We start from the raw sequence: 195890 nt of genomic DNA on the forward strand, positions 1-195890 counted from the left end.
GGGAAACCTCGCGCAAAGGGCTTTTCGCCATCGGTTCCTCGGCCTATGGGCCGGACACCCGCACGGTGTTTATCGAAAACGGCCGGGAGCATGCAAGGGTGGCCATTGCCGCCATTGCCCGCCGCCTGGGCTCTTGACACCCTTCACAAGGGACGCTAGGATAAAACCCAAGATGCGCTTTGGCCTCATCCTATCCCTAGGCCTGGTCCTAATCGTAGGGCCAGCGGGGGGTGGGGTGTAGCGTTTTAGGGCGCATCCAAAACCCCCCGGAGAATCCGGGGGGTTTTGGTTTAGGAGGGGGAGATGAAGGGAGCGGAGGCACTTTTGAAGGCGCTGGAGCGGGAAGGGGTGGAGGTCATTTTCGGCCACCCAGGTGGGGCCATCATGCCCACCTACGATGCCCTGTACGACAGCCCCATCCGCCATATCCTGGTTCGGCACGAGCAAGGGGGAGTTCATGCCGCCACCGCCTACGCCCGGGTTTCGGGCAAGGTGGGGGTGGTGATGGCCACCAGCGGTCCCGGGGCTTTGAACCTGGTGACGGGTCTGGCGGATGCCTACATGGACTCCACTCCCGTGGTAGCCATCACCGGGAACGTGCCCCGCAACCTCATCGGTACCGATGCCTTCCAGGAGGCGGACGTCACTGGGGTGACCATGCCCATCACCAAGCACAACTACTTGGTGCAAGAGGTGAACGACATTCCCCGGGTGGTGAGGGAAGCCTTTCACATCGCCTCCACCGGGAGGCCGGGGCCGGTGCTGATCGATCTGCCCAAGGATGTGCAGCTGGCGGAGTTCAGCGGCACCTTTGACGTGGAGCTGGACCTCCCCGGGTACAAGCCCACCACCAAGGGCCACCCCAAGCAAATAGAGCGGGCCCTGGATGCCCTGGAGAAAGCGGAGAGGCCGGTCCTGATGGTGGGGGGTGGGGCCCAGCACGCCCACGGGGAGCTTCTGGTCTTTGCGGAGAAAACGGGAATTCCCGTGATCACCACCCTTATGGGCCTGGGGGCCTTCCCTGGGAACCACCCCCTTTGGTTGGGGATGCCTGGGATGCATGGCACCGTGGCCGCCAACCGGGCCATCCACCATGCGGATGTGATCCTGGCCATCGGCCTGCGCTTTGACGACCGGGTGACGGGGAAGGTGTCCCGGTTTGCCCCCCATGCCCACACCATCATTCACGTGGACATCGATCCGGCGGAGATCGGCAAGCTGGTGCGCACCCACATTCCCATCGTGGGGGACGCCCAGGCTGTTCTTCGGGAGATGCTGAAAGGGGCCAAGCCTTTGAAGCTGGCCTCTTGGTGGCGGCAACTGGAGGAGTGGCGCACCCGTTACCCCTTGCGCTGGAAGCCTAAGCCCTACCTGCAGAGCCAGGAGGTCATCAAGGCCTTTGCCGAAGCCACGGGGGGGCATGCCATCGTCACCACCGGGGTGGGGCAGCACCAGATGTTCGCCGCCCAGTTCTTCCCCGTGACCCGGCCGAGAAGCTTCATCACCTCCGGGGGCTTGGGCACCATGGGGGTGGGCCTTCCCTTCGCCATCGGGGCCAAGGTGGCCCGGCCGGAGGAGCTGGTCATCGATTTCGACGGGGACGGCTCCTTCCAGATGACCCTTCAGGAGCTGGCCACTGTGGTCAAGTACAAGTTGGACGTGAAGGTGGTGGTCCTCAACAATGGCTACTTGGGCATGGTGCGGCAATGGCAGGACCTCTTCCACGCCAAGCGCTACTCCGAGGTGTACCTGGCGGACTCCAACCCCGACTTCGCCCGCCTGGCGGAGGCCTACGGCATCAAGGGGGTCAAGGTGGAGCGCAAGGAGGATCTGATGAAGGGGGTGGAGGCCGTGCTTTCCACCGATGGGCCCGTGGTGGCCGAGTTTAAGGTCTACCACGAGGAAGGAGTCTTCCCCATGATTCCGGCCGGGGGTGCGGCGGAGGACATGATCCTCGAGCACCCAGAGGAGCGGGAGGAGGTGGAGGCGTGAGGCACATCATCTCCGTCCTGGTGCAGGACCACCCCCGGGTCTTGAACCGCATTACGGGCCTTTTCGCCCGCCGGGGCTTCAACCTGGAGAGCCTGGCGGTGGGGACCACCCATGTGCCGGGGCTTTCCCGCATCAGCCTGGTGGTTTCAGGGGACGACCACACCCTGGAGCAAGTGGAAAAGCAGCTGAACCGCCTGATCGAGGTTTTGAAGGTGACCGACCACTCCGAGCCCCATGTGGAGCGGGAGCTGGCCCTGGTTAAGGTGCACGTGGCCGGAGTGGAGGAGAGATTGGCGGTGAAGGACATCCAGGAGGCCTTCCGGGCCCGGGTGGTGGATGTGGCCCAGAAGAGCCTGATCTTGGAGCTCACCGGGGATTCCAAAAAGATAGACTCCTTCATCGAGGCCCTTAGGCCTTATGGGATCCTCGAGGTCATGCGCACCGGAGCGGTGGCCATGAGCCGAGGAGAGCGCACCCTTAAGGTCAGGGAAAAACGGGAGGCGGTATGAAGATCTATTACGAGCACGACGCGGACCTAGGCTTCATCCAGGGCAAGAAGGTGGCGGTGCTGGGCTTTGGCTCCCAGGGGCACGCCCACGCCCTTAACCTCAAGGATTCGGGGGTGGATGTGCGGGTGGGCCTTAGGCCTGGGTCTAAGAGCGCCGCCAAGGCGGAGGCTATGGGCCTTAGGGTCCTTTCCGTGGCCGAGGCGGTACGGGAGGCGGACATCGTCATGGTTCTCCTTCCCGACGAGACCCAGGGCCGGGTTTACCGGGAGGAGATCGAGCCCAACCTTAAGGAGGGAGCGGCCTTGGCCTTCGCTCATGGCTTCAACATCCATTTCGGCCAGATCAAGCCCAGAAGGGATCTGGACGTCTGGATGGTGGCGCCCAAGGGCCCTGGCCACCTGGTGCGGAGCGAGTACGTAAAGGGAAGTGGGGTGCCGGCTCTGGTGGCCGTGCACCAGGATGCTTCGGGTTCAGCCTTCCCCACCGCCTTGGCCTACGCCAAGGCTATAGGGGCGGCCCGGGCTGGGGTCATCCCCACCACCTTCAAGGACGAAACGGAGACCGACCTCTTTGGAGAGCAGGCGGTGCTGTGCGGGGGGCTTACCCGGCTGATCCAGGCGGGGTTTGAAACCCTGGTGGAGGCGGGCTACCCTCCGGAGATGGCCTACTTTGAGACCGTGCACGAGGTGAAGCTCATCGTAGACCTCATTTACGAGGCGGGCTTCGCCGGGATGCGGTATTCCATCTCCAACACCGCCGAGTACGGGGATTACACCCGAGGCGAGGTTTCGGTGCCGGTGGAGGAAACCAAGAAGCGCATGCGGGAGATCCTCCGCCAGATCCAATCCGGGGAGTTCGCCCGGGAGTGGATGCTGGAAAACCAGGTGGGCCAGCCGGTTTTGGAGGCGAACCGCAAGCGCTGGAAGGAGCACCCCATCGAGGAGGTGGGGGCGAGGCTTCGGGCCATGATGCCCTTCCTGCGGGCGAGGGTATTGGAGGAGGTAGGCTAGGTGGGTTCCGAAGGCCCCCCAGATGGGGGGCCTAGTGCGTTTTAGGGAGGGAGAAGATGGAGATGGAAAGGCACATCCGGATCTTCGACACCACGCTTAGGGATGGGGAACAGAGCCCAGGGGTAGCCCTTTCCCTGGACCAGAAGCTGGAGATCGCCCACGCCTTGGCTCGGCTCAACGTGGACATCATCGAGGCGGGCTTCCCCGTATCCGGGCCTTTGGAGTTTGAGGCGGTAAGGCGGATTGCTGAGGAGGTAAGGGGCCCCATCATCGCCGCCTTGGCCCGCACCCATACCCTGGACATCGACCAGGCGGCCAAGGCCTTGGAGAAGGCGGAAAAGCCCCGCATCCACGTCTTCACCTCGGCTTCCAAGATCCACCTCGAGTACATGCTGAGGAAAACCGAGGAGGAGGTCTTGGAGATGGCGGACAAGATGGTCCGCTACGCCAGGAAGTACGTGGACGACGTGGAGTTTTCCGCCCAGGACGTGATGCGGGCCGACTGGGAGTTTGTGAAGCGCCTTTACGAGGTGGCCATCGAAGCGGGGGCTACCACCATCAATATCCCCGACACCACCGGCTACGGCACGCCCGCTGAGTACGGGGCTTTGATCCGGCGCATCCGGGATGAGGTGGTGCGGGGCCGGGATGTGATCATCTCCACCCACACCCACGACGACCTGGGCTTGGCCACCGCCAACGCCCTGGCGGGCATAGAGAACGGGGCGGGGCAGGTGGAGTGCACCATCAACGGCATCGGGGAGCGGGCGGGCAACACCTCCTTGGAGGAGGTGGTCATGGCCCTTTACGTGCGCCGAGACTGGTACAAGGCCAAGACCCAGATCAACACCCGGGAGATCTACCGGGTTTCCCGCCTGGTGGAGCGCTACACCGGCATACCTGTGCCCCCCAATAAGGCCATCGTGGGGGACAATGCCTTCGCCCACGAGTCGGGAATCCACCAGGATGGCGTCTTGAAGCACCGCTCCACCTACGAGATCATGGACGCCGAGCTCATCGGCAGGCGCCCCGCGGTGATCGTGCTGGGCAAGCACTCTGGGCGGGCGGCCTTTAGGAAGGCCCTCGAGGACCTGGGTTACAAGGACCTCACGGAGGAGCAGCTTAAAGTGCTTTTCTCCCGCTTCAAGGAGATCGCTGAGAAAAAGGGTCCCCTTTCCGCCGAGGAGCTTCAGGCCCTGGTGGAAAGCGAAAGGGAACCCGCTTCCCACTTCTTCGTCCTGGAACACGTGCAGTTCTTCTCGGGCTCGGGCCTTCTGCCCACGGCCACGGTGAAGGTCAAGACCCCGGATGGGGAGAAGGTGGCTACGCATACCGGGGATGGTCCGGTGGATGCCGTCTACAAGGCCATTCAGGAGGCCATCGGCCTCAGGCCTGAGCTCGAGCTCTACCGGGTGGAGGCCATTACGGGTTCCACCGAGGCCCTGGGCCAGGTAACGGTTAGGCTTCGCCTGGGGGAGCTTCAGGCGGTGGGGGTAGGGGTATCCCCGGACATCGTGGAAGCTTCGGCCCTGGCCTTCCTGGACGCCGCCGGCAAGCTGGCCAGCGGCCGTGCCACCCGCCACCCGCCCTCCATTGAGGAGGTTCAGCGGGGGCTCTAACGCCACCCCACCCTGGCGTAGCCAGGGTGGGGGCTCCGGGGAAAGGCTTCATTAAGTGTGTTTTCCTTGGCCCTAAGGGAGCAGGGTTCAGTAAGGGAGGGTACACGGCTCTAGGGGAGAAGGAGATGGTGGAGATTTTGGATACCACCCTCAGGGACGGGACACAAGGGGAAGGGATCAGCCTTTCCGTGGACGACAAGGTGGCCATCGCCAAGCGCCTGGCGGCCTTTGGAATACACCTCATCGAGGGGGGTTGGCCGGGGTCCAACCCCAAGGACGCCGAGTTTTTCCGGCGCATGAAGGGGGTGGACCTGGGGGAGACGAGGTTGGCCGCCTTTGGGGCCACCAGGCGGAAGGGGCTTTTGCCGGAGGAGGATCCCTCGGTTCTGGCCCTGTTGGAGGCGGAAACCCCGGTGGTGGTCCTCTTCGGCAAGAGCTGGACCCTCCATGTCCTCGAAGCCTTGGAAACCACTTTGGAGGAGAACCTCCGCATGATCGAGGACACCGTGGCCTTCTTCACCAGGCGGGGAAGGCGAGTGGTGTACGATGCGGAGCACTTCTTTGACGGGTACAAGGAGGACCCCGGTTACGCCCTGGCCACCTTGGAGGCGGCGGTCAGAGGTGGGGCGGACACCCTGGTCCTCTGCGACACCAACGGGGGCACCCTGCCCGAGGAGGTCTACGCCATCACCAAGGCGGTGGTGGAGCGCTTCCCCCATTTGCGAATCGGCATCCACCCCCACAACGACGCCGAGCTGGCGGTGGCCAACGCTTTGGCGGCGGTGAGGGCGGGGGCCACCCACGCACAGGGCACCATCAACGGCTACGGGGAGCGCTGCGGCAACCTGAACTTGACCAGCTTCCTTCCCACCTTGGTCTTCAAGTACGGCATTCCCGCCATTCCGCCGGAAAGGCTAAAAGGGCTTAAGGAGCTCTCCCACTTCGTGGACGAGAGGGCCAACCAAACCCCCAACCGCCGGGCCCCCTACGTGGGGGAGGCAGCCTTTGCCCACAAGGCGGGGGTGCACGTCTCCGCGGTCTTGAAGAACCCCCGCACCTACGAGCACATTCCTCCTGAGTGGGTGGGGAATGGCCGCCGCTTCCTGGTGTCCGATGTGGCAGGACGTTCCAACCTCCTGGCCAAGCTTCAGGAGCTGGGGGTGGACCTCTCCAAGGAGGAGGCCAAGCGTCTATTGGATGAGGTCAAGGCCTTGGAATACGAAGGCTACGCCTTCGAGGGGGCGGAGGCCAGCTTCTACCTTCTGGCCCACCGCCTGAAAGGGGGAAGCTTGCCCTTCAGCGTGGAGGGGTTTTCCGTCTTCGTCCACGGCAGTGGCCTGGACACCGCCTGGGCCGAGGCCACGGTGCGGGTCAAGGTGGGCGAGAGCCTCCAGCACACGGCAGCGGAGAGCCCCTTTGGCCCGGTCTCCGCCCTGGACCGGGCTTTCCGCAAGGCGGTGTTGCAGTTTTACCCGGAGCTTTCCGACGTGGAACTCACCGACTACAAGGTGCGCATCCTTTCCGGCCAAGAGGCGGGGACCAACTCCGGGGTACGGGTGATGATCGAGATGAAGCGGGGGGAGGAGCGCTTCGCCACCGTGGGGGCCAGCGAGAACATCCTCGAGGCCTCCTTGAAGGCCCTCACCGACGGTTACGCCTACGCCCTCCTTTACCCGAGCCTCAAGGAGACGGTGCCCAGGGCAGGCTGATCTCGGGGAAGGCCGAGGGGCTTACGGGCTCGGAGGGGGAGAGGAGGCGGATGAACCGGTAGCGTCCCTCCCGGGGCTCCCGGTAGACCTCGAGGAGGTTCTCCTTTAGGTTCACAAGCCATACCTCGGGGATTCCTGCTTCGGCGTAAAGGGGAAGCTTAACCTCCCGGTCAAACTCCAAGGAGGTGTCGGCTACCTCCACGAGCAGAAGAACATCCTCAGGGCGGGGGAGCCGGCCCTCGTAGCGTTCCAAGGGAGGTTGAAGCACCAGGAGATCGGGTTCGGGCTCGGAATCCTCCGAAAGATGAAGGGGGGACTGCACCGCCACCAAGGCCTTGCCTTGGAGAGCCTCCTTCAACATGTGATCGAGGCGCATCACCGCAAGAAAGTGCTTGGGTCCAATCGGGCTCATCTGGTAGACCTCTCCCCTTAGGAGCTCCACCCGGGGGACATCCCGGAAGGCCCGCTCAAATTCCTCCACGCGGAAGCGGTAGCGGGTGGCCATGCCTCCATTATGCCCCTTGGCCCGAGTAGTGCCTTAGCCCCATGCGCCACAAGAGCCGCCAGAGGAGAAGAAAGGCCATGCCCCAGAAGAGCATCACCCAAACCCCCGGGAACAGATCCACCGTTTGCCCGGCCAGGAGGGCTGCGGGCAGGTAGACCAGGTAGGGGAAGGGGGTGAGGAGGGCCAGGGTCCTTAGGGGTTCGGGGAAGACCTCGAGGGGGGCGATGGTGCCGGAGAGGAAGAGGTAGAGGAGGAAGAAGACCTCTTCCACCGAAACCGCCCGCTCCGTGAAGAAGGTGAGCATGGCGGTGGTGTACTGCATCAGGTAGCGGAGCAAAAAGGCCAAAAGGGTGAAAAGGAGCCCTAGGAGAAAGGGGCCAGGTTCGGGCACAAAGCGGGCTTCAGGGAAGAGCCAGAAGAAGAGGAGGGTGAGGAGCACCACGAAGGGCAACCGGGCCAGGCGCTCGGCCACGTGGGCCGCCAGGTGGTCAAAAAAGGGGTCAAGGGGCCTCAGAAGCCGGAAGGAAAGCCGTCCTTCCACCACGTCCCGCTCAAACTCCCACACCACCCAGACCACCGTGGCCTGGCGCACCAGGAAGACCATGAGGAAGTAACGGGCAAACTCCCCTGGGGACAGGGCAAACTCCCCCTCCCTGGCCGCTTCGGTCCAGACCCCTAGGAGGATGAGGGGCAAGGCCCCGGCCAGGGCCCAGAGGAAGAGTTCCGCCCGGTACTCCAGCATGTAGGCCAGGTAGACGGTGAGGAGGGTTTGGGCTTTCCTCATGCTTCCTCCAAGGCCGGGCTCTGGGTCGGCCCCGAAGGGGCGATCTTGTACACCCGGGCGATGACCTCTTCCAAAGGGGGGTCCCGCACCTCGAGGTCCTCCACGGGAAGCCTTTTGAGGATCTCCGCTACCCTTTCCGTAAGCCTCTCCCGGGGCACCAGAAGCCGGGCCTTAAGGCCCTCGAGGTCCCTGACCTCTCCAAAGGCCAGGAAGGCTTCCCTGGGCAGGGGGTAGGCCAGGGTGAGCCCCACCTCCCGGTAGGGGGCGAAGCGTTCCAGAAGCCCTGCCAGGGGTCCATCGTAGAGCAGCCTTCCCTGGTGGATCACCAAGACCCGCTCCGCCAGGGCAGCGATGTCCGCCATGTAATGGCTGGTGAGGAGGACTGTGGCCCCGTAGCGCCGGTTGTACTCCCGGATGAACTCTCGCACCGCCACCTGGGCGTTCACGTCCAGGCCCAGGGTGGGTTCGTCCAGAAAGAGCACCTCCGGGCGGTGGAGAAGGGCCGCCAGGAGCTCGGCCTTCATCCTTTCCCCCAGGGAGAGCTTGCGCACGGGCTGGTGGAGCTTATTCGTTAGGGAGAGCATTTCCGAAAGCTCCGAAACCCGCTTCCGGAACTCCCCTTCGGGGATATCGTAGATGGCGGCGTTGAGGCGGAAGGTGTCCAGGGCGGGCAGGTCCCAGATGAGCTGCTGCTTGTTGCCCATCACCAGGGTGATCTTTTTCAAAAAGGCCTTTTCCCGTCGCCAGGGAATGTGCCCCGCCACCACCGCCTTACCCCGGGTGGGGTGGATCAGGCCGGTGAGCATCTTCAAGGTGGTGGTCTTGCCCGCCCCGTTGGGGCCCAGAAAGCCCACCACCTCGCCCCTTGCGATTTGGAAGTTCACCCCTTCCACCGCCTTCACCGTGCGGTACTGGCGGAAGAGGAAGTGGCGCAGGGTGGCAAGGAGGCTTTCCTCCTTCAAGGCCACCCGGTAGTGCTTGGTGAGGTCCTGGGCAAGGATGATGGGTTCCGCCGACACCCCTATAGTCTACCCTGTGGTCTAATGTTTCCTGTGCGGTACCTGAGGGTTTTCCTCCTTTTCCTTCGCCTCAGCCTGGCGGCGGAGATGGAGTACCGGCTCAACTTCCTCCTGGGCCTTCTCTCCTCGGCCCTGACCCTTCTTGGGGCCCTGTTTGGTCTGGTGCTCCTCTACCAAGGAGGGTACCGGCCCGGAGGGTGGGCCTGGGAGGAGGCGCTTTTGGTCCTGGCGGCCTTCACCCTCCTTCAGGGCCTGGGGGGCACCCTTTTGGCCCCAAACCTCAACAAGATCGTGGAACACGTGCAGCAGGGCACCCTGGACTTCGTCCTTCTGAAGCCCTTGGATCCCCAGTTCTGGCTTTCCTTAAGGGTATTTTCCCCATGGGGCCTGGGGGATTTTCTCCTGGGGCTCGGCCTTCTTTTCTATGCAGGGTTGCGCCTGGGGCTTGGGGCTTGGGACTACCTGGCCTTCGCCGGATACTGGGTGCTGGGGGCCTTGATGCTCTATAGCCTCTGGTTCCTCCTGGCCACCACCAGCATCTGGTTCGTGAAGATCTACAACGTCACCGAGGTCCTTAGGGGGCTACTGGAGGCGGGCCGGTTTCCCGTGGGGGCCTACCCGGCCTTGTACCGGGTTTTCTTCACCTTCGTGGTACCCGTGGCCTTCCTCACCACCGTGCCCGCCCAGGCCGCCCTAGGAAGGGGAGAGGTTCCCCTTCTCGCCTCGGGCCTGGCTCTTTTCCTGTTCCTCCTCGCCCGGGGGTTTTTCCGCTTCGCCCTAAGGAGCTACACCTCGGCGAGCAGTTAAAATCCCCCCTATGGGGTCGGCGCTTCTGGCTCTGGTGGTGGCCTACCTCTTCGGCTCCATTCCCGCCGGGGTTCTGGTGGCCAGAACCTACGGGGTGGACATCCGCAAGGTGGGTTCGGGCAACATCGGGGCCACCAATGTCCTCAGGGCCTTGGGGCCTGGGCCCGCCTTGATGGTGGCCTTCTTTGATGTCTTCAAGGGTGGGGTGGCCGTCTTGATCGCGCGGGCGGTGGGGATAGAGGGACCCCTTTTGGGCGGGGTGGCTTTGGCGGCGGTGCTGGGCCACAACTACTCCCTGTTTTTGGGGTTTAGGGGGGGAAAGGGGGTGGCCACCAGCTTCGGCACCCTCCTCTTTCTGGATCCCATCCTGGCCCTGTGGACCTTCCCCATCGGGGTGTCGGTGATGCTCCTCACCCGGTACGTGTCCGCGGGGAGCATGACCGGGGGGGTGGCGGCCATGGTTTTGGCCCTGGCCCTTTCCCGCCCCCTTTGGGAGGTGGTCACCGTGGGCCTCATGGCCCTTCTCATCTTCTGGACCCACCGGGAAAACTTGAAGCGTCTCCAGGCGGGAACGGAAAGGCGCCTGGGGGAGAAGGAGGGAGGTCATGCTTGACCTCCTGGTCCTTGCTCCTCATCCCGACGACGGGGAGCTGGGATGCGGGGGTACCCTGGCCCGGGCCAAGGCCGAGGGGCTCAGCACGGGGATTTTGGACCTCACCCGGGGGGAGATGGGTTCCAAGGGTACGCCGGAGGAGAGGGCCAAGGAGGTGGAGGAGGCAAGCCGCATCCTGGGCCTAGACTATAGGGGCAACCTGGGCTTGCCGGATGGGGGGCTTGGGGATGTGCCGGAGCAGCGCCTTAAGCTTGCCCAGGCCTTGAGGCAGCTCAGGCCCCGCATCGTCCTCGCCCCCCTCGAGGCCGACCGCCACCCCGATCACACCGCGGCAAGCCGCCTAGCGGTGGCGGCGGTGCATCTGGCAGGCCTCAGGAAAGCCCCCCTAGAGGGGGAGCCCCACCGGGTGGAGCGGCTTTTCTTCTACCCTGGAAACCATCCCTTTACCCCGAGCTTCCTGGTGAAGATCTCCGCTTTCATAGATCAGTGGGAGCAGGCGGTTCTGGCCTACAAGAGCCAGTTTTCCGGGGAGGGGGTGAGCGAGACCGTGGGGCCCAAGGGGGTGGAGGCCAGGAAGGCCATGCGCCGCTACTTCGGCAACTACCTGGGGGTGGACTACGCCGAGCCCTTTGTGAGCCCCTTGCCCGTCCTCTACACCCCCTGGAGCCGGGCCTAGAAGAGGGGCTCCTGGCTCACCGTCTTCACCTGGCGGCGTTCCTTGGGGGGAAGGGCATCCAGGGCCCGCTTCACCTCCTGGATGTCCAGCCAGGTGAGGTGCTTGGGGCTTCCCGGGGTACGGCTCGGGTTTCGCAGGAGGTAGGCGGGGTGGAACATGGGAAAGACCCGGATCCCGTGCCACTCAAACCACTGTCCCCGCACCTTGGTGATGGAAACCTTCTCCCCGAGGAAGAACTCCGCTGCCACCGCTCCCAAGGGGACGATGATCTGGGGGGCGATGAGCTCGATCTGCTTGAGGAGCCACTTGTCCGTGCAGACCTTGGCCTCGTCGGGAAGGGGGGCGCGGTTTCCCGGGGGGCGGCACTTGACGATGTTGGTGATGTAAACGGATTCCCGGGGGATGCCGGCGGCCTCGAGGATCCGGTTGAGAAGCTGCCCCGCTTTCCCCACGAAGGGGCGCCCCGTCTTGTCCTCCTCTTCGCCCGGCCCTTCCCCCACGATCATCAGCTGGGCGTCAGGGTTCCCTTCCCCGAAGACCACCTGGGTGCGGCCTTCCGCCAAGCGGCAGGCGGTGCAGGCCCTGGCCTGAGCTTGTAATAGTTCCAGGGTCATTGCAGGGGTTTGCGGGCCTTCCGGGCCTCCCGCCGGGTCTTGGGGTCCAGGCCGATCATGAGGAAGAAGTTCTCCAGGGCGTTTTCCTGGCCCTTGATCTCGGGGTACTGGTCCTCCGGGGTGCCGGTGACAAAGGGCAGGGATTTGTAGAGCTCCAGGGCGTACCGCACCACGGCCTCCGGCCCCTCGGCCTCCGCCACCTCGGCCAGCTTGGCGTAGACCTCGCGCCGGGCTTCCGCATGGCGGCGGAAGACCTCCGGGTTCGGCGTCTCCGGCGCCCGGAGGACGTCCTGCTTGGCGATGCGGCGGTAATGCTTCAAGCCCCGAACGATCTCCTCCGTGGTCAGCGTGATCTTGAACTCCATCCCCGCTCCTTTCCGGCCTAAGGGCCCTACCTTTGGGAGATTATATAGCCGGGAGGGAGGGCAAAGCCAGGTAAAGGGCGGCCCTTGTCAAGGCCCAGGGCCGGGTGGGTTATCCCGGGATTGCTGGTGCCTCGGGAGAGTGATGGCTTGGCTCAAGGGCTGGCGCAGGTTAAAGTGGCTATACTTGTAGGGATGGAGGTTTTGGGCAACTATTGGCTGCGGCGCATTCTTGTCCGTATTGCTTCCGTCGTCGTTTACGAAGGCCAGGATACCCACACCGGGATGCCGGTGATGGTGCTGAAGGGAGCCCAGGGAACGCCAGCTTTGGGGGAAGGAGTGCTTCCCCTTTTGGAGGAAACGCCGGAGGCCTGGGTGCTGGAGTGGCCCATCGGGGCGGTTCCCTTAAGCCAGTACCTGGGGGTGGCGGATCTGGAGCGCCTGGAGCATTGGGTAGGGGAGATGGCCCGTATTCTGGCTTCCTTGAAAGCCCAGGGAGTGTCCCATGCCCCCATCCCCGAGCTTTGCCTGGTGAAGGGCAAGCGGGTGTGGCTGGCCGGGGTGGGGCTTAAGGAGCTTTCCGGGGAGCCGGAGAAGGCCCTTGCCGCTTTGGCTCGGGCCTTGGCCGGGGAGCGCTATCCCGAGTTTCCCTTAAGGGAAACCTTGGAAAGGATTGAGGCCAAGGCGGAACCCCTGGAGGTTCTCTTTTCCGAGCCTGCCCATGTTGCGCAGAAGGCCGAGGCCCTGCCCTTGGAAACCCCTGGCCAGGAAGCTCGGCCCCTCGAGGAACCCCCCTCCAAGCCTGAGGAGGCGCCCTCCAGGCTCCCTTCCGCCTCGCGGAAGGTGTTGAGCGTGGACCCGGTTCCCGAGGCCTCGGATGGCCAGAAGGCCTCCCAGGCCAAGGAAACCTCACCCCCCGAGGGCAAGACCCCAAGCCGGCCCCGGGTCATCCGCATCGAGGAGCCCGAGGAGCCTTCCTTTACCGTGGTGGAACCTCCGCGGCCCAGGAGGCGGTCCTTTCTCTTGGGGCTTCTAGGTGCCGTGGCGCTTTTGGGTTTGGCCCTTTTGTTTCTTCGTCCTTCTTCCCCTTCCAGAGGGGGATACGTGATGGAGTTCCGCACCGATCCCCCCACGGAGCGGGCGGAGGTGTTTCTCCTCGAGGTGCCGGAGGGTTCCAGGATGGCGCCCGGCCAGCTGCTCCTCACCGCCCCAGGCCGGGCGGAGTTCGACCAGAAGGGGGTATACCGCTTGCGCATCCGGGTGGCGGGCCGCGATCCCGTGGACTACCTCCTGGAGGTGCCGGGGCCGCCCTTGGTCATCAAGGTACGCTAAGGCCATGACCGAGCACCCCGCCGTCTATGTGTACCGTTACTTCTTCGCCGGGGAGGAGGCGGGGGAGGGAAGGTTGGAGGTGCGCCCCCTGCCGGAAGGAGGCGTGAAGGCCACCCTCACCGCCGAGGTGAACCTGCCCCTGCCCAAGACCCGCCAACGCTGGCAGACGGAAACGGACGCCGAGGGCTTCTCCCTGTACTTCGCCGAGCGGGTGGAGGGGCGGGAGAGCCGGGTCTTCACCGTGGAGAGGCTGGAGGAGGAAGGGGTGGTGCTGGTCACCCAGGGCAAGGAGAGCGTGGCCCTGCCCTTTGTGGCCCCCTACCACGACCCCCTCTCCCTTCTCCTGGCCCTTCCCCGCCTGGCCCTGGAGCCGGGAGGGGTGGCCCGCTTTCCCATGCCCGGGGGCCGGGTGTACGTGGAAAGGCTTGCGGACCTCGAGGTGAATGGGCGCATGCGCCGGCATTACCGCCTTCGCCCGGGGCTTACCCTGATTGAGCTGGAGGAAGGGCTTCCCGTAAGGATGGCCCAGCAGGTGCAGGACCACGTGTTCGAGGCGGTGCTCGAGGGGGTGGAGGAGGTGAAGAGGCGCCGCCGCTGGGTATAGTGGAGGCATGATCTACCGCGCGGAGGAGGTGAGGGAGCGCTTCGCCCGCCGGGGCCTTTCCTTTGACCCCACGGTGGAGGAGATCGTGCGGGGTATCCTGGCCGCGGTGCGGGAGGAAGGGGATGCGGCCTTGGACCGCTTTAGCCTGGATCTGGACGGCCACCCTGTGGAGGAGATCCCCAAGAAGGCCTGGCGTCAGGCCTACGAGGATCTGGACGAGGAGCTCAGGGATGCCTTGGAGACCGCCAAGGAGCGCATAGAGGCCTTCTATCGGGAGGAGGCCAAGGGGGGATTTTTGAAGGCGGATGCCAGCGGCCTTCTGGGCCAGCTGGTCCGCCCCCTTTCCCGGGTGGGGGTGTACGTCCCCGGGGGGAGCGCCCCCTTGCTTTCCAGCCTCCTCATGAGCGTGGTGCCCGCCAAGGTGGCCGGGGTGGCGGAGGTGATCGTGGCCAGCCCCCCAAAGGTCCACCCCGGGGTGCTGGCCGCCGCCTGGGTGGCGGGGGCGGACCGGCTTTTCGCCATGGGTGGGGCCCAGGCCATCGCCGCCCTGGCCTACGGCACCAAGCGGGTTCCCCGGGTGGACAAGATCGTGGGGCCGGGGAACGCCTACGTGGTGGCCGCCAAGCGCCAGGTCTTCGGTGCCGTGGGCATAGACGGCCTGGCCGGCCCCACGGAGACCCTGATCGTGGCCGACGGCTCCGCCTCCCCCAGGCTCTTGGCCGCTGACCTCCTGGCCCAGGCGGAGCACGGCCCGGACTCCGAGCCCTGGCTCCTCTCCCCGGACCGGGCCCTTTTGGAGAAGGTGGAGGCGGAGCTCTTCCGCCAGCTCCAGGACCTCCCCCGGGGGGAGATTGCCCGGAAGGCCCTGGAGCGGGGTGGGCTGGTGCAGACCCAGGACCTGGAGGAGGCCTTCGCCCTGGCCAACCTCTACGCCCCCGAGCACCTCTGCCTGGCCCTGGCCGACCCCCTTCCCTGGCTGGGCCGGGTGCAGAACGCCGGTGGGGTCTTCCTGGGGGAGGGTAGCCCCGAGGCCCTGGGGGACTACATCGCCGGGCCCAGCCACGTGATGCCCACCTCGGGCACGGCCCGCTTCCAGGGGGGGCTTGCCCTCCGGGACTTCCTCAAGGTCATTCCCGTCATGGGCCTGGCGGAAGGGGCGGTGAGGGAGCTTTCCCGCAAGGGGGCCCTCCTGGCCCGGGCGGAGGGCCTCGAGGCCCACGCCCGCGCCTTGGACCTGCGGTCATGAGGCTCTTCCACGAGCTTCTGGGGCCCCTGGAGCTCCCCGACCGCTTTTTGCGCATCGTCAGCCTGGCTCCCAACCTCACCGACGCCCTCTTCGCCCTGGGGCTGGGGGAGCGGCTGGTGGGCCGGAGCGCCTTCTGCCACCGCCCGGCCCAGGTGCTCTCCCTGCCGGTGGTGGCCTCCTACACCAAGACCCGTACGGAACTCCTCAGGAGCCTGGAGCCGGATTTGGTCCTCCTCTCCACCGGGGTACAGCGGGAGCAGGCGTTAAGGCTTAAGGAGGCGGGCTTCCCCGTCTTCGCCGTGCCCCTGCCCACCAGTCCCTACGGCATCCTGGAGAACCTCTCCACCCTGGGCCACCTCCTGGACCTGGAGGAGCGGGCCTCAGAGCTGGCCCATCAGCTTGCCGGGCGCTACGCCGCCCTCAAGGGACGCTTTGCCCTTAGGGTCTACTTTGAGATGGACCTGGGGGGGCCCATCACCGTGGGGCGGGGAAGCTACATCGCCCAGGCCCTCTTGCACCTGGGCCTGAGGCCCATCTTCCTGGACGTGCCCCAGGCCTACTTCGTCCCCGACCTCTCCGAGGTGGCCCGCCGCAAGCCGGACCTCTTCCTCTACGAGCCCAAGCCCTGGGGCAAAAACCCCCTGGAGAAGGCCCAGGCCCTGGCCCGGGAGCGGGGCTGGGACCTCCCCGTGGTGGCCACGGATGGGGACGAGTTGGCCCACTACGGGCCCATGTTCTTCGGCTTCCTGGAAAAGCTGGCCGGGCGGGTGGCCCAAACCTTAGCCCAGGCTTAAGGTGGCCCCTCTGGGGGAGGGGTATAGTGGACCCCATGAAGCGCTTGGGGTTTTTGGGGTTCTTCTTGGTCTTGCTTCTGGCTGCGGTTTCTTGCTCCCAGCCCCCTCCTTCACCTCCTCCTGCAACCTGCTCGCCACGACCAACTGGCCTCACCGCGCAGGGCGGCTTTTCCGAAAAGGCTCTTCCCCAGGGATACGGGGACTTTTTTTATCCTCACGTTCCAGGGGAGCTACTGGTGCTTTCCCAGGGGCTGACCCCCCAGGGGTTGGTAGCCCGGCTGGGGAATGCGGAGGTCATGGGCATCCTTCCTGGAGGCTTCGTGCATCTTAGGGTATTGCCCGGCTCGGAGAAGCGCCAAGCGCAGGCTCTTTTGCAAGCAGGGGCCAGGTGGGTGCAGCCCAACTATCTGTATTATCCCCTGGCCTTCCCCAACGATCCCCTTTACATTCCTAAACAAAGCGGGCAGCTCAATGGTCTCGTGGGCTTGGAGACTGCATGGGCCCGTACCGTAGGCGACCAGATGCTTAGCATGGCTATCATAGATACTGGCTACCTTGCCCACGTGGACATGGCCGGGAGGTGGTACCTTCCCAGTGCTCAGCTTGACGTTGCTGATGGGGACGCCGACCCCACGGATGATACCCCCAAGGGTAGAGGGCATGGTCTAGCCGTGGCCTCGGTTCTAGGAGCGGTTACCGGCAACGCTCTGGGAATGGCCGGGGTGACCTGGCAGGGGAGAGTTCTCCCTCTGAAAGTAGCCCGATCCCGAGACGGGGAAATAACAACCGCTTATCTGGCCACTGCCGTGAACCGGGCAGTGGATTTAGGGGCTAGGGTGGTTAACCTTTCGGTCGGAGGACCTATCTCCGACCCTGCTCTTGAAAACTCCTTGGCCAGTGCGCGGCAGCAGGGTGTCGTTCTGGTAGCCGCAGTGGGGAATAGCGGAACGGACGGGATTTTTTATCCCGCCGGCTCCCCTTCGGTTATTGCCGTGGGGGCGGTGAACAATACTAAGCAAAAGGCGTACTTCTCCAACTGCGGGCAGGAGCTGGACCTGGTGGCGCCGGGGCAGGGGGTAGTGGCGGCCTTGCCCAACGATGACTATGGTTCTGGGTCCGGTACCTCCTTTGCTGCTCCCGTCGTGAGTGGGGTGGTGGCCCTTTATATGAGCCACTTTAAGGCGCAAAAAGGGTCGTGGCCCACTCCAGATCAGGTCTATGCTTGTCTTGCTGCCGCTGCTGAGGACCTCGGTCCTTCTGGCCACGACACCGGCTACGGTTTCGGCCTGGTGCGGGCCGACCGCATCTTTTCCTCCGCCTACGCCTCCGTCTGCTTCCCCTAATCCGCCTCACCCAGCTGGGGATAAACTGGTGGTTTGTGCGGAGGTTCATCCTCCTTCTCCTCCTGGCCTCTTTGGTGGCCCTGGGCCTTTGGGCCTACCCCCTCGTGGGTCCTGTGGCCCGGCACGGGGCCTTGCCCGCCCCGGAGGGCCTGAAGGCCCCCCTCACCCTCCTGGTCTACGGCTCCAGCCCCGAGTACGTGGGGTACCACAGGCGGGCCCCCGAGCGCTTCCGCGGCCTGGCGGACACCATCCTGCTGGTGCGGCTGGACCCCCTGGCCCAGCGGGTGGTGGTGCTCTCCATCCCCCGGGACGTGTGGGTGGAGCTGCCCGGCCACGGCTGGCACAAGGTGAACGCCGCAAGCCCCCTGGGAGGGCCAGAGCTCATGAAGGAAGCGGTGGCCCGCCTAACCGGCATCCGGGCCGAGCGCTACATGGTGGTGAGCACCGAGGCCCTGAGGAGGGGGGTGGACGCCCTGGGAGGGGTGCGGGTCTGCGTGGATAAGCCCATGCGCTACCGGGACATGGCCGCCGGCCTGGACATCAACCTGGAGCCGGGGTGCCAGGTCCTCAATGGGGAGCAAGCCGAGGGGTACCTGCGCTTCCGCAAGGATGCCCTGGGGGACATCGGGCGGATTCAGCGCCAGCAGGCCTTTTTCCACGCCCTCAAAGAGCAGCTTCTCTCCCCGGCGGGCCTTCTGCGCCTGCCCCGGGTGGTGGCGGCGGTGGAGCCCTATGTGCGGACCGACCTCACCCGGGGGGAGAAGGGGGCCATCCTGGGCTTCGCCATGAAGCGGCCCGGGCTGGTAAGCCTCCTCCTTCCGGGCCGTTTTGCGGGTGGGTGGGCGGTGGACCAGGAGGCCCTCAGGGAGCTCGTGGCCTTCTACTTCACGGGCGAGGGGGGGACGGGGGAGGCGGAGCTTGACGGCCGGCTGGTGGCCCTGGTCTATGGTCCCGGCCAGGAGGCCCTGGCGGAACGGGCCCGGGAGCGGTTGCGCGCCCTGGGGCTCAGGGTACTGGCTCACCCCGTGGACCTGGCGCCCAGCCGCACCGAGGTGCTGGAAAACGGTCCCGGGCGGCTGGCGGAGGCCCTGGCCCAGGAACTTGGGGTTCCCTTCCGTGTATCGGGAGAGGCGATCTTGGGGGCCGACCTCACCCTGCGCCTTGGCGGGGACCTGCCCTTTTAGGTAGCATGGGGGACGTGCGCCGGGGTGGCGGAACGGTAGACGCTGCGGACTTAAAATCCGCTGGGGGGTTACCCCCGTACGGGTTCGAGTCCCGTCCCCGGCACCAGAGGGGCCCCGGGTTTCCCGGGGCTTAATCTTTCAGCCTTGATATGCTTAGGTTCGTGGGCGTTCTCACCCGCTATTTGGAAAAGTCCATGGCCCAGGCCCGGTACGACCTCCTGGGCCCTGGCCGTTTTGTGGCCGAGCTTCCCGAGCTGGGCCTGCGTGTGGAGGCTTCCCACCTCGAGGCCGCCCGGGAGAGCCTGCAGGAAGCTTTGGAGGCCTGGCTTTTGGATACCCTGCGTGCGGGCCTTACCCCGCCGGGGCTGGAAGGAGCGGAGGATCCCGTGCGCACCCGTTTCCTGGCCCTAACCCGGGAGATCTGGCGGCTTTTCAAGGAATCCGGGGAAGTGGAGGGGGCGAAGGCGGGGGCAGTTCCTGCCCCGTCCGCCCGGGTGCAGGAGCCCTCGAGGGCGAAAAGGGCACCTTCGCTGGAGGAGTGGCTGAAGGGCCTGGGCATCCAGGTGGTCAAGAAGCCCCAGGAAGAGGAGGAGAAGGAGAAGGTTCTGACCCGCCTGGCCCTGTTCCTGGGGGACCGCTACCCCAGCCTGGAAAAGCTTTACGAGCGCCTCAAGCAGAGCCTTTCCACCAAGCGCCAGTTCGAGCTTTCCCTTTCCGAGGCCACCCAGGAGGAGATCGCCAACTCCACCCAGTTCTGCACCATGCTCAAGCAGTATGCCCTCCTCACCTCCTACCACTACAAAAGCGAGGAGCGGCGCATCCGGGCCAAGGCCAGCACGGAGGGGTGGGTGCAGAACTTCCTCACCGGGGGCTGGTTGGAGCGGTACGTGGCGGAGCGGCTCCGTAAGTTCCTGCGCTCCAAGAACCTGGCCCACGAGGTGGCGATGGGCTACCAGGTCACCCTGCCCAATGGGGACACCATGGAGCTGGACGTGCTCCTCAGGGTAGGGGAGCGCTTCTTCTGGTTTGAGACCAAGACGGGGGACTTCCAGGCCCATATCGCCAAGTATGCGGGGCTGAAAAAGGTCCTGGGGCTCTCCACCAGGGAAAGCTTTTTGGTGCTTTTGGGCATGGATAAGGCCCGCGCCAAAGAGCTTTCTGCCCTCCATGGGCTCACGGTGGTCAACCAGGCGAATTTCCTGGATATTTTCCAGGAAATCCTGGAGGGGAATGCTGCGTAAGGTCCTCCTGGTCATGGGGGGCACCCTGGCCTCGAGGGTCTTGGGCCTGGTGCGCCAGGCGGTCTTCAACGCCCTGTACCCCGACGCCCTGAAGGATGCCTTCAACGTGGCCTACCGGGTGCCGAACCTCCTCCGGGAGCTTTTGGCGGAGGGGGCGGTGCAAAACGCCCTTATCCCCCTCCTGAAGAACCTGCCCGAAGAGGAGGCCCGGTCCTTTGCCCGGCGCTTTGGGGCGTTTCTCTTCGGGGTAAACCTCTTGGTCCTGGGCCTGGGTTATCTCTTGGCTCCCTGGGTGGTGAACCTGCTGGTGGCCCAGGAAAGCCACCTCCGGCAGGGGGAGGCCTTGGGGCAGGTGGTCTACCTCACCCGGCTTCTCTTGCCCTTTCTCCTGGGCATCTCCATGGCTGCCCTCTTCTCCGCTCTTCTTCAGGCGGAGGAGCGCTTCCTGCCCTACGCCCTGGGACCCATCGCCTTCAACCTGGTGGCCATCGGCCTCATGGCCCTCTTCCCCGGGGACCCCACCTTCTTGGGGCTTTCCGTGGCCCTGGGGGGGTTGGTCCAGGCCCTGGTGCAGCTTCCCTTTCTCAGGAATTACGCCCTGGAGTGGCGCTGGCACCAGGCCATTGCCCCGGCCCTTCTGCGCATGGGGCCCTTTGCCTTCACCACCTCCTTGCGGCAGTTTCTCAATCTGGTTCTCACCCACATCCTTACCCGCTACCCCCCAGCGGCGGTCACGGGGTTCTACAACGCCGAGGTGATCTTTCAGATGGTCCTGGGGCTTTTCGCCACCTCGCCCGCCATCGCCCTCTTCCCTAGGATGAGCGCCCTGAAGGGCGAGGAGCTGGCCCGCTTCCTTACAGGCCCCCTGAAGCGGCTTACCCTCCTCCTCTCCCTTCTCGGGGGGATGCTGGTGGCCCTGGCTCCCTTCGTGGTGGTCTTGCTCTTCGGCCTCTTTGGCCCCCTGACCCCGGAGAACCGGGCGTACAGCACCCAGGTCCTCGCCGCCTTGGGGTTTGCCGTCCTGCCCTGGGGGGTGAACACCCTGCTCCTCAGGGGGCTTTATGCCCTGGGGCGGATACGGGAGGCGGTTTTCGCCAGCGCCCTGGTCTTCCTCGCCAACACCCTGGGGTACTGGCTTCTTAAGGATGCCGGGCTTTTCGCCCTGAACCTGGCCACCGCCCTGGCGGGGTATTTGGGGCTTTTCCTTTACCTTCGCCTCCTTAAGCGGGAGGGGGTGGGGATTCCAGAGCTACCGGGCTTCCTTCTAAAAGCCTTACTGGCAGGGCTTCCCGTGGCCTCGCTCGGGTGGGTTCTTGGGAGGGTCTTCCCCGCGGCCCAGGCGGGGGAAGCCCTTTTGCCCCTCCTTCTTGGGGGGGGTTTGGGGCTTGGGGTTTTCCTGCTTGCCGCTTGGCTTCTTGGCCTGCCCCTTAAGGCCCTCCTTGCCAGGACTCCCGCAGGCGGAAATAGAGGGGTTTAAGCCTAAGGGCGAAGGCCGGTTCCTCCCAGGTGGGCCAGGTGAGGGTGAGGGGTGGGGCACCCGGCAGCCACAGGCCGATTCCCCCTATGGAAAGGGGCTCGGGGGCGTACCAGGCCAGGCGCTGGCTGGGGTCGGCGATGAGGAGCATGCCCCAGGGGATGCGGATCTCCAAAAGCCCATCCTCCCCCAGGGCGAAATCCGCCCTGGGGTCCCGGGCCCCCTCCGGGTCCAGGCCCCGCCTTAGCTGGCCCAGCTCGTAAACGATGCGGGGGTAGTCGGTGCCGTCCCGGCCGGTGCGCTGGCGGTTGGGCTCGAGGAGGAAGGGCACAAAGGGTCCGGACCCGGGCCGCGTGGCCCCTCGGAAGTGGAGGTATTCCGTCCCCGGCAGACCGTGGTCCAGCTCTTGGAAGGGGTAGTACCCCTTCTCCACCAGGAGCCTTCCCCCCTCGGCGTTCACCTCCAGGAAGAACTCCGCCCCAAACCCCTCTGTCACCGCCACCCCGCCGGGCACGGTGTCCAGGTAAAGCCTCAAGGGTAGGGGCCCCCGGTAGAGGAGCCAAAGGTACTCGGGGTCCGCATGGGCTTGGAGGAAGCGTGCATCCCCCTGGAGGAGAAAGGGTATGCCCTCCCATTCCCCCGCTTTCCCATCCAGCCGGAAGGCTTCCCTGGCGGTGGCGGCCATGAGGCCGTAGTTTTCCTCGGGGTCCAGGATGTTGTGCCAGAAGGGGTCGCGACTCGGGACTTCCCATTCCATGAAGAGCCAGTTTCGCTTAAACCACTCGTCCATGAGGGCAAACACCATTCCCCCTGCCAGGTCCAAGGAGGCGATGTCCTGCCAAAGGGCCAGAACCTTTTCCGCCTGCTCGGATTCGGAGTGCCCGCCGTGGTGGAGGCCCTCGGGATGGAAGTGGGCGATGCCCCGGCTGCTGGGCAGGCCGAACTCGGCGATGAGGAGGGGCATCTCCCCGTGGTGGGCTTTCAAGCGGGCCAGGTAGTTGCGGTAGCGGTTGGGGGCCAGGTCCCGTTCGTTGACCAAAAAATCGGGGTAGTAGGGGTAGACGTGATAGGTGGCGAAGAGGGTTACTGGGCTTCCTGGGGTAGGCCGTAAGTGGGTGGGGTCTAGGGTAAGGGCGTCCTCTTCATGCAAGGGACCTGCTGGAGGTGGTTCCACCCTTTCCCCGCGAGCGCGGCGCAGCTCGTACTCTTCCCGAAAGCCCGCCTCGCTCTCCCAGCGGAGGGGGTCCAAAGTGGGCCAGGTGACGAAGCTTAGGGGGCGTGCGGTTCCATAGGCCTCCCACTCGTAGGTGGCCAGGCGGTCCAGGACCTCGGCCAGGTAGGCTTCGAAGGGGCTCGCCTCTGGGGAGGCCTCGAGGAACCTGCCCCGGTAGGTGCGGCCTGGGTGGCGCCGGTTATAGGCTTCCACCGAGTAGGGCTCGAACTCCCGCCCCACCACAAGGCCCATGACCCAGGGGGAAACATCCGCGGTGTAGTCCCCATGGGCGTGGCCCGGGCGGGGTGGGCGGCTGAGGTTTCCGTGGAGGGCGTCCAGGACCTCCCGGCCTTCCAGAAGAAATTTCTCCAGGAAAGGTCCTTCCCAATCCTCGTAACCTTCCTCTTCGGGAAGCTCGGTCCAGATTCCCTGGAACAGGTAGAGGGGCCGGTCTGAGTGGAGCCGGTTGTGGCCCAAAAGGGCCCGGTAGAAGGCTGGGGGCAAAAGGGTATAGGTGCGCACCGCGTTGGCCCCCATGGCGGAAAGGAGCTCCAGCCAGGCCCGGTAGAGGGCTTCTTCCCCGGGAAACCCTGCGGGAAAGCGGCCGGGCAGGGCTACTCCCAGGTTCACCCCCCGCACCTGGAAGGGCTTCTCCCCGATCCAAAACCTCCCCTTTTCCGCACGGAAAGGGGGTGGGTTCTTGCGGGCCTTTGGGGTGGGGGCGGGGGGTGGGGGCATGCCCTTTAAGATCTCCTCCGCATCCCGGTAACCTTGTCTTAAAGCCCAGTCCAGGGCGCTTCTGGCTCCTTCCCAATCCCCCAACGCCCTCAGGACCAGGCCAAAGCCATAGAGGGCCTCGCCACCTCCCTTCAAGGTGCCCACCAGGCGGCTAAAGGTGAAGAGGGCTTCCTCCAGGCGTCCTAAGCGGTACTGGGCAAAACCCGCAAGGAGCAAGGCCTCCTCCGGGGGGTCGTAGCCCTTGAGAAGCGGGCCAAGCCGGGCCAGGACCCCGGCCATATCCCCTTGGGCGTAGAGCCTGCGAGCGTCCTCCAAAGGTGTGGCCAGGGCGAGGCCGAGGAGGAGCAGAAAGCCTAGGGTGCGCAAGGGCTAACTTTCCCGGGAAGCCTGGCGGATGGCCTCCACCGCCTCGGGGTTCTCCAGGGCCGAGAGATCCCCGGGGTCCTGGCCCAAGTAGACCGCCCGCACCACCCGGCGCATCACCTTGGCGTTTCGGGTTTTGGGCAGGTCGGGGACGAAGAGAACCCTTTCCGGCTTTAAGGGTTTGCCCAGGGCCTCCGCCACCCGGTCGGCCACCGCCTGGGCCAGCTCGGGGGTAGGGGAGAAGCCGGGCTTCAGCACGGCGAAGATCACGATGGCCTCCCCCTTGACCGGATGGGGTACCCCGATGGCGGCGCATTCCTTCAGGGCCGGGTGGGCGATGGCGGCGGTTTCCACCTCGGCGGGCCCCACCCGCTTGCCCGCCACCTTTAGGGTGTCGTCGCTCCGGCCTAGGATGAAGAAGTGGCCTTCCTCATCCTGTAGGGCCAGATCCCCGTGAATCCAAATCCCGGGGATGCGGGAGAAATAGGTGTCCAGGTACCGGGCTTCGTCCTGCCAGAACCCCTTGGTCATGCCGGGCCAGGGCTTGAGCACCGCAAGCTCCCCCACCTGGCCCGCCACGGGTTTCCCCTCCGGGTCCAGCACCGCCGCGGCCATCCCGGGCACGGCGGTGTTGAAGCCCATGGGCTTGATGGGTTTGACCAGAACATTGCCCAGGATGCCTCCGGAGACCTCCGTTCCCCCGGAGTAGTTTACAATGGGCCTCTTTTCCTTCCCCACCGTTCGGAAGAACCAGAGGTAGGGCTCGAGGTTCCAGGGCTCCCCGGTGGAGCCGAGAACCCGAAGGGAGCTCAGGTCATGGGCCCGGATGGGCTCCTCCCCTAAGGGGATCAAGGCCCGCACCAGGGTGGGGGAGAGGCCTAAGTGGGTGAGGCGGTGCGCTTCCACTATCCGCCAAAGCCTTTCCGGTCCCGGGTAGTCGGGGGCGCCGTCGTAAAGGTACACCGTGGCCCCCAGGATCAGCCCTCCCAGGATGGCCCAGGGTCCCATCATCCAGCCCAGGTCCGTGAACCAGAAGAGGCGGTCCCCCTTCCTCAGGTCAAAGAGAAGGGCCAGGTCAAGGGCAGCCTTGAGGGGGAAGCCCGCATGGTAATGGACGGTTCCCTTGGGCCGGCCCGTGGTGCCGGAGGTGTAGATGAGCATGAAGGGGTCCATGCTTTCCATCTCCTCCGGGGGGAGGGGCTCACCCTTTAAGGATGCGTAGTCCACTTCCCCAGCTTCCAGGGGCAGGCCCAGCCGGCGTACCACCAAAAGATGAGGGGTTTCCGCCAGGGCCTGGGCCCTACGGGCCTCGAGGAGGAGCTCCACCCTTCTTCCCCGGCGGTGGAAGCCATCCTGCACCGCCAGGAGCTTGGCCTTGGCGTCCTTAAGCCGCACCGCCGCCGCCTCGGCGGCGTAGCCGGAGAAGATGGGGATGGCGATGGCCCCAAGCCAGGCGGTGGCCAGGAGGAGGATGGCCGCCTCGAGGCCCATGGGGAACCACAGGCCCACCCGGTCCCCTCGCTCCACGCCCAGGGCCCGAAGCCCTGCCGCCACCCGTTCCACTTCTTTTAAAACCTCCCCGTAGGTGAGGGTGCGCACCCCACCCTCCTCGGTTTCGTGGATGAGGGCTAAGGCGGTGGGCTCGTGGCTGAGGGCCGCCTCCACCAGGTTGAGACGCCCTCCCACGAAGAAGCGGGGGAAGGGGAAACCGCCTTCTATAACCCGCTCGTAGGGTTTGCGCCAGGGTAGGCCCAGGTGGGTGAAGAACTGGTGGTAAAAATCCTCAGCTTCCTCCACGCTATAGCGGTAGAAGGCCTCGTAGTCCTGGAAACCCAGGGCCTCCATGAATCGGAAGAGCCTGGTGGCCTGGATCTCCTCCGGATTGGGATACCAGATGGGCTCCATTTATTTCCTCCAAAAAAAGGGAAACCCCTTGCGTCTGCCTGGGGTTTCGTCCACCTTCTTGTCCTGAGGGTTCCCCAGTGCCTCGATAAAACCCTTGACGTCCAGGCGCTCCTCCGGATTTTTGGCTAAAAGGCGCCTCAAGGCCTTGTCCAGCCTGGAAGGAAGGGAAGTGGGAGGGGGAGAAAGGAGGAGGTGGGCGTTGCGGAGAGCGTCCAGGGTTTCCCCCTGGAAAGGTCGCCTGCCCGTGAGGAGCTCGTAGGCCATTATCCCAAAGCTGTAGGCGTCGCTTTTGGGGCTGGGCCTGGCCCCCAGGAAGAGTTCGGGGGCCAGGTAGTGGGGGCTTCCCGCATACTCCGAGGAAGCCTCCGCCAAGGGGCGCACGGTGCCCAGGTCCCCGAGCTTGTAGCCTTCTTTCCCCACGAACACGTTGGAGGGTTTCACATCCTGGTGAAGGAAGCCCTTTCCGTGCAGGAAGAGCAAGGCCTGCCCCACCTGCAAAAGCGCCCGCATGGCCTCCTCCTGGCTTAGGGGACCCTTGAGGAGGCGTTCCTCCAGGGTGCCTGCCTCCAGGTACTCCAGGGCCAGAAAGGCTTCCTCGCCGAAGGGTATCCCGTAAAGCCCTTGCACCAGGTGGGGGTGCTTCAGGGAAAGGCTAAGGGAAACCTCCCGGGCAAACCGCTCGGCAAGCTTGGGATCCTGCCTTACCTCCTTGCGGGGAAGCTTGAGGGCTACTTTTTGCCCATCGGGAGCCTCCGCCAGGTAAACCTGGGCAGTCTGCCCCAAACCCAGGAGCATCTGCAGGCGGAAGTCCTTGCGCTTCAGGCTAGTCAAGGACCAACACACCCCCTGGTTTCAGGGCGTGGCCCTCCACTCCCTTCTCCTTGGCCTTGGCGGCGAAGGCCTCCCCGTCCTGCTGGATGGGGGGGAAGGTGTTGTAGTGGATGGGCACCACCCGCTTGGGTTTTACGAGCTCCAGGGCCTTTAGGGCGTCTTCCGGTCCCATGGTGAAGTGGTCGCCGATGGGCAGGAAGGCCAGGTCCAGGCCCAGCTCCCCGATGAGGCGCATGTCGGAGAAGAGGGCGGTGTCCCCGGCATGGTAGATGCGCTTGCCGCCAAGTTCCACCACCACCCCCATGGGCATGCCCCCGTAGGTGCCGTCAGGGAAGCTAGAGGAGTGCCAGGCGGGGAACCACTTGAGCCAGCCCCCGGGGAAGCGGTAGGTGCCCCCGATGTTCATGGGCACTGCCTTGGCCCCGTGCTTCTCCGCGTAGGTGGCGATCTCAAAGGTGGAAACCACCGTGCCTCCTTTCTTGGACAGGGCCACGGCGTCGCCGAAGTGGTCCCCGTGGGCGTGGGTAACCAGGATGAGGTCCGCCTGTACCTCCCCCACCCCCACCGGGGCCACGGGGTTCCCGGTGAGGAAGGGATCGATGACCACCTTGGTCTTGCCGTCGGAAAGCCAGACCGCCGAGTGGCCCAGGTACCGGATCTCCAGCATAGGCACCTCCCTTAAGAGGCACTATACCGGAGAGGAGGGCATTTGGGAAAGGGACCGCTCTAAGCTTTTATAGAAGAGGAGTTCCAGGATGCGGGCGAAGGCCCGCTCCCCCCAGGTCCGGCCCTCGGGGAGGACCAGACTGAGCTCCAGTTCCAGCTCCAGCCCCTTCGTGCCCGAAAACACCCGGCCCTCCACCTTGAGGGAAGGTGGGGGGAGGAGCTTGGCCTCGAGGTGCTCTCCTTTAAGCCTCGAGGCGAAGGGAAGGGCCACCTCCCCCAGCACGGGGTTTTCCTGCCGGAAGACCCCCCGGACCTCGTCTCCTTCCAGCTGGAGTTCCAGGGGTACACCCTGGGGAGGATGGCCGTTCGGGATGAGGTGCAGCCTAACCTTCATCCTTCCACCCATTCCACCCGTACCCGGCCTTCCTTGGCCAGGCGGGCCACCTCGGCGTCTGGGATGTTCAAGAGCCTGGGCAGCTCCCGGAAGCGGGGCGTGGCCGAGGCCAGGCCCACCCGCACCACCAGGACCTCTTCCTCCTCGGCCCGGCCGATCCGCCAGACCAGGTACTGGCCCAGGGCTTCCAACAGATCCTTCTCCACCCCCTTAGTCTATCCCGGGGCGGCCTTGGGGGATAATGGATGGGGATGCTCCTCGAGGTGGCCTTTGCTGGCCTTGCCCCCTGGGTTTTCTGGGCAGGGGTGGGGCTTATCGTCTTGGGCATTGTCCTGGGGGAGACTCCCTGGGTTGCCCTGGTTCTCCTTTACCCCTGGTGGCGGCTCAGGCAGGGCTGGCGGTTAAGGCTTTTCCCCGATCACCTGAGCCTTCACCCCCCTTTGGGTCTCAGCCGCCGGATCCCCCTGGAGGGGGTGCGGGAGGTGGGGGTGGCCTACTGGCCGGCAGGGCCCTTTTCCCGGGGGAGGCGGGCTTTGGTTCTCCACCTGGAGAACGGGGAGGGATTACCCCTTCCCGTGCCTGATCCCGAGGCCCTGGCGGCCCGGATCAGAGAACTTCTAAGAGGGCGAACTTCAGGTAGTGGGTTTCGGGATGGTTGAGGAGGATGGGATGGTCCCATCCCTGCCCCCGTTTCTCCACCACCCTCAGGCTGCGATGGGCGTCTTTCGCTGCGTCAGCGAGCATCTGGTAAAAGAGGGGCTCGGTCAGGTGGTGGCTGCAGCTACTGGTGGCCAACAGGCCCCCTTCCTTGAGGAGCTTGATGGCCCGGAGGTTCACCTCCTTATAGGCCCTGTAGGCCCTTTCCAGATCCTTTTTCCCCTTGGCGAAGGCGGGTGGGTCCAGCACGATGAGGTCAAACCGCTCCCCTGCCTTCTCCAGGGCCCTTAGATGGTCGAAGGCGTTGGCTTCCACCGTCATGAGGGAAAGCCCATTCAGCCTGGCGTTTTCCTCCGCCTGCCTCAGGGCCTCGGCGGAGCTGTCCACGCTGATCACCTCCTTGAAGCCCAGGGCCAAGTGTAGCCCGAAGTTACCCGTATAGCTAAACACGTCCAGGGCCCTTTCCCCGTGGAACCTTTCCATGAGGATCCGGTTGTCCCGCTGGTCCAGGTAGGCCCCGGTTTTCTGGCCTCCCGTCAGGTCCACCAGGTAGCGGACCTGGCCTTCCTTCACCGCTACCCGTTCGGGGGCCTGGCCCAGGAGGGGCCGGACGTAAAGGGGGAGGCCCTCGAGTTCCCGGACCTTGGCGTCGTTTTTGGCCAGAAGGCTTTTGGCCAGGGGTTTGAGCCTCTCGGCCACCTGGGGCAAAAGGGCTTCCCAGGCATAGGCGGTGGACTGCAGGACCAGGTGGCCGGCGTAGTAGTCCACCACCAGACCCGGCAGGAAATCCCCCTCGGCGTGGGCCAGGCGGAAGCCTCCTTCGGGCTCCTTTTCCAGTGCGGGGAGGCGTCGGGACAAGGCCTTGTCCAGGTTCTCCAAGAGCGCTTCCACCGGGTCCCTTGCCGGTCGGAAGCGGTAGGCCCGCACGCTGAGGTCGCTGGTGGGGTTGAAGAGGGCCAGGGCCAGAAAGCGCTTACCCCAGTAAACGGGATAAAGGCCCGGCTCCTCGGGGCCCGAAAGCACATCGCGGCGAAAGACCCAAAGGTGCCGGGCCAGGAGGCGTTGGGCTCCTCTTTCGTTGACGAGAATCCGCACCGCTTAAGTATACTTAAGCGGGGTTGGTTGACGTTTGCCCCAAAGGCCGGTATCCTATCCGGCAGGCGCGGTTTGCGCATCTTTTCACGAAGGGAGGGGCAATGGGAGGCCTGGGACTTATCAAGAGCCTGGCGGAAAAGGAAAGGGAGCTATTGGCTCGCCTCGAGGCCGCCAAGAAGGAGGCCGAGGCCCTGGTGGGGCAGGCCGAGGCGGAGGCCAGGGCCCTTTTGGAGGAGGCCGAGGCCAAGGCTAAGGCCCTGGAGGCCGAGTACCGGGAGCGGGAGGCCAAGGAAACCGAGGCCATCCTGGCTCGCTACCGGGCCCAGGCGGAGGCCGAGGCCAAGGCGGTGAAGGAGAAAGCAGGGGCCCGGTTGGAGGAGGCCGTGGCCCTGGTTCTGAAGGAGGTTTTGCCGTGATCGCCCCCATGGAGAAGCTGGTCCTGGCCGGGCCCAAGGCCAAGGCCCAGGAGCTTCTCCACAGCCTCCAGCAGGCGGGGGTGGTCCACCTGGAAACCCTCCGGGTGGCGGAGCTTGCCGAGTACAGGCTTTCCCAGGAGGAGCGGGAGGAACTTAGGCGCTGGGAAGGGGTGGCGGCGGGAGCCGAGCATACCCTCGCCCTCCTGGGCCGGGAGATGGAGCCCACAAGGCCCTTCCCCGATGGGCTAGAGGCGGCGGAAAAGGCCCTTTCCCCCATCCAGGCCCACGCTGAGGGCCTCGCCCGGCAGAAGCAGGAGCTGGAGGAGGAGCTTGCTCTAGCCCAGGCCTACCTGGAACCCTTGGAGAAGCTTGCCGCCATGGCCCAGGGCCTGGACCGAAGCGCCTTCTTCCGGGTGGTGCCCTTTTTGATCACGGAAAAGGAGCTTCCCCTGGTGGAGGAGGCCTTGAAAAAGGCCCTGGAGGACCGGTTCATCCTGGCCAGCGAGCCCTATTCCAAGGGGGTCGCCGGGCTTCTCGTGGTGCACCGGGAGGACCTCGAGGCGGCCAAGGCGGCCCTTTCCCGGGCCGGGGTGGCGGAGCTCCGCCTCCCTGGCGACTACGGGGATCTTCCCCTAAGCGAGGCCACCCGCCGGTTGAAGGAGCGGGCCGAGGCTGCTCCCAAGGAGCTTTCCGAGGTGCGCCAGGCCCTTTACCGGCTGGCCCAGGAGGCAGCCTCCACCCTGCAAAGCCTCTGGACCCGGGCCAAGGACGAGGCGGCCCGGCTTAAGGCCTTGGAGGAGCTGGCCTCGGGCCGGTTCGGCTTTGCCCTTTTGGGCTACGTGCCGGTGAAGGCCAAGGGCCGGGTGGAGGAGGCCTTGGCCCGCCACAAGGACCAGGTGATCTACGCCTTTGAGCCGGTGGACGAGCACCACGAGGCGGATCGGGTGCCCGTGGCCCTGGACAACCCTCCTTGGGTCAAGCCCTTCGAGCTTCTGGTGAGCTTCCTCAACACCCCCAAGTACGGCTCCCTGGACCCCACCCCGGTGGTGCCCATCTTCTTCCCCTTCTGGTTCGGCATGATCGTGGGGGACATAGGGTATGCCCTCCTGTTCCTGCTCCTTGGGCGCTGGCTTTCCGGGTTCGTGAAGCGGAATGAGCCTCTGGTCATCGACCTCTTCGCCCTGAGGCTCAAGCCCGCTGTGATTGGGAAGCTGGTCTACATCCTTAACTGGATGGTCTTCTGGACGGTGGTCTGGGGCTTCGTCTACGGGGAGTTCTTCGGCACCTTCCTGGAGCACCTAGGGGTGTTTGGCACCCCCGAGCACCCGGGTCTCATCCCCATCCTCATTCCCCGTATCGACACGGCCAAGACCGCCAACCTGCTCATCCTCCTTTCCGTGGCCTTCGGGGTGGTCATGGTCTTCTGGGGCCTGGCCTTGAGGGCCTATCTGGGCCTAAAGCACCGCCACATGGGCCACTTCTGGGAGGGCGTGGGGTACCTGGGAGGCTTGGTGGGCATCCTGGCCCTGGCGGCGGGGTACCTGGGGAACCTCCAGGCCGGGTGGCTTTCCGGGCTCATGTACCTGGGCTTTGGCGTGTTCTTGCTTGCGGTTCTCATGAGCCGCATGTGGCTCATGATCCCGGAGATCTTCACCCAGGCGGGGCACATCCTCTCCCACATCCGTATCTATGCGGTGGGGGCTGCTGGGGGTATCCTGGCGGGTCTTCTCACCGATGTGGGCTTTGCCCTGGCGGAGCGGATTGGGCTTCTAGGCGTGCTTCTGGGCATTGGGGTGGCGGGGGTTTTGCATCTCCTGATCCTGCTTCTCACCACCCTGGGCCACATGCTCCAGCCCATCCGTCTTATCTGGGTGGAGTTCTTCACCAAGTTCGGCTTCTACGAGGAGAACGGCAGGCCTTACCGGCCGTTCAGGAGCGTCCGTGAGACGCTTTAGGGAGGGAAAGAGATGAAGAAGCTTCTGGTTACGGTTCTGATGGCGGTTTTCGGCGCTCTGGCTTTTGCGGCGGAGGAGGCGGCGGCCTCCGGGGGCTTGGACCGAGGCCTCATCGCTGTGGGGATGGGCCTGGCGGTGGGCCTGGCGGCTTTGGGCACCGGCGTGGCCCAGGCCCGCATCGGTGCGGCGGGCGTGGGGGCTATCGCCGAGGACCGGAGCAACTTCGGTACCGCCCTGATCTTCCTCCTCTTGCCCGAAACGCTGGTGATCTTCGGCCTTCTCATCGCCTTCATCCTGAACGGCAAGCTGTAAGGGGTCTTCAGGGCCCTGCCCCTTGGGGGGTGGGGCCCTTTTTCCGAGGAGGACAGATGTCCAAACTGGAAGCCATTTTGAGCCAGGAGGTGGAGGCGGAGATCCAGGCCGTCCTGCAAGAGGCCAAGGCCAAGGCGGAGGCCTTGAGGTCCGAGGCCAAGGCCAAGGCCGAGGGGTTGCTTTCCGCCAAGAAGCGGGCCCTCGAGGCCAGCCTGCAGGCCGCCATTCGCCGGGCAGAAAGCGCCGGGGAACTCCTCCTGGCCACAGCCCGTACCGAGGCCAAGGGGGAGGTGCTCTCCCAGGTGAAGGCCAAGGTGGAGGAGGCCCTCAGGGCCTTGCCGGATAGCCCCGAATGGCCTCAGGTGTTGGGGAAACTGGCCGAGGAGGCCCTTGCGGCCTTGGGCGAGCCCGAGGCCCTGGCCTCCCATCCGGACAATTTTTCCCACCTCGAGGGTCTGGCGCGGGAGCGGGGCCTGGAGCTTAGGGCCGACCCTGCCTTGCGCCTTGGGGTGAGGGCCATCGGCAAGGGGGGCAGGACCCAGGTGGAGAACGCCCTGTTAAGCCGTCTGGAACGGGCCTGGGATGCCCTTTCCTCCAGGGTGGCCCAGGTGGTGTGGGGCTAGGACATGGCGGACGACTTCGGCTACCTAAACGCCCGGGTGCGGGCCAGGAGGAGTACCCTCCTCAAGGAGAGCTTCTTCCAGGAGGCCTTGGACCTTTCCTATCCCGATTTCCTGCGCCTTCTTTCCGAGAGCGTCTACGGCCAGGATCTGGCCGGCCAGGGCCTTCCCGAGGTGGACCGGGCCATCGCCCTCACCCAGGCCCGGTTGGTGGGGGACCTGGCGGGGTTGGTCACGGGGGAGGCTCGGGAGGCGGTGCGGCTTCTCCTCCTCAGGAACGATCTCGCCAACCTCCAGGCCGTCCTCCGGGCCAAGGCCACGGGGAGGCCCTTTGAGGAGGTGGTGCTTCTCCCAGGTACCTTGAAGGAGGCCCTTTGGCGGCAGGCCTACGAGGCCCAGGATGCGGCAGGGATGGCCCAGGTGCTTTCCGTGCCCGGCCATCCCCTGGCCCGGGCCTTAAGGGCGGTCCTCCGGGAAACCCAGGACCTCGGGCGCATCGAGGCCCTTTTGGCCAAGCGCTTCTTTGAAGGGGTGGCCAAGGCCTCCAAGGCCCTGGAGGAGGCGGCCTTGAGGGATTACCTGGCCCTCGAGGTGGATGCCGAGAACCTGCGCACCGCCTTCAAGCTCCAGGGGCAGGATGTACCGGTGGAAACCGTCTTCATACGGGGTGGGCGGTTTGTGGACAGGGTGCGCTTCGCCCGGCTCCTCGAGGGGGATTACGCCGTTTTGGACGAGCTCTCCGGCACCCCCTTTGCCCCTTTGGCGGGCGCGCGGGACCTCAAGACCCTGGAAAGGCGGCTCAGGTGCCTCCTCCTGAAGGAGGCCAGGAAGGGAGCCGCCGATCCCCTGGGCGTGGGATTGGTGCTGGCCTATGTGAAGGAGCGGGAGTGGGAGGCCGTGCGGCTTAGGCTCCTGGCCAGGCGGGCCTACTTCGGGCTTCCCCGGGCCCAGGTGGAGGAGGAGGTGGTCTGCCCATGAGGATCGCCGTGATCGCCGACCCCGAGGCGGCGCAGGGGTTTAGGTTGGCGGGCCTCGAGGCCTACGCCGCCACCTCGGCAGAGGAGGCCCGGGCCCGGCTGGAAAACCTGGTCCAGGCCGGGGGGTACGCCCTGGTGGCCGTGGACCAGGGGCTTTTGCCGGAGCCGGAAAAGGCGGTGGAGCGGCTCATGCGGGGCAAGGACCTTCCCGTGCTCCTGCCCATAGCCGGGTTGAAGGAAGCCTTCCAGAACCCCGATGTGGAGGGGTACATGCGGGAGCTGGTCAAGAGGACCATAGGCTTTGACATCAAGCTGTAGAATGGAGGGACGATGATCCAGGGCGTGATCCAGAAGATTGCGGGCCCGGCGGTGATTGCCAAGGGCATGACCGGAGCCCGCATGTACGACATCTGCAAGGTGGGCCACGAGGGCCTGGTGGGGGAGATCATCCGCCTGGACGGGGATACCGCCTTCGTCCAGGTTTACGAGGATACCTCGGGGCTCAAGGTGGGAGAGCCCGTGGTGTCCACGGGTCTTCCCCTGGCGGTGGAGCTCGGCCCCGGGATGTTGAACGCCATCTACGACGGCATCCAGCGCCCCCTGGACCGAATTCGCGAGAAGACCGGCATCTACATCACCCGGGGCGTGGTGGTCCCGGCCCTAGACCGGGAGCGGAAGTGGGCCTGGACCCCTAGGGTCAAGCCGGGGGATGAGGTGAGGGGGGGCATGGTCCTGGGCACCGTGCCGGAGTTCAACTTCACCCACAAGATCCTGGTGCCCCCGGATGTGAAGGGCCGGGTCAAGGAGGTGAAGCCCGCCGGGGAGTACACGGTGGAGGAGCCGGTGGTGGTCCTCGAGGACGGCACCGAGCTCAAGATGTACCACACCTGGCCGGTGCGTCGGGCCCGCCCCGTCCAGCGCAAGCTGGACCCCAACACCCCCTTCCTCACGGGGATGCGCATCCTGGATGTCCTCTTCCCCGTGGCCATGGGGGGCACGGCGGCCATTCCCGGGCCCTTTGGTAGCGGCAAGACCGTGACCCAGCAGGCCCTGGCCAAGTGGTCCAATGCCGACGTGGTGGTCTATGTGGGTTGCGGAGAGCGGGGGAACGAGATGACCGACGTCTTGGTGGAGTTCCCCGAGCTCACCGACCCCAAGACCGGGGGGCCTTTGATGCACCGTACGGTGCTCATTGCCAACACCTCCAACATGCCCGTGGCCGCCCGCGAGGCCAGCATCTACGTGGGGGTCACCATCGCCGAGTACTTCCGCGACCAGGGCTTCTCCGTGGCCCTCATGGCGGACTCCACCAGCCGCTGGGCCGAGGCCCTGCGGGAGATTTCCAGCCGCCTCGAGGAGATGCCCGCAGAAGAGGGCTACCCTCCTTACCTGGCCGCTCGTTTGGCCGCCTTCTACGAGCGCTCCGGCAAGGTGATCACCCTGGGGGGCGAGGAGGGGGCCATCACCATCGTGGGGGCGGTTTCCCCTCCCGGCGGCGACATGTCCGAGCCCGTCACCCAGTCCACCCTGCGCATCGTGGGAGCTTTCTGGCGGCTGGATGCCTCCTTGGCCTTCCGGCGCCACTTCCCGGCCATCAACTGGAACGGGTCCTACTCCCTCTTCACCTCTGCCCTGGACCCCTGGTACCGCGAGAATGTGGCCCCCGACTACCCTGAGCTTCGCGACGCCATCTCCGAGCTCCTGCAGAGGGAAGCGGGTTTGCAGGAGATCGTGCAGCTGGTGGGTCCGGATGCCCTCCAGGATGCCGAGCGCCTGGTCATCGAGGTGGGGCGGATCATCCGCGAGGACTTCCTGCAGCAGAACGCCTTCCACGAGGTCGACGCCTACTGCTCCATGCGGAAGGCTTACGGCATCATGAAGATGATCCTGACCCTCTACAAGGAAGCCGAGGCGGCCATCCGGCGGGGGGTCACCGTGGATGAGATCCTGCAGCTCCCGGTGATCGAGCGCATCGGCCGGGCCCGCTACGTGAGCGAGCAGGACTTCCCCCGATACTTTGAGGAAACCATGCAGGAGATCGAGGGAGCCTTCAAGGCCTTGGCCTAGGGGAGGGAAGGATGGATCTTCTCAAGAAGGAATACACGGGCATCACCTACATCTCGGGGCCTCTCCTCTTCGTGGAGAACGCCAAGGACCTGGCCTACGGGGCCATCGTGGATATCAAGGACGGCACGGGCCGGGTGCGCGGCGGCCAGGTGATCGAGGTTTCCGAGGAGTACGCGGTTATCCAGGTGTTTGAGGAGACCACGGGGCTGGATCTGGCCACCACCACCGTGAGCCTGGTGGAGGATGTGGCCCGGCTCGGGGTTTCCAAGGAGATGCTGGGCCGGCGTTTCAACGGCGTCGGCAAGCCCATCGACGGCCTTCCCCCCATCACCCCGGAGAAGCGGCTTCCCATCGTGGGCCTGCCCCTAAACCCCGTGGCCCGCAGGAAACCCGAGCAGTTCATACAGACGGGGATTTCCACCATCGACGTGATGAACACCCTGGTTAGGGGGCAGAAGCTTCCCATCTTCTCGGGCTCGGGCCTTCCCGCCAACGAGATTGCGGCCCAGATCGCCCGCCAGGCCACGGTGCGCCCCGACCTCTCGGGGGAAGGGGAGGAGGAGGAGCCCTTTGCTGTGGTCTTCGCCGCCATGGGCATCACCCAGCGGGAGCTCTCCTACTTCATCCAGGAGTTCGAGCGCACCGGGGCCCTAAGCCGCTCCGTCCTCTTCCTGAACAAGGCGGACGACCCCACCATCGAGCGTCTCCTTACCCCCCGTATGGCCCTCACCGTGGCCGAGTACCTGGCCTTTGAGCACGACTACCACGTGCTGGTCATCCTCACGGACATGACCAACTACTGCGAGGCCCTGCGGGAGATCGGGGCAAGCCGTGAGGAGATCCCAGGCCGGCGCGGTTACCCGGGCTACATGTACACGGACCTGGCCACCATCTACGAGCGGGCCGGGGTCGTGGCGGGCAAGAAGGGTTCCGTGACCCAGATTCCCATCCTCTCCATGCCGGACGACGACCGCACCCACCCCATTCCCGACCTCACCGGCTACATCACCGAGGGGCAGATCCAGCTTTCCCGGGAGCTCCACCGCAAGGGCATCTACCCGCCCATCGACCCCCTGCCCTCCCTCTCCCGGCTCATGAACAACGGCGTGGGCAAGGGCAAGACCCGGGAGGACCACAAGCAGGTATCCGACCAGCTCTACTCCGCCTACGCCAACGGGGTGGACATTCGCAAGCTGGTGGCCATCATCGGCGAGGACGCCCTTACCGAGAACGACCGCCGCTACTTGCAGTTCGCCGACGCCTTTGAGAAGCACTTCATCAACCAGGGCCAGCAGAACCGCTCCATTGAGGAGAGCCTGCAGATCGCTTGGGCGCTTCTTTCCATGCTGCCTCAGGGGGAGCTCAAGCGGATTTCCAAGGACCACATCGGCAAGTACTACGGCCAGAAGCTGGAGGAGATCTGGGGCGCTCCCCAAGCCTTGGACTAAGGAGGCTAGATGAGCCAGGTAAGCCCCACCCGCATGAACCTTCTGCAACGGCGCAGCCAGCTGCGCCTGGCGCAGAAGGGGGTGGACCTCCTCAAGAAGAAGCGGGATGCCTTGGTGGCGGAGTTCTTCAGCCTGGTCAGGGAGGCCTTGGAGGCCCGCAAGGCCTTGAACCAGGCGGCGCGGGAGGCCTATGGGGCCTTGCTTCTCGCCCAGGCTTTCGACGGGCCCGAGGTGGTGTCCGGGGCGGCCTTGGGGGTGAGGCCCCTCGAGGAGGTGGAGGCGGAGGTGGAAAACGTCTGGGGGAGCAAGGTGCCAAGGCTCAAGGTCACCTTCCCCGATGGGGCCTTGCTCTCCCCTGTGGGCACTCCGGCCTACACCCTGGAAGCCGCCCGTGCCTTCCGCCGCTACGCCGAGGCCTTGGTCCAGGTGGCCAACACGGAAACCCGCCTGAAGAAGATCGGGGAGGAGATCAAGAAGACCACCCGACGGGTGAACGCCTTGGAGCAGGTGGTGATCCCCGGGATTCGTTCCCAGATCCGCTTCATCCAGCAGGTTCTGGAGCAGCGGGAGCGGGAGGATACCTTCCGGCTAAAGCGCATCAAGGGCAAGATCCAGGCCCGGGAGGCGGAGGCGGAAGGAAGCCGCCCCAACCCCCAGCTGGAGATCGGGGCAGGGCTTTAGTACCTTCCTAGACAGGCACAAAAGAGGCCCCGGGTTATAACCCGGGGCCTTGCGCGCTTCCCTACTGGGCCTTCGCTTTCTTCAGCATGTTGAGGAGCACGGTCTGGAGAATGCCACCATTCTTGTAGTAGTCCACCTCCACCCGGGTGTCCAGGCGGGCGATGGCCTGGAAGCGGACCTCTGTGCCGTCCTCCCTTCTCGCCACCACCTCCACTTTCTTGCGGGGGGTGAGGTCCTCAAGGCCCAGGATGTCGTAGACCTCGTAGCCGGTTAGGCCCAGGGTTTCCCGGTTCTCGCCCGGCAGGAACTCCAGGGGCAGGACCCCCATCCCCACCAGGTTGGAGCGGTGGATCCTTTCAAAGCTTTCCGCCAGCACCGCCTTGATGCCCAAGAGGAAGGTACCCTTGGCGGCCCAGTCGCGGCTAGAACCGGTGCCGTACTCCTTGCCGGCGATGACCAGAAGGGGGGTGCCCTCCTGTTGGTAACGCATGGCCACGTTGTAGACGAAGTCCACCTCTCCCTCGGGAAGCTTCTTGGCGTAGCCCCCCTCCACCCCATCCAGCATCAGGTTCTTGATGCGGATGTTGGCAAAGGTGCCCCGCATCATCACCTCGTGGTTGCCGCGCCGGGAACCGTAGGAGTTGAAGTCTTCGGGTTTGACCCCCTTGGAGATCAGGTACTGGCCCGCTGGGCTTTTCACCGGGATGGCCCCGGCAGGGGAGATGTGGTCGGTGGTCACGGAATCCCCCAGGACCAGGAGCACCCGGGCTCCCCGGATGTCCCTCACCTGGTGCTGGCCCAGGTTCTGGAAGAAGGGTGGCTTCTGGATGTAGGTGCTCTCGGGATCCCAGCCGAAGAGCTCCCCCGTGGGGGCGGGCAGGGCTTGCCAGCGCTCGTCCCCCTGGAAGACCCGGGCGTACTCCTTCTTGAAGAGCTCGGGGTCCAGGGTCTTGGCCATGGCCTCCCGGATCTCCTCCATGGAGGGCCAGATGTCCTTGAGGTAGACGGGCTTGCCGTTGGGGTCATAGCCCAGGGGCTCCGTGGTGAAGTCGATGTCCATGCGGCCCGCCAGGGCGTAGGCCACCACCAGCATGGGGCTCGCTAGGTAGTTGGCCTTCACGTGGGGGTTGATGCGCCCTTCAAAGTTGCGGTTGCCGGAGAGGACGGCGGCCACCACCAGGTTCCCCTCCTCCACCGCCTTGGCGATGTCCTCGGGCAGGGGGCCGGAGTTGCCGATGCAGGTGGTGCACCCGTAGCCCACCACGTGGAAGCGCAGGGCCTCGAGGAAGGGAAGGAGCCCGCTGGCCTCCAGGTAGTCGGTTACCACCTTGGAACCCGGGGCCAAGGAGCTCTTCACCCAGGGCTTGGTGTCCAGGCCCGCTTCCACCGCCTTCTTGGCCAAAAGCCCGGCTCCCAGCATCACCGTGGGGTTGGAGGTGTTGGTGCAGCTGGTGATGGCGGCGATGACCACGGAGCCGTGGGTGAGCTCAAACTCCTCGTCCTGGCGCTTCACCAACACCTTCTTGTTCAGCTGGTCCGGGGTGAGCCCGAAGCCCCTTTCCTTCACGGGCTTGGTGAGGTGGGCCAGGAAGCTCTGCTTCACCTCCTTGAGGGCCACCCGGTCCTGGGGCCGCTTGGGGCCGGCCAAGGAGGGTTCCACCGTGGAGAGGTCCAGCTCCAGGTACTCGGAGTAGCGCACCCGTTCCTCTGCCTCAGGCGTGCGGAAAAGCCCGTTGGCCTTGGTGTAGGCCTCCACCAGGGCGATGAGCTCCTCCGGGCGGCCCGTAAGCCTCAGATAGTTTAGGGTTTCCTCGTCCACGGGGAAGAAGCCCATGGTGGCTCCGTACTCGGGGGCCATGTTGGCGATGGTGGCCCGGTCCGCCAGGGAGAGCTTGGCCACCCCAGGCCCATAGAACTCCACGAACTTGCCCACCACCCCGTGCTTGCGGAGGATCTCGGTGATGGTCAGGACCAGGTCGGTGGCGGTGGCTCCTTCGGGAAGCTCCCCGTAGAGCTTGAAGCCCACCACCTTGGGGGCCAGCATGTAGTAGGGCTGGCCCAGCATGACCGCCTCGGCCTCGATGCCCCCCACGCCCCAGCCCAGAACCCCCAGGCCGTTCACCATGGTGGTGTGGCTGTCGGTGCCCACCAGGCTGTCGGGGAAGGCCAGGGTGAGGCCCCCTTCCTCCTTGGTCATCACCACCTTGGCCAGGTACTCCAGGTTCACCTGGTGGACGATGCCGGTACCAGGGGGTACCACCCGGAAGTTTTGCAGGGCTCCCTGGGCCCACTTGAGAAGCAGGTAGCGCTCCCGGTTCCGCTCGTATTCCTTCTCCACGTTGTAGAAGAAGGCGTAGGCGGTGCCGAAGGCGTCCACCTGCACCGAGTGGTCGATGACCAGGTCGGCGGGGACCACCGGGTTGATGCGCTTGGGATCCCCACCCCGCTCGGCCACGGCATCCCGCATGGCGGCCAGGTCCACCACCGCCGGGACCCCGGTGAAGTCCTGGAGGATGACCCGGGCCAGCTTCAGGGGCACGTTGATCTCCCCCGGCTCGGGGGTCCAACGGGCCAGGGCCTCGATGTCCTCACGGGTTACCTGGTAGCCGTCCTCGTTTCTGAGGAGGCTTTCCAGCATGATGCGGATGGAGAAGGGAAGGCGGCTTACCTCGGCAATCCCTTTCCTTTCCAGTTCCGTGAGGTCAAAGTAGGCGTAGGTGCCGCTTGGGGTGTTAAGGGTCTTAAGGGTTTGGAAACTGTCCTTCATGGCTGCTCCTTTCCCTTCCCCCTTTCCAAACCACACCCAACGGGTTGTAAACCCTGGTACCCGGGCACCAAAGCCAGGGTTTGAGCTGGGTGTGGGTTTTGGGGGAAAGTGTTCCGAGGGGGGGCGCCCGCCCCGGCTTTTCCCACTATACCACCTCGGCCCTCAGCGGTGGGCCTGGGGCGGGGGAGGGGCGTCCAGGCCCAGGCCTTCCAAGAAAAGCAGGACCTCCTCCTGGATCTCCCGCCATAGGGCTTCCCGGGGCCTTCGGGCGGGCCGGTCCCCCTTGTGGGGGCCGTAGGCGCCAAAGCCCGCGTGGTTCAGCCCTTCCACGAAGACCACCCGGGCGTTTTTGGGAAGGAGCCGGGCCTTCTCCCGGGCTTTTTCCGGGGGGAGGAGGCCGTCTTCCGTGCCGAAAAGGGCCAGGACGGGAAGGTTTTCCTGGGAAAGGTCCTTTTCCGGGTAGCTGGCGAAGAGGATGAGGGGAAGCCCTTCCGAGGCGGCCAGCTCTGCCGCCGCCACCCCGCCTAGGCTGTGCCCGCCCACCACCCAGGGGAGTCCGGAATGGGCCTGGTGGGCCTCCAGGGCCCTTTCCTTTCCCAGGAGGGCGATGCCCGAGGGAACCTTCAAAAGGACCACCAGGTACCCCGCCTCCGCCACCGGGGTCAGAACCGGGGCGTAGGCCAAGGGTTCCACCCGGGCCCCGGGGTAGAAGGCCAAAAGGGCCTTGGGGGCTTTGGGGATGAGCTCTAGGCCGTAAGAAGCCTCCCGCACCTCGAGGCCAGCTTGCTTCAAGGCTTCCTGGGCCACGCCCTCCGCCTTTAAGGGCCTAAGGAAGTAGTGGGCTACCCCGGTCACGGCCAGGGCCAGGAGGAAGGCCGCCACCAGGAAGAGAAGAAGGAGCTTTTTGGCGCTCATGGATCACCTCAGGATCGCTTCCCGGGCCCTTCGCCCTTCAAAGGCGTAGAAGGCCGCGGGCACCACGAAGAGGGTGAGGAGGGTGGAGGAAAGGAGCCCCCCCAGGATGATCACCCCTAGAGGCCTCCGGTACTCCGCCCCTTCCCCGGTGCCCAGGAGCAGGGGAAGGCTGATGATGAGCACGGTGAGGGTGGTCATGAGGATCGGCCTTAAGCGGAGCCGGGCCGCCTCCACCAGGGCTTCCCTTAAGGGCTTTTCCCGCATGCGCCTTACGGCGAAGTCCAGAAGGAGGATGGCGTTTTTGGTGACCAGACCGATGAGCATCACCACCCCCAGGACGCTGATCACATCCAGGCCGGTTCCCAAAAGGTAGGTGAGCCAGAAGGCCCCCACCAAGGCTAAGGGAACGGGGAGGAGAAGGTAAAGGGGGTAGCGCCAGGCGTTGAACTGGCTGGCGATGACCAGGTAGTTGAGCACCAGGGCCAGGGCGAAGGCCAGGGGGGCCAGCCGGGCCAGTTCCCCGGTGAAGCTACCCAGGCCCGTGGCCAGAAGCTCCACCCCATCGCCCAGGAGCCCCTTGGACTGGAGTTCCGCTTCCAGCTCCCTTTGGATCTGGAAGGTCCCGGGGGCGTCCGGCTTCAAGTTGATGTTGATGCCGGCGGCGTAGGCTTGGTTGCGCCTCGAGATCAGGGTGGGTCCAGGCCGCTCCACGAACCGCCCCAGGCTTCCCAGGGGCAGGAAGGCGCCCAGGGCAGGGGCGTAGATGGGCAGGGAGAGGAGGTCGGACTCGTCCCCGAGGCGTAGGGGATCCGCTTGGACCACGATGGCCAGTTCCTCGCCGCCCCTCCTGGCGGTGGCCGCCTGGGTGCCGGAGAGGTAAAGGCGCAGGGTCTGGGCCAGGTCCAAGGGGGTGAGGCCGGTGCCGGAAAGCCGGGCAGGATCCGGCACGAAGACCCGTTCCCGCTGGGTGGCCTCGAGGGTGTTCTTCACGTTGAGGACATAGGGTTTTTCCGCAATCAGCTGGGTGATCTCCCTCACCCGCTTCTCCAAAAGGGCCCGGTCGGGGCTGGTGACGAAAAACTGCAGGTCCGCATCCCCGGCCTCGGGGCCGGTCTGGGCCAGGACCCGTAGGTCGGCCCCAGGGAAGTCCTTAAGGGCCTCCCGTCCTTGGCGGTTGAAGACCTCGGTGAGGGTGAAGATGTCCTGGCGCTCGCTCTTGGGCTTCAGGACGATCTGGAGCTGCACCCGGCTGGGGTCCCCCACCTGGGCCCCGCCGGTGGCGCTGGCCCCCACGGTGGTGACCACCCGCTTCACCGCGGGGTGGGAGAGGAAGTAGGCCTCGAGGGCCCTTGCCGCCCGGTCGGAGACCGCCAGGGGGGTGTCCTTGGGCAGGAGCAGGGTGGCGGTGAGGACCCCGGTGTCGGAGCGGGGGGTGAAGTTGAAGGGGATCCTGGGCAGGATGGGGAAGAGGGAGAGGAAGGCCAGGGTGGCGAGACCCAGGACTACCCAAGGCCGTCTTAGGACCTGGCCAAGGCTTCGGGCGTAGGCCTCGGTGAGGCGGTGCATCAAGGCCTCGGAGCTCGCGTGGAGGAGGTGGGTGAGGGCTCCCGCCAGGTCCAGGAAAAAGCGGCCCAGGTAGCGCCCAAGGCCGAGGAGGGCGGGGTACAGGGGAAGGAGGAGGAGCCAAAGGGGTCCCTGCCGGTAGAGGAGGAAGGCGGCCAGGGCTCCGAGGAGAAGACCCACTGGGGTGCGGAGGCCCCTTTGGTAAGCGAAGCGGAGGTCTTGGGGCAGGAGGCGTAGGGCCAGAAGGGCTTCCTTGGGGCTTGGGGGTTCGGGGTCCGGGAAGTAGGCCAGGCGCACGGTGAGGAAGAGGAGGGCCTCCAGCCAGCTCACGGCGATGGCGGCGGCCATTCCCAGGCCGAACTGCTGGAAGATCTGGCCGATGATGCCCGGGAGGAAGCTGATGGGGAGGAATACCGCGAGAAGGCTCAGGGTGGCGGCGGCCACCGCCACGGAAACCTCGCTGGCTCCCTTCAGCACCGCTTCCTTGAGGCCGTACCCCATGCGCCGGTAGCGGTCGATGTTCTCCGCCACCACGATGGAGTCGTCCACCACGATGCCCACCGCCACGGTGAGGGCGAGAAGGCTGATCAGGTTGTAGGTGAAGCCCAGAAGGCCGAAGAGGAGGATGGCCCCGGAGAGGGTGATGGGGATGGCCAGGATCACGGAGAAGACGGAGTTCAGCTTCCCCAAGAAGACCAACACCACCAAGGACACCGCCAAGGCAGCTAGGAAGGCCTCCCGCACCGTGTCCAAAACGGCGGCCCGGATAAAGCGGGTGGAGTCCAGGGCGATCTCCGCCCGGTAGCCTGCGGGGAGTTTGGTTTCCGCCAGGGTCTTTTTGACCCCGTCCGCCACGGCCACGGCGTTGGAGTCAGGGGTCTTCACCACCGCCAGGAGGACGGCGGGGCGGCCGTTCAGGCGGTTTAGGGTGCTGGGCTCTTCCGCCCGCTCCTCCACCCGGGCCACGTCCCGGATCCTGAGGCCCCGAGAGGGGTCCAGGACCAGATCCGCCACCTCCTCGGCGGTGGCGGGGGTGTTGCGCAGGGTGTAGACCCGGCGCTTTTCCCCCTCGGTGAGGCTTCCCAAGGGCAGGTTCAGGGCCGAGGTGGAAAGCGCCTGCACCACCTGGCCGGGGGCTACCCCCAGGGCCTCGAGGCGGCCTGGGTCCAGGTAGACCCGGATGGCCCTCTTGGGCGCCCCGGTGAGGCGGATGTCCGCCACCCCCGGCACCAGCTGGAGGCGGGGCTTTAGGGTTCGCTCGGCGTAGCGCAACACCTGGGAGAGATCCTCCCCGGGCGCCTCGAGGGCCACGTAGAGGATGGGGCTTGCCGAGGGGTCAAACTTCTGCACCACGGGGGGCGAGGCATCCTTGGGAAGCAGGGCCCGGGCGGCGGCCACCTTCTGGCTCACCTCCACCGCTACCCGGTCCACGTCCACCCCTTGCTGGAACTGGACAAAGACCAGGCTGAAGCCCTCGGTGGAGCTGCTTCCGATGGTGTCCACCCCGCTTAGGGTGGAAAGGGCGTCCTCGAGGGGCTTGGATACTTGCTCCGCCACCTCCTCGGGACCGGCCCCGGGGTAGCTGGTGGAAACCGCCACCACGGGCACGCTGAAGCGGGGGAGGAGTTCCACCCCAAGCCCAAGGCCCAGGAGCAGGCCCACCAGGACCAGGCCCACGAAGATGGCGGTGGCGAAGACGAACCGCTCCACGAAGAAGGCCACCAGAGGGTTGGTCCTCACCGAACCACCTCCACGGGATCCCCATCCTTGAGGCCCACGGGCACGGGATGGATGACCTCGGCACCCTTGTCAAGGCCCTCCACCGCCGCTTGTCCGCCTTCTTGGGCGAGAAGGCGCACGGGGGTTTTTCTCGCCTTCCCCGCCTTCACCTGGTAGACCAGGGTTTCCCCCTCCTGGACCTGGAGGCTCGTTGCGGGGATGAGGAAGCCTTCGGCCAGCTTCACCCGGTAGCGTGCCTCGGCAGGACCCGGGAGCAGCCTGCCTTCCGGCTTCAGGACCACCTCCACCAGGCGGGTCTGTCCCGGGAGGTCCGTTTTGCGCAGGAGGCGTGCCCGCACCTCCCGCCCGTTTTGCCTGAGGAGGAAGGGCGTTTCTGGGGTGAGGGCGCTGGCTTGGTCGGGAGGGAGGTAGACCTTGGCCAAAAGGCGGTCCGTGGTGGCCAGCCGGAAGGCCCGGCTTCCCGTTCCCACGAACTCCCCTTCCCTTACAAAGACCTCCACCACCTCCCCGGCGAAGGGGGCCCGCACCGTGCTTTCCTTGAGGTTCCTTTCCGCCTGGCGCACCTGGAGCCGGGCGGCCTCCACCTGAAGCTCAAGAAGCCGGAGGTCCTCTCCCCGCTCCAGGCGGGATAGGGCCTCGAGGGCGTTCTGGTAGTGGCTTTCCGCCTGGCGGTACTGGGCCTCGAGGGCCTTGAGGTCCAAAGGGGCCAAGGCTCCCGCCGAAAGCAGGGCCTGGCCTTCCTCGTAGCGCTTCTTGGCCGCCTGGAGCTGGGCTTCTGCCGCCTGGAGCTGGGCCTTGAGGGTGGCCCGGTTTCCCACAAGCTGGTTTCGGGCGCGCTCCAGGTTGGCCTCGGCTTGTTTTAGGTTAAGCTTGGCGGCTTCCAGGGCCTCCTGGAAGGGAGCTGGGTCCAGGTAGACCACCCCTTCCCCCGCCTGCACCCGGGTGCCGGCGGGAAGGGTTCGCAGGACCCGGCCGGAGGCGCCTGCCGCCACCAGGCTCTCCTTTTCCGCCTGCAAGGTGGCGGAGGCCCGTACCTCCCGTTCCAGGATTCCAGGCTGGGCCCGCACGGTGCGCACCTCCGTGGCCAGGGTAGGGGTGGGAGGGGCCTCGGGGGCTTTGGCCTCCTTGGGGGCGCAGGCGCTGAGGAGGATGAGGCTTAGGGCAAGGCTTGTTACAGGGCGCATGGTTTCCTCCTTAGCGGCTCGCCAGGAGCCCGTAATAGGCCTTCAGGTAGGCGTGCTTGGCCTGCTCCAGGGAAAGCGCCGCCTGCTTGAGGGCGAGTTCCTGTTGTAGAAGGCCTAACCGGCTGGTGAGCCCCGCCTGGAACCGCTTCTCCTCGGCCCGGTAGCGCTCCTGGGCTGCCCGGTAAGCCTCCTCCGCCGTTTTCACCCCTTGCAGGAGGGGGGATAGCTGGCGGTACCTGGCCTCCAGGCCCAGCCTTAGGGAGCGCTCCAGGTTGGCCAGGTTGGCCTCGAGGGTTTGGATCTGATCCTCTAGGGCTTCGATCTCCTTCCTTGGGACGAAGCTTTCGTCCAAGAGACCCCGCTGGAAGCGGAGAAGGGCCAAGGACTGCTTCAGCTGCAGGAGGTCGGCGTGCTCCTGAAGAAGGGTCTCCACCGCCTTCTCCTCGGGGAGGGCTGGCAGTTCCTTGACGCCTTCCGGCTTCCAATCGCCCACCAGGTTCGCCAAGGCGGCCAGGGCGGTATCCCGTCCCCTTTGGGCCAGCTCCAGGTTCTTCCTGGCCTCCAGAAGCCGGGTTTGCGCCTCGAGGAGGTCCAGGCTGGTGGCCCCGCCTCCCTTGAGGCGGATCTCCGTGGCCTTGAGTCCCAGCTCGGCCACCTCCACGGCCTTTGCCGCCAGATCCACCTGCAGGAGGGCTTCATAGGCCTGGGTGTAGGCGGAGACGATCTCGCTTTCCGCCTGGGCCAGGGCCCGTTTGAACCTGGCCTCGGCCAGATCCCTGGCCTGGCGCGCTTGCAGCTCGGCCAAGGCGGTGCGCAAGGGGTCCTGGAGGGTGCGGGCCAGGTCTTTCTGCTTGGTTTCGTAGTCCAAGCGAGCCGCGACCACCGCCGCCACCTCCGGTGCCTTCTTCAGGGCCTCGGGGAGGGGCTGGGCCAGGCCGAGGGCCAGGAGCACGGGTAAGGCTAGGGCGCTTTTTCTCATGGGATCACCTCCGGTAGGAGTTCGCCGTAGAGCTGGTAAAGCTCCATCCACTTGGTTCTCAGGTCGCTTTCCGCCTGGGCCAGGGCCAGTTCCGCCTGGGCAAGGGAAAGCTCCGCCTGCAACAGGGCCAGGGGGCTTTCCAGGCCGAGTTCCAGGCGCTTTTTCGTTTCCGCCAGGGTCCTTTCCTGGGCCTCGAGGCGGAGGCGGGCTAGCTCCAGGGCCGCCCTTAGGGTTTTTAGGGAGTTATTCAGGGTTTCCTCCTGCAGCCGGGCTTGCCTTTCGGTTGCCTTCAAGGCTTCCTCCGCCCCCCGCACCTGGGCCTCTGCGGCCTCCAGGGCGGCGAAGAGACCCGGGGAGAGGGTGAGGGAAAAGGAGAGCCTCATTTCCTCCAGGGTTCGGTAGCTACCCCCTCCGGGCAGGCTGGTGGGCCTTTGCGCGGGATCCTGCCGGGTGTAGGCCAGGGTGGGTTGCAGGGTCCGGCTGGAAAGGCTCAGGGCCAGGGTGTCGTTCCCGCTTGGGTAGAGGAGGTAGCTGGCCTTGACCTCGGGGAAGAGGGTGCGGAGGGCGCTCATGTGGGCGATCCTGGCCTCCTCCAGGCTCAGGCGGGCTTCCTCCAGGGAAAGGGGCGTGGTGCCTTGGGGTGGGGGGATCTCGGGGAGGGGCTTGGTGAGGTCCACCAGCCCCTCCGCCCCCTTCCTGGCCAGCTCCACGTTCCTCTGGGCCTCCAAGAGGCGGTTTTCCGCTTCCTTCAGGGCGAGCTCCGCCTCCCGGAGCTCCTTGGGGTTGGCCTGGCGTTTCCGGGCCGCCTCCAGGGCTGCCCGGGCCAGTTCCACTCCCTTTTGCGCCACCTTTTTCCCCAAGAGGGCCAGCTGGTAGCGCCCGTATGCGGCCACCGCCTGGGTTTGCAGGGCGGTGAGGGCCTTGCGGTAGCCGAGCTCGGCTCTTCGGTAGGCGATCCAGGCCCGTTCCAGGCTGTCCTGCACTTCCCCAAAGGGGAAGGGAGTGAGGACCAGGGCCAGGGTGAGGCTTCCCCCCGTGGCGGGCAGGCCTTGGCAGAGGGAGGGAGGAGTGCACTCGTATCCCAGGCGGGCGTAGTTTCCCTGCACGTTCAGGGCCAAGGGGGAGGCCTGGGCCTCGAGGGCCTTGGCAGCGGCCTGCAAGAAGGCTTGGGCCTGCCGGGCCAGGGGATGGTCCTTGAGGGGACTCAGCGCCCCCTGGGCCAATGCGGGAAGGAGAAAGAGGAGGAGGGCAAGGGCTTTAGCCACCTTCCACCTCCGTGAGTTTGCGCAGGAGGTCGCGGAAAAGGAGGAGCTCCTTTGGGCTGAGCCGGGCCAGGTGCTGGCCGTAGGCGTGAAGCCAGGCTTCCTGTAGGCGCTTGTGCACGGCCTCCCCCTTGGGGGTAAGGCGGAGGAGGACCCTGCGGCGGTCCTGGGGGTCTGGGTGGCGCTCCAGGAGGCCAGCTTCCTCCAAGGAGGCGAGGAGATGGGATACCTGGGAGGGAAGGACCTCCAGTTGCTCCGCCAGGCGGGAGGGAAGCTGGACCCCTTCCCTCACCAGGCGGAGCACCTCCGCCTGCAGGAGGGAAACCCCCTCCTGAGCGAAGATCTCCTTGGCCCGGGAGAGCAAAAGGCGCATCAGGGTGTAGCCGAGCCGGGATAGCTCCTCCACCAGAGGGGTGGGTGGACCCTTCATATGCGTAAACTATACAGGGATATCAATGAAAAGCGTGAGGGCGCCTGGGTATCTTTGTGGTGTAGAATGGCGAAAGGTGATATGGACAGACCTCCCAGTCGGTGGCTCTTCTTCCTGCCCTTCGGTTCCCTAGCCCTGGCCCAGTCCCAAGCCCCAAGCCCTGGGGACCTTTTTCTTTTGGTCCTCCTCTTGGCCTTTTCCGCCTTTTTCTCCGCCAGCGAGACCGCCTTCACCACCCTCTACCCCTGGAAGGTGCGGGAGCTGGCGGAAACCCGGGGGGGACCCTTTCGGCTCCTCGCCCAGGACATCACCCGCTTCCTCACCACCATCCTGGTGGGGAACAACCTGGTGAACATCGCCGCCACCGCCTTGGTGACGGATCTGGCCACCCGGGCCTTCGGTTCGGCCGGGGTGGGCTTGGCCACGGGGCTCATGACCTTCTTGGTGCTTTTCTTTGGGGAGATCACCCCCAAGTCCATCGCTGTGCACCATGCGGTGGCCTTGGCCCGGGTGGGGGCCTGGCCCATCTACCTCCTCTCCGTCCTTCTCTACCCCGTGGGCCGCTTTTTCAGCCTGGTCTCCGTTTTCCTGCTCAGGGTGCTGGGCCTGGAGCCTCGGGATACCCCCTTGGTGTCCGAGCAGGAGCTTAAGCTCATCCTGGCGGGGGCGGAGGAGTCCGGCACCATAGAGGCCCAGGAGGAGGAGATGATCCACTCCATCCTGGAGCTGGAGGAAACCCCTGTGCGGGAGATCATGACCCCTCGGGTGGAGATGGTGGCCATTGAGGCGGAGGCCAGCTTGGAGGACTTCCTCCACCTCTTCCGGGAGCACCGCTATAGCCGGGTTCCCGTCTACAAGGAGAACGTGGACCACATCGTGGGAGTGGCCTACGCCAAGGACCTTCTGGACTACTACTGCGAGGAAGACCTTAGGGGGCGTACGGTGGCCTCCATCGCCCATCCTCCGTACTTCGTCCCCGAGAACATGGATGCCTGGTCGCTTCTAAGGGAGCTTCGCCGGCGGAAGGTGCACATGGCCATAGTGGTGGACGAGTTTGGGGGCACGGCGGGCCTGGTCACCTTGGAGGACGTGATGGAGGAGATCGTGGGGGAGATCTATGACGAGACCGACGAGCCAGAGGACATGGCCATTCGCAGGCTTCCCGATGGCTCCTTTTCCATCCAGGCCCAAACCCCCGTGGACGAGGTTTCCAAGGCCCTGGGGGTGGAGCTGCCCGAGGGGGAGTACGACACCCTTTCCGGTTTCCTCTACGAGCAGTTCGGCCGCATCCCCGGCGTGGGGGAGAGCGTGGAGTGGCAGGGGTTCCGGTTCGTGGTGGAAAGCGCCGACCAGCGCCGGATAGAAAGGGTGCGGGTGGAGAGGTTGGTGGAGCATGGAGAGGGTTAGGGCCATCCTTAAGGCCCATGTGGAGCGAGCCTACGCTCCTTACTCCGGCTTTCCCGTGGTGGCCCTGGTGGAGGCGGAAGGGGAAAGCTTCCTTGGGGTCAATGTGGAGAACGCCTCCTTTCCCCTTTCCCAGTGCGCCGAGCGCAATGCGGTGGCCGCCATGGTCCTGGCGGGGAAGAGGCGGATAGACCGGGTGCACATCTATAGCCCCAAAGGCCCCATTCCCCCTTGCGGGGGGTGCCGCCAGGTGCTTTTGGAGTTCGGCTCCCCCGGGACCGAGGTGGTCATGCACGGGCCTGAGGGGTATGTGGTGAGGACCCTGGGGGAGCTCTTGCCCCTGGGTTTTAGGCTCTAGAGTGGTAAAACCAGGCTTTGCCGGAAAAAGCCCGGGACCTCGAGGGTGAGTTCCAGCCTTCCAGAACCCCGTTCCAAGCCAGGCCTAAAGCCCACCACCTGAAGCCGGCCCTCGCCCCGGGCGGGGAGGTCCATCTCTACGCGGAAGCTTTGGCCCAGAAGAACCAGGTTGCCCTCCACCCGGAGGGGGAAGGGGTTGGGGTTTTCCAGGAAGAAGTTCACCCCTGCCCGGCGCACCCTTGGGGGCTCCAGGGGAAAGCTTAAGCGGGTGCGGAAAAAGGTGAGGTGCTGGCCCAGGGTGGCGCCTTCCAGGGCCACCTCCACCCCTTCCTGGGAAAGGAGGGCCCTTGCGGTGGCAAGGGCTTCCCTCGGGGTTAGGCGCACCAGGAGGACCTCCTCCCTCCTTCCGGGAGGCAGGGTGAGGTCCAGGGGCACCGCCACCTCCCCCACCTTGAGCCGGGTACCGAAGGTGGAAAGGGGTAAGGGGAAGGGGTTGGGGTTGTGGAACTCCACCCTCAGGCCCAGGAGGAGGGCGGGCCCTTGGCTTATTTCCAAGCCTCGGACCTCGGCCGAGAGCAAACGGGCCTCAGGGGTCAAGGCCCTGGGGGCGCAGGCGGCCAAAAGGCCCAGGGTCAAGAGGACCGAAAGGATTCTCACAGGAGCCATCCCTCCTCCTTAAGGGCTTCCAAGACGGGCCGAAACTCCTTCCAGATAGGGCTTTCCTGGGGATAGGGAGGCCTTGGGTAACCGGCGGGTAGGCCCAGGTGCCTCATGGCCTGCTTGAGGAGGGGTACCCCACCCCTGGAAAGAAGGTTCCCCAAGGGGAATAGCCGTTTTTGCAGGGCCTGGGCTTCGCTTAGGCGGCCGGTCCGGAAGGCCTCCAGGAGGGCCCGGTAGGCCCTGGGGGCCAGGTTGGCCGCCGCCAGGATGCCTCCTTCGGCTCCCAGGACCAAAGCCCCCAGGAAGGTGGGGGCGTGGCCGGTGAAGACCCGGAAATCATCCCTCAGATGGGCCTGGTAAAAGGCCAGGCGGGTTAGGTCCCCGCTGGAGTCCTTGATTCCCGTGATCCTGGGGTGTTGGGCCAGGGTTTCCACCGCGGGAAGGGGCAGGTCCACCTTGGTGTTTTGGGGCACGTGGTAGAGGAAGATGGGCATCCTTTCCGCCAGGGCTTGGTAGTAGGCCACGAGCCCCTCGCCGAGGCTTGCGTGGTAGTAGCGGGGAGGCGTGGCCAGAACGGCCATGGCACCTGCTTCCTGGGCCTCGAGGAGGGCCCGTTCCGCTTGGGGCAGGGTTTCCTCCATGAGGCCCACCAGGAAAGGCTTCCGGGGTTTTAGGGCCCGAAGCCCCCTGGCCCGTTCCTCAGGGGTCAGGTGGACGCCTTCCCCGTTGGAGCCGTAGATGAGAAGCCCGTCCACCAAAGGTTCTAGGGCTTCGGCCAGTTCCCGAAAGGCCTCCGTGTCCAGGCGGCCTTCCCGGTCGAAGGGAGTGGGGATGGGTGGAAGGATCATGCGGGCCTCCTCAGGCTAAAGACTAACACCAGGAAGTGGAGTCCGTAGGCCAGGATCAGGAGGGTGGGTTTCTGGCCCTCCAGGAGGGCAAGGAGCCCATAGGCGGCCAGGAGGAGGAGGACAATGCCCAGGCCCGAGGAGAAGCCCAGGCTTCCCGGTACCAAGAGGCGCACCCCCAGGGCCCAGGAGGGGGGGACCGGGGTCCTGCGCCGGGGCAGGAGGAAGGTGAGGAGGTGGTAGAGGAGAAGGAGCCAGAAGCCAGCGAAGGCCCAGGGCTTCACCCCTTCAGGAAGGGAGGTGCCTAGGCGCAGGAACCCCCGGAAGGGGTCCTCCTGGAGGCGCTTTAGCTCCACCCGGAGGAGGGCCAGGTAAAGGGTGCGCAGGGTGGGACCCGGCTCCCTGGCCCCCCAGGGATCCTGCCCCAGTTGGAGGGCCGTGCGGATGGGCCCCTCGAGGGGAGCCTTACGGTAGGCTTGGGCCAGGGAGGTTTCGTCTCCCCTAAGGGCTAGGGCGAAGGGCAAAGCGGCTTCCCGCAGGAGGCCTTGGGCCTCCTTGGGGGCCTCCGAAAGGAGGGCGTAGCCCAGAAGGGCCTTGACCTCAGGGGTGGGGGGTAGGGTGCGGAGCCAGTCCTGGGCTTTTTGCGTGCGGAGGGTGCCTTGGTCCAAGGGGGGGGCGAAGAGTTCTTTTCGCACCTGGGCGTCCAGTCCCTGGAGGAGGAGGCCCAGGCTGAGGGCCAGGAAGAGGACCAGGGCCAACACCCGTTCCCCCAGGCTGGCGTAGGCCAGGTGAAGGTGCCTAAGGCGCAGGAGGGGGTGCCGCCAGAACCCACCCAGATAGCCACCGATGGGCTTCAGGTCCTTTAGCTGGGCGGGCAAGTAGTAGAGGAAGAGGTAAAGCATGAGGCCGAGGTAGGCCAGGCCCAGGGTCCAGAGGGCCATGGGAAGCAGGGAAAGCCTGGGGGGAAGCCAGGCGCGCAGGATCTTTCCCGCCTCGGAGAAGGTCAGGGCCTGGGCGGGGTGGCCCTGGGTCTCCAGGTACTGAGCAGTCTCCTGGAAAAAAGCCAAGGAACCTGGGAAGAGAGGGGTGTAGCGGAGGAGAGCTTTGGCCAGGAGAAGGGCCTTTTCGGGGTCCTTCTTCTGCAGAAGGCGGGAGGCCTCCGCCATGCGGGCCACTCCCGGTTGGCCGAAGAAGAGTTCCGGCCTATGGCCCCGGGCCAGGAGGTCCTGGCCGTAGGCTTCCAGGTCCTCCGGGGTGAGGGTGGCGGGGTCCAGGGTCCAGTAGGCGAAGTAGGGCCAGGGCTTCGGGGGGTTGAGGGCTTCCAGGAGGGAGCCTAGGACCTTTAGGTCCTCCTCCTTGCCTTCAAAGGGCACCCGGGGGAAGGGGATGGGCAGGACCCAGTCCCCCTCGAGGAGGGCTTCGGGGCCCGGCCTAAGGGCCAGGATGCGGGCCGGGGCAAAGTGGAAGGAGAGGGTTTTCTCCTTCGCGCTGGTTTCCACCACCAAAAGCCCCTGGGCCACGTACACCTTATCCCCTTGGACCAAAGGCCCCAGCCAACCCCCCGGGGGTAGGGGCAGGAGGCCCCAGGGGAGCTTGAGCCCTTCCCGGGTCAGCTCGGGGGTGGCGGGGGCAAGGGCGGTGAAGCGGGCTTCCAAGGCACCGGCGGGCAGGGAAAGGCGGATGCGGTACTCCCCGGGGGCCTTGGGGTGTAGCTCCAGCTGGAACCTTCCCTCCTGGGCCTCCACCTCCAGGGTTTCCTGCCCCTCAGGACCCTCCAGCACCAAGGGAAAGCGCCCCTCGGGCAGGTCCCGCCCCTCCAGGACCACGGGCCTTCCCGCCTGGACTTCCTTCGGGACCACCAGGCTTTGGCCTAAAACCGGGAGTCCCAGGGCCAAGAGGAAGCCGATGGCCCGGGTCAGGAACGCGCGCATGGGGTTATTCTACAGGCATGGGTCTACTGGACATGATCGGCCCGGTGATGGTGGGGCCTTCCTCCAGCCACACCGCCGGGGCTTGCCGCCTGGCCCTTCTGGCCCGGCACCTTTTGGGGGAAAGGCCCAGGCGGGTGGAGTTTGGCCTGCACGGCTCCTTTGCCAAGACGGGAAAGGGCCACGGCACCCACCTGGCCCTGGTGGCGGGGATTTTGGGCTTCACCCCCGACGATGAAAGGCTTAAGGAAAGCCTTTCCCTGGCGGAAAAGGAAGGCCTCGAGGTGGCCTTTAAGGCAGTGGAGCTAGGGGATGTGCACCCCAACACCGTGCGTATGGTCCTGGAGGGGGAGAAGGAGCGCATCACCGTGACGGGAAGCTCCCTGGGAGGCGGACTGGTGCGCATTTTTGACCTGGATGGCTTCGAGGTGCGCATCACCGGAGCCGCCCCCACCCTGGTGATCCGCAACGTGGACACCCCGGGGGTGGTGGCCCGGGTAGCCCGCATCCTGGCCGATGATGAGGTGAACATCGCCTACCTCACGGTGAGCCGCAAGAAGCGGGGCGGGGAGGCCATGATGAGCCTCGAGGTGGACCGTCCCCTTCCCGAGGTTCCCTTGAGGTACCTGGAGCACCTCTCCTACATCCTCTGGGTGCGGCAGATTCCCCCGGTTACGGACTAAAGCTCCTTAGCCGAGGGGAGTTCCAGGCGCAAACACGCCCCGCCCAAGGGAGTTTTGCAGGTCAGAAGCCTTCCCCCGTGGGCCTCGGCCACCCGCTTGGCGGTGTAGAGGCCAAGCCCCGCGCTTCCCCGGTTCGAGCCTCCTTGGCGGAAGGGCTGGGCCAAGGCCTCCAGGGGCAAGGGAAGCCCTTCCCCGTCATCCTCCACCTGCAAGGCCCCTTCCTCCACCCGGATGCGCACCTGGGTTTTGGCGTGCCGCAGGGCGTTGTCCAGAAGGTTGGCCAGGGCCCTTTCCAAAAGGAGCCGCTCCCCCCGGGCGAGACCCGCCCCCTCCACCGTGAGGCCAAGCCCCCGCCTTCCCGCTTCCTCCCGGTAACGCAAAAGGAGATCCTCGGCCAAGGCCCTTAGGTTCAGGGTTTCCCGCTGGGGGGTACGGGTCTCCAGGCGGGAGAGGGCCAGGAGGTTTTCCACAAGAAGGTGGGCCTGGAAGAGCTCCCGCCTCAAGGCCAGAAGGAGTTCCACCCGCTTTTCCCTTCCCAGGTGGTCCGCCTTTTCCAGGTACTCCAGGGCCCGGATGGCGGAAAGCAGGGGGGTTTTCAGGTCGTGGGCCAGGGCCCCGTAGAAGGCTTCCCGGGCCTCCATAAGGCGCTGGAGGCGTTGAAGAAGCTCCCCGAAGCGGGCGCGGAGCAGGGTGATCTCCATAGGGGGAGGCTCCTTGGGGGCGGGTAGCCTGAGCTCGTTCACCGGGCCCTCCCTGACGGAGAGGTAGGCCAGGGCGCGGGTGAGCTCCTCGAGGGGCCTGAGGAGGCTTCGGGCCAGGAAGTACCCCACCGCCCCGGAAACCAGGCCGATGAGGAGAAGCCAAAGCACCAAGGGCAACCAGGGACCCTCCCCCATGAGGCCCAGGGTGAGGGCCAGGACCAGGTTGGGCAGAAAAGCCAGAAGGGCGATAACCAGGGCGAGCCTTGTCCTAAGACTCATCCCGTCCCGCCGAGAGCACCGCCAGGAAGGCCTCCTGGGGCACCTCCACCTTGCCGATGGCCTTGAGCCGTTTCTTCCCCTCCTTTTGCTTTTCCAGAAGCTTCTTCTTCCGGGTCACGTCCCCGCCGTAGCACTTGGCCAGCACATCCTTGCGCAGGGCCTTCACCGTGGCCCGGGCGATGATCTTGCCCCCGATGGCCGCCTGGATGGGCACCTCAAAAAGCTGACGGGGGATGACCTCCGCCAGCTTGTCCACGATGGCCCGGGCCATGGCGTAGGCCTTGTCCCTGTGGGCGATGAAGGTGAGGGCGTCCACGGGCTCCCCGTGCACCAGCACGTTGACCTTGACCAGGTCCCCGGGCTGGTAGCCTATCTGCTCATAGTCCATGGAGGCATAGCCCCGGGAGAGGCTTTTCAGGCGGTCGTGGAAGTCGTAGAGGATCTCGGCAAAGGGCACCTCGTAGACCAGCTCCACCCGTTTGGTTTCCCCGGGAAGGTAGCTCATGTTCACCAGGCGGCCCCGTTTTTCCTGTACAAGTTGCATAATGGACCCCACGTATTCCTCGGGGGTGAAGACGGTGAGCCTCGCGTAGGGCTCGAGGATCTCCTCGATCTTTGTGGGGTCGGGGAGGTCGGCGGGGTTTGGCACCTCCCTCTCCTCCCCGTTTTTCAGGCGCACCCTGTAGACCACGCTGGGGGCGGTGGCGATGAGCTCCAGGCCAAACTCCCGCTCCAAGCGCTCCTGCACGATTTCCGCATGGAGAAGTCCCAGGAAGCCGCAGCGAAAACCGAAGCCCAAGGCGGTGGAGGTTTCCGGCTCAAAGGAAAGGGCGGCGTCGTTGAGCTTGAGCTTTTCCAGGGCATCCCTAAGCCTTCCGTAGTCCCCGGAGTCCACGGGGTAGAGGCCGGCGAAGACCACGGGTTTGGCGGGGCGGAAGCCGGGGTAGGGGGCGTCGGTGGGCCTATGGGCGTGGGTGATGGTGTCCCCCACCTGCACGTCGTGGATGTCCCGGATGGCGGCCACCAGCCAGCCCACCTCCCCTGCGGTAAGCTCCTCTACGGGGATGAGTCCCTGGGGGGTGAAGACCCCCACCTTGTCCACGGTGAACTCCTTGCCGGTGGAGTAGATGCGGATCCGGTCCCCCGGGCGCACCCGGCCCTCAAAGAGGCGGAGGTAGGGGATGACCCCCTGGTAGGCGTCGTAAAGGGAGTCGAAGATGAGGGCCTTAAGGGGAGCTTCCGGGTCGCCCTTGGGGGGTGGGATGCGTTTTACGATGGCCTCGAGGATCTCCTCCACGCCTTCCCCCGTCTTCCCCGAGGCGAAGATGGCCTCGTCGGCGGGGAGGCCCAGCACCTCCTCCACCTCGAGGGCCACCTCCAGGGGCCTGGCGTTGGGAAGGTCGATCTTGTTGATGACGGGGATCATCACATGGCCGTGCTCCAGGGCCATGTAGAACTTGGCCAGGGTTTCCGCCTCCACTCCTTGGCTGGCATCCACCACCAGAAGGACCCCTTCCACTGCCGCCAAGGCCCGGGATACCTCGTAGGTGAAGTCCACGTGGCCCGGGGTGTCGATCAGGTTGAAGATATAGGTTTCCCCGTCCTTGGCCCGGTACTCCACCCGCACGGCGCTGGCCTTGATGGTGATGCCCCGCTCGCGCTCCAGCTCCAGGGAGTCCAGAAACTGCTCCCGCATCTCCCGCTCGCTCACCGCATGGGTCAGCTGCAGGATGCGGTCGGCCAGGGTGGACTTCCCGTGGTCCACATGGGCGATGATGGAGAAGTTGCGGATGCGCTTGTCATCCATCCTTCTCATCGTCCAGGGTGGAGGGGGCAAAGTCAAGCTGGCCTCCCGCTGGTTGGGGCGCCATGGATAGGATGGCGCGTGTCCCTGAGAAAGTGAAGGTCCTTGCTCCGGGGTTTTGGACCGGGTAAACTTTTGCCGGGGGTTCCCGTGGACCTGGAGAAATCCATTCGGGAGCTGGCCCGGCGCTTTGCCCGGGAACGCGTCCTGCCCCAGGCCAGGCAACTGGACCAGGAGGCCCGGTTCCCCTGGCCCCTGTTTCGGGAGGCGGCAGGGCTTGGTTTTCCGGTACTCCTGGTCCCGGAGGAACTGGGCGGGGCTGGCCTTGGGCCCAGGAGCCTGGTCCTGGTGGCGGAGGAACTGGCCTATGCCTGCACCGGGGTGGCGGCGGCCTTGCTCCTCAACAACTTGGTGGCGGACGCCCTTCTTCTCTCGGGAAGTGCCCACGCCCGAAGCTTTCTACCCCGGCTCAGGGAGGAGGTGGCCTCCTACGCCCTCACCGAGCCCCACGCGGGCTCGGATGTGGCCGCCATCCGCACCCGGGCGGAAAGGGTGCCGGGCGGATACCGCCTCTATGGGCGCAAAACCTGGATCAGCCACGCCCCGGAGGCCTCCTTTTTCGTGGTCTTTGCCAAGGTGGCGGAGGGCCGGGAGGGGATCGCCGCCTTCCTGGTGGAGCGGGGGATGGGGGTGGAGGTGGGGCCACCTTTGCCCAAGCTGGGGCAGAAGGCCTCCCCGGCGGCGGAGGTGTACCTGGACGGCGTCCTGGTGCCCGAGGAGGGCTTGATCGCCCGGGAGGGGTTTGCCCTGGCCATGCGGGTGTTCAACCGATCTCGGCCCATGGTGGCGGCCCTGGCGGTGGGGCTATTGTGGAGGGCCTTGGACGAGGCCCTGGCCTATGCTGCCATGCGGGAGGCTTTCGGCAGGCCTATTCTGGAGCACCAGGGGGTGGGGTTTAAGCTGGCGGAGATGCACATGGACCTGGAGGCCGCCCGCCTCCTCACCCTGAAGGCTGCCGAACTGGCGGAACGGGGGGAGGAGAACGCCTTGGAGGCAGCCACGGCCAAGGCCTTTGCCGCCGACGCCGCCGTGCAGGGGGTGTCGGAGGCCCTCCAGGTCTTTGGCGGAAACGGCTACAGCGAGGAGTATCCCTTGGCCAAACTGTACCGCGATGCCAAGGTGCTCCAGATCTATGAGGGAACCTCCGAGATCCAAAGGCTCATCATCCTGCGGGAGCTGGTAAGGAGGCGGATATGGGAGAGCCCGTGATCCTCGAGGCGGTACGCACCCCCATCGGCAAGAGGAATGGAGCCTTGCGGGAGTGGCGGCCCGATGCCCTTTACGCCCAGGTCTTGGACGCCCTCCTGGAGCGGACGGGTATCGACCCTGGGCTCATCGGGGATGTGGTCACGGGTTGCGTGACCCAAGCCGGGGAACAGGGGGCCAACATAGGACGGCTTGCCGTCCTCCTTTCCCGCCTACCCCAGGAGGTTCCTGCGGTAAGCCTAAACCGCATGTGCGGCTCCAGCCAGCAGGCTGTGCACTTCGCCGCCCAGGCCATCGCTGCCGGCGACCTAGACTTTGCCATTGCCGGCGGGGTGGAGAGCATGACCCGATCCCCCATGTTCTCCGATATCGGGGGAGGCTTCCACACCTTGAATCCAGCGCTTTTTCAGCGGTACGAGCTCGTCCACCAAGGGGAAAGCGCGGAGCGCATCGCAAAGAAGTATGGCCTTTGCCGGGAGGAGCTGGACGAGTGGGGCTATCTCTCCCACAGGCGGGCGGCCCGGGCCATCCAGGAGGGGCGCTTCCGGAGCCAGATCCTTCCCCTGGAGGGGGTGGATGGGGAGGGAAGGCCTTTCCTGCTGGACCGCGACGAAGGGGTGCGTTTCGACGTGGACTACGAGCGGATGCTGGCCTTGAAGCCCGTCTTCCGGGAGGACGGGGTGGTGACCGCTGGCAACTCCAGCCAGGTTTCCGACGGGGCGGCGGCCCTGCTCCTGGGGGATAGGGAAAAGGCCTTGGCCTTGGGCCTTCGCCCCCGGGCCCGTTTCCTTGCCCGGGTGGTGGTGGCGGGGGATCCCACCCTGCAACTATTGGAGGTGATCCCCGCCACCAAAAAGGCCCTGGAGAAGGCGGGGCTTTCCCTTAAGGACCTGGACGTCATCGAGATCAACGAGGCCTTCGCCAGCGTGGTTCTGGCCTTCCTGCGGGAGTTTGGCCCCGACCCGGAGAAGGTGAACCCCAACGGCGGGGCCATCGCCCACGGGCACCCCTTGGGGGCCACGGGGGCCATCCTCATGACTAAACTCCTTTACGAGCTGGAGCGCACCGGGGGGGAGTTTGGCCTGCAGGTGATGTGCATCGGCCACGGGCAGGCCACGGCCACCATCATCCAGAGGATCTAGGGGTGGACCATGGAAAGAAGCGCTTTGGTGACGGGTGGGGCCTCGGGGCTCGGAAGGGCTACGGCCTTGGCCTTAAGGGATAGGGGCTACAGGGTGGTGGTCTTGGACCTCAGGCGGGGGGAGGATCCGGGCCTGGTTTACCTGGAAGGGGATGTGACCCGGGAGGAGGATGCCAGGCGGGCGGTGGAGCTTGCGGCCTCCCAGGCTCCCCTTTTCGCGGTGGTCAATGCCGCGGGCATCGGTTTGGCCCGCAAGGTTCTGGGGCGCGAAGGTCCCCACGATTTGGAGGGCTTCCGCAAGGTGGTGGAGGTGAACCTCATCGGTACCTTTAACGTCTTGCGCCTTGCGGCTTGGGCCATGCGGGAGAACCCTCCCGATGCCGAGGGGCAGCGGGGGGTGGTGGTGAACACCGCCAGCGTGGCGGCTTTTGAGGGCCAGGTGGGCCAGGCGGCCTACGCGGCCAGCAAGGGGGGCGTGGTGGGCCTCACCCTCCCCGTGGCCCGGGAGCTTGCGGACTGGGGCATCCGGGTGGTGACCATCGCCCCGGGCCTCTTCGATACCCCCCTCCTTCAGGGGCTTCCTGAAAAGGCCAAGGCCTCGCTGGCCGAACAGGTGCCCTTTCCCAAGCGCCTGGGCCGGCCGGAGGAGTACGCCCTATTGGTCCTCCACATCCTGGAAAACCCCATGCTGAACGGGGAGGTGATCCGCCTGGATGGCGCCTTGCGCATGGCCCCCAGGTAGGGTTCTGGATCTCACCCGGCTTCTTCCCGGGCCCTTGGCGGGCAAGCTCCTTGCGGATCTGGGCTTTCCCGTCTTCAAGGTGGAGCCCCCTCGAGGGGACCCCCTCAGGGACTGGGCCCCGGAGGCCTACCGCTTCTTGAACGGGAAAAAGGAGATCCTGACCCTGGACCTGAAGAGGAGGGAGGATCGGGAACGTTTCCTGGCCTTGGTTCCCGAGGCCGCCATCCTCCTCGAGGCCAACCGCCCCGGGGTCATGGAGCGGCTGGGCCTCGGGCCTGAGGTGCTCCTTGGGATCAACCCCCACCTGGTCTATGCCCGGCTTCGGGGCTACCCGGATGCCCCAGACCCCGGCCACGACCTCACCTACCTGGCGGAGGCGGGGCTTCTCGGGCGCTTTCCCTGGAGGTCCTTCCAGTTCGCCGACCTGGCCGGGGCCTATGCCCTGGCTCTTACGGCCTTGAAGGGGCTGCTTCTTGGAGGTGGGGTATACGAGGTGGCCCTCTCCGAGGCGGTGAAGGCCATGGCCTATCCCCCCATTCCCTTCCTGGATGGCTCCGCCCTGTGCTATGGGATTTACCCCACCCGGGAGGGGGAGGTGGCCCTGGCGGCTTTGGAGCCCCATTTCTGGGCCCGGTTTTGCGAGGAGTCGGGCCTTAGGGAGCTTCTTCCCTCGGCTTTCGATCCGGCTAGGCCCGGCCTTCCACCCTACGAGCGGCTCCTGGCCTTCTTCCAAGGGAGGACCGCTCAGGAATGGGAGGCCTGGGCCAAGGAGAAGGGGATTCCCCTGCGGGCGGTGCGGGGCTAGCGGGCGGTCCAGCCCAGGTCGATGGGGAAGACGGCCCCCGTGATGGCCGAGGCCTTTTCCGAGGCCAGGAAGAGGGCCAAGGCCGCCACCTCCTCGGGTTCGATGAGGCGCTTGATGGCCGCTTGGGCCAGGAAGACCTTTTCCACCACCTCGCTTTCAGGGATGGAAAGGGTGCGGGCCTGGTCGGCGATCTGCTTCTCCACCAGGGGAGTGCGCACGTAGGCGGGGGCGATGGCGTTCACGGTGATGCCGTAGGGACCCGCCTCAAGGGCCACGGTCTTGGTGAGGCCCAAGAGGCCGTGCTTGGCGGAGATGTAGGCGGACTTGTAGGGGCTGGCCACCAGGCCGTGGATGCTGGCGATGTTGAGGATCCGCCCCCAGCCCTTGGCCTTCATCCCCGGGAGAAGGGCCTTGATGAGCTGGAAAGGGGCAGTGAGCATCACCTGGATCATCCTTTGCCAGGTTTCCAGGGGAAACTCCTCCACCGGGTCGATGTGCTGGAAGCCTGCGTTGTTTACCAGGATGTCCACGCCGTACTGGGCCGCTTGTTTCCCGAGTTCCTCCACGGCTTGAGGATCGGCCAGGTCCGCCTGCAGGAAGATCCCGCCGAGCTCCTTAGCCAAGGCCGAGGCATCTTGGAGATCGTGGACCAGGACCCTGGCTCCCTCCTGGGCGAAGGCCCGGGCCAGAGCTAAGCCGATGCCGCTTGCTGCGCCGGTGATCAGGACCCTCTTACCCTGAAACTTCTCCATTCTTCTTTGCCTCCTGAGCCAGGGTCCGTAGACGGAAGCGCTGGATTTTACCCGTGGGGGTCAGGGGAAGTTCCTCCACAAAGCGAACCTCGCGGGGATAGGCATGGTGGCCTACCTTGGACCGAACCAGGGTTTTTAGCTCTTCAGTAAGGCCTGGGCTAGGCAGATAACCTGGGCGGAGCTTTACGAAGGCCACCACTTTTTCGCCCCTTTCCGGATCGGGTAGCCCTACGACTCCCACCATGGCCACCCCCGGATGGGTCAAGAGCACCTCCTCCACCTCAAATGGGCTTATCCGATATCCTGCGGACTTGATGAGGTCGTCCTTCCGGCCCTTAAACCACAGATATCCCTCGTCGTCCACGGTCGCTAGGTCCCCGGTGAGAAGGTAAGGTCCTAGGAATTTGGCCTGGGTGGCCTCGGGGTTTTTCCAGTAGCCGAGGAAAGCCACGGGGTCTGGGGTTTTGAGGGCTATCTCTCCTAGTTCTCCCGGTTCTGCTAGGCTCCCGTCCTCACGCAGTACCACCACCTCGTGGCCGGGATAGGGCAGGCCCATGGACCCGGGACGGATGGGGTAGATGGAAAAGGAGTTGCCCACCAGGAGGTTGGCTTCGGTCTGGCCATAGAACTCGTTGACCGGAAGTCCCAGGTTCTCCTGTGCCCAGGCCTGGAGTTCCTCCCCTAGGGGCTCACCTCCAGAATGGATGCTCCTGAGGCGTAACCGCTTCCCCCTAATGGCCCCGAGGCTTCGCAGCATCTTCAGGGCTGTGGGAAAGAGGAAGGTATGGGTGACTCCAAAGTGCTCCATGAGCCATAGCGCCTCCTCAGGGTCAAAGCGCTTGGCCCTATAGGCGATCACCGTAAAGCCATAGTATAGGGCAGGGAAGAGGACATCCATGAGGCCGCCCATCCAGGCCCAGTCAGCCGGAGACCAGTAGGTGGCAGGGCGTCGGGGAAAGTTAGAGTAAAGGTAGAAACCGGGGAAGTGGCCGATCAAAGTGCCATGGGGTAGCAAAGCCCCCTTAGGTTTGCCCGTTGTGCCTGAGGTGTAGATGAGGATGGCGGGGTCGCTGGGCTGGGTAGGATGGGGCTTGGGATCCGGTATTGCCTTCTCGGCCAAGGTCCATAGAGCTTCTTTAGGGATGATTTTCACGCCGTCGGGAATGGCCCCCTCCAGCGGCTCGAGGGCCTCCCTATCTGCCAGGAGCACCCTAGCTTCTCCATGTTCTAGCCGGTAGCGGACGGCCTCGCTGCCAAAGAGGACCGAAAGGGGAAGGGCAATGGCTCCGATGCGGTAGGTGGCCAGATGAGCTAGAGCGGCTTCAAGGCCCTGTGGGAAGAGGATTGCTACTCGGTCTCCAGGGGATACCCCGTAAGCCCGGAGGACCACTGCCCACTTCATGGAAAGAAGGCTTAGCTGGGCGTAGGTTGCTTTCCGTCCCCCCGGTTCTAAAAGGGCGAGGTCTCCAGGTTTTACCTTTGCCCAGCGGTCTACTGTATCCGTAGCTAGGTTAAACCAGCGGGGGCTGGGCCAGCGAAAAGTTGCGAGGAGGTCTTTTCTGTCCAGCTTCTTGAGCCGAAGCCGCCTCATGGGGATCCCCCCTTTCGGGTCTAGCTCCATAGACCTAGAATTTTTGGCAACCAGAGAACAATCTCAGGAAAAAAGCCTATGAGAATGACTCCTAGGAGCTGGAGGAGGATAAAGGGGACGACGCCCCGGTAGATATCCCAGGTGGTGACTTCTGGGGGAGCAATGCCTTTCAGGTAGAAGATGGTGTACGCGAAGGGCGGGGTTAGGAAGGAGGTTTGCATGGTAACGATCAGGAGCATAGAGAACCAGAGAAGATCCAGACCCAAGGCTTTCGCTATGGGGATGAAAAGGGGAACAGTGATCATGACAATACCGATCCAGTCCACGAACATACCCAGAATGAAGACGACGGCCAGCATTACGAGAATCACAGCCCACGTGGGGAGATCCAGCCCCGCTACCAAGTGGGCTACTGCATCGCCTCCCCGAAGGCGGACGAAGATGGCGCTTAGGAACCCTGCTCCGATCAGAACCATGTAGACCATGGCGCTGATCCGCACGGCGCGGTAGGCTGCCTCAAATAGGCTTCTTAGGGTGAGCTTTTTATAGACTAGGGCCAGGAGAAGGGATCCAAAAGCCCCAAGGGCTGCTGCTTCCGTAGGAGCGGCTAGCCCGAAGAAGATCGAGCCCAAGACAGCAAGGATCAGGAGACCCACGGGAAGGATGGAAACAGCAGCATCCGTTATCTTTTTCGTCCAGGGAATGGGCTCACCCTTATAAGCAGGTCCCTCCTCGGGGCGAAGGTGGCATAGGAGGGAAACGTAAAGCACGTATAGGCCAGAAAGGAGAAGGCCTGCAGGTATGGCTGCAAGGAACAAGGCTCCAATGGATACCCCGGCAGTGGGGCCGTAGACGACCAGCATGATGCTAGGGGGAATGAGGATGCCCAGCGCTCCCCCAGCGCATATAACTCCTGTCGTCAAGGGTTTACTGTAGCCATATTTCAGCATCTGCGGTAGGGCCAGGATGCCGATGGCCACCACCGAGGCTCCCACGACCCCTGTGGCGGCAGCAAAGATGGTGGCCGCGAGGACTGTGGCGATGGCGAGGCCCCCGCGGATATGGCCTACCCATTCTAGGACGGTCCGGTACAGTTGACTGGCGATGCCCGTTTGCTCGATCACCACCCCCATGAACACGAATAAGGGGATAGCGATGAGAATATAGTCCTGCAGTACTTGGAACAGCCTAAGCATGAATATGTTGCCTACAAAAGGGCCGATTAGAGCCAGCCCGTAGAGGGTGGCAACACCAGCTAAGGCAAAGGCAATGGGAAAACCAAGGATAATGGCCCCGATCACGGAGAGGAGCATGAGCCCCACCAAGGCTTCTGAGGACAGATCGCCTCCTCGGAACCAAGCGAGGGCAGGGCCCAACAGCACCAAGATCAGGAGAAGAAGGGTCAGGCCAAGGGGCAAGGTCAGGAATCTTTCGCGGGCAGGACTCATACTTCTTCCCCCCGAAGGGCCAGGATCAGGACCCGAAGGAACTGGGCAAGGGACTGGAGGGCTAGCAGGAACATGCCCACCATGACCCAGGTTTTGAAGGGGTAAATGGGCGGGAGCCAGGTTCCAGCAGTGTAGCGCTCGCCTATTCGCCAGGAGTTTAGCACATGCCCTGGCATTGGGGAAAGGAGGACGTAGAGGAAGGGAAAGAGGAGGACTAGGTAGAGGAGGGCCTCGACCGTTGCGGCCCACCGGGGAGGCAGGTAATGGGACAACAGATCCACCCGCACGTGTTCGCCGCGCTGCAGAACGTGCCCCAGGGAGAGGACCATGAAAAGGCTTGTGAGCATGTAGCTCATGTCGTAGCTCCACAAGGTGGGACTTTTAAAGAGGTACCGCATCCCTACTTCGTAAGTCAGGGTGAGTACAAGAAGAACCATGAAGATGGAGGAGAAACGGCTAAGGCTGGCGTTAATGAGGTCTATTGCTCTAAGAAGCTTAACCATGGCCACCTCTTTCCCTTCCTTGCCGCCGAGCTATATCACCCTATAGGGCTGGGGCACGCGGTGCGCTTCCCGGACGGGGATGGGGGTCATCAGCTCATCGTAAGCAGCGTAGCGCCGATGGTAGCTTAAGGCCGAATCCAGAACCTGCTTGAAGAAGGGATTCGCCTCAGCCTGCTTCTTTAGGTACTCCATGGCCACCTTGTAGATTTCCCATTGGGTCTGTCGCTCCACAAATACCTGCTGGTTGCCACGCCGCTTGAAGAAGTCTATGTACTCCATGCTCTTGTGCAAATCGTAGGTTAAGCTCCAAAGGGTGGTCGCTCTAGCAGCTTCTTCCACAATCGCCTTCAGGTCGGTGGGTAGCCGTTCCCAGGCACTTTTGTTGATGACAAGTTCGAAGAGCACGGTGGGTTGGTGCATTCCTGGTCCGGTGAAGTAGCGAGCCACCTCGTGGAACCGGAGGAGGTAGTCGGTGTAGGGGGTGTTGAACTCCGTGGCGTCTATTACGCGGCGCTCCATGGCGGTATAGAGCTCGGCAGCCGGTAGGGTTACCACTGCCACCCCAAGCCCGCGGAGGATTTCCCCCCAAATCCCAGGTGCACGGTACTTTAGGCCCCGCCAGTCCTCTAGCTTCCGGAGAGGCTTGTGGGCCCAGGCCACTATCTCCGCATGGGTGATCCCACAGGGCAGTACCTTCACATTGAGACGCAGGTCGTCGTAGATCTTCTGCCAAAGCTGGAGGCCGCCACCTTCGTAAACCCAGGCCAAGTGGGAGAGGGGAGTGAAGAGGAAGGGGATAGAAGCGAAGAATGCGGCGGCAGGATTTCGCCCTATCCAGTAGGCGCTCCAGCTGTGCATGGCCTGGACCACTCCAGAGTGGGCGGCGTCTAGGACCTCGAAGGCCCCGACGATGGCACCGCTCGGCTGGACATCCACGACCATCCGGCCACCGCTCATTTCCTCCACCTTCTTAGCCCAGTACTGGGCCATGTGGTGGAGGTGAATGGTGGCAGGCCAGGATGTGGCCATGGTCCAACGCACCTCAGGGCGCCTTTGGGCTACTGCTTGGCCGCCTAGGGTGGCAGCACCTAAAGCGACGCCTGCCTTCAGGAAAGTCCGCCGATCTGTAAGAATCCCATTTGCCGCCTTCTTGGTTACCGCTTGCTTTTTCATGCTTCACCTCCCATCGTCACCACCGCCCGGCCCACGATCTCCCCCTTGTCCAGCCGTCGGTAGGCCAGGTCGGCTTCCTCCAAAGTGAAGCGATCGGTAACCTCTGCACCCACCCCCACGATGCCGGCTTGCGCCAGCTTGAGGAGGATGGGCATGTCCTTACGGGGCTTGGCCCCGTAGGAGCCTAGGATCTTGAGCTTGCGCCGGACCAAGCGGGTGATTTCCACCCCAGCCTCCATCCCTTGAGGGGCAATGCCCACGGGTACCATCCTTCCCCCATCCCGGAGGAGGTTTAGGGCCAAACGGAAGGTTTCCGGTCTTCCTAAGGCCTCGAAGGCCACGTCTACCCCTCGCCCGCCCGTCAGGTCCAGGATGGCTTGGGGAGCTTCCTCTGGGGTGAAGGCGTGGGTGGCGCCAAGGCTCTTCGCCTTAGCAAGTTTTTCGGGTCTGAGGTCTATGGCCACCACAGGGTAAGCGCCGAAAGCCCGGGCGATTTGGACGATCCCTAAACCCACCCCGCCAGTGGCCACCACGGCCACCGACTCTCCACCCTCGAGGCCAGCGGTTTTCACCGCACCATAGGCGGTGAAGAGGGCACAGCCGAGGATGGCCGCATCCTCCAAGGCAATGCCTTCAGGCAGGGGGAAGACATCCGTGGCGGGAACCACGGCATACTCCGCTAGGCCACCCATGGAGTACATCCATAGGGGCGTCCCGTCCTTGCGGAAGAGCCGCGTGGCGCCGTCGTAGAGCACGCCCCTGAGGCGGTTAAAGCTGAAGAAGCGCTCGCAGAGGTCCTCCTCTCCCCGAACGCAGTAGGGGCACTGGCCGCAAGGCATGATGAAGCTGGAGACTACCTTTTCACCCACCTTTAGGCCCTCCACTCCCGGGCCTAAAGCGGCCACCGTACCCGAGATCTCGTGTCCTAGTACGCAAGGGGTAGGGAAGGCTACTTCTCCTTTGATCACATGGAGATCCGTGTGGCATACCCCGCAGGCTGCTACCCGTACCAGTACCTCCCCGGCTTTGGGTTCGGGAATAGGAACCTCCTCTATCCTCAAGGGTTCCCCCACCCGCTCCAATACCGCAGCCCGCATCACCATCTTTCCACCACCACCTTCCTTTGGGTGTAGAAGAGGAAGGCGTCGGGGCCGTGGGGGTGTAGGTCGCCGAAGAAGGAATTGCGCCATCCGGAGAAGGGGTAGAAGGCAAAGGGCTGGGCCACGCCCACGTTGATCCCCACCATGCCCGCCTGGACCCTTTCCCTAAACTCCCGGGCCACCCGGCCGCTTTGGGTGAAGATGGTGGCCATGTTGCCATAGGGCACGGCGTTGGCCTGGGCGATGGCCTCTTCCAGGTCCTGGGCGTAGGAGACGGAGAGCACGGGGCCGAAGATCTCCTCCCGCCCCACCACCATGCGGGGGGAGACCCGGTCCAGCACCGTGGGCCCCAGGAAGAAGCCTTTGCCCTCGATCCCCCGGCCGTCCAGGGCCAGCCTGGCCCCCTCCTCCAGGCCCTTTTGGATGTACCCCACCACCCGTTTCCGGTGCTCCTCCCGGATCAGGGGACCCACCTGGACCCCCTCCTCCCATCCCGGACCCACCTTGAGCCTGCGGGCGCTCTCCACAATCCTCTCCAAGAGTTCGGGGCCAACGCCCCCCACCCCTACGGCCACGCTCCCTGCCAGGCACCTTTCCCCGGCGTTGCCGAAGGCGGAGTTGAGGATCGCGGGGATGGCCTGGTCCAGATTGGCGTCGGGCATCACCACCAGGTGGTTCTTGGCTCCCCCGGCCGCCGAGACCCTCTTGCCGTGCTGGGCGGCCAGCTGGTAGATCCTCCGGGCCACGGGCTCGGAGCCCACGAACTGCACCGCCTTCACCTCCGGGTGGCTCACCAGGGCCTCCGCTGCCTCCTGGGCCCCGTGGACCAGGTTGAGGACCCCCTCGGGGAAGCCCGCCTCCAGGAAGAGCTCCGCCAGGCGCACCGCCCCCAAGGGGGTTCTCTCCGAGGGCTTGAGCACAAAGGTGTTCCCCGCCACCACGGCGATGGGGAACATCCACAAGGGGATCATCACCGGGAAGTTGAAGGGGGGGATCCCGGCTACCACCCCCAAGGGGTAGTGGAAGAGGTTCTGGTCCACCCCGCCCGTGACCTCCCGCAGGGTGCGGCCCTGAAGGAGGGTGGGAGCGCTGCAGGCGAAGTCCACCACCTCGATGCCCCGGCGCACCTCCCCGCGGGCCTCCTCCAGGGTCTTGCCGTGGTGGAGGGTGACCAGGTGGGCCAGGTCCTCAAAGTGCTTCTCCAGAAGTTCCTTGAAGCGGAACATGAGGCGGACCCGCTCCATGAGGGGGGTGCGGCTCCACACCTCAAAGGCTCTCTGGGCCGCAGCCACCGCCCGGTCCACCTCCTCCTTCCCCGAAAGGGGAACCTCCTCGATCACCTCCCCGGTGGCAGGGTTGTACACGGGCAACGTGGGGCGGGAAACCTCCTGCCACTCAGCACCGATTAGGTTCTTGACCATTCCCTCCTCCTTGGGGTCAACGGCTCTAGGTTTCGTGTTTAAGCGTAAAGGTGGGGTCAAGCCTCGTCTACTGTGACTTCATCCAAGGTAGGGCCCGGGGGTTTTGTGTTAGACCTCAAGTGGAAGGTCCCTGTATACTAGGGAGACGCCGAGGAGGGGAAAGGCATGGGTGCCCTTCACCGGACTCTTTGGTCCTGGGCTGAAACTATGGCCTGGCACTATGCCCAGGAAATCCCTGATTACGCCCGGCTGGATACGCGCATCCTCGAGCGGGATGTGGCTGTAGTTTCCTTTGAGTACTTGCGGGCCCTCGAGGAGGGCGGGAACGTGGAGGACCTGGCCTTGGCGGTGGGCCAGCGCCGGCGGAGCCAAGGCGTGTCCCTCCCGGCCCTGCTCCGGGCTTACCGCCTTTGGGCCAAAGATGCCCTCGAGGCTCTAAAGGACTCGACGCCAAACCGCTTGGCGGAGCTGGCCCCCCGGGTGGTGGAACTTCTGGACCGGGTAAGCGAGGCCTCGGCTCAGGGATACCGCTTGGCCCTGGAGGGTAGGCTTCCCCGTGGATCGGTTGTGGGCATTGGGGTGGGGTTTGCCGATGCCGGGGCCATGGCCCTGGCCCCGCGCCACTTAAGCCTCCCCTCCGAGGCCATGTTCTACGAGCAAAGCCCCTTCGGTGCCCTTCTTTTTTTGGCTGCACCCTTGGCCGAGGTAGAGCAGGAGCTTAGGGGCTTAGCCCGCAAGTGCCAGGCGGTGCTTTGGGTAGAGGAAGGGACGGATGCCTCAAGGGTCGGGGCGGACCTGGAGGAGGCCTTGGCCCTGGGTAGTCGCTTGCGGTTGCCGCCCGGCCTCTACCCAACCCGCTATTTGTGGCCCTTGGCCATTGCCTTGGATTCGCCCAAGGGAAGGGAGCGGCTATTGAGGCTCCTGGCTCCCCTCGAGCTCCATCCAGAGCTTTTGGCTACCCTGGAGGTCTATTTGCAGTCGGGGTTTTCCCTCAAGAAGACGGCTCATCGCCTTGGCCTCCATCCCAACTCTGTTCTCTATAGGCTTCATCGCGCCGAAGAGCTGACTGGCCTTCACCTGGGTCGGGCGGAGGATTTGTGTCTGGTGAGCATGGCCTTGTACCTGTATCGTGCGGTGGGAGACTAGCGAACTGCGGCTTTGATGCGGCCTTACAAGCTTAGGTAAGCCTCCCGGATCCGGGGGTCCTCCAGCACCGCACGGGCTGGGCCGTGGAGCACGATGCGCCCGTGTTCCACCACATAGGCCCTGGCCGCCACCTCCAGGGAAAGGGCCACATTCTGTTCCACCAGCAAAATCCCCACCCCCTCTTCCGCCACCCGGTTGAGGGTTCTGAGCACCTCCTCGGCCAGCCGGGGTGCCAGGCCTAAGGAGGGTTCGTCCACCAGGAGGATTCTCGGGAAGCCCATGAGGGCGCGGGCGATGGCCAGCATTTGCTGTTCCCCGCCGGAGAGGGTGCCGGCAAGCTGCCTCCTTCGCTCCGCAAGCCGGGGAAAGAGGGCGTAGACCCGCTCAAAACCCTCTTTTTCCCGGCCAGGGGCCAGGAAGGCCGCTCCCAGGCGGAGGTTTTCCTCCACGGTCATCAGGGGAAAGAGCTGCCTGCCTTCAGGCACGTGGCCGAGCCCCAGCTTGGCTCTTTTGGCGGGGGAAAGGTCCGCGAGGTCCTTCCCATCCCAGAGGATCCTGCCCCGCCAGGGGCGGATCAGGCCGGAAATGGTCCGGAGCAGGGTGGTCTTGCCCGCCCCGTTGGCCCCTAGGAGGGCCACCAGTTCCCCTTCGCGCACCTCGAGGTCCATGCCGAAGAGCACCTGGGCCTTGCCATAGCCGGTTTCTAGGCCTTCTACCCTGAGCTTCATGCTCCCCTCCCCAGGTAGGCCTCCCGTACCCTCTGGTCCTGGGCTACCTTCTGGTAGGTTCCCTCGGCGATCACCTCGCCGTAGTCCAGAACCACCACCCGGTCGGCCAAAGCGCGCACCACGGGCATGAGATGCTCGATGAATAGGATGCTGACCCCGGCGTCGCGGATCCGCCGCACCAGGGCCACGGCTTCTTCGGCTTCCTTGGGGCGCAAGCCGGCCATGACCTCATCCAGGAGGAGCACCCTAGGCCGGGTGGCCAGGGCCCGGGCCAGCTCGAGCCGCTTGTCCTCTAGAAGGGTGAGCTCCCCGGCCAAAGCCTCCGCCCGGCGCTCCAATCCCGTGAGGCGCAGCACCTCCTCCACCCAGGCCTCCGCCTCTTTCTGTCGCACCTGGGGTTTGCCAAAGCGCGCCCCCACCAGCAGGTTCTCCCGCACGGTGAGCTCGGGGAGGGGCTGCACGATCTGGAAGGCCCGTCCGAGACCCAGGTGGGTGCGGGCCTCCGGGGGGAGATGGGTGATGTCCTGCCCTTGGAATAGGATCCGGCCCGAGTCGGGCCTTAGTAGGCCTGAAAGAAGGTTCAAGAGGGTGCTTTTTCCGGCTCCGTTGGGGCCGATGACCGCCAGGATTTCCCCTTCTTCCAGGTGAAGGCTCACCTCCTTAAGGGCCTGTAGCCCCAGGAAGCGTTTGCTCACCCTTATGACTTCCAGAACCTTACCCACGGCGCCTCCCCAAAACGCCCACCAGGCCGCGGGGCAGGAAGAGGATGACCAGGATGAGGATGGCTCCGTAGACCACCAGGTATCCCTCCTGGATCCAAAGCCTGAGGGCCTGCTCGAGGCTTACCAAGGCCACGCCGCCCAGCAGGGGCCCCAAGGTGGTGTAAAGCCCGCCGAAGATGGGGATAACCAGGGCTTCCACGGCTCTTGCCAGGCTGAAGGCGTCATAAGGGGAGAGGAAGAGGGTTTTCATCCCATAGACGCCGCCAGCGAGCCCGGCCACAACACTTCCCAAGAACAGGGACCAGAGCTTTACCCGCACCACCTGCACGCCCAGGACCCGGGCCACCGCCTCCGATTGCCGGGTAGCCGCCTGGGCAAGGCGGAATGGGCTCCTTTCCGCCCAAAGGCTTAGGGCTGTGGCCAGGAGGAGTACGCTGAAGCCCAGGTAATAAGCGGCCAAAGGCCAATTCCCTCCAAAGGGGGGCAGGACCGGAAGGCCGATGGGTCCGCCGGTAAAGGGGAGTTTCAGGGCCAGGGTGCGGAGCACCTCGCTAAAGGCCAGGCTGGCCATGGCGAAGTACAGGCCGTGGAGGCGCAAGGTTACCCACCCCAGGACCAGGGCCCCAGCCCCCGCTGCCAGGGCTCCCAGGCAAAGGGCGGGGAGCGTGCCCACCTGGGGGGCCAAGAGCCCGGCTCCATACGCTCCTAAACCGAAGAAGGCACCGTGGGCCAAGGAAAGCTGGCCGGTGCGGGCCACCAGGTCCCAGGAGAGGGCCAATGCGGTAAAGAGGAGGACGAAAAAACCCACGTCCAGGAGGAAGGCCCGCCAGATCCCTAAGGGAAGGTAGGGTAGCAAGGCGAAGAAGAGCAGGAAGAGGAGGATCAGGGTGGGGTGGCCGAAACCCTTCATGCCTCCCTCCAGGCCCGGCCCACCAGGGCGAGGAAGAGTACCAAAAAGAAGACCGCCTCCACGAGCCCTCCGCCTCCCGGTAGATAGGTGCTCACCAAGGCCTCGGCCAGGGCCAGAACAAAACTGGCGGGCACCACCCCCTTGAGGTTGCCAAGCCCGGCCAGGGCCACGATGGCGAAGGATTTGAGGGTAAAGGTGAAGCCCACGGTGGGGCTGGCGTACAGCATCACCGAGAGCATGACCCCAGCTACCCCGGCCAAGGCAGCGGCCAGGCCGAAGGCCAGGAGGTAGACCCTTTCCGCCTCGATCCCCAGAAGCCCGGGGGCTAGGCGGTTTTGGGCCACGGCCCGCATGGCCAGGCCTAGCCGGCTTCGGGTGAGGAAGACCTGGAGCAGCAAGAGGGTGGCGAGGGAGAGCAAAAAGGCCCCCAGGGGTACGGCTCCCAGGAAGAAGGGGCCCAGGGAGAGGGTGGTCGCTTGGTAGGGTGGGGCCACCACCCGGGTGTCGGCGCCGAAAAGGAGGAGGGCTAGGTTTTGCAGGAGGATGGCCAGCCCGAAGGTGAGGAGCATTTGGTTGAGTTCCGGGGCCCTTAGCACCGGCCGGATCAGGCCTTGGTAGGCCAGGCCTCCCACCAAAAAGGCAGCCAGGAAGGCGAGGCCCAAGGAGAGGAGGGGGTCCACCCCCCGGAAGGCGAAGAGGAGGTAGGAGAGGAAGGCCCCCATCATCAAAAACTCCCCGTGGGCGAAGTTAACGATCCCCACCACCCCCAAGGAGAGGGCTAATCCCGTGGCCACCAAGGCGTAGATCCCGCTCATGAGGAGGCCGTTCAGGAGGGTTTGCAGCAGGAGCTCCATGGTCTTCCCGCCAACTCCTTATCTCAGGTAGTACTCCCCGGGGTAGCGCAAGGGCCTTGTGGCCACTTCCTTGGGGAACACAGGCCGGCGGCTTCCCTGCAGGTACTGGAACTGGAACCAGATCTCCGGACCAAACCCCTGGTACTTGGTGCGGCCCGTGTCCGAGGGCTTAAAGGATAGAGGGCCGAAGGGGGTGTTCATCTTGAGGCTGGCCAGGGCCTCGGCGATGCGGTTCTTGTCGGCGCTACCTGCCTTTTCCGCCGCCAGGGCCAGGCTCTTGACAATGGTGTAGCCCATGGGGGCCATGTATTCCTCCGTGACCTCCCCGTACTTCTTGCGGTAGGCGTCCACGAAGCGACGGGACTCGGGATTGGCCACCGTGGGCAACCAGGCGGTCATGCCGGCGATGTCATTGGAAAGCGGGTTCTTTTCGAAACCGATGGGCCAGGAGGGCGGGGCGCCGTAGATGAGCTTGGGCCTGAGCCCCACCTGCCTTGCCTGGGTGGCGATGGGCAGGGCATCCACGTCGTACCCGATCCAATAGAGAATGTCCGGGGCGAAGGCCCGGAAGCGGGTGAGGATGGCGGTGAACTGGCCGCTTCCCGCCTTGAAGGGTTCCGCCTGGACCTGGTAGCCCAGTTTTTCCAGCTGCTGTTTGTAGACCCCGATGCCCGCAGAACCAAAGGGCCCATCCTCGTAGAGGATGGCCACCTTTCTTGCCCCGTGCTCCCGGTTTAGGTACTGGAAGAACTGCAGGGCGGCGGCCACGTTGTGGTAGTCCCAGGGGTGGTAGTGGAAGAGGAGGGGGTACCCCTCGAAGGCCTGCTCCACCACGGAGCTGGCAGCCCCGATGGCCAAGAAGAGGGGCCCGTACTGCTTCACGGGGCCGGAAAGGGCAAAGGTGACGCCGCTAGCCAGGCCTCCGATCACGATGTCCACCTTGTCCACGGTCATGAGCTTGGTGAAGGCGGGGACGGCTTTGGCCGTATCGGTGCCGTCATCCACCACCACCAGCTCCAACCGGACCTTGCCGGCGGTGTTCACCTCGTCGGCGGCCAGCTGGATGCCGTTCAGCGCTGCCTTGCCCGAAACCGCCGAAGCCCCGGAGAGGGGCAGGATGACCCCCACCTTCAGGGAGGTCTGGGCAAAGGCCAGACCTGTCACGAGAGCCAGAAATCCCAACACCTTTCGCATCCCGTACCTCCTTTCCCTAGGGCCTTGCGCCCGTAGGTTCCTCGTAGAGCACCACCGCCTCACCCTCGATAACCCTCTCCCCCCGCTGGTTTTCGCAGAAGGTATCCAGGGTGAGGACCAGGCCGCCCTTCTCCCTCTCCCGCACTGCCTTGACGATGGCGGTGGCGGTGATGGTGTCCCCCAGGTAGGTGGGTTTAAGGAAGCGTAGGGTCTGGGAGAGGTAGATGGCCCCGGTGCCCGGCAGTTTCGTGCCGATCACCGTGGAGATGAGGCCCGCCACCAGGATGCCCTGGGCGATGCGTTTGCCGAAGCGGCTTCCTTTGGCATAGGCCTCGTCCACGTGCAGGGGGTTGGTGTCCCCCACCGCCCCCACGAAGAGGGCCACGTGGGCCTCGGAGATGGTCTGGGTGTAACTGGCCTTATCCCCTACCTTGAACCTCACCGTACACCTCCTTTACAAAGTCCTTCAGAATGTCTTTCAAGAGTTCTGGGCTTTCCAGGTTCACCGAGTGGCCCACCCCCTCGAGGACAAGAAGCCTCCCCCTGGGGAAGAAGGCTGCGGTTTCCTCCGCCATAACCCGGGTGACGAGGGAGTCCAGGGTGCCGTAAACCACCAGGACCGGCCCGGGATAGGCCCTTTCCAGCCGCCAGGCCGCCAGGGCCCGGGCGTTGCCCTGGAAGTGGGCGGGGTGCATCCCCTGCGCCTTCTCCACCAGCTCAGGAAACCAGGGAGGCCTGCGGGTGGGCGCCATGGCCGCCAGGGCCTGGGCCAGGGCCTCCCGGTTGTGCCGGTAGCCTTCCAGGATGGGGTAGTAGGCCTCAGGGGTTTGCAACCCGGAGGGCGGGGCGGGGTTGATGAGGACGAGTCCCCGGGTCTTCTCGCCCGCCGCTTCCATCACCACCGCACCCCCCAGGGAGTGGCCCACCAGGATGGCTTCTTCCGCATCCTTTTCCCGGAGGAAGGCCCTTAGGGCCTCAGCATAGGCGGGGATGGAAGGGGTGAAATCCCGAGGTGCCTGGCTTTCCCCGAAACCCGGGAGGTCGGGGGCCAGAAGCCAGGTCCCCTCGGGAGGGTTCTGCAAAACCTCCCGCCACCACTCCTTGCAGGCAAAGTTTCCATGGACCAGCACCACGGGGACTCCCTTTCCGCTTTCCAGGCAGCTAAGCATGGATTTCCTCCAGAAACTTCCTCACGGCTTGGGCGAAGGCCAAGGGGTCCTCCAGGGGGGCCGCATGGCCTGTGGGCAGGGCTTGAAGCTCCGCTCCCAGGGCCTCGGCCAGGGCCTGGGCGTAGGGCTTGGGGGAGAGCAGGTCCTCCTTCCCGTAGAGGACCAGGGCGGGCAGGGCCAGGCTGTGAAGGCGGGGCCTGAGGTCCTCGAGGCTGAGAAACCCTAGAAGGAGCCTTTCCTGGGCCCTCTCGTCCGGGGCCTGGGCGATAAGGGAAGCGAGGCCTTCCTCCGTGAGGAGCTCGGGATGGGCGTTGAGGAAGCCTGCCCCATAGATCCAGGGCAGGGCTACCCTTAGGCGCAAGGGGGTGCCTCCGGTCTTCAGGGCGTGAAGCCAGCTACCCACCTTGGCCCTTAGGGCGGGGTCCAGGTAAGGGGTGGTGCAGGCCAGGACCAGGCTTCGGAAGCGTGTAGGAGCCATGAGGGCGGCCTGCAGGGCCACGATGCCCCCGTTGGAAAGACCTACCAAGGAGGCCTCCTCCCAGCCCAGTTCCTGCAAGAGGGCGAGGAGATCTTGAGCGTGCGCCTTTGGGGTGTAGGGGCCCTCGGGGGCTTCGCTTTCCCCCTGGCCCCGCATGTCGTAGCGGAGGAGGGTGTAGCCCCCAAGGAGGGGCACCACGGGGTCCCAGCTTTCCAGGCGCTGGAAGAGCCCGTTGAGGAGCACCACCTTTGGCCCCTCTCCCTCCACGCGGTACCTAAGCCTGGCCATGTTCCGCCTCCCACATCCTTTTCAGAGCCTCCTTCTGCACCTTCCCGGGCCCGGACTTGGGTAGCTCCGGCAAGAAGAGGATGTGCTTGGGTACTTTGTACCCCGCCAGCCGCTCCCGGAGAAAGGCGCGGAGGGCTTCCGCCTCCAGGGGTTCCTTAAGGACCACGAAGGCCACCCCCACCTCGCCCCACTTGGGATCCGGCACGCCCACCACCGCTGCCTCCCGCACCGCCGGGTGGTCGTATAGGGCCCTTTCCACCTCCACGGGGTAGACGTTTTCCCCTCCGGAAATGAACATCTCCTTCCTGCGTCCCACGATGTAGAAACGCCCCCCCTCATCCTGAAAGGCCAGGTCCCCGGTCCTGAGCCAGAGCCTTTCCCCATCGTGGACAAAGACCTTGGCGTTCTCCTCGGGGCGGCGGAAATACCCTTTCATGACCACGCTCCCCGAAAGCCAAAGTTCTCCGGTTTCCCCTGCCTTGGCCTCCTGACCATCCTCCCGCACCAGCCGGGCCTTCAGGTGGGGCATGGGCCGGCCCACGCTTTCGGGGTACGCCTCCGCTTCCTCCAGCTCCAGGGTGAAGCAGTTCACCCCGCATTCGGTGAGGCCGTACCCCTGCTTGAAGCGGACGCCCTTCCTGCGAAAGGCTTCCCGGACCGGGGCCGGACAAGGGGCCCCGCCGGAGATGGCGAAACGCACGAAGGAGAGATCGGCCTCGGCGAAGCCCGGGGTTTCCAAGAGCATCTGGAACATGGTGGGTACCAGGAAGAGGAGGGTGGGGCGGTGGGTCAGGGCGAGGTCCAGGTACTCCTCGGGCCGGAAACGCTCCTGGATCACCACGCTCCCGCCCAGGTAGAGGAGGGGAGTGGCCAGGGCGTTCAAGGCGGCGTGGAACATGGGGGTGGCCAGGATGTACCGATCTTCCCGGGAAAGTCCCCAGGAGAAGGCGGTCTGGACGGCGTTAACCAGGAGCTGGCGGTAGGGGATCAGGGCTCCTTTGGGCAGGCCGGTGGTGCCTCCGGTGAAGAGGAGGAGGGCGGGGTCTTCCAGCCCTACCCGGGCGGCTTCCTCCATTTCCGCCCCCTCGAGGAGGACCTCGAGGGGCAGGGCCCTAGGATCCAGGGCCTGGGCGATTTCCTGGAAGCCCTCCCCATAGAAGAGCGCCCGGGGCTCGGTATAGGTGTAAAGGGCCTGGAGCTCGGGGAGGCTGAGGCGGTGGTTGAAGGGAGTAAGGATGTGCCCGAGGAGGGGACCGGCGAAGAGGAGGTCCAGGTACGCCGGGTGGTTCCAGGCGAGAAGACCCACCCGGTCCCCTTTACCCACCCCCAGGTCCCGGAGGGTTCCGGCGGCCCTTTGCGCCCTTTGGTAAAGCTCGGCGTAGGTCAGCCATGCCCCACGGAACCAGACCGCCTGGCGCCTTGGATGGTAGGCGGCAAGGCATCCCAGCCAGTTGGGCTCAAGCATGAAGCCCCCCTTCCAGGCGGAGTACCGCTGCCCCGTAGAAGTAGCCCACGCCCGCCGCGGCCAGGGCCACCAGGCTTCCCTCCCGCAAAAGCCCCTTCTCCCAGGCCAGCTTCAGGGAGAGGATGGGGTCCAGCTGGCCCAGGTGGCCAAAGCGCTCCAGGTAGATGGATTGCTCCTCCCTTAGCCTAAGGCCCTCCAGCACCGCCCGGTGGGCTGAGCGCTTCATGTGGAGCAGGGCCAGGTAATCCAGATCGGCTTCGGTGTACCCTGCTTCTGCCAGGGCTTCCCGTATTACTTCCAGGAAGGTGGGAATAGAGGTGGCGTCCAACCGCTGTTTCATGGCTTCGGGATCCTCCACGCGCAGGCGGAACGCCGAGAGGTTGCCCGGGGTTAAGGGGTTGCGGGTGCCGCCCACGGGCACCTTGACCGCCAGGGCCAGGGTTGGGTCCATGCGGTGGGCGAGGCCCAGAAGCCTTAACCCCGGGCCCTTTCGGGTGAGGACCAGGGAAGCACCCCCTGCGGCCAGGTCATAAAGGAAGCGGGTGTTGGGGTCCAGGTAATCCACCAGGTCCCCGTTGCGGTAGCCTCCCGCCACCAGGACCACCTGCACCTCCTTGTGGGTGGCGAAAAGCCCCCGGGCCACCTCCAAGGCCCCCATAAGGGAGGCGCACTTCTGGTTGAGGTCCAGCCCCTTGGCCCTCGAGGCCCCAAGGCCCAGGGCCAGGTAAGGGGCTGTGGTCCAGACGGGGTAATCCTTATATTCCTCCACGATGGAAATCACCCAGTCCACCGCTTCCCCGGGAAGGCCCGCTGCGCCCAAGGCGGCCTGGGCGGCCCATAGCGCCATGTCGGCGGGGTGGTCCTTGGGTCCCGGTACGGGTTTTTCCAGGATTCCTAGCTTTTCCCGCACCACCTCGGCAGGCAGATGGGTCCAGGCTGCAATCTCCTCGGCGGTAACGCGGCTTTCTGGCAGGTAAACCCCAAGGCTGTGCACGACCATCCGCTACCCAGGTTAGGGTGAGACTGTTACACAGGCGTTACACGCACGGGGGGTCGGGTCTATACTGGGGGGAATCAAGGGGGAAGATGGCCAAGTCCCACCTCCGCTTGTTGGGAAGGGCTGCCCTGGGGCTAGGGGAGTCTTGGATACCTTTGGAGCGCAAGGTGGCGGGGGTGCTGGCGTACTTGGCCCTCGAGGGCCCCACGCCCCGTTCCAAGCTTGCGGGCCTGCTTTGGCCGGAGACCCACGAGCGGGCTGCCCGCAACAACCTGGTCCAGTCCCTGCGGAGGCTCCGCAGGGCGGTGGGCGGGTATGAGGCCGTAAGGGGGGAAGGAACCCTCCAGCTTGCGGAGGACTTGGAAGCCGATGTGACCCGGCTTGTCGTGTCCACCCTACAGGGGAAATACGCCGAGGCAGTGGACCTCGAGGGCGAGTTAATAGGGGGCTACGATTACGACGACTGTCCCGACTTTGCCGACTGGCTTCAGGCCGAGCGGGAGCACCTATCTGGCCTGTGGCGGGAGGCTTTGGAATCCGAGGCGAGGCGCCTGGAGGGGGAGGGTGAGTTTCGCAAGGCTTTAGCCCTGGCCCTGCGCCTTGCGGAGGCGGACCCCTTCTCGGAGGAGCACTTGCGCCGGGTGATGCGCCTTTACTACCTCCGGGGCGACCGGGGAGCGGCCATGTCCGCCTACCATCACGGCCGGGAGCGGCTTAAGCGGGAACTGGGGGTGGATCCCTTGCCCGAAACCCAGGCCCTGGTTCAGGTCATCGAGCGGGGAGCCGTTCTGCCTGGGGCAGGTGGGCGGCTAAGGCGGGAGATTCCTCTTGCCCTTTGGCAACCCCCGGTGCTGGTGGGCCGGGAGCAGGCCTTGGCCCAGATAGAGGAAGCCTGGGAAGTGGGGAAGCTGGTGTTTGTTGCCGGTGAACCGGGTATAGGCAAGACGCGGCTTCTGCGGGACTTTGTTAGCCGAAAGGGTTCCTACGTCTGGATGTCGGGCCTACCGGGGGATAAGGGCACGCCCTTCGCCTTTTATGCCCGCGCTTTGCGGGAAGCTTTTGGGGAGTCTCCCGGGCTGCGCTTGCCCTCTTGGGTGCGGCGGGAGTTAAGCCGTATCCTTCCCGACCTCTTTCCTCTGGACCCACTTCCCTGGAGGGATCCTGCCGACCGCATCCGTCTCTTTGCCGCTATGGCCGAGGCGGTGGGGGAGCTCCGGAGGCAAGCGGGGGTTTTGGTGATGGACGATTTGCAGTACCTGGATGCGGCAAGTGCCGAGGCGTGGGCCTACATGCTTTCGAAGCTTGCCCTTGATGCTTCCGGCCCTCGCCGCTACCTCGGCGCCTACCGCCAGGGGGAGCTTTCAGCTGAAGCGCTGGCTACTGTGGATGGGTTGGTGCAGGCGGGGTTGGCGGTGCGGATCCTCCTCGATCCCCTTCAGCCCGGTGATGTGGAAGCGCTTTTGGCCTCCTTGGAGCTTCCAAACCTATCGCCTACGGAGCTTGCACCTGCCCTTTTCCGCTATACCGGGGGCATTCCCTTTTTCCTTCTGGAAACCCTGCGTGTGCTTTGGGAGCTGGGGGAGGGGCCAGAGGCGCCCGGTCGCCTTCCAACCTCCCAGCGGGCCAGGGAGCAGGTGGCGCGCTGCTTGGGGCTCCTTTCCCCGGCAGCCCTGCGCCTGGCACAGGTGGCAGCCATCTTAGGGGAAGACCTGAGCCTGGAGTTGGCTGCCGGTGTTCTTGAGTGCGCTCCCCTGGAGCTGGCCCGGCCGTGGGCCGAGCTCGAGGCCGCCCAGATTTTGCGGCAAGGGCGCTTCGCCCACGACCTCCTCCTGGAGGCGGTTAAGGAACGCATCCCTGTTCCCCTGCAAGCCCACTTGCACCGCCAGGTGGCCCGGGCCCTCGAGGAGGCGGGGGCCCATCCTGCCCGCATCGCCCAGCACTGGTTGGAGGGGGGCAGGGAAGAGGTGGCTGCTCGTTTTTGGCTGGCTGCTGGACGGGATTATCAGGCACGGGCCCTCTATGCCGAAGCCAGGGCCATGCTGGAGATGGCTCTTAGTCACAGCCAAGATCGGCGAAGCGATCTGGAGGGAGCTACACGGGTTGAAGCCCAGCTTCTTCTTGCCGACATCTGCCGTGAGGAGCGGCGTTATGGCGAAGCGGATGCCTTGTTGGCGGATCTACTGGACGGTCCCTTACCCCTCAGGGTGCGGGTAGAGGCCCTGCGGGCTAGGGCCTACCTCGCCATCGGCGACCCCCTTCGCGCGGCAGGCTACGCCCGCAAGGCCTACCTTCTGGCGCACAGGATGGGGGACGAGGAGCTTTTGCACCTGACCCGTACCGCCTACGCTGCGGCCCTGTGGGGATTGGGTAAGGTCGCTGAGGCCATACACTTGCTGGAGCCTGAACTGGCCTTGCACCATCCCGATGCCCGCCACCGCATCCGCATCCTGGCCTATCTGGGGGCGCTCTACGCCCATAGGGGCCGTTTTAGGGAGGCCTACGCCCTTTTGGAGGAGGGTTTCCACCTGGCTCAGGGGCAGGATCCCTACTGGCGGGTCCTGGTGGCGGCCTTTCTGGTGGGGGCCGATGTGGAGCGGGGTGAGCCCCTGGCCCACTGGGAACTGGCCCAGGCTACTCGGGCCCTGGGGCCCTTCGACGTGAGCGAGTACCTGGCGTTGGTGATGGCCCGGGCTTGTCTGGAAGCTCACGAGCCGCGGTTGGCACTGGAGCTCCTCGCGGAAAAGCCAGGCGCGCACCTGGGGCGGGCCTATGCCTGCTTGGGCCTGGCGTATACCTGCCAGGCTCTCCTGGCTTTGGACGATAAGGAGGCTGCCCGGCAGGCCTTGATGGAAGCCCTAGCCGTGGCCGAGGACCTAGAGGGAGCTCCGCGGGCCCTGGTCCAGGTGGCGGTGGCGGCCTTGCGGCTTGGGGAACCGGTGGCGCAGGCGCTCTTGGAGCGGATTTCCCCGGAAACCCTAAGCCCTGCAGACCGCAGAAGCCTCGAGGGGGTCGGCCTTGGCTTCGGCATGTACTTACCTTGAACCGCCCGTACCTGTCATCCTCCGGTCATCCGGGACCCTCTAGCCTTGCCTTACCTGGTTGGGTTCACCGCTGGGTGAGGAGGGGGAATGAAAAAGCGGGACTTTTTCGTGCTGGGGGTTGTGGCGTTGGGGCTTTTGGTCGGAGTTCTGGCCCAGCAGGCTGGGGAAAAGGCCAAACGCCTGGGGTTACCGGAGGGTACTGTCCAGCTTACCCCCTGTGTACCGGGCATGGGCGAGCACTGGGCTAAGCCCTCGGACCTTCCCTTTGGCCCCATCTACGGGGTCATGGGGGAGAAGGTGGTGTTCGTGGAGATCATGGTTTCCCAGGCCGACTTCGCTGCTGGCAAGTCCTGGACCGAGGTACTGAGGCCCCTAAAGGGGTATGCCATCGACCACGTGGACATAGAGTTTCTGCCCAAAGGCCATGAGGGTTACGAGGTTCCCCACTACGACATCCACGCCTACTTCGTATCCCACACGGACCACACGAGGTACTGCCCATGAGGAGGATTTAGACAGGCTCTCTGATCGAGGGGCGGGTAGCCCGCCCCTTTGGTGCCTAAGGAGGAGGTATGCAGGCTCTTTGGTTCTTCAACACCTTGGTGCGGGTGTGGGTTTCGGAGGTGGAGGGCCAGGATGGCCTTTCCGTCCTGGAGCACTGGGCTCCCTATGGGGATTCACCCCCCTTGCACATCCACCACACCGAAGACGAGGTCTTCATCGTCCTGGAAGGCGAAGTTCGCTTTTTGGTGGGGGATACCTCCCGGCGCGTTTTACCCTTTGAGGAAATCCTGGCTCCCAAGGGGGTGCCCCACACCTACCGGGTGGAATCCCCCGAGGGGGCCCGCTGGGTCACGGTCACCGCCCACCGGGACTTTGAGCGCTTTGTGCGGGCCATGAGCCGGCCGGCGGAGCGGGAGGCATTGCCTCCTCCTGCCGGTCCGCCCACCCCCGAGGAAATGGAGCGGATCGTGAGGATCGCAGAAACCTACGGCATCGAGTTCGTGAGGGCGTCATAGGCGTTGGCGTGGGGGATCCAAAACCCCCATGGCCACCGCGTACCTGGTAGGGGCTGGGCTAGGCGGGTGCGACTTGGCAAGAGGGCTTGGACCGGGGCGGGAAGGGAAAGGCGCCTGTTCGCCAGGCTTGGGGGCTTCCAGACTTTTCTTAGAGGCGCAAGGGCCTTTTTGGCCCTGGATTTCTAATCCCCTTGAGCCTGTCATCCTCGAGTCATCCAGGGCTATCTAGCCTGATCCTGCCTTGCGGGGTTTACCGCTGGGTAAGGAATGGACGCAAAAAAGGAAGGTGTAAAACATGACCCAGGAAAATCAGCCTAGTCATGCCAATGTCCCGCCGCACGTGGCTATGCTAGAGATGATCTCGGGCTTTTGGATTTCGCGCGCCATCTATATCGCAGCGAAACTGGGTATCGCTGACCATCTCCATGACCAGCCTAAAAGCGCCGAAGAACTCGCCGCCGTGACAGGCGTTCATGCGCCATCCCTTTATCGTGTGCTGCGTGCGCTTGCAAGCGTGGGCGTGTTTGCCCAAGATAGTGACAACCGCTTCCGCTTAACCCCGCTTTCGGAAACGCTGCGGACCGACGTGCGTGGCTCGTTGCGGGCTTTCGCCATCGTGGAATTAGGAGAGGAGCATTACCCGGCATGGGGCGAACTGCTGCGCAGCGTAAAGACCGGCGGGGTCGCCTTCGATCATGTCTTCGGGGTGCCCATTTGGGAATACTTCGCGCGGCATCCTGAGAACGCTAAAACCTTTGATGATGCGATGACCGAGATGACCCTCGCTGTTAATAACGCAGTTCTATCCAGCTACGATTTTTCATCCATCGTCAAGATTGTGGACGTGGGAGGGGGACACGGCAGCCTCACCGCCGCGATTCTCAAAAGCAACCCGGGGATGAAGGGCGTTCTCTTCGACTTGCCGCCCGTGATCGAAGGTGCACGGGCTCGCATCGAAGCTGAGGGAATCGCTGATCGGTGCGAATTAGTGGGCGGGGACTTCTTCGAGTCCGTACCACGTGGTGGCGATGCTTACATCCTCAAATGGATCATTCACGATTGGGATGACGAGCGTGCCGTCGCGATTCTCAGGAATTGCCATCGGGCGATGATAGAGAACGGCAAGCTCTTGCTTGTCGAAGCCGTCGTTCCGCCCGGTAGCGAGCCGCATTTGAGCAAGTTCATGGACCTCAACATGCTGGTTATGACCGGCGGGCGGGAACGCACAGAAGAGGAATACCGGCTGCTGTTAAAAGCAGCCGGCTTCAGGCTCACGAGGATTATTCCAACAGGATCGCCAATGAGCGTGATTGAAGGCGAACGTGAACGTGGGTGAATTAGTAAACGGGCTTCTTCCATGTTCCACTGGGCTGGAGGGAGGTTTGGATCGAGGCGGGCAGGGGATTAGGCCACCGGCTTCCAGCTTGCATCTTAAGGGGGATCCGGGGAAGATAAGGCCGTGCCCTACCCGGTGCCCGCCTCGAGGCTCCTGCCCCCTCGCACGGCCAAGGAGGTGCGGCGGGACCGCCCTCGGCGCCTGGTGGAGGAAGCCTTCCGCCAGAGCCCCGGGGTGGTCCTGGCGGCGGGGGCGGGGTACGGGAAGACCAGCCTGGCCTCGGAGTTTTCCGGGGTCTACGTGGCCCTGGCGGAGGAGGCCAAGGACCCTGCGGTTTTCCTGTGGCACCTTCTGGCTGCCTACCAAGGCCGGGCCGAGCTTCAGAGGGTGGCGGAGCTTTTGGAGGCAGGGGCTTGGCCCAGGGCCTTGGAGGCCTTTTTGGGTGCCCTGGAGCCCTTAGGTTTCCACCTCCTGGTGCTGGATGAGGTCCACCGGGCGGAAAGCCCCGGGGTGCTCAAGGTGGTGCAGGGCCTGGTCCGGCTTCCCGGCCTAAGGCTCTTGCTTCTCTCACGGAAGGCCACACCCTTTGCCTTCCTCACGGTACTTTCCGAGCGGGAGCTGGCGTTTGATCCCGAGGAGGCCTGCCAGCTTGCCAAGGCGCTGGCCCCGGAACTTCCAGCCTTTGAAGTGGAACGAGCCCTTTCCCTGGTGAGGGGGTGGCCCCTGGGCTTACGGGTGGTCCTGTTGGCCATGCGCCGGGGCCTGAAGCCGGAGCTGGCGCTGGAAACCGCCGAGGGGCTATTGGCTTACCTGGCCTATGGCCTTCCCGAGGAAGTTCTGCGGGAGGCCTCGAGGCTGGCCCTTTTGGGGGAGGTCCCAGAGGCGGAAGGCCAAGCCCTCTTGCCCTATGCCGAGGACCTGCTTCTGGAGAGGCGGGAGGGCAAGCTCTGGTTCCATCCCCTGGTGCGTGGTGCCCTGAAAACCCTCCTTCCCGAGGCGGAAGCCCGGGGGCTCCTCACCAAGGCGGCGGAGGAGGCCTTGGACCGCGGGGAGGGGATCCGGGCAGCCGGGTTCCTCCTGGAGGCGGGAAGGCTCGGCCACGTGGCGGATCTCCTGGTGCAGGAGGGATTTTCCTGGTTGGCGCGCGGTTTCACCTACAGCGTGTTGCGCCTTTTGGCCCACCTACCGGAAGCCTTGCGCCAAGGGCGGCGCGCCCTCGACCTGTTGGAGGCTGAGGCCTTGCGCCAGGCTGGGCGCTACCAGGAAGCGGAGGCCGCTTACCAGAAGGCCCTTAGGGCGGGAGAGACCCGGGCCTACTTGGGTCTGGCCCGGCTGTTCCTGGACACCGTGGAACCGGCTCGAGGGCGTCCTTACCTGGAGGAGGCCTCGAGGTTGTTTCCCGAGGAAGCCAGGCTTCTCCTGGCGGAGAACCTTCTCAACGAGGGCCGTGTAGCGGAGGCGGAAGCCTTGGGGTTCTCCGGGCCAAGGCTTCTCCTGAGGCAGGGGAGGCCCAAAGAGGCCCTGGCCCGCCTCAGGGAAAGCGGGGACCCCGGCCTGCACCGGCCGCCGCAGAACCATCGGGAGAGTACCCTTCTCCGGTCCCTTTTGGAGTGCGTGGCAGGGGATGCGGAGGAGGGCCTCCGGTGGGCGGAGCGGGGGCTTTGGGAGGCTGAGGTGCTGGGGAGTCCTTTCGGCATGAGCCTGGCCCAGGCCAGGAGGGGGCATGCCCTTCTGGTTTTGGAACGCTTGGAGGAGGCCAAGGCGGCCTACCAGGCCGCCTTGGCCATGGCGGAAGGGGGTCCAGCGCGGCTTAAGGTGGAAGCCCTGGGGGGTCTGGCTGCCCTGGGGGATGAGGAGGCCTACAGGGAAATGGTCCGCCTGACCCGGACCGCCGGGGATCTTTGGGTGGAAGGCTTCCTCACCCTTATGGTGGCGTTGGCTTGGCTTCGGCGGGGCGAGGTTTTTTCCTTGCCCACCCTGCCCCTTTTGGACCCCTTCCTTCAGGCTTTGGCCGAGGCTTACCCCTTTGGGGATGGATGGGAAGACCTTTTGCGGGTTTACCCCTTCCTGGCCCACCGGACGCTTTTCTCACCCCCGGTTTCCCGGGTACGCCGGGCCCTTTGGCGGCTTGGCCGCCTTCCCGTTCCCTACCATCCCGGGGTGCGGGTGGAGATACGGGTCCTCGGGGGATTTGAGGTGCGGGTGGAGGGACGGCCTGTGCGGTTCCGCCGGGATAAGGCCCGGCTTCTTTTGGCCCTTCTGGTGGCCGCCCAATGGGAAAAGGAGGATCTCCTCGAGGCCCTGTCGGTTTCCCCTGGGGAGTTCCGGGTGCTGTGGTGGGAGGTGGTCAACGCCCTGGAGCCCGGCCGGCCCAAAGGGGCCAGGCCCTACTTCCTGCGCCAGAAGCCCTATGGCCTTTTCCGCCAGGTACCGGAGCTATACCTGGACCTGGAGGATCCCAAGGCACCCCTCGCCCCACCCTTCCTGGGGCTGGACCATCCTTTTTTGGAGGAGGTTTCCAGGGCTTACCTGGAGGAGCGGCGGAGGGAGCTTTTGCAAAGCCCTAGGCTCGAGGACTGGCTTTTGGCCTTGCGCCTGGATCCCCTGGATGAGGAGGCTCTGCGGCGGCTTTACGGCACGCCTGCTCAAGAGGAAGCCCTTCTCCTTCGGCAACGGGCTTTGCAGGAGCTGGGTTTGGAAGGGTGAGCCTCCATCCGGCGCCCCCACCTTGGCGAAAGCCAGGGTGGGGTGGTATGAATCCAAAGAAGCCTTACTCCCAAGGGGCCTCTTCCGCTTCTTGGAGAAGGACAGGAAGCCTGTCGCAGGAGGGCGGTCCTTCCAGGGCCTGGGCCAGGGCGTCGGCCTGGGTGGGGGCGTTAGCCCCAAGGGGGAGGAGAAGGTAGGACCGGAAGAAGAGGCGCGCCGCCGCCCAGGCTTCTTCCCCCTGCCCTGGGGGTGCCTGGCAGGCCAGCTGCACCAGGCGGTGCAGGTATCCTAGGCCTTGCCGGGGATCCCGGGGGAGGAGGTCTACGCCTAGGCCGGCTTCCAGGGCAAAGGCTAAGTCCAGGGCGGCCTCCCTGGCCCTTTCCGGATCCCGGAACCGCTCGGGCCAACCCGAACTGGGGTAGAGCTCCCGCAAAGCGGCCAGGGCCTCGGCGACCCTGGACCAGGTTTCGGGGGGAAGGAAGGGCTTGAGTTCTCTCACCTGGAGCTCAAGCTGCCACAGGAGGAAGAAGCCAAGGCGGTAAGCCGCCTTCCTCCCCAGGAAACCCTCCCGGTAGCTGGCTGCCACTCCCTTATTCCCCAAGGCCAGCTGAACTGCGAGCCCTGCCCGCAGGGCTGGATCCAGGTGGGGTACCAAAGACGCTTGGATTTGGGGAAAGAGATCCTCGGCCTCGCGGAGAAGGGGGCGGAGGTTACTGGGCTCTGCCGGGGAGAGGTGCTCCACCCGTTGCAGAAAGCCTTCCCATCGGGAGGAAAAGGGAAGGGACCGGGTGCGGAGGCTCTCCCTTACCAGGTCCAGACCCTCCTCAAAGTCCTGCAGGGAATCGGGGGAGGGGGCTTCGGCGTGGGCCTCGAGGGCTGCCCTCATCAGCTCGAGGGCGAAGAGCCACCGCACCTCCGGCTCGTGGGCCACCAGCAGGGGCTGGCCAAAAGCCGCAGGGCAAAGGAGGGGAGCGACAAGAAGCCAAGGGCGTAAGGGGGGTGGGGCCATGATCCTCTCTCCTCAGGAACGCCTACGCCAGGGAGCCACCAGGCTTCCTTTTCCTTAGGGTAAACCCGACCCCCGGGAAGCAGTGTGATCCCGGGGGTGAGTCTCCCGCCTACTTCCGTTGGGCCTTAGGCGGATTTCTTTGCCCGCTGTTGGTGCAACTCCTTCCAGAACACCACCATGGCGCTCACCACGTAGATGGAGCTGTAAGTGCCCACGAAGATGCCCACGAAGATGGCCAGGGAGAAGTCCCTGAGGACGCTTCCTCCCAGGAAGAGGAGGGCGACGATGGGCAAGAGGGTGGTGAGGCTGGTCATCACCGTGCGGGAGAGGGTCTGGTTGATGGAGCGGTTCACCATCTCCCGGTAGGGGATGCCCCGCATGAGCTTCTGGTTCTCCCGGATGCGGTCTGAAACCACGATGGAGTCGTTGATGGAGTAGCCCACGATGGTCAGGAGGGCGGCGATGGTGGGGATGGAGAACTCCAGGCCCAGGAGGCTGTACATCCCCGCCACGATGGCCACGTCATGGGCCACGGCGATGACGCTGGCCACCCCAAAGGTCCAGTCAAAGCGGAAGGCCACGTAGAGGAGGATGAGGCCAAGGCCCACCAGGACCGCCATCACCGCATTGCGCCGAAGTTCGGAACCGATGGCCGGACCCACGGTCTCCGAGGTGAGGACGCTGGCCCTTAGCTCCGTGGTGAAGAGCCGCTCCAGCTCCAGACGCTTGGCATCGGAAAGGGGTGGGAGCTTAAGGGAAAACTCCCGGAAATCGGCGGTGGGAGCCTGCACCTGGGTGATGACCGCTTCCTTGGCGGGGAAGCCCCTGGCTTCCAGGAAGCGCCTTAGGGTGTCCACGCCCACCTCGGGGCCCGTGCGCAGGGTGTATGCCGTACCCCCGGTGAAGTCGATGGAGTAGTTGAAGCCCTTGGTAAAGACCACCCCCGCTGCCAGGATGGCGAGGAGCAGGGTGGCCACGGTGATGAAGCGGGCCGGGCCCATGAAGTTGAACCTGGGGTCCACCAGCCACATGGGGGGGCGGATCTCCCCGCGCTCGGCCATGCGCTCCAGAAGGTAGCGGCTGAAAACCAGGTTGGAGAAGACGCTGGCCACCACGCCGATGGCCAGAACCACCGCAAATCCCCGAACGGGCCCGGTGGCGTACTGGTAAAGGGCGGCGGCCGCCAGCAGGTGGGCGGCGTTCACGTCCAGGATGGTCAGGGTGGAGTGTTTGAAACCCTCGGGGATGGCCTGGCGGAACTTCTTCCCGGCCCTGAGCTCCTCCTTGATGCGCTCGAAGGAAAGCACGTTCCCGTCCACCGCAGCCCCCAGGGTGAGGACCAAGCCGGCGATGCCGGGGAGGGTCAGGGTGGCCCCGAGGCCCGAAAGGAGCCCCAGGATGAGCACGGAGGTGTAGATGAGGCCCAAGGAGGCCACCAGGCCAAGGCCCGCACCGTAGTAGGCGAAGATAAGGAGGAAGATGGCCAGGGTGCCGATGAGGGCCGAGCGGATCCCCGCCTGGATGGCGTCCTGGCCCAGGGTGGGGCCTATGGAGCGGATCTCTGCCACCTCCAGGGGAACGGGCAATGCCCCCGAACGCAACACCAGGGCGATCTCGCTGGCCTCCTCGAGGCCCGATAGCCCCTCGATCACCGCCTGGCCCCCGGTGATGGCCTGGCGGATCACGGGAGCGGTGTAGACCTTGCCGTCCAGGACGATGGCCAGCTGCTTGCCCACGTTGGCCCGGGTCACCTCCTCAAACTTCTTGGCCCCTTCCGGGGTAAAGGTGAGGGCCACCTGGGGGCGGCCGAACTGGTCAAAAACCGCCCGGGCGTCGGCCAGGTCCGCTCCCGTGAGAAGGGCCGGGCCCAGGTCCTCGGGCTTGATGAGGTCCTTTTCCAGGTCTTCCCGCTTAAGCCTGGGGTTTTCCCTGAGGGCCTGGTTGATCTGGGCCACGGTGGTGCCGGTGGCCCCTTCCTTGAGGATGCGGAACTCCAGCACCGCCCGCTGGCCGATGAGCTTGAGGGCCCGGTCCTGGTCGGCTTGGGAAAGGCCGGGCAACTCCACCACGATGCGCTTTTGCCCTTGGGTCTGGATCAGGGGTTCCGCCACCCCCAGGGCGTTGATGCGGTTTTCCAGGACGGTGCGGGCCTTTTCCAGGTCGTCGGGGGTGGGGTTCTCCACGGCAGCCTCGAGGACAATGCGAAGACCTCCTTTAAGGTCTAAGCCCAGCTTTACCTTGGGCTCCTCCGGGGCCCAGGGCTTCCAAACCATGAGAAGGGCCAAAAGGAAAAGGCCTAGGAGGAGAAGTCCGTTGAGAAGCTTGCGGTTCATACTCTTCACCTTTTGGGGCACGCAGGTGCCCGACTCGTTAGCGGAAGGGCTTAAAGCCGTATACCAGAGCCTGACCTTAGACTGCGCTGGATGGCCTTTTGAGCTTGTGCCAGCGCAAGAAGAAGAGATTCTGGGCCCTAGCCTCCATCCATCTGGAGGCGGCCATAAAGGAGGTAAAGATGGGACGGGGAAGAGGTTTCCAGTGACGGTGGCTTGGCCTCCCTATTCTGGGGCTTTACGGAGAAGTGGGGAGGCCGGGTGGGAGCCTGGGCCAGGGGGGTAAGGCCGTTTCCCTGGCGGTCCTCCTTGGGGACCCAGGCAGGTCCCTTGGCGTGAAGCCCAGCTTCGGTCTTTCCCTTTCCCGCAGGGAAAGGGGGTAAGCCTTGGAGGACCAGGGCCAGGATGGCCAGGGCCAGCCCTAACCTTACCCAAGCACCCCCTGGGACCCGCCGTCGCCCTAAGGAGGGGCCAAAGACCCCCACCGCCTTAGGGCACGCCCTGGGGAAAGACCGCCGGATCCACCGCAAGGAACCTCCTATGCCGGCACCTCCACCATCTGGAACACCTCTATGATGTCCCCTTCCTGGAAGTCGTCGAACCCCTCGAGGCCGATGCCGCACTCGTAGCCCTGGGCCACCTCCCGCACGTCCTCCTTGAAGCGCTTGAGGCTGGCCATTTTCCCCTTCCAGATCTCCTCGCCCTTGCGCAAAACCCTTACCTCAGCACCGCGTACCACTTTGCCCTGGGTGACCATGCATCCCGCCACCTGTTTGCCCCCGGGCAGGCGGAAAATGGCCCGCACCTCGGCCCGGCCCAGGACCTCCTCCTTGAACTTGGGCTCCTTCTGTCCTTTGACCATGGACCGGACCTCGTCGATGAGGTCATAAATGATGCGGAAGGTTTTGAGGAGAACCCCCTTGCTTTCCGCCGCCTTCTTCACCGCACCGGAAGGGTTCACCCCGAAGGCTAGGATGGCGGCGTTGGCCGTCTGGGCCAGGAGGATATCCGACTCCGTGGGGGCCCCCACCTGGGCCAGGAGGACGTTGATCTTGACCTCCTCGGTGCTCTCCTTGGCCAGGATGTGCTGGATGGCTTCCAGGGAGCCCTGGGTATCCGCCCGGAGAATGAGGTTAACCTCCTTCTGCCCTTCCTCCTGGAGGGCCCGGAGCAGGTCGGCCATGGTCCTGGGACGGCGCTCCCTTTCGGCTTCCTCGCGGGCCTTGCGCTCCTCTTTGCGCTCCTCGGTGATCTCCCTGGCGGCCTCGAGGTCCGGCACCCACTCCACCACGTCCCCGGCGTGGGGAAGCTCCTGGAAGCCTAAGACCTGCACGGCGCTTCCCGGGCCTGCTTCCTTGCGCTGGTTGCCATCGGCGTCCATCATGGCCCGGATACGGCCGTACACCTCCCCGGCCACCACATAGTCCCCCACCCGGAAGGTCCCCTCCTGGACCAACATGTTGGCGATAATGCCCGCCTGTTTGTCCAGCTTGGACTCGAGGATGACCCCTTTGGGCTCGGCGTTTGGGTCAGCCCGGTAATCCTCCAGCTCGGCGATGAGCAGGATCATCTCCAAAAGGTCCTGCACCCCTTGGCCCGTTTTGGCGCTGATGGGCACCACGATGGCATCCCCACCGTACTCCTCGGGCACGAAGCCCCGCTCCATCAGCTGGCGCTTGACCCGGTCAGGGTCGGCCTGGGGCAGGTCCATTTTGTTCAGGGCGAAGATGATCTTGGCCCCGGCTGCCTTGGCGTGGGCGATGGCCTCATCCGTTTGGGGCATGATCCCGTCGTCGGCGGCGATGACGATGACGGCGATGTCCGCCACCTTGGCTCCCCGCTGCCTTATGGTGGTGAAGGCCTCGTGCCCCGGGGTGTCTATGAAGACCACCGTACCCTGCGGGGTCTTCACCTCAAAGGCACCCACGTGTTGGGTGATCCCCCCCGCTTCCTTCTCGGCGATGCGGCTTTTGCGAAGATAGTCCAGGAGGGTGGTCTTCCCGTGGTCCACGTGGCCCATGATGACCACCACGGGAGGCTTTCGGGGGAGGGCTTTCCTACGCTCCTCCTCCGCCAGCTTCTCCTGCAGGCCCCGTTGTTCCTTGACCAGTTCCCGCACCGCCTCCGCATCCTCCTCGGAAAGGGTGGAGGCGTGGGACTTGTAGGCGACCCCCATCTGGTCCAGGAGCTCCAGGAGCTCCTCGTTGGTCATACCCAGCTCTTTAGCCAGCTGGTAGATCCGTATTTTGGCCATCCGTACCTCCTAAAAGGGTGATAAGCGCTTCCGACAAGGCCTTGGCCCGGCCCCCAGCAAAGCGCCTCAGCTTCTTTTCCGTCCAGCACTCCGGGTTGTCGGGGCAGACATAGGCTCCCCTACCCGGCAGTTTCCCCGTGGGGTCCAGGCGAAACCCCTCCGGCATGAGCAGGATCCGCAAAAGCTCCCCCTTGGGCCGCCTTTTGCGGCAGGCCACGCACATGCGGATGGGGACATGCTTCGCCATCACTCGGAAAGATCCCGGAAGAGCTTCTCGAATTCCTCTTTTGCCCGGCTTGGGGTTTCCGCCTCCTCCTTGGCGGCCCTGCGAATAGCCTCGTCCAGATCGGAGATCTCCGCCTCCTCAAAGTGGATCTCGTAACCCGTGAGCTTGGAGGCCAGGCGCACGTTTTGCCCCCCGGTGCCGATGGCCAGGGAGTGCTGGTCCTTGGTCACCTTGACCCGGGCCTTCTGCCCATTGGGTTCCAGCTCGATGGAACCCACCTGGGCGGGGGAGAGGGCATTGCGGATGAACTCCTTGGGGTCCTTGGCCCAGAGGATGATGTCCACCTTTTCCCGGCCCAGCTCGGCGGAAACCGCTTGGATGCGCTGCCCCTTGTGGCCGATGCAGGCCCCGATGGGGTCCACATTGGGGTTGTGGGTCATTACCGCCACCTTGCTGCGGCGGCCGGGTTCGCGGGCGATGGCCTTAATCTCCACGATGCCCTCAGCGATCTCGGGGACCTCCTGCTTCAAGAGGTGCTCCAGAAGCTTCTCGTGGGCCCGGCTTACGATCAAGGAAGGGCCTTTGGCGGAGCGGTCCACCTTCTTCAGGTACACCTTGAGGCGCTGCCCGGGGTAGTAGCGCTCCGTGGGGATCTGCTCGCTCTTGGGAAGGTAAGCCTCCCCCCGGCCCAGCTCCACGAAGACGTTGCCCCGGTTGTCCACCCGGGTCACCACTCCGGTGAGGACCTGGCCCTCCTTGTCCTTGTACTCGTTGTAGATGCGGTTGCGCTCGGACTCCTTGAGGCGTTGGGTGAGGATCTGGCGCAGGTCCTGGATGGCCATGCGGGAGAGGCCCTCGGGGTCAATGGGGAACTCCATCTCGTCGCCAATTTGGACCTCGGGGTCGTACTGGAGGGCCTCGGAGAGGGCGATTTCCTTGTCTGGGTCCTCCACCTTCTCCACCACGCGGCGCACCTCCACCATCTCGATGCGCCCGGTCTGGGGGTCTATGTAGACGTCCACCTCCGGACCCTTGCCCGCATCGATTTCCTCCTTGCGGTACCCCTTTTGCCGCTTGATGTAGGCCTTACGCAGGGCTTCCCTGAAGGCCTCGAGGACCTCCTCGGTGGTGACCCCCCGCTCCAAGGCCAGCTGCTGCATGGCGTCTATGAACTCCCGGTTCATCTCTCCTCCCTAATCTAGGCTGTTACCTGGGCTCCTCGGGCCACTCGGCGAGGTTGGCGCGGAAGGTGCCGATCTTGAGGCGTCTTTCTTCCTGGCCCACCTGGAAGACCACTTCGTCCTCTTCCACCCGAAGGATCCGTCCGGTGAAGCCCTCGGGCCCCGGCACCTTGGCCTTTAACCCCTGGAAGCGCTCGAAGTGGCGGCGGGTAAAGAGGGGGCGCTTGGGGCCAGGAGACTCCACCAGGAGACGGTAGCTTCCCGGGATGGGGTCCTCACGGTCAAAGACGGCCTCTATGGCCCGGCTGGCCCGTTCCAGGTCGGCCACGCTGATGGGCCTTTCGTCCTTTCGCTCCAGGCGGACCAGGACCTCCCCGGGGGCTTCCTTCACCTCCAGGACCTCGAGGCCCAGAGGCTCCACCGCTTCCTCCACCAACCGCCAAAGGTCCACAGGCACCTCCCTACCTCCCTTCACAAAGGAAGGGTGGGCTTACACCCACCCCCCTCCCTTGGGAGCACTGGGCTCAGTTTACACCCAAAACCCCCTTGACTACAACCCCTTTAGCCTAGTACACTCAAGGTTGCCGGTCCGAGTCCGGCCAGTCACATGGGGGTGAACGGTCTCGACGGGGGTCGCCGAGGGCAGGTGGCGCGCCGAGGTGCGGGTGGCCTCGTAAAAACCCGCAAAAGAATAAAGGCCAACAAGCCTGCTTACGCTCTCGCGGCTTAATGACCGCGACCTCGCCCGGTAGCCCTGCCGGGGGCTCACCGGCGTGGGGACACAAACCCGGCTAGCCTTGGCTACGCCCCGTAACCCAAGGCGAAGTTAAGCGGGGCTTGCTCCTGGCCGCCTGTCCGCGGGCCAAGCCAGGAGGACACCCAAAACGCGGACTACGCGCGTAGAGGCCTGCCGTAGGGACTTTCGGACGGGGGTTCGACTCCCCCCACCTCCACCAAAGGGCTTAGGGGCCCATACGGGTCCCTATTTTGTTGTTGCCATATAAAAGACTACCCTGTACTTGCCCAAGTCCTTGAAGCGCCTGCTGGAGCTTAAGGCCCGGCGGGAGGGCCGCTCCCAGGCTGAGCTCGTAAGGGAGGCGTTGGAGCGCTACCTGGCTTCCCCTTCCCCTAAGTCCTTGGGCATAGGGGAGGATACCGGGGTAACAGGCCGTACGGCAGAGGCCCGGTTGGAGAAGGATTGAGTCCTGCCCAGCGTGCGGACGTGGGTGCGCCAGTACCAGGACCTCCCTTTGGGTTTCTCCGATGCCGCGGTAGCAGGTCCATCCCAGCTTGTGATCTGCCTTCGGTTGTAAAGTAAATTCGGTGCCGCCTGGCACCTCCTTCGGGGCGGGGTGGAAGTCCCCACCGGCGGTGAAAGCCCGCGAAGCCCCTTTGGGGCCCGATCCGGTGGAATTCCGGAGCCGACGGTGAAAGTCCGGATGGGAGAAGGAGGTCTTTTTGCGAGAGCTGGACGAACGGTTCCTGCGGAGGGCGCTACAGCTGGCCGAGAGGGCTCGAGGCCACACCCACCCCAATCCCCTGGTGGGGGCGGTGCTGGTGCGGGAGGGCCGCGTCGTGGGGGAGGGGTACCACCCCAGGGCCGGGGAGGCCCACGCGGAGGTGTACGCCTTGCGCCAGGCGGGTGAGGAGGCCCAAGGAGCCACCCTCTACGTGTCCTTGGAGCCTTGCAACCACTTTGGCCGCACCCCTCCTTGCTCCTTGGCCCTTCTGCAGGCGGGGGTGGCCCGGGTGGTGGCGGCGGCCCGGGATCCCAACCCTTTGGCCCAAGGGGGTCTGGAACGGCTTAGGGCCGGGGGGGTAGAGGTGGAGGCCGGGCTCCTGGAAGCCGAGGCCCAGGGGCAGAACGAGGTCTTCTTCCACGTGCAGAAAAAGGGCCGGCCCTTCGTGCTCCTCAAGGCTGCCTTGACCTTGGATGGCAAGGTGGCTGCTGTAAGCGGGGATGCCCGTTACGTGTCCTCGGAGGAAAGCCGGCGCGTGGCTCAGGCCTACCGCCAGTGGCTTCCCGTGGTGATGGTGGGGGTGGGAACGATCCTCAAGGACGATCCCTGGCTTACCGTGCGGGAGCCGGACTTCAGGCCCTTCCCCCTCATGCTGGAGCCCCCGCCCCTTAGGGACCCGGTGAAGGTGATCTTGGACACCGAGGGCCGCACTCCCCCCACCGCCCGTATCTTTCAAAAGGGACCCCGGGGGGAGCCTGCCCGCGTGTACGTGCTGGTGGGCAAAGGTGCGCCCAAGGATCGGCTTAGGGCCCTCGAGGAGGCGGGTGCCCGGGTGGTGGAGCTTCCCCGGGAAGGAGGGAGGGTGAGCCTCGAGGGGGCCTTGCACCTTCTCTTGGAGGAGGGACTGGACGGGATCCTTCTGGAGGGGGGTCCGAGGCTGGCTGGGGCCTTCTGGGAAAGGGGACTGGTGGACAAGCTGGCCCTCTTCGTGGCGCCCAAGGTTTTGGGGGAGGGGAGGGGGTTCTTGGAGGGGTTCGCCCTGGAGCGCATGGCCGAGGCCAAGAGGCTGAGGCTCGTCCGCAAGGAGTGGCTTGGGGAGGACCTTTGGCTGGAGGCGTACCCGGAGGGGTGATGTTCACGGGATTGGTGGAGGAAACCGGCGAGATCGTGGAGGTCCGGGAGGGGCCTTTCCTCAGGGTCAGGATCGCCGCCAAGGAAGTGCTTTCTGACCTTAAGGTAGGGGATTCGGTGGCGGTGGATGGGGTCTGCCTCACCGCAGTGGAGGTGGACGAGGGCGGTTTTTGGGTGGAGCTTGCCCGGGAAACCCTGCGCCGCACCGCCCCCACCTGGCGGGTGGGGCACCGGCCCAACCTGGAGAGGGCCCTTAAGGTGGGGGACCGGCTTGGGGGGCATTTCGTCACCGGGCATGTGGACGGGGTGGCGGAGGTGGTGGCCATCCGGGAGGCCCCGGGGGCCAAGGACTACTTCTTCCGACCCCCCCAAGACCTTGCCCGCTACATTGCCGAGAAGGGAAGCGTGGCCCTAAACGGCGTTTCCCTCACGGTGGCGGGCCTAAAGGGGCAGGACTTCTTCGTCACCCTTATCCCCCACACCCTTAAGGTCACCAACTTAGGAAGCCTAAAGGTGGGGGATGGGGTGAACCTGGAGGTGGACCTCATCGCCCGCTATCTGGAGCGGCTTGTGAAGGGGGAATGATGGAGGGTTTGGCCAGCGTCAGGGAACTCATGGAGGAACTCCGCCAAGGCCGCCCGGTGGTCCTGGTGGACGACGAGGACCGGGAAAACGAGGGCGACCTCATCATGGCGGCAGAGCACGTGACCCCGGAGTGGGTGAACTTCATGCTCAAGGAGTGCCGGGGGCTCCTTTGCGTGGCCTTGACCGAGGAACGGGCCAGGGCCCTGGACCTGCCCCTCATGGTGGAGAGGAACCAGGATCCCCAGGGTACCCGCTTCACCGTGAGCGTGGATGCCCGGGGGACCACCACGGGGATCTCCGCCTTTGAGCGGGCGGCCACCATAAGGCTTCTGGCTGATCCCGAGGCCACCGCCCAGGATTTCCGGCGCCCTGGGCACATCTTCCCCCTGGTGGCCAGGCCGGGCGGGGTCCTGAGGCGGGCCGGGCATACGGAGGCCACCGTGGACCTTTTGCGCCTGGCGGGGCTTAGGCCGGTGGGGAGCCTCATCGAGATCCTCAAGGAGGATGGCACCATGGCCCGGCTTCCGGACCTTTTGGAGTTTGCCGGGCGCCACGGCCTTAAGGTGGGCACCATCGCCGACCTCATCCGCTACCGCCTGGAGAAGGGGGACCTCTACGTGAAACGGGAGGCGGAGGCCCTTTTGCCCACCCGGTTTGGCGAGTTCCGCATCCTGGGCTACCGGGATAGCCTCACGGGAGAGGAGCACGCCGCCTTGGTCATGGGAAGCTGGGACCCTGAGGAGCCCGTCCTGGTGCGCATGCACTCCGAGTGCCTCACCGGGGATGCCCTGCACTCCCTGAGGTGCGACTGCGGCTTCCAGCGGGATCTGGCTCTGGAGCGTATCTCTAAGGAGGGGAAGGGGGTTTTGGTCTACCTGAGGCAAGAGGGGCGGGGAATCGGCCTTGTGAACAAGATCCGGGCCTACCACCTGCAGGACCAAGGCCTGGACACGGTGGAGGCCAACCTGGCCCTGGGGTTCCCGCCGGACCTGCGGGACTACGGGGTGGGGGCCCAGATCCTCTACGACCTTGGGGTGCGCAAGATGCGCCTCCTCACCAATAACCCCCGCAAGGTAAAGGCCCTGTCGGGTTTCGGCATCGAGATCGTGGAGCGCATTCCCCTGAGGGCCGGGGACAACCCCCACAACGAGCGTTACCTCCAGGCTAAAAAGGAGAAGCTTGGGCACTGGATGGACTGATGGGGTTCCCTGGATGGCCCAGGCCCTCCCAAAGCCTCTAGCATGAGGCTATGCTCCGGCTTCTTAGGGTTGGGGTCCTCATCCTGCTTTTCTTGGCCTTCCTGGACCCCAGATGGCCCATGCCGGGGCGGGTGGTGTACCTTCTGGATTTCTCGCCCTCTGCTCGGGAAAGCGTCTTCGCCTTGGCGGATAGGCTCCCTGGGGACAGGATCTATGTGGCCTTTGCGGAGCGGGCGGTGAGGCTTCCTTCGCCCACCGCCCGCAGGCTGGACCTGGGGGAGAGGACAGACCTGAAGGCGGCCTTTCAGGAGGCGGAGGCCCTGAGGCCGAGCCGCGTGGTCCTGGTTTCCGACGGGCTTTTCGAGCCCATTCCAGCTCCCTTTCCCCTGGATGCGGTTTACGTTCCCCCCAAGCCCCATGTGGCGGTGGAGCTGGTCCCCCCGCCTTATCCCCTGTACGGGGAAACGGTGGGGGTGGGAGTGGTCCTCGAGGCGCCCCTCTCCGTGGAGGCACGCCTGAGGGTGGAGGGCCCCGCAGGGACGTGGGAACGAAGCCTTCGGGTGGAGGGGCGTAAGAGCCTGGTGTACACCTTCTCCCTTACAGGGGAGGCGGAGGTGCGGGCGGTGGTGGAGGGTTCCTGGGGCCGGAGCGAGGCCCAGGTGAGCCTCCAACCTGCCGACCGCGGCAAGGCCCTGGTGCTTGGGGACCCGGCCTTGGCCCGTTACCTGGAGGCCCAGGGCTTCCAGGTGGAGGAAGGCCCTTTCCGCTTGCCCCTCGAGGCCGACCTGGTGGCGGTGGGCCTCGGGGTCTTGGACCTTCCCGAGGGGGCCCCGGAGGCTCTGAGGGGCTACCTCCGCCAAGGCGGCGGCCTTCTTTTTACCGCCACCCCCAAGGGTCTTTTCTTCGGCGGCTGGGACCGGGCTTTGCCGGAAGACCTTCCCCTAAAGCCCCTGGGCCGCAAGGGGGCGGCCTTGGTCCTGGTGATGGACGTATCGGGAAGCATGGAGGGGGAGAAGCTTTCCCTGGCGGTGGCGGGGGCCTTGGAGCTGGTGCGGTCGGCGGCGGAGGAGGACTACCTGGGCGTGGTGCTCTTTTCCTCCACCCATCGGGTTCTTTTCCCACCCAGGCCCATGACGGAGCAGGGGAAGAAGGAGGCGGAAAGCCTCCTCTTGTCCGTGCGGGCGGGGGGCGGGACGGTCCTGGGCTCCGCCTTCCGGGAGGCGGTGCGGCTTTTGCAGGGGGTGCCGGTGGAGCGCAAGGGGATCCTGGTGCTCAGCGATGGCCTCATCTCCGACCCCCAAGACCCCATCCTGGCCCTGGCGGAGGCCTCGGGCCTCGAGGTAAGCGCCATGGCCCTGGGGGCCGACGCCGACCGGGCCTTTCTGAAGGCCCTCGCCGAAAGGGGTGGGGGCCGGTACTACCAGGCGGCCACCGCCCAGGAGCTTCCCCGGCTTTTCCTGAAGGAAGGGCAGGAGGTTTTCCAGGGGGAGGGCCTGGAGGGCCGTTTCCCCGTTAGGGCCAGGCCCCATCCCCTGGCCCAGGGGTTTTCCCCACCTCCCCTTTCCGTTCTCCTTCCAGCCCGGGCCGAGCCCTGGGCGGAGGTGGTTTTGGAAAGCGACGGCAGAGCGGTGCTGGCCCTGGGGGAGAGGGGAGAGGGGCGGGTGGCCGCCTTGGCCACGGATCTTTCCCGTTCCTGGCGGGGCTGGAAGGAGGCAGCTTCTTTTCTGGGCGGCCTTGCCCGCTACCTCATGGGGGGCAAGAAGGCCCTGGCCCTGTACGCCTACCCCGAAGGGAAAGGGGTGCGGGTGGTGGTTCTGGGCCACCTGGAGCGCCCGCTTTTCCTAAGCGGGGGCCAGGAGATGCCCCTGGTGCCCACGGGGCCTGGGCGGTACGAAATCCAGGCCCAGGCTCCCGGGGTGCTCCTGGACGGCCCGCGCCGCTTGCCCCTGGCCTTCCCCTTGCCCGGGGAGTGGACCCCCAGGGACGGGAAGCTGGTCCTCAAGACCCTGGCCGAGGCTTCCCATGGGCGGCTGTTGGCCCTGGAGGACCTGGGGCAACCTGGATCCTCCCCTCTGCCCTTGCGCCCCTATCTGCTGGCCTTGGCCCTGGCGCTTTTCCTCCTGGAGCGGCTCCTCGAGGCGCGGCCCTTTGCTGGGAAAGCCTGAGCCAGGGTCCAGAGGGCCGGTTGTGGGAGCCAGGGCATGGATCCCATCGGGTTGCCGGGGCTTTCTATAATCTGGAATTCATACACTGAGATGAGTTAGAGGAGCTAATCCCCCGGGAAAGGGAGCGCAGGCGCCAGGAGGAAAAGCCCCTCCATGACCGTATTCGCCAGCTGGGGGCGGACCTCTACTTTCCAGGCAGGAGATCGGGCACCCGTATGGGAAAATCCTCTTCCCAAGGAGAAGCTTGAAGGAGTGGGAAGGAAACCGTGGGGGAAGCTCAGCTGGAACTGGCCCTGGTGGCCTGGCCCAAAGCCGAGGACCCTCCTCGCATTATTGCCCTTTTGTTGGAGGAGTACCTCCTTGGCCGAAGTCCCCGGTGATCTGCACCAGGACCGCCTCCCCCCGCACGGTCACCTCCCCGTTGGCGTAGAGCTCGGTCTCCACCACCACCTTCCTCCCCTTCACCTCCTTGGCCCGGCCCACCAGGACCAGCTCGGGCCCCAAAGGGGTGGGCTTCAGGTAGTCCACCTTGAGGCTGGCGGTCACGAAGCGAAGGGGATGGGTTTCCAGATCCAGGCCCTCGGCATGGGCCTTGGCGGCGGCGGCGGTGGCGGTGGAGTGGCAGTCCACCAGGGAGGCGAGAAGTCCCCCGTAGACGAACCCGGGAATGGCGGTGTGGTGGGGGCTAGGGGTGAAACGGGTTTCGCTCTGGCCCTCGTCCGCTTTCCAGTAGGTCTTGAGGTGAAGGCCCATGGGGTTCAGGTAGCCGCACCCGTAGCAGTGGGCCCACTGCGGTGGGTAGTAGAGCTGGATGGCCTTCATGCTAAGCCCTGGGTCCGCCAGCGCTCCGGCACCGCCCGTTTCAAGAAGTCTACGATCTCCTGGGTGCTGGTCCCAGGACCGAACACCGCCGCCACCCCCAGCTCCTTCAGCTTGGGCACATCTTCATCGGGGATAATCCCTCCTCCGAAGAGGAGGATGTCCGAAGCCCCTTGCTCCTCGAGGAGCCGCTTCACTTCCCGGAAGTAGTGCATGTGGGCTCCGGAGAGAATGGACAGCCCTATGGCGTCCACGTCCTCCTGGATGGCCGCGGACACGATCATCTCCGGGGTTTGCCTGAGCCCCGTGTAGATCACCTCCATGCCGGCATCCCTTAAGGCCCGGGCCACCACCTTGGCCCCGCGGTCGTGGCCGTCCAGCCCGGGCTTGGCGATGAGCACCCGTATGCGCCTGTCCATACGCTAATCCTAAACGTAAGCTGGCTCCTGGTAGGTGCCGTAGACCTCCCGCAAGACGTCCATCATCTCCCCCAGGGTGCAGTAGGCCAGGGCGCACTCCACGAAGTGGGGCATGGTGTTCTGCCCTTCCACCGCAGCCCGCCTTAGGCCCGCAAGGGCCTCCTCCACCCGCTTGGGGTCCCGTTCCCGGCGTACCCGGGCCAGGCGCTCCGCCTGGACCCGCTCCACCTCGGGGTCCACCAACTGGATGGGGACCTTCAAGGGGATCTCGTCGGTGAAGGCGTTCACCCCCACGATGATCCTCTCCTTACGCTCCACCTCCTGCTGGTAGCGGTAGCTGGCCTCGGCCAGCTCCCGCAGGAAGTAGCCCTCCTCGATGGCCCGCACCACGCCCCCCATGCGCCGGATCTCCTCGATGATGGCCATGGCCTGGCGCTCCATCTCGTCGGTGAGCCACTCCACGTAGTAGCTCCCCGCCAGGGGGTCGATGGTGTGGGTGACCCCGCTTTCGTAAGCGATGATCTGCTGGGTCCTGAGGGCGATGGTGGCGGATTCCTCCGTGGGCAGGGCCAGGGCTTCGTCGTAGGCGTCGGTGTGGAGGCTGTTGGTACCCCCCAAAACGGCAGCCAGGGCCTGGATGGCCACCCGGGCGATGTTGTTGAGGGGTTGCTGGGCGGTGAGGGACACCCCGGCGGTTTGGGCATGGGTTCGGAGCATCCAGCTTTGGGGGTTCTTGGCCCCGTAGCGGTAGCGCATTTCCCTAGCCCAGATGCGCCGGGCGGCTCGGAATTTGGCGATCTCCTCAAAGAAGTCGTTGTGGACGTCGAAGAAGAAGCTGATCCTGGGGGCGAACTCATCGATGTCCAGGCCCCGCTTCAGGGCGGCCTCCACGTACTCAAACCCGTCGGCCAGGGTCCAGGCCAGCTCCTGCACGGCGGTGGAACCCGCTTCCCGGATGTGGTAGCCGGATACGGAGATGAAGTTCCACTTGGGGACGTTCTTGGGCCCCCACTCAAAGGTGTCGATGACCAGCTTCACGCTGGGTTCGGGGGGGAAGATGAACTCCTTCTGGGCGATGAACTCCTTGAGGATGTCGTTTTGGATGGTGCCCCCAAGCTTCTTCCAGTCGTACCCCTTCTTTTTGGCCACCGCCAAGTACATGGCCCAGATGGCGTTGGCGGGGCTGTTGATGGTCATGGAGGTGGTGACCTCCTCGAGGTTGATCCCATCGAAGAGGATCTCCATGTCCGCCAGGCTGGAGACCGCCACCCCGCACTTGCCCACCTCCCCCTTGGAAAGGGGGTGATCGGAGTCGTAGCCCATGAGGGTGGGCAGGTCAAAGGCCACGCTGAGGCCAGTCTGGCCCGCCTTTAAGAGTTTCTTGAACCGCTCGTTGGTCTGCTCGGCGGTGCCAAAGCCGGCGAACATGCGCATGGTCCAGAGCTTGGACCGGTACATGGAGCCGTAGACCCCGCGGGTATAGGGGTACTCCCCCGGGTAGCCCCGCTTTTCCTCGTACTCCGGGTCCAGGACCCCGATGTCCTCTGGGGTGTAAAGGGGTTCTGGGGCGATGTCCGAAAGGGTGCGGTGGGCCACAGGCCTTTCGGGCATCTTCTCCAGGCTCTTCTGGTAGGTTTCCCTGAGCCAGTCGTGCTTCTTGCGCATGGGTCCTCCCTTGGGTCATATTCTACGCTTTTATGCGCCCAAGGAAAAGAGCGTTATACCACCCCCACCCTGCCGAAGCTGGGGTGGGGGCCTCGGCAGCTCCCTTGGCCGGGCCTGTCCCCTGGACCCTTGGGGGGTACGATATGGCGGGAAAGGGTGTTGGAGAGCCCCTTCGCTGGTGGGGAAAAGCCAGCTTGTCGGCAGCGCTTTCCTGAAGCTACCTTCTCGAGTGGCCAGAGGGTGGCGTTATCCTTTAGCGCTTCCGCTCGCTTTCCGGCTCCACGTGGATGGTGACGGCAAGCCCGGGGAAAGTTTCCTCCAAAGCCCTTTCCAGCTCGTCGCAGAGCCGGTGGGCTTCCTCCACGGTCATGGACCCCGGCACCACCAGGTGGAATTCCAAAAAGGCCCGGTTTCCCGCTTTGCGGGTTTTGAGGTCGTGGACCTCGAGGGCCCTTCCCCCCAAGGCCTCGGCGATGGTTTTTCGGATCCGGCCCACCTCCGCTGGGGAGAGCCCCTCATCCATGAGCCCTCCCACGGACTGGCGCACCAGGCGGAAGCCCATGAGGAGGATGTTCCCCGCCACCAAAAGGGCCAGCAAGGGATCCAGCACCCATAACCCCGTGGCCCAGGCAAGGCCCACCCCGGCGAGAACCCCCACGGAGGTGAGCACGTCGGAAAGCACGTGGTAGCCGTCGGCGGTGAGGGCAGGGGAGCGCAAGCGCCTTCCCTGGCGGAGGAGATACCAGGCGAGAAGGCCGTTGATCAGGGAAGCCAGGAGGCTGACCAAGAGGCCCGGTCCCAGGTCCCCTAGGGGCCTGGGATGAAGGAGGCGGGGGATGGATTCCTTGGCGATGAGAAAGGCGGCCAGTACCACCAGGACTCCCTCCAGCACCGCGGAGAAGTACTCGGCCTTGGTGTGGCCGAAGGGATGGGTTTCGTCGGGAGGGCGTTGGGCGAAGCGGATGGCAAAGAGGGCCAAGAAGGCTGCAGCCACGTTCACCGTGGACTCGAGGGCGTCGGAGAGAAGGGCCACCGAGCCGGTGAGGAGGTAGGCCAAGGCCTTTAACCCCAGGACCCATAGGGCCACCAGGAGGCTGAGGCGGGCAGCCCTTTCCGCCACCTAGGCTTCTTCCTCCACCAGCTCCCGCTTGGGCTTGAGCAAGGGGAAGAGGAGGACGTCCCTTAAGGAGGGCTGGTCGGTGAGGATCATGGCCAGGCGGTCCAGGCCCAGGCCGAGCCCCGCCGCTGGGGGCATGCCGTACTCCAGGGCCAACAAGAAGTCCTCGTCGGGCTCGGGGGCCTCCTCGTCCCCTTCCCGTCTGCGCCTGGCCTGTTCTAAAAAGCGTTCCCTCTGGTCCAGGGGATCGTTGAGCTCGGAGTAGGCGGGGGCGAGTTCCATCCCGCCCGCATAGAGGTCCCAGCGCTCCGTGAGCCCAGGCTTTTCCCGGTGCCGCTTGGCCAGAGGGCTGATGACCAGGGGGAAGTCGAAGACGAAGGTGGGGTTCTGGAGTTCAGGCTCCACGTAAATGCTGAAAAGCTTGTCCAGAAGCTTGTAGCTGGGGACATGGGCAAGTTCGGGATGGTGGGCGTCGGCGAAGATCCTAAGCCTTTCTAGGTCCAAGGGATCAAAGGGCAGGCCGGCCTTTTCCTTCAAAGCCTCCACGAAGGAGATGCGTTTAAAGGGTGGGGTAAAGTCCAGCACCCGCCCCTGGTAGGGGACCTGGTAGCTGCCGAAGAGGTGGAGGACCAGGCCGGAAAGGAGTTCCTCCACCAGCTTAGCCATGTCCTGGTAGTCGGCGTAGGCCCAATAGGCCTCCAGCATGGTGAACTCGGGGTTGTGGTTGTGGTCGATGCCCTCGTTGCGGAAGTTCCGCCCGATCTCGAACACCTTTTCAAACCCGCCCACGAGAAGGCGCTTCAGGTAAAGCTCCAGGGAGATCCTTAGGTAAAACTCGTGGTCCAGGGCGTTGTGGTAGGTCTTGAAGGGCCTGGCCTCCGCTCCGCCAGTGGTGGCCTGGAGGATGGGGGTTTCCACCTCCAAAAACCCCCGCTCCTCAAAAAAGCGGCGGATATAGCGCACCATGGCGGTGCGCCGCCGAAAGACCTCCCGCACCTCAGGGTTTACGATGAGGTCCAGATAGCGCTGCCGGTAGCGCACCTCCTTGTCCTTGATGCCGTGCCACTTGTCGGGGAGAGGGTGGAGGCTTTTCACCAGGGGGGTCCAGGAGAGGACCTTCACCGTGACCTCCCCGGTTTTGGTGGTGAAGACCGTGCCCTTGACCCCTAGGATGTCCCCCACGTCCAGCTTCTTCAAAAGATCGTAGCTCGGGGTGAGGTCCTTTTGGAAATAGAGCTGGATCTTGCCGCTTTCGTCCAGGAGGTGGGCGAAGGTGACCTTCCCCATGCGCCTTAAGGCCACGATGCGCCCGGCCAGGGCTACCTCTTCCTCCCACTCGCTTTCCGGGGGGGCTCCCTGCTTGGAGACGAGGATCTCCTTGGCGCTATGGGTTTTGGGGTAGCGGTAGGGATAGGGTTGAAAGCCCGCCTCCGCCAGGGCTTCCAGGTTGAGTAGGCGTTGCCGCGTCTGCTCGTTCATGTTTAGCCGCGCACCGAAACCACCCGGAACTCCTTCTTGCCCTTGGGGGTTTCCAGGCTGAGCACATCCCCTTCCCTGTGGCCCAGGAGGGCTCTGCCCATGGGGGAGGCATCGGAGATCTTCATGGGGGTCTCCAGGACGCTGGCCTCAGCAGGGGAGACCACCTGCACCTCCAGGCGCTCGCCGGTGACAGGGTCTTCCAGCTCCACCACCGAGCCTAGGCCGATGACCTCGGTGGCGGCCCCTTCTATGATCACCGCCCGGGAGAGGATGTCCTCGAGGCTGTCGATCCGGGCCTCGATGCGGGCCTTTTCCTGTTTGGCCGCCTCCAGCCCCGAATCGTCGTAGTCGTCGGAGGACTCCATGAGTTCCTGCAGGATGCGGGTGGCTTCTTGCAGGCGTTCCCTTTCCTGCAGAAGTTGCTGCATGAGCCGCTCGTAACCGGCTTTGGTTAGCTTCACCTCGCGCGCCATAGCTCACCTCGTAAGTCATGAAGGTCGGCCAAAGCCGACCTCCTTGGCCCAAGGGCCTCCTTCTCAGGTGAGTATACCGCGAAGGAGGATTTCCCTCAAACGCTCAGGTTCCGCATGGCTGGCGCAGGCTGCCGTGTCCAGGCAGAGGACCAGGTAGCGGAGGTGGGTTTCCCTACCGCCCACCGGGTGGCGGAAGAAGCCCAAAGCGCTTCCCGAAAGGTGGCGGTGGCAGGCCTCGCACACCTGAGGGCTTCCCAGGGTTCCGGCCAGGGGTTCCAGGGTCAGGCGGAGCTCCGGAGGCCCCTTTTCCTGGATGATCACCCGGCCTTCCTCGTCGCGATAATAAAGAATCTCCCCAATGGGGAGAAGCTCGGGGGGAGTGCCTGGAAAGATCTCCAGGATCATCTCCCTTTCCTCGTGGTCCATATGCTTAGCTTAGCCCAAACCGTCCGAGGAGGGGAGGCAGGAGGAGGTAGAGGCCCACGGGGAGGGCGGTGATATCGCCCCACCCCAGGTGCAGCAAGCTACGGGACGCGCAGCGAATTAACGGTGCGCGTGCCCTGCCCCCTGCCGCTTGGGCGCGCCCCGAACCAGCGGCCGTGGGAAGCCGTTGCTGCTTTAGCGACCCGGCAGGGGCACCTCGACCCGGAACGGGAAGGCCAACACGGTTCCATCGGCCTGCTCCACCCGTACCGTCACGTCGATGCGCCCGGGCCCGTGTAGCTGGTTGCCCACCACCGCGTACGTTCCGGGGCCGACGTGAAAGGCCGTGGATTCCATGCGGAAATCGGGTGGCATAAAGAAGCGCAGGGTTACGCGGCGTGCAGCAGGGTCCGGCTCGAGCCGGACCGTGAGCATGTTGTGGCCCACCGCCAGCGGCCACACCGTCAACCGGGCCGTGATCCCGTTTTGCACGATGCGTGTGGGGAAGACGCCCGCCACGGGGTTGAGTGTGCCTAAGGCGGTGCCTAAGAGCACAGCGCTAAGCCCAAGCCCTAGTTCCAACCACAGCCGGGCGAGGAAGGATGTTCCCAACGCGCTCCGGCGGGCCACCCGGCGCCGTTGTGCCGCGCCGAGGAAGGCGATGGCCAGCAGCACGGCGGCCTTGGTCCGTACCACCCGCCCCCAGTCGCTGGCCCAGAACCCCTGCCACGAGCCGGAGAGATCCGCTGCCAGGCCTAAGCCGGTTCCAACCAGCACGATCAAGGCGAGTAGTGCGAAGGGAGCGAACCGCTGGGCAGCGGTTCGCAGCCAGTCTGCCGGCTCGTGGCGCGGACAGAGGGCCAGGAGCGCCACCACCCCGCCGAGCCAGGTTGCGGCCGCCAGCAAGTGCAGGACGGCTGTGGCGAGCGTGGCTGGGCCGCCTACGCCGGGTAGCGCCGGGTGGCCCGTCAGGGGATGCAAGGCCAGGGCGAGGGCGGCCGCCCCGGCCCGTACCCGCTCCTGTGACACGGCTGCCGACGCCATCATGAGTGCGGCCTGCAGCAGGGGTATGCCGCCTACGGGCAGGCGTAGGAGTTCGAGGATGCTGCCTCCCAGTGAGTGAGCCCGCAGCGTCAGCAAGCCTGCCGCAGCTAGGATGCCCAGCACCGCCGTGGCGCGGACCACGACACGCCATCGCCCCTTCGCCCCGGAGGGCGGCGCCCACCAGGCCACGAAGGCGCTTCCGCCTGCCAGCACCAGCAGGGTGGACAGCATCAGCGCCCGTAGCCACGTCTCGGGGAGCGCCAGGACGCCAGTCCACGCGAAGGGAACCGGGGCAGGCGGCGGGAAGGGCGTGACGCGTTCGACGGCGAAGTACAGGACGGGATTGGCTGGAACACCGTCCGCGGCAAAGACGTAGGCGATCACTTTGTAGCTCCCCGCCCGCAGGGGGCGGTCCAGGGGAATCACCAGCACGGTGGGATCAGCAGGGTCCACGTGGGCGTTCTCGCCGGCCACGGGCTGCTGACGGTCGTCCAGCACCAGCGCGCCCAACACGCGCTGCACGGGCTGGGTGAAGCGCAGGACGACGCGGGGGGGCGGTGAGGGCAGCAATGTGCCGTCGGCTGGTTCGCTCGCGGCAAGCCCGAACGTCGTCGGCGTGCGGGGCGCAGCCGGCAGCTCGCGCACGGCAAACCGCAGTTCCGCGGTCAGGGGATCCCCGTCCCGAGCCAGGGCGCGCAGGGTGAGGGTATACGTCCCGTCCGGGAGTGTTTCCCGGAGGGGGATTATGTAACGGCGCCCACCCTCTGCGGCCACAGGGGCACCCAGCAGGGTGGGGTGGACCGTGCCCTGCTGGTCCTTCAGGGTCAATCCTCCCTGGGTAAGGTAGACGGGTGTAGCGAAGAACAGCTCCAGCTGCCGCGGCGGCTTAGTCAGGACGTCCCCGTCAGCGGGTATGCTACGTTCCAGTGCGGAATGGGCCCACGCGGGCACCCCTACGATCCAGGCAACCAGGAGGAGGCAGGCCGCCACCGCTTGCTGCCCGAGACCCACACCCATCCGGGCCAAGGTCTTCACCTCCCCGGCGCGGCGTCTGGCGTCCGGAGGAGCCAGGCCCTACTCGTCGAGTAGGGTCTGAGGCTGAGCCGACCCATGGCGGGCATGACCACCCTAGCTTAGCCCAAACCGTCTGAGGAGGGGAGGCAGGAGAAGGTAGAGGCCCACGAGGAGGGCGAAGAAGCTCGCCAAAAGCACCGCCGCTGCCGCCGTGTCCTTGGCCCGCTTGACCAGGGGATGGAATACCGGGCTTACCAGGTCGGCCAGGGCCTCGAGGGCGGTGTTCATGAGTTCCAGGGAAAGCACCAGGGCGCTAACGAGCAGCACCGGCACCGGGTCAACTTCCAGCCAAAGGGCAAGCCCAAGGGCCAAAAGGGCCAAGTAGGCCTCGAGGCGGAAGTTCCGTTGCACCCGCCAGGCGTAGAGAACGCCCTCCCAGGCATATCCCAGGGAACGCCAAACGCCCTTTAAAGGGCGAGAATCCTCTCTTGGACGCGGCGGAAGCCCTCCCAATCCTCCTCCTGTTGATGGTCGTGGCCGAGAAGGTGCCATAGCCCATGGGCTGCCAGGACAAGCACCTCCTCCTCGAGGGGAACCCCTCTTTCCTCCGCCTGCCTCTTGGCGGTGTCCAGGCTGATCCAGATGTCCCCCAGGTGGGGGGGTACGAAGGGATCCCCGGGTTCGTAGTGGGGAAAGGAAAGGACATCCGTGGCCTCATCCTCCCCCCACCACTCCCGCTTTAGGGCCCTGATCCTGCGGTCCCCGGTGAGGATGACCGTGACGGCCTTGTCTCCCACGCCCAGTTCCTTCATTAAGGCGGAAAGGGCCCGGCGGAGCCTGGGGATGAGGCCCCTTGGCGGACGCTTATTGGCTACGATCTCCACCACGCTCGGCTTCCTCGTAGGCCTTGATGATGCGGGCCACCAAGGGATGACGCACCACGTCGGACTCCTTGAAGTACACGAAGGCGATGCCCTCAATGCCCTTGAGGATGTGGATGGCCTCCACCAGCCCCGACTTTTGGTGCTTGGGGAGGTCGATTTGGGTGATGTCCCCGGTGATGACCATCTTGGAGGAGAAGCCCATGCGGGTGAGGAACATCTTCATCTGCTCCGGGGTGGTGTTTTGGGCCTCGTCCAGGATGATGAAGGCATCGTTGAGGGTGCGGCCCCGCATGAAGGCCAGGGGGGCCACCTCAATGATGCCGGACTGAAGGTACTGCTCAAAGCGCTCGGCGTCGATCATGTCAAAGAGGGCATCGTAAAGGGGGCGGAGATAAGGGTCCACCTTGGCCTGGATGTCTCCTGGCAAAAACCCCAGCTTTTCCCCGGCCTCCACCGCTGGCCGGGTGAGGATGATGCGCTTAACCCTTTTGGCCCGGAGGTGGCTCACCGCCATGGCCACCGCCAAATAGGTCTTGCCGGTTCCCGCAGGGCCCACCCCGAAGGTGATGTCATGGTGGGCGATGGCCTCCACGTACCGCCTTTGCCCGGGGGTTTTGGGCCTGAGACGGCCTGGTAGCGCGAGCTCGGTTTCCGGGGTGGTGGCCTGGTACAGACCCTCCCCTTGCAAGGCCAAGGCCACGGATTGTTCCAGGGTGGGCTGGTCCAGCTCCGCTCCTTGCCTGAGGAGGGCCAAGAGGTCCCGCACGGCCCGCTCGGCCACCTCCACCGCTTCCTGGTCACCCTCCAGCTCCACCTGGTTGCCCCGCATGATGAGCTTGAGCCGGTCGCCGAAGGCCTCCCGGAAAAGGGAACGGAGCTTCTTCAGGTTTCGGTCTGCCTGGCCTAAAAAGGCCAGGGTTTCCTCGGGTTTTAGGGGGATCACCAGCCTTTGGGCTTCTTCAGGATTTCGTGCCATATCACCCCTTTCAGGATGCTTTCGCCGTCGGTGGTGAGCAGCCTTTTCCGCGGGCGCTTCCTTCGCTCTTCCTCCGGCAGGGATACCTCGCGGAACCGCACTTCCAAGGGTTGCCGTTCGGGGCTATAGGGCCGTTCTAAACTCTCCGCTTCCGGTTTCTTGGGTGCGGGAAGGGATGGGGGCGGCGGGGTCTTGGGCTTGGGCCGGGCCCTGGGCTTGGGGCGGGGTAGGGGTTCCGGTGGAGGCAGGTCCTCGGGAAATCCCGGGGGAATGGGGGGAGGCTGGCCCCGGCGGCTTAAGCCCTGCAGGGCCGGGATGACGATGAAGAAGAGCAGGAAGAGGAGACCCAGAAGGTCATCTAGGCTCATTCCTCACCCTCGGGCTTGGCGGCCCGGCTGATGGACTCCCGCATGTCGGTGTCGGCCTCGATGTTCTTCAAGCGGTAGTAGTCCATGACCCCGAGCCTTCCCGTGCGCAAGGCCTCCGCCAGGGCCAGGGGCACCTGGGCCTGGGCCTCCACCAGCTTGGCCCGCATGGCCTCCACCAGGGCCCGGTTCTCCTGCTCGGCGGCCACCGCCATGGCCCGGCGTTCCTCCGCCTTGGCCTGGGCGATCTTCTTGTCGGCCTCCGCCTGGTCGATCTGAAGCTGGGCCCCGATGTTCTTGCCCACGTCCACGTCGGCGATGTCCACGGAGAGGATCTCGAAGGCGGTGCCGGCATCCAGGCCCTTTTCCAGCACGGTTTTGCTGATGCGATCCGGGTTTTCCAGGACTTCCTTGTGGGAGTTGGCGCTGCCGATGGTGGTCACGATGCCTTCCCCCACCCGGGCGATGATGGTTTCCTCCCCAGCCCCGCCCACCAGGCGGTCGATGTTGGCCCTTACCGTTACCCGGGCCGTGGCCAGAAGCTGGATCCCGTCCTTGGCCACTGCGGCCACCATGGGGGTCTGGATCACCTTGGGGTTCACGGAAACCCGCACCGCCTCCAGAACATCCCGCCCCGCCAGGTCGATGGCCGCCGCCCGGTCAAAGGTGAGCTTGATGCCCGCTTTGTCGGCGGCGATCAGGGCATCCACCACCCGGTCCACGTTGCCCCCGGCCAGGTAGTGGGCCTCGAGGCGGTCCAGACGGACATCCAACCCCGCCTTGGTGGCCTTGATGAGGGGGTAGATGATCTTGGCCGGGGGAACCCGCCTCAGGCGCATGGCCACCAGGGTGATCAAGGGCACCCTGACCCCTGCGGCCCAGGCGGAGATCCAGAGGCCTACCGGGATAAAGCTGAAGAAAAGAAAGATGAGGATGAGAACAACAAAGGCCAGAAAGAGCACGCCGAGTCCTTCCATATCATTCCTCCAAGGCTTCCACCACCACCGTGGGTCCCCTGACCTCCACCACCCTTAGGGTGGTGCCCTTGGGCAGGAAACCCCGGTTGGCCACCACATCGATGCGCTTGTTGCCGAAGCGGGCCACCCCGCCAGGCCTCAGGTCGGTGAGGGCCACGCCGATGGCGCCCACCTCCACCTCGTCCCCGGTGGCGTGTTCGGAGATGGTGCTTTCCAGCACCAAGGCCCTTGCCGGACGGGTCCTGGGTAGGAAGCGAAAGACCAGGAGCAGGCCGAGGCCCAAAGCGATCACCGCGATGGCGATGACCATGAGGGCGTTCTCCCCGAAGGTGAAGTACACGGAGGCCAATATGGATCCCACGCCCAAGGCTCCAGCGATGCCGAACCCAGGGAAGAGGAAGGCCTCGGCCAGGAGGAGGGCCACCCCCAGAAAGAAGAGAACCAGCTCGAAGGCCCCGGAAAGCCCGGCGAGCCACCCTCCGGCAAAGTAAAGGGCTAAAAACGCCAGGCCCAAGGTCCCCATGACCCCGAAGCCCGGGGTGAAGAGCTCGAGGAGGAGAAGGAGAAGCCCAAGGGCCAAGAGAAGCCCCGCCACGGTGGAGCTGGTGAGGAACCGGGCCACCTGCACCCTGGGGCCGGGCTCGAGCCTTTCCGTTTCCAGGCTGTACCCTGCCTGGCGCAGAGCCTCGGAGAGGCTTCCTGCCTTGAAGTCCGCCACCTTGAGCTCCACCGCCTTGTCGGCGGAAAGGGTGAGGGGCTCTCCTTTGGCGGAAAGGCCAGGGATCTCCACCTGGGGGTCCACCATGGCCTCCGCCAGCTCCACCGGCCTTCCCCGGGCCTCGGCCACCGCGCGGAACTTGCCCTTAAGGGCGGAGATGATCTTCTGGTCCGCCGCCTGGGGTTGCTGCAGGGGAAGAGCCACCACCGGCAGGGCCGCCCCGATCTCCGAGCCCGGCAGCATGGCGATTTGGCGGCAGGAAAGGGCGATCAAGGCCCCAGCGGAAAAGGCGTTCTGCACCACCGCCAGGGTGGGAAGGGGGGTTTGCAGGATCCGGTCGGAGATACGGATGGCGGCGTCCACCCGGCCCCCTGGGGTGTCGATGAGAAAGGTCACACCGCTGGCTCCTTCCCGCTCGGCGCGGGCTAGAGCCTGCTCCACAAAGACCGCCAAGGCGGGGTCAATCTCCCCCTGGATGGGAATGAGGTAGGTTTTCCCCAGGGCCAGGGAGAGTAGGAAACATAGGGCAAGGAGCCTTTTCACCGTCCTCATTCTATACGGCTTGGGTGAGGAAGTGTGGTGGGGTATCCTGAAGTTCATGCTGCGCCTGGCGGTGTTGGGCAGTCCCATTGCCCACTCCCTGTCCCCGGCCATGCACCGGTACGCCTTGAGCTCCCTGGGCCTGGAGGGGAGCTACGAGGCCTTGGAAACCCCCCTCGAGGCCCTAAAGGACCGCCTGGAGGAGGTGCGCCGGGAATACCGGGGCGTGAACCTGACCATTCCCCTTAAGGAGGCGGCCTTGCCCCTTTTGGATTGGGTTTCCCCGGAAGCCCAGGCCATTGGGGCGGTGAACACGGTGCTTTCCGTGGAGGGGAGGCTTCTCGGCTTCAACACCGATGCCCCTGGGTTTTTGCAGGCCCTGAAGGCCGGGGGGATTCCCCTCATGGGCCCTGCCTTGGTCCTGGGGGCCGGGGGGGCGGGGCGGGCGGTGGCCTGGGCCTTAAGGGAGGCGGGCCTCGAGGTCTGGATCTGGAACCGCACCTGGAAAAGGGCCTTGGCCCTGGCGGAGGAGTTTGGGCTGAAGGCGGTTCCCTTGGAACGGGCCCAGGAGGCAAGGCTCCTGGTAAACGCCACCAGCGTGGGGCTTAAGGACCCAGGGGCTACTCCCTTGCCGGCTGAGTTTTTCCCCAAGGAAGGGGCCGTGGTGGACCTGGTCTACCGGCCCCTCTGGACCCGGTTGTTAAGGGAGGCGAGGGAAAGGGGCCTTCAGGTACAGACGGGGCTTCCCATGCTGGCCTGGCAGGGGGCCTTGGCCTTCCGCGTCTGGACAGGCCTTCTCCCAGACCCCAGGGGCATGGAGGAGGCGGCCCGCCAGGCCCTGGAGGGGGAGTGAATGGCCTATACCCTGGCGGCCCCGGTGGTTCACGAGGAGATCATCCAGAAGAGCCGCTTCATCGCCAAGGCGGCCCCGGTGGCCTCGGAGGAGGAAGCCTTGGCCTTTTTGCAGGCCCACCGGGAACCCCAGGCCACCCACAACGGCTACGCCTACAAGCTGGGCAATCTCTACCGCTTCTTTGACGACGGCGAGCCCACAGGCACGGCGGGTAAGCCCATCCTCCACGCCATTCAGGCCCAAGGGCTGGATAGGGTGGTGGTTTTGGTGGTGCGCTATTTCGGTGGGGTCAAGCTGGGGGCCGGGGGGCTTGTCCGGGCCTACGGGGGGGTGGCTGCGGAGGCCCTGAGGCGGGCTTCCAAGGTGCCCTTGATGGAGTGGGAGGAGGTGCGGTTTGTGGTCCCTTTTCCCCAGGTGGGCCGGGTGCACAGGCTCTTAGCCTCCCGCTCCTGGACGGCTTTGGAGGAGTACCTGGCGGAGGGGGTGCGGTTTCACCTCAGGCTTCCCGCAGAGGAAAAGGAGGCTTTTTTGCAGGAGCTCAGGGACCTCACCCGGGGGCAGGTGCGCTGGGAAGGCTAGGGTAGCATAAGGGCGATGCTGCCCCTTTTTGAGCCCAAGGGCCGGGTGCTTCTGGTGGACGGCCACCACCTGGCCTACCGTACCTTTTTTGCCCTGAAGGGCCTCACCACCAGCCGCGGGGAGCCGGTCCAAGCGGTGTACGGCTTTGCCAAGAGCCTTTTGAAGGCGCTAAGGGAAGACGGGGATGTGGTGATCGTGGTGTTTGACGCCAAGGCCCCCTCCTTCCGCCACCAGACCTACGAGGCCTACAAGGCGGGGCGGGCTCCCACCCCCGAGGACTTTCCCCGGCAGCTTGCCCTTATCAAGGAGATGGTGGACCTTTTGGGTCTGGAGCGCCTCGAGGTGCCGGGCTTTGAGGCGGACGACGTCCTGGCCACCCTGGCCAAGAAGGCGGAGAAGGAAGGCTACGAGGTGCGCATCCTCACCGCGGACCGGGACCTCTACCAGCTTCTTTCGGACCGAATCTCCATCCTTCACCCGGAGGGTTACCTGATCACCCCGGAGTGGCTTTGGGAGAAGTATGGGCTTAAGCCTTCCCAGTGGGTGGACTACCGGGCCTTGGCCGGGGACCCTTCCGACAACATCCCCGGCGTGAAGGGCATCGGGGAGAAGACGGCGGCCAAGCTGATCCGGGAGTGGGGAAGCCTGGAAAACCTTCTTAAGCACCTGGAACAGGTGAAACCTGCCTCCGTGCGGGAGAAGATCCTTAGCCACATGGAGGACCTCAAGCTATCCCTGGAGCTATCCCGGGTGTACACGGATTTGCCCCTTCAGGTGGACTTCGCCCGGCGCCGGGAGCCGGACCGGGAGGGGCTTAAGGCCTTTTTGGAGAGGTTGGAGTTCGGAAGCCTCCTCCACGAGTTCGGCCTGTTGGAAAGCCCGGTGGCGGCGGAGGAAGCTCCCTGGCCACCCCCCGAGGGAGCCTTCGTGGGGTACGTTCTTTCTCGCCCCGAGCCCATGTGGGCGGAGCTTAACGCCTTGGCCGCCGCCTGGGAGGGAAGGGTTTACCGGGCGGAGGATCCCTTGGAGGCCTTGCGGGGGCTTAGGGAGGTGAGGGGGCTTTTGGCCAAGGACCTGGCGGTGCTGGCCCTGAGGGAAGGGATTGCCCTGGCACCGGGCGATGACCCCATGCTCCTCGCCTACCTCCTGGATCCTTCCAACACCGCCCCCGAAGGGGTAGCCCGGCGCTACGGGGGGGAGTGGACCGGGGAGGCGGGGGAAAGGGCGTTGCTTTCCGAAAGGCTTTACGCCGCCCTCCTGGAGCGGCTTAAGGGGGAGGAGAGGCTTCTTTGGCTTTACGAGGAGGTGGAAAAGCCCCTTTCGCGGGTCCTGGCCCACATGGAGGCCACGGGGGTACGGTTGGATGTGGCCTATTTGAAGGCCCTTTCCCTGGAGGTGGAGGCGGAGCTCAGGCGCCTTGAGGAGGAGGTACACCGACTGGCCGGGCATCCTTTCAACCTGAACTCCCGGGACCAGCTGGAAAGGGTCCTCTTTGACGAGCTTGGGCTTCCTGCCATCGGCAAGACGGAGAAGACCGGCAAGCGCTCCACCAGCGCCGCCGTTTTGGAGGCCTTGCGGGAGGCTCATCCCATCGTGGACCGCATCCTCCAGTACCGGGAGCTTGCCAAGCTCAAGGGAACCTACATCGACCCCTTGCCCGCCCTGGTCCACCCCAAGACGAACCGCCTCCACACCCGTTTCAACCAGACGGCCACCGCCACGGGGAGGCTTAGCAGCTCGGATCCCAACCTGCAAAATATCCCCGTGCGCACCCCTTTGGGCCAGCGGATCCGCCGGGCCTTCGTGGCCGAGGAGGGGTGGAGGCTGGTGGTTTTGGACTACAGCCAGATTGAGCTCAGGGTCCTGGCGCACCTTTCTGGGGACGAGAACCTGATCCGGGTCTTCCAGGAGGGCCAGGACATCCACACCCAGACGGCCAGCTGGATGTTCGGCGTGCCCCCCGAGGCCGTGGATTCCCTGATGCGCCGGGCGGCCAAGACCATCAATTTCGGCGTCCTCTACGGCATGTCCGCCCACCGGCTTTCGGGAGAGCTGGCCATTCCCTACGAGGAAGCGGTGGCTTTCATCGAGCGGTATTTCCAGAGCTACCCCAAGGTGCGGGCCTGGATTGAGAAAACCCTGGCGGAAGGACGGGAACGGGGCTACGTGGAAACCCTCTTTGGCCGCCGGCGCTACGTGCCCGACTTGGCTTCCCGGGTGAAGAGCATCCGGGAGGCAGCGGAGCGCATGGCCTTCAACATGCCGGTACAGGGGACCGCCGCGGATTTGATGAAACTGGCCATGGTGAAGCTCTTTCCCAGGCTTCAGGAGCTGGGGGCCAGGATGCTTTTGCAGGTGCACGACGAACTGGTCCTCGAGGTGCCCAAGGAGCAAGCGGAGGAAGTTGCCCAAGAGGCCAAGCGGACCATGGAGGAGGTGTGGCCCCTCAAGGTGCCCTTGGAGGTGGAGGTGGGCATCGGCGAGGACTGGCTTTCCGCCAAGGCCTAGGGGTCGTGGGGTATAGTCGTTCCCATGAGGCGTTACTTCGGCACCGACGGGGTGCGGGGGGAGGCGGGCAAGCACCCCCTTACCCCCGGGTTTGTCCTTAAGCTTGGCCAAGCGGCGGGGGCCTATCTTCGCAAGGTGAGCCCTAGGCCTGTGGTCCTCCTGGCCAAGGATACCCGGGAGTCCAGCGATCTTCTGGAGGCCGCCTTGGCGGCGGGGCTTATGAGCCAGGGGGTCAGGGTGGAGCACCTGGGGGTGCTCCCCACCCCGGGGGTGGCCTATCTCACACGGCACCTTAAGGCTAGCGCCGGGGCCATGATCTCCGCCAGCCACAACCCTTACCAGGACAACGGCATCAAGTTTTTCGGGCCCGAGGGCGAGAAGCTTCCCGACCCCGCGGAGGAGGAGATCGAAGCCCTCCTGGAGGAGGAGCATCCCACGCGGGGCATCGGTACTGTGGGGGATTTTCGGGAGGCGGAGAGGATGTACCTGGACTTTCTCCTGGCCCATGCTCCCGACCTTTCGGGCCTAAGGATCGGCCTAGACCTGGCCCACGGGGCCACCTACCGCCTGGGACCCAGGCTCTTCCAACGGGCGGGAGCCGAGGTGATGGCCTTCTTCAACACCCCGGATGGCCGGAACATCAACAGAGCCTGCGGTTCCACGCATCCCGAGGCCCTGGCCCGCTTTGTGGTGGAGCTGGATCTGGACCTGGGTATCGCCTTTGATGGGGATGGGGATAGGGTGCAGTTCATAGACCGAAAAGGACGGCTTTTTCACGGGGATCATATCCTCTACCTCACCGCCTTGGCCTTTCAGGAAAAGGGGGTGGTGGGAACGGTGATGAGCAATATGGGCCTGGAGGTGGCCCTGAAGGAGAAGGGTCTGGCCTTCCACCGGGCGGCGGTGGGAGACCGGTACGTTTTGGAGATGATGAAGGAAAAAGGGCTTTTCCTGGGCGGGGAACCCTCGGGGCACGTGATCTTCCTCAAGCACCACACCACAGGGGATGGCCTTCTCACCGCCCTCCTCACCCTAAAGGCCCTAAAGGTCCTGGGAGGGGATCTTGCGGATTGGTACGAGGCGTTGCCCATGTACCCCCAGGTGCTTTTGAACGTGCGGGTTTCCGACAAGAATAGGGTCATGGCCCATCCCCGGCTGAAGGAGGCGGTAAAGGAGGTGGAGGGAAGGCTTGGGGGCTTTGGGCGGGTGAACGTGCGTCCCTCGGGGACTGAGCCGGTGGTGAGGGTTATGGTGGAGGCCAAGGAAGGGGCGGAGGAGGTGGCGAGGAAGCTTGCCGATTTGGTTTCCCGCCTGGACCGGGAGTAGGCTGAGGGTGGTGAGCTACGGAAGAGCCCACCTCGAGGAGCGCCTTAAGCGGGTGCTGGCTGAGGCCATCGGTGGCCTAGAAGACCCTAGGCTATTCCTCCTCACCGTGGAGGCGGTGCACCTTTCCCCCGACGGCCGGGTGCTTACGGTGTACGTGGAGGCCTTTAGCGACGAGGAGAAAGCCCTTTTGGCCTTAAGCCACGCGGAGAGAAGGCTCCTTTCCGAGATCGCCCGTAGGGTGCGCCTACGCCGCCTGCCTCGTCTGGAGTTCGTGCCGTGGAGAGCGAGACCCGCATAAAGGTGCGTTATGCAGAGACCGACCAGATGGGGGTGGTCCACCACTCCGTCTATGCGGTCTACCTGGAGGCGGCCCGGGTGGACTTTTTGGAGAAGGCGGGCCTGCCCTACCACCAGGTGGAGGCCCGGGGGGTGTTCTTTCCCGTGGTGGAACTGGGCCTGACCTTCCGTGCCCCGGCCCGCTTCGGAGAGGAGGTCCTGGTGCGAACCCGCCTGGCCCACCTTTCCCGGCGGGATCTTCTCTTTCGCTACCGGGTGGAGCGGGACGGCGTGCTGTTGGCCGAGGGCTTCACCCGTCACCTTTGCCGGGTGGGGGAGAGGGCCGGGCGCATCCCCGAGGACATCTACCAAACCTTGAGTGTGCTACACTTAGGGTAGCATTGTGGGCATGAGCCACGACCCCTTTACGCTTTTTGAAAGGCACATCAATCCCGGCTTGGCAGGGTTGCTTCGCTTCACCGGTCTGGACCGGGTCGAGTCCCATGCCGAAGGCCCCTACGTCTGGGACACCACGGGCAAGCGCTACCTGGACTTTTTGGGCCTCTACGGTGCCTTGAACCTGGGCCACCGTCACCCCAGGGTGGTGGAGGCCGTCAGGGCCCAGCTTGAGCGCATGCCCATGTCCGTGCGGGTCCTGGTTTCCGAGCCCACGGCGAGGCTTGCGGCCAAGCTGGCGGAGATTACGCCCGAAGGCCTGGAAATGGTCTTCTTTGGCAACTCCGGGGCGGAGGCGGTGGAGGCGGCCATCAAGCTGGCCCGGGCCTATACGGGGAAGCCGGGCATCGTCACCACCCAGGGGGGATTCCACGGCAAGACCATGGGGGCCCTTTCCCTTACCCCCAAGCCCGAGTATCAGGATCCGGCCAAGCCCCTTCTTCCCGGGGTGAAGGCGGTGCCCTATGGGGACCTCGAGGCCCTGGAAGCAGCCATAGATGAGGAAACCGCCGCGGTGATCGTGGAGCCCATCCAAGGGGAAGGGGGAATCCGGGTGCCCCCGGATGGCTACCTGAAGGGGGTGCGGGAGCTTACCCGGGAAAAGGGCGTCCTCATGATCGCCGACGAGGTACAGACCGGCCTCGGGCGCACGGGGAAGCTCTTTGGGGTGGACTGGGAGGAGGTGGCCCCCGACCTCATGACCCTGGCCAAGGCCTTGGGGGGCGGGGTGATGCCCATCGGGGCCTGCGTGGGCCGGAGGGAGGTCTTTGAGATCTTCAAGCAAAACCCTCTCTTCCATTCCTCCACCTTTGGCGGTAACCCCCTGGCGGCGGCGGCGGCCTTGGCGGCCATAGAGGTCACCCTAGAGGAGAACCTGCCGCAAAGGGCTCTGGAAATGGGGGGCTACCTGATGGCGGGGCTTAAGGAGCTTAAGGCCCAGTATCCTCACCTCATAGAGGACGTGCGCGGCCGGGGCCTGATGCTGGGCGTGGAGTTCACCGATGCCGACATCGGCGCCTTGGTGGTGGCGGAGCTGGCGGAGAGGGGAGTGATCACCGCCTTCGGGCTCAATAACCCTAAGGTGGTGCGCCTCGAGCCTCCCCTCATCATTGGCAAAGAGCACGTGGACGAGGCTCTTTCGGCCTTCTCGGAGAGCCTTAAGGCTACGGAGAAGGCCCTGGAAGGCCTCTTGGGTTAGAATGCGGGAAACCTTACTGGAGTTTTTCAAAAAAACCGGCAGGCCCCACCGCTTGGAGGAGATTCTCAGGCGATTTGGGCTGGAAAAGCGGGAGGCCAAGGCCTACCTTAAGGCCCTGGTGCGGGAAGGGTTATTGGAGAAGAAGGGAAGCCAGTACTTCCTCCCCGCCCGGGTGCAGGGGCCCATCAGCCTCCACCGGGATGGGTATGCCTTCGTGCGCCTTCCCGGAAAGGACCTCTTCATCCCGCCCGGCTACACCCAGGATGCCTGGCCCGACGACCTGGTGGAGGCCCGCATCATGCCTCCTGGCCGGGACGGGAAGCCCTGGGGGGTGGTGGAGCGGATTCTCAAGCGGGCCCGGGAACGGGTGGTGGGTACCCTAGATTTCCGCAAGGGGCATGCGGTCCTCTTACCGGATGAACCGGGTCTGCCCGAGCTCAGGCTTCTTCCCGAGGGGCTCCACGGCCTTAAGCGGGGGAGCCGGATCGTGGTGAAGGTGCACTATGACCGGCGTCCTTACGGGGAGTTTTTGGAGTACCTGGGGGAGGGGGATGCCCCAGAGACGGAAACCGAGGCGGTGATCGCCAAGTACGGCCTAAGGGCCGAGTTTCCGGCGGAGGTGCTAAAGGAGGCGGAGGCCATTCCCCTGGAGATCCCCGAGGCGGAGATGAAGCGGCGGCAAGACTTCCGGGGCCTTCGGGTCTTCACCATTGACGGGGTGGACGCCAAGGACTTTGACGACGCCATTCACGTGGAACGCCTTCCCAAAGGGTATCGCATCGGGGTGCACATCGCCGACGTTTCCCACTACGTCAAAGAGGGTAGTGCCCTGGACCAGGAGGCCTTCCTAAGGGGAACCAGCGTTTACCTGCCGGGGCGGGTTCTGCCCATGCTCCCCGAGAGGCTTTCCAACGGGGTGTGCTCCCTTAAGCCTCACGAGGATCGGTTGGTCCTCTCCGTCCTGGTGGAGCTGGATGAGGACCTCGAGGTGAAGCGGGTGCGCTTTGCCGAGGGGGTTATCCGCAGCGTGGCCCGGATGACCTACACGGAGGTGGAGGCCTTCGCCGAGGGCTTCGGCTTGCCCGAGGAGCACGCCTTTTTGGCCGAGGATCTAAACCTCCTCCTGGACCTTACGCAAAGGCTCAGACAAAAGCGCCTCGAGGCGGGGTCCCTGGACTTCTCCTTCCCCGAGGTGAAGGTGGAGGTGGAAGACGGCACCCTCCACCTCATCCCCCAGGAGGAGCCCAGGGCGAGAAGCCTCATCGAGGAACTCATGCTCCTGGCCAACCGGATGGTGGCCGAGCACCTGGTGAACAAGGGGCTTCCTGCGCTCTTTCGGGTACACGAGGAGCCCTTGGAGGAAGCCTACGGGAAGCTCCGCACGGCTTTGGCCCGGCTGGGGTATACCCTGCCGGAGAAGCTTTCCTCCAAGGCCTTGCAACGGGTCCTCCTCGAGGCCAAGGGCCGGCCGGAGGAGCCCGTGGTGGCCAACCTGGTCCTGCGTTCGTTGCGCCTGGCTCGGTACGCTGCGGAGAACCTAGGGCATTTCGGCCTGGCCATGGAGCACTACCTGCACTTCACGAGCCCCATCCGCCGCTATCCGGACCTGGTGGTGCACCGGGTGCTTAAGGCTGTCCTCCGGCGGAGCCTTACCCCAGCCAAGAAGGCCCGCTGGCAGGAAACCTTTCCCGCCATCGCCGAGCATGCCTCGGAGATGGAAAGGAAGGCGGAGGCGGCGGAGCGGGAACTCACCAAGTACTACATGGCCAAGTGGGCGGAGCTTCACCTAGGGGAGCGCTTCGTGGGCAAGGTGACCGGGGTGGCCAGCTTTGGCGCCTTCGTCACCCTGAGAAACGGGGTGGAGGGCTTGGTGCGCCTCGAGGCCCTGGGCCCTTACACCTACAGCGAGGAGGCCCTGGCCCTTTTGGGTCCCAAGGGCAAGAGGATCCGCCTGGGGGACGAGATGGAGGTGGTGATCGCCGCCGCCAACCCGAGGCTTCGGCAGATCGACCTCCTGCCCTACCGGGAGGAGGAGAAGAAGGAAGCTTCCAGGGAAAAAACCCTGGTGAGAAAGGGAAAGGCAAAGGAGGGGGAGATGCGCAAGGTGGTAGGACCGCCTACGGATAAAAGCCGCGACAGCCGGCCCGAGCGGGTCACGGTGAACACCATTTACTTCGGTGAGTGGACTCCCAGGGAGGAAAAGGCTGGGGTGCACCGCCCGGTGGAGACCAGGGCCAAGAGGCGGCGTAGGCGCCGCTGATGCCATCCCACCCTGACGAGGCCAGGGTGGGGGCCCCGGTGGCTCCCTTGCCCAGGTCTTTTCCTTGAACCCCTATGGGCACGATCACGATATAGCGGGAAAGGGCATGCCATCGCCTGGGGTTTAGCCGGGAAGGGTGGGGAAAACCAGGGTGCCGGCCCCCACGGCGGAGAGGGTGGGGGCCTCGAGGTCCAGGCGGTAGGCCAGGACCTGGCCCCTCCGGCCGGTGAGGAGGGGGCTGAGGCTTGCCACCACCTCCACGGCGTCCACGCGGGTGGGATTCCCTCCCAAAAGGGCCAGGGCGGCTTCCGGCTCTCCCTGGGCAAGCCTTTCCAGAAAGCCTAGGTCCCGCCTTCTGGCCTCCTCCGCCAAGGGTCGGGAAAAGGGCTTGTCGCCAAAGCGGGGCCCCACGTGGGAGAGGTCCACCGCTAGGACCACAAGGCCGGGGTGGTCCTTGAGGACCATTTTCAAGGCTTCCCCCAGCTCGGGGCTTCGCCGGGCGACCAGGAGGGGAAGGACCTTGGCCCGGGGGAAGGTTCCCTTGAGGAAGAAAAGGGGTAGCTCCAGGCTGTGCTCCTCCCGGAAGGCCAGGGGGGTGTTGAAAAGCTCGTAAGGCAGGAGGGCGTCCAGGGCCTGCAGGGCCGTAAGGTCGGGCTCTGCAGGGCCAAAGGGGGTCTGGAAGGGAACGGGGAGGGCGGCGGCCTTCTCCTTGAGGGGCCGGTGGGCCACCCCCACCAGGTAGATCCGCTCCGGCTCTGGGGTTCCTTCCAAGGCGGCCAGGGCTGCCCCGTAGGCCTCAGGTACCCGGCTCGGCTCCAAGTGGGGAAGCAGGAGGATGGAGGGGCCCCCTTGGGGCCTAGGCCCCGGGAAGCTGGCCCGGAAGGCCTCGAGGAAGGCCCGGGCCTCCCTTTCCCCTTGGGGGTAGGAAAGCCCTGCCAGGCGCATGGGGCGCTCTTTCCTTAGGCTTTCCTCCTCCTCCCGTAGGCGCCTTTCCACGGTTTCCGTAAGCACAAGCCCCGCCTCCTCCAGGGCCTTGAGCAAGTCCTCCAGCTCGTGTCTAGGCACCAGGACCCCATGGGCCTTGAAGACCTCCTCCTGGACTTCTTCCAGGGTTTTTCCCTCCATCAGGGAAACGAGAAAAAGCCCCCCTTCCGTGAGGGCCACGGGCTTGGGGAAGACCCCGTAGGGGTCGCTGAGGAGAAAGCCCCCTTCCACCGGGGTGATCTGGGGTTCACGCAGGCGTATTCGTTCCATCGTCCTTCCAATATAGGAGAAAGGCCTTGGCCTCTTCCCGGGTGCGCACCTTTCCCTCCGCCTGGGCCAGAAGGAGGGCCTCCAAGGCTCTTCCCACCTGGGGACCGGGCTTGAGGTTCAGCAGGGCCATCACCTCCTCCCCGGAGAGGAGGGGGCGTTCGGGGAGGGGCTCGGAGAGGGTTTCCCGGTAGGCCTCCAGTACCTCCCAGGCTTCCTTCTCCACACCTTTCGTGCCCAGGCGGTCTGCTGCCATGAGGTAGGGAAGAGCGGGAAGGAGGTCGTGGCGGCGGAAGTAGAAGCGGCGAAGGGCCTGTTTTCCCTCGGGAGGGCGGTCCATGTGCCGGCGCACCAGGGCCTTGGCCCTCTCCACCGTTTCCTTTGGGAACCGTAGCCATTCCAGGGAAGCCCCCGTCACCTCGGCCCCTACCTCCGCATGGCCGAGGAAGCGGAAGCGGCCCGCTTCCGGGTCAAAGCGACGGGTCAGGGGCTTGCCCACGTCGTGGTAAAGGGCGGCCAGCCGGGCCTCCAAGGGGGCCTCGGGCCAAAGCCAGGCCAGGTGGAAAAGCACGGAGAGGGTGTGCTGCCAGCCATCCAGATGGTGGACGCCCCCCTGCTTAAGACCCACCAGGAGGCGGAGCTCGGGAAGGTAGACGTCCAAAAGGCCCGTGCGCTCCAGCAGGTGAAGGCCCCAGGCTGCCCTGGGGGAGAGGAGGAGCCGGCTCAGTTCCTCCTTCACCCGTTCCCGGGCGGGAAGGGCCTCGAGGTGGGCCTGGAGGAAGCGGGCATGGCGGGAAAGGGCGTCTCGGGTTTCCCTAGGCAGGCCGAGGCCCAGGCTGGCGGCCAGGCGCACCGCACGGAGGCTTCGGAGATGGTCCTCGTACAGATTGGCCTCCCGTACGGGAACCACCACCCTCCGGTTCAGATCCTCGTCCGCCCCACGGATGCCGAGGATGCGGTTTTGCCTCCAGAAAAGAGCGTTAAGGCGGAAGTCCCGCTTGAGGAGGTCTTCCTCCAGGCTCCCCTCCAAGGGGGAGAAGTCCAGGACGAGGCCACCTGTGACCAGGCGGTACTGGCCCCGCTCCTCGTCCAAGGGGAACAGGGTGCCCCCCAGGTGGGTTTGGGCATCCTGTGCCGCCTTCCTTGGGTCCTCCGCCACGAAGTCCAGGTCCTGCGGCCTCCTCCCGAGAAGGAGGTCCCTTAGGGCACCTCCCACGGGGATGGCCCCCTTGGGGGTATAAAAGGGGAAGTCCCTATGGGCGATCGGGCGAAGCACCCCATCATTATCGGCATCACCGGGAACATCGGAAGCGGCAAGAGCACGGTGGCCGCTCTCCTAAGGTCCTGGGGCTACCCCGTCTTGGATCTGGATGAGCTGGCGGCACGGGCCAGGGAGGACAAGAAGGCGGAGCTTAAGCGGCTTTTCCCGGAGGCCTTTGCGGGCGAGGAGCTGGACCGGAGGGCGCTGGCCCAGCTGGTCTTTTCCGACCCGGAAAGGCTTAAGGCCCTCGAAGACCTCCTCCACCCCGAGGTGCGGAGGCTTTTGGCTGAGGAGCTGGCCCGCATAAAAGCCCCCTTGATCTTCCTGGAAATCCCCCTGCTTTTTGAGAAGGGGTGGGAGGCCCATCTGGATGGAACCCTTTTGGTGGCGGCTCCTGTAGAGGAGCGGGTGAGGCGGGTGGTGGCGCGCTCTGGGCTTTCGCGGGAGGAGGTCCTGGCCCGGGAAAGGGCCCAGATGCCCGAGGAGGAGAAGAGGAAGCGGGCCACCTGGGTTTTGGAGAATCAAGGAGGGCTTAAGGAGCTGGAGGAGGGGCTGAGGGAGATCCTGGCCCGGATCCAGGAGCGTTTTGGGCTAAGCTAAAGGGCATGCGGGTGGCCTTGGTATCGGGGGCGAGCCGGGGGATTGGGGAGGCCATCGCCCGGCTTCTACACGCTAAAGGGTACAGGGTGGGGCTTTTTGCCCGGGATGAAGGGAGGCTTAAGGCCTTGGCCTCGGAGCTGGGGGAAGGGGCCATGGCCTTGCCCGGGGACGTGCGTTTCTTTGCGGACTGGCAGAAGGCGGTGGCGGGCCTCTTGGAGGCTTACGGCCGGCTGGACCTCCTGGTCAACAACGCCGGGATTGGCGTGATGAAGCCCGTGGCCGAGCTCAGCGAGGAGGAGTTCCGCCAGGTTTTGGAGGTGAACCTGGTGGGGCCCTTTTTAGGCCTCAAGGCGGCTTTGCCAGCCCTCTTGGCCTCGAGGGGGGTGGTGGTGAACATCGGCAGCCTGGCGGGCAAGAATGCCTTCAAGGGCGGGGCCGCCTATAACGCCAGCAAGTTCGGGCTTTTGGGCCTCATGGGGGCGGCCATGCTGGAGCTCCGGGAGGCTGGCGTGCGGGTGGTGAATATCCTGCCAGGCTCGGTGGACACGGGCTTTGCCGGCAACACCCCGGGGGCGTCTTGGAAGCTTTCCCCTCTTGATGTGGCCCAGACGGTGCTTTTTGCAGCGGAGATGCCGGAAAGGGCTATGGTGAGCGAGATAGAGCTCCGTCCCACCCACACTGCCCCCAAGGTGGGCTAAGCTGAGGCCATGGCCTTGCCCAAGAAGCTTCAGGAAGCCCTGGATCTGATTCGGGCCATGCCCAAGGAGCTCAAGGCCCAGGTGCTCCTGGAATACGCCAAAAAGGTGCCCACCCCGCCTCCTGGGGTGGAGCTGGAGCGGGTTCATGAATGCCAGACCCCCTTCTTCCTGAGGGCGGAGGTGGAGGGAGGAAGGGTTAGGCTTCACTTCTTCGTCCCCGATGAAGCCCCCACGGTGAAAGCCTTTGCGGGCCTCTTGAAGGAGGGCCTCGAGGGGGAGCCCCCTGAGGCGGTGCTTTCCGTGCCCCCCACCTTCTACCGGGGAGCAGGGCTAGAGGAACTCCTCACCCCCTTACGGCTGAGGGGCCTCGAGGCGGCCCTCTTGCGGCTCCAAGGCCAGGTGCAAAGGGCTCTTTCCTAGCCCATGTCCGTAGCCCTTCTCCTTGGGTACTTCCTGGGAAGCTTGCCCATCGCCTACTGGTTTGGAGCCCTTCGGGGAAGGAACCTCCTTCAGGAGGGATCGGGCAACCCAGGGGCCTTGAACGCCTACCGGGTGCTGGGGCCGGTGCCGGGTTTCATGGTTCTCCTCCTGGACCTCTTCAAGGGAATCCTGGCGGTGGCCCTGGGAGAGGGAGTGGGGGGAGGCCCTCTGAGCGGCCTTGCCGGGGGCGTGGGAGCGGTGTGGGGGCATGCCTTCTCCCCCTGGCTCCTCTTCAAGGGGGGTAAGGGTCTGGCTGTGGGGGCCGGGGTGCTCTTTGCGGTGGACCCCCGGCTTCTCTTCCTTTCCCTCCTGCTTTTCGCTACCCTCTTCGCCCTTTTCCGAAGGCCCTACCGGGTGGCCCTGGCCGTGGCCTTGGCCCAGCCCTTCCTGGCCAGCTTCCTGCACCCGGCTCCCGCTTACCTCCTTTTTGGGTTGGGGCTTGGTCTTCCCGTGGCCTTACGCCACCTCAAGGACGGGCGCCGCTAGTCAGTAGGGGAGGGGCCAGGTGCGGAAGTAGTTGCGGATCCTTCCCCAAAGACCCACCAATCCCAGGGGTTCCAGGATCAGAAAGGCCAGGATGAGGAGGCCGAAGACCACGTTGCGCCAGGCGGCCAAGGTGGCGGCGTACTGGGGGCCAAGGGATCCCACCAGGCTGTTTAAAACCTCAGGGATGAGGAGGATGAAGAAGGCTCCCAAAACCGCCCCCAGCACCGTGCCCGCTCCACCCACGATGACCATGGCCAGGTACTGGATGCTCACCGTGAGGGGGAAGTACTCGGGGGTTACCGCCTTGTAGAGCTGGGCCAGAAGCCCCCCGGCCACCCCGGCGTAGAAGGCGGAGAGGGCAAAGGCCAAGAGCTTTACCCGTACCAGGTCTACCCCCGCCACCCGGGCGGAGAGGTCGTTATCCCGCACGGCCATGAAGGCGCGGCCCGCCCGGGTCATGAGGAGGCGCTTGCCGTAAAAGAACAGGGGTAGGGCGAACACGAGCACCAGGTACCAAAGCCTCCCGGGGGTGTCCAGGACGAAACCGAGTAGCTCCGCAGGGGGCAGGGTACGCCCCCGGATACCTCCTGTGACCGCTTCCCAGTTTTTGAAGACGTAATCCGCCAGGAACTGGAAGGCCAGGGTGGCGATGGCCAGGTACACCCCCTTGATGCGCAAGGAGGGAAGGCCAAGCACGAGGCCCAAAAGGGCGGCGATGCTTCCTCCGAGGAGGATGCCCAAGGGAGCCAAGGGGCCATAGAGGTGGCTTGCGGCGTAGGCTCCCACCCCCATGAAGGCGGCGTGGCCCAAGGAGATCTGCCCCGCACCCCCCACCAGGAGGTGGAGGCCCAAGGCGCTTAAGGCCCCGATGGTCACTAGGGTGGTCACGTACATGGGATAGGGGGGAAGCAAAAGGGGAAGAAGAAGGAGGAGAACCAGGAAAACCCCCAGGGCCAAACGCCCCAGGGGCGTGCTAGCATAGGCTTCGTCCTGCCGATAGGTTTCCCGCACCGCACGAGCAAAGCGGCGGCTAAAGGCGTCGGTGAGCTGTTTGGCAAGGCGGTACATCCTAGACCTCCTGCACTTCCAAGGTGGCCTCGAGCCTCCCTTCCCCCTCGAGGTAGCGGATGGGGAGCACCACCTCCACCCGTCCCCCCTCCCCGTAGAGGGCCTGGATCACCGGGCCGTAGCGGGCTTCCACCACCTGGCGCCGCACCTTGCGGGTGCGGGTGATTTCCTCGTCGTCGGGGTGGAGTTCCTTGGGGAGGATGGCGAAGCGTTGGATCTTGAGCTTGTCGGGAAGGGTTTTGTTCACCATGCGGATTTCCTCGGCAATCAGGGCCTTGACCTCGGGCCTTTCCGTGAGGGACAGGTAAGTGGTAAAGGGGATGCCCCGTTTCCTGGCCCAGTTCTGCACGTTTTCCGGGTCCAGCTCGATGAGGGCGGTGACAAAGGGTCTTCCGTGTCCAAGCACCACAGCCTCGCGAATATAGGGGGAGTATTTCAGACGGTTTTCCAGAAATTGCGGGGCAAAGCGGGTCCCGTCCGCAAGGGCGCCTACCTCCTTCACCCGGCCCAGGATGACCAGATGCCCCCGCTCGTCAAAGAAGCCCGCATCCCCGGTGCGGAAAAAGCCATCCTCGGTGAAGCTCTCCGCGGTGGCCTTTTCCTGGCGGAAATAACCCTGGAAGACCTGGGGTCCTTTCACCAGGATCTCCCCCTCCTCGCTGATGCGCACCTCCGTGTGGGGGAGCGGGGGACCCACGGTTTCCGGAGGGGCATCCCCGGTGGCGTGGGCGGTGGTGGCGGCGGCGGTTTCCGACTGGCCGTAGACCTGGCGGATGTCCAGGCCTAAGGCGCGGAAGAAGGTGAACACCTCTGGGCCCAAAGGGGCTCCCCCGGTGACGGCGATGCGGCAGGCGGCAAGGCCCAGCCTGGCCCTGAGGGGCCTGGCGATCAGGGGATAGAAGAGGGCCCGCTTGAGGTTGAGCCAAAGGCCCACCCTTTCCCCCCGGAACTCCCGCCTCGCCCCTTCCAGGAGGGCTCCCATCCCCACCCGGTAAAAGAAGGCCTTTAGAGGGTCGGCGTCCGCCATGCGGCTTTGGATGAGGCTGGCCATATCCTCCCAAAGCCTGGGCGGGGCCAGGAAGAAGTCGGGCTGGACCTCCTTAAGGTCTTCCCGGAGGGTGGTGGGGTCCTCGGGAAAGTGCACGGTGGAGCCTTCTACCAGGCTCTGCACCACGGTGAGCATCTGCTCCCCGATCCAAGGAAGGGGTAGATAGCTGAAGACCCAGGCTCCCTTCTGGAACCCTAGGGCTTGGCCCACGGCAAAGTGGCCGGCGAGAAGGTTCTGGTGAGAAAGCATGGCCAGCTTGCTCCTTCCCGTGGTGCCCGAGGTGGGGGCGAGGAGGGCGGTTTCCTCGGGGCGGCGCTTTTTTAGAGCCTCTTCCCCCACCTTGGGATCCCCGAAGGCCTGGCTAAACCGGAGCACCTTGCCCTGGAAGTGGCGGGACATTCCCGCTTCCTCCCAGACTAGGACGAAGTCCACCAGGTGCAGATGGGGGTAGACCTTGTCCAGCTGCTCCTCGTCGGAAACCACGATGCCCTTGGCCCCGGTGAACTCCAGGAAGTAGCCCACCTCCTCGGGCATGGCGTCCGCGTAGATGCCCATGGGAAGGGCCCCTAAGGTCTGGGCGGCCAGCTCGGCCTCCACCCACTCGGGGGCGTTATGCCCCAGGATGGCCAGGACCTCCCCTTCCCGAAGGCCCAAGGCCCAAAGCCCCCCTGCGAGGCTGAGGGTACGCTCCAGAAGCTCCTTCCAGGAGGTTTTCTGCCAGACCCCAAGCCGCTTCACCCGTAAAGCGGGGGCATGGGGCCTTTCCTTGGCGTGGTGGTACAGGTAGGCAAGCAGCGTTCCTTCCATAGTGCCTCAAACCTGCCCCAGATAGGCTTCCGCCACCTTGGGATCCTGGCGCACCCCCTGCGGGGGGCCATGGTAGAGAACCTCCCCGTAGGAGAGGACCAGGACCCTATCGGAAAGCTCCAAGACCGCCCTTAGGTCGTGTTCCACCCAGAGGAGGGTTACCCCCCATTCCTCACGGGCGTCCAGGAGGAAGCGGGCGAGGTCTTGCTTTTCCTCCAGGGAAAGCCCGGCCATAGGCTCGTCCAGAAGGAGGAGCTTGGGCCTGCTGGCCAGGGCCCGGGCCACCTCCACCCGCTTCTGCAGGCCGTAGGGAAGCATCCCGGCGGGGGCGTGGCGGAAGGGGGAGAGGTGGAGGTAGTCCAGGACCTCCTCGGCCCAGGCTCTAAGCTGCCATTCCCGTTCGGCCCGGGGTAGGGCGAGAGGGTAGGAGGAGAGGGCCAGCTCGGCTCCCAGTTTTACGTTGTCCAAAACGCTCATGCCCCGGAAGATCTCCAATCCCTGGAAGGTGCGTCCGAGGCCCATGCGGGCCCTTTCCTGGGGGCTTTTCCCCCGGAGGTTTTGGCCCAGGAAGATCACCTCGCCCTTATCGGGCTCGTACACCCCGGAAAGCACGTTCAGGAGGGTGGTTTTTCCGGCGCCGTTGGGTCCGATGACCGCGAAGAACTCGCCCTCGGCCACGCTGAACTCCACCCCCACCAAGGCCTTTACCCCTTTGAAGGAGAGGTGGAGGTTTCTAGCCTCTAGGATGAGGCCCATTGCTGCCTCCTAAAGATGGCGTATTGTGCCCCTACGCTTCCGCCCTCTGCCTTTGGGGCAGGAAGGGGGCTTGGCCTTGGGTCGTGCTTGCCGCCTGCAAGGTGATCCAGCGCTTGGGGTATCACCGGGCTCACACCCACCGCTTCCTCCTTCGGTAACGCTTGGCCTGGCGGAAACCCACCTCCTCCTTGCCCAGGTAGAACTCCATCACATCCTGGTCCTCCTGGGCGGCCTTGGCGTCCCCCTCAAACACCACTCGGCCCCGCTCTAGTACATAGACTCGGTCCACGATTGAGAGGGCAGCCCGCGCATTCTGCTCCACCAGTAGGAGACTCAGGTTCTTCTCGCGCCTTAGGGTGTCGAGGGTGCGCATCACTTCCTCCACCAGCTTGGGGGCTAGGCCCAATGAAGGCTCGTCCACCACCAGCACCTTGGGCCGGGTGAGGAGGGCCATGCCCAAGAGAAGCATCTGCTGTTCGCCCCCGGAAAGGTAGCCAGCCTGCTCGTGGCGCCTTTCGTAGAGCCGGGGGAAACGGGCGAAAACCTCCTCCATGCCTTCCTTAAGCTCCCGGGGAGAGAGGCGGTGGCCGGCGGCCACCAGGTTCTCCACGGGGGTCAGGTAGCGGAAGAGGGGACGCCCCTCGAGGACCGCGGTGAGCCCCAGACCCGTGATGCGCGCGGGATCCAGGTGGGTGGCTTCCTGGTCGAACAGGCGCACGTGCCCGTCCAGCACCCTTCCCTCAAACTTGGGAAGGAGGCCGGCCACCGCCCGCACCAAGGAGCTCTTGCCAGCTCCATTGGGCCCAAGGAGGGCCACCGCCTCCCCCTCCCTAACCTCCAGGGACACCCCATCCAGGGCCAGGATCACTCCCCGGTAGACCACCTTGAGGTTTTCTACAGACAGGACCATGCCGTTTCCCTCTGCGTCTTTTCGCTCGGCCATGGGGCCTGGAGGAAGCCTCTATCGGAGCCTTCTTCCTGGCAAAGCCAGGGTGAAGGGGTATCACACCCGCTCAATCTGCCGCTCACCCAGTAGGCCATAGGGACGCACCAGAAGCACCAGGAGTACCACCACGAAGGGCAAGGCCTCGGTGAAGCCGGGGAGGATGGGTTCCAGGTAGCGTTGGGAAAGGGCCTCGAGGATCCCCAGAATAAAGCCTGCCAAAAGGGCCCCACCCACCGAGTCCAACCCGCCGAGGATGGCCACGGGGAAGACCTTTAGTCCCAGGAAGACCAAGTTGTGCCCTACCCCGCTGGCCACGGCCAGAAGAGCTCCCGCCAGGGTGGCCAGGAGGGCCGAGATCCCCCAGACCCCGGCCAGGATCCGGGCCGTGGGGATCCCCAAGGCCAAGGCGGCCACCTCCCTTTCGGAGATGGCCCGTACCAGGATCCCGTACCGGCTTCTCCTAAGGAGCCAGAGAAGGATGAGGCCCAGGGGCAGGGCCAGGAGCAGGTTCCATAGGGCCCTGGAGGGTACGAACACCTCCCCCACCTGGAAACCGAGCTGGGGGAGTTCCCCTCTGAGGTACTTGAGGTCCGGACCCCAGACCAGCTGGACCCCCCCGTCCAGGGCTGCGGCCAATCCGATGGTGGCCATGATTACCGCCACCACGCTCCGCCCTAGAAGGGGCCGCACGAAGCCCCGCTCCACCAGGAGGCCGAAGAGAAAGGCCACGGGTAGGGCGGCCAGCATGGCCAGGGGAAGGGGCAGGAAAAGGGCAAAGGTGTAGGTGAGGTAAGCCCCCACCAGCAGGAACTCGCCTATGGCGAAGTTCACCACGCTGGTGGCCCGGTAGACCAGGACGAACCCCAGGGCGAGGAGGCCGTAAAGAGCTCCGTTGGCTAGGCCACCGATGAGATAGGGTAAAAGGTCAGACATAGGTTCTTCAAGAGCACTCCCGCCTGTTTCCAGCCCGGGAGTGGATTGGGGCTAAGCCAGCCTGATCCAGTCGGTGATGGCGTTGAAACGGCCGTCCCTTACGCTAGCCCGATAGAGCTTGGTGTAGGGAAGGCGGTGATTGACAAACCGGTAGCCCAAGTTGAGGCCAAGCCCGTTGTAGTCTTCCATTTTTTCCAGGTACTCCACCACCCCGGCCCGGGTGAGCTTGCCCGCTCCCGCCGCCCGGCGCATGGCTTCGGCGATAGCCAGGACCACCGCCAGGCTGCCCATGTAGTAGGTGGGGCGGTAGGAGATGTCCCGGCCCTTCTTCTGACGGAATTTCCGCATCTCGTCCACTGCGGGCACCAGGGTGTCGTACCAGTAGGCGTTGTGGTATGTGACGGTGAAACCCTCGGCGGCAGGGCCCGCCCGCTGGATGAGGGCCAGTTCCGCGGAGTAGTAGGTGCCCATGAACTGGGCCCTTAGGCCCTGCTCCCGTGCGGTGCGGAGGATCAGGGGTTCGGCGGAAAGGGCATAGCCCTGAAGGATTACGAAGTCGGGGTTGGCCCGCCGGAGGTTGAGGACCACGGGGGTGGCGTCGGTGAAGGCCGGGGGCGTCACCTCCTCGTGGACCACCTCCATGCCAAGGGCCTTGGCCCTTTCCTTGGCGTAGGGGATGGGGTCGCGGCCGAACTCGGTGTTGGAGTAGACCAAAGCGATCTTAGCCCGGCCCTTTTGCAGGCGGATTTGCCGGAGGAGGGCCTCCATCATGTCGTTGTAAGTGGGGCCGAAGACGAAGATGGTGGGGTAGGTTTTGGGGTCGGCTAGTTCGTTGGAGAAGCTGGTGGCGGAGTAGGGAAGGCCCATGCGGGCGATTTCCGGCGCCAAGGCCTTGGAAAGACCGGTGGAGTCCCCGTATACAAAGAGGAGCTCATCGGGACGCTCCCGGGATACCACCCGGTTGAAGGCGGCGGTCCCCTTGGCCACGTCGTACCCCGTGTCCTCTAGGATGAGCTCCAGCTTGCGGCCCCCAATGCCTCCTTGGACCTCGTTGACGTAGTCCACCCCGTCCACGAACCCCTCCCGGCCCGCATTGCCGGCAAAGGCGAAGGGCCCCGTCAAGGGCAGAAGGGCGGCCAGCTTTACCGGCCTGGCCTGGGCAGTGGCGAAGTAGGGCATACCCAGGGCCGCCAACGAACCTATACCCAGCTTCCTTAAAAACTCCCTACGCTTCATTGTGTGCCTCCTTTCCGGTTGTGCTTGGTGCAAAGATACCATGACCGCCTTCCGTCGGCAAGTCCCGGGACCTTGCCCCGTAGCTGACGGGCTGGAGATGCGGCCCTTTCCATCTGAGAGGCGCCGGGGATGCCGGTGCCCGTTCCCTGCCAACCGGTCGGTTAGTAGTATTTTACAGCCCTTGGGCTTCCCGTCAAGGGTGGGGTGCCTTAAGGCGGCGACGCCGCTCCTGAGGGTTCTCCCTAGGGCTTCCTTAGGGGATGGGTGGTCCTGGGTTGGGACCGAGGCCCTAGGATGGGATCATGCACTGGCATGCCGTTTATCGCCGCTTTGTCTTGGGCCGCCATTACCGGTTTGCCCGCGAGGCCCTTGTGCCCCATTTCTTTGATGCCCTCACCGCCTATGCCATGGAGCTTGCCCGCCTGGGCCTTCCTCGAGCCGATACGGCGGTGACGGCTTTGCGAGAACTCCGTACCCTTCCTTTGCCCAGCTTTACGGGGGAGGTGGAGGACGTCTTCTTCTCCATCTACTCTCAACTTGCCGAGCACTGGGGGGAGGAGGTGGCGGGGGCCATACGCCGGGGGCTATCCCGCAACGACCTGGACCTCACGGCCTTTCGCGCTTACCTGAGGGACCGGGTGGTGGCCCTGCTGGGGGATTTTCTTCGCCTACGGGGGGCGGTACTCCAGGTTGCCGAGACCCATGCCGGGGTACCCCTGGTCCTCCGCACCCACCACCGGCCGGCCCAGCCCTCCACCTTGGACCATTACCTCCTCGGGGTGGAGGCGCTTTTGGAGAGGGACTTCCGCCGTTTGCGGCAGGCTTTGGATACCCTGGATCGTTGCCCTTTGGGGGCCAGTGCCCTGGCGGGGAACCCCTATCCTGTGGACCGGTGGCGGCTCGCCGCCCTTTTGGGTTTTGCCGGGCCGGTGGAGAACACCTTGGATGCCGTGGCCTCGGGGGATTATGCCCTGGAGCTGGCCTCGGCCCTGGTGGGACTGGGCACCAGCCTCTCCCGCTTCCTTACCGACCTTCTGGCCCTGGCGGAGCGGGGGGCCTTCGTGGTAGGGGAGGGGTTGGCCCAGGGTTCCAGCTTCATGCCGCAGAAGCGGAATCCCGTGGTGCTGGAGCACGCCCGCATCTACGCGGGCCAGCTGGTGGGCGGAATGGGTACGCTGGCCTCCTTGAACCACAACACCCCCTTCACCGACTTGAACGACCACTCCACCGGGGTACTGGAGCCTTTGACGGCCCTGATGGAAAGCGCCGAAGCAGCGTTGGAGCTTACCCGGGTGGCCCTCGAGGAAAGCCACTTTGAGCCGGCCCTTCTCGTGGAGGAGCTCTCCCCGGAGGTCCTGGCCTCGGAGGCGGTGGACCTGTTGGTGCGCAAGGGGGTGCCCCTTGCCGAGGCGTACCGGCGGGTGCAGGGGGCTTTGCCGGGGGTCCGGCCCGAGCTCTTGGGGGTGGAGCGGGAGGAACTCATCGCCTGGATGAGCCTCGAGGGCTTTTTCGCCCGCCGGGAGGTCCTGGGGGGTGTGGGGCCCAAGGCCCGGGCGGAGGCGATGGCCCGGGCCAGAAAGCGCCTTAAGGAAGACCGGAAAGCCTTAGCGGCCCTGCGGGCTCGGGTGCGCCTGGCCAGGCGCCTGTTGGCCAAAGGGCCTGAGGGTTTCCAGGCGGAGGAAGGCGAGAAGGCTGCGGATCAGCAGGGGCAGGTAGAAGGCCATGAGGACCAGGAAGAGCCCCTGGGCTAGGAGGTGCAGGAGTAGGCTGTACAGGCCCTCGGCCAGGGCCCTAGTGGCCAGGGTGAAGGCCGCCATGGGGAAGACGAAGGTCCATAGCCCGGGCTGGAACCCTAACCGCACCCGGTGGAGGAGGTTTTCCAGAAAAAGGGCCATGGCCAGGACAAACCACCACCCGCCCAGGCCCCAAAGGGCGATCCCGAACAGGTATAGGCCCTCGAGGCCCCCTGGGAACAAGCCCAGGGCCTTGGCGTCCTTAAGGAGGGAGAGGGGGGCGAGGATTCCCACCCCCACCGGGGCCAAGCCGATGAAAAGGCTGGGTACCAGCTCGGGGGCCGGGCGTTCGTGGGCGTAGAGGCGGGCCAGGAGGTTCGCCCCCACCCAGAGGAAGAGGATGAGGCCAAGCCCCAGGAACATGAGCATCCAGTAGAACGCTTCCTTGGCCCAAGGGCCCATGAGGGGCAGGAGGGGGCCTCCCGCCAGGGGCACCACAGCGGAGGACACCGGCGGGATGAACCAGGTGCCGTTGGCGGCCTCGAAGGGAAGGCGTATGCGGGTGAAGATCAAATAGCTGAGAAGGAGGCTCAAGAGAAGGACCAGGGGCGAGCCCACGGCGAAAAGGATCAGGGCCAGCTTCCCTTGCCCCAAAACCTCGTGGGTGGCCAGGCCGAAGAGCAAAAAGGCCAGGGGGAAGGTGGCGTAGAGCTGGGAGAGAAGGGGATGATGGAGCTCCTCCCAGACCCGGTCCCGGTGGCCGAAAAGCTTCGCCAGGAATATACCCAGGCTTGCGAGGAAGAGAAGGGCCACCACACCGTAATTCACCAGGGCCAGGGCCTCGAGGCTAAAGCGGTGGAGAACAAGGGCCACCCCGCTTCCCCCCATGACCATGGCGAACCAGGCGGGGTGAAAGAAGCGAACGCTCATACCCCCATCATCAGATAGGGGTAGGGGGTATGTCAACGGGTGCGGAAGTATTCCACGGTGAGCCGGATGCCCTCCCGGAAATCCACCTCGGGCCGCCAGCCGTGGGCCATGAGCTTCAAGGGAGAGAGCACGCTTCTTTCCAGATCACCGGGACGCGGAGGGGCTGGGTTGACCTGTGGATTCTTGCCAGCGGCCTCGGCCACCGCCAACAGGACCTCCTGGGTGGTGTGTCCTTCCCCCGTTCCCACGTTGTAGATTCCCTCCAGAGCCTTTAGGGCCAGGTTGTGGGCCCGCACCACGTCGGTCACATAGATGTAGTCCCGCACACATCCCTCGTCCCCGGGGGTCCTTCTGGCGTAGAGGGTAACCGGTTCTCCCTTGAGGATCCTTTCCGAGAAAATGGCCACCACCCCGGCCTCCCCGTGGGGGTCCTGCCGGGGACCGTACACGTTGCCGTAGCGCAGGGAGACCCACTTGAGCCCGTAGTTTTGCCCGTAGGCGGAGAGGTAGTGCTCAAAGGAGGCCTTGCTGGCGGCGTAGGGGCTTTTGGGTTTGGGGGGCCAGGTTTCCTCGGCCCGTTCCCCTTCGGGAACCTCCCCGTAGATGGCTCCCCCGGTGGAGGCGAAGACCATCTTCTCCGCCCCCCACTTTCGCATGGCCTCGAGGAGGTTCAAGCCGCCGAGGAGGTTCACCTCGAAGTCCAGGGTGGGGTTGTCCACGCTTACCTTCACCGAGGCCTGGGCCGCCTGGTGGGAAACGTGGGTGGGGCGGAACTCTCGGAAGACTCTTTCTAGGCCTTCCTTGTCCCTAAGGTCCACCCTATAGAAATAGATGCCCTTGGGGACGTTTTCCCGTCTGCCCGTGGAGAGGTTGTCCAGGACCGCCACCTCCACACCCTCGCGCACCAGGCTCTCCGCAATGTGGCTACCAATGAAACCCGCTCCACCCGTCACCAGTACGCGCATGCATATCCTCCTCAACCGCCCCTAGCAGGGCGGGATAAACCGCCTCCATCCTATAAGGCCCTAGTCTAGGGATTAGCCGATTTTGACCTCGGGCTCGTTTCCAGGCCGCCACTTGATGGTGCAGCCGATGGCGGGAGCCTCCTTAAGGGGTGGCTCCTCTCCCTTGAGCAAGGCTTCGATGGCGGCCTCGAGGTCGTGGGCCTGGACCTGTTCGGGGAACTTGGGGTTATCGTTTACCCGGCCGTGGTAGCGGAGGAGGCGCCTTTCGTCGAAGAGGAAGACCTCGGGGGTGCGCAAGGCGCGGTAGGCCTTGGCCACCTCCTGGCTCTCATCCAGTAGGTAGGGGAAGAAGATGCCGTGTTCCTTGGCGAACTCCACCATCTTCTCCGGGGCGTCGTCGGGGTAGCGTTCGTAATCGTTGGCGTTGATGCCCACGAAGGCCACCCGGCCCCGGTACTTCTCCGCCAGGCTCACGATCTCCTGGATGGAGCCCTTCACGTAGGGGCAGTGGTTGCACATGAAGATCACGGCCAGAAAGGGCTCCTGGAACTGGGAAAGCCGGTACCGTCCTCCCCGTGGATCGGGAAGCTCGGCGTCGATCAAGGGGCTTCCTAGGGGTAGCTCCGGGTACTGCAGCATGGCGTCATCTTACCGCAGGGCCCAGGTGGGGGACAATAAGTCCCCGGCGCTCCAGGTATCATGCCCCTATGCGGGGGCTTACCTCACAGGAGGCGCAAAAACGCTTGGTAGAATACGGCCCCAACGCCCTTCCGGAAAAACCCTCTGAACCCCTTTGGCAACGGTTCCTGCGCCAGTTTCAAAGCCCTCTCATCTACATCCTCCTCTTTGCCTTGGCGGTGGACCTGGGCCTTTGGCTCTATGAGGGAGCCCATGGGCTTCCCCTGGAGGCCTTGGCCATTCTGGCCATCCTGATCCTCAACGCTACCCTGGGTACCCTGCAGGAGAAGCGCTCCGAGGAGGCCCTTAGGCGTCTTAAAGCCCTGGCGGAGCCCATGGCCTGGGTCCTCCGAGATGGTCGCTTCCAGCACCTCCCCAGCCGGGAGATCGTGCCCGGGGATGTGGTGCGCCTGGAGGCAGGGGACCGCATACCGGCAGATGGGGTGCTCCTGGAGGCCAGCGGGGTCTTGGTGGATGAAAGCCTCCTTACCGGGGAAAGCGTTCCGGTGGAGAAGAGGGTAAGGGACGAGGTCTTTTCCGGCACCCTGTTGGTGCGGGGAAGGGCCTTAATGGAGGTAAGCCGTACCGGCCTAAGGAGCGCCATGGGCCGCATCGCCGGGCTTCTGGCAGAGATGGAAGAGGAAAAAACTCCGCTGGAGCGGCGCCTCGAGGCCTTTGGCCATAGGGTGGCCCGCTGGGTGATGGGGCTTGCCGCAGCCCTAGTGGCACTGGGTTTTCTGGCGGAGGGCTTTTCCGCCCAAGTCCTTCTCTTCGCCGTGGCCCTGGCGGTAGCGGCGGTGCCCGAGGGGCTTCCTGCCGTGCTCACCCTGGCCTTGGCCCTGGGGGTGGAGCGGATGGCGCGCCGTAAGGCGGTGGTTCGGCGCCTTTCAGCGGTGGAGGCCTTGGGGAGCGTTACCGTTATCGCCACCGACAAGACGGGTACCCTCACGGAAAACCGCATGGAGGTGCAAAAGGTGGTGGGGCCGGACCCCCAGAGGGCTCTTCTCGCCATGGTCCTCTGCAACGATGCCGATCTGGAAACCGGCGCAGGGGACCCCTTGGAACTGGGTCTTTTGCGCTATGCGGCCCGGCACCTGAACGTGCAGCAAGTGCGCCACGAACACCCCAGGCTCTCTGAAAGGCCCTTTGACAGCGCCTGGAAGTACATGCGGGTTACCACGCCCGAGGGAAGCTTCCTCAAAGGGGCTCCCGAGGCCCTTATCCCCCGCCTTGCCCTAAGCCCGGAGGACAAAGCTTCCCTTTTGGAACAGGCGGAGGCCTATGCAAAGGAGGGCTTCCGGGTGCTGGCCTTGGCCCATGGCGAGGGGGAGAGGGAAGAGGGGCTAAGCTTTTTGGGCTTCGTCCTCCTTCTGGATCCTCCACGTCCGGAGGTACCGGAGGCGGTGGCCAAGGTGTTGAAGGCAGGGGTCAGGGTGGTGATGGTCACGGGGGATCACCCGGCCACTGCCTTGGCCATCGCCCGCCAGGTGGGTATTCCTGCGGAAGTGGTGGCCACCGGGGACGAGATCGGGGAACTCTCCGACGAGGAACTTCTGGAGGTGGATGTCTTCGCCCGGGTTAAGCCCGAGGACAAGCTGCGCATCGTTGAGGCATTCCAAAAAGCAGGCGAGGTGGTGGCCGTGACCGGGGACGGAATAAACGACGCCCCGGCCCTCAAGCGGGCGGACGTGGGGGTGGCCATGGGCCAAAGGGGTTCAGAAGTCTCCCGGGAAGTGGCGGATTTGGTTCTTCTGGACGACAACTTCGCCACCATCGTGGCGGCCATTGAAGAGGGGCGGAGCATCTACGAGAACATCCAGAAGTTCATTCGCTTCCTCTTCTCCACCAACCTCTCTGAGGTCTTGGTGGTGGCCTTGGGCATGGTGTTTGCCGCTCTCCTCAACCTCAGGGACGAGGCTGGGTACCTGCTTCTTCCCCTCACCGCGGTGCAGATTCTCTGGATCAACCTGGTGACCGATGGCCTTCCCGCCCTGGCCCTGGCCCTGGAGCGTAATCCCCAGGTATTGGACCGGCCGCCCAGGCCCAAGGACAGCCCCCTTTTGGACGCTCCCTCCTTGCGGTTCATCCTCCTCACGGGAACCATCAAGGCCGCCTTTGCCTTGTCGCTCTTGGCCCTTCTGCCGGGATGGGGGCGGATCCAAGCCGCTTTAAGTGCCACCGAGGTGGCGCGTACTGCCACCTTCCACTTCATGACCCTGGGCCAGCTCTTCTTCGCTTACGCTGCTCGGCACACCCACCTGATGCCCCTGCCCAACCCGTATTTGCACGGAGCTGTGGCTTTGGGCATCGCCATTCAGCTCCTGCTGGGCACCCTGGCCCCAGGGGCTCTGGAGGCCGTGCCGGCTCCCTTGGGGATCTGGGGATTGGTGTTGGGGCTGGCCCTTTTGGCTTGGCTCGTGGCTGAGGGAGTAGACCGTTTGGTATGGCGGAAAGGGGATGCCAGCGGGCCTTACTCTTTAACCCAGTGAGGTACCACCAGGATGGGCTTGGGGCTTCGGCGCACCACCTCCTGGGTCACGCTTCCCAGAAGGGCGGCATCTAACCTCGAGCGCCCGTGGGTGGCCATTACCAAAAGGTCGTGCTTTGCTGCCTCCTTAAGGATGACCTCCGCCGCCCGCCCCTCGAGGAGATGGGCTTCAAACCCCACCCCGAGCTCCTCCGCCATGCGGGTGGCCCGGTCCAAGGCGGCCATGCCCTCTTTCCGCATGTCCTCCACCAGGTCCTGGTAGTAGGGAAGGGTTTCCGGGCCCAGGAAAAGCCTGGGCCCTATGGGCTCCAGCACGTAGAGAAAGGCCACCCGGGCCCCCAGGGCCTTGGCCAGGCGGAGCCCCTCCTTTACCCCAGCTTCGGCAGCTGGGCTTCCGTCGGTGGGAAGGAGAAGGCTTCGGTACATGGTTCACCCCTCGATGACCACGGGAAGGATCATGGGATCCCGGCCCGTGGCCTTCTTCAGGAACTTTTTCACCGGGAAGTAGATGTCGTCCCGGATACGTTCCAAGGATTTCTTCTCCCGCACCCCGTTTTGCAGGGCCTCGAGGGCCATGCGCTTCACTTCGCCCAAGAGCCGCTCCCCGGCCTTGACAAACCCCCGGGACACCACCTCCACCACCGGGTCCTGGCTCGCTAGGGCGGTGATGACCACGATCCCCTCCTCGGCCATGTGCTGGCGGTCGGCCAGGATCTCCTCGGTGATGTCCCCAACCCCCAGGCCGTCCACATAGAGGACCCCAGAGGGCACCTGGCCTACCTTCTCAAAGGTGTCCCGGGTTAGGCGGTAGATGGCCCCGTTCTCCCCGATGAGGGTTTTCTCCGGGGGACGGCTCATGGACTCCGCCAGCCACTTGAAGTTGGTCTGGTGGCGCACCTCCCCGTGCCAGGGGAGGAAGAAACGGGGGGTGGTGAGGTTCAGGATGAGCTTGAGCTCCTCCTGGGAGGCGTGCCCCGAGGCATGGACCTTGTAGGTGGGAGGGTAGAGAACGTAAGCCCCCAGGGCGTAGAGCCGGTTGATGACCCGGTTCACCGCCTCCTCGTTGCCGGGAATGGGGCTGCTGGAGAGGATCACCGTGTCCCCGGGCTTGATGGCCATCTTGGCGTGGCTTTCGAAGGCCAGGCGGTGGAGGACGGACATGGGCTGCCCTTGGCTTCCCGTGGCCAGGATCAGCACCTGGTGGTCGGGGAGGTCCTTGACCTCCTCCAGGGTGTAGAGGCGGTCCTTCACCTTGAGGTAACCCAGCTCCATGGCGATACGGCTGAACCGCACCATGCTCCGGCCTTCCATGGCCACCTTGCGCCCGTACTTCTCCGCCGCCCAGATCACCGCCTGGATGCGATGGATGTGGCTGGCAAAGGTGGTGACGAAGACCCTGCCCGGAGCCCGGCCGATGACCCGATCCAGCTCTTTGGCGATCTCCATCTCGCTCGGGGTGTAGCCGGGGCGCTCGGCGTTGGTGGAGTCGGCGATGAGGAGCAAGACCCCTTCCGCTCCCGCCTGGGCCACCTTGGCCAGGTGGGAGAGTTTACCGTCTATGGGGGTGGCGTCCAGCTTGAAGTCCCCGGTGTGCACGATGGTGCCGATGGGGGTGCGGATGACCAGCCCGGAGTTGTCGGGGATGGAGTGGGTCATGCGGAAGAGGTCCAGGGTGAAGTAGCGCCCCACGCTGATGCGGTCATCGGGGGAGATCTCCTTGAGGTTGAAGCTTCCGGGCCTCAAACCGAACTCCTCCAGCTTCCCCTTAAGGAGGCCCAGGGTGAGCTTAGCGCCGTAAATGGGTACCTGGCTTTCCTTCCCGAAGACCATGGGGAGGATGAAGGGAAGCCCCCCGATGTGGTCCTCGTGCCCGTGGGTCAGAACCCAGGCCTTGATGAGGTGCCTGTTTTCGATGAGGTAATCCACCCGGGGGATGAGGAGGTCCACCCCGGGCATTCCCTCCTGGGGAAAGGCCAGACCACCGTCCAGGACGAAGATCTCGTCGCGGAAGCGGAAGACGGTGATGTTCTTGCCGATCTCCCCCATCCCCCCTAGGGGGATGATCTCCACATAGTCCTTGCCCTCTCCAAGGCCCAGGGAAGCGGCGTCGGGTGGCCTTCTGCGCCGTCTTTTCCTTGGCTTACGTTCCTGGTTTTCCATAGACCTCCCATCTTCCCGGCCTGGCCGGGATCTTGCCCTAAGGAAAACCCCCCAGGGCTAGCTGCGACGCCTGGGGGGGATCTTGCCCTCCAGCTCCGGTCGGATCAGGTCGATCTTGCCCCGCTCGTCGATGCGGTGCACCTTGACCTTGATCACGTCCCCCACCTTCAAGTGGTCCTCCACCCGCTCCACCCGACCGGGGGCGATCTGGCTGATGTGAAGGAGCCCTTCGGTGCCAGGGAACAGGCTCACGAAGGCCCCAAAGGGGGTGATCTTGGTGACGGTGCCCTCGTAGATCTCGCCCACCTTGGCCTCCATGGTGAGCTCCTCGATGCGCTTCTTGGCCTTCTGGGCCGCCTCCATGTCGCTGGAGTAGATGCGCACCGTCCCGTCTTCCTCGATGTCCACCTCCACCCCGAGCTCCTCGAGGGCCCGCACGTTCTTCCCCCCGGGCCCGATGACGAGGCCGATCTTCTCCACCGGCACCTTGAGGGAGAGGATGCGGGGAGCGAAGGGCTTAAGCTCGGGGCGTGGGGCAGGAAGGACGCTTTCCATGAGGTCCAGGATCTTCATGCGGGCCTCACGGGCCTGCATGAGGGCTTCCTTAAGCACCTCCCGGGGAAGCCCGCCCACCTTGTTGTCCATCTGCAAGGCGGTGACCCCTTTTCGGGTTCCCGCCACCTTGAAATCCATGTCCCCCAGGGCATCCTCCAGTCCCAGGATGTCGGTGAGGATCACCGCCCGCTCCCCCTCCCAGACCAGGCCCATGGCCACCCCAGCCACGGGGGCCCTTATGGGTACCCCAGCGTCCATCAGGGCCAGGCACCCCGCGCAGACCGTGGCCATGGAGCTGCTGCCATTGGATTCCAGGACATCCCCCACCACCCGGATGGTGTAGGGGAAGGCCTCCTCGGGAGGCAGGACCGCCTTCAAGGCCCGTTTGGCCAGGTTGCCGTGACCTATCTCCCGGCGGGAAACCCCCCTAAGCCGTTTGACCTCTCCGGTGGAAAAGGGGGGAAAGTTGTAGTGCACCAGGAACTTTTCCGTTTCGTCAATCCCCAGGTCGTCAATGATCTGCTCGTCCCGGCCCGTGCCCAGGGTGACGGTGCCCAGGACCTGGGTCTCCCCCCGGGTGAAGATGGCGGAGCCGTGGGTGCGGGGTAGGACGTCCACCTCGATCCAGATGGGCCGGAGGTCCTTGGGGGTACGGCCATCCGCCCGCCTGCCTTCCTCCAGCACGAGGCGCCTGAGCTCTCTGCGCACCACCTCGTCAAAGGCGCTTTCGTAGAGGGGCTTTTTGCTCTCGTCCGGGGTGCCGTCTTCTAACTTGGGCAGGGCCTCGGCGATCAGGGCTTCGGCGAAGGCCTCGAGGGCCCGGCTCCTCTCCCCCTTGCTGGCGGTTTGGAGCACGGCGGAAAGCCCCCGTTCCACGGCCAAGCGGTAGAAGGCTTCCTTCTCCTCCTCGCTGAGGGTCTCCGGTGGGGTCCAGGCCATCTTAGGCTTGCCCAAGGCCTTGGCCATAGCCTCCTGCAGGTCCAGGATGGGCTGCATCTCCCGGTGGGCAAACTCCAAGGCCTGGACCAGGGTTTCCTCATCTACCTCCTGGGCCCCGGCCTCCACCATGAGGATAGCGTTCCGGCTTCCCGCCACCACCAGGTCCAGGGCGCTTTCCTCCAGCTCTTGGAGGGTAGGGTTCAGGACGAACTGCCCTCCAATGAGGCCCACCCTCACCGCGGCCACGGGTCCCTCCCAGGGGATGTCCGAAAGCATGAGGGCGGCGCTGGCCGCCGTGGGCCCCAGGATGTCCGGAGGGTTCTTCTGGTCGGCGGAGAGCACGGTGACGATTATCTGCACCTCGTGGCGAAAGCCCTTAGGGAAGAGGGGACGGATGGGCCGATCCGTCATGCGGGCGGAGAGGATGGCCTTTTCCCCAGGCCGTCCTTCCCGGCGCATGAAGCTTCCTGGGATCTTGCCCACGGCGTAGTGCCGCTCCTCAAACTCCACGGTGAGGGGGAGGAAGTCCGCTTCTATGGGTTCCTCGGAGGCTTGGGCGGTGGCCAGGACTACGGTGTCGCCGTAGCGCACCAGGACTGAGCCCGAGGCCTGTTTGGCGTATTTCCCTGCCTCCAACACCAGGAGGCGGCCGGCCACCTGGGTTTCGTACCTATGGGCCTGTGGGGTGTTGGGTGTGGCTTCCGGCATAGTTTCCTCAAGCGAAAGGCGGAGCCCTAAGGCCCCGCCCCCGACCTGGATACCAGTTTACTTCCTTAGGCCCAGTTTCTCAACCAGGGCCTGGTAGCGCTCGGGGTCTTCCCGCTCCAGGTAGCGGAGAAGCCTGCGCCTTTGCCCCACCAGCATGAGAAGGCCGCGGTGGGAATGGTGGTCGTGCTTGTGGACCTTGAGGTGCTCGGAAAGCCGGTTAATGCGCAAGGTGAGTAAGGCCACCTGCACCTCGGTGCTCCCCGTATCCCCGGGGAAGCGGGCGAACTCCTGTATGACCTTTTGCTTTTCCTCTTTGCTGATAGGCATCTCTACCTCCGTCAGGGTGGAAGAAGCTTCTGGCCCCTTCCTCCTCGAGGCCCCGAAGGACCTCTATCAGGTTAGGGCCTGGCCCTCCTTCCGTCAAGCAGGAAAAGCAAGAGAGCCAAAAGGGCCAGACCCGCCCCCACGCCGAAGGCCAGCTCAGGCCCATAACTTTGCCAGAGAAAGCCGAAGATCAAGCTGGCCGGAAGGAGCAAAACCCCCACCACCGTGTGGTAGAGGCCGATGGCGGTGGCCTTGGCCTCCTGGGGTATGAGGGTGGCCAGGTAGGCCCGGCTCGCCCCTTCAAAGGCCGCCGAGTACAGGGCGTAAAGAAGCAGAAGGGCCACGCCCCAAAACGCCGTCTCAGCCCAGGCGAATCCCAGGTAGACCGTGGCGTAAAGGGCAAATCCCCAGGCCACCACCCGCCTCAACCCCACCCGGTCTGCAAGCCCGCCCAGAGGATAGGAGAAAAGGGCGTAGAGGAGATTGTAGCCAGCGTAGGCCAAGGTGACTTGTTCCTGTGGGAGGCCTAGGTCCTTGAGCCGAAGGAGAAGGAAGGCATTGGAGGAAAGGGCCAGGGCAAAGATGCTGGAAACCAGAAGGAAGTGCCGGTAAGCGGCCGGTAGGGTCCCTAGGTGGCCTGGCCGAAGGGGTGGAAGGGAGCCCGTGGCTACCTTTACGCTTCTGGCTTCCTGGATCCAAAGGAGGGTGAGCATGGCCAGGAAGGCGGGAATAGCGGAAAGCCAAAACACGCCCCGCACCCCCACGTGGGGCAGGAGAAGGAAGGCCAGAAAGGGGCCCGCGGTGGCCCCCAGGGTGTCCAGGCCCCGGTGAAGGCCGTAGGCCCGTCCCAGGGCGCTTTTGTCCACGCTTTCCGCCAGGAGAGCATCCCGGGGTGCGGTGCGTAGGCCTTTCCCAAGCCGGTCCAAGAAGCGGTAGAGGAGGACGTGCCAGGGGCTCGAGGCCAGGGCCAAGATGGGTCTTAAGAGGGCGGGAAGGCCATAGCCCGCAAGCAGGAGGGGCTTTCTGCGGCCTAACCGATCCGAGATCCTTCCCCCCACCACCTTGAAGAGGCTGGCGGTGGCCTCGGCCACTCCCTCCACCAAACCGATGGCCCCGGCTCCTGCGCCCAGACTGGCGAGGAATAGGGGCAAAAGGGGGTAGACCATCTCGCTGGCCACATCCATCAGGAAGCTGACCAGCCCCAAGAGGTAAACCAAAGGAGGAAGTTTCATGGACGATGGCGAAAGTAGAGCCAGAGCAAGAAAGGCTCAGGCAGAACCATGATGAGGGAAAGGGGGTCCAGGGGGGCGGGGGAAAGAAGGGCAGGACCCAACGGGGTGACAAAGGGCAAGGGCAGGGTGCGGGTGACCAGGAAAAGAAGAAGGAAAACCCCGGAAAGCCCCACCCCAACCTTCCATACCACGGGGGCGAAGGAAGGGTCCCTATCTGGGTACATGAAGCGGAGGACCCAAAGGGCTAGAGCATAGGTTACCTTCAAGGCCAGAAGGGCCAGGAAGAGCTGGCCGTAAAGGTAGTACTCGTTCACCAAGCCGTACATGACCGCCTCGGCTTCGGAAACCCCTAGGGCGCTTCCGCAAAGCCCCTGGCCCAGTTTGTTCCCCAGGCTGAGTCCCAGAAACTGCAGGAAGAAGGGAAGGAGGGAGAGGCCCGCCACCCAAGGGAGGCTACGACCAGGGATAAACCCCACGCCCATAGCCTTTTCCTTTACGGGAAAAAGGTCAAGGGCCGGAAGTTTCCGGCCCTTGCGCCACCCATGATCTACCAGAGGCGCATCCCCGGCACCGGGTTCAGGTTGCTGAAAAGCTGGACCAGGGTGGGGCCATAGGCCAGCACCACCAGGATCACCGCCACCAGGAACCAGAAGCCGATCCGGTCCATGGCCTGGACCAAGGGACGGTCCTCGGGGCCGGAGATGACCTCGGCGAAGGGCACCGGGGCCTCGGCCAGCTCCGCCTTACGTTCCCGGCCCAGAAGAACGCTGAAGAGGCCATAGATGAAGAGGAGAAGGGCCACCAGCAGGATGATGCCCGCCAGGATGTTGAAGACCATGGGTAGGGCGGCATGGGCATAGGCACCGGCGTCTCGGACCATGGGGTCGGCGATGTAGGACCGGCGGGGCACGTTGAGGAGTCCCTGCCAGTGGAGTCCCAGGGCCATGACCATCATGCCGATGAACCAAAGCCAGACCACCGCCAGGCCGAGCCGCCTCTGGCCATCGGAGACGGGCTTACCCGTGAGGTTAGGGATGAGCCACCACAAGGAGCCCATGGCGGTGAGGGTCACCAGGCTGGCCACCTGGAGATGGAAATGGCCAGGGATCCAGGCCGTGTTGTGGACCACGTAGTCCAGGGTGAAGCTGGCGTTGACGATACCCCCGGCTCCTCCCGGGATGAAACCCAGGAGGCCCAGCACCGGGGCCACAAAGGCAGGGTTATCCCAGGGTAAGGCCTTGATCCAGCCAAAAATCCCCTTTCCGCCGCGCATCCTGCCAGCAAACTCCAAGCTGGCGGCCACGGTGAAGGCGGTCATCAAACTGGGCACGGCCACGAAGAGGGTGAGGATGGAGTGGATCATTTTCCAGGTGGGGTCAATGCCAGGGTCGGCGAACTGGTGGTGGAACCCCACGGGGGTGGAGAGGAGAAGGAAGAGCAGGAAGGCCAGGCGGGCCATGGGGTCGGAGATCAGCTTGCCCCCTGCCTGCTTGGGGAGCACGGTGTAGATGATGGCGTAGGCGGGCAGGAGCCAGAAGTAGACGATGGGGTGGCCCGTCCACCAGAAAAGGGTGCGGGTGATCAAGGGATCAACGCCCTGGATAAGGCCAAAGGACCAGGGGAGGAGGAAAAGCACCGCCTCTAAAACCAGCCCGATGGAGGCGATAAACCACATGAGCCAGTACACCACGGCCATGTAGGTGACCAGGGGGGTCACCTTGCCCGGGTTCTGGGCCTTCCAGCGTCGCCAGAGGTCCAGGACGACATAGATGCTAACCCAGGTGGAGAGAACGAAGATGCTGGCTCCGAGATAGAAGGCCCAGTGTCCTTTGAGGGGTGGGTAGAAGGTATAGAGGACCGTAGCCTCGTTGGCCAGAAGAGGCAGAGCAGCGATGACCAGGCCGATAAAGGCCATCCACCAGGAAAGCCACATGAGGCCCATGTTGGGCCGCAGGTTCAGCTCCCTGGCGGGCAGGTAGACCATGATGGCCTGGGCGAAAAGCTGGGTGAAGACGATGGCGTTGAGCACCCCGTGCAGGGTCAGGCCCTGGTAGTAGGACTGCACGAAGGGAAGGAGTCGCTTAAGAAGGGGGTATGCGTCCACATTCCCGTAGTTCAGGGCCTGGAAGGGGCCAAAGAGGCTTCCGATGATGAGGGCGATGAAGCCCAGGACCAGGAAGTAGAGGGTGGCCTTCTTTTCCGGATAGGCCTCGTAGATCCGGCTGAAATCAGAGGTACGCACCGCCATGGCTCACTCCTTCACCACGATCTTGCCGAACATGTTCTGGTGGCCTAGGCCGCAGTACTGGTTGCAGATGATGCGATATTCTCCGGCCTTTTTGAAGGTGTACCGCACGGTGGATACCTCCCCGGGGAGTACCTCCACGTTGATGTTGGTGCCCTCCACGTGGAAGCCGTGGATAACGTCGGGGCTGGTTACTTTGAAGATGATTTCTGCTCCCTTAGGCACCTCTATGGGGTTGGGCTGGTAGCCGAAGGCGAAGGCCAGAACGTAGACCGTGTACTGGTTGGGGCCAGTCTGCATCACCGCCTGGGCGGGATCGGCCCAGGGGCCTTCCGTGCGCACCCTCGTGGGGTCTACATGCTCCAGCTTGCCCGCGGGGATCACCCCAGCGGTGTGGGTGGCCAGGGTGTAGGCGATGAGGGCGATGAAAACCGCCAGCATGGCTAAGGAGAAGGCCAGCCAACCCTTCTCGTAAGCCAGAATCGCTTTATGAGCCTTGTGCTCGTCCACCATACCCTACCCCCTGGAAAAGAAGACTGCATATACCCCCAGCCAGAAGACGAGGATGGTGAGGGTAAGAACCACTATCACTCCTATTGCGCCGACCGGTTTTTCCTCCATACCCTTCCTCCCGTACGGCGGGTTGCCGTATACGGCGCCCATGTTAGCCCAAAGCTGAGAAAAGGGTGAAGTACATTTGTCCCTGTATGAGAGGGTACTGAGACACGGGGCTCCTTTCAAAAAAAATCGGGGCGAGGTGTAAAACCTTGCCCCTTGGGAAGGGAGATATCCCTAAGTGCTTCCAACTCGGGCCAGCACCTGGCGGCTCACTTCCTTGAGGGTTTCAAAAACCCCTCTTCCCTCTGTGGCCACGGCTTCAAAGACGGGAAAGCGCCCTTCGGGGTCCACCACCGCCTGGATCATCTCCACGGGCAGGGCGTCGGGTAGGTCCCGTTTGTTCACCTGGAGCACCACGGGGATGTCCTCCACCTTGAGCCCGTATTCCGCCAGGTTCTCCCGCATGTTGCGCATGCTTTCGGCGTTGGCCCGGAGACGGTTGGGGGCGGAGTCCGCCACGAAGACGATGCCATCCACACCCCTCAGGATCAGCTTGCGGCTGGCGTTGTAGAAGACCTGCCCCGGCACGGTGTAGAGATGGAAGCGGGTCTTGAAACCCTTGACCTCGCCTAGGTCCAAGGGAAGGAAGTCAAAGAAAAGGGTGCGCTCGTCCTCGGTAGCCAGGGAGACCATCTCCCCTTTGCGGCCTTCGGGGATGCGGCTGTATATCCACTTGAGATTGGTGGTTTTCCCAGAGAGCCCCGGGCCATAGTAGACGATTTTGAAGTTGATCTCTCGATTAGCGAAGTTGATGGTGCTCATGCTAGTTGCCGAAGAGTTCGTCCAGCAAGGCTTTGGCCTCCTCGCGGTACTGGGTGTCCAAGCTCAGCTTGGGTGGATTGGCCAGGGCTTCCTCGGCCAGGCGGGCCAGGGTCTCCGCCGCCCGCTTCCCGTGGAGCTTGATCTTGCCCAGAGGGGCGTTCTCGTCAAAGACCAGGACCAGGAGGGCCGCCTCGCCGGCCTCGTCCACATAAAGCCCCATGTGTTCTCCTTGGTGCACCACCTCTTGGAAGCGTGCCTCCCCCAGCAGCTTGGCTAAGGCTTGGGTGGCGGCGGCGTTTCCCGCCACCAGGGTGGCCAGGGAGTCCAGGGGCGGGGGCTTGGGGGCCCATAGGGCCTCTTTATGGGCCAGGACGAATCCCTTGCGGTCGATGAAGAGGGCATAGCGGGCCCCGGTTTCCTGCAGGGTTTCCTGTAGCACGTCCATGGCCCGCTGGTACAGGGTCCCATAGAGGACCAGGGAAGGTTCCACCATAGTATGCTCAGTCTACCATGAGGTCATTTCTGGAAGAGGCCAGGGCGCTCTTGGGGGAGCTGGTGGCCTTGCCCACGGTGAGTGCCGAGGGAAGGGCCCTCGAGGAGGGTGCGGCCAAGGTGGCCGAGGTGCTCCAGGATCTAGGCCTTAAGGCGGAGCTCCATCGGGGTTATGGGCCGCCGGTGGTCTACGCCGAGGGGGGTGAGGGGGAAAGGGTCCTTTTGTTTTACAACCACTACGATGTTCAGCCTCCCGATCCCTTGGAGTTATGGGAAACCGAGCCCTTTCGCCTGGTGGAACGGGACGGCCTCTGGTATGGCCGGGGTACCCACGACGACAAAGGGGAGCTGGTGGCCAGGGTTATGGCCCTGCGCTTATTCCGGGAAAAGCACGGCTTTCTTCCCCGGGTGAAGTTCGTGGTGGAGGGGGAAGAGGAGGTGGGAAGCCCCCACCTGGCGGACTACGTCCGGGACAAAAAGGACCTCCTGAGGTCCGAGGCCATCGTCTGGGAGGCGGGAGGGGTGGACGCCGAGGGGCGCCCCTACCTGTATGCCGGCCTTAAGGGCATCGTGGCCCTCGAGCTTCGGGTGCGCACCGCTGCCTTTGACCTGCATTCCTCCTACGGGGCGGTGGTGGAAAACCCCATTTACCGCTTGAGCCGGGCCATCGCCAGCCTGCGGGATGAGGAGGGAAGGGTCCTCATCCCGGGTTTTTACGACCGGGTCCGCCCCCTTTCGCCCAAGGAGATGGAGGTGCTGGCGGAGGTTCCCGATGAGTCGGAGGCGCTGAAGGAAGCCTTCGGCGTGCGGGACTTCCTGGGCGGGGCCAGGAACCTGGAGTTCAACCAGCGCCTTTATGCGGAGCCCTGCGTCAACGTAAACGGCTTCCACTCGGGCTATGGGGGCCCAGGCTCCAAGACCGTGCTGCCGGCGGAGGCCTTTGCCAAGCTGGACTTCCGCCTGGTACCCGACCAGGATCCGAAGGAGATCCCAGAGCTTTTGAGGCGGCACCTCGAGGCCCAGGGCTTCCACGATGTGGAGGTGGTGGTCCTGGAAAAGGGGGAGCACCCGGCCCGCTCGGATCTTTCCCATCCCTTCGTGGGCATGGTCCAAAGGGCTCTGGAAGAGGCCTTTGGGGTGAAGGCGGTGCTTTACCCCAACATGGCGGGGTCCGGTCCCATGCATCCTTTTCTGCACCACCTGGGAGCCCCGGCGGTGGGACTGGGGGTGGGGTATCCGGGAAGCCGGGTGCATAGCCCCAACGAGCACATCCGCATCCGGGATTTTGAGCGGGGCACCCTGGCCCTTCTCCGGCTTCTTGAGCTTTACTTTCTCGGAAGCTAGCGCCATCTGCTAGGCTCTTAGGGGTATGCGTCTTTACTTTGGCGAGCGCGATACCCCTTACGAGGAGGCCCGGGTGGTGGTCCTGCCCGTGCCCTACGACCTTTCCCTCTCCTTCTTGCCGGGGGCGAGGCGGGGCCCTGAGGCCATCTTGCTGGCCAGCCGGGAGCTGGAGCCTTTTCTCTTGGAGCTCGAGGTGGCCCCGGAGGAGGTGGGCATCTACGCGGCGGAGCCGGTGCCCTGGGTGGCGGGAAGCGCCGAGGAAAGCCACGCTCTGATCCGGGAAGCCGCCCTCACCCACCTTCGGGCGGGCAAGTTCCTGGTGGCCCTGGGGGGGGACCATTCCATCACCCATCCCCTGGTCCAGGCCCACCGGGAAGTCTTGGGGGCGTTTTCCCTTCTCCACATCGATGCTCACGCCGACCTTTACCCCGAGTGGCAAGGCTCGGTGTACTCCCATGCCTCGCCCTTTTACCGCTTGCTGGGGGAGGGTTTCCCCTTGGTCCAGGTGGGGATCCGGGCCATGGATCAGGATTCCTTGGCCTTGGCCAGGGCGAAGGGGGTGGCCCTTTTCCCCGCTCACCGCCTGCACCGGGAGGGCCTTCCGTTAAGGGAGATCCTCGAGGCCTTGGGGGAGAGGGTGTACATCAGCCTGGACTTTGACGCCCTGGATCCCAGCGTTATGCCCAGCGTGGGCACTCCCTTGCCTGGGGGGCTTTCCTACCGCCAGGTGGTGGACCTCCTGGAGGCGGTCTTCCGAGAAAAGGAAGTGGTGGGCATGGACTTCGTGGAGCTTTCCCCCAACGGCCAGTTCCATGCGGAGATGACCGCGGCCCAGCTGGTCTATCACGCCATCGGCCTGAAGGGCCTCCAGGCAGGGTGGCTCGAGGCCAGGGGCCTGTAGGCTACATTTCCTTCCCCCGCTTGCCCGTAGCCTGGGAAGATGAAGCCCTGGCTCCTGGGCGTGCTCCTCCTGGGGGTGGGCCTGGCCCAGCCCCTCACCCTGCCCGACCTCTGGGAGAGGGCTTATGGGGAAGGGGGTTTTCGGGTGGAACGGGTCTTGGAGAGGAACCCCCGTTTCACCCGGGTGCTTTTCTCCCATCTTTCTGATGGGCTTCGGGTGTACGGATTTGCCAACCTGCCTTTGGGCCAGGGTCCCTTTCCCGTGGTGGTGGTGCTCCACGGGTATGTGGAGCCGAGCCGCTACCGGATCCTGGCCTACACCACCCCCTACGCCGACTTTCTGGCGGAGGCAGGGTACCTGGTCCTCCACCCCAACTACCGGGGCCATCCCCCCTCGGAGGGGAGGCCCGCCATGGGCCTGCGCCACGTCTACGCGGTGGATGTGTTGAATCTATTGGCCGAGGTGCGCAAGGGCGTCCTGCCCCAGGCGGATGGGAGGCGCATCGGCCTCTTCGGCCACTCCATGGGTGGGGGGATTGCCCAGGTGGTGGCCCTGGTGGATTTCCGCCTGAAGGGTGTGGTGCTTTACGGGAGCATGAGCGGGGACGAGAGGCGGAATCTGGAGCGGATCCGCTACTGGTCGGGGGGTACTCGAGGCCAGGAGCTTCTAACCCTTCCTCCCAAAACCCTGGAGGAGGCTTCCGCCTGGACCTACCTGGAGAGGGTTGCCGTGCCCTTCAGTGTCCACCATGGCACCCAAGACGCTCAGGTGCCCCCGGAGTGGTCATGGGAGCTTTGCCGAAGGCTTAAGTCCTTGGGGAAGCCGGTGGAGTGCTTCAGCTACCCGGCGGGCCACCTCTTCCGTGGTCCGGTGGACCGGGTGTTCCGCCAAAGGGTCCTGGCCTTTTTCGGACGGGTCTTGCGCTAACCTTGAGCCATGCAGGTCCTTTTTGAGAACCTCGAGGCCCTCTTCTTCGCTCTTGCCTTCGGCAGCGTGGTCTTTGGCCTTCTAGCCCGCCTGCTGGGGGTGCGGCGCACCTGGCCCTTCTTCCTGCTGGCTGCCCTTTGGCTGGTCCTTGGCCTCCTCCTTCGGTTAGAATAGCCCTTCGTGGCCAAGCGCGTGGTTTCCGTGTCCCTGGGGGCTAGCCGCCGGGACTCCGTGGTCCAGGTGGAGCTCCTTGGGGAGGAAGTGGTGTTGGAAAGGCGGGGCACGGATGGCGACTTCCAGAAAGCCTTGCGCCTCATTGCTGAGCTGGATGGAAAGGTGGACGCCATCGGCCTCGGGGGCATTGACCTTTACCTTTGGGCAGGGGGGCGGCGCTACACCATCCGGGATGCCAAAAGGCTTAAGGAGGCGGCCCGTAAAACCCCGGTGGTGGATGGCTCGGGCCTCAAGCACACCTTGGAGCGCCGGGCGGTGGCCCAGCTGGCGGGGCTGATAGACTGGAAAAGTACCAAGGTGCTTCTGCCCTCTGCCGTGGATCGCTTCGGCTTGGCCGAGGCCCTGCACGAGGCCGGGGCCAAGGTTCTTTACGGGGACTTCATCTTTGCCCTGGGTTTACCCATACCCCTTTACTCCCTCTCCTTCCTGCAGAAACTGGCCTTCGTCCTCCTCCCGGTCCTTACCCAGCTTCCCTTCCAGCTCCTTTACCCCACGGGGGAAAAGCAGGAGAAGCGGGCGGTGGACTGGCGAAGCCGCTACTACACCTGGGCGGACCTGGTGGCGGGGGACTGGCACTACATCAAGCGGCATATGCCCGACGAGATGCGGGGGAAGACGGTGCTCACCAACACCACCACGAAGGAGGACGTGGCCTTTTTGCGGGAGAGGGGGGTAAGGCGCCTCATCACCACCACCCCCCGCTTAAACGGGCGAAGCTTTGGCACCAACGTCATGGAGGCCCTTTTGGTGGCCCTGGCTGGGCGGGAGCTTGGGGAGGAGGAGTACCTCCGGTATATTGACCTCTTAGGGCTTAGGCCCCAGGTCCTGGATCTACAGGAGGAAGCATGATCAGCGTGACTGACCTTAGACCCGGAACCAAGGTGAAAATGGAGGGCGGACTTTGGGAGTGCGTGGAATACCAGCACCAGAAGATCGGCCGTGGCGGGGCCAAGGTGGTGGCCAAGTTCAAGAACCTGGAAACGGGGGCTACCGTTGAACGCACCTTCAACTCCGGGGAGAAGCTGGAAGACATCTACGTGGAAACCCGGGAGCTCCAGTACCTGTACCAGGAGGGGAACGACCTCGTCTTCATGGACCTGGAGACCTACGAGCAGTTCCACCTGCCCAAGGATCAGGTGGAGGCTGCCCGGTTTCTCAAGGAGGGCATGACCGTCCTGGGGGATATGTACGAGGGGCGTCCCCTGAAGATTACCCCGCCCACCGTGGTGGAACTCAAGGTGGTGGACACGCCCCCGGGGGTGCGGGGGGATACGGTTTCCGGCGGGAGCAAGCCCGCCACCTTGGAAACGGGAGCGGTGGTGCAGGTGCCCCTTTTCGTGGAGCCCGGCGAGGTCATCAAGGTGGATACCCGCACGGGCCAGTACGTGGGTCGGGCTTAGAACAGCCTACTAAGGGGCCTGGGTGGATCCCAGGCCCCCCTTGGCTTCGGCTCATTTTGACCGGGTACAAAAGCCGTTTTGGGAGCACATGGGGTAAGCTTTATGCCGCGAGGTGTGCCCATGACGCCCAAGGAGCTGAGGCAGATCCTGCAGGCCCTGGTGGAGCACGGGGTGAGCGAGCTCACCCTGGAAACCCCTGATTACAAGCTGACCGTGCGCCGAGGAGGCGAGGTGCAGGTGGTGGCCTTGCCGCAAGGGATAGCTGCCCCTGCGGCCCCGCCTCCCTCCCTGCCCACGCCCGCCCCTACTGGCGTGCCTGCCCCTGGGAATTTGGCTCCGGCAGCCGGAGCCCCGGGCCTCGAGGCCCAGGAGGCCAAGGAGGCCAAGGAGGAGTGCGCGGGTTGCGTGGAGGTGAGGGCCCCCATCGTGGGTACCTTCTACCGGGCACCGGCCCCGGATGCCCCCCCTTACGTGGAGGAAGGAGACCGGGTGGAAAAGGGACAGGTGCTCTGCATCATCGAGGCGATGAAGCTCATGAACGAGATTGAGTCGGAGGTTTCCGGGATCGTCAAGAAGATCCTGGTAAAAAACGGGGAACCCGTGGAGTACGGGCAGCCCCTCTTCCTGATCCAGCCGCTATGAAGAAGGTCCTCATCGCCAACCGAGGCGAGATCGCCTTGAGGATTATCCGGGCCGCCAAGGAGCTGGGGATCAAGACCGTGGTGGCCCACTCCACCGCCGACGAGAAAAGCCTTCCCGTGCTTCTGGCGGACGAGGCCATCTGCATCGGGCCTCCTCCTTCCGGGCAGAGCTACCTGAACATCCCCAACCTGCTTTCCGCGGCCATTGTGACCGGGGCCGACGCCATCCATCCCGGTTACGGCTTCCTGGCGGAGAACGCCACCTTTGCCGAGATGTGCAGGGACCACGGCATCACCTTTATCGGTCCCACCCCGGAGAACATGCGCGCCCTTGGGGACAAGGCCACCGCCAGGAAGGTGGCGCGGGAGGCCGGGGTACCCACGGTTCCGGGGACGGATGAGCTTACCAGCGTGGAGGAGGCCAAGCGGGCTGCCCAGGAGATCGGCTATCCCGTGATCCTTAAGGCCTCCGCTGGGGGCGGGGGCAGGGGCATGCGGTTGGTGCACACCGAGGAGGAGCTGGAAAGGGCGGTCCAGCAGGCCCAGGAGGAGGCCCGGGCTGCCTTTGGCAACCCGGCCATCTACCTGGAGAAGTACATCGAAGAGCCGAAGCACATAGAGATCCAGGTCCTGGGGGATGGGGAGAACGTCATCCACCTTTGGGAACGGGACTGCTCCATCCAGCGCCGGCACCAGAAGCTCTTGGAGGAAGCCCCCAGTACCTTGCCTTGGGAAACCCGGAAGGCCATTGCCGAGGCAGCCGCCCGGCTTGCTCGGCACGTGGGGTACGTGTCCGCGGGCACTCTGGAGTTCCTGGTGGATAAGGAGGGGAACTTCTACTTCATAGAGATGAACACCCGCATCCAGGTGGAGCACCCCGTGACCGAGATGATCACCGGGATTGACCTGGTGCAGGCCCAGTTCCGGATCGCCATGGGGGAGAAGCTTTGGCTCAAGCAGGAGGAGGTGGAGGTGCGGGGGCATGCCATAGAGGTGCGCATCAACGCCGAGGATCCGGAGAAGGGCTTTAGGCCCTCCATCGGCAAGGTGGAAACCTTGCTTTTCCCCGGGGGACCGGGGATCCGGGTGGACAGCCACCTCTATGCGGGCTACCAGATCCCGCCCCACTACGACAGCTTGATCGCCAAGATCATCGCCTGGGCTCCCACCCGTGAGGAGGCCATCAAGCGCATGGAAAGGGCTCTTTCCGAAACGGTGATCGAGGGGCCCGGCCTGAAGACCACCATTCCCTTCCACCAGAAGGTGCTGCAAAACGCCTTCTTCCGCCGGGGGGCGGTCTACACCAACTTCGTGGCCCGGCGGATGGAGATGTAGACTGGGCGTGTGATGGTGGAGTACGAGATCAGCGACCATGCCCTCGAGGGGCTGGTGGCCCATGCCCTTTCGGACCTTCAGGGGGTGCGGGTCTTGGAAACCGCTCCCCGCTCCTTGGGGGAGGTTTTCCGCCGCATGAAGCCCATCAAGGTGGAGCGCACCCCCGAGGGGTTCACGGTGGACCTGGTGCTCTCCGTGGACTACGGGGTTTCCATTCCCGAGGCAGCCCAGGCGGTGCAAAAAGCCGTGGCGGAAGCCCTTTACCTGGCCACGGGGGAGAAGGTGCAGGCGGTGAACCTCACCGTGGCCCAGGTGGAGTACCGGAAGGAGGCCCATGCTTAGGCGAGCCAGGGAACTGGCCATGCGGGCCTTGTTTGCCCATACCCAGGGGGGGGTGGAGCTGGAGGAGGCCTTCCGCCACGCTTTGGAGGAGATGGGGGGCGAGGAGGACTCCTATGGGGACCCCCTGGACCAGGAGGGCGTGGCCTTTGCCCGGCGCTTGCTGGAGGGATACAAGGCCCATGCGGAAGAGGTGGACCAGGTGCTACGGGATACGGTGGAGGGCTGGGACTTCGCCCAGATGTCCAAAACCGACCTCACGGTGTTGCGCCTGGCAACCTACGAGATGCTCTACGAGCCCACTCCCTTTGCTCCCCTGATCGAGGTGGCGGTGAAGATCGCCAACCGCTACGGGGGAGAGCACTCGGGAGCGTTTGTCAACGGGGTGCTGGGCCGCTTGTACCGGCGGATCCAGGGGGGTGAGCTGAAGGCGGTGCCCAAGGAGGACTGAGATGACCCTTGCCCGTACCCTTTCCGGCCATGAGGTGGCGGAGACCGTGTATCGGGAGCTGAGGGAAACCCTTAGCTCCCTGCCCTTTGTACCCTCTCTCAGGGTGATCCGCCTGGGAGAGGATCCCGCCTCGGTATCCTATGTGCGCCTTAAGGACAAAAGGGCCAGGGAGCTCGGCCTTTTGAGCCGGGTGGAGGTGTTCCCCGCGGATACCCCGGAGGAAGCCCTTCTCGGGCGCATAGAGGCCCTTAACCAGGATCCGGAGGTGGACGGCATCCTGGTCCAGCTTCCCTTGCCTGCCCACATCCGCACGGAGCGGGTTTTGGAGGCCATCTCCCCCCTTAAGGATGTGGATGGCTTCCATCCCCTCAACGTGGGGAAGCTTTGGAGCGGAGGAGAGGGGCTTTTCCCTTGCACGCCCTTGGGTATCGTCCGCCTACTCAAGCACTACGGGGTGGAGCTAAGGGGCAAGGAGGTGGTGATCCTGGGCCGGTCCAACATCGTGGGGAAGCCCCTGGCAGGCCTCCTCCTGCGGGAGGATGCCACGGTGACCGTGGCCCATTCCCGTACCCGGAACCTTCCCGAGGTGACCCGGCGGGCGGAGGTGCTGGTGGTGGCGGTGGGGCGGCCCCACCTGGTGCGAAAGGAGTGGGTGCGGCCTGGGGCCATCGTGGTGGACGTGGGGGTGAACCGGGTGGAGGGCAAGCTTCTAGGCGATGTTCACCCCGAGGTGGCCGAGGTGGCCTCCGCCCTCACCCCCGTGCCCGGGGGCGTGGGGCCCATGACCGTGGCCATGCTGATGGCCAATACCGTAAAGGCGGCGTTGCTTAGGCGGCATGGAGCTCCTCGCTAACCAGGTCTTTTGGACAGCCATCCTGGCCAACTTCCTGGCCCAGACCCTGAAGCTTTTCCTCTACTACCTGCTGGAGGGCCGGTTCCAGTGGGAGCGCTTTCTGGAAACCGGGGGGATGCCCAGCTCCCACTCCGCCACCGTCAGCGCCTTGGCCATGGGCGTGGGCTTCCAGGAGGGTTTTGGCAGCACCCTGTTCGCTGTGGCCGCCATTTTCGCCCTCATCGTCATGTACGACGCCACGGGAATCCGCCGGGCAGCTGGCCTGCACGCCCAGCTCCTAAACCAGTTGGTTCAGGAACTGCAACAGGTGCTCCAGAAAGGCCCTGCCCCGGAGCCCCTTAAGGAACTTTTGGGCCACACCTACCTCGAGGTCCTGGTGGGAGCGTTGCTCGGCGCTTTGGTGGCCTTCCTCAGCTTTCACCTTTTCCCGGCGGCGTAAAAGGCCAGGGTCTGTCCCAGGAGGAAGACGAGGAGCCCAAGCGCGGGGAAGAGAAAGAAGGTGAAGAAGCCTGCGAACAAGGCCAGCACCAGGGGCAGAAGGGGCTTCTTGAAGCGGTGGAAGACCCAGAGGTTCAAAAGGCCGAAGAAGAGGAGGACGCCGAAGGCAACCGTTTCCACGGGGCTTTATTGTACGCCCTTGCCGACTTGGCGGGATGGGGTAAACTTTTACCGGGTATAAGGAGGTTGCACCCATGTTGACGTTACCGGAGAAAATCCTCTTTATCCTGTTCCTTTTGGTAAGCCTTTACTACGCCTACACGGGCTTTCGCCGCGTGTATCTGGCCATCCGAAGGGGACGGCCGGAGGAGCGCTTTGACCGCCTGCCCGAGCGCATTGGCCGGGCCCTTTGGCTTACCCTTACGCAGCAGACCGTTTTCAAGAGGCGCCCTCTGGTTTCCCTCCTCCACGCCTTCGTCTTCTACGGCTTCATCTACTACCTCCTGGTCAACCTGGTGGACCTTCTGGAGGGATACTTCCCCCTGCACACCCAAGGGGGGCTTTGGAACGCTTATAACCTCGTGGCCGATCTCCTCACCGCCGCCATCCTGGTGGGCATCCTGGGGCTCATGCTCCGCCGCTACCTTCTCGCTCCCCAGGATTTCACCTGGAATCCCAAGGTACCTCTCCACGAACGGGTACGCCAGGGGATCCCCCGGGATTCGGCCATCGTGGGGGCCTTTATCACCTTCCACGTGGGAAGCCGCCTGCTTTCCAAGGCAGCGGGCCTGGCCCAAGGGGAGCCCGACCCCTTCCAGCCGGTGGCCAGCTTTCTGGCCACCCTGCTTGCGGGCCTTTCGCCCTCCAGCCTGGTGGTGTTGGAACATTTCTTCTGGTGGGGTGCTTTGGGCTCCATCCTCCTCTTCCTTCCCTACTTCCCCCGCTCCAAGCACATCCACCTGATGATGGGCCCCATCAACCTGGCCTTCCGCCAGGAGAAGCCTGGGGCCCTCTTGCCCCTGGACTTCGAGAAGGAGGAGGAAAAGTTCGGGGCGGAGAAGCTGGAAGACCTTTCCTGGAAGCGGCTTCTGGACGCCTATGCCTGCATCATGTGCAACCGCTGCCAGGAGGCCTGCCCTGCTTACGCCACGGGAAAGGCCCTCTCCCCGGCGGCCATCGTCATCTCCGAGCGGTACGAACTGAATGAGATCCTCCCGGGCTTTGCCAGCGGGCAGGAAAGCCCGAGGCCCCTCATGGACTTTGCCCTGAACGAGGAGGCCCTTTGGGCCTGCACCACCTGCATGGCCTGCGTGGAGGTCTGCCCGGTGGGCAACGAGCCCATGCTTCACATCCTGGATGTGCGCCGGGCCAAGGTGCTCATGGAGGGGGAGTTCCCCCAGGAGCTCAGCAACGCCTTCCGGGGCATGGAGCGCTCGGGCAACCCCTGGGGCATCGGCCAGGATAAGCGCCTGGACTGGGCCGAGGGGCTTAGCGTGCCCACCGTGGAGGAAAAGCCTCACCCCGAGGTCCTCTACTGGGTGGGGTGTGCGGCCAGCTACGACCCCAGGGCCCAGAAGATCGCAAGGAGCATGGTGGAGATCCTGAACGCCAGCGGGGTGGACTGGGCGGTCCTGGGCCGAAAGGAAAAGTGCACGGGGGATTCCGCCAGGCGGGCGGGCAACGAGTACCTGTTCTTCCAGCTGGCCACGGAGAACGTGGAAACCCTAAACCGGGTGGCTCCCAAGACCATCGTCACCACCTGCCCCCACTGCTTCCATACCCTGGGCAACGAGTACAAGGCCTTTGGCGGGGAGTACCGGGTGGTCCACCACTCGGAGTTCATCGCCGAGCAATTGCGCTCGGGCCGGCTTAAGGTTTCCGAGGAAACCCGGCGGGTGGTCTTCCATGACCCCTGCTATCTGGGCCGGCACAACGGGGTGTACGAAGCACCCCGGGAGGTGCTCAAAAGGGTAGGCCTTGTGCTCACCGAACCCCCTAGGAACCGGGAGCGGAGCTTCTGTTGCGGGGCTGGTGGAGCCCAGTTCTGGAAGGAGGAGGAACCCGGGGCCATGCGGGTTTCGGAAAACCGCTACCGGGAGCTTAAGGGCACGGGGGCGGAGGTCATCGCCACCGGCTGCCCCTTCTGCATGGCCATGATGAACGTGGAGGTGGCCCAGGACGAGAAGCCCCCGGAGGTTTTGGACATCGCCGAGCTGGTAGCCCAGGGCCTTAAGGCTTAGGATTTTGATAGACGGCGAAGACTCGGTAGCCCTCCATCCACCCCTCCCCAAAGGCCCGCAGCGCGAGGCCTGGGGGAGGGGTGAGGAGTTCGTAGGGCTCCCAGTAGAAAGGGCTTTCCGGCCTGTTGCGCCGCACGGCTTCCCGGCGGCTGAAGCCTTCCACCAGGAGAAGCCCCCCTGGGGCCAAGAGGGGAGGAAGGGCCTTAAGAAGAGGGCGGTTTACGTAATAGCTCATGAGGATGGCGGCGAAGGGGCCTTTGGGAAGGTGCGCAAGAGCCTTGGGGGCCTCGAGGTCCAGCTCCACCAGGGTCAAGCCGTGGATACCTTTAAGCTTTCTTAGGGCCTCGCGGCTTTTTTCCACCAGGACCACGGGATGCCCCCTGTCCAGGAAGTAAAGGGCGTTCCTGCCCAGGCCCCCCGCCAGGTCCAGGACCGGGCCCTTGGGGGCAAAGGGACCGTAGGCCCGCACCACCTGGGCGGGAGCCCGTTCCAGGGCGGCTTGGCGGTAAAACGCATCCCAGTCCCTAGGCATGCTTGCGCAAAGCCAGAAGGCTTCCCCCCAAGAGGATGAGGAGGGTTACACCCCAGAAGACAGGTTTCGGCAGGTGCCAGGCCAGCTCCGGGCGGTGTAGGAGTTCCGCCAGGGTGGCGCTCCCTTCCGAAAGGAGCTTGACCCCGGCCCAGCCCACTAGAGCGTAGGCCACCTTCTCCAGGCTGGGATAGCGTTCCATCACCGCCACCACGTAGCCTGCGGCCAGGCGGATGAAGAGGATGCCCAGGGCCACGCCCAGGAAGACCAGGAGGAGGTCCTTGGAAAAGGCCACCACCGCCAGGATGGAGTCCACGGCGAAGGCCAGGTCCACCAGGTTGATGAGGAGGACCACTCGCCAGAACTCCCGGGCGGCGGCCTCGGGTAAGGGCTTGGCCTCCGGATGGTCGCGGAAGTGTTGGAGCATGAGGAAGAGGAGGTAAAGCCCTCCCAGCACTTGGACCCACCATAGTCGGATCACGTACACGGCGAAGAGAAGGGCCAGGCCCCTTAGCAAGTAGGCCCCCAGGACCCCGTAGAAGAGGGCCTTGCGGCGGAGGTGGGTGGGGAGGGGTTTGACCATCACCGCCAGGACCAAGGCGTTGTCCCCGGAGAGGAGGGCCTCGAGGGCCGCCACGGAAAGGAGCACCAGAACGGTTTCCGGATTCATGCCTCCCCCAGCAGGTAGCGAAGCCCTGGGGCCAGGGCTTGCTTCCACGTTACCCAGTTGTGCCCCGAGGCCCTTTCCCGGTAGGCGTGGGGGACCTTGCGCTCAGCGAGGAGGGCGGCAAAGCGGCGGGCCGGGGCCAGGAGCCATTCCAAAAGACCCACCTCTAGATAGATGCGAGGCAGAACCTTAGCCTCAGCGTATTGTTCCAAAAGCCACTCCCGGTCCCGGTAGGCGTCGGTACCCCCTGGGTGGGCCTTCAGGGCCGGGGAGAGGGCGAGGACCTTTGGGAAGCGGCCCGGGTGGCGCAGAGCCTGCCACAAGGAGAAAAGGCCTCCCAAGGAAGCCCCCACCAGGAGGATCTCCCCCAAGGGGCCCTTGCTGCGTTCCACTTCCCCTAGCACCCGGTGGAACTCCTCCTCGTAGGCCTCGGAAAACCGGTACTCCCGGTTCCGGTCTATGGGCTCCACGAAAACCAGGCGCACCGGGGGGATTTCGCCTGCCTCCACCAGGGCCTGGGCCACCTTGTGGAGGCCTGCGGTGCGGTAGAAGGCCACTCCATCCTGGGCCACCAGGGTGGCCTTAGGATCCTTCCCGGCTTCGGCCACGTAGAAGCGCCTTTCCCCGAGGCGGTGCCGCTCCACTTTGGGTTCCTCCCTGGGCTCGGGAGGTGCTTCAAAGCGGTGCCCGGGAAGCCGAACAGCCCGAGGATAGGTCCACCAGGGATTGTCCGCTCGCTCAGGGTTTTCGGGGTCGGGGAAGGGCCTACCCCGCTCGTCCAGGAAGGCGTATTCCACGTAAGCCCCTTCCGGAAACTCCAGGGTGACGGGGCCTTGGAGGGGGATGGGATTCCTTTCCCAGTCGGTGAAGTCCCCTATCAGGGCCCTGGCCTGGGCCGGGGGAAAAAAGGTGACGGTGCGCTTGGAAACCCGTACCACGGGAATACTCTACCCGGGCCTAGGCCGGAGCTAAAGCTTCTCCAGCTCCGGGTAGAGGAGAAGGAGCTCTTCCTCCGTCAGGGCCTCGCCTTCCCTTTCTGGGGTCCAGGAAAGGTACGCCGCCAGGAGGGTGAAGGAACTGGATCCCGCCAGGTCCATGAGGGCTTGCCTGGCCCGGGACCGGGTTAAAGGGGATTGGGGGGGAAGAAGCCTGCGGTCGGCGAGGAGGAGGCTTACCACCAGGTAGCGCCCGCCGGGCTCCACCTGAGCCGGGTATGCCTCCAGCGCGTGCTTCTTGCCCTCAAAGTGGCGGAAGGTTTCCTGGTACTTGCTCCGCTCCTCCAGCATCCAGGCGTCGAACCGGGCCAGGACCTCCTCCTCGGAACCCACGGCCACCTGGTAATCCCCAAAGCGCCAGGCGGGCTCCTCCCTGAGGAGCAAGAGGGCCGCCTCGTCCACCAGGTCCGCCAGGCCCTTGGCCGAGGTGGTGTCCGCTTCCTCGGCCAGGCGCCTTAGCGCCTTTTGCATCTGGGGGCGGGCCAGGAGGGCCAGGCGCAACCTGGCCCCACTGGCGGTGGGCCCTTCCCCCGCTTGGCGGAGCCCCCGCACCATGTAGACGGTCACCAAGACCAAGCCCAAGACCACCAGGACGGGTACAATGCCTAGGCTTCCCCCTCCCCCGGGGTAGACCACCACCGGGCCGGGATAGGGGGGGTAGAAAGGCGGAGGGGTGGGGAAGACCGGGGCTGGTCCTGGGCTCATGGGAGGTGGGGTGGGGCTGTAGGGACGTCCGCCTGCGCCGCCCCCGCTTTTCTGGGCTAGGACCAAGGAGATTGCCAAAAGAAGGAACCAGACGAGGCGGCGCATGGTCTTCAGCATACCCCAGGGCCAGGGGCTTGGTGCTAAAAATAGCGATGCAGTAAACTTGATATAGGTAGGCTTAGGCTATGGACGAGAAAGGAGGGAAATCATGCTGCCGGAAACCTTGCCCGTCTGCCCGGTGAGGGGGTCGGTCATCTACCCTACCATGGTCATGCCCATCGATGCAGGGAGGCCCGTTTCCATCCGGGCCATCGACGAGGCCTTGACCCGGGAGCGGGTGCTTCTCATCGTGAGCCAGAGGGACAAGGAGGTGGAAAACCCCAAGCCCTCGGACCTCTACGAGGTGGGCACCGCCTGCAACATCCTTAAGATGCGTAAGAACCCGGACGGTTCCGTTCAGGTGCTGGTGCAGGCCTTTGCCCGGGTGCGGGTCAAGGAGTGGTTGGACCTGGGGGACCACCTCGAGGCTAAGGGGGAGGTCCTCTCCGATGAGCCCGCTGACTCCACCTTGATCAAGGCCCTGGTGCGGGAGGTGAAGGACAAGTTCCAGGCCCTTCTCAAGGAGGGTAAGTACCTGGTCCCCGAGGTGGCCCAGTTCGTCCTGAACCTGGAGGACCCGAGCCAGCTGGCCGATTACATCGCCTTTCACATGGACTTCCGCCTGGAGGACAAGCAGAGGGTTTTGGAGACCTCCAATGTGGCGGAGAGGCTAAAGCGGGTCTTGGTCCTCCTCGAGGCGGAGCTGGAGCTCATCGAAACGCAAAGGCGCATCCAGCAGCAGGTCAAGGAGGAGATCGACCGTAACCAGCGGGAGTACTTCCTGCGGGAGCAGATGAAGGCCATCCAGCGGGAGCTCCACGGGGAGGAGGGTGCCGAGGAGGTGGAGGAGTTCCGCAGGAAGGTGGAGGAACTCAACCTGCCCCCTGTGGTGCGGCAGGAAGCGGAGCGGGAACTGAACCGCTTCGCCCGCATGCACCCCGATTCCGCCGAGGCCAGCGTCATTCGCACCTACCTGGACTGGATCGTGAACCTGCCCTGGAACACCCGCACCGAGGACAACCTGGATCTAAACCGGGCCAAGGAGATCCTGGAAAGGGACCACTACGGTCTGGAGAAGGTGAAGGACCGGGTCCTGGAGTACCTGGCGGTGCGGAAGCTAAAAGCGGAGCGGGCCAAGCGGGGGGAAATCCCACCGGACGAGGTGAACAAGGGGCCCATCCTCCTCTTCGTGGGGCCTCCTGGGGTGGGGAAGACCTCGATTGCCAAGAGCATCGCCGAGGCCTTGGGCCGCAAGTACGTGCGCATCTCCTTGGGCGGCGTGCGGGATGAGTCCGACATCCGGGGGCACCGGCGCACCTACATCGGGGCCATGCCCGGGCGTATCATCCAGGGCCTGCGCCAGGCGGGCACCAAGAACCCCGTCTTCCTCCTGGACGAGGTGGACAAGCTGGGCATCTCCTACCAGGGGGACCCTGCGGCGGCCCTTTTGGAGGTGCTGGACCCCGCCCAGAACAAGGAGTTCGTGGACCACTACCTGGGGGTGCCCTTTGACCTTTCCGAGGTGATGTTCATCTGCACCGCCAACTTTCCCCAGAACATCCCCGCCCCCCTTTGGGACCGGATGGAGGCCATCGAGTTCACCAGCTACATCGAACAGGAAAAGCTGGAGATCGCCAAGCGCTACCTCCTGCCCCGGCAGATGCGGGAGACCGGCCTCCTCGAGGGCCAGGCGGTGATCACGGAGGCAGCCCTAATGCGCCTCATCACCCACTACACCCGGGAGGCTGGGGTGCGCCAGCTGGAACGGGAGATCGGGTCCCTTTTGCGCAAGGCGGCCCGGCAGATCCTGGAAGAGGGCAAGAAGCGGGTACGCATCACAGAGAGGGACCTGGAAAAATACCTGGGCCCGCCCCGCTACTTGCCGGAAACCGAGGCCCGCGAGCCCCAGGTGGGTGTGGCCACGGGCATGTACTACACCCCGGTGGGCGGGGACATCATGTTCGTGGAGGTTTCCGTGATGCCCGGTAAGGGGAACCTGATCCTCACCGGGCAGCTTGGGGATGTGATGAAGGAGTCTGCTCGGGCGGCGCTTTCCTACGCCAAGCGGAACGCCGAGCGCTTCGGCATCCCCTTGAAGCGCTTTGAGGAGTCCGACATCCACATCCACGTGCCGGCGGGGGCCATTCCCAAGGAAGGGCCTTCGGCCGGGGTGGCCATCGTGAGCGCCTTGGTCAGCGCCCTCACGGAGGTGCCCGTCCGCCACGACATCGCCATGACCGGGGAGATCACCCTCACGGGCAGGGTGCTTCCCATCGGTGGGGTCAAGGAGAAGGTGCTGGGGGCCAGGCGGGCAGGGATAAGGGAGGTGATCCTTCCCAAGCAGAACGAAGCCGACCTCAGCGACATTCCCAAGCCCCTGCGCCAGAACATGACCTTCCACTTCGTGGAGCACTTGGACCAGGTCCTGGATCTGGCCCTGGTGGGTGGGCTCAAGGCCTTGGAGCATAGGGCCCGGGAGGCCAAGGCCAAGGGGGCAAGGGCGCGGTCCAAAAAGGAAGTCGTGGCCCATGCCTAGGGGGGGCCTCTAGCGGGTTAAGGGGTGCTCTTTCGCCCCGCTGGCTGGCTTGCCCGGCGGGGCTTTGTTCCTAATTCAGGGGGAATCCTCCAGGGCCTTTTGGTACACCTCCAGGTAGGCCTGGGTGATCCTCTCTGGGTGAAAGCGGGCGATGGCGTACTCCCGGGCGGCCTTGCGCATGCTGGAGAGCTTGGGGTGGGCGAGGAGGTCCAGCACCGCCTGGGCGAAGCCTTCCAGGTCCCCAAGCTCCACCAGCCGGCCCACCTCGGGCTGTACCAGCTCGGGAACCCCTCCCACGGCGGTGGCCACCACGGGAACCCCGCTGGCCAGGGCCTCGAGGGCCGCTTGCCCAAAGGACTCCTCCTCCGAGGCCAGCAGAAAGAGGTCAGCAGCTCCCAGAATCCCCTCGGGATGGGGAGTGGGGGGATGGAAGGTGACCCAGCGCTCCACCCCGAGCTCCTCCGCTACCCGCTTCGCTTCCCCTTCCTCCGGTCCCTTCCCCAGAAGAAGGAGTCTGGCCTGCACCTTCCTCCGCACCTTGGCGAAGACCCGCACGATGTCCGGCACCCTTTTGATGGGGCGGAAGTTGGAGGCGTGCACCAAAAGCCACTCCCCTTCTTCCGCGTAGAGCTTCTTGCGCTCCGGCCTGGGGTAGAAGCGGTCCGGGTCCACGGCGTTATGGATGACCACGGGGCTAACCCCGAAGGCCTTCTGGGCCTCCTGGGCTAGGGCCCGGCTCACCGCGGTGGTGGCCTTGGCCCTTTGGAGGGCCTTCCGGGTGGGTCCGTGGAAGGCCGGGTCCATCCCCAGCACCGATACGTCCGTGCCGTGGAGGGTGTGCACTAGGGGAAGCTCCTCCCCCAAAGCCAGGTAGGCGGCGGCGGCGTGGGGGATGGCGTAGTGGGTGTGGACCAGATCCAGCCCCAGCCCCTTGGCTTCCCGCTCCAACACCCCGGCCAGGGAGAGGGTGTAAAGGGGGCCAGGGAAGACGGGGTAAAAGGGCAGGTCCACGGGGATGTAGACCACAGGGCTTTCCTTGGGCAGGCGGAAGGGCCTTTCCGTGGCGAAAAGGTAAACCCGGTGGCCCATCTGGGCCAGGCGGTGGGCCAACTCTGTAGCCACGATGCCGCTACCCCCGAGGCCGGGGTAGGCCACTAGGCCCAGCTTGAGTGTCCTCACGCCGAGACCCGCAAGAGGGGAGAGGGAAGAACCCACCCCCCCGGACCCTTGCCCATGGGAGACGCACCTTTAGGATGTTCCCCGATTGGTTGGCCAAAGAAGGTCATGCTCCCAGTTTACCGTAGGGGACGAGGAGCACTCAGGGCCGCCAGCCTGAGGGGCTTGCGGGATAAGGGGGATTGGCCCCGCGGGGGACCTCGAGGCGGAATAGCCGCGAAAGGAGGACCACGCCCCCTGTGGTTTGAGCCTGGGTAAGGGCCTGGTGCAGGAGTTGGGAAAGCTCCAGGAGGAAGCGATCTTGCCGTTCCTTGGGCACAGGAAGGGCCCCAAAGGTGAGGCAGGCGGGGTTCACCGCCGGGCAGTGGGGTTCAAGCCTTAGCTTCCCCCCAAGGAAGTAAACCCGCCAGGCCCCGAGGTCCACCCGGTATCCCGCGCGCAGGTGGTCCTGGTACTGGCTGGAAAGCCTGCGCCAAAGGTCCTGGGCTTCCTTGCCCGAAGGGCCAAGGGTGTACCGCCACTCCCGGGCCCCCGCCTGGGTTAGGGTTTGGCTGCGGGTAAGCCGCCAGTCTTGGGCCATGGCCCCAGGTAGGGCCAGGAGGGCTAAGAGCGTTAGCCACCTGGACATCTGCGCGCCCATGTCTTCAGGGTGCCATGACAGGGACAAAGGGCATGTGAGGAATGGGCCTGAGCCTTGGAATAAAGAGGATGCCCTAGCCCCTCAAAGGCTTCTTAGGATTTCCTCCCCCTCCTCCATGTAGGCATCCCAGGGAATCAACACGTACTCCCGGCCTGAATGGGCGGCGTAGTAGGGGAGGTCCAGGCATAGGGGTGTGCGCACCTGCTTAAGCTCCTGCACCAAGGCGGGAGGGGGTTTTAGGTAAAGGCGGGGGCGGAGCCTTTCCAAAAGAAGGCCGAGGCGGAAAGCCCGGAGGGCTTTCCCGTTCTCCTTCCGGTGAGGGGTTCCCTGGTGCCTCAAGGGCTTCATGGCTCAGTTCCTTCGGACCTTCTTGTTGAGGAAGTCCAAAAGGAGGTACCTGCCGATGTTGCCGGGGTGGGTGAGGTAGGCCTTGCCCCGGGTGATCTGGGAAAGCTTTTTCACGAAGGCCAGGAGCTCGGGTTCCCGGGCCAGCATGAAGGTGTGGATGGGGATGCCTTCCTTGCGGGCTAGGGTGGCTTCCTTTAGGGTTTCCGCCAGGATCACGGGATCGAGGCCCCAGGCGTTTTTGTAGATCTCCCCGCTGGGAAGGGTGATGGCCGAGGGCTTGCCGTCGGTGATGAGGATGATCTGCCGCATCTCCCCGCCCATCTTCTTCAAGAGGGTCCTGGCCAACTCCAGCCCCGCCTTGGTGTTGGTGTGGTAAGGGCCCACCTGGGCCAGGGGAAGCCGGGAAAGGGGGATTTCCTCCGCGGTATCGTGGAAGAGGACGAAACGCACCCGGTCCCCGGGGTATTGGGTGCGGATCAGATGGGCCAAGGCCAGGGCCACCTTCTTGGCAGGGGTGAAGCGGTCCTCCCCATAAAGGATCATGGAGTGGGAGCAATCTAAGAGGACCACGGTGCTCATGCTGGCCGTGTACTCGGAGAGGTCGATGACCAGGTCCTCGTGGGAAAGTTCCCTAAGCCCCTTGGCCATGGCCTTTTTGAGGGTTTCCGGCACATTGAGCTCCAAGGGGTCTCCCCACTCCCATTCCTTGGTTTCCCCTGTCTTCTCCACCCCTGGGGCGTAGTGGGGAGTAGGATGGAGCCCGGGAGGGTTCCGGCCCAGGGCTCCGAGGAGTTCCCTAAGGCTTCTTAAGCCCAGGAAATCCGAGGCCTTTTCCGTGAGCTCAAAGCGGGCCTCACCCGCCTCGCCCTTGTACCCGCCCTGAACGGGGTTGGTGGGATCCTCCCCGGGAAGGCGGATATACCCAGCCTCCCGGAGCTTCTCCATCATGCGGGTAATGGCCTGATAGAGCCGGGTTTCCTCCTTTCGGTCAGCGAAGCGGGCTTCCCTAAGCCAGTCCTCCGGTACCAGCTGGTTTTTGAGGAGGGCCTCGAGGAGCGCATCGTAGAGATCCTCCAGGGTGGGCTGGCGCTCGGGGTCAGGGTCGTAGCGCTGGAAGGGATCGGAAAACCCGGAGTCCAGGAGGAAGTCCTCGATTAGGCTCAGGATCTCCTCGGGGGAGAGGTCCTCGAGGCTTCCCTCGTAGCAGCTATAGCGAATGGCCTTCATCCATCCTCCTCAGCACCCGGCCCATAAGCTCCGCGTAGCTTCTCAGCCTACGAAAGATGGCTTGGGCCAAGACCTCGTTGTAGGTGTGCACCGTTAAGTTGCGGTCATCGGCCATGGCCAGGGCCAGGCGGGCTTCTTCCTCCGCCATAAGGCCGGTTTCGTGGGCCAGGCGGAAGGCCCGCTTGGGGCTTGCCACCTCCAGACCCTCCCTTTCCCGCAAGAAGGCTTGGAGTGCCTTCCAGAAGGTCTCAAAGGTGTACTCAAACCGCTGGATGGCGGCATCCCGCTCCAGGGGGCTCGGCTCCTCCAGGTAGGCTACCTCCTCCAGCGTCCTGAGGGCCCGTCTGGCTACCTCAAGGCGTTCTAAAACTCGGCCCATACCACTCCCTCCCTCAGGACCCTTTCCCGGAAGGTGGGGTCCACCTCCCCTAGGTCCACCAGGTCCACCCGCCTCAGCACGGGGGCCTCCTCGAGGGCCTCCCTGAGAAGGGGAAGAAGCTCCCCAAGAGGCTTGGGCCCGAGGAGGGCCAGGTCCAGGTCCGAACCCCGCCCTGCCTCTTGCCGGGCGTAGGAGCCGTAGAGGATAAGCTTTACCCCTCGCCCCTGGAGGTAGGGCGCCAGGGCTTGGAGCACCGCCTCCTTATCCCGCTCCAGGCTAGTTGCCATAGCTCCGCGTCCTCTCCGCCGCCTGGTAGCTCATTTCTCCCCGGGCGAGCTTCTTCCTTCCCACGAGCCCCTCCAGGACGAACTCTGCCGCCGAAAGGAGCACCTCAGGCTCCTGGCTTTCCGCCAGGCTCCTTGCCGCCTCCAGGAGGCCCGGCACCTCCTCCATGGCGCTTAGGGCTTCCTCCACGCTTCCCTCCGGCAGGGTGAGGAGGTTTCCCTCTTCAAAATAAGCCACGATGGCGTCGGTCCTAAGGCGGTAGCGGGGGAGGACCATGCCGAAGGCCCTTTGCACCAGGTCCCGGGCCACCTTTTCCGCTCCCTGGAGCTCTCCCTCGTACTCCAGCTCCAGCTTGCCGGTGATGGCGGGAAGCCCCGCATAGAGATCCAGGGGACGGGCCACAGGCCTGGTGCCCTGAAGAAGAGCCCGCCTTTCGGCGCTGGCAGCCACCACCTCCAGAAGGCTTATGGAAAGGCGCTGGGAGACGCCGGCCGTCTGGTCCACCCGGCGGTCCTCCCGGGCGGCGAAGGCCACCGCTTCCACGGAAAGGCGGATCCATTCGGGGAGCACCACCTCCTCCGGCACGTAGGCTTCCTGGGCGCTGATCCTAAGGCCCTCCTCGAGGGTTTTGGGGTAATGGGTGCGGATCTCGCTGCCGATGCGGTCTTTGAGGGGGGTCACGATCCGCCCCCTGGCCGTGTAGTCCTGGGGATTGGCGGTGAACACCAGCCAGACATCCAAGGGCAGGCGGATGGGGTAGCCCCTTATCTGCACATCTCCTTCCTCGAGGATGTTGAACAAGGCCACCTGCACCTTGGGGGCTAGGTCGGCCAGCTCGTTCACCGCGAAGATGCCCCGGTTGGCCCGGGGAAGAAGGCCAAAGTGGATGCTTTCCAGGTCCGCCATCCCCGTTCCCTTGCGGGCTGCCTTGATGGGGTCCATGTCCCCCAGGAGGTCGGCCACGGTGGTGTCGGGGGTAGCCAGTTTCTCCACATACCGCTCCTCCCGGGTTATCCAGACGATGGGAGCCTCGTCCCCGGCCTCCTCCAGAAGCCGCTTCCCTTCCGGCGAGATGGGCCTTAGGGGGTTGTCCCTAAGCTCGGTGGCCAGGGCGGGGATCTCCTCGTCCAGAAGGTTAACCAGGCTGCGAAGGATGCGGCTTTTGGCCTGGCCCCGGGTGCCCAGGAGGATGAAGTTCTGCTTGGCCAGGATGGCCTGGACCAAGGCGGGGATGACGGTGTCCTCGTACCCGTGGATGCCCGGGAAAAGCCGCTCCCCTTTGCGGAGCTTTTCCTTAAGGTTTTCCCGGGCCTCGTCCTTGACGGTGCGCTTAAGCTTCTCCAAGGGATAGGTGCGCCGAAGTTCGCCGAGGGTCTTGGCCTTCACTCCTCCAGTTTAGGGCCAGAGGGAGGTGGGGATTTGTGGCGGAGGGTGGTAAGGCGTTAGCATGGAGGCGTGAACCGGGCGAGGGAGTGGGTGGAGCAAGCCAGGTACAACCTGCGCCATGCCAGGGGAAGCCTGGGCCTCGAGGACTACGCCTGGGCTTGCTTTGCTTCTCGGCAGGCTGCGGAACCAGCGCGGAAAGGGCCCCATCTCGCCCGAGGCCAAGTGGCTTGGGGATGCCCTATCCAAGGATCTCCTGGCCGGTCTGCCGGGGGAGATATGCTGGAAGACCTCTTGGAGGCGGCCAAGGTTTGGGACAAGGATTACATCCCCATCCGGCATCCCGATGCCTACCCCTTAGGACCTGCTGCCAGGGCCTGTGCCCGTGGGGAGGCGGAGGAGGCCATCCGCTTGGCACAGAATCTGATTGTGGGGGGAGGCCTTGTGACGTGGATTTTTGCCTTTGATCCGCAAGCCCGCCGTGCGGGGTTGGAACGGGCGGCAGCCAGGTTGGCCGAGCGGCCAGAGGTCTTGGCGGTGGTCCCCTTCGGCTTCCTAGCCCGGGGGGAGGCCACGGCCATGAGCGACGCGGACCTCTTTGTCCTTTTGGGAAGCCCCCCTCTTGCCCTTCCCCGAGCGCCTGGTCCTCTACCGGCCGGAGGGGATTCGGGGGGTAGAGGTCTTCCCCTACACCTGGGAGGAAGCGGTAAGGGGTCCTTCGAAGGGGCACGGCCTGGTCCAAGCAGCCATGAAGAAGCGTGTTCCCCATTTTTGAACGGGGGGAGCCTGGGCTCGCTTGAAGGGCATGGCGTCCTTTCCCCCGTAACCCTCGCCTAACGCCCTTCTCATCCCTTCGCGGTATGGTTCCTCTCGTGGAGATCCATGGCACCACCATCTTGGCCGTGCGCAAGGATGGGGTCACCGCCTTGGCCGGGGATGGCCAGGTCACCTTCGGCCAGACCGTCCTCAAGCGGGGGGCGGTGAAGGTGAGGCGCCTCGAGGTGGGGGAAGGCATCCTGGTGGGTTTTGCCGGTGGGGTGGCGGATGCCTTAAGCCTCCTGGAGCGCTTTGAGGAGAAGCTCAAGGAGGCCAAGGGCAATCTGCTCAAGGGGGCGGTGGAAACCGCTAAGCTGTGGCGCACCGACCGGGTGCTGCGCCACCTTCAGGCCATGATCATCGCCGCCGACCGGGAGGGGATGGTGCTCCTTTCGGGAAGCGGCGAGGTCATCACCCCGGAAGAACCCCTTTTGGCGGTGGGGTCTGGGGGCCCCTACGCCTTGGCGGCGGCTAAAGCCCTCTACCGGCATTCCAACCTTTCCGCTCGGGAGATCGCTGAGGAGGCCCTTAGGATTGCAGCGGAGGTGGATCTTTACACCTCGGGCCAGGTAACGGTTCTAACCCTGGGGGAAGCATGAACCTCACGCCTGCGGAGATCGTCCGGGAGCTTTCCAAGCACATCGTGGGACAAGAGGCGGCCAAGCGGGCGGTGGCCGTGGCCTTAAGGAACCGGTACCGCCGGAAGAAACTTCCGCCCGAGGTGGCCCGGGAGGTGACTCCAAAGAATATCCTCATGATCGGGCCCACGGGGGTAGGCAAGACGGAGATTGCCCGCCGCCTGGCCCGCTTGGCGGGGGCTCCTTTTGTCAAGGTGGAGGCCACCAAGTTCACCGAGGTGGGCTACGTGGGCCGGGATGTAGACTCCATCGTGCGGGATCTGGCGGAGGCCAGCTACCAGCTGGTGATGGAGGAGATGAAGAAGAAGGTGGAGGAAAAAGCCCTGGCCTTGGCTGAGGAGGAGCTGGCCACCCTCCTGCGCACCTCGGTGGCCGATGTGCGCTCGGGCCGACTGGATAGCCTTTCGGTGGAGGTGCAGGTGGAGGAGGAGATGAGCCTGCCCTTCATGGGCGTCTTCGGGGGTGAGGGCTTTGGCGGCATGGGGGAGATGCTCAAGGGCCTGCTTCCCAAGCGGCCGGTGCGCAAGCGCATGACGGTGAAGGAAGCCCGGGAGGTCCTCAAGAACCAGCACGCCGAGCGCCTCATCGATAAGGAGGAGCTGAAGGAGGAGGCCAGGAGGCGGGCCCAGGAGGACGGTATCGTCTTCATCGACGAGATCGACAAGGTGGCCCGCCGAGAGGGCATGGTGGGGCCGGATATATCCGGCGAGGGGGTCCAACGGGACCTCCTGCCCATCGTGGAGGGCACGGTGGTTTCTACCCGCATCGGTCCGGTGTCCACCGAGCATGTGCTCTTCATTGCCGCGGGAGCCTTCCATGTGGCCAAACCCTCGGATCTGATCCCCGAGCTCCAGGGACGATTTCCCATCCGGGTGGAGCTTTCTCCCTTGGGCCCCGAGGAGTTTTACCGCATCCTGAAGGAACCGGAAAACTCCTTGATCCGCCAGTACACGGAGCTTTTGAGGGCCGACGGAACGGAACTCGTCTTTCACGAGGACGCCCTAAGGGCCATCGCCGAAGCGGCCTACCGGGCCAATCAGGAGCTCGAGGACATCGGGGCCAGAAGGCTGGCCACGGTCTTGGAGCGGGTACTGGAGGAGGTCAGCTTCCAGACGGACCTGGGCCGGGTGGAGATCACCCGGGCCTACGTGGAGCAAAGGCTGGAGGCGGTTTTCGCTTCCCCAGACCTTACGCGGTTTGTGCTTTAGGAGGACAGAGATGCGCTGGATCCTTTTGGCTTTGGGTTTACTGGCACTACCCAGTCTGGCCCAGACCCCACCGCCCCCGGCCAGCCAGGTGGAGAAGCAGGATGCCTTCCGGCTTGGGGTGCAGCTTTACGCCCTGGGCCGGTACGAGGCGGCCTTGGAGCTCTTTGAGCGGGCCTTGAAGGAGAAGCCGCAGGACCCGGATGTCCTCTACTGGCTGGCCCGGGCCCAGCTTAAAGTCGGGCTCCTTAACCCCGCCTTGGAGAACGCCAAGGGGCTGGTGGCCAGGAACCCCCGGTACATCGGGGGGTACATGGTCCTCTCCGAGGCCTACGTGGCCCTCTTTCGTGCCTCGGAGGATCGGGAGAAGGGGAGGGGCTATCTGGATCAGGCTCTCACCGTACTTCGCGATGCCGAACGGGTGAATCCCCGTTACGCTCCCCTTTACGCCCAGCGGGGTCTGGTCTACGCCTTCCTGGGCCAGGTGGACAAGGCGGAGGAGGCCTTTAAGAAGGCCCTTAGCCTGCAGGATTCCGCGGAGGTGAGGGCGGCTTTGGCCGAGCTCTATCTAGCGGCGGGCCGCTTGGACGAGGCCCTGGAGCAGTATGTCAAGGCAGTCCAGCTTTCACCCCAGGATGGGGATCTAAGGGTCCGCTATGCCTCGGCCCTCCTGCTGAAGGGCCGGGCGGAGGAGGCGGCGAGGGTTTTGGAGGAGGGCCACCGCCTCAAGCCCTTGGATGCCGAGGGTTGGTACACTTTGGGCCAGGCCTATTTCGTCCTGGGCCGCTACAAGGAGGCAGGGGTGGCCCTGGAGAATGCGGTGGCCCTGGCTCCTTTGCGCTTCCCCGTGGCCTACTACTACCTCGGTCAGATCTACCTGGCCCTGGGGGATGCCCAGAAGGCCAAAAGCCGCCTCACGGTGGCGGTGCGCCTCGAGCCCAAGCGGGCCGAGTACCGATACCAGCTCTGCCTGGCCAACGAGAAGCTGGGGGACAAGGAGGGTGCCCGCTACCAGTGCCAGGAGGCTTTAAAGCTGAGGCCTGGCTACAAGGAGGCGGAGGAGGTGCTTAGGCGCCTGTAGGGTACTGGGTGGGGAAAATGTAACGGATGGCCTCCTGGCTTCCAGTGCCAGGAGTAACCTTTATTGAGGATGTGGAGGTTTGAAGGGGGTCGCTTTCAGGAGGAGGCCTATTCTTTGCCGGAGGAGGAGCGATTCCTCCTTTTGGTGAACGGCAGGCCCTGGGCTTCCTTCAGCTATACCCCTGGGGATGAGGTCTACCTCGCCCTAGGCCATCTCTTCCTGAGCGGGGTGCTCTCGGGCCTCGAGGGGGTGCGCTGGTTAGTGGGCGAAGGGGTGGTGGCCGTGGACCTGCCGGGGGATCCCGAGAGGGGGGTGGGGGTGCGGGATAGCGGTTGCGCTGCGGGGCTACGGTATGGTGAACCCAGGCTTTCTCCCTTGCCGAAGGTACCCCTGGATCCCGAACTGCCCCTAGAGCTCATGGCCCAACTGCGCCAGCATGCGGTGCGCTACGCCCGGACCCGGGGTATACATGGAGCGGCCCTCTTTGACCTTTCTGGGCGGCTTCTCTACGTCAACGAGGATATCGGTCGCCACAACGCTGTGGACCGCCTGGCGGGGTACATGCTCCTAGAGGGTGTGCGGCCTCCCGTGCTCTTGGCGGTAACCGGCAGGGTGAGCCAGGAGATGGCGGGAAAGGCCATCGGCATGGGGGCGGTGCTCCTGGCGAGCCGGACGGGGGCCACCCTTCCTGCCGTAAACCTAGCGCGCCACTATGGCCTGGCTTTGGCGGCCTACGTGCGCCCAACAGGCTACCGCCTCTACGCCCCAGGCGGTATGCCAGTGCCCGAGGGAGTCCTCAGGCCTTAGGCTCTTCCTTCTTTTCCTCGCCCTCCTGAAGGCCCTTTTTGAACTCCCTGGCCGACTGGCCAATGCCCCGGGCCAGCTCGGGAAGCTTCTTGGCGCCGAAGAGGAGGAGGATGACGAGAAGGATGAGGAGGATTTCCACCGGACCTAAGCGCATGGGGCCATTGTAGCATGCCTTGACCCTCTTAGGGTCAAGTGTTATCGTGGCCTCTGGGGTGGCCTTAGGCCCCGGGGCGTAGCGCAGGCCGGTAGCGCACCTGCTTTGGGAGCAGGGGGTCGCCCGTTCAAATCGGGCCGCCCCGACCACGCGGGAGTAGCTCAGGTTGGTAGAGCATCGGCCTTCCAAGCCGAGGGTCGCGGGTTCGAGTCCCGTCTCCCGCTCCAGATGGCCGGGGTGGGGCTTCACCCCGGCCTTGCTTATGGGCCCGTAGCTCAGTGGACAGAGCAGCCGCCTTCTAAGCGGTAGGTCGGGGGTTCGAATCCCTCCGGGCCCGCCACCTTCTGAAGGCAAAGCTTCCGCACTCGGAAGCTTAGGAATGGGTCAAGCTGACCCCCATACTTGACCCCCAAAGGAAGGGCAAACCTCTCCCCCGGCCTCGAGGCCGGGGGGCGGTTTTGGGGGTCAGCTTTAGGGGTCAGGCCTGAGGCCTGGGGCCCGCCACCAGGTCCTCCGGGTCAAAGGTCCAGGCCTCCCTCTCCCGGGCCAGCAGGTGGCGGTAAATGTCCAGCGTGATGGAGGGCCGCGCATGGCCCAGGCGGGCCGCCACCACCTCCGGCGGTGCCCCTTCGGCCAGGAGCATGGAGGCGAAGGTGTGCCGGAGGTCGTGGGGCCGTATGGGGGGCAGGCCCACACGGGCCACAATCTTCCGAAGGGCGTGGGCCAGGCTATGGGGGTTGAGGGGCTGGGAGGGGTCCTTGGCGCTCGGGAACACCCAGGCCTCCCGAAGGTCCAGGGGGTCCATACCCGTTTCCACCAGGGCCTCCCACCGGGCCCGCAAGTGCTCCAGGGTCTTGGGGGGAACGGGAATGGTGCGCAGGCTGGAGGGGGTCTTGGGGGCGGTGAGAAGCCCTTTGCCTCCGAGGTTGGTCCAGGCCCGGCGCACGGCCAGGGTCCCCGCCCTAAAGTCCAGGTCCCCCCACTTGAGCCCCAGGGCCTCCCCAGGCCGGAGGCCCACCGCCAGGCAAAGGCGCAGGGCCGTGCCTACCTCCCAGGTGGGCCAGGCGTCCAGGGCCTGAAGGAGGGCGGCCACCTCGTGGGGCTCCAAGGTCCTCCCGGCGGTGCGGCGCGTGGGGGCCTCGAGGCGGATGGAGGCCGTGGGGTCCCGGTGCACGACTTCCAGGGCCAGGGCCTCCCTGAAGATGGCCCGCAAGTGGGTCAGCGCCTTGCGGATGGCCCTCGGGCCTAGCCCCTGGGCGGCCATGCGGTCCAAGGCCTCCCGGATATCGGCAGGCCTGATGGCCTGGAGCCGCTTTTCCCCCAAGTGGGCCAGGAGGTAGCCCACTTCCCGCTGGTAGTTGACGAAGGTCTTGGGGGCCAGGGTGGCCCGCTTGCGGGCAAGCCACCCTTCCGCGAAGGCGGCCAGGGTGGCGGCGCTCTTGGCGGGCAGGAGGCCTTTTTCGTGCTGGGCCACAAGCTCCCGCGCCTTGCGCAGGGCCTCCTCGGCAGTCTTGCCGAAGACGCTCACCCGCCTATACCGCCCATCGGGCTCCCGGAGGTAAGGGCGCACCTCCCAGCGCCCATCCTTACGCTTGCGGGCCTTCAATCCTTTCTTGGGCATAACCTCCTCTACCCTACCATTCCACGGGGGGGCGGCGTGGGCTTCGCGAAAGTTTTGTTTCGCGAAGGTTGCCGGGGGCAACCCGTCAACCCATGACGCGAAGGGGGAGTAGCCTGGGGGTTCGCCCCCGGGTTTTTCCCGGCGAAAGTTTGCGCCATTTTCCCCACGCTGAGGGGAAGGCTCCTCCCCCTCGTGTGGGGAAGGTTCTGGGGCTTTCTAGCCCTGCCGTTTTCCAAAGAGGGCTACCCCTCCTCGTCCAAGGGCCACTCCGCCGCGGTGAAGGAGAGGGGATGGGGCTCCGCCTTCGGCGCGGCGGCCAGGGCCAGCTTGAGGGCCAGGGCGGCCACCCGGGCCTTGTGCTCCGGGTTGAGGCCTTCCGCCTCCTCCAGGGCCTTCTCCAGGACCGCCACGGCCTTGCCCCCAAGCCCGGCCAGGCGCGTGCGCCAGGCCTCGGCCTCCTCCCACCGGGCGCGGGCCTCCTCGTACCGCTCAGTCCACTTCGGCTTCGCCTTCGCCTTCCTCATCTTCCACCTCCTTGAGCTTGAGCCCGGAGAAGAGGGCTTCCAGCGCCTTGCGGAAGTCTTTGCCCAGGTCCTCGGCCAGGGCCTCGGGGAAGGCCCGGAGGGCGTACCTCCCCCACATGGGCAGGCCAAGGTCCAGGGCCCGGTCCTTCCCCCCTCTCCGGGCCTGTGAGAGGTAGCCCAGGTGGGCGCACTTCCTGCAGAGGAGCCCCCGGTGGACCAGGTAGAGCACCCGGCGGTTCCCCCCGCACCCGGGGCAGACGAAGACCCACTCCACCCCGAAGGGGTGCCTCACCCCCTTTAGGCTCACCACTTGCTCCCCGAAGGCCAGGCAAACGGGCGGCCTCTCGGGGAGGGGGCGGCCCGTCTTCATCCGCCACCACTCCGCCAGCCACGCGGCCCAGATTTGGGGGGTTCGTTCGGCAATCCCCTCCCAGGGCCTTCCCGGCCCTCTCCCCAGCCCGGGGAGAGGGCCGCGCCTTCCCGCCCCGAGGGCGGCCCTAAGCGCCAGTTCCAGGTCCTTGATTTGCCCCATCGTCTAACCTCCTTGCCGAAGAGGCTAGAAGAAAAAACCTCTTCGGCCTCGTCAATGGCCCGCATGGGGCACCTCCACCTCTACCCCCAGGCAGGGGGCGCTTTTCGCGTGCGCTATCTCCCCGAAAGCGCGTGCGCGTTCCCCTCCTAACGGGGGGTTTATCGCGTCCTGCACGGGCAAAACCCTCGCGCACGCTATGCGCACGGATGCGCACGCATGGGGGAGAAGCCCCGTCCTGGACGGCACAGGGTGCGTGCGCGTTTTCTTCCTCGTCCGGGACGGCGTTCCCGGAAAAACGCGCACGCGCCTCACGCTCCTACCTCCTCACGCCGCTTCACCCGGGCCCGGGCGATGGGCTCAAGCCGGGGCGGGGCCCCCGCCCAAACCCCTATAAGCTCCACCTCCTTCACTTCCGGCCATCCTTCCTCCAGGAAGGCCAAGCGCTCCACCAGCCAGGCCTCGAGGCTCGGGGCGTTCTGCCCGGGCCAGGCGGCGTGGGCCTCCAGGTCCTCCTCCGAGGGTACGGCCAGGGCCCAGTAGAGCACCCGGCCATCGGCCACCACCCGGAGCTTGGGCGGGCGCATGGCCCGCACCTTGGCCGCGAGGTCCGGGGCCAGGGTGATGAGCTTCCGCCAGGGGCTCACAGCTCCACCTCCACCTCGTCCTCCTCTTCCCCCCGGGCCGTTTTAGAAAGAGGAGGGGCAACACCTCCCGCATCCCCCGCATCCCCCGCAAATGGCGTCCTGGAGCCGTTTAGTACGCGCGGGGGATGTGCGGGGGTTGCGGGGGTTTGCGGGGGATGTGCGGGGGTTTGCGGGGGATGGGCTTCCCATCTCCCGCGCTCGGGAGTAGTGTCCTGGAGGGCGTTTGCGGGTGTTGCGGGGGTTGCGGGGGATGACTCCCCACTCCTTTCTAAAACCCAGAGGAGGCGCTTCACCCTGGCGTCCCGCACCCCCTCCACCTTGACCCCCACCCCCCGGAGGGCGGTCTGCACCCGGGGCAGGTGCTTCCCCAGCCCGGCGGGGGTGCGGGGCCACCCCTCGGGCTTCACCCGGGCCTCCTTGAGGCCCATGGCCTCCTCCAGGGCGGCGAGGAGTTCGCTTGCGGTGTAGACGGCCCGGTGCCCCTCGGGCCAGTCGGCGGTGAGGAGGAGGATGGCCTGGGCCACGGGGTCGTTGTCCAGCAGATCCTGGTTGAGCCCGGCCTGCACCGCGTAGAAGGCCTGCACCACCTCCCCGGCCTCGAGGCCCAGGGCGGGGGCGGCGGCCTCCGCCCAGATGGCCCAGTCCGCCAGGCGGGGCAAGGAGGGCATGGCGGCCCGCACCTCCTCCCACCGCCTCAGGGCCAGGGCCACGGCGTCCAAGAGGGCACCCAGGACCTTGGGGTGGGCCTGCTCAAAGGCCGCCCAAAGCTCCCGCTCAGGCCTCCGGGCCCCGTCCTCCAAGCGCTCCAGGTTGACCATCATCACCCGGTCAGCCAGGTCGTCCCGGAGGAGGCCGAAGCCTATCCCGGTGAGGATGACGGGCCTTTGCGCCTCCAGCACGTGCTCCTCGGAGTCCGTGTAAAGCTCCCGCTTGCCCAGCCCGCCCCCGGTGGAGAGGCGGCAGAGGGCATCGGAAAGCCAAGAGGGGACTTTGCTCAGGTTGTCGTAGGCCAGGACCCAGGACGCCTTGGCGGCCACCATCAGGGCCTCCACGTCCTTGGGCTCAGCCCGCAAGGGGGCCTCCTGGGGGTCCACCAGGGCCTTGAGGAGCCGGGCGGCGGTGCTCTTCCCCGCCCCCTTGGCCCCGGCCAGGACCAGGATGGGGTAGGGGCCTCTCGGGGAAAGCGCCCCCACCAGCCACCCCAGGACCAGGGCCGCGTCCCGGCGCTCCTGGAGGGGGAGGAGGCCAAAAAGGGGGGCGAGGTCCCCCCCTCGCTCGGGAAGGGGGAGGGGCCTCTGGTGCCGCCCCCGGCGGAAGCGCACCGGGGCCTCGTGGGCGGGGATGACGCGCCACCCCTCGGGCCCCACCTCCACCACCAGCCAGTCCGGGCGGGCCAGGTCCAGGTACACCCTGCCCCCCCACCCGGCCAGGCGCGTGTGCACCTCGTGCTCCTCCCCCTCGTAGAGGGCCTTGGCCTCCAGGACGGCCAGGGCGTCCTGCATGGCCTGGGCGTAGAGGGGCTTCCCCTCCTTGGCGTAGTAGAGGCCCGCAAGCCAGGCGCGAAACTCCCGCCCCCGCACGGGATGGTGCTCCACGTGCCCGTCCCTGGGGAGGGTGGCCCAGGCCTCCTTGCTCGGGGTGTGCCAGAGGGCCACCACCTCCCCCAGGCCCAGGTCCACGGCGTTCTTGGCGGCGGTGGCCTCCTCCTTCTTGGCCGGGCCCAGGTAGTCCCGCCAGGCCTGGCGCACGGCCTCCAGGGTGGCCCCCACCTTCTGGGCCACCTTCTTCAGGACCGCCTCCACCTCCACGGGGTCCAGCCCCTCCTCCACCAGGGCCTCAAAGAGGGCCTTCCGCACCCGGCCCCAGTTCTCCGAGGTGAGGGCGTCCACGATGGCCCGGATGGCCTCACTCATGGGCCACCCCCTTCACCCGGGCCCGGCGGTTCATGGCCCAGCGCACGCGGGGAGGAAGAGGAGGGGAGGCCTCCAGGGGGAGAGGCTTGGCCTCCCCCACCTCCCGGGCCCAGCGCAACACCTCCCGGGCCTCCCGCTCGGGCAGGCCCGAGGCCAGGGCGGCCTCCAGAAGGGCGGCCTCGGCCTCCTCGGGGGAGAGGCCGTGGGCCACCAGGCCGAAGGCGGCCAGGGCGTACCTGAGCAAGGTCAGGTGCCGCTGGCCGGGAGGGGTGGCGGCCACCCGGTGGCAGTAGGCCTCGAGGAGGCCCCTTAGCCGCTTAGGGCTAGCCCCTTCCACCGGGGTCCAAACCTCCCTCGGAGGAGGCGGCGGGGGGAGGAGCCGGGCCAGGAGGGGGGCAGGCACCGGGGAAAGCTCCTCCGGCCCCACCAGGGGCGCCTCCCAGGCGTAGGTCCTCCCGTCCTTGAGCCGGGTGGGCGCGGCCACCACATAAGCCCGGCCCATGCCCCGGAGGTCCGCCCCGGGGATGGCCCGCACGCTGGCGGAAAGCCTCACCCCCTCGGGAAGCCGGAGGAAAAGGTGTACCCCTCCCTTGGGAGTCCTTTGCCTTGGGGCGGCCTCGAGGGCGGGGTGCTCCTGCCTCAACCCCTCCCAGGCCGTGGGGTCGTCAAAGTCCAGGACCAAGACCCCCTCCGGGGCCAAGAGCCCCACCCCGGCCTCGGGGCAGGCCCGCCACCAGGCCTCGAGGGTGGCGGGGTCCTGGGAGGCCTCCTTGAGCCCGTGGGGCACCAGCCGGGGGTGGGGGCGCTTCTCCCCGGGGAGGAGGGGAAGGACGGCGTAGCCCAGACGGGCGTAGCCCAGGACGTGCTCAATCGGCCTCATTACTCACCTCCTCCTCCTGGGCCAGGGCCGCATCAATGAGGAGGTCAATGCGCTTGCGGGCGTCAATGCGCTCCCCCCAGGGAAGGGCCAGGAAGATAGCTTGAAAAGCGTCTAGCAAGATGGCGGTTTCCTCTTTGGCCCCCTCGGGCGTTATGATGACCACAACGGCACGCACGGCCACCCCCTACCGCCCCCGAGGCCCCCCCTCGGGGCTCGCCTCCTCGTCCAGGGGCATCCCCAGCAGGCGCTCCAGCTCCTTCCTGGGGATGATGAGCCTCGCCCCCAGGCGGGCCGCCCTCAGCTCCCCCCGCCAGACCAGCCGATAAATGTGGTTTGGATGGACTCCAAGTGCCGAAGCCGCTTCCTTGACGCTCAGTCCAAGCTTACGCATGTTTTTGCCCCGCTTTTCCGCGCCCAGGGAGGGGCACCCTGGACGGGCCTGACGACCTAAAGCCGCAAAACCTACGGCTTCAGGCCGCCAGGGGCGGGGCAACAGGGGCGATGACCAGGCTTCGGGTCAGGTTTTGCGTGGGGTCTTTTGGCGGTGCCCTTTCCTGGTAGCTTTCGGAAAGGGTCTTCTGGGGTTCGTGAGTCAGGCGGATGAGGTCAAAGACCAGAATAAGGAGCGCGCTCAGAGCTTTAAGTGCGGCTTTAAGAGCTTCGTTAAGCGTCTTGCCGCGCCTTAGGCTCTGCAGGTAAACGAAGAAGAGCTTAAGCACCCGCTCATGGGGCAACCTCCGGAAGCGGATCCGCGTCCCCCCGCGCTTGGCGGCCCTCCCCCTGAAGAAAACACCTTGAGCAAGGTGCCGCCCTACTAAAGAGAGGTAGTTCAATAGAGGCCTAAGTGCCTCAAAAAGGTTATCCCGCGCGTCTTGCAGACTTCTGATTACAGCCCCTGCCTCTCCGGCCAGGGGGGCCATCGCCTCAAGTGTCTGGTGTAGCGTCCTCCTGGCGGGTTCCGCCGCCTTAAGTGCCTGGTGTAGAGTCCTCCTAGCGGTTTCCACCGCCTCGTTAAGGTTCCTTAAGGTTTCCTGGGGAAGGGTCCAGGTGGCGGCGTAGGCCTCAACAGAGGCCTGAAGGTTCCTCACGGCTTCGCTTTGGGCGAAGTGTTGTAGCTTGGCCGTGAGTCCCCCTTGCATCTTGCCCCTACCATAGCACGCCCCCTCTTCACTCGCAATACCATGACATCACCCCACAAAACCTTTTCTTGCAAAGGGTTCTTTTCGTGGAATAGCTTCACGGGTTGACCCCCAAACTTGACCCCCATTGACCCCCAAAACTGACCCCTAACCGGAGGTAATCCAAGGTAATGCCATCCCGGGGGAAACGCGTGTAGGACGCCGATTTTTGCAATAACGGGTTATCGGAGGTTAGGGGTCTTCGCCTCCTTCTAAGCGGTAGGTCGGGGGTTCGAATCCCTCCGGGCCCGCCAGGTCCAGGACGCAATGCTTTACCCCCCGGTAGCATGGCCGGGGGGTCTTTGTACGGTTGGGGTACTGCTTTTGCCGCCGGTTCCCTTTGCCGAAGGGGCCGGGAAGGGGTCTTAGGCGTGGTATCCTCAAGGCCGGCCCTTGTGGCCCGGTCCATGCTGAAACTGGAGAACATCACCAAGCGCTTTGGTTCCGTGGTGGCCAACCGCCGGATCACCCTCGAGGTGGCCCGGGGGGAGGTCCTGGCCCTTCTGGGGGAAAACGGGGCGGGGAAGACCACCTTGGTGAGCATCCTCTACGGCCTTTATGCCCCGGATGAGGGGAGGATCCTCCTGGAGGGTCAAGAGGTGCGGATCCCGTCCCCCAAGGCCGCCCAGCGGCTGGGCATCGCCTTGGTGCCCCAGCACCCTGAGCTCATCGAGGCCCACACCGTGGCCGAGAACCTGGCTTTAGGCCTAGACCTGCCCCTGGCTTTCTCCCGCCGGGCTCTGGTGCGGCGGCTTGCGGCGCTTTTGGAGGGGCATCCTTTGGGCGTGGACCTCGAGGCGCCCGTGGCCCGCCTTTCCGCAGGGGAGAAGCAAAGGGTGGAGCTCCTTCGCGCCCTCCTTAACCGCCCCCGGGTGCTCGTCCTGGACGAGCCCACCAGCGTCCTTACCCCCAAGGAGGCGGAGGGGCTCTTCCAGGAGATCCGCCGCCTCAAGGCCTTGGGCCTGGCGGTGATCTTCATCAGCCACAAGCTGGAGGAGGTCCTGGCCATCGCCGACCGGATTGCCGTGCTTAGGGCGGGGGAGAAGGTGGGGGAGGTTTGGCGGCAGGAGGCGGACAAGGACCTCCTGGTGCGCCTCATGGTGGGCCGGAGCCTGGCCCCGCCCCCCAAGGTGCCCCCGCCCCGGGAGGAAGTGGTCCTCGAGGTGGAGGACCTTCTGGTGCCCCGACACGGTTTTCCCGTCCAGGGGGTTTCCTTCACCTTGCGGGCAGGGGAGGTGCTGGGGATCGCGGGGGTGGCGGGAAGCGGGCAGGCGGAACTCGTGCAGGCCTTGGCGGGTCTCAGGCCCCACCAGGGCCGGATTCGGTTCCTTGGCAAGCCCTGGCCCCGGGATCCCATGGGCCTCTTCCGCCAGGGGGTGGCCCATATTCCCGAGGAGCGGAGCATGGGGGTGGTGGGGGGTATGAGCGTGGCCGAGAACCTGGCCCTTAGAACCTACCCTCGCTTTGTTCGCAGGGGCTTGCTGGATTACCGGGCCATGGAAATGGAGGCGGAGGGCTTGATCCAGCGCTACGGCATCCGCACCCCCTCCCCCCGCACCCCGGTGCGGTTCCTCTCGGGAGGAAACGTGCAGAAGGTGATCCTGGCCCGGGAGCTTTGGGGGGGGCCTCGCCTTCTCTTGGCCATGCACCCCACTTACGGGCTGGACGTGGGGGCCACCGAGGAGGTTCACGGGCGTATCCTGGAGCTTGTGCAAGGCGGTGCGGCCGTGCTTTTGGTCAGCGAGGATCTGGACGAGATCCTGGCCCTCTCCCATAGGGTGGCGGCCCTGTACCACGGGCGCTTCGTGGGGCCTGTTCCCCGGGAGGAGGCGGACCGGGAGCGGCTGGGGCGGATGATGACGGAGGGGCGGGTATGAGGTGGGAGCTGGATCCTAGCCCAAGCCCCTGGAAGGTGTTCTTGGCCTATAGCCTGTTCGTGGCCCTGGCCTTGTTGCTTTTAGGCCTTCTTTTCCGCCTCTATGGGGTATCCCCGCTAAAGGCCTACGGGCTTCTCCTCTCCCCCCTGGGGGATTCCTTGGGCCTGGCCGAGGTGGGGCGGCGCACCATCCCCCTCCTCCTCATCGGGGCAGGCTTGGCCCTGGCCTTTAGGGTAGGGTTTTTCAACATCGGGGCGGAGGGGCAGCTTCTCATGGGAGCGGTGGGAGGAACCTACGTGGCCCTTTTCCTGCCTCCTGGACCCTGGACCCTGCCCCTCATGTTCCTTTTGGGGGGTGGTCTGGGGGCGGTTTGGAGTGGGCTTGCCGCCTGGCTTCGGGTGCGCTTTGGGGCCAACGAGATCCTAACCACCCTCATGCAGAACTACCTGGTCTACTACCTGGTGGTCTACCTGGTGGCGGGACCCTGGAAGGGGCAGATGGTCTTCGGCTTCCTCTACACGGATCGGTTTCCCCCGGAGGCCCAGCTTCCCCGCCTGGGGGATACCCTGGTGCACTGGCCCACCCTGCTTCTTGGGATTGCGGCGGCCTTGGGGCTTCAGCTCCTGCTCTTCCGTACCCCCTTGGGCTTTGAATGGCGCGTCCTGGGGGAAAACCCGGAGGCCGCCCGGTACCTGGGCCTTAAGGGGGGCAGGCTGATCCTCTTGGCGGCGCTTCTTTCCGGTTTCCTTGCGGGCCTGGCGGGGGTGGGGGAGGTGGCGGGCATCCACCTGAGGCTTTTGGAGCCCGCCCAGATCTCCCTGGGGTACGGCTTCACCGCCATCCTGGTGGCCTGGCTGGCCCGGGGAAGGCCCCTTTGGGCGCTCTTTACCGCCCCCCTTCTCGGCCTCATCCTGGCCGGGGGGGATGCCTTGAAGCTCGCCCTTTCCATGCCCTTTCGGGTGGTGGACGTGGTGGCGGGGCTTTTGCTCCTTAGCCTCATCGGGGCCGAGGCCTTGAGCCAACGTCGCTTGGTCTGGAGGCGCTGATGGAAGAGGCTCTGGTGCGCGCGGTGCTTTTCGGAACGCCCATGCTCTTGGCCTCCCTGGGGGCCCTTCTTTCCGAGCGGGGAGGGGTGGTGAACCTGGGGGTGGAGGGCATGATGGCGCTTTCCGCCCTGGCCGCCTTTGCCGCGGCCCTCGAGGCCGGGCCGGTTTGGGGGGTTCTTTGCGGGGTTGGGGTGGGCTCCTTGCTGGGCCTTTTCCTGGGCGTCTTCGCCGTGTTTCTCCGGGCCAACCAGTTCGTGGCGGGGCTTGCCCTGGCCGCCTTGGGCCTTGGGGCCTCGGGGTTTTTGGGGAAGCGGTACGAGGGAACCCCCTTGCCCGACCCCCTGCCGGAAGGGGTGTTGGCCGGGCTGGCTTTGATCCTGGCCCTGGGCCTCCACCTCCTCCTTTCCCGCACCCGGTATGGCCTTTACCTGAGGAGCGTGGGGGAGAACCCAAAGGCGGCGGACCTCTTCGGGGTGAGCGTGGATGGGGTGCGGTACCTGGCCTTGGCCCTGGGGGGCGGGATGATCGGCCTGGCTGGGGCCTACCTTTCCCTGGCCTACCGCCCCTCCTGGACGGACGGCATGACCTCGGGGCTGGGCTGGGTGGCCATCGCCCTGGTGATCCTGGCGGGCTGGCAGCCTTTAAGGGCCGTGCTGGGGGCTTACTTTTTTGGCCTCCTGTTCTTCCTGCAGTTCCGTTTGCAGGGCAGTGTACCTATACCGTCGGAGGCCTTTGCCGCCATGCCCTACCTTTTGGTTATCTTGGTCCTGGCCCTCTCGGGCCGCGCCCGGGCCCCCAAGGCCCTGGGCCAGCCCTTTGACCGGGGGAGGTGAAGGATGAGGAGGATTCTAGGTTTGCTGCTATTGGCGTTGGGGTTGGCGTGGGCCCAAGGGGATAAGCTCAAGGCCTGCTTTATCTATGTGGGGCCCATTGGGGATGCGGGCTGGACCTACGCCCACGATCAAGGGCGGAAGAAGGCGGAGGCCGCCCTTCCCTGGCTGGAAACCCGGTATGTGGAAAGCGTGCCCGAGGCCCAGGCCCTTCCGGTCATCGACCGGTTTGTGAGGGAAGGGTGCCAGGTGATCTTCGCCACCAGCTTCGGGTACATGGAGGCGGTCCTCGAGGGGGCGAAGAAGTACCCGAACGTCATCTTTGCCCACGCCACCGGGGTCAAGCGGGCTCCCAACGTGGCCACCTACATGGCGGACTTCTACCAGGTCTACTACCTGAACGGCCTGGCCGCCGGGGCCCTTTCCAAGACGGGCAAGGTGGGGTACGTGGCCGCCTTCCCCATCCCTGAGGTGAAGCGCCACATCAACGCCTTCACCCTGGGGGTTAGGGCGGTGAACCCCAAGGCCCAGGTGCTGGTGCGCTGGATCAACGCCTGGTACGACCCGGCCAAGGCCCGGGAGGCCACGGAGGCCCTTCTGGCCCAAGGGGCGGACGTCTTCGCCTTCACCGAGGACACCCCTACGGTGATCCAGACGGCGGCCAAGAAGGGAGCCTACTCCTTCGGCCACTACACCCCCATGCTGAAGTTCGCCCCGGACCACGTGGTCTCCGGCCAGATCGTCCACTGGGATGTCATCTACATCGACTTTCTCAAGAAGGTGAAGGAGGGGGTCTACACCGCCAAGAACCTGCAGAATGTGGATTACTTCTGGCTCCTGCAGCACAAGGCGGTGGAGATGGGGGCGGACTACGGGGTGCCCATAAACCCCAAGCACGTGCCCCTGTTGCAGAAGGCGGAGATGACGGTGGGCGGGAAGAAGGTGAGCGTCTACGACCGCATCATGAGCCTGCTTAAGGACATGCAGAGCCCCAAGCCCACCTTCGACCCCTTCACGGGTCCCATCCAGGACCGGAAGGGGGTGGTGCGGATCCCGGCGGGGAAAAAGGCCACCCTCCAGGAGCTCCTCACCATGGAGTGGGCGGCGCCAGGGGTGGTGGGGGACTGGCCCGGAGAACCCAAATAGAACCCGAAGGTTTGGGGCCAGGGAGGACCTCCCTGGCCCATTTTCCATCTCCTGGCCTTTGGCCGAACCGCTTCGCTGGGTATTGCGCCCTGTAGTCCTTCCGGCATGGCCCCGGAGAAGGGTCTTCTGAACCCCTTGCCCTGGGGCAGGAGGGCGCTAGAGCGCCTGGAAGACCTCCTCGAGGATCTCCAGACCCAGGGCCGCCTCCTGTTCCGTGAGGATGAGGGGCGGGGCGATGCGGAGGGCGGAAGGCCCGGCGGGGAGGAGGAGAAGCCCCTTCTTGAAGGCCAGCTCCACCGCCTTGTCCCTGAGGTCGGGCCGCTCCTCCGTTGGGGTGCCGAAGTCCAGGCCGATCATGAGCCCCCTCCCCCGCACATCCCCCAGGAAGGGGAAGCGGCCCTGCATGGCCTTGAGCTCCCTGAGGAGGTAGGCCCCCACCTGCCTGGCGTTTTCCATGAGGCCCGCCTCCAGGAGGTCCAAGGTGGCGTGGGCGGCGGCGGCGGCCACCGCCTGGCCGCCGAAGGTGGTGCCGTGGGCCCCGGGGCGCCAGCTTGCGAGCTCCTCCCGGAAAAGAAGGGCGCTCAGGGGGTAGCCGGAGGCCAGGCCCTTGGCCAGGACGTAGACGTCCGCCTTGACCCCCTCGTGCTCGAGGGCGAAGAAGAGCCCGGTGCGGCCAGCGCCCGACTGCACCTCATCCGCCACCAGGAGGATGCCGTGCCGTTCCAGAAGAGCCTTGAGCTCGGGGATGAAGCCGGGCGGAGGCACCAAATATCCCCCTTCGCCCTGGATGGGCTCCAAGAAGAAGGCGGCCACCTCCTCCGGGGGCACCACGGTGCGGAAGAGGTGCTCCAGGTATTCCAGCACCGCTTTCCCTACCTCTTCCGGCCTTGCCCCCAGGGGGGGGCGGAAGGGATTGGGGAAGGGGACGTGCACCACCCCGGGAAGGAGAGGGGAGAAGCCCTTGCGGTAGGCGCTTTTGCTGGCGGTGAGGGAGAGGGCGCCCAGGCTCCTGCCGTGGAAGGCCCCGGTAAAGGCCAGGAGGTAGGGCCTTCCCGTGTGGTGGCGCACCAGCTTGATGGCGGCTTCGATCCCCTCGGTGCCGGAGTTGCCGAAGAAGACCCGGTAGCCTCCGCCGAGCCTCCCCACCAGCCTTTCCGCCAGGGAAAGGGTGGGCTCGTGGGTGAAGTCGGAAAAGCACACGTGGGCGAAGCGCTCCGCCTGGGCCCGCACGGCTTCCAGCACCCTGGGGTGGGCGTAGCCGGTGGTGTTGACCGCTATCCCCGCCATGAAATCCAGGAAGATGTTCCCGTCCACGTCCTCCAGGAACACGCCCTGCCCCCGGGCGGGGACAAAGGGGTAGGGGCGGATGTAGGAAGGGGAGAGGACCGCCTGACCCCTTTCCAGGAGGGCCTTGGCCTTGGGACCGGGAAGCGGAGTGTGGATGCTGGGTTTCATACGGGGCCAGTCTACCAAGCCCCTGGCCCCTTTCCCAGGCGCATTTTATGCAGCAGAAGATGGCTTTTTACAGGAGGCCTTCGGCTTCCAGGTGGGGGCGGGCGTAGAAGAGGGTGAGGGCGGTGGAGGCGTCCTGGATCTCCCCGGCCTCCAGGAGGCGGTAGACCTCGGGAAGGGGAAGTTCCACAGTTTCCAGAAGCTCCCCGTCCTCGAGGGCCGGCTTGGCCACCACCTCCGCCTGAAGGGCCAGGAAGGGGTGGAAGACCACCGCGGTGAAGGAGGGCTGGGGGTGGAAGGGGGGAAGGGGGAAGAACCGTTTGGCCTCGGCCCCCACCTCCTCCAGAAGCTCCCTTTGCGCGGCCTCCAAGGGGGTTTCCCCGGGATCCACCTTGCCCGCGGGGATCTCCAGGAGGAACTTGCCCGTGGGGTGGCGGTACTGGCGGATGAGGAGGGCGGTGGCCTTGTCGGTCACGGGAAGGACGAAACTCGCCGCCACCGGTCCCGGGCGGTAGATGTAGGTGAGCTCCTTGCCGGTGTGGGTGCGCAACCTTTCCCGCACCAGCCTTACGGGCTCGGAGAGGATTTCTTCCAGCTCGAGGCGCTTCCAGGGGCTCATTTCGCCAAGCGCTCTATCACCCGGCGCACCTTCTCCCCGGGGGCCCTGGGGCCCAGGGCCTTGGTCACCACGCCTATGGCCGCTAGGGGGGTCTTGAACTGGGACAGGTCTATGTTTTCCCGGATCCAGGCCTCGATCTCCTCCTCGCTCATCTCCTTGGGGAGGAAGCGGTCCAGGAACTCCACCTCAAAGGTGTTGCCCTGCTCCAGGGCGATCTCGCGCAGGGCCTTGAGCACCTTCACCGCCTCGGCATCGGGCAGGGGTTTGCCATCCCCTTTTCGGTCCAGCTCCGCCTTCACCACCCGGGCGAAGTCCAGGGTCTTCTGGTCCCGGGCCTTCATGGCCTCCTTGATGGCTTCCTTGATGGCCTCGTAGATGCTCATCCCCCTTAGTGTAGCCGGTAGAATGCGCCTTATGTGGGCGCTTCTTTCCGTTTCCGACAAGAGGGGGCTCGTGCCCTTCGCCCAGGGGCTTTTACGGCTGGGTTATAGGCTCTTGGCCACGGGGGGCACCCACAGGGCCTTGGTGGAGGCGGGGCTTCCCGTCACCTACATCTCGGACTTCACGGGTTTTCCCGAGGTCCTCGAGGGCCGGGTCAAGACCCTCCACCCCAAGGTGCATGCGGGGCTTCTCGCCCGGCCCGACCAGGAGGAGGAGCTCAAGGCCCTGGGCTTTGAGCGGATCGGGGTCCTGGCGGTGAACCTCTACCCCTTCCGGGAGACGGTGGCCAGGGGGGCGGATTTCGCCGAGGCCCTGGAGCAGATCGACATCGGGGGCCCCGCCATGCTCCGGGCGGCGGCCAAGAACCACATGGCGGTCCTGCCCGTGTGCGACCCTGAGGACTACCCTCGGGTGCTTCAGGCCCTCGAGGAAGGCCCTTCCCTTGAGTTCCGCAGGGAGCTTGCCCGCAAGGCCTTCGCCCACACCGCCAGCTACGACGCCGCCATTGCCGAGTGGCTTGCCGGGGAGAAGTTCCCCCCCGAGAAGTTTTTGGTCCTCAGGCGGGAAAGCCCCTTGCGCTACGGGGAAAACCCGCACCAGGAAGCGGCCCTTTACCGGGTTTATGGGGAAAAGGGGCCTCTTTTGGAGGCCCGGGTCCTCCAGGGCAAGGCCATGAGCTTCAACAACTACCTGGACGCCGAGGCCGCCTGGAACCTGGTCTCGGAGTTTGAGGGCCCTGCCTGCGTGGCCATCAAGCACCAGAACCCCTGCGGGGTGGCCTTGGGGGAAGGTCCTTTGGAGGCGTACCGGAAGGCCTACGAGGCGGACCCGGTTTCCATCTTCGGGGGCATCGTGGCCTTTAACCGGGAGGTGGACGGACCCACGGCGGAGGCCATGAGGGAGGTCTTTTTGGAGGTGGTCCTGGCCCCGGGCTTCACCCCGGAGGCCCTGGCGGTCTTTTCCCGCAAGAAGAACCTCCGGCTCCTCGAGGTGCCCTTCCCCGCCCAGGGAGCCTACCTGGACTTGAGGCGCCTTAGGGGCGGGGTGCTCCTCCAGGATGCGGATACCCTGGATCCCATGGAGCCCAAGGTGGTCACGCAAAAGGCCCCCACCCAGGAGGAGTGGCAGGACCTCCTCTTCGCCTGGAAGGTGGTGAAGCACGTGCGTTCCAACGCCATCGTGGTGGCCAAGGGGGGCCAGACCCTGGGCATCGGGGTAGGGCAGACCAACCGCTACGCCTCCGCCAAACACGCCCTGAAGACCGCCAAGGAGAAGGCCAGGGGGGCGGTCTTGGCCTCGGATGCCTTCTTCCCCTTTGACGACGTGGTGCGCCTGGCGGGGGAGTTTGGCATCAGCGCCATCATCCAGCCCGGGGGAAGCGTGCGGGACGAGGATTCCATCCGGGCGGCGGACGAGCTGGGCATGGCCATGGTGTTCACCGGGGTGCGGCACTTTAAGCACTAGGCGTCTTAATCCCCGTATCCGGGAGCATTTGGGTCTTGAGTAACCAAAAAGGAGCCCTGCAGGGCTCCTTTAAACCTAAGGGGGCGCTTAGTAGGCCTTCTTGCCTTGGGCTTCCCGCAGGCGCTGGTGAGCCTCCTTAAAGCCCACCAGCTTCCGGCTTTCCTCATCGTAGAGGTGCATGTCGGCGAAGGCGATCTTGAAGGCATCCTTGAGGGTAACCGTGGGGGCCACCTTCACGAGGTCCACCTCCTCCTGCACCTTGGGCAGGAGGTAGTTGGGGATCTTGGGGGCCAGGTGGTGGATGTGGTGGAAGCCGATGTTCCCGGTGAGCCACTGGAGCACCTTGGGGAGCTTCAGGTAGGTGCTTCCCTCCATGGCCGCCTTCAGGAACTCCCAGCGGGGGTCGTGCTCCCAGTAGACATCCTCAAACTGGTGCTGCACGTAGAAGAGGAAGATGCCGATCATTCCGGCCAGGTACTGGATGGGCAGGTAGACGAAGAGGAGGGTCTTAACCCCGAAGAAGACCACGATCCCCGCCAGCAAGAGGGCCAGGAAGAGGTTGGTTAGGGCCACGGAGTTGCGCACGGAAGGCTTGTCCGAGCCGTAGCCTAAAGGAAGCCGGTAGGAGAGCATGAAGACGTAGATGGGCCCCAGGAGGAACATGACCCAGGGGTTCCGGTAAAGGCGGTACTTGAGCCTCTCCCAGGGGCTGGCCTTCAGGTACTCCTCCAGGGTCATGGTGTAGATGTCCCCCACCCCCCGCTTGTCCAGGTTGCCGCTGGTGGCGTGGTGCCGGGCGTGGGATAGCTGCCAGTGGTGGTAGGGAACCAGGGTGAGGACCCCGGTGAAGAAGCCTAGGAGATCGTTGGCCCACTTCCTGGGGAAGAAGGAGCCGTGGCCGGCGTCGTGCTGCAGGATGAACAGGCGGACCAGGAACAAGGCGGCTGCGAGGTCCAGAACGAGGGTCAGGGCCAGGGAAACGGAAAGGGCCTTGTAGGCCAGGTAAAAGAGGAGAAGAAGGGGAAGAAGGGTGTCCGCCACCTGGCGCAGGCTTCTTAGGGTGTCGGGCTTGGCATAGGGTTTGATGAGGGGGATCCAGTCCTTGGGTTCTACTTTGCGCATGCTCACTCCTCCCTGTTTTTGGGAGTGGTTCATGGTACCCCCACGGCGGATGAGGACCATGAGGAAAGGGGGAGAAGGTTATCTCTACTAAGCAATCGATAATGAACCTTTGCTACACTGTAAAGCACATCTATGCCCAGGCGAGCCCAGTTAACCCGGTCGTGTCAAGAGTTATGTGTAAGAGTCTGTGTACGGGGGGCATACCGCTCCTGAAGCATCTTCTCCAGCACCTCCTTCACCTCCGAGAAC

General features: G+C 65.0%; 191 protein-coding genes, 4 tRNA genes, 1 other RNA gene, 3 pseudogenes and 1 riboswitch (1 of these 200 cut by a window edge). Of the genes and pseudogenes, 89 read left to right on the forward strand and 110 right to left on the reverse strand.

Translation table 11 applies throughout. The features are described from left to right. From G584_RS0102280 to cimA, 6 genes are all read left to right on the forward strand, one after another. Positions 1-137, forward strand: partial view of a YpdA family putative bacillithiol disulfide reductase gene (locus tag G584_RS0102280; protein WP_028493154.1) — the end only. Its footprint begins 829 nt before the window's first position; only the last 137 of its 966 coding nucleotides appear in the window; the start codon falls outside the window, past its left edge; it ends in the stop codon at positions 135-137. 166 nt (positions 138-303) lie between these two features. Further along, positions 304-1992 (forward strand): biosynthetic-type acetolactate synthase large subunit, encoded by a 1689-nt coding sequence (ilvB, locus tag G584_RS0102285; protein WP_028493155.1) that lies wholly within the window; start codon positions 304-306, stop codon positions 1990-1992. Next, positions 1989-2501 carry an acetolactate synthase small subunit gene (gene ilvN, locus G584_RS0102290; RefSeq protein WP_028493156.1) on the forward strand — a complete coding sequence of 171 codons (513 nt, stop codon included), beginning with the start codon at positions 1989-1991 and terminating at the stop codon, positions 2499-2501. Before ilvB ends, ilvN begins: the two co-directional genes overlap by 4 nt. Next, the gene (ilvC, locus tag G584_RS0102295) at positions 2498-3511 is read left to right on the forward strand and encodes a ketol-acid reductoisomerase (RefSeq protein ID WP_028493157.1); all 1014 of its coding nucleotides are present in this window, start codon (positions 2498-2500) and stop codon (positions 3509-3511) included. The genes ilvN and ilvC overlap by 4 nt, the downstream gene beginning before the upstream one ends. A 56-nt stretch (positions 3512-3567) precedes the next feature. Next, positions 3568-5130 carry a 2-isopropylmalate synthase gene (locus tag G584_RS0102300; protein ID WP_028493158.1) on the forward strand — a complete coding sequence of 521 codons (1563 nt, stop codon included), beginning with the start codon at positions 3568-3570 and terminating at the stop codon, positions 5128-5130. Positions 5131-5255: 125 nt separating this feature from the next. Then, entirely contained in the window at positions 5256-6839 is a 1584-nt protein-coding gene (cimA, locus tag G584_RS0102305; RefSeq protein ID WP_028493159.1) for a citramalate synthase, read from the forward strand. Here the strand turns inward: cimA and G584_RS0102310 are convergent. The 3 genes from G584_RS0102310 to G584_RS0102320 are packed head-to-tail and all read right to left on the reverse strand — an operon-like array spanning position 6811 to position 9147. Then, positions 6811-7344 carry a Uma2 family endonuclease gene (locus G584_RS0102310; protein ID WP_028493160.1) on the reverse strand — a complete coding sequence of 178 codons (534 nt, stop codon included), beginning with the start codon at positions 7342-7344 and terminating at the stop codon, positions 6811-6813. The two genes, cimA and G584_RS0102310, sit on opposite strands and share 29 nt — an antisense overlap. A gap of 7 nt (positions 7345-7351) precedes the next feature. After that, the gene (locus G584_RS0102315; protein WP_028493161.1) at positions 7352-8128 is read right to left on the reverse strand and encodes an ABC transporter permease; all 777 of its coding nucleotides are present in this window, start codon (positions 8126-8128) and stop codon (positions 7352-7354) included. Further along, positions 8125-9147 carry an ABC transporter ATP-binding protein gene (locus tag G584_RS0102320; protein ID WP_028493162.1) on the reverse strand — a complete coding sequence of 341 codons (1023 nt, stop codon included), beginning with the start codon at positions 9145-9147 and terminating at the stop codon, positions 8125-8127. The genes G584_RS0102315 and G584_RS0102320 overlap by 4 nt, the downstream gene beginning before the upstream one ends. A 24-nt stretch (positions 9148-9171) precedes the next feature. Here G584_RS0102320 and G584_RS0102325 point away from each other — a divergent pair, with 24 nt between their 5' ends. From G584_RS0102325 to bshB1, 3 genes are read left to right on the forward strand one after another with little or no spacing between them, the layout of a single operon-like run. Then, positions 9172-9954, forward strand: coding sequence for an ABC transporter permease (locus tag G584_RS0102325; protein ID WP_211218393.1), 783 nt, complete (start codon positions 9172-9174; stop codon positions 9952-9954). A gap of 10 nt (positions 9955-9964) precedes the next feature. Next, positions 9965-10567 carry a glycerol-3-phosphate 1-O-acyltransferase PlsY gene (gene plsY, locus G584_RS0102330; RefSeq protein WP_028493164.1) on the forward strand — a complete coding sequence of 201 codons (603 nt, stop codon included), beginning with the start codon at positions 9965-9967 and terminating at the stop codon, positions 10565-10567. Then, positions 10560-11243 (forward strand): bacillithiol biosynthesis deacetylase BshB1, encoded by a 684-nt coding sequence (bshB1, locus tag G584_RS0102335; protein ID WP_028493165.1) that lies wholly within the window; start codon positions 10560-10562, stop codon positions 11241-11243. The genes plsY and bshB1 overlap by 8 nt, the downstream gene beginning before the upstream one ends. Here bshB1 and G584_RS0102340 read toward each other — a convergent pair. Together G584_RS0102340 and G584_RS0102345 are read right to left on the reverse strand one after the other, a co-directional pair. Beyond that, the gene (locus G584_RS0102340; protein WP_019550063.1) at positions 11240-11857 is read right to left on the reverse strand and encodes a uracil-DNA glycosylase; all 618 of its coding nucleotides are present in this window, start codon (positions 11855-11857) and stop codon (positions 11240-11242) included. The genes bshB1 and G584_RS0102340 overlap by 4 nt on opposite strands. Then, positions 11854-12222, reverse strand: a complete 369-nt coding sequence (locus G584_RS0102345) for a hypothetical protein (protein ID WP_019550064.1) — start codon at positions 12220-12222, stop codon at positions 11854-11856. Before G584_RS0102345 ends, G584_RS0102340 begins: the two co-directional genes overlap by 4 nt. A 192-nt stretch (positions 12223-12414) precedes the next feature. Between G584_RS0102345 and G584_RS0102350 the strand changes: the two genes are divergently transcribed. The 9 genes from G584_RS0102350 to murJ all read left to right on the forward strand — a co-directional run bounded on the left by G584_RS0102350 (position 12415) and on the right by murJ (position 21440). Continuing rightward, complete coding sequence (locus G584_RS0102350) at positions 12415-13551, forward strand: hypothetical protein (RefSeq protein ID WP_028493166.1); 1137 nt, start codon at positions 12415-12417, stop codon at positions 13549-13551. Positions 13552-13555: 4 nt separating this feature from the next. Next, entirely contained in the window at positions 13556-14155 is a 600-nt protein-coding gene (locus G584_RS0102355) for a hypothetical protein (RefSeq protein WP_028493167.1), read from the forward strand. Between the two features lie 7 nt (positions 14156-14162). After that, positions 14163-15401 (forward strand): histidinol dehydrogenase, encoded by a 1239-nt coding sequence (hisD, locus tag G584_RS0102360; protein ID WP_028493168.1) that lies wholly within the window; start codon positions 14163-14165, stop codon positions 15399-15401. Next, on the forward strand, positions 15398-16195 hold the full coding sequence (locus G584_RS0102365) for an ABC transporter substrate-binding protein (RefSeq protein ID WP_028493169.1): 798 nt from the start codon (positions 15398-15400) through the stop codon (positions 16193-16195). The genes hisD and G584_RS0102365 overlap by 4 nt, the downstream gene beginning before the upstream one ends. A 530-nt stretch (positions 16196-16725) precedes the next feature. Continuing rightward, the gene (locus G584_RS12875) at positions 16726-17538 is read left to right on the forward strand and encodes a S8 family peptidase (protein ID WP_276324485.1); all 813 of its coding nucleotides are present in this window, start codon (positions 16726-16728) and stop codon (positions 17536-17538) included. A 35-nt stretch (positions 17539-17573) separates the two neighbouring features. Beyond that, positions 17574-18722 carry an LCP family protein gene (locus G584_RS0102375; RefSeq protein ID WP_028493171.1) on the forward strand — a complete coding sequence of 383 codons (1149 nt, stop codon included), beginning with the start codon at positions 17574-17576 and terminating at the stop codon, positions 18720-18722. An 18-nt stretch (positions 18723-18740) separates the two neighbouring features. Beyond that, a tRNA-Leu gene (locus G584_RS0102380) sits at positions 18741-18828 on the forward strand. 43 nt (positions 18829-18871) lie between these two features. Further along, positions 18872-19963 carry a PDDEXK family nuclease gene (locus tag G584_RS0102385; RefSeq protein WP_038050647.1) on the forward strand — a complete coding sequence of 364 codons (1092 nt, stop codon included), beginning with the start codon at positions 18872-18874 and terminating at the stop codon, positions 19961-19963. After that, entirely contained in the window at positions 19953-21440 is a 1488-nt protein-coding gene (murJ, locus tag G584_RS0102390) for a murein biosynthesis integral membrane protein MurJ (protein WP_028493173.1), read from the forward strand. The genes G584_RS0102385 and murJ overlap by 11 nt, the downstream gene beginning before the upstream one ends. Here murJ and G584_RS0102395 read toward each other — a convergent pair. From G584_RS0102395 to G584_RS0102420, 6 genes are read right to left on the reverse strand one after another with little or no spacing between them, the layout of a single operon-like run. Further along, positions 21391-23754, reverse strand: a complete 2364-nt coding sequence (locus G584_RS0102395; protein WP_028493174.1) for a tetratricopeptide repeat protein — start codon at positions 23752-23754, stop codon at positions 21391-21393. The genes murJ and G584_RS0102395 overlap by 50 nt on opposite strands. Before the next feature lie 3 nt (positions 23755-23757). After that, positions 23758-25656, reverse strand: coding sequence for an AMP-binding protein (locus G584_RS0102400; RefSeq protein WP_028493175.1), 1899 nt, complete (start codon positions 25654-25656; stop codon positions 23758-23760). Then, a complete protein-coding gene (locus tag G584_RS0102405) occupies positions 25657-26487 on the reverse strand; it encodes a serine/threonine-protein kinase (RefSeq protein WP_028493176.1) in 831 nt (276 codons plus the stop codon). Next, complete coding sequence (locus tag G584_RS0102410) at positions 26480-27154, reverse strand: metal-dependent hydrolase (RefSeq protein ID WP_028493177.1); 675 nt, start codon at positions 27152-27154, stop codon at positions 26480-26482. Before G584_RS0102410 ends, G584_RS0102405 begins: the two co-directional genes overlap by 8 nt. 21 nt (positions 27155-27175) lie before the next feature. Continuing rightward, positions 27176-27547 (reverse strand): DUF3809 family protein, encoded by a 372-nt coding sequence (locus G584_RS0102415; protein ID WP_028493178.1) that lies wholly within the window; start codon positions 27545-27547, stop codon positions 27176-27178. After that, positions 27544-27753 (reverse strand): DUF3248 domain-containing protein, encoded by a 210-nt coding sequence (locus tag G584_RS0102420; protein ID WP_028493179.1) that lies wholly within the window; start codon positions 27751-27753, stop codon positions 27544-27546. The genes G584_RS0102415 and G584_RS0102420 overlap by 4 nt, the downstream gene beginning before the upstream one ends. Before the next feature lie 39 nt (positions 27754-27792). Here G584_RS0102420 and G584_RS0102425 point away from each other — a divergent pair, with 39 nt between their 5' ends. Continuing rightward, complete coding sequence (locus tag G584_RS0102425; protein ID WP_245563287.1) at positions 27793-28206, forward strand: hypothetical protein; 414 nt, start codon at positions 27793-27795, stop codon at positions 28204-28206. Here G584_RS0102425 and G584_RS0102430 read toward each other — a convergent pair. Beyond that, positions 28154-29299, reverse strand: coding sequence for a 23S rRNA (cytosine(1962)-C(5))-methyltransferase (locus G584_RS0102430; protein ID WP_028493181.1), 1146 nt, complete (start codon positions 29297-29299; stop codon positions 28154-28156). The genes G584_RS0102425 and G584_RS0102430 overlap by 53 nt on opposite strands. A gap of 101 nt (positions 29300-29400) precedes the next feature. Between G584_RS0102430 and G584_RS0102435 the strand changes: the two genes are divergently transcribed. The 9 genes from G584_RS0102435 to atpD are packed head-to-tail and all read left to right on the forward strand — an operon-like array spanning position 29401 to position 37775. Beyond that, positions 29401-29715: a V-type ATPase subunit subunit G family protein gene (locus G584_RS0102435; protein ID WP_015716774.1), complete on the forward strand. Its 315-nt coding sequence runs from the start codon at positions 29401-29403 to the stop codon at positions 29713-29715. Next, entirely contained in the window at positions 29712-31670 is a 1959-nt protein-coding gene (locus tag G584_RS0102440) for a V-type ATP synthase subunit I (protein ID WP_028493182.1), read from the forward strand. The genes G584_RS0102435 and G584_RS0102440 overlap by 4 nt, the downstream gene beginning before the upstream one ends. Before the next feature lie 12 nt (positions 31671-31682). Continuing rightward, complete coding sequence (locus tag G584_RS0102445; RefSeq protein WP_028493183.1) at positions 31683-31982, forward strand: ATP synthase subunit K; 300 nt, start codon at positions 31683-31685, stop codon at positions 31980-31982. A gap of 56 nt (positions 31983-32038) precedes the next feature. After that, the gene (locus tag G584_RS0102450) at positions 32039-32605 is read left to right on the forward strand and encodes a V-type ATP synthase subunit E (protein ID WP_028493184.1); all 567 of its coding nucleotides are present in this window, start codon (positions 32039-32041) and stop codon (positions 32603-32605) included. Positions 32606-32608: 3 nt separating this feature from the next. Beyond that, positions 32609-33580: a V-type ATPase subunit gene (locus tag G584_RS0102455; RefSeq protein ID WP_028493185.1), complete on the forward strand. Its 972-nt coding sequence runs from the start codon at positions 32609-32611 to the stop codon at positions 33578-33580. A 2-nt stretch (positions 33581-33582) separates the two neighbouring features. Continuing rightward, positions 33583-33897: a V-type ATP synthase subunit F gene (atpF, locus tag G584_RS0102460; protein ID WP_172640102.1), complete on the forward strand. Its 315-nt coding sequence runs from the start codon at positions 33583-33585 to the stop codon at positions 33895-33897. Between the two features lie 12 nt (positions 33898-33909). Continuing rightward, on the forward strand, positions 33910-35646 hold the full coding sequence (locus G584_RS0102465; protein WP_028493186.1) for a V-type ATP synthase subunit A: 1737 nt from the start codon (positions 33910-33912) through the stop codon (positions 35644-35646). An 11-nt stretch (positions 35647-35657) separates the two neighbouring features. Then, complete coding sequence (locus G584_RS0102470; RefSeq protein WP_028493187.1) at positions 35658-37094, forward strand: V-type ATP synthase subunit B; 1437 nt, start codon at positions 35658-35660, stop codon at positions 37092-37094. A gap of 9 nt (positions 37095-37103) precedes the next feature. Further along, positions 37104-37775: a V-type ATP synthase subunit D gene (atpD, locus tag G584_RS0102475; RefSeq protein WP_028493188.1), complete on the forward strand. Its 672-nt coding sequence runs from the start codon at positions 37104-37106 to the stop codon at positions 37773-37775. A 61-nt stretch (positions 37776-37836) separates the two neighbouring features. Here atpD and acnA read toward each other — a convergent pair whose 3' ends face one another. The 7 genes from acnA to G584_RS0102510 form a co-directional block, all read right to left on the reverse strand. Next, positions 37837-40542, reverse strand: a complete 2706-nt coding sequence (acnA, locus tag G584_RS0102480; RefSeq protein WP_028493189.1) for an aconitate hydratase AcnA — start codon at positions 40540-40542, stop codon at positions 37837-37839. A gap of 162 nt (positions 40543-40704) precedes the next feature. Next, on the reverse strand, positions 40705-41457 hold the full coding sequence (locus G584_RS0102485; protein WP_028493190.1) for an alpha/beta hydrolase: 753 nt from the start codon (positions 41455-41457) through the stop codon (positions 40705-40707). A gap of 3 nt (positions 41458-41460) precedes the next feature. Continuing rightward, complete coding sequence (locus G584_RS0102490; protein ID WP_028493191.1) at positions 41461-44760, reverse strand: efflux RND transporter permease subunit; 3300 nt, start codon at positions 44758-44760, stop codon at positions 41461-41463. Beyond that, positions 44757-45944: an efflux RND transporter periplasmic adaptor subunit gene (locus tag G584_RS0102495; RefSeq protein ID WP_028493192.1), complete on the reverse strand. Its 1188-nt coding sequence runs from the start codon at positions 45942-45944 to the stop codon at positions 44757-44759. Before G584_RS0102495 ends, G584_RS0102490 begins: the two co-directional genes overlap by 4 nt. Before the next feature lie 10 nt (positions 45945-45954). Further along, complete coding sequence (locus G584_RS0102500; protein ID WP_028493193.1) at positions 45955-46923, reverse strand: TolC family protein; 969 nt, start codon at positions 46921-46923, stop codon at positions 45955-45957. Beyond that, entirely contained in the window at positions 46920-48188 is a 1269-nt protein-coding gene (locus G584_RS0102505) for a TolC family protein (RefSeq protein WP_028493194.1), read from the reverse strand. Before G584_RS0102505 ends, G584_RS0102500 begins: the two co-directional genes overlap by 4 nt. Next, complete coding sequence (locus G584_RS0102510; protein WP_028493195.1) at positions 48181-48615, reverse strand: MarR family winged helix-turn-helix transcriptional regulator; 435 nt, start codon at positions 48613-48615, stop codon at positions 48181-48183. Before G584_RS0102510 ends, G584_RS0102505 begins: the two co-directional genes overlap by 8 nt. A gap of 81 nt (positions 48616-48696) precedes the next feature. Between G584_RS0102510 and G584_RS0102515 the strand changes: the two genes are divergently transcribed. After that, the gene (locus G584_RS0102515) at positions 48697-50022 is read left to right on the forward strand and encodes a hemolysin family protein (RefSeq protein ID WP_028493196.1); all 1326 of its coding nucleotides are present in this window, start codon (positions 48697-48699) and stop codon (positions 50020-50022) included. After that, a complete protein-coding gene (gene cdd, locus G584_RS0102520; RefSeq protein ID WP_028493197.1) occupies positions 50009-50377 on the forward strand; it encodes a cytidine deaminase in 369 nt (122 codons plus the stop codon). Before G584_RS0102515 ends, cdd begins: the two co-directional genes overlap by 14 nt. Here the strand turns inward: cdd and G584_RS0102525 are convergent. Genes G584_RS0102525 through G584_RS0102535 form a run of 3 tightly spaced genes read right to left on the reverse strand, consistent with a single transcriptional unit; the run spans position 50374 to position 53812 of the window. After that, complete coding sequence (locus G584_RS0102525) at positions 50374-51042, reverse strand: LEA/WHy family protein (protein ID WP_028493198.1); 669 nt, start codon at positions 51040-51042, stop codon at positions 50374-50376. The genes cdd and G584_RS0102525 overlap by 4 nt on opposite strands. Further along, on the reverse strand, positions 51030-51884 hold the full coding sequence (locus G584_RS0102530; RefSeq protein WP_028493199.1) for a dihydrodipicolinate synthase family protein: 855 nt from the start codon (positions 51882-51884) through the stop codon (positions 51030-51032). The genes G584_RS0102525 and G584_RS0102530 overlap by 13 nt, the downstream gene beginning before the upstream one ends. Further along, positions 51881-53812 (reverse strand): hypothetical protein, encoded by a 1932-nt coding sequence (locus G584_RS0102535; protein WP_028493200.1) that lies wholly within the window; start codon positions 53810-53812, stop codon positions 51881-51883. Before G584_RS0102535 ends, G584_RS0102530 begins: the two co-directional genes overlap by 4 nt. A 17-nt stretch (positions 53813-53829) precedes the next feature. Between G584_RS0102535 and sdaAB the strand changes: the two genes are divergently transcribed. Further along, positions 53830-54492 (forward strand): L-serine ammonia-lyase, iron-sulfur-dependent subunit beta, encoded by a 663-nt coding sequence (gene sdaAB, locus G584_RS0102540; RefSeq protein ID WP_028493201.1) that lies wholly within the window; start codon positions 53830-53832, stop codon positions 54490-54492. Here the strand turns inward: sdaAB and G584_RS0102545 are convergent. Together G584_RS0102545 and lepA are read right to left on the reverse strand one after the other, a co-directional pair. After that, positions 54489-55472: a sensor histidine kinase gene (locus G584_RS0102545; RefSeq protein ID WP_028493202.1), complete on the reverse strand. Its 984-nt coding sequence runs from the start codon at positions 55470-55472 to the stop codon at positions 54489-54491. The two genes, sdaAB and G584_RS0102545, sit on opposite strands and share 4 nt — an antisense overlap. Further along, complete coding sequence (lepA, locus tag G584_RS0102550; RefSeq protein WP_028493203.1) at positions 55462-57288, reverse strand: translation elongation factor 4; 1827 nt, start codon at positions 57286-57288, stop codon at positions 55462-55464. The genes G584_RS0102545 and lepA overlap by 11 nt, the downstream gene beginning before the upstream one ends. Positions 57289-57426: 138 nt before the next feature. Between lepA and G584_RS0102555 the strand changes: the two genes are divergently transcribed. From G584_RS0102555 to G584_RS0102570, 4 genes are read left to right on the forward strand one after another with little or no spacing between them, the layout of a single operon-like run. Then, a complete protein-coding gene (locus G584_RS0102555) occupies positions 57427-58545 on the forward strand; it encodes an acyl-CoA dehydrogenase family protein (RefSeq protein WP_028493204.1) in 1119 nt (372 codons plus the stop codon). After that, positions 58530-59684, forward strand: coding sequence for a thiolase family protein (locus tag G584_RS0102560; RefSeq protein ID WP_028493205.1), 1155 nt, complete (start codon positions 58530-58532; stop codon positions 59682-59684). The genes G584_RS0102555 and G584_RS0102560 overlap by 16 nt, the downstream gene beginning before the upstream one ends. A 9-nt stretch (positions 59685-59693) precedes the next feature. Then, positions 59694-60425 (forward strand): 3-hydroxyacyl-CoA dehydrogenase, encoded by a 732-nt coding sequence (locus G584_RS0102565; RefSeq protein WP_028493206.1) that lies wholly within the window; start codon positions 59694-59696, stop codon positions 60423-60425. Continuing rightward, complete coding sequence (locus G584_RS0102570; RefSeq protein ID WP_028493207.1) at positions 60397-61230, forward strand: CoA transferase; 834 nt, start codon at positions 60397-60399, stop codon at positions 61228-61230. Before G584_RS0102565 ends, G584_RS0102570 begins: the two co-directional genes overlap by 29 nt. On the opposite strand, the gene G584_RS0102575 is transcribed toward G584_RS0102570, so the two are convergent. The 7 genes from G584_RS0102575 to G584_RS0102605 are packed head-to-tail and all read right to left on the reverse strand — an operon-like array spanning position 61227 to position 69218. Next, positions 61227-61982, reverse strand: coding sequence for a 3-hydroxybutyrate dehydrogenase (locus G584_RS0102575; protein ID WP_028493208.1), 756 nt, complete (start codon positions 61980-61982; stop codon positions 61227-61229). The genes G584_RS0102570 and G584_RS0102575 overlap by 4 nt on opposite strands. Continuing rightward, positions 61963-63573: an AMP-binding protein gene (locus G584_RS0102580; RefSeq protein WP_051209139.1), complete on the reverse strand. Its 1611-nt coding sequence runs from the start codon at positions 63571-63573 to the stop codon at positions 61963-61965. The genes G584_RS0102575 and G584_RS0102580 overlap by 20 nt, the downstream gene beginning before the upstream one ends. A 20-nt stretch (positions 63574-63593) precedes the next feature. Then, complete coding sequence (locus G584_RS0102585; protein ID WP_211218394.1) at positions 63594-65021, reverse strand: TRAP transporter large permease; 1428 nt, start codon at positions 65019-65021, stop codon at positions 63594-63596. Beyond that, entirely contained in the window at positions 65018-65524 is a 507-nt protein-coding gene (locus tag G584_RS0102590; RefSeq protein WP_038050649.1) for a TRAP transporter small permease subunit, read from the reverse strand. Before G584_RS0102590 ends, G584_RS0102585 begins: the two co-directional genes overlap by 4 nt. Positions 65525-65554: 30 nt before the next feature. Further along, the gene (locus tag G584_RS12345; protein WP_051209141.1) at positions 65555-66697 is read right to left on the reverse strand and encodes a TRAP transporter substrate-binding protein DctP; all 1143 of its coding nucleotides are present in this window, start codon (positions 66695-66697) and stop codon (positions 65555-65557) included. Continuing rightward, entirely contained in the window at positions 66694-67794 is a 1101-nt protein-coding gene (locus G584_RS0102600) for a zinc-binding dehydrogenase (RefSeq protein WP_028493212.1), read from the reverse strand. Before G584_RS0102600 ends, G584_RS12345 begins: the two co-directional genes overlap by 4 nt. After that, positions 67794-69218, reverse strand: coding sequence for a CoA-acylating methylmalonate-semialdehyde dehydrogenase (locus tag G584_RS0102605; RefSeq protein WP_028493213.1), 1425 nt, complete (start codon positions 69216-69218; stop codon positions 67794-67796). The genes G584_RS0102600 and G584_RS0102605 overlap by 1 nt, the downstream gene beginning before the upstream one ends. 207 nt (positions 69219-69425) lie before the next feature. Between G584_RS0102605 and G584_RS0102610 the strand changes: the two genes are divergently transcribed. Beyond that, positions 69426-70364, forward strand: a complete 939-nt coding sequence (locus tag G584_RS0102610; RefSeq protein WP_028493214.1) for a PucR family transcriptional regulator — start codon at positions 69426-69428, stop codon at positions 70362-70364. A 23-nt stretch (positions 70365-70387) separates the two neighbouring features. On the opposite strand, the gene G584_RS0102615 is transcribed toward G584_RS0102610, so the two are convergent. From G584_RS0102615 to G584_RS0102660, 10 genes are read right to left on the reverse strand one after another with little or no spacing between them, the layout of a single operon-like run. Beyond that, positions 70388-71092: an ABC transporter ATP-binding protein gene (locus tag G584_RS0102615; protein ID WP_028493215.1), complete on the reverse strand. Its 705-nt coding sequence runs from the start codon at positions 71090-71092 to the stop codon at positions 70388-70390. Beyond that, positions 71089-71814 carry an ABC transporter ATP-binding protein gene (locus G584_RS0102620; RefSeq protein WP_028493216.1) on the reverse strand — a complete coding sequence of 242 codons (726 nt, stop codon included), beginning with the start codon at positions 71812-71814 and terminating at the stop codon, positions 71089-71091. The genes G584_RS0102615 and G584_RS0102620 overlap by 4 nt, the downstream gene beginning before the upstream one ends. Then, the gene (locus G584_RS0102625) at positions 71807-72724 is read right to left on the reverse strand and encodes a branched-chain amino acid ABC transporter permease (RefSeq protein ID WP_028493217.1); all 918 of its coding nucleotides are present in this window, start codon (positions 72722-72724) and stop codon (positions 71807-71809) included. Before G584_RS0102625 ends, G584_RS0102620 begins: the two co-directional genes overlap by 8 nt. Beyond that, the gene (locus G584_RS0102630; protein WP_028493218.1) at positions 72721-73578 is read right to left on the reverse strand and encodes a branched-chain amino acid ABC transporter permease; all 858 of its coding nucleotides are present in this window, start codon (positions 73576-73578) and stop codon (positions 72721-72723) included. The genes G584_RS0102625 and G584_RS0102630 overlap by 4 nt, the downstream gene beginning before the upstream one ends. A gap of 18 nt (positions 73579-73596) precedes the next feature. Then, positions 73597-74772 (reverse strand): ABC transporter substrate-binding protein, encoded by a 1176-nt coding sequence (locus G584_RS0102635; protein WP_028493219.1) that lies wholly within the window; start codon positions 74770-74772, stop codon positions 73597-73599. Between the two features lie 16 nt (positions 74773-74788). Further along, a complete protein-coding gene (locus tag G584_RS0102640; protein ID WP_028493220.1) occupies positions 74789-75214 on the reverse strand; it encodes a MaoC family dehydratase in 426 nt (141 codons plus the stop codon). Further along, positions 75192-75941: an alpha/beta fold hydrolase gene (locus tag G584_RS0102645; protein WP_028493221.1), complete on the reverse strand. Its 750-nt coding sequence runs from the start codon at positions 75939-75941 to the stop codon at positions 75192-75194. The genes G584_RS0102640 and G584_RS0102645 overlap by 23 nt, the downstream gene beginning before the upstream one ends. Then, entirely contained in the window at positions 75934-76707 is a 774-nt protein-coding gene (locus tag G584_RS0102650) for an alpha/beta fold hydrolase (protein WP_028493222.1), read from the reverse strand. The genes G584_RS0102645 and G584_RS0102650 overlap by 8 nt, the downstream gene beginning before the upstream one ends. Beyond that, positions 76694-78172, reverse strand: a complete 1479-nt coding sequence (locus tag G584_RS0102655) for a class I adenylate-forming enzyme family protein (protein ID WP_028493223.1) — start codon at positions 78170-78172, stop codon at positions 76694-76696. Before G584_RS0102655 ends, G584_RS0102650 begins: the two co-directional genes overlap by 14 nt. Further along, the gene (locus G584_RS0102660) at positions 78165-79172 is read right to left on the reverse strand and encodes a 3-oxoacyl-ACP synthase (protein WP_028493224.1); all 1008 of its coding nucleotides are present in this window, start codon (positions 79170-79172) and stop codon (positions 78165-78167) included. Before G584_RS0102660 ends, G584_RS0102655 begins: the two co-directional genes overlap by 8 nt. An 86-nt stretch (positions 79173-79258) precedes the next feature. Here G584_RS0102660 and G584_RS13055 point away from each other — a divergent pair, with 86 nt between their 5' ends. From G584_RS13055 to G584_RS0102690, 5 genes are all read left to right on the forward strand, one after another. Next, on the forward strand, positions 79259-82210 hold the full coding sequence (locus G584_RS13055) for an ATP-binding protein (protein WP_272595896.1): 2952 nt from the start codon (positions 79259-79261) through the stop codon (positions 82208-82210). An 87-nt stretch (positions 82211-82297) separates the two neighbouring features. Next, positions 82298-82714 carry a DUF5602 domain-containing protein gene (locus G584_RS0102670; RefSeq protein ID WP_051209143.1) on the forward strand — a complete coding sequence of 139 codons (417 nt, stop codon included), beginning with the start codon at positions 82298-82300 and terminating at the stop codon, positions 82712-82714. Positions 82715-82782: 68 nt separating this feature from the next. Further along, positions 82783-83229, forward strand: coding sequence for a cupin domain-containing protein (locus G584_RS0102675; RefSeq protein WP_028493226.1), 447 nt, complete (start codon positions 82783-82785; stop codon positions 83227-83229). A 295-nt stretch (positions 83230-83524) separates the two neighbouring features. Continuing rightward, entirely contained in the window at positions 83525-84565 is a 1041-nt protein-coding gene (locus tag G584_RS0102685; protein ID WP_028493227.1) for a methyltransferase, read from the forward strand. Positions 84566-84688: 123 nt separating this feature from the next. Next, complete coding sequence (locus G584_RS0102690; protein ID WP_028493228.1) at positions 84689-87271, forward strand: hypothetical protein; 2583 nt, start codon at positions 84689-84691, stop codon at positions 87269-87271. Positions 87272-87335: 64 nt separating this feature from the next. On the opposite strand, the gene G584_RS0102695 is transcribed toward G584_RS0102690, so the two are convergent. From G584_RS0102695 to rimP, 6 genes are all read right to left on the reverse strand, one after another. Then, positions 87336-88280, reverse strand: coding sequence for a hypothetical protein (locus G584_RS0102695; RefSeq protein ID WP_028493229.1), 945 nt, complete (start codon positions 88278-88280; stop codon positions 87336-87338). Between the two features lie 125 nt (positions 88281-88405). Next, on the reverse strand, positions 88406-90613 hold the full coding sequence (secD, locus tag G584_RS0102700; RefSeq protein WP_028493230.1) for a protein translocase subunit SecD: 2208 nt from the start codon (positions 90611-90613) through the stop codon (positions 88406-88408). Between the two features lie 535 nt (positions 90614-91148). Further along, positions 91149-92864: a translation initiation factor IF-2 gene (infB, locus tag G584_RS0102710; RefSeq protein WP_028493231.1), complete on the reverse strand. Its 1716-nt coding sequence runs from the start codon at positions 92862-92864 to the stop codon at positions 91149-91151. After that, the gene (locus G584_RS0102715) at positions 92833-93111 is read right to left on the reverse strand and encodes a YlxR family protein (protein ID WP_028493232.1); all 279 of its coding nucleotides are present in this window, start codon (positions 93109-93111) and stop codon (positions 92833-92835) included. The genes infB and G584_RS0102715 overlap by 32 nt, the downstream gene beginning before the upstream one ends. Then, positions 93111-94274, reverse strand: coding sequence for a transcription termination factor NusA (gene nusA / locus G584_RS0102720; RefSeq protein ID WP_028493233.1), 1164 nt, complete (start codon positions 94272-94274; stop codon positions 93111-93113). Before nusA ends, G584_RS0102715 begins: the two co-directional genes overlap by 1 nt. A 22-nt stretch (positions 94275-94296) precedes the next feature. After that, positions 94297-94722, reverse strand: a complete 426-nt coding sequence (rimP, locus tag G584_RS0102725) for a ribosome maturation factor RimP (protein ID WP_028493234.1) — start codon at positions 94720-94722, stop codon at positions 94297-94299. A gap of 158 nt (positions 94723-94880) precedes the next feature. Here rimP and ssrA point away from each other — a divergent pair. The 6 genes from ssrA (at position 94881) to G584_RS0102750 (ending at position 100811) form a co-directional block, all read left to right on the forward strand. After that, positions 94881-95227, forward strand: a transfer-messenger RNA (tmRNA) gene (gene ssrA, locus G584_RS12415). A 63-nt stretch (positions 95228-95290) separates the two neighbouring features. Further along, positions 95291-95473 carry a ribbon-helix-helix protein, CopG family gene (locus G584_RS11885; protein WP_276324484.1) on the forward strand — a complete coding sequence of 61 codons (183 nt, stop codon included), beginning with the start codon at positions 95291-95293 and terminating at the stop codon, positions 95471-95473. A 132-nt stretch (positions 95474-95605) separates the two neighbouring features. Then, positions 95606-95726: riboswitch (FMN riboswitch) on the forward strand. 3 nt (positions 95727-95729) lie between these two features. Next, on the forward strand, positions 95730-96863 hold the full coding sequence (ribD, locus tag G584_RS0102735) for a bifunctional diaminohydroxyphosphoribosylaminopyrimidine deaminase/5-amino-6-(5-phosphoribosylamino)uracil reductase RibD (protein WP_028493235.1): 1134 nt from the start codon (positions 95730-95732) through the stop codon (positions 96861-96863). Continuing rightward, entirely contained in the window at positions 96863-97447 is a 585-nt protein-coding gene (locus G584_RS0102740) for a riboflavin synthase (protein WP_028493236.1), read from the forward strand. The genes ribD and G584_RS0102740 overlap by 1 nt, the downstream gene beginning before the upstream one ends. After that, positions 97447-98646 (forward strand): bifunctional 3,4-dihydroxy-2-butanone-4-phosphate synthase/GTP cyclohydrolase II, encoded by a 1200-nt coding sequence (locus tag G584_RS0102745; protein ID WP_028493237.1) that lies wholly within the window; start codon positions 97447-97449, stop codon positions 98644-98646. Before G584_RS0102740 ends, G584_RS0102745 begins: the two co-directional genes overlap by 1 nt. A 50-nt stretch (positions 98647-98696) precedes the next feature. Beyond that, positions 98697-100811 carry a vWA domain-containing protein gene (locus G584_RS0102750; RefSeq protein WP_028493238.1) on the forward strand — a complete coding sequence of 705 codons (2115 nt, stop codon included), beginning with the start codon at positions 98697-98699 and terminating at the stop codon, positions 100809-100811. 330 nt (positions 100812-101141) lie between these two features. Here the strand turns inward: G584_RS0102750 and G584_RS0102755 are convergent, their stop codons facing one another. The 14 genes from G584_RS0102755 to G584_RS0102835 form a co-directional block, all read right to left on the reverse strand. Next, positions 101142-101633: a PaaI family thioesterase gene (locus tag G584_RS0102755; protein ID WP_028493239.1), complete on the reverse strand. Its 492-nt coding sequence runs from the start codon at positions 101631-101633 to the stop codon at positions 101142-101144. After that, a complete protein-coding gene (locus tag G584_RS0102760) occupies positions 101630-102049 on the reverse strand; it encodes a cobalamin B12-binding domain-containing protein (protein WP_028493240.1) in 420 nt (139 codons plus the stop codon). The genes G584_RS0102755 and G584_RS0102760 overlap by 4 nt, the downstream gene beginning before the upstream one ends. A gap of 9 nt (positions 102050-102058) precedes the next feature. Continuing rightward, positions 102059-103714 (reverse strand): acyl-CoA mutase large subunit family protein, encoded by a 1656-nt coding sequence (locus G584_RS0102765; RefSeq protein WP_028493241.1) that lies wholly within the window; start codon positions 103712-103714, stop codon positions 102059-102061. Positions 103715-103967: 253 nt separating this feature from the next. Further along, positions 103968-104834, reverse strand: coding sequence for a cation diffusion facilitator family transporter (locus G584_RS0102770; RefSeq protein ID WP_028493242.1), 867 nt, complete (start codon positions 104832-104834; stop codon positions 103968-103970). After that, the gene (gene lysS / locus G584_RS0102775; protein WP_028493243.1) at positions 104835-106310 is read right to left on the reverse strand and encodes a lysine--tRNA ligase; all 1476 of its coding nucleotides are present in this window, start codon (positions 106308-106310) and stop codon (positions 104835-104837) included. It abuts the gene before it with no gap. Positions 106311-106312: 2 nt separating this feature from the next. Then, on the reverse strand, positions 106313-106783 hold the full coding sequence (locus G584_RS0102780) for a GreA/GreB family elongation factor (protein WP_028493244.1): 471 nt from the start codon (positions 106781-106783) through the stop codon (positions 106313-106315). A gap of 63 nt (positions 106784-106846) precedes the next feature. Beyond that, positions 106847-107209 (reverse strand): hypothetical protein, encoded by a 363-nt coding sequence (locus G584_RS0102785; RefSeq protein ID WP_028493245.1) that lies wholly within the window; start codon positions 107207-107209, stop codon positions 106847-106849. 192 nt (positions 107210-107401) lie between these two features. Next, positions 107402-109267 (reverse strand): copper resistance CopC/CopD family protein, encoded by a 1866-nt coding sequence (locus G584_RS11890; protein WP_038050651.1) that lies wholly within the window; start codon positions 109265-109267, stop codon positions 107402-107404. Between the two features lie 111 nt (positions 109268-109378). Then, complete coding sequence (locus G584_RS0102810) at positions 109379-109777, reverse strand: diacylglycerol kinase family protein (RefSeq protein WP_028493248.1); 399 nt, start codon at positions 109775-109777, stop codon at positions 109379-109381. Continuing rightward, the gene (gene ybeY / locus G584_RS0102815) at positions 109732-110151 is read right to left on the reverse strand and encodes an rRNA maturation RNase YbeY (protein WP_028493249.1); all 420 of its coding nucleotides are present in this window, start codon (positions 110149-110151) and stop codon (positions 109732-109734) included. The genes G584_RS0102810 and ybeY overlap by 46 nt, the downstream gene beginning before the upstream one ends. After that, the gene (locus tag G584_RS0102820) at positions 110129-111124 is read right to left on the reverse strand and encodes a PhoH family protein (protein ID WP_028493250.1); all 996 of its coding nucleotides are present in this window, start codon (positions 111122-111124) and stop codon (positions 110129-110131) included. The genes ybeY and G584_RS0102820 overlap by 23 nt, the downstream gene beginning before the upstream one ends. Continuing rightward, positions 111088-111492: a hypothetical protein gene (locus G584_RS0102825; protein ID WP_028493251.1), complete on the reverse strand. Its 405-nt coding sequence runs from the start codon at positions 111490-111492 to the stop codon at positions 111088-111090. The genes G584_RS0102820 and G584_RS0102825 overlap by 37 nt, the downstream gene beginning before the upstream one ends. Then, complete coding sequence (gene floA / locus G584_RS0102830) at positions 111489-112466, reverse strand: flotillin-like protein FloA (RefSeq protein ID WP_028493252.1); 978 nt, start codon at positions 112464-112466, stop codon at positions 111489-111491. Before floA ends, G584_RS0102825 begins: the two co-directional genes overlap by 4 nt. A 1-nt stretch (position 112467) precedes the next feature. Beyond that, positions 112468-113736, reverse strand: coding sequence for an NfeD family protein (locus tag G584_RS0102835; RefSeq protein WP_157626361.1), 1269 nt, complete (start codon positions 113734-113736; stop codon positions 112468-112470). Between the two features lie 46 nt (positions 113737-113782). Here G584_RS0102835 and aroE point away from each other — a divergent pair, with 46 nt between their 5' ends. From aroE to rnr, 8 genes are read left to right on the forward strand one after another with little or no spacing between them, the layout of a single operon-like run. Beyond that, on the forward strand, positions 113783-114577 hold the full coding sequence (gene aroE, locus G584_RS0102840; RefSeq protein WP_028493254.1) for a shikimate dehydrogenase: 795 nt from the start codon (positions 113783-113785) through the stop codon (positions 114575-114577). After that, positions 114578-115156, forward strand: coding sequence for an IMPACT family protein (locus G584_RS0102845; protein WP_028493255.1), 579 nt, complete (start codon positions 114578-114580; stop codon positions 115154-115156). 6 nt (positions 115157-115162) lie between these two features. After that, complete coding sequence (gene polA, locus G584_RS0102850) at positions 115163-117664, forward strand: DNA polymerase I (RefSeq protein WP_157626362.1); 2502 nt, start codon at positions 115163-115165, stop codon at positions 117662-117664. A gap of 24 nt (positions 117665-117688) precedes the next feature. Further along, complete coding sequence (glmM, locus tag G584_RS0102855; protein WP_028493257.1) at positions 117689-118990, forward strand: phosphoglucosamine mutase; 1302 nt, start codon at positions 117689-117691, stop codon at positions 118988-118990. A 10-nt stretch (positions 118991-119000) separates the two neighbouring features. Beyond that, positions 119001-119288, forward strand: coding sequence for a ribosome-binding factor A (locus G584_RS0102860; RefSeq protein WP_028493258.1), 288 nt, complete (start codon positions 119001-119003; stop codon positions 119286-119288). Further along, complete coding sequence (locus G584_RS0102865; protein ID WP_028493259.1) at positions 119267-119665, forward strand: acyl-CoA thioesterase; 399 nt, start codon at positions 119267-119269, stop codon at positions 119663-119665. The genes G584_RS0102860 and G584_RS0102865 overlap by 22 nt, the downstream gene beginning before the upstream one ends. 10 nt (positions 119666-119675) lie before the next feature. Continuing rightward, positions 119676-120920: an aspartate aminotransferase family protein gene (locus tag G584_RS0102870; RefSeq protein WP_028493260.1), complete on the forward strand. Its 1245-nt coding sequence runs from the start codon at positions 119676-119678 to the stop codon at positions 120918-120920. A 1-nt stretch (position 120921) separates the two neighbouring features. Beyond that, positions 120922-123180 (forward strand): ribonuclease R, encoded by a 2259-nt coding sequence (gene rnr / locus G584_RS0102875; RefSeq protein WP_028493261.1) that lies wholly within the window; start codon positions 120922-120924, stop codon positions 123178-123180. 123 nt (positions 123181-123303) lie between these two features. Here the strand turns inward: rnr and amrB are convergent, their stop codons facing one another. Beyond that, entirely contained in the window at positions 123304-124434 is a 1131-nt protein-coding gene (amrB, locus tag G584_RS0102880; RefSeq protein WP_028493262.1) for an AmmeMemoRadiSam system protein B, read from the reverse strand. Beyond that, on the reverse strand, positions 124412-125707 hold the full coding sequence (locus G584_RS0102885; RefSeq protein ID WP_028493263.1) for an HD domain-containing protein: 1296 nt from the start codon (positions 125705-125707) through the stop codon (positions 124412-124414). The genes amrB and G584_RS0102885 overlap by 23 nt, the downstream gene beginning before the upstream one ends. On the opposite strand from G584_RS0102885, the gene coaE reads away from it, so the two are divergent. Genes coaE through G584_RS0102905 form a run of 4 tightly spaced genes read left to right on the forward strand, consistent with a single transcriptional unit; the run spans position 125687 to position 127956 of the window. Further along, positions 125687-126292, forward strand: a complete 606-nt coding sequence (gene coaE, locus G584_RS0102890; RefSeq protein ID WP_028493335.1) for a dephospho-CoA kinase — start codon at positions 125687-125689, stop codon at positions 126290-126292. The genes G584_RS0102885 and coaE overlap by 21 nt on opposite strands. A 5-nt stretch (positions 126293-126297) precedes the next feature. Continuing rightward, positions 126298-126990, forward strand: a complete 693-nt coding sequence (locus tag G584_RS0102895; RefSeq protein ID WP_028493264.1) for an SDR family oxidoreductase — start codon at positions 126298-126300, stop codon at positions 126988-126990. A gap of 9 nt (positions 126991-126999) precedes the next feature. Continuing rightward, positions 127000-127410 carry a SufE family protein gene (locus tag G584_RS0102900; protein WP_015716851.1) on the forward strand — a complete coding sequence of 137 codons (411 nt, stop codon included), beginning with the start codon at positions 127000-127002 and terminating at the stop codon, positions 127408-127410. A gap of 3 nt (positions 127411-127413) precedes the next feature. Then, positions 127414-127956, forward strand: coding sequence for a glycerol-3-phosphate acyltransferase (locus tag G584_RS0102905; protein WP_028493265.1), 543 nt, complete (start codon positions 127414-127416; stop codon positions 127954-127956). Here G584_RS0102905 and G584_RS0102910 read toward each other — a convergent pair whose 3' ends face one another. The 7 genes and pseudogenes from G584_RS0102910 to G584_RS0102940 all read right to left on the reverse strand — a co-directional run bounded on the left by G584_RS0102910 (position 127957) and on the right by G584_RS0102940 (position 134750). Further along, positions 127957-129024: a branched-chain amino acid ABC transporter permease gene (locus G584_RS0102910; RefSeq protein ID WP_028493266.1), complete on the reverse strand. Its 1068-nt coding sequence runs from the start codon at positions 129022-129024 to the stop codon at positions 127957-127959. Position 129025: 1 nt separating this feature from the next. Further along, positions 129026-130879, reverse strand: coding sequence for an AMP-binding protein (locus G584_RS0102915; RefSeq protein ID WP_028493267.1), 1854 nt, complete (start codon positions 130877-130879; stop codon positions 129026-129028). A gap of 6 nt (positions 130880-130885) precedes the next feature. Then, entirely contained in the window at positions 130886-131113 is a 228-nt protein-coding gene (locus G584_RS13195; protein ID WP_416376376.1) for an ABC transporter ATP-binding protein C-terminal domain-containing protein, read from the reverse strand. Between the two features lie 6 nt (positions 131114-131119). Further along, positions 131120-131635: pseudogene (locus G584_RS0102920) on the reverse strand (ATP-binding cassette domain-containing protein); the annotation flags it as partial. Positions 131636-131765: 130 nt separating this feature from the next. After that, positions 131766-132545: an ABC transporter ATP-binding protein gene (locus G584_RS0102930; protein WP_028493269.1), complete on the reverse strand. Its 780-nt coding sequence runs from the start codon at positions 132543-132545 to the stop codon at positions 131766-131768. Positions 132546-132638: 93 nt separating this feature from the next. Beyond that, positions 132639-133514 (reverse strand): branched-chain amino acid ABC transporter permease, encoded by an 876-nt coding sequence (locus G584_RS0102935; protein ID WP_028493270.1) that lies wholly within the window; start codon positions 133512-133514, stop codon positions 132639-132641. A gap of 51 nt (positions 133515-133565) precedes the next feature. After that, positions 133566-134750: an ABC transporter substrate-binding protein gene (locus G584_RS0102940; protein ID WP_028493271.1), complete on the reverse strand. Its 1185-nt coding sequence runs from the start codon at positions 134748-134750 to the stop codon at positions 133566-133568. Between the two features lie 302 nt (positions 134751-135052). On the opposite strand from G584_RS0102940, the gene G584_RS0102945 reads away from it, so the two are divergent. Continuing rightward, positions 135053-136501, forward strand: a complete 1449-nt coding sequence (locus tag G584_RS0102945) for a lyase family protein (RefSeq protein WP_028493272.1) — start codon at positions 135053-135055, stop codon at positions 136499-136501. Positions 136502-136504: 3 nt separating this feature from the next. Here G584_RS0102945 and G584_RS12885 read toward each other — a convergent pair. From G584_RS12885 to G584_RS0102965, 3 genes and pseudogenes are all read right to left on the reverse strand, one after another. Continuing rightward, positions 136505-137413, reverse strand: a pseudogene (locus G584_RS12885) (SLAC1 family transporter); the annotation flags it as partial. Between the two features lie 32 nt (positions 137414-137445). Then, entirely contained in the window at positions 137446-138378 is a 933-nt protein-coding gene (locus tag G584_RS0102960; protein ID WP_028493275.1) for an NAD-dependent epimerase/dehydratase family protein, read from the reverse strand. A gap of 72 nt (positions 138379-138450) precedes the next feature. Next, positions 138451-139017, reverse strand: coding sequence for a thioredoxin family protein (locus tag G584_RS0102965; protein ID WP_028493276.1), 567 nt, complete (start codon positions 139015-139017; stop codon positions 138451-138453). Between the two features lie 68 nt (positions 139018-139085). On the opposite strand from G584_RS0102965, the gene G584_RS0102970 reads away from it, so the two are divergent. After that, complete coding sequence (locus G584_RS0102970; protein ID WP_028493277.1) at positions 139086-141545, forward strand: cation-translocating P-type ATPase; 2460 nt, start codon at positions 139086-139088, stop codon at positions 141543-141545. On the opposite strand, the gene G584_RS0102975 is transcribed toward G584_RS0102970, so the two are convergent. From G584_RS0102975 to mglB, 11 genes are all read right to left on the reverse strand, one after another. Continuing rightward, complete coding sequence (locus tag G584_RS0102975; protein WP_028493278.1) at positions 141527-141970, reverse strand: universal stress protein; 444 nt, start codon at positions 141968-141970, stop codon at positions 141527-141529. The genes G584_RS0102970 and G584_RS0102975 overlap by 19 nt on opposite strands. 3 nt (positions 141971-141973) lie before the next feature. Beyond that, on the reverse strand, positions 141974-143704 hold the full coding sequence (locus G584_RS0102980; RefSeq protein WP_028493279.1) for a ribonuclease J: 1731 nt from the start codon (positions 143702-143704) through the stop codon (positions 141974-141976). 57 nt (positions 143705-143761) lie between these two features. Further along, on the reverse strand, positions 143762-145906 hold the full coding sequence (gene pnp, locus G584_RS0102985; RefSeq protein ID WP_028493280.1) for a polyribonucleotide nucleotidyltransferase: 2145 nt from the start codon (positions 145904-145906) through the stop codon (positions 143762-143764). Between the two features lie 57 nt (positions 145907-145963). Continuing rightward, complete coding sequence (gene rpsO / locus G584_RS0102990; RefSeq protein WP_028493281.1) at positions 145964-146233, reverse strand: 30S ribosomal protein S15; 270 nt, start codon at positions 146231-146233, stop codon at positions 145964-145966. Between the two features lie 71 nt (positions 146234-146304). Beyond that, on the reverse strand, positions 146305-147462 hold the full coding sequence (locus G584_RS0102995; protein WP_028493282.1) for an MFS transporter: 1158 nt from the start codon (positions 147460-147462) through the stop codon (positions 146305-146307). After that, entirely contained in the window at positions 147459-147944 is a 486-nt protein-coding gene (locus G584_RS0103000; protein WP_211218395.1) for a hypothetical protein, read from the reverse strand. The genes G584_RS0102995 and G584_RS0103000 overlap by 4 nt, the downstream gene beginning before the upstream one ends. Before the next feature lie 65 nt (positions 147945-148009). Further along, positions 148010-149710, reverse strand: a complete 1701-nt coding sequence (locus tag G584_RS0103005; protein WP_028493284.1) for a b(o/a)3-type cytochrome-c oxidase subunit 1 — start codon at positions 149708-149710, stop codon at positions 148010-148012. 3 nt (positions 149711-149713) lie between these two features. Then, complete coding sequence (locus G584_RS0103010; protein WP_028493285.1) at positions 149714-150220, reverse strand: cupredoxin domain-containing protein; 507 nt, start codon at positions 150218-150220, stop codon at positions 149714-149716. Between the two features lie 3 nt (positions 150221-150223). Beyond that, positions 150224-150328, reverse strand: coding sequence for a cytochrome c oxidase subunit 2A (locus tag G584_RS0103015; RefSeq protein WP_028493286.1), 105 nt, complete (start codon positions 150326-150328; stop codon positions 150224-150226). A gap of 171 nt (positions 150329-150499) precedes the next feature. Beyond that, the gene (gene mglA / locus G584_RS0103020) at positions 150500-151087 is read right to left on the reverse strand and encodes a GTPase MglA (protein ID WP_028493287.1); all 588 of its coding nucleotides are present in this window, start codon (positions 151085-151087) and stop codon (positions 150500-150502) included. A gap of 1 nt (position 151088) precedes the next feature. Then, complete coding sequence (mglB, locus tag G584_RS0103025) at positions 151089-151580, reverse strand: GTPase-activating protein MglB (RefSeq protein ID WP_028493288.1); 492 nt, start codon at positions 151578-151580, stop codon at positions 151089-151091. A 17-nt stretch (positions 151581-151597) separates the two neighbouring features. Between mglB and G584_RS0103030 the strand changes: the two genes are divergently transcribed. From G584_RS0103030 to G584_RS0103085, 12 genes are all read left to right on the forward strand, one after another. Next, on the forward strand, positions 151598-152923 hold the full coding sequence (locus G584_RS0103030; RefSeq protein WP_028493289.1) for a M20/M25/M40 family metallo-hydrolase: 1326 nt from the start codon (positions 151598-151600) through the stop codon (positions 152921-152923). 25 nt (positions 152924-152948) lie between these two features. Further along, on the forward strand, positions 152949-153824 hold the full coding sequence (gene speB / locus G584_RS0103035; RefSeq protein ID WP_028493290.1) for an agmatinase: 876 nt from the start codon (positions 152949-152951) through the stop codon (positions 153822-153824). 39 nt (positions 153825-153863) lie between these two features. Beyond that, on the forward strand, positions 153864-154751 hold the full coding sequence (locus G584_RS0103040; protein ID WP_028493291.1) for an alpha/beta hydrolase family protein: 888 nt from the start codon (positions 153864-153866) through the stop codon (positions 154749-154751). A gap of 9 nt (positions 154752-154760) precedes the next feature. Next, positions 154761-154925, forward strand: coding sequence for a hypothetical protein (locus G584_RS12785; RefSeq protein ID WP_169378073.1), 165 nt, complete (start codon positions 154761-154763; stop codon positions 154923-154925). A gap of 6 nt (positions 154926-154931) precedes the next feature. Beyond that, positions 154932-155834 (forward strand): PHP domain-containing protein, encoded by a 903-nt coding sequence (locus tag G584_RS0103050; RefSeq protein ID WP_028493292.1) that lies wholly within the window; start codon positions 154932-154934, stop codon positions 155832-155834. Further along, positions 155831-156385: an elongation factor P gene (efp, locus tag G584_RS0103055; protein WP_028493293.1), complete on the forward strand. Its 555-nt coding sequence runs from the start codon at positions 155831-155833 to the stop codon at positions 156383-156385. The genes G584_RS0103050 and efp overlap by 4 nt, the downstream gene beginning before the upstream one ends. A gap of 120 nt (positions 156386-156505) precedes the next feature. Beyond that, the gene (gene accB, locus G584_RS0103060) at positions 156506-157027 is read left to right on the forward strand and encodes an acetyl-CoA carboxylase biotin carboxyl carrier protein (protein WP_028493294.1); all 522 of its coding nucleotides are present in this window, start codon (positions 156506-156508) and stop codon (positions 157025-157027) included. After that, positions 157024-158361, forward strand: coding sequence for an acetyl-CoA carboxylase biotin carboxylase subunit (gene accC / locus G584_RS0103065; protein WP_028493295.1), 1338 nt, complete (start codon positions 157024-157026; stop codon positions 158359-158361). The genes accB and accC overlap by 4 nt, the downstream gene beginning before the upstream one ends. 12 nt (positions 158362-158373) lie before the next feature. Beyond that, on the forward strand, positions 158374-158703 hold the full coding sequence (locus tag G584_RS0103070; RefSeq protein WP_028493296.1) for an Asp23/Gls24 family envelope stress response protein: 330 nt from the start codon (positions 158374-158376) through the stop codon (positions 158701-158703). Next, a complete protein-coding gene (gene nusB, locus G584_RS0103075) occupies positions 158696-159151 on the forward strand; it encodes a transcription antitermination factor NusB (RefSeq protein WP_028493297.1) in 456 nt (151 codons plus the stop codon). Before G584_RS0103070 ends, nusB begins: the two co-directional genes overlap by 8 nt. Before the next feature lies 1 nt (position 159152). Beyond that, the gene (locus G584_RS0103080; RefSeq protein ID WP_028493298.1) at positions 159153-160004 is read left to right on the forward strand and encodes a bifunctional 5,10-methylenetetrahydrofolate dehydrogenase/5,10-methenyltetrahydrofolate cyclohydrolase; all 852 of its coding nucleotides are present in this window, start codon (positions 159153-159155) and stop codon (positions 160002-160004) included. Then, the gene (locus G584_RS0103085) at positions 159988-160443 is read left to right on the forward strand and encodes a divergent PAP2 family protein (protein WP_028493299.1); all 456 of its coding nucleotides are present in this window, start codon (positions 159988-159990) and stop codon (positions 160441-160443) included. The genes G584_RS0103080 and G584_RS0103085 overlap by 17 nt, the downstream gene beginning before the upstream one ends. Here the strand turns inward: G584_RS0103085 and G584_RS0103090 are convergent. Further along, entirely contained in the window at positions 160422-160622 is a 201-nt protein-coding gene (locus G584_RS0103090; RefSeq protein WP_028493300.1) for a hypothetical protein, read from the reverse strand. The genes G584_RS0103085 and G584_RS0103090 overlap by 22 nt on opposite strands. Positions 160623-160696: 74 nt before the next feature. Here G584_RS0103090 and G584_RS0103095 point away from each other — a divergent pair, with 74 nt between their 5' ends. Then, on the forward strand, positions 160697-162682 hold the full coding sequence (locus G584_RS0103095; protein ID WP_028493301.1) for a (Fe-S)-binding protein: 1986 nt from the start codon (positions 160697-160699) through the stop codon (positions 162680-162682). Here G584_RS0103095 and G584_RS0103100 read toward each other — a convergent pair. Genes G584_RS0103100 through G584_RS0103115 form a run of 4 tightly spaced genes read right to left on the reverse strand, consistent with a single transcriptional unit; the run spans position 162672 to position 165683 of the window. Then, a complete protein-coding gene (locus G584_RS0103100) occupies positions 162672-163214 on the reverse strand; it encodes a class I SAM-dependent methyltransferase (RefSeq protein ID WP_028493302.1) in 543 nt (180 codons plus the stop codon). The two genes, G584_RS0103095 and G584_RS0103100, sit on opposite strands and share 11 nt — an antisense overlap. Then, a complete protein-coding gene (locus G584_RS0103105) occupies positions 163207-163881 on the reverse strand; it encodes a TerC family protein (RefSeq protein ID WP_028493303.1) in 675 nt (224 codons plus the stop codon). Before G584_RS0103105 ends, G584_RS0103100 begins: the two co-directional genes overlap by 8 nt. Then, positions 163878-164816 carry an alpha/beta hydrolase gene (locus G584_RS0103110; RefSeq protein ID WP_028493304.1) on the reverse strand — a complete coding sequence of 313 codons (939 nt, stop codon included), beginning with the start codon at positions 164814-164816 and terminating at the stop codon, positions 163878-163880. Before G584_RS0103110 ends, G584_RS0103105 begins: the two co-directional genes overlap by 4 nt. Positions 164817-164846: 30 nt before the next feature. Beyond that, a complete protein-coding gene (locus G584_RS0103115; protein ID WP_051209151.1) occupies positions 164847-165683 on the reverse strand; it encodes a DUF1517 domain-containing protein in 837 nt (278 codons plus the stop codon). Between the two features lie 103 nt (positions 165684-165786). Here G584_RS0103115 and lon point away from each other — a divergent pair, with 103 nt between their 5' ends. Next, complete coding sequence (gene lon / locus G584_RS0103120; protein ID WP_028493306.1) at positions 165787-168213, forward strand: endopeptidase La; 2427 nt, start codon at positions 165787-165789, stop codon at positions 168211-168213. 75 nt (positions 168214-168288) lie between these two features. Here the strand turns inward: lon and bshA are convergent, their stop codons facing one another. The 7 genes from bshA to G584_RS0103155 all read right to left on the reverse strand — a co-directional run bounded on the left by bshA (position 168289) and on the right by G584_RS0103155 (position 173654). After that, positions 168289-169392, reverse strand: a complete 1104-nt coding sequence (gene bshA, locus G584_RS0103125) for an N-acetyl-alpha-D-glucosaminyl L-malate synthase BshA (RefSeq protein ID WP_028493307.1) — start codon at positions 169390-169392, stop codon at positions 168289-168291. A 139-nt stretch (positions 169393-169531) separates the two neighbouring features. Then, the gene (locus G584_RS0103130) at positions 169532-170029 is read right to left on the reverse strand and encodes a hypothetical protein (RefSeq protein WP_028493308.1); all 498 of its coding nucleotides are present in this window, start codon (positions 170027-170029) and stop codon (positions 169532-169534) included. An 81-nt stretch (positions 170030-170110) separates the two neighbouring features. Beyond that, positions 170111-170377, reverse strand: a complete 267-nt coding sequence (locus tag G584_RS0103135) for a hypothetical protein (protein WP_157626363.1) — start codon at positions 170375-170377, stop codon at positions 170111-170113. Positions 170378-170380: 3 nt separating this feature from the next. Beyond that, the gene (locus tag G584_RS0103140; RefSeq protein ID WP_028493310.1) at positions 170381-171604 is read right to left on the reverse strand and encodes a vWA domain-containing protein; all 1224 of its coding nucleotides are present in this window, start codon (positions 171602-171604) and stop codon (positions 170381-170383) included. Next, a complete protein-coding gene (locus G584_RS0103145) occupies positions 171585-171983 on the reverse strand; it encodes an HI0074 family nucleotidyltransferase substrate-binding subunit (RefSeq protein ID WP_028493311.1) in 399 nt (132 codons plus the stop codon). Before G584_RS0103145 ends, G584_RS0103140 begins: the two co-directional genes overlap by 20 nt. After that, positions 171968-172270, reverse strand: coding sequence for a nucleotidyltransferase domain-containing protein (locus G584_RS0103150; RefSeq protein ID WP_028493312.1), 303 nt, complete (start codon positions 172268-172270; stop codon positions 171968-171970). Before G584_RS0103150 ends, G584_RS0103145 begins: the two co-directional genes overlap by 16 nt. Next, positions 172260-173654, reverse strand: a complete 1395-nt coding sequence (locus G584_RS0103155) for a sigma 54-interacting transcriptional regulator (RefSeq protein ID WP_028493313.1) — start codon at positions 173652-173654, stop codon at positions 172260-172262. Before G584_RS0103155 ends, G584_RS0103150 begins: the two co-directional genes overlap by 11 nt. Before the next feature lie 90 nt (positions 173655-173744). On the opposite strand from G584_RS0103155, the pseudogene G584_RS11895 reads away from it, so the two are divergent. From G584_RS11895 to G584_RS0103185, 6 genes and pseudogenes are all read left to right on the forward strand, one after another. Continuing rightward, positions 173745-174020 (forward strand): annotated as a pseudogene (locus G584_RS11895) (HEPN domain-containing protein); the annotation flags it as partial. A 229-nt stretch (positions 174021-174249) separates the two neighbouring features. Beyond that, positions 174250-174426, forward strand: coding sequence for a hypothetical protein (locus G584_RS13200; protein ID WP_245563296.1), 177 nt, complete (start codon positions 174250-174252; stop codon positions 174424-174426). 85 nt (positions 174427-174511) lie between these two features. After that, positions 174512-175066 carry an ATP-dependent protease subunit HslV gene (gene hslV, locus G584_RS0103170; protein WP_157626364.1) on the forward strand — a complete coding sequence of 185 codons (555 nt, stop codon included), beginning with the start codon at positions 174512-174514 and terminating at the stop codon, positions 175064-175066. Continuing rightward, positions 175063-176313 (forward strand): ATP-dependent protease ATPase subunit HslU, encoded by a 1251-nt coding sequence (gene hslU / locus G584_RS0103175; RefSeq protein ID WP_028493315.1) that lies wholly within the window; start codon positions 175063-175065, stop codon positions 176311-176313. The genes hslV and hslU overlap by 4 nt, the downstream gene beginning before the upstream one ends. A 10-nt stretch (positions 176314-176323) precedes the next feature. Beyond that, on the forward strand, positions 176324-177391 hold the full coding sequence (locus tag G584_RS0103180; protein ID WP_028493316.1) for a tetratricopeptide repeat protein: 1068 nt from the start codon (positions 176324-176326) through the stop codon (positions 177389-177391). Positions 177392-177460: 69 nt separating this feature from the next. Then, positions 177461-178198, forward strand: coding sequence for a formate dehydrogenase accessory sulfurtransferase FdhD (locus G584_RS0103185; protein ID WP_028493317.1), 738 nt, complete (start codon positions 177461-177463; stop codon positions 178196-178198). Here G584_RS0103185 and tatA read toward each other — a convergent pair. Further along, positions 178188-178352, reverse strand: coding sequence for a twin-arginine translocase TatA/TatE family subunit (gene tatA, locus G584_RS0103190; RefSeq protein WP_018112255.1), 165 nt, complete (start codon positions 178350-178352; stop codon positions 178188-178190). The two genes, G584_RS0103185 and tatA, sit on opposite strands and share 11 nt — an antisense overlap. A gap of 72 nt (positions 178353-178424) precedes the next feature. Here tatA and G584_RS0103195 point away from each other — a divergent pair. The 3 genes from G584_RS0103195 (at position 178425) to G584_RS0103205 (ending at position 178692) form a co-directional block, all read left to right on the forward strand. Continuing rightward, a tRNA-Pro gene (locus G584_RS0103195) sits at positions 178425-178501 on the forward strand. A 1-nt stretch (position 178502) separates the two neighbouring features. After that, a tRNA-Gly gene (locus tag G584_RS0103200) sits at positions 178503-178579 on the forward strand. A gap of 37 nt (positions 178580-178616) precedes the next feature. Then, a tRNA-Arg gene (locus G584_RS0103205) sits at positions 178617-178692 on the forward strand. Positions 178693-178830: 138 nt separating this feature from the next. Here the strand turns inward: G584_RS0103205 and G584_RS0103210 are convergent. From G584_RS0103210 to G584_RS12600, 9 genes are all read right to left on the reverse strand, one after another. Further along, on the reverse strand, positions 178831-179973 hold the full coding sequence (locus G584_RS0103210) for a tyrosine-type recombinase/integrase (RefSeq protein ID WP_028493318.1): 1143 nt from the start codon (positions 179971-179973) through the stop codon (positions 178831-178833). 242 nt (positions 179974-180215) lie between these two features. Next, the gene (locus G584_RS0103215) at positions 180216-180497 is read right to left on the reverse strand and encodes a hypothetical protein (protein ID WP_028493319.1); all 282 of its coding nucleotides are present in this window, start codon (positions 180495-180497) and stop codon (positions 180216-180218) included. Further along, entirely contained in the window at positions 180463-181029 is a 567-nt protein-coding gene (locus tag G584_RS0103220) for a hypothetical protein (RefSeq protein ID WP_028493320.1), read from the reverse strand. Before G584_RS0103220 ends, G584_RS0103215 begins: the two co-directional genes overlap by 35 nt. A 308-nt stretch (positions 181030-181337) precedes the next feature. Beyond that, positions 181338-181673 (reverse strand): hypothetical protein, encoded by a 336-nt coding sequence (locus G584_RS0103225; protein WP_028493321.1) that lies wholly within the window; start codon positions 181671-181673, stop codon positions 181338-181340. Then, positions 181670-183586, reverse strand: coding sequence for a hypothetical protein (locus G584_RS0103230; protein ID WP_028493322.1), 1917 nt, complete (start codon positions 183584-183586; stop codon positions 181670-181672). Before G584_RS0103230 ends, G584_RS0103225 begins: the two co-directional genes overlap by 4 nt. Beyond that, positions 183579-184466 carry a bifunctional DNA primase/polymerase gene (locus tag G584_RS0103235; protein ID WP_028493323.1) on the reverse strand — a complete coding sequence of 296 codons (888 nt, stop codon included), beginning with the start codon at positions 184464-184466 and terminating at the stop codon, positions 183579-183581. Before G584_RS0103235 ends, G584_RS0103230 begins: the two co-directional genes overlap by 8 nt. Next, entirely contained in the window at positions 184453-184641 is a 189-nt protein-coding gene (locus tag G584_RS0103240; protein WP_223968936.1) for a hypothetical protein, read from the reverse strand. The genes G584_RS0103235 and G584_RS0103240 overlap by 14 nt, the downstream gene beginning before the upstream one ends. A gap of 9 nt (positions 184642-184650) precedes the next feature. Continuing rightward, complete coding sequence (locus tag G584_RS0103245; RefSeq protein WP_028493324.1) at positions 184651-184857, reverse strand: helix-turn-helix domain-containing protein; 207 nt, start codon at positions 184855-184857, stop codon at positions 184651-184653. 79 nt (positions 184858-184936) lie between these two features. After that, the gene (locus G584_RS12600) at positions 184937-185185 is read right to left on the reverse strand and encodes a hypothetical protein (protein WP_157626365.1); all 249 of its coding nucleotides are present in this window, start codon (positions 185183-185185) and stop codon (positions 184937-184939) included. A gap of 866 nt (positions 185186-186051) precedes the next feature. On the opposite strand from G584_RS12600, the gene G584_RS0103255 reads away from it, so the two are divergent. The 4 genes from G584_RS0103255 to G584_RS0103270 are packed head-to-tail and all read left to right on the forward strand — an operon-like array spanning position 186052 to position 190543. Beyond that, positions 186052-187521, forward strand: a complete 1470-nt coding sequence (locus G584_RS0103255; RefSeq protein ID WP_028493326.1) for an ABC transporter ATP-binding protein — start codon at positions 186052-186054, stop codon at positions 187519-187521. Beyond that, on the forward strand, positions 187518-188567 hold the full coding sequence (locus G584_RS0103260; RefSeq protein ID WP_028493327.1) for an ABC transporter permease: 1050 nt from the start codon (positions 187518-187520) through the stop codon (positions 188565-188567). Before G584_RS0103255 ends, G584_RS0103260 begins: the two co-directional genes overlap by 4 nt. Further along, positions 188567-189400, forward strand: coding sequence for an ABC transporter permease (locus G584_RS0103265; RefSeq protein WP_028493328.1), 834 nt, complete (start codon positions 188567-188569; stop codon positions 189398-189400). Before G584_RS0103260 ends, G584_RS0103265 begins: the two co-directional genes overlap by 1 nt. 3 nt (positions 189401-189403) lie before the next feature. Further along, positions 189404-190543 carry a BMP family ABC transporter substrate-binding protein gene (locus G584_RS0103270; protein WP_028493329.1) on the forward strand — a complete coding sequence of 380 codons (1140 nt, stop codon included), beginning with the start codon at positions 189404-189406 and terminating at the stop codon, positions 190541-190543. Positions 190544-190699: 156 nt separating this feature from the next. Here the strand turns inward: G584_RS0103270 and G584_RS0103275 are convergent, their stop codons facing one another. The 3 genes from G584_RS0103275 to G584_RS0103285 all read right to left on the reverse strand — a co-directional run bounded on the left by G584_RS0103275 (position 190700) and on the right by G584_RS0103285 (position 192997). Further along, the gene (locus G584_RS0103275; RefSeq protein WP_028493330.1) at positions 190700-191998 is read right to left on the reverse strand and encodes an acetyl ornithine aminotransferase family protein; all 1299 of its coding nucleotides are present in this window, start codon (positions 191996-191998) and stop codon (positions 190700-190702) included. A 67-nt stretch (positions 191999-192065) separates the two neighbouring features. Next, entirely contained in the window at positions 192066-192614 is a 549-nt protein-coding gene (locus G584_RS0103280; protein ID WP_028493331.1) for an NUDIX hydrolase, read from the reverse strand. Then, the gene (locus tag G584_RS0103285) at positions 192611-192997 is read right to left on the reverse strand and encodes a GatB/YqeY domain-containing protein (RefSeq protein ID WP_028493332.1); all 387 of its coding nucleotides are present in this window, start codon (positions 192995-192997) and stop codon (positions 192611-192613) included. Before G584_RS0103285 ends, G584_RS0103280 begins: the two co-directional genes overlap by 4 nt. Before the next feature lie 31 nt (positions 192998-193028). Between G584_RS0103285 and purH the strand changes: the two genes are divergently transcribed. Further along, positions 193029-194519, forward strand: a complete 1491-nt coding sequence (gene purH / locus G584_RS0103290) for a bifunctional phosphoribosylaminoimidazolecarboxamide formyltransferase/IMP cyclohydrolase (RefSeq protein WP_028493333.1) — start codon at positions 193029-193031, stop codon at positions 194517-194519. 87 nt (positions 194520-194606) lie between these two features. Here purH and G584_RS0103295 read toward each other — a convergent pair whose 3' ends face one another. After that, complete coding sequence (locus G584_RS0103295; protein WP_028493334.1) at positions 194607-195641, reverse strand: fatty acid desaturase; 1035 nt, start codon at positions 195639-195641, stop codon at positions 194607-194609. Positions 195642-195890 lie beyond the last annotated feature (249 nt).

Source organism: Thermus antranikianii DSM 12462, from assembly GCF_000423905.1.
Classification (GTDB): Bacteria; Deinococcota; Deinococci; order Deinococcales; family Thermaceae; genus Thermus; species Thermus antranikianii.

Bases quoted from the DNA above. Each gene is read 5' to 3' on its own strand.
- ilvB (WP_028493155.1), top strand. From the start codon at position 304: ATGAAGGGAGCGGAGGCACTTTTGAAGGCGCTGGAGCGGGAAGGGGTG.
- ilvC (WP_028493157.1), top strand. From the start codon at position 2,498: ATGAAGATCTATTACGAGCACGACGCGGACCTAGGCTTCATCCAGGGC.
- G584_RS0102300 (WP_028493158.1), top strand. From the start codon at position 3,568: ATGGAGATGGAAAGGCACATCCGGATCTTCGACACCACGCTTAGGGAT.
- cimA (WP_028493159.1), top strand. From the start codon at position 5,256: ATGGTGGAGATTTTGGATACCACCCTCAGGGACGGGACACAAGGGGAA.
- G584_RS0102310 (WP_028493160.1), bottom strand. From the start codon at position 7,344: ATGGCCACCCGCTACCGCTTCCGCGTGGAGGAATTTGAGCGGGCCTTC.
- G584_RS0102315 (WP_028493161.1), bottom strand. From the start codon at position 8,128: ATGAGGAAAGCCCAAACCCTCCTCACCGTCTACCTGGCCTACATGCTG.
- G584_RS0102325 (WP_211218393.1), top strand. From the start codon at position 9,172: ATGTTTCCTGTGCGGTACCTGAGGGTTTTCCTCCTTTTCCTTCGCCTC.
- plsY (WP_028493164.1), top strand. From the start codon at position 9,965: ATGGGGTCGGCGCTTCTGGCTCTGGTGGTGGCCTACCTCTTCGGCTCC.
- bshB1 (WP_028493165.1), top strand. From the start codon at position 10,560: ATGCTTGACCTCCTGGTCCTTGCTCCTCATCCCGACGACGGGGAGCTG.
- G584_RS0102340 (WP_019550063.1), bottom strand. From the start codon at position 11,857: ATGACCCTGGAACTATTACAAGCTCAGGCCAGGGCCTGCACCGCCTGC.
- G584_RS0102345 (WP_019550064.1), bottom strand. From the start codon at position 12,222: ATGGAGTTCAAGATCACGCTGACCACGGAGGAGATCGTTCGGGGCTTG.
- G584_RS0102350 (WP_028493166.1), top strand. From the start codon at position 12,415: ATGGAGGTTTTGGGCAACTATTGGCTGCGGCGCATTCTTGTCCGTATT.
- G584_RS0102355 (WP_028493167.1), top strand. From the start codon at position 13,556: ATGACCGAGCACCCCGCCGTCTATGTGTACCGTTACTTCTTCGCCGGG.
- hisD (WP_028493168.1), top strand. From the start codon at position 14,163: ATGATCTACCGCGCGGAGGAGGTGAGGGAGCGCTTCGCCCGCCGGGGC.
- G584_RS0102365 (WP_028493169.1), top strand. From the start codon at position 15,398: ATGAGGCTCTTCCACGAGCTTCTGGGGCCCCTGGAGCTCCCCGACCGC.
- G584_RS12875 (WP_276324485.1), top strand. From the start codon at position 16,726: ATGGCTATCATAGATACTGGCTACCTTGCCCACGTGGACATGGCCGGG.
- G584_RS0102385 (WP_038050647.1), top strand. From the start codon at position 18,872: ATGCTTAGGTTCGTGGGCGTTCTCACCCGCTATTTGGAAAAGTCCATG.
- murJ (WP_028493173.1), top strand. From the start codon at position 19,953: ATGCTGCGTAAGGTCCTCCTGGTCATGGGGGGCACCCTGGCCTCGAGG.
- G584_RS0102400 (WP_028493175.1), bottom strand. From the start codon at position 25,656: ATGGAGCCCATCTGGTATCCCAATCCGGAGGAGATCCAGGCCACCAGG.
- G584_RS0102410 (WP_028493177.1), bottom strand. From the start codon at position 27,154: ATGCTGGAGATCCGGTACCTGGGCCACTCGGCGGTCTGGCTTTCCGAC.
- G584_RS0102415 (WP_028493178.1), bottom strand. From the start codon at position 27,547: ATGAAGGTTAGGCTGCACCTCATCCCGAACGGCCATCCTCCCCAGGGT.
- G584_RS0102425 (WP_245563287.1), top strand. From the start codon at position 27,793: ATGGGGATGCTCCTCGAGGTGGCCTTTGCTGGCCTTGCCCCCTGGGTT.
- G584_RS0102435 (WP_015716774.1), top strand. From the start codon at position 29,401: ATGGGAGGCCTGGGACTTATCAAGAGCCTGGCGGAAAAGGAAAGGGAG.
- G584_RS0102445 (WP_028493183.1), top strand. From the start codon at position 31,683: ATGAAGAAGCTTCTGGTTACGGTTCTGATGGCGGTTTTCGGCGCTCTG.
- G584_RS0102450 (WP_028493184.1), top strand. From the start codon at position 32,039: ATGTCCAAACTGGAAGCCATTTTGAGCCAGGAGGTGGAGGCGGAGATC.
- G584_RS0102455 (WP_028493185.1), top strand. From the start codon at position 32,609: ATGGCGGACGACTTCGGCTACCTAAACGCCCGGGTGCGGGCCAGGAGG.
- G584_RS0102465 (WP_028493186.1), top strand. From the start codon at position 33,910: ATGATCCAGGGCGTGATCCAGAAGATTGCGGGCCCGGCGGTGATTGCC.
- G584_RS0102470 (WP_028493187.1), top strand. From the start codon at position 35,658: ATGGATCTTCTCAAGAAGGAATACACGGGCATCACCTACATCTCGGGG.
- atpD (WP_028493188.1), top strand. From the start codon at position 37,104: ATGAGCCAGGTAAGCCCCACCCGCATGAACCTTCTGCAACGGCGCAGC.
- acnA (WP_028493189.1), bottom strand. From the start codon at position 40,542: ATGAAGGACAGTTTCCAAACCCTTAAGACCCTTAACACCCCAAGCGGC.
- G584_RS0102485 (WP_028493190.1), bottom strand. From the start codon at position 41,457: ATGAGCGCCAAAAAGCTCCTTCTTCTCTTCCTGGTGGCGGCCTTCCTC.
- G584_RS0102495 (WP_028493192.1), bottom strand. From the start codon at position 45,944: ATGCGCCCTGTAACAAGCCTTGCCCTAAGCCTCATCCTCCTCAGCGCC.
- G584_RS0102500 (WP_028493193.1), bottom strand. From the start codon at position 46,923: ATGAGAAAAAGCGCCCTAGCCTTACCCGTGCTCCTGGCCCTCGGCCTG.
- G584_RS0102510 (WP_028493195.1), bottom strand. From the start codon at position 48,615: ATGAAGGGTCCACCCACCCCTCTGGTGGAGGAGCTATCCCGGCTCGGC.
- G584_RS0102515 (WP_028493196.1), top strand. From the start codon at position 48,697: ATGGACAGACCTCCCAGTCGGTGGCTCTTCTTCCTGCCCTTCGGTTCC.
- cdd (WP_028493197.1), top strand. From the start codon at position 50,009: ATGGAGAGGGTTAGGGCCATCCTTAAGGCCCATGTGGAGCGAGCCTAC.
- G584_RS0102525 (WP_028493198.1), bottom strand. From the start codon at position 51,042: ATGGCTCCTGTGAGAATCCTTTCGGTCCTCTTGACCCTGGGCCTTTTG.
- G584_RS0102530 (WP_028493199.1), bottom strand. From the start codon at position 51,884: ATGATCCTTCCACCCATCCCCACTCCCTTCGACCGGGAAGGCCGCCTG.
- G584_RS0102535 (WP_028493200.1), bottom strand. From the start codon at position 53,812: ATGCGCGCGTTCCTGACCCGGGCCATCGGCTTCCTCTTGGCCCTGGGA.
- sdaAB (WP_028493201.1), top strand. From the start codon at position 53,830: ATGGGTCTACTGGACATGATCGGCCCGGTGATGGTGGGGCCTTCCTCC.
- G584_RS0102545 (WP_028493202.1), bottom strand. From the start codon at position 55,472: ATGAGTCTTAGGACAAGGCTCGCCCTGGTTATCGCCCTTCTGGCTTTT.
- lepA (WP_028493203.1), bottom strand. From the start codon at position 57,288: ATGAGAAGGATGGATGACAAGCGCATCCGCAACTTCTCCATCATCGCC.
- G584_RS0102560 (WP_028493205.1), top strand. From the start codon at position 58,530: ATGGGAGAGCCCGTGATCCTCGAGGCGGTACGCACCCCCATCGGCAAG.
- G584_RS0102565 (WP_028493206.1), top strand. From the start codon at position 59,694: ATGGAAAGAAGCGCTTTGGTGACGGGTGGGGCCTCGGGGCTCGGAAGG.
- G584_RS0102570 (WP_028493207.1), top strand. From the start codon at position 60,397: ATGGCGCCTTGCGCATGGCCCCCAGGTAGGGTTCTGGATCTCACCCGG.
- G584_RS0102575 (WP_028493208.1), bottom strand. From the start codon at position 61,982: ATGGAGAAGTTTCAGGGTAAGAGGGTCCTGATCACCGGCGCAGCAAGC.
- G584_RS0102580 (WP_051209139.1), bottom strand. From the start codon at position 63,573: ATGAGGCGGCTTCGGCTCAAGAAGCTGGACAGAAAAGACCTCCTCGCA.
- G584_RS0102585 (WP_211218394.1), bottom strand. From the start codon at position 65,021: ATGAGTCCTGCCCGCGAAAGATTCCTGACCTTGCCCCTTGGCCTGACC.
- G584_RS0102590 (WP_038050649.1), bottom strand. From the start codon at position 65,524: ATGGTTAAGCTTCTTAGAGCAATAGACCTCATTAACGCCAGCCTTAGC.
- G584_RS12345 (WP_051209141.1), bottom strand. From the start codon at position 66,697: ATGAAAAAGCAAGCGGTAACCAAGAAGGCGGCAAATGGGATTCTTACA.
- G584_RS0102600 (WP_028493212.1), bottom strand. From the start codon at position 67,794: ATGCGGGCTGCGGTATTGGAGCGGGTGGGGGAACCCTTGAGGATAGAG.
- G584_RS0102605 (WP_028493213.1), bottom strand. From the start codon at position 69,218: ATGGTCAAGAACCTAATCGGTGCTGAGTGGCAGGAGGTTTCCCGCCCC.
- G584_RS0102610 (WP_028493214.1), top strand. From the start codon at position 69,426: ATGGCCTGGCACTATGCCCAGGAAATCCCTGATTACGCCCGGCTGGAT.
- G584_RS0102615 (WP_028493215.1), bottom strand. From the start codon at position 71,092: ATGAAGCTCAGGGTAGAAGGCCTAGAAACCGGCTATGGCAAGGCCCAG.
- G584_RS0102625 (WP_028493217.1), bottom strand. From the start codon at position 72,724: ATGAAGGGTTTCGGCCACCCCACCCTGATCCTCCTCTTCCTGCTCTTC.
- G584_RS0102630 (WP_028493218.1), bottom strand. From the start codon at position 73,578: ATGGAGCTCCTGCTGCAAACCCTCCTGAACGGCCTCCTCATGAGCGGG.
- G584_RS0102635 (WP_028493219.1), bottom strand. From the start codon at position 74,772: ATGCGAAAGGTGTTGGGATTTCTGGCTCTCGTGACAGGTCTGGCCTTT.
- G584_RS0102645 (WP_028493221.1), bottom strand. From the start codon at position 75,941: ATGCTTAGCTGCCTGGAAAGCGGAAAGGGAGTCCCCGTGGTGCTGGTC.
- G584_RS0102650 (WP_028493222.1), bottom strand. From the start codon at position 76,707: ATGGCCAGGCTTAGGTACCGCGTGGAGGGAGAGGGGCCAAAGGTGGTG.
- G584_RS0102655 (WP_028493223.1), bottom strand. From the start codon at position 78,172: ATGCTTGAGCCCAACTGGCTGGGATGCCTTGCCGCCTACCATCCAAGG.
- G584_RS0102660 (WP_028493224.1), bottom strand. From the start codon at position 79,172: ATGGTCGTGCACAGCCTTGGGGTTTACCTGCCAGAAAGCCGCGTTACC.
- G584_RS13055 (WP_272595896.1), top strand. From the start codon at position 79,259: ATGGCCAAGTCCCACCTCCGCTTGTTGGGAAGGGCTGCCCTGGGGCTA.
- G584_RS0102670 (WP_051209143.1), top strand. From the start codon at position 82,298: ATGAAAAAGCGGGACTTTTTCGTGCTGGGGGTTGTGGCGTTGGGGCTT.
- G584_RS0102675 (WP_028493226.1), top strand. From the start codon at position 82,783: ATGCAGGCTCTTTGGTTCTTCAACACCTTGGTGCGGGTGTGGGTTTCG.
- G584_RS0102685 (WP_028493227.1), top strand. From the start codon at position 83,525: ATGACCCAGGAAAATCAGCCTAGTCATGCCAATGTCCCGCCGCACGTG.
- G584_RS0102695 (WP_028493229.1), bottom strand. From the start codon at position 88,280: ATGGCCCCACCCCCCTTACGCCCTTGGCTTCTTGTCGCTCCCCTCCTT.
- secD (WP_028493230.1), bottom strand. From the start codon at position 90,613: ATGAACCGCAAGCTTCTCAACGGACTTCTCCTCCTAGGCCTTTTCCTT.
- infB (WP_028493231.1), bottom strand. From the start codon at position 92,864: ATGGCCAAAATACGGATCTACCAGCTGGCTAAAGAGCTGGGTATGACC.
- G584_RS0102715 (WP_028493232.1), bottom strand. From the start codon at position 93,111: ATGGCGAAGCATGTCCCCATCCGCATGTGCGTGGCCTGCCGCAAAAGG.
- nusA (WP_028493233.1), bottom strand. From the start codon at position 94,274: ATGAACCGGGAGTTCATAGACGCCATGCAGCAGCTGGCCTTGGAGCGG.
- G584_RS0102740 (WP_028493236.1), top strand. From the start codon at position 96,863: ATGTTCACGGGATTGGTGGAGGAAACCGGCGAGATCGTGGAGGTCCGG.
- G584_RS0102745 (WP_028493237.1), top strand. From the start codon at position 97,447: ATGGAGGGTTTGGCCAGCGTCAGGGAACTCATGGAGGAACTCCGCCAA.
- G584_RS0102750 (WP_028493238.1), top strand. From the start codon at position 98,697: ATGCTCCGGCTTCTTAGGGTTGGGGTCCTCATCCTGCTTTTCTTGGCC.
- G584_RS0102755 (WP_028493239.1), bottom strand. From the start codon at position 101,633: ATGAAGGCCATCCAGCTCTACTACCCACCGCAGTGGGCCCACTGCTAC.
- G584_RS0102760 (WP_028493240.1), bottom strand. From the start codon at position 102,049: ATGGACAGGCGCATACGGGTGCTCATCGCCAAGCCCGGGCTGGACGGC.
- G584_RS0102765 (WP_028493241.1), bottom strand. From the start codon at position 103,714: ATGCGCAAGAAGCACGACTGGCTCAGGGAAACCTACCAGAAGAGCCTG.
- lysS (WP_028493243.1), bottom strand. From the start codon at position 106,310: ATGAACGAGCAGACGCGGCAACGCCTACTCAACCTGGAAGCCCTGGCG.
- G584_RS0102780 (WP_028493244.1), bottom strand. From the start codon at position 106,783: ATGGCGCGCGAGGTGAAGCTAACCAAAGCCGGTTACGAGCGGCTCATG.
- G584_RS0102785 (WP_028493245.1), bottom strand. From the start codon at position 107,209: ATGGACCACGAGGAAAGGGAGATGATCCTGGAGATCTTTCCAGGCACT.
- G584_RS11890 (WP_038050651.1), bottom strand. From the start codon at position 109,267: ATGGGTGTGGGTCTCGGGCAGCAAGCGGTGGCGGCCTGCCTCCTCCTG.
- G584_RS0102820 (WP_028493250.1), bottom strand. From the start codon at position 111,124: ATGGCACGAAATCCTGAAGAAGCCCAAAGGCTGGTGATCCCCCTAAAA.
- G584_RS0102825 (WP_028493251.1), bottom strand. From the start codon at position 111,492: ATGAGCCTAGATGACCTTCTGGGTCTCCTCTTCCTGCTCTTCTTCATC.
- floA (WP_028493252.1), bottom strand. From the start codon at position 112,466: ATGGAAGGACTCGGCGTGCTCTTTCTGGCCTTTGTTGTTCTCATCCTC.
- G584_RS0102835 (WP_157626361.1), bottom strand. From the start codon at position 113,736: ATGAGGACGGTGAAAAGGCTCCTTGCCCTATGTTTCCTACTCTCCCTG.
- aroE (WP_028493254.1), top strand. From the start codon at position 113,783: ATGCTGCGCCTGGCGGTGTTGGGCAGTCCCATTGCCCACTCCCTGTCC.
- G584_RS0102845 (WP_028493255.1), top strand. From the start codon at position 114,578: ATGGCCTATACCCTGGCGGCCCCGGTGGTTCACGAGGAGATCATCCAG.
- glmM (WP_028493257.1), top strand. From the start codon at position 117,689: ATGAGGCGTTACTTCGGCACCGACGGGGTGCGGGGGGAGGCGGGCAAG.
- G584_RS0102870 (WP_028493260.1), top strand. From the start codon at position 119,676: ATGAGCCACGACCCCTTTACGCTTTTTGAAAGGCACATCAATCCCGGC.
- rnr (WP_028493261.1), top strand. From the start codon at position 120,922: ATGCGGGAAACCTTACTGGAGTTTTTCAAAAAAACCGGCAGGCCCCAC.
- amrB (WP_028493262.1), bottom strand. From the start codon at position 124,434: ATGGAACGAATACGCCTGCGTGAACCCCAGATCACCCCGGTGGAAGGG.
- coaE (WP_028493335.1), top strand. From the start codon at position 125,687: ATGGGCGATCGGGCGAAGCACCCCATCATTATCGGCATCACCGGGAAC.
- G584_RS0102895 (WP_028493264.1), top strand. From the start codon at position 126,298: ATGCGGGTGGCCTTGGTATCGGGGGCGAGCCGGGGGATTGGGGAGGCC.
- G584_RS0102900 (WP_015716851.1), top strand. From the start codon at position 127,000: ATGGCCTTGCCCAAGAAGCTTCAGGAAGCCCTGGATCTGATTCGGGCC.
- G584_RS0102905 (WP_028493265.1), top strand. From the start codon at position 127,414: ATGTCCGTAGCCCTTCTCCTTGGGTACTTCCTGGGAAGCTTGCCCATC.
- G584_RS0102910 (WP_028493266.1), bottom strand. From the start codon at position 129,024: ATGTACCGCCTTGCCAAACAGCTCACCGACGCCTTTAGCCGCCGCTTT.
- G584_RS0102915 (WP_028493267.1), bottom strand. From the start codon at position 130,879: ATGGAAGGAACGCTGCTTGCCTACCTGTACCACCACGCCAAGGAAAGG.
- G584_RS13195 (WP_416376376.1), bottom strand. From the start codon at position 131,113: ATGGCCGGGCTTTCCCTGGAGGAAAAGCAAGACCTCGCCCGCTTCCTC.
- G584_RS0102930 (WP_028493269.1), bottom strand. From the start codon at position 132,545: ATGGTCCTGTCTGTAGAAAACCTCAAGGTGGTCTACCGGGGAGTGATC.
- G584_RS0102935 (WP_028493270.1), bottom strand. From the start codon at position 133,514: ATGTCTGACCTTTTACCCTATCTCATCGGTGGCCTAGCCAACGGAGCT.
- G584_RS0102940 (WP_028493271.1), bottom strand. From the start codon at position 134,750: ATGAAGCGTAGGGAGTTTTTAAGGAAGCTGGGTATAGGTTCGTTGGCG.
- G584_RS0102945 (WP_028493272.1), top strand. From the start codon at position 135,053: ATGCACTGGCATGCCGTTTATCGCCGCTTTGTCTTGGGCCGCCATTAC.
- G584_RS0102960 (WP_028493275.1), bottom strand. From the start codon at position 138,378: ATGCGCGTACTGGTGACGGGTGGAGCGGGTTTCATTGGTAGCCACATT.
- G584_RS0102965 (WP_028493276.1), bottom strand. From the start codon at position 139,017: ATGCTGCAGTACCCGGAGCTACCCCTAGGAAGCCCCTTGATCGACGCC.
- G584_RS0102970 (WP_028493277.1), top strand. From the start codon at position 139,086: ATGCGGGGGCTTACCTCACAGGAGGCGCAAAAACGCTTGGTAGAATAC.
- G584_RS0102975 (WP_028493278.1), bottom strand. From the start codon at position 141,970: ATGTACCGAAGCCTTCTCCTTCCCACCGACGGAAGCCCAGCTGCCGAA.
- G584_RS0102980 (WP_028493279.1), bottom strand. From the start codon at position 143,704: ATGGAAAACCAGGAACGTAAGCCAAGGAAAAGACGGCGCAGAAGGCCA.
- pnp (WP_028493280.1), bottom strand. From the start codon at position 145,906: ATGCCGGAAGCCACACCCAACACCCCACAGGCCCATAGGTACGAAACC.
- rpsO (WP_028493281.1), bottom strand. From the start codon at position 146,233: ATGCCTATCAGCAAAGAGGAAAAGCAAAAGGTCATACAGGAGTTCGCC.
- G584_RS0102995 (WP_028493282.1), bottom strand. From the start codon at position 147,462: ATGAAACTTCCTCCTTTGGTTTACCTCTTGGGGCTGGTCAGCTTCCTG.
- G584_RS0103000 (WP_211218395.1), bottom strand. From the start codon at position 147,944: ATGGGCGTGGGGTTTATCCCTGGTCGTAGCCTCCCTTGGGTGGCGGGC.
- G584_RS0103005 (WP_028493284.1), bottom strand. From the start codon at position 149,710: ATGGCGGTGCGTACCTCTGATTTCAGCCGGATCTACGAGGCCTATCCG.
- G584_RS0103010 (WP_028493285.1), bottom strand. From the start codon at position 150,220: ATGGTGGACGAGCACAAGGCTCATAAAGCGATTCTGGCTTACGAGAAG.
- G584_RS0103015 (WP_028493286.1), bottom strand. From the start codon at position 150,328: ATGGAGGAAAAACCGGTCGGCGCAATAGGAGTGATAGTGGTTCTTACC.
- mglA (WP_028493287.1), bottom strand. From the start codon at position 151,087: ATGAGCACCATCAACTTCGCTAATCGAGAGATCAACTTCAAAATCGTC.
- mglB (WP_028493288.1), bottom strand. From the start codon at position 151,580: ATGGTGGAACCTTCCCTGGTCCTCTATGGGACCCTGTACCAGCGGGCC.
- G584_RS0103030 (WP_028493289.1), top strand. From the start codon at position 151,598: ATGAGGTCATTTCTGGAAGAGGCCAGGGCGCTCTTGGGGGAGCTGGTG.
- speB (WP_028493290.1), top strand. From the start codon at position 152,949: ATGCGTCTTTACTTTGGCGAGCGCGATACCCCTTACGAGGAGGCCCGG.
- G584_RS0103040 (WP_028493291.1), top strand. From the start codon at position 153,864: ATGAAGCCCTGGCTCCTGGGCGTGCTCCTCCTGGGGGTGGGCCTGGCC.
- G584_RS12785 (WP_169378073.1), top strand. From the start codon at position 154,761: ATGCAGGTCCTTTTTGAGAACCTCGAGGCCCTCTTCTTCGCTCTTGCC.
- efp (WP_028493293.1), top strand. From the start codon at position 155,831: ATGATCAGCGTGACTGACCTTAGACCCGGAACCAAGGTGAAAATGGAG.
- accB (WP_028493294.1), top strand. From the start codon at position 156,506: ATGACGCCCAAGGAGCTGAGGCAGATCCTGCAGGCCCTGGTGGAGCAC.
- accC (WP_028493295.1), top strand. From the start codon at position 157,024: ATGAAGAAGGTCCTCATCGCCAACCGAGGCGAGATCGCCTTGAGGATT.
- G584_RS0103070 (WP_028493296.1), top strand. From the start codon at position 158,374: ATGGTGGAGTACGAGATCAGCGACCATGCCCTCGAGGGGCTGGTGGCC.
- nusB (WP_028493297.1), top strand. From the start codon at position 158,696: ATGCTTAGGCGAGCCAGGGAACTGGCCATGCGGGCCTTGTTTGCCCAT.
- G584_RS0103080 (WP_028493298.1), top strand. From the start codon at position 159,153: ATGACCCTTGCCCGTACCCTTTCCGGCCATGAGGTGGCGGAGACCGTG.
- G584_RS0103085 (WP_028493299.1), top strand. From the start codon at position 159,988: ATGGAGCTCCTCGCTAACCAGGTCTTTTGGACAGCCATCCTGGCCAAC.
- G584_RS0103095 (WP_028493301.1), top strand. From the start codon at position 160,697: ATGTTGACGTTACCGGAGAAAATCCTCTTTATCCTGTTCCTTTTGGTA.
- G584_RS0103100 (WP_028493302.1), bottom strand. From the start codon at position 163,214: ATGCCTAGGGACTGGGATGCGTTTTACCGCCAAGCCGCCCTGGAACGG.
- G584_RS0103105 (WP_028493303.1), bottom strand. From the start codon at position 163,881: ATGAATCCGGAAACCGTTCTGGTGCTCCTTTCCGTGGCGGCCCTCGAG.
- G584_RS0103115 (WP_051209151.1), bottom strand. From the start codon at position 165,683: ATGCGCCGCCTCGTCTGGTTCCTTCTTTTGGCAATCTCCTTGGTCCTA.
- lon (WP_028493306.1), top strand. From the start codon at position 165,787: ATGCTGCCGGAAACCTTGCCCGTCTGCCCGGTGAGGGGGTCGGTCATC.
- G584_RS0103130 (WP_028493308.1), bottom strand. From the start codon at position 170,029: ATGGGCGCGCAGATGTCCAGGTGGCTAACGCTCTTAGCCCTCCTGGCC.
- G584_RS0103135 (WP_157626363.1), bottom strand. From the start codon at position 170,377: ATGAAGCCCTTGAGGCACCAGGGAACCCCTCACCGGAAGGAGAACGGG.
- G584_RS0103140 (WP_028493310.1), bottom strand. From the start codon at position 171,604: ATGAAGGCCATTCGCTATAGCTGCTACGAGGGAAGCCTCGAGGACCTC.
- G584_RS0103145 (WP_028493311.1), bottom strand. From the start codon at position 171,983: ATGGGCCGAGTTTTAGAACGCCTTGAGGTAGCCAGACGGGCCCTCAGG.
- G584_RS0103150 (WP_028493312.1), bottom strand. From the start codon at position 172,270: ATGGCAACTAGCCTGGAGCGGGATAAGGAGGCGGTGCTCCAAGCCCTG.
- hslV (WP_157626364.1), top strand. From the start codon at position 174,512: ATGGTTCCTCTCGTGGAGATCCATGGCACCACCATCTTGGCCGTGCGC.
- hslU (WP_028493315.1), top strand. From the start codon at position 175,063: ATGAACCTCACGCCTGCGGAGATCGTCCGGGAGCTTTCCAAGCACATC.
- G584_RS0103180 (WP_028493316.1), top strand. From the start codon at position 176,324: ATGCGCTGGATCCTTTTGGCTTTGGGTTTACTGGCACTACCCAGTCTG.
- G584_RS0103185 (WP_028493317.1), top strand. From the start codon at position 177,461: ATGTGGAGGTTTGAAGGGGGTCGCTTTCAGGAGGAGGCCTATTCTTTG.
- tatA (WP_018112255.1), bottom strand. From the start codon at position 178,352: ATGCGCTTAGGTCCGGTGGAAATCCTCCTCATCCTTCTCGTCATCCTC.
- G584_RS0103210 (WP_028493318.1), bottom strand. From the start codon at position 179,973: ATGCCCAAGAAAGGATTGAAGGCCCGCAAGCGTAAGGATGGGCGCTGG.
- G584_RS0103215 (WP_028493319.1), bottom strand. From the start codon at position 180,497: ATGAGGAAGGCGAAGGCGAAGCCGAAGTGGACTGAGCGGTACGAGGAG.
- G584_RS0103220 (WP_028493320.1), bottom strand. From the start codon at position 181,029: ATGGGGCAAATCAAGGACCTGGAACTGGCGCTTAGGGCCGCCCTCGGG.
- G584_RS0103230 (WP_028493322.1), bottom strand. From the start codon at position 183,586: ATGAGTGAGGCCATCCGGGCCATCGTGGACGCCCTCACCTCGGAGAAC.
- G584_RS0103235 (WP_028493323.1), bottom strand. From the start codon at position 184,466: ATGAGGCCGATTGAGCACGTCCTGGGCTACGCCCGTCTGGGCTACGCC.
- G584_RS0103245 (WP_028493324.1), bottom strand. From the start codon at position 184,857: ATGCGTAAGCTTGGACTGAGCGTCAAGGAAGCGGCTTCGGCACTTGGA.
- G584_RS0103255 (WP_028493326.1), top strand. From the start codon at position 186,052: ATGCTGAAACTGGAGAACATCACCAAGCGCTTTGGTTCCGTGGTGGCC.
- G584_RS0103260 (WP_028493327.1), top strand. From the start codon at position 187,518: ATGAGGTGGGAGCTGGATCCTAGCCCAAGCCCCTGGAAGGTGTTCTTG.
- G584_RS0103265 (WP_028493328.1), top strand. From the start codon at position 188,567: ATGGAAGAGGCTCTGGTGCGCGCGGTGCTTTTCGGAACGCCCATGCTC.
- G584_RS0103270 (WP_028493329.1), top strand. From the start codon at position 189,404: ATGAGGAGGATTCTAGGTTTGCTGCTATTGGCGTTGGGGTTGGCGTGG.
- G584_RS0103275 (WP_028493330.1), bottom strand. From the start codon at position 191,998: ATGAAACCCAGCATCCACACTCCGCTTCCCGGTCCCAAGGCCAAGGCC.
- G584_RS0103280 (WP_028493331.1), bottom strand. From the start codon at position 192,614: ATGAGCCCCTGGAAGCGCCTCGAGCTGGAAGAAATCCTCTCCGAGCCC.
- G584_RS0103285 (WP_028493332.1), bottom strand. From the start codon at position 192,997: ATGAGCATCTACGAGGCCATCAAGGAAGCCATCAAGGAGGCCATGAAG.
- purH (WP_028493333.1), top strand. From the start codon at position 193,029: ATGTGGGCGCTTCTTTCCGTTTCCGACAAGAGGGGGCTCGTGCCCTTC.
- G584_RS0103295 (WP_028493334.1), bottom strand. From the start codon at position 195,641: ATGCGCAAAGTAGAACCCAAGGACTGGATCCCCCTCATCAAACCCTAT.